The organism is Methylomonas sp. AM2-LC, from assembly GCF_039904985.1.
GTDB lineage: Bacteria > Pseudomonadota > Gammaproteobacteria > Methylococcales > Methylomonadaceae > Methylomonas.
This window is the reverse complement of the sequence record NZ_CP157005.1, coordinates 807,401-1,038,086: the sequence shown is the minus strand read 5'-3', so window position 1 is coordinate 1,038,086 and position 230,686 is coordinate 807,401. Positions and strand designations below refer to the sequence as shown.

Here is a 230,686-nt window from a genome sequence, read left to right as displayed (position 1 = left end):
GGAAGAGGGTGTTTGTTCGGCGGGCTTCATCACCACGCAATTGCCTGCAGCCAAGGCAGGAGCTAATTTCCAACAGGCCATCAATAACGGAAAATTCCACGGAATAATTTGCCCTACTACGCCAAGTGGTTCATGAAAATGGTAAGCTACTGTATGCTCATCAATTTCACCTATCGATCCTTCCTGGGCACGAATACAACCTGCAAAATAGCGAAAATGATCGATTGCCAAAGGCACATCCGCGGCCAAGGTTTCACGCACTGCTTTACCATTATCCCAAGCTTCGGCAACGGCTAACCTTTCCAGATTGGCTTCCATACGATCGGCAATTTTTAGCAACACATTAGAGCGCGCCATCACCGAAGTTTTACCCCATTGCTCTTTAGCAGCATGGGCAGCATCCAATGCCAGTTCTATATCTTCAGCACTGGAACGCGGAATTTCGCAAAATACCTTGCCGTTGACAGGACTTAAATTTTCAAAATAAAGTTTTTTTACCGGCTCTAGCCAGCGCCCACCTATATAATTACCATAACGTGCTTTAAAATTGACTTTACTATCCGTTTGATTGGGTTCGACAAAAAGCATTTTAATCTCCTCATTCTGGCTGTAGTGGATGAATAGACTATCTTACCATGCCCTGATTCAGCTTAACATAAAGCCCCAATAGCGCCGCCACACAAAAGCAGGTAACAGATTGTTTAAAAAAGACTTTAGAAAATACATTATAAACATTATGACAATGATATTAACTTTTTAGCAGCTATTTAGTGAGTAACAGCGGCTTTATCATATAATTTAGCTAGAAATCAGGCTGCACAGTAACCCTTAGCATCTTGTAATAATTTTTAACCTTGTCTTTTTCACCCTTTTAATATCAATGAAAATACTAATAGTTGGCAGCGGTGGTCGTGAACATGCTCTGGCCTGGAAAGTAAAACAATCTCAAAATGTACAAAGCATCTTTGTCGCCCCTGGCAATGCGGGTACTGAACTGGAAGCAGGCATCGATAATGTCTCTATTCAGGCTGACGATATTGACGGTTTGCTGAATTTCGCCCAAGCGCGGGAAATTGATCTTACCATTATTGGCCCAGAAGTACCTTTGGTAAAAGGCATAGTTGACCAATTTACTGCCGCAGGACTCCCCTGCTTTGGCCCCACTGCGCAAGCCGCGCAACTGGAAGGCTCTAAAGCGTATTGCAAAGATTTCATGGCCCGCCATGGCATACCCACAGCCGAATATCAAACTTTTACCGATGAAGCAGCAGCAATTGCCTACATACAACAAAAAGGTGCGCCTATTGTTGTCAAAGCCGATGGCCTGGCCGCCGGTAAAGGCGTAATCGTTGCGCTGAGTGAGCAACAGGCTATAGAAGCTGTACAAGATATGCTATCCGGTAATAGTTTTGGTGCTGCCGGACATCGGGTGGTGATCGAAGAATTTTTACAAGGCGAAGAAGCCAGCTTTATCGTGATTGCCGATGGCGAACACGCATTAGCCATGGCCACCTCGCAAGATCACAAAGCCCGCGACAATGGTGATACCGGCCCAAACACGGGTGGCATGGGTGCTTATTCCCCTGCCCCGATTGTTACTCCAGAGATTCACGACCGCGTCATGGCGGAAGTCATTTATCCTACCCTTCGAGGCATGCAGGCTGATGGTAACGAATACACTGGCTTTCTGTATGCGGGTTTAATGATCGGTAAAAACGGCAGCATCAAAGTTCTGGAATACAACTGCCGCTTTGGCGATCCGGAAACCCAGCCGATTATGTTACGCTTGCAGAGTGATCTGGTAGCCTTATGTCAGGCCGCCTTAGCAAAAAATCTGGACAAAATGAGCACCGACTGGGACCCACGCCCAGCATTAGGTGTGGTGATGGCAGCAGGCGGCTACCCTGATGATTATGCCAAAGGCCATGTGATTAGCGGTTTGCCAAAACAGGCTACGGCTGACAGCAAAGTTTTTCATGCAGGCACCCTTCAAAGCAAGGGCAATACGGTAACCAATGGCGGCAGAGTATTATGCGCTTGTGCTTTGGGTGAAACTATAGCCGATGCGCAGAATAAAGCTTATCAGCTTTGTCAGCAAATTGATTGGCAGGGTGTTTATTATCGGACGGATATTGGTTTTAAGGCGATTAATTAAAGTTTGGTCACTAATCACCATCAAAGTAAGCCGGCATTGGATGTGAACCCATAACAGGAGGCGCATCTATAGCGACAGCTACTCTTCACTTTGTGAAGTGCATAACAAGCCAATACGAAATCTCACTATTAAACAAAGAGAGTCTTCACCATTGTCAGTTTAAAAGTAGATGTGTGCACAGCCGATTACCCAGCATTGCCTAATGTTAGTGATCAAAGCTGGGATTAAAAGTTTATGTTTATATTTGTATAGTTAGCCACTTCGAAGCTGGGTTTCGTGACATCAACCCAGCCATGACTTTCAAGTATTCGATTACCAGCAATACACTACAAATTTTGGTTAACCATTAGAGGTACTTGTCTAAAAAAGGGAAGTTTTAGAATGTGGGTAGCGGCAAGTACCACGCCTGACTATTACGTGGCAGGTGCCCAAGACCCTGGGCGCGCTCAGCATTACCCTCTGGTGCCCCCGAAGAGGTGTCCTTCCCCACCACCTACTTTATAAATTACATGGATATTTTGTTTATTGCAAATAATGTATTGTTGTAACTCATTCGCACACACTCAATAGCCATGACACACTGACATCAAGCCTCAATCCCAATATCAAACGAAGTAAAATCAGATTCGTCCCCATAGATCCAAGACAAACGGGCGTTATTCGGCATTTCTATCTGCTTGGCAGAATATGCATCCAATATTGGTGCAATGTGGCGTACCGACCTAGGTGTGGTGTAAACGAAATAGCAGGCATTATCATCTGCCCAGCCACCAAACATGGCCATGCCTTTGGGGCCGTTTCTGGAAATATAGGCGGCTCGAAATGCGCCAAAGAAAATGGCCATTTCTCCCGATTCGTATTCCTGACGAGAGAGAGTGATGCGATACCAACTCATGGTTTTTGCAATTTTAAACATGCTTGTCACTAGAATCACCTCAATTTTCTACACACGCCGATTGTACTTGTTATATCGGGGATAAAAATAATGGCATGATATTAACACCAGAGCAGGTTTTGATCCAAGTTAGACTTTTTCTCAAACTGTATTGGTTTAGACCGACACCCGTATTCCGCTTCGCTTCATACAGGCTACATTTGTCGATAGACATAAAAAAAGCCCGGTTAGTTTTCTAACCGAGCTCTTTTTTACCTATCTATTACGGGTTCACACCCACTTTACTTAATAGCGGTAATGATCTGGCTTGTAAGGGCCTTCTACGGGTACATTGATGTAAGCGGCTTGATCGGCTGTCAATTCGGTTAAATGTACACCCAATTGTGCCAGATGCGAACGCGCCACTTTTTCGTCCAGCTTTTTAGGCAGGATATAAACTTTGTTTTCGTATTGCGCGGCGTTATTCCACAGTTCAATTTGTGCCAATACTTGATTACAAAATGAATTAGACATCACGAAACTAGGATGGCCAGTGGCACAACCCAAGTTTACCAAGCGACCTTCGGCTAACACGATAATGCGTTTACCATCAGGAAAAATCACATGATCCACTTGCGGTTTAATGTTTTCCCAGATGTATTGACGCAAACTGGCAATTTCGATTTCCGCATCGAAATGACCGATATTGCACACAATAGCTTGGTCGCGCATGGCCAACAGATGAGCATGCGTGATAATGCTAAAGTTACCGGTAGCGGTAACAAAGATATTAGCAATGGGTGCAGCTTCTTCCATAGTCACTACGCGATAACCTTCCATTGCGGCCTGTAAGGCGCAAATCGGGTCGATTTCGGTAATCCAAACTGTAGCACCTAAGCCACGCAAAGATTGCGCACAGCCTTTACCGACATCGCCATAACCGCAAACCACAGCAATTTTGCCTGCAATCATCACGTCAGTAGCGCGTTTAATGCCGTCAACCAAGGACTCTCTGCAACCGTAAAGATTGTCAAATTTTGACTTGGTTACCGAATCGTTCACATTGAAAGCCGGCACTTTTAAGGTACCTTTTTTCACCATGTCGTATAAGCGCAATACACCGGTGGTGGTTTCTTCAGACAGACCTTTAACATCGGCCATTAATTCTGGAAATTTTTGATGCATCATGACGGTAAGATCGCCACCATCGTCCAGTATCATATTCGGATGCCAGCCATTAGGGCCAACGATGGTTTGTTCAATACACCAATCAGCTTCAGCTTCTGTTTCACCTTTCCAGGCAAATACAGGGACACCCGCCTCTGCAATTGCAGCCGCGGCATGATCTTGGGTCGAAAAAATATTGCAGGATGACCAACGCACTTCGGCACCCAAAGCGGTTAGGGTTTCGATCAGCACTGCGGTCTGGATAGTCATATGCAGACAGCCTGCGATACGTGCGCCTTTTAAGGGTTTTGTAGCGCCAAATTCTTTGCGCAAAGCCATCAAACCCGGCATTTCTGTTTCTGCGATATTAATTTCCTTGCGGCCCCAGGCAGCTAGGCTTAAATCGGCAACTTTGTAATCGACCATGAATTATTCTCTCTAAATTAAATGCCAGCGGCTAATTTTAGCGCGTCGACTTTATCTGTTTTTTCCCAGGTAAAACCTATAGACTCGTTACGACCAAAATGACCGTAGGAGGCTGTTGGTTGATAAATTGGTTTCAACAAATCTAATTGTGCAATTAAACCTTTTGGACGCATGTCGAAATGTTCACGCACGATACTAACCAGACGCTGTTCTTCAATTTTACCGGTACCGAAAGTTTCAATAGTAATGGAGGTAGGTTCTGCCACACCAATTGCATAAGAAACCTGAATTTCACAACGTTCGGCCAAACCAGCCGCGACGATATTTTTTGCTACATAACGGCACATATAGGCAGCTGATCTATCCACTTTGGATGGATCTTTACCCGAAAATGCACCACCACCATGTCGCGCCATACCACCGTATGTATCCACGATAATTTTACGACCCGTTAATCCACAATCACCTACTGGGCCACCAATAATGAACTGGCCGGTGGGATTAATAAAATATTTGGTATCTTTGTGTAACCATTCTTTCGGTAAAACAGGCAGAATGATTTCATCCATTACTGCCTCTTCCAGTAGCTTACCACCAATTTCTGGAGAATGCTGGGTAGACAAAACAACGGCATCAATAGCCACTGGTTTATTATTTTCGTAACGGAAAGTTACCTGACTTTTTGCATCTGGGCGTAACCAGGTTAAGGTTTTGTTTTTGCGAACCTGCGCCTGTCTTTCTACCAGACGGTGTGCGTAGGTAATGGGGGCGGGCATAAAAACATCGGTTTCATTGCTGGCATAGCCAAACATTAAGCCCTGATCGCCAGCGCCTTGTTCGTGATTTTCTGACTCATCAACACCCATAGCGATGTCAGCTGATTGTTTACCAATGGCATTGAGAACTGCACAGGTTTTACCATCAAAACCCACTTCGCCATTATCGTAGCCAATATCGCAAACCACTTTTCTAACCAGTTCTTCGGTATCTACCCAGGCGTTGGTGGTAATTTCACCAGCCAGGATAACCATACCGGTTTTTACAAGCGTTTCGCAGGCAATTCTGGAACGTGGATCTTGAGCCAGTAAAGCATCCACTACAGCATCAGATATCTGATCTGCTAACTTATCGGGATGACCTTCAGATACGGATTCAGATGTAAACAGGTAGTTTTTATTCAAGGCAGTGTCCTCGTTCCAAAATAAAAATTGCGTCTATAAAAAAAGGCCGTATTGCAACGGCCTAAAACAGTGGTGGGCCCTGTAGGACTTGAACCTACGACCTGCCGATTATGAGTCGGAAGCTCTAACCAACTGAGCTAAGGGCCCTCTATCTATTAAATAATATAACGTTTATTCACCATCAAGAAAACATCTTAATTGTTCAGATCTTGACGGATGTCTTAATTTTCTTAATGCTTTGGCTTCAATCTGACGTATCCTTTCGCGGGTAACATCAAACTGTTTGCCTACTTCTTCCAAGGTATGATCGGTATTCATGTTAATACCAAAACGCATACGCAATACTTTTGCTTCTCTTGCAGTCAATCCCGCTAACACATTTTGGGTAGACTCACGTAGACCTGCAATTGTAGCAGATTCAACCGGTGAAAGCATCTTAGAATCTTCAATAAAATCGCCCAAATGCGAATCTTCATCATCACCAATGGGCGTTTCCATAGAAATAGGCTCTTTGGCAATTTTCAGCACTTTTCGAATTTTGTCTTCTGGCATTTCCATGCGTTCAGCTAATTCTTCGGGCGTCGCTTCTCTACCTAATTCTTGCAAAATCTGTCTGGAAACACGATTTAACTTGTTGATAGTTTCTATCATATGCACTGGAATACGTATGGTTCTGGCTTGATCCGCAATAGAACGCGTAATCGCCTGCCGTATCCACCATGTTGCATAGGTCGAAAACTTATAACCACGGCGATATTCGAATTTATCCACCGCTTTCATCAAACCAATATTACCTTCCTGTATAAGATCCAAAAATTGCAATCCACGGTTGGTGTATTTTTTTGCTATAGAAATAACCAAACGCAAGTTTGCTTCGATCATTTCTTTTTTAGCTCGTCTAGCTTTAGCTTCACCCAAGGTAATACTACGGCAAATACTTTTCAGTGTGACGATATTTAAACCATGTTTAGCTTCAATTTCGGCCAGTTTTTGCTGAGCAGAAACCACCTGAGCCTGATGTATCAGTAACACTTCAGCTTGATTTGGATGGCTCTCTACAAATTTGGCAAACCATTCGCTATTACTTTCATTTTCGGTAAAAGCATTCACAAACTCTTTACGTGGCACTTTAGCTTTTTTAACTACAGCGTCTAATACTTGTTTTTCCTGGTCACGAATAGCTATCACTAAATCATCAGACAGGTTAACCATTCTTTTTAGATATTGCGGTGTCCACTTCAATTCTGAAAACACTTCAGTTAACGCGTCAAAAGCCTTCTGCGATTTATCATGTGCATAGCCGTTCTTTTTAACAGCAGACATAACAGACTTCAGGGCTTTTCTAACTTGCTCAACTTTCAGCTTAACTTCTTCATAGTCAATCGCTCTAGCTTCTTCTTCAACCGCTTCATCAGTTGGCGCCTCATCCAGTTCAGGTGCGACTTCCAGCTCAACTTCAGTGAGATCTACAAAACCTAAGACCAGATCAGCCAGACGTAATCCGGACTCTTCGTCCTGTAAGGAATCAAAAGTATCCAGAAAAGAATCCACGATAAAACCGGAACGGGCAATGGCACTAACCACCTGCCGCTGTCCCTCTTCAATACGCTTGGCAATTTTTAATTCTTCTTCGCGGGTTAACAGCTCTACAGAACCCATTTCCCGCATATAAAGACGTACTGGATCGGTAGTACGTCCAAATTCGCTATCGACTGATGCCAGTGCCGCTACTTCCGCGACTTCTTCATCATCATCGGCAGTAACCACCGTATCAGAAGTAATCAGCGAATCGTCATCATCAGGTGCGACTTCGTAAACCTGAATACCCATATCATTGATCATGCCAATAATATCGTCAATTTGCTCAGGATCGATAATATCGCTAGGCAAATGATCGTTTACCTCGGCATAGGTTAGATAACCTTGCGCTTTGCCTTTGGCAATCAGTTGTTTAAGTTGGGATTGCTGTTGCTCTTGATTCATTCTTTACCCACAATACGTTTCAGCACCAAGCTCGGCAGAACCAAACATTATAATGGCATATTGCCATTTTGTCACCCCTGCTCAAGCTTTTCCGCCCATTTTATATTCTTGCATTTCTGCAGCCGTTAATTTTTCTCCGCGACCTACTTTTTCGATCAAAACATCCATTCTGCTGGTTTTAGCCTGCCTTATCAATTGTTCCAGCGCTCCGCAAAATTCACCTAACTCCCCCCCTTCCGGAAGATTCAACATCATTCCAATCAGGGCATTTACGGTTTTGTAATGCGGCGAATCTCGATAAAGCTCCAACAAAACCGCGCTGTTTTCTGGCTTTTTAAGTGCGATAAGCCGTAATGCATCTTGCAATAAATCCACCCCCGCAATTTGCATAGCATCAATATCCTCAGCAAAACCATCAATATGTTTGGCCAGATAGGGATATTGAAATAATAAGGCCATTATTCTGCGCATCAAGTTTGATCTGGGATTTTTTGCAGACAACACTTGCTTAGCAATCGACGTACGCATTAGTTTAGTCGGGTTTTCAGCAATATCCAGCAAGTGAGTACCCGACAATTCTCGCAAACGCGAAAACATCATGTCTCTAAAAAAACCCAACGGCATTTTTTCAAGTTGCGGTTTTGCAGTGACCAGAAATTGTGAACGCCCCTCTAAACTAGTTAGATTCAAATGACTGGCAATTTGTTCAAAAAAATAATCTGACAATACCTGCGCCTGACTAATACGTTCATTAAAACCCGCCAAACCCTCGCTTCTTATCAAAGAATCCGGATCTTGTCCCTGAGGCAACAACATTATTTTTATCTGCCGACCATCTTTCATACTGGGCAGAGCCGTTTCGGTTGCCTTCCACGCCGCCTGTCGCCCGGCTTGGTCTCCGTCAAAACAGAACACTAATTCACCAGAAAAACGGAACAATAAATCGATATGCGTCTTTGAAGTAGCGGTGCCTAATGCAGCAACCGCATTCATCACGCCATACTGAGCCAAGGCAATAACATCCATATAACCTTCAACTACTAATATTTGTGCTGGCTTATTGTTATTTGCTAAGAGCTCACAAACACCATACAACTCCTTGCCTTTTGAAAAAATTGCAGTTTCTGGAGAGTTTAAGTATTTTGGTAAGCTATCGCCCAGAACCCGCCCACCAAAACCGATGACTCGCTTACGCTTGTCGCGGATAGGGAACATGAGCCTGTTCCGAAATCGATCATAGACCTTACCATCTTCTTTCTGTACCAGCATTCCGGTATCGACCAGAGCTTTTTGATCAAATTGTGCTGCTAATGCACCCCAGTTATCGGGCGCATACCCTAAAGAAAAATCACGCGCAATTTCACCTGACACACCGCGCCGCTTAAGATAATCAATGGCCACTTTTCCTTCTGTATTACGCAATTGCTCTGCATAAAAGTTGGCAACCGCCTCTAAAACATCGTAAAGACTGGAAACATCTTGTTTTAAAGCGTACTCGGATTTATTGAAAGCTTCTCGCGGCACCTCGACGCCAACATAAGCCGCCAAATCTTCAACCGCCTCGACAAAATCCAGATGACTAAAATCCATTAGAAAGCTAATAGCATTACCACTGGCACCGCAACCGAAACAATGAAATGTCTGGCGATTACGATTGACGTTAAAACTGGGTGATTTTTCGGTATGAAACGGGCAACGGGCCACGAAATTGCTACCCGTTTTTTTGAGAGGGACATGCGAATCGATCAGATCGACAATATCGACCCGCACCAAGAGATCATCTATAAACTGCCGGGGAATTCTGCCGGAGGTCATTATACCGACAACAGAATTAAGCTACAAAACCGGCCTTAATCCTTGCACTTACCACAGCCATATCGGCTCGTCCCTGCATTTGCGGTTTTAACAAGGCCATAACACTACCCATTTCTTTGATTGACGTTGCGCCAGTTTCAGCAATCGCTTGAGTAACCATTGCGTCTATTTCTGCCTCAGTCAAGGGTAATGGCAAATAATGCTGAATAACCAGCACTTCTGCTTCTTCAATCTCTGCTAAATCTATCCGATTAGCATCTCGGAATTGTTTTATTGATTCCCGACGTTGTTTTAGCATTTTATCGAGAACAACAAGCACCCTGTCATCCTCTAGTTCAATGCGCTCATCAACTTCAATCTGCTTTATTGCAGCCAGAATCATGCGGATAACGCCCAACCTGGCTTTATCACCACTCTTCATTGATGCTTTCATATCGTCCTTGATACGTTCTTTTAATCCTTGCATTTTAAATAACCTTAAATTTGTGGACGACCACGACGCAGGTTTTTCAACGCATAACGTTCACGCGCCAATTTTTTCAAATGGCGTTTTACTGCTGCAGCGCCTTTACGTTTACGTTCTGTGGTTGGTTTTTCGTAAAACTCGCGACGACGCACTTCAGCCAGAACACCCGCTTTTTCACAGGCGCGTTTAAAGCGACGAATCGCTACGTCAAAATGTTCGTTTTCTTTAACTTTAATTGATGGCATTATCGATGATCCGATTTGTGTTAGTATTTTAATGATCAATCAGGCAATAACGCCTGTTGAAACGTTCAATTATACCCGCAAATTAATTTTTTCAAAAACTTAATGTACGTTTTAGGCATAGAAAGCTCTTGCGACGAGACTGCGGTCGCCATTTATCACCCCGAAAAAGGCTTGATTAGCCACTTATTATACAGCCAGGCGGACATGCATAGCGCCTATGGCGGCGTAGTTCCAGAGCTGGCCTCTCGCGACCATATTCGCAAACTAGTGCCATTGATACGACAAACATTACTGGAAAGCCAATTGTCCGCTTCCGATATTGTGGGTATTGCTTACACGGCTGGCCCAGGACTAATGGGATCACTGCTAGTAGGGGCCGCCACTGCGCGTAGTTTAGCCTGGGCCTGGCAGATTCCAGCCATAGCCGTACATCATATGGAAGGACATTTACTGGCTCCAATGCTGGAAGATAATCCACCCAGCTTCCCATTTGTAGCACTATTAATTTCCGGTGGACATACTTTACTGATTGAAGTACAAGGAATCGGTGATTACCAGCTACTGGGCGAATCACTCGATGATGCGGCCGGAGAGGCTTTCGACAAAACAGCAAAGCTATTGGGCCTTCCCTACCCTGGTGGCCCTGCATTGTCCGAACTTGCCAAACAAGGTCGTGAACGGTTTAAATTTCCGCGACCGATGACAGATAGGCCGGGCTTGGATTTCAGTTTTAGCGGATTAAAAACTTTTGCCTTAAACACGATCACTCAATTTGTAGAAAACCAGCAAGACAAAGCCGATGTTGCCTTCGCTTTTCAACAAGCCATGGCCGAAACCTTAAGTATTAAATGCAAACGAGCTCTTTTGCAAACTGGGCTCAATTCCTTGGTAATTGCTGGCGGGGTAAGCGCTAACCACGCCATACGCTCCAGTTTGACTAACATGGCAAAATCACAAGCATCGCAAATCTATTTTCCACGACCGGAGTTTTGCACCGACAATGGCGCTATGATCGCGTATACCGGCTGCCAGCGTTTATTAGCAGGAAACACCCAAAATCTGGAAATTTTTGCGCGGCCACGCTGGCCTATTAATGAATTGACTACCTGATGTTAAGTTTCTTGCCCAGCCAGTAATCGCTGAATATTGCTTTTATGCCGCCACAACAATATTAGCGATATCAGCATAAATGTGGCAACCAAATAAATATCGCCAACAATATACCAAACATAAACAGGTGTTAAACAAGCAGCGACCAAGGCTGACAATGAAGAAATCTTGCCAATTTTATACACCAAAAACCAGGTGCCTGAAACAGCCAGACCCAGTAACCAGTCAACCCCTAAAGTCACCCCAAAGGAAGTTGCCACTCCTTTTCCACCTTTAAATCCGAAAAACAGCGGATATAAATGCCCTAAAAATGCTGCAAACACCACCAGCGACAAGATCAAACTATCCACTGCCAAGACTTTAGCCAATAATACAGGCAATAAGCCTTTTATTGCATCGCCAAATAAAGTAATGGCCGCCGCTTTTTTTCCACCAATGCGCATAACATTTGTTGCACCTGGATTTCCAGAACCATTTTCCCTTGGATCACCCAAACCCATTAACTTACAGACAATAATTGCACTTGACACTGACCCGGTTAAATAGGCAACAGGCACTAGTAACCATTCCATCATCCACACACCCTCATATATTGAAAACTTGAACAGTCGAGATTTTTACTCGATACTGGTATATTTTGAATATCATAACCGGAAAGCAACAATGGATATCATCTTTTTAGGCGGGCTTGAAATCGAAACCGTCATTGGCATTTACGAGTGGGAACGCAACATAAAACAAAAAATCATACTCGATATAGAAATGGGCTTTGACATAAGAAAAGCCGCTGCAAGTGACGATATACAATTCGCATTAGATTACAAAAGTGTTTCTGATCGAATTATCAACTTTGTAGAACAGAGCGACTATTTTTTAGTAGAAACACTAATTGAAGAAATCGCTAACGTTTTACGCTCAGAATTTGAAATACCCTGGTTAAAAATAACTCTAAACAAAAAAGGGGCTATCAGCAGGGCTCAAGATGTTGGCATCATCATAGAACGTGGACAAAAATCGTTATGACCATTGGTTATATTAGTGTTGGTAGCAATATCGACAAAGAAACACATATTCCATCCAGCCTAATAGCGATGCAAAAACTATTTGGTCACTTAACTGTGTCCAGCGTTTATGAATCCACAGCAGTAGGCTTTATAGGCGACACTTTTCATAATCTAATTGTAAAGTTCGAATCGGAACTGGACGCCAAACAAGTGGCCAAGTTATTGCGCCAAATTGAACTTGATCATGGCCGTAGCCACTCAGCTCCAAAATTTTCATCCAGAACCTTAGATCTCGATTTGATATTATACGGCACACAAATCATTAGCGATGGCCGTCTGCAAATACCCAGGAATGAAATTGAATGCTATGCCTTTGTACTGGAACCTTTGGCAGAAATTGCCGCTAGTGAGTTGCACCCGGTAAGCCAACAAAGTTTCGGTACACTTTGGCAAAATTTCGACAAAGAACATTTAACCCAAAAAATAATATACCCGGCTTGGCTTTCAGATATATAAAGTGCGCCCACCATCAATAGTCAAGGTATGTCCGGTAATATAATCTGCATCAGCAATCAAAAACCTTACAGCTTTGGCAACATCATCTGCCTGCCCACAACGTTGCAGCGCCACCCGCTGCAATATTTGATTTTTTTCTGCCTCTGTAACCGTATGTTCTGGCCACAGAATAGCACCAGGGGCTATTGCATTCACCCGCACATCGGGCGCTAAATCTTTGGCTAGACAATGGGTCATCGCTAACAGTCCCGCTTTGCTAATACTGTATACCGGATAACCAGGCAATCCCTTTTCTGCATATATATCGGCTATATTGATGATACAACCGTGCCGTTTTGCCAAAAATGATGCCAAAGCCTGTGATAAAAAAAACGGCGCTTTTAAATTACTGCCGATCAAACTATCCCAGTTGGACTCGCTTACTGTACCTACAACGCCGGGGTTAAATTGCGCAGCATTGTTAACCAATACATCCAATCCTTGCCAACTATCGACGGCAAATTTTGCCAAGTTTTGCAAAGCTTGCATATCCTGCAAATCAGCTTGAAATAAAACTGCGGAATTTTCACGCTTGGCGTTTAACTCGGCATGTAACTGCTCAGCCAACTCGGCAGAGCTGTGATAATGCAAAATCAGATTACATCCTGCGTCATGAAGCACACGGGCACAGGCAGCGCCAATGCGCCGCGCTGCGCCGGTAATCAAAACATTTTTATGCATTCGAAAAATCTACTGTGTAGCAATACTTGCAATTAATTTCTTTCTGATCAGATAACACACCAACAATGAACAAACCACTGGTGACTGCGTTATTAGAAATTCCACTATCGAATGCTGTGAAACCATAGCAGCCAATGGCACGACTATCAGCATTTTGGCTAGCCACCAGGTTAACCAGTAACCAACCAGACCAATAATAGACCAGTTCAACAAAGGCCCTCCGTGATTTTTAGCCGTCAAATAAAACCAGATCAGCGTCAAAATTCCACATAATTTTGCCAGAAATAACATTATCCTCACCCCATAATTATTGTTTTTTTATTGTAATACCGCAGAATTAATGTAATCAAAAAGCCTCTAAACATCAACACTACAGAAACTGAATCAAACCTTAAACTTTCTTTAAAATCAACTCCAATACCAGTTTGCTACCGAAATAGGCCAGTAACAAGAGTACAAAGCCAATTAAAGTCCATTTAATTGCCGAATTTCCACGCCAACCATAACGCAATCGACCTATCAATAATGCAGAAAAAATAAACCAAGCAATAATGGATAATACCGTTTTATGCACTAAATGCTGAGCAAATAAATCATCAATAAACACAAAACCAGTTAGCAGCGAAACGGTCAGAAAAAACAAACCTGAAGCAATCATTTGAAACAATAAAGTTTCCATAGCCTGCAAAGGTGGTAGAGCTAACATCAGACGTTTTGGCTTATGACTACGTAATTGCTGCTCCTGAACAGCCAGTAAAATTGCTTGTAATGCGGCAATATTCAATAGACTAAAGGCAATAATAGAGGTAAAGATATGCGTACTCATTTCCCAGTTATGCGTAACCAGTGGATGATTTTTTTCTGGAAAGATCATATCAAACCCCAAAAGTATGGCCGCCAAGGGAAAAACGGCTATTCCCAACTTTTCAACAGGTTTATCCAGGGCAGCAAACAATAAAATAAACACAATAAACAAAGCTACCAGCGCCGCAGCATTAAAAAAACTAAAATTAAAATCATGGTGCTGCTGAAAGAGTAAAATAGTATACAGAGTGTGTAAACTTGCGCCCAACCACGCCATATACATTGATATACGGGGTTGCTTGCTATTGTTTAGCAACGCTTTCAGTGTCAGTGCAGAAGCACTGCAGTAACTTAAAACAGAGATTATGCCGACGAAAAGGTTGTTCATAATTTGGGTATAAGGAATAATCAAAAGGCGTAATGTTTTGCTTATGTTAAACTAACCAGCCAGATTGTTCTAACCCGTTTGTGTTAGCCCTTGTCAGCCTTGCTCATAGAATAAAAAAGACGCCGATATGTTCGATAATTTAACCGACCGCTTAAGCGGAACCCTTAAAAAACTTAAAGGCCATGGCCGCCTAACCGAAACCAATATAAAAGACTCCATGCGCGAAGTGCGAATGGCGCTTTTAGATGCTGACGTTGCCTTGCCAGTAGTCACTGACTTTATTGAACAAGTTACCCAGCGCGCCCTAGGCCAGGAAGTACAAACCAGCTTGTCACCCGGACAGGCATTGATCAAAGTCGTCCAAGCAGAACTTGTTAGAATGATGGGGTCTGCCAACGAAGAACTAAATTTACGTACCCAGCCACCTGCAATCATTTTAATGGCTGGATTACAGGGGGCGGGTAAAACCACTACTGTAGCCAAGTTGGGCCGACATCTTAAAGAAAAGAAAAAGAAAAAAGTCGGGGTAGTGAGTGTTGACATCTATCGCCCTGCTGCGATCAAACAATTACAAACATTGGCAGAGGACGTCGGTTTAAAGTTTTTCGAAAGCGATAATTCTGAAAATCCCATCGATATTGTTAAGCGCACCATCGATGCCGCCAAACGTCAATTTATAGATGTACTGATTGTTGATACTGCTGGTCGTCTGCACATTGACGATGAAATGATGGCAGAAATAAAAGCATTGCACGCAGCCATCAATCCTATAGAAACCCTGTTTGTAGTGGACAGCATGACAGGTCAGGACGCAGCCAACACCGCTAAAGCCTTTCATGACGCCTTACCTCTTACTGGTGTTATATTAACAAAAACCGATGGTGATGCACGTGGTGGCGCGGCATTGTCAATTCGTCAAATTACCGGAAAACCTATTAAATTTATGGGTGTCGGCGAAAAATCCGACGCTCTTGAACCATTCTATCCTGACCGACTGGCTTCACGTATTTTAGGTATGGGCGATGTATTATCGCTGATAGAAGATATTGAACAAAAAGTCGATCAGAAAAAAGCAGAACAACTGGCGAAAAAAATACAGAAAGGCAAATCTTTCGATCTTAACGACTTAAAAGATCAGCTTACTCAAATGCAAAACATGGGTGGTGTTGGCGCCATGATAGACAAATTGCCCGGCATGGGAGGCATACCCAAAGATATAAAAGAAAAAGTTAATGATAAAGATTTAGCTCGACAGATTGCTGTAATCAACTCCATGACCCTACAGGAAAGACGCTTTCCTGATTTGATTAAAGGCAGTAGAAAACAGCGAATAGCCACGGGTTGCGGTCAGGATTTACAGGATGTTAATAGAATTCTGAAGCAACATAAGATGATGGAAAAGATGATGAAAAAATTCAGCAAAGGCAATTTAGCCAATATGATGCGTGGCCTGCAAAGCAATATGCGCGGGATGCGAATGGGCTAATTGCAATTTATACTTCACTTATACGGAAAATCGCGTAGAATAAGCCGATTAAATTTTGGTTCAATGTTTTTTAAGGTATTCAAATGGTAAGCATTCGTTTGTCAAGAGGTGGCGCTAAAAACCGCCCTTTTTATCATGTTGTAGTTACAGACAGCAGAAGTAGTCGCGATGGTCGTTATATAGAGCGCGTAGGCTTTTTTAATCCTTTAGCACGCGGTGGCGAGCAAAGATTAGTTTTAGATTGTGAACGCGTCCAGTATTGGAAATCTAACGGTGCACAACCGACAGATAGCGTGGCAAGACTTATTAAAGACGCTAATAAAGCGGCTGCAGTTGCAACAGCAGCTTAAGAAGTTAGCCATTGCCAAGCGGTGATTTGCTAAAAGCCGGCGAGATTTCCGGTGTTTTTGGCGTAAAAGGCTGGGTAAAGATTTTTTCTTTTACTGATCCACGCGAGAATATCCTCCGATATTCACCGTGGATATTGCGAAAGAATGATCAAGAAAGGGAAATCAAGATAGTAAGCGGACAACGCCATGGGAACGTGGTCGTTGCAGAACTGGAAGGCATTGCTGACCGGGATGCCGCATTGGCACTCATGGGTTTTGAGATACTGATAAACCGGACGCAATTACCAAAACCCAATGACGATGAATATTATTGGACCGATTTAATTGGGCTTGAGGTTGAAACTGACAAGGGTATTAAACTTGGAAAAGTTGATCATTTGCTAGAAACAGGTGCCAATGATGTTTTAGTGGTTATTAATGGCAATACTGAGCGACTGATCCCCTTTTTACTAAAGCAGACAATTTTAGAAATAGACTTGCAAGCAAGAGTGATGCGAGTTGATTGGGACCCGGATTTCTGATTACGCCGATGCGTTTTGATGTTATCAGCCTTTTTCCTGACATGGTGCTAACTGCTGCTGCCTGTGGAGTAACTGGCAAAGCCATAGATCAAGGTATAGTCAATCTATCTGCCTGGAATCCTAGAGATTACACGCATGATAAACACCGTACCGTTGATGACAGGCCTTATGGTGGTGGCCCAGGCATGGTAATGAAATACCAGCCATTGCTTGATGCAGTTAATGCCGCAAGACGGCAAAACACAACTGGAAATAGTCGTGTGGTTTGTATGGGGCCGCAAGGTAAACCTATCAACCAACAGCTATTACAAAATGCGAGTAATCACCAACAATTAATTCTGGTTGCTGGTCGTTATGAAGGCATAGATGAACGCTTCATTGAAAACGTGTGCGATGAAGAATGGTCTTTGGGAGACTATGTTATAAGCGGCGGAGAACTGGCAGCATTAATTGTTATTGATGCAATCACCCGCTTAATTCCTGGTGTACTAGGTGATGAAGATTCTGCCAAACAAGATTCCTATGCGGACGGTTTATTGGACTGCCCGCATTACACGCGACCTGAACAGAGCGATTTAGGCAATGTTCCAGAAGTATTATTAGGTGGAAATCACGCCGAAATAAAACGCTGGCGCATGAAACAATCCTTAGGCCGAACATGGTTAAGACGCCCGGATTTGCTCAAAAATATAGAATTAAGTGCAGAGCAAAATGCTTTGCTGAAAGAATTTAAAACTGAAGTTGATACATTAGGGTGTGGTAATGAGTAAAATTATTGAAGAATTGGAAAATGCGCAGCTGAAAAACGATGTGCCGGATTTTGGACCGGGCGACACAGTCGTTGTACAAGTACGGGTAGTTGAAGGTACTCGTGAACGTTTGCAAGCATTTGAAGGCATTGTAATTGCTAAGCGTAATCGTGGATTAAACTCTGCATTTACCGTTAGAAAAATTTCTCATGGTGTAGGTGTAGAGCGTGTTTTCCAAACACACAGCCCTTCAGTTGGCAGCATTGAAGTTAAGCGTCGTGGTGACGTTCGTCGTGCAAAACTATACTATTTGCGCGATCTGACTGGTAAAGCGGCACGTATTAAAGAAAGACTTTCTTAATCGCTTACCCGGCTTACATCTCATATTGAATAAAAAAGGCGGCTCTATGCCGCCTTTTTTTGCTCAATACAGCTAAAGAATTTAACTTCATGCCTGAGTCAATTCGGATTATTGAGGCTTTTTTAAACATCTTATGGCTTGAGTTTGGTCTCAGCGATAATACTTTAGCGGCTTATGGCAGTGATCTTAAGCAGTTTTCCGCTTGGTTAAAAAGCAAACCATTGTTAGAAGCAAACGAGGCAGATATTTCTGCTTATTTGCAATTTCGACAAAAACAAGGCACCAGTAACCGCTCGGCAGCCAGATTATTATCCAGCCTGCGCAGATTTTACGGCTACTGCCTACGTGAACATAAAATCAGTATCGATCCTTCGCATCTAATTGATTCGCCACATCTAGGTCGCCCCTTGCCGGGTTCGTTATCAGAAGCAGACGTTGATTTGCTTTTAGACACACCTAATACCCTTAGTTTACTGGGTTTTAGAGACAAAACTATGCTGGAATTATTATATGCAACTGGATTACGTGTTTCCGAACTGGTAGACCTGACCTTTCAACAAATCAATTTTAGACAAGGCTGTGTCAGAATTAGTGGTAAAGGCGACAAAGAACGATTGGTACCTTTTGGAGAAGAGGCCTTGGAATGGCTGGAACGTTATACGGAAAACGCTCGACTAGCACTTCTGGGCAATAGACAAAGTGATTATTTGTTTGTAACCTCTCGTGGAAAGAATATGACAAGACAAGCCTTTTGGCATATTATCAAACGTTATGCAAAATTGGCTGGCATAGATCAGCATTTATCTCCCCATACTCTACGTCATGCATTTGCGACGCATTTGCTTAATCATGGCGCAGACTTACGGGCAGTACAAATGCTGTTGGGACATTCAGATTTATCAACCACCCAAATCTATACTCACATTGCCCAACAACGTATGAAAGAACTACATACTAAATATCACCCCAGAGGATAATTATGACATCATCGATTCATCCAACTGCATACATTGCAAGCACGGCCATTTTAGGTGAAAATGTAACCGTTGGCCCATTTGCAGTGATTGAAGAAGGAGCGTTGATAGGTAATCATTGCCAAATTGGTGCTCACGCCGTTATCCATGGACAAGTACGTATGGGTGAGAGTAATATATTACATCCTCATGCTGTATTGGGTGGACTACCTCAAGATCTGAGTTTTGATGCCAAAACTTTGTCGTGGCTGGAGATAGGTGACGGCAATGTATTCCGGGAAGGTTTTACTGCCCATCGAGCCACACAAGCCAATGGATCAACCCGTATAGGTTCAAATTGTTATTTTATGAATAACAGCCATGTTGCACATGATTGTACGGTAGGCAATAAAACAATTTTTGCCAATAATGTAGCGATTGGTGGCTTTGTTGAGATAGGCAGTCATGTGTTTATGGGCGGAGCAGTCGTGGTACATCAATTCTGTCGCATTGGCTCATATGCCATTGTACAAGGCACTACGGGCATTAATATGGATGTTATCCCTTATATGTTAATTGGTGGACGTCCAGCTAAACACTATCGTTTAAATATTGTCGGCTTAAGACGTGCAGGTATAGTAGGCGAAAACTATAAAGTACTTTCATCGGCTTTTAGGCTTTTGAAAAAAAAAGCCAGCTTGGACGCATTGCAATTAACGGAAGAAGTGCAATACTTAAAGGAGTGGCTTGCAGCAGACTCGAAACGAGGTTTGCATGGATTTATTGATATCAGTCAATAATTGATACGCTAAAGCTAACGAACACTATTTTTATATACCAGTAACTTGCGAAACCAACACAGTCATCTGCCATGAAAATTTACGTCATTGATAATACCGGGCAAATTCAACCAGAGTTGTTAATTTCGCAGCCTAGCGCCCGATTTTTTTCCGATGAAATACAAGCGGTCAATGCTGTAGATGAACAATCGCCGAACCTAATCTTGCTTCATTATCATGTACGAAACAAAGAAACAGCCCGCTATATAGATTTGTTACTGACCATAAGCCCGACTAGCGACATTATAGTATTGGGTGACAATCTGACAGAAGATCAAATCGTACATTGCCTATTACAAGGAGCCAAGGGCTATCAGAATGTTACAGATCTGGCAATTTACATTGACAAAATTATCAAGGTTATAGCAGAGGGTGAAGCTTGGATTAGCCGCCGCTTAACATCCTGCATGATGACCGCGATTCGTAAACAAAACAGCTTGGATAATAGCGATAGTTTTTATTTTTCTGGCGAGTATACTTTTTCAGCAACTCACCAAAAAAACTAAGGTTTAAGCATAATTTTGCTACAACAAAAATGCCTTAGCTAGAAAAAAAACAGCGTAATGCCATGATCATATAATGATGATCCAGAACGCCTGCGCTTTCTCTGACACTATGCATGGCCCACATCGGGTTGCCAACATCAACCGTGCGTATACCAAGCTTTGCTGAAGCAATAGGGCCTATCGTACTACCGCAGGGCAAATCACCACGGTGCGCATATTTTTGATAAGGTACACCAGCCTGTTCACAATAGGTAATGAATTGCGCCTCGGACTGGCAATCAGTTGCATAGCGATGATTAGCATTTGTTTTGATTACCGGCCCTTGATTTACAATAACTTTATGGTTTGATTCGTAAGCGGCTGGGTAGTTAGGCTGATAGGCGTGAGCCATATCGGCACTAATCATAAAACTATTAGCAAAAGTGCGTTGCTGCGCATCATTTTCTTTCGCAACTGCATTCACTATGCGGATTAAAACATCGGGCAGAAAACTACCTGCAGCCCCTTTCATGCTTTCACTACCAATTTCTTCATGATCAAAAAAGGCGCAAACTAAGCTATTATCGCTATTTAAAGTAGCCTCATCCAGCAGCGCGGTTAATCCAGCATGGCAGGAGGCCAGATTATCCAATTGACTATTAGCATAAAACGCCTGATCTACCCCCCAAAACACACCTTTCTGTGTATCATAGACATTCAGTTCCCAACTTAAAATACGTTCAGACCGAATACCTAAAGTCGTTGCCAACAAATCTTGTAAATACGTATCAGGTAATTGCTGCTGAATATAAGTGGCAATGATAGCCGCCAGTTCGCTTTGTTTGTTAAGCTTTAAACCTTCTTCATTCACCGCTCGATTCATATGGATAGCCAAATTGGGCAAGCGCAACAATACTTTTTCAAAATCTAATAAACGACAGTCAATACCACCATTGTCGTTGCGAAACGCCACCCGTCCGGCCAGACTTAAATCACGATCAGTAAAAGTTGCCAATATCGGCCCACCATAGACTTCAAGGGCCAAACGCAACAATTTATCGGTATGCAGTAATGGATTAGGTTTTAAGCGCAAGCCTGGGGAATCGGTATGCGCTCCCAAAATTTTAAAGCCTGTATCAAGCAAAGGCTGCTTACCTAATACGAATAGAACCAGCGAAGAATCATCACGCACGACATAATAGCGCCCGCCCTTGACTAAATTCCATGCCTCCGTTTCGTACAAACGCCGAAACTGGAACTTTTGTAAGCGAGTCTCTATGCTGGCGCAAACATGCCAAGGACTTGGACTGCTATCAATAAAACTCAATAAATCCTGACATTGTTGTTTTGCAATCATGGCTTTTCGTGCAAGGTTAAAGCAACTGAATTAATACAATATCTTAATCCGGTAGGTTGTGGTCCATCAGGAAAAACATGCCCCAGATGCGCATCGCAATGCTTACAGGTCACTTCAATGCGGCGCATACCATGACTTTTATCTTCTAGAAGATGGACATTCTCGGCATCGAGTATTTCCCAAAAACTCGGCCAACCGCAACCCGAATGAAACTTGTGCGAAGAGGAAAACAAAGCATGGCCGCAGCATACACAGTGGTAAATACCCTCTTGCGTGCAGTCGGTATATTTACCCGTAAAAGGAGGCTCAGTGCCTTTTTCCCTACACACATGAAATTGCTCAGGCGTGAGTTTAGTGCGCCAATCTTGTTCAGTTTCGGTCTGATCTGTCATGAGAAATTCAACGGGGGCTGTGACAAAAACGCCATTGTACGCGCTCAACTTTATCAATACAAAATGAGATATTGATCAGCACTCGTTTAAGAGCATAAGATCTAGGCAAGACAGCTGTTATAAGGTATTTTTTGATTAAGCTCTAGATTTTTTCGACTAACCAGCCGCCATTCCAGCACAAAACTTCCGCCCCACTTTTTTTCCAATCAGCCAGTACGAAACGGGTGGCATTTTGATTATCAAGCAGAAACTCATGCCGAGCCGGGCGATGAGTATGCCCATGAATCAAAATTCGGCATTGATACTGTTGCATGATAGTGGCCACTGTGTCCTGATTGACATCCATAATCTGCTGCGATTTGTTACGTTTGTGAAAATAACTGCGCAACCGATACCAGCGTGCAGCTAACAAGCGCACCCAAAGCGGTTTTGAAAGTATTTGCTGCTGCCATTCGCGGCTATGTGATTTAACTCGAAAAGCTTGATACGGCAAATCATCACTACACAACAAATCACCGTGCGTTAAGAGTATCGGCTCATCGATATTGATAACAGCGTACTCATCAAGCAAGGTAATACCTGCTTCTTTACAAAAATCGAAACCTAATAAAAAATCACGATTACCTTGCAGTAGATATATAGCGGTGCCTGAAGCGGCTAACTGTTTAAACGCTTTTTTAATAGCTGGATTGGGCGGCGTATTATCATCATCACCTACCCAGGCATCAAATAAATCGCCCAAAATATAGAGAGCCGCAGCTTTTATTGCACGTTGTTCTAAAAAATTCAGAAACAGACGGGTAATTTCAGTTTTTTCCAACGATAAATGCAGGTCTGATATAAAAAGAATTTCGGATTTTAAAGTCATGCGTTTATGTTGGTCGCAAAAAATATTCGTTTGTCTAAATTTCAGACCGGGATTAATGAGTATCTCATCATTTTAATATTGCATCGATAGCGTTAATAGTCCATTCACCCTATTCTGAATAAGGATGAACGGAGCTTTTATAACGACGTGGCAAAACCAAGAATAAACCAATACTCAGAATTATTGAACAATTTCAGCTTTTTCAATAACGATGTCTGTTTTAGGTACATCCTGATGTCCATTGCGATTGCCTGTAGCTTGTTTAGCCATGCTATCTGCAACATCCATACCTTCGACAACTTCTCCAAATACAGCATAACCCCAACCACTGGCAGTGGCGCTGGTGTAATCTAAAAAGCCATTGTCTTTATAGTTAATAAAGAACTGAGCCGTAGCAGAATTTGGATCGCTAGTACGCGCCATAGCCAAAGTGCCACGTTTATTTTTCAGACCATTGTCTGCTTCATTTTTAATGGGAGCATTGGTGGTTTTTTGTGCAAACGACTGATCAAAACCACCACCTTGTGCCATAAATCCGGGAATAATTCGATGAAAAATAGTGCCGTTATAAAACCCTTGTTTTACGTATTCGAGAAAATTTGCACTGGAAACAGGTGCTTTTTCGTCTTCCAGTTGAATGGTAATAATGCCTAATGAAGTGGTTAATTTTACTTTAGTATGAGTGTTGGACATGTTTTTTTCTGTTGCAAATGAAAGAGTTGTAAATAAAAATAGAGTTAAAAGAAACAAAGCCTTGCGCATAAAACCTCCTTTAAATTGATGCAAGGTATGAATTTTATGTGTTTTTATCTTGAAAGAGAAGCCCAAATCTTGATAGATTGCTAAGTGTTTTGCCGTATTCTACCCTAATCCCTATGTTAAAAATCTATAACACTCTAACTCGCAGCAAGCAGGAATTCATCCCCAAACAAGCCGGAAAAGTTGGTATGTATGTGTGCGGCATGACCGTCTATGACTATTGTCACATTGGCCATGCCAGAGTGATGGTGGTTTTTGATACTGTCGCGCGCTACCTGCGTTATTCTGGATTTCAGTTGACCTATGTACGCAATATTACCGATATTGACGATAAAATCATTCAGCGTGCCAACGAAAATCAGGAAACTTTTCAAGCATTGACTGAACGTTTTATTAGCGCCATGCATGAAGATGAACGCGCATTAGGGGTACAAGCCCCTGACAAGGAACCTCGCGCCACACAATCTATTGGCGACATTATTGCCATGATCAAACAATTGATCGCTAATGACTTAGCTTATATTGGCGGTAACGGTGATGTTTTTTATGCTGTCAGTCGTTTTCATGGCTATGGCAAATTATCCGGAAAAAATATTGAGGACTTACAAGCAGGTGAACGTGTCGATGTTGATACTGCCAAACGAGACCCGTTGGATTTTGTGTTATGGAAAATGGCAAAACCTGACGAACCCTATTGGGATTCGCCCTGGGGAAAAGGTCGTCCAGGGTGGCACATTGAATGTTCAGCTATGTCTACCTGTTGCTTGGGTGATCATTTTGACATTCATGGCGGCGGCATGGACTTACAGTTTCCCCACCATGAAAATGAAATTGCTCAATCGGAAGGCGCTACCGGCCAACCCTTCGTTAATTATTGGATGCATAATGGTTTTGTACGCGTCAATGAAGAAAAAATGTCGAAATCTTTGGGCAATTTTTTCACTGTCAGAGAAGTACTAAAACAATACCGACCTGAAATTATTCGCTTTTTTATTCTTTCCAGTCATTACCGCAGCCCTTTGAACTATGCAAGCGAACAACTGGATGATGCCGGCATTGCTCTTACGCGCCTTTATACAGCGCTAAGAGGGATAGAAATCGATCATCAAGCTATCGATATTCAATACCAGCAACGCTTTCAACAAGCTATGGACGATGACTTTAATACCCCAGTTGCCCTAGCGGTATTATTCGACTTAACTCGTGAGTTAAATAAATCACAGGAAAAAGCAGTATTGGCTTCCAGCTTAAAACAATTGGCAGCAGTTTTGGGGTTGCTACAGGACGATCCGGACAATTTTCTACAGGGCGGTTCTGATGCTTCCGGTTTAGACGAATCACAAATTGAAACACTGATCGAAGCCCGTAAAACTGCTAAAGCCAATAAAGACTGGGCGCAGGCAGACAGTATCCGAGAGCAACTGAAAGCGCAAAATATTGTGCTGGAAGATATAGCTGGTGGCAAAACCATTTGGCGCCGCGAAAACTAAGGAAAAATAGATGTGTGAAATGAAAGATCAGCCCGTACAGATTTTTTTAGATGAGTTAGCCAGCAAACAAGCCACACCGGGTGGCGGCAGTGCTGCTGCATTGATGGGAGCGCAGGCTGCTGCCCTAATAAGTATGGTATGCAACCTCACCATTGGCAAACCTAAATACGCCGCCGTAGAAGCAGATATGCAAGCACTATTAACGTCTGCCGAACAGCTACGTACCACTTTAACGGGCATGATTAAAACCGATATTGAAGTATTTGATAAGTTGATGTCCAGTTATGCCTTACCGAAAACGACTGATGCTGAAAAGGCACTAAGAAGCGCACAAATTCAAGAGGTATTAAAAGAGGCCACTCAAGTACCTTTAGATTGTGCTAAAGCCTGTGCTAAGACCTTGGCGCTGAGCCGCATAGCGGCCGAAAAAGGCAATGCAGGGGTAATAAGCGATGCTGGCGTAGCTTTAATGTCTGCTTATAGTGGTTTAAAGAGTGCAGCATTAAATGTTTATATCAATGCCGCAAGTCTTAAAGATAGAGAATTTGCTGAAGCAAAACTGGCCGAATTGCAAGAACTTAGTCTGGATGTGGAAACTGAAGTGGCCAGTATTTATGCATTGGTAAAAGAACGGCTTTAGTTTGTTAAAAAATGCGTAATTACCAATAAGTTTGAACTAATTTTAGTACGTGACTTTCCAGAAAAGGACATGATGAATATGTGTTTATATACTTGCCACCCCACATATATCATGCGTATTAGTAAACAGCGAAAAGTAACAATTATTGCCACCAAAATTACCAATATGATTAATTTTGTCAGACTTAGGATTTAAATAAACTTAACAGACTAAGTACCTAGCCAGCATTGGACTGCTCGAAATGACTGAGTATCTCGTGTAATCTTCGCGGTAATTTTGTATCCAATTGGGCTTCGGCTGCGATTTTGAGCAACAGCTGGCGCAGCTCGGTAGTAACGGGTGTCGCATCGGGTTTTGGCGCGATGCTATCAGTGTTGAACCAAATTTTGGGTTGATAATCAAATAACGATTCCAGCACTGGCAGGCGTAAATTAGGCGGCAACTTTCCACTCATCAGCTGGGCCAAATGCGCCACAAGCGTTGGGTTGCGCCGATGTTGCAGGACAGAGTCATGCAACCAAGCAATTTTTTGCTCCAACGGGATCCCTTCATCCATCAGCATTTGGGTAAATAAAATTACGGCAGGTTGCGAGCCGTTGCTTAACAATGCAACGACTACTTGCTCTAAGAATATGGAATCCGCGGTGCTGTATCGGCCCAAAAACGCCAAAGCTTCTGTAGGTAAAGGATTTCGAGTACTTAACGCGCTGATGAGCAACCCGACACATGAATCGCAATGATTGATAATCTCGTCACCGGTCAAGGCAATCAATGTGTGGGAAGCAGCTGGAGAACGATTAGTGCGTAGCGCTTGGAAAATTTGTGCCAGACGTAATCGACTAGCTGGCATGCTGACAACCTCTTCGCGAGAATCTAGCTGAGATAGGGTAGACGATGAGCTGAGTTGATCCTCCAATAGCTTTTGTTGAGTGACATCGGCACTTTGTGCCAACACCAGCAGCTGCTGCAAAAGTCGATCCGCCTCTGGGTTGGCGATTTCGAATGCTAAGGTGGGCTGCGGCCGAGGCCCAGCGGACAGTAGGCCGCTAAATAGCAAGATCAGTAAACTAACGAGACGAATATTCACGGAACATCAAATCCAATTCGGATAACATCATATCGACTGCCGCCGTTTCTGGAATTTTCAATTCCAAATTAGTCTTGGCATACTGGCATAGCGCTTGTAGTTCCAGCAAGGCTTCACGAGAAGCCAAAGCTCTGGGAGGTGGGACAGGTTTATCGCAGGATTTATACCATTCCAGTTTACGGTAAGTACACAACGCCTCCACCAGAGAACCTTTTAATTCGGGCGGAAAATCGGCTTGGAGTAGTCTGTGGCAACATTGCAATAACGGTAAATCATTGCGTTGTTCCAGAATGGAATCCCGTATCCAGGCCAATTTGAAATCGTAGTCTTGTTCGGCATCCAGCATTTTTTGCTCCAATAATGCAATGGCCGGTTCACTACCGTTTTTACATAAGGCGTCGATCACAAAATGCACATGCACGGAATCTGGGGTACTATGCGCGTCCCAATATTTTATCGCTGCTGGCGGGGCGGGGCGGATACCGGTAAGCGACTTTACCAAAATTTCCACTAAGGCGTCTTTTTCATTAAATGCCGCTACTTCGGTTAAACCAAGCAAGGTTTTTTGTGCCACAGGGGAGGGATTTCTGAGTAGCGCTTTAAAAATCCGGGTAATTCGTAATTGTTTTGGTGGCAAGCGTATGTAATCTTCCGGGCTGTCCAAGCTATTAATATAATCTGCAGACGCCAAGGCTGCCAACAACGGCGTCTGTTCATTGGCAGTTTGGCCGCTAGCCCAGACAATACCTTGTTTTAGTAATGCCTTGTCGTACGATGGGTTATCAATGGTGTCTGACATGATTTTCTGCCTACTTGTAACTAAGTTTTGTCAGTTAGGCCGGGGTGCTTGCGCACTACCATGGTTTGCAACAAATCCGCATCCATGCCGCGCAGCACATCATAGCCCATCACGTTTTCCCGCCAAGGGTGGCCGCGCTTATTACCAAAAGTATCAACGCAATTGACTTGATCGTCGGAAAGTTTACTAACAGTGGTAAAATTATTTTCCCCTCCAGAACCCCGATGGTAAAGCCCTAGGATATGCCCCATTTCGTGAGCTAAATTCTGTCCGCTAGCATGTACTGAGCTGCCAACGGTCCAATCCGAAGGATAAATGATACCGTACAATCTCTTATGTAAATCGTCCGAAGTGAAGCTGGCTTGAAGCTTCTTACGCGCATTGATGTAAGCATGATCTGTAGAATTGGAACGATTTTGATGAGGAAAGGAGGTCATCTTGATTTTGCCAGCTGCACCGTCAGGTGGTACACCGCTGGGCAATACCCAAGAGCTGCTAGGCGCGCCATCTAGTTCAACCGACTTGCCAGATACGCCTTGTAAATCAGTAGCTGCGGCGTTTGTACCTGTCGTGGAACGCACAAATGCTACATTCAAAACACCTGGATTAAAATTAAGTCTGGTAGAAATGGGAGAGACATTATTGTTGACGTTGACCGTCCAGTTGTCTTTTTGGGCGGTAACGGTAAAAATTCCCTGGTTAGCGGAGGGGAGTGCATTGTCCCAGGTGGTATTATTGGTGTCGGGAATGAATTCTATACCGCATTGCCACCAAATAACCTGAGCGATGCGAATATAATCGTATAAATCCCCTGGAGAAACGGTAGGACTGCGTTCAGGATGATTGGTTTTGTCCACACCGTTAATAATATTCATGCGGTATTTTAATTGCTTGACGCCGCCTACCCACGCGCGGTAGGTGGCTAGTAACGGGCCGTCTTCGCCATCCCAACGGGCTTCGAGCACTGCCATCGTATCGCTTGACGCCGCCGTTCCGCGTACCATAACCCATATTCCACGATTGGAGCCCACTATTTCCGCTGGGCCTTGCTTTACTTTCCAGGTAATTTTACTTAGTTCCAAATCGCCAGGCCAAACCCAGGTAACAGCGATTTTCGCTGCTTTGGTGGTTATATTAGGGTCGTCTTTTTTTAATACTGGAATTAAAGACGGATTAACCAACACATTCCAATCCGAAGTTGGCGCTAGAGTTATCGGTTTGGCGAACGCAGTTTCAACGCCAGGCTCAACTTCTGCGCTCAAACTTACCAGCATGGAAGGGCGCGGCGGTAGTTTGGTTGGCGCAATAGGTACCGGGATTACAGGACACACTTCGACCCTCGGTTCTATGGCCTTCCCTGACACCGTAGTAAACGTGGTATTACCATTATTTTGCCGGCTGACCACTATACCTTTATTCAAATCCGGTTTAGTGGTGGCTTTGGTTTCCAAGATTTTTACGCTAATGTATACTTGATAGTATTGATGGTCGGGAAGAAACAACCAACCCTTGATAACGGCTGATCGGACAGGTACTTCATCGTACTCGGTAACAAACGGGTATTTCAGCGTGAGTTTGGCTTCACCCAAATTATCGTCACTAAAAACATCCACATCAATGCCTGTCATGGATATCAAGATGGTATCCCCAGGCTTTTTATCCCTAACATCAAGTTCTCTAGACCATTTTTCCGATAAATTAATAGTTTGTTTATCGTTTACCTCGAATTCGTAATTCGGATCACCAACAATCTGACCATCGATTTTGGCCGTCATTTTCCATTCGCCAGCACCAAACAAATCGGCGCTGTCAAAAGCGTAGAACTTGGTAAAGGAAACTTTGATTTTTGTGACTGGCATCCGCGTTGTGTCTCCGTGGCTTGGGCAGTTTTTAACTACCGTGCAGTTGCTTTAATTTATTTCGGGTGGCGTCGTCTATTCGACCAGTAATGTCTAATTGATTATCCTGTTGAAATCGCCGTAGGGACGAGCTCAAATCATCACTATCGTCTTCGCCACTAATATTACACGGATAACCCAAATTTGCTAGACGCATGCGAAAGCCCGACGTTTCGGTAATTGGGTCCATGGAACCCAAAGCCAAAGGCATGATGCGTTCTTCCGCAGTGCCTGGATTAAGAATAAGTTTTCCCTCACGGGCATTGGGAGGCACTGAAATTTCTATGCGACCATCGTCGTCGGTTGAGGCGCTTTTGACCAGCTTGCCGTCGATTTCTAAATTGTAGAAGGCATTTTTAACTGGAACGTCTTCCACGGTTTCAGGTTTAAAGTCTGGATCTTCAACATGAGAAATATCATCGGAACCAGTGGCATCTTCGACCGGCTTGTTTTCGGGTTTAGGCGGCTCCATAATTCGTAATCGCAGTTTGGCCGGAACCCCTTTTAATTTGAACGGGTGTCGTTTGTCTGTAGCGCAAGACACTTGTTTTTGCCGCTTATCGGGTATGGTCAGCACGTCACCTTCCTTTAAAATATTAGGGTTAGTGCGTAATTGCTTGAGCTCCAAGTTTTCAGGATGATCCCAGATGGTTTGCCAGAAAAAACCGTTTTCAAAAGCAATACTTGAAACACATTCTCCTGTTTGAACGGTATATTTTTTCGGCATAGACTTTACTTTTGGTTAACAACTATGGAAAGTATCGTGTTATTCATATGGATCTACTAGCATCGGACTTGGCTAATGGTCATGCCATGGACCAGGCTTCTTTATCTAAATCGGGAAAACTGACCTGGCAATTTCCAGCGGGAATATCATCCAAACGAGCTAATCCGTCGGCATCGGTTGTGCCAGTGTATTGTTTTTGATCGGCAGTGACAACTAGGTAGTTTTGGTTTGCTATCGGCTTACCATCTTCACCGAGCAATTCAATTTCAATCCAATGTTTTTCCTTTTGAAGACGCTGAACATGTTGGGATGGAGTAAAGGCTGGCTCGTTACTCTCTGCCCGAACATAGTTATTGGTAGAATATCGTAATAAAAGAAAACCAGTTTCTAGACGTGAAAATTTGGTTTCTGTAAACAACTCAATAGTTTGATGAAGGTAAGTTTTCTCATTTGCAGACGAAAAGGGAGATACAATCAATTTTTGAATAATCTGCTTTGCTTGATCTTTAGATATTATTTGATACTTTTGATTTCTACTTAAACTTTTCCATTGTTCAGCACTAATTAATCGCAGTGTTTGACCATCAAAATTAAAATCCTGTATTTTGTTAGGCAAACCAGTTAATATCTGATTGATAACTTTCTGTTTTGGATCTATTTCGGTTGTTGATGTTTTCCTTCCACTGATTGCCAACCGACCTGTCCTAATAAGCGCACAAACCTGCTTAATTACTTCATTGTCATCCAACCGATGGATGTTGAAAACGCCCTCCCCACAGCTGATGAGGCTACGCAAATTGCGCATTGCGGATTGGTTGCTTTTTAAAGCTTGTAACTTCATTTCAACTGATAAACTACCTTTAATTTGAAATGAAACGCCAGAATCAGCACACTCATGCCATTTACAGATAGAAACTTCGTTAAATCCTGAGGAAATTCGAGTCATGCAGTCCGCTCTTATTCGCATGTAGTTAAAATATTATTCTACACAGAATTTTGGTATTTTCAATTCTTTGATCAGGACGCTATTGTCCTACATTTAATGGTAACTGTTGTAAGCGGTTTACCAATGAGAATTTCACCCTGGCTTGAGTGTTTATGGTTATATTCCAAACAGTACAAGAACCCACCTACATAGCTGAATGATGTCATTATGACCAAGGACATAGTTATCTATCTATTCTGCTGTATCTAGCCACATTACGTTAGACAGTATATACCCCACTAAGCCAGATAACTTGCGGATTTTTGTATTTCATTGGGTTTCTTTAAACACCTTCTTGGTACGATGGCCGGATTTGAAATGCACAATAAATCAATGATTTAAATTGAGTATTTGTAAGCATAAAAACAAGTTACTGCGATTGTTACTGCACAATCCTCCACAAGCCTTATCCGGCGCGGTTTAAGACCGGTTCAAGTGAAAACGGTGCAAAATCCAGATTAATTTTTTACCGGTGAACTTGGGGAATTAAGGGAACATCTTTATATAATAGAAGGTTACCTCATTCCTTCTGGATTTACATAAATTTTTCAAGGGAACCAATCAAAATTATTCCCATTACCGGCAATTGCATCCTGAAAAGACTGAAAACTTAAGGTTGGACAGCAGAATCAGATATCTTGAATCGTGTATCCCAAGCTTTTATAGCCAATCCTCCTTTTTTCACTCATCTTGTCCAGCATTGGCACCAGGCTATCAACGTAGTCATAAATTACCACCTCTGATTTGGCATGGTGCAGGCGATGCAGTCTGCCGACATATTGTGAAAGCGTACCTTTCCAGGAAACCGGCATTACCAGGAATAAGGTATCCAGTCTGGCGTCATCGAAACCCTCACCCAAATATTTGCCTGTCGCAATAATGATGCGCTCTTCATTTTCCGGCAAATTATTAATTGCATTGATCAGTTCTTTTCGTTGGCGAATGCCGATGCCACCTTGCAGAACAAAAATATTTTTTGCAAAAGCAGCGATTTGCTCAGCCAAAATTTCCACATGTTCTTTCCGTTCGGTTAAAACAATAGGAATTCGCCCATCGGCTAGCGCTTTTTTGATATCAGAAACAATCAGGTCGTTCCTGTCCTTATTCAAAATCAACGCCTGATAAACTTCATGAATGGAATGATTCGAGTTATCCGTCATCTGAAACATCGTTAATCTTTGATGCACCAAATGATCAAAGGGCCGCTTCTTTGCCTGGTTTTTTGCGTTTACTTGATAACGAATTGGGCCACATTGCATGAATACGATGGGGTGATGACCGTCCTTCCGCGTTAAAGTAGCCGACAAACCCAACACATATTTCGCTTTACAAGCATTAGCCACTTTTTCAAAACTGGAGGCGGATAGATGATGGCACTCATCAAAAATCACCAGACCATAATTGGCTACCACGTCGTCCACCTCATGATTTTTGGTTAAGCTTTGCATGATGGCTACATCAATGATGCCGGTTGGTTTGTTTTTCCCACCGCCAATTTTTCCTATTTGCTTTTTTGGAATGTTCAAAAACATCTCAATGCGCTCCACCCATTGATCCAGCAATTGACGGCGGTGAACCACAATCAAGGTGTTCACCTGTCTTTTGGCCAGGATATACAACGCAACCACCGTTTTTCCAAATGCAGTGGTTGCGGAAAGTGTGCCGATTTCATGCTCAAGAAGCTTGGCAACTGCAGGCTTTTGCTCGTCAGTCAATTCTCCCTGAAATTGAATGCCCGTGATGTGATTGCCGATAAATCTTTCATCCTGAATATCAGGTTTTACATCAAGATCATTTAAAAGCAGTAATAATTCTTCCCGGCAACCTCTGGGCAGAGCGATATGTTGAGAAAATATTCGGCACAGGAAATAACACGAGGTGTTTCATGGGTAGATTGGCGTAAAGCCTGTTTTTTATAAAACTCAGGATTTTGAAAAGCGGCAATCTGGATGATTTTGCTTTGTACAAGTTTTGGTAATTCGGCCTTAGCAATAAAAATCTGATTCCCCAATACAATCGGCAATATTTTGGGCAATGGATCCGAAAGCATGAAATCTTTTGGTTTACGGGATGGCGAAAGCTTCCATGGTTCTTTGTCGTCTTCTTCAATTGGCAGCCTTACACCCAGAATTTTATTTTGTTGTTCCGCTTTTTTTATGACCACCGCCAATTGAGTAGGCGTAATTTTAAAAATGCTGGCAAGATAGGCCCATTGATCCGGATACGGCGTGAAATTCTCATTTATGAAGACGCTGTTGCCGTTTTCCCGCGCCTTTTTTTGCAGCGGTAACGCAATTAGGTTACCAAAACCGCCTTTAGGCATCGTATCCTGGTTTGGAAACAGGCGGTCATAAGACTTGAATCCTAATTCCGGATGCAAGTCCATTGCGCTGGTTAGCAGAAAGGCTCCCAATTTGCGCGCATCCATCGCCGTTACCGGTTCAGTGAAAAATATCCAGACATGGCCCCCTTTACCAGAGCGCGAACGCTCAATGGCACATGGAATCTTGTTGTCCTTGCATGCGCTCAAAAACGCCTTGATATCGTCCATCCAGGATTCTTCATCAAAATCGACTGCCAAAAACCAGCAATGCTCATTGCTTAATAGTGGATAAATGCCGGCAACAAAGTCGGAATTGGCTTTGCCGGAATAATCGTTACCAGCAAGATGATTAGCGATGACTTGATCCGTTACCGGAGAATAAACTCTGAATTGGCAATCGCTACACTTGATACGCGGTTTATGGCAAACATTAGGCCGCCATTCATTCGCGCAAACCGGCGTATAACCGGATTTGCCGGTTTTTTTGCTTTCATACCGCTTTGGATAAACATCCGTCCGACCTTTGAAAAGATCGCGAAACAAGTTTATCTTTTCATGGGTGGAGGAATAATGATTGATTTTGGCATCATCAATGATTTTTTCAAATTCAGACTGCTGCTCACTTTTTCTTTGCCCTAATTCCGATAATTGCTTCAATACAGTCTCCCGCTCAGCGTCTAAAGCTAGAAGCCGATTTTGCAGTTGCTGAATTTGTTGTTCAAAATCATTCATTGTCAGATCATCAAAGAATTACAGTTTGACTAGATATTATATGCTAATATGTGCTCACATATGACGCACATTAACCTCGTCAAGTGGGAGGCACCTTTATGGAAAACGCAAGCACAAAAGAAAGCCGGCTTAATATCCGATGCGATATCAGAACGCGAGCACTGCTTGATAAAGCAGCAACCTATTCACACGTCAGCCTGTCCGAATTTGTATTGTCTCAGGCATTAGCAACGGCTGAAAAGATTGTTCAAGCCCATGAAAACATCACCATGCAACCGGACGACTTCCAGGCATTTTTAGATGCTCTGGACGCACCAGCAGAAGCAAATCCCGCGTTGCAAAAAGCCTTCCAGCGGCATCAGGAACAAGTTTTGAAGTGAACCGCTTCCATATCAGGCCATATACCAAATCGGTAATCCGGACAGAATTTGATTGCGGTCAATCAGAGCTCAATTCTTACATCCGTCATTACGCCACCCAGGATATCAAGCGAAATGTCGCCCGAATCTTTATCGCAACTCCCGAAGAACAAGACACACAGCTGGCCGGTTTTTATACATTAAGCGCAGGTAGTATCAGCTGTTCGGAATTACCGGAATCCCTGACCAAAAAATTGCCAAGATATCCGGTGCCCATAGCAATACTTGGGCGACTGGCTGTTGATCTAAAATACCAAGGTCAGGGGCTTGGCTCCATTTTGCTGGCGGACGCCTGTCAACGTGTAGCCCATGCCAGCAAAACCTTGGCGGTTGCAGGAATTGTTGTAGATGCTAAAGAATCTGCTGCTGATTTTTACCGACATTTTGGGTTTATGCCATTGAATGGCATTTCCAACAAATTACTTTTACCGATTACTTACTTTGCTGCTGGATAGTTGCCAAACCTAAATGACAAAAAAATTAATCCGAAATAGCACAGCCGAATTTCTTATCTTTACTGGACAGGCCGGTGAACAAAGCATTGAAGCACGCTATGAAGATGAAACCGTCTGGCTTTCGCAAAAACTGATGGCAACATTGTTTGATGTTACTGTTCCAACAATCAATGAGCATCTAAAAAATGCTTACGAAACGGGAGAAATCAACCGAGACACAACTATTAGGAAATTCCGAATAGTTCAAACAGAAGGAAATCGAGAAATTTCTCGTAACGTTGATTTCTTCAATCTCGATGCCATTATTTCCGTCGGTTACCGCGTCAACTCTATTCGTGCAACGCAATTCCGGCAATGGGCAACCAATGTTCTAAGAGAATTTGCCATTAAAGGTTATGTACTGGATAAACAGCGCATGGAAAACGGCGCTTTTCTCAATACCGATTATTTTGAACAACTACTGGCGGAAATCAGGGAAATACGCCTGAGCGAACGCCGGTTCTACCAGAAAATAACCGACATATACGCCACAAGCGTCGATTACAACCAGGATGCGCCAACCACAAAAAAATTTTTTGCCAAGGTGCAGAATAAATTACATTTTGCAATCCACGGACATACCGCTGCTGAATTAATTCAACAAAGAGCAGATAGTCGCAAGCCACATATGGGACTAACCAGTTGGGCAAATGCACCTGAAGGCAAAATTCTGAAAACCGATGTGGTAATCGCCAAAAATTATCTGACCAGGGAAGAGCTGGAATCTCTTGGTCGTATAGTCAATGCCTACCTGGATTTGGCAGAAGAACGGGCGCTACGTAAAATTCCAATGACCATGGAGGATTGGGCCAAACGCCTTGATGCCTTTCTGGAATTTACCGAAAGAGATATTCTGCAAAACAGCGGCAAAGTTTCCATGGAAATTGCTAAAAGCCATGCCGAAAGTGAGTTTGAAAAATTTCGCGTTGTCCAGGACAGGCTATTTGAAAGTGACTTTGACAAAATATTGAAACAAGAAAATGCCGCTTCCAATCAGGAAAAATAGAAATAATTGTCCGCACGTCGCTGGACAGCATCGAACCATATCGGACAACATAAAACAACCTATCCTATTGATAAATAATATTTATTTATCAACATCCGCTTGACAACCCCTTAAATTTCCACCAAACTAACCCCGGCTCAAAGAACTTTTCAGGATGAAATTTTCATAGACTCCAAATCCGGGAGTTTAAATACACGGATCTATACCGACTATAGCCCCTCGGGGTGGCAGAGAAGCCGTTGGATATACTGTGTCCGCAGGGTCGTTTGGCAATGCGTCCACCTGAAGATATTTTTTATATGATAAATGGTGCAGATGGGCTTTAAAATATAAAAATATAAAGGGGTCAGGTTACTTTTATTTAAATTAAGTATGGTGAGTTCAACTGGTCATTGCAACGCATTCGTTTAGTTTATCACCAGGCATCATGTAGCCCAGTGTTTTTCTAGGTCTCGTATTAAGCTTTAAAGCAATCTCATCTAGGTCTTGCTGACTATAACCGCTTAAATCGGTCCCTTTGGGAAAATATTGTCTTAATAATCGGTTTGTATTTTCATTGGTTCCTCGCTGCCAAGGGCTTCTTGGATCGCAAAAATACATTGCCACATCGGTGGCTACAGTAAATCTTTTATGTTGAGCTAATTCAGTACCACGATCCCATGTCAACGAAGCCATTAAGCCGGAAGGAAGTTGCTGTACCTGACGAATTAATGCATTCACAACATTCGTCGTATCTTTGCCATCAACTTGAACCAGCAACACAAATCGTGACCGACGTTCAACTAGAGTAGCAATATGGCTGTTTTTAGACCCCGTAATCAGATCACCTTCCCAATGCCCAGGTATTGCACGATCCTCAACCTCTGCAGGTCGATCTTTTATCGATACCGCATCAATAATTTGCCCTCTTGGCTGGCCTTCAGTTGTTGATGCCTTACCTCGCCGCATCATTCGTTTCGATCGTAGATGTCCGATTAATTCCTTTTTCAAAACGCCGCGTGCTTGAATATACAGGCTTTTATAGATTGTTTCATGTGAGACATGCATATTGATATCGTTTGGATATTCATGTTTAAGCCAGCCAGCAATTTGCTCAGGAGACCAATCGAAACCGAGTTTAGTTGCCACCATGATTTGTAGTTGAGAATGTGTAGCCAGTCGACAGGGCTTAGGTCGCTGTGCTTGATCCCATGCTTTTGAATCAGCTTCGATTGCTCGATATTGATCTTTATTATGTTGGCGCTAATTGAAAATTGACCACCCGTGCTAATCGAAAATTGACCAGGGATTATGTTAGGCAGATTACTATACTGCGCCGAATTAGTCGACCAGACTGAGTGAGTTTTGCCCCCTTTTTTTAAATGTGTTATTTTCGAATACTGATGATTTCATACTAGTCATCCGTGTTTGCCGCTATTGATTCTGCTATTGGCAATGACCGTTTGGACAATTCCCTGGATTTAATCCGTTCTTTTGCTATAGCGCTACTTTCCTTAAACCGAAAGGATTCATTGCCGGTTTCAATGATATGGCAATGATGCGTGAGGCGATCCAGCAGTGCTGTTGTCAGTTTGGCGTCAATAAACACGCTACTCCATTCTGAGAAAGTCAAATTGGTTGTAATGATGACGCTGGTACGTTCATAAAGTTTGGAAAGCAGATGGAACAGGAGTGCACCACCCGCCTGTGAAAAGGGCAAATAACCCAGCTCGTCCAAGATGACCAAGTCCACCTGCATGAGCATCAGCGCCAGTCGTCCTTGTTTACCAGCTGCTTTTTCCTGCTCCAGTGTGTTAACTAACTCAACGGTGGAGAAAAAGCGCACCCGTTTGCTGTGCTGCTGGATACCGCAAACGCCCAGTGCTGTGGCCAAATGGGATTTTCCGGTTCCAGTGCCACCCACTAATACCAGATTCTGTGCAGCATCGGTAAATGTCAAGGTTGCCAGTGTCTGGATCAGTGACGGGTCTACTTTAGATTGGCTGAAATCAAAGCCTAGCAAATCCCGGTGGATCGGAAATTTGGCTGAACTCATCTGATAGCGGATGGTGCGGATGCCCCTATCAATTGATTCTGCCTGTAACAATTGGTCGAGCAGCCATTGTGTCGAATGGATCAATTCAACCGTGCCTGCTAAGTTTTGCGTTTGTAATTCGGCGTAACATGCCGCCATGCCATACAATTTTAGGGCTTTAAGTTGGCTAATGATGTCAGACATGAGTCACCTCTTGATCACTTAGGCTGTCATATCGAGCCGTGTCAGCCAGTGGCTCTTCAGTCAGCTTTAAACTTGTTTCCACCTGTGCTGGAATAGGTAAATCATTCAGTCGGGACAGGACGTTAACCACCTGTTCGAGACTCGTCACCCCTGCATCTAATAATTGTTTAACAGCACTCAATACGGTTTCTAAGCCATGAACCGGAACAGCGGCTAGCACTTTAGCCATAATCCGATCACCTTGTTGCCGTTCCCGGTGGCGTAACGCTGTTCGCAGTTGCGCAAACAGCAACGGCATATCTTCAAAAGGCGCACCGTTACGCAATGCCCCCGGTTTTTTTTCAATCAGCGGAATATAGTGCTGCCAATCATAGCTGACTTGATCACGAGCCAACAGACGCGTATGGCGAGCAACGACGTCACTTTCGGTACAGATGTCGACCTTATCGGCATAAAGATGAATGGTGGCTTTGCGATTAGCGAGATGACAGGGTACTGAGTATTGGTTGCGCTCCACGGTGACCAGACAGGTACTCGATACCCGAGCCAAGATCTCGATGTAGCCATCGAAAGGTGTTGGCATGGGCATAAGATAAATTTGCTCTTGCTCGAGCGCATCGGCTACCGTAATACCCGCATAATGGGGATGTTCAATTTCGGTCCAGAGGGCGCGGCATTTCAGATCAAGCCAGGTATTCAGCTCTTCAAAGCTACTAAAGCACTGTGTTTTGGCCTCTATCCAAACTCGACGCCTGGCATCCTGGACATTCTTCTCGATAATGCCTTTTTCCCAGCCGGAAGCCACATTACAGAAGTCCGGTTCAAACAAATAATGTGCCGTCATGGCGTAAAAACGTGAATTGATGATGCGACCATTACTTTTTTTGATGACTTTGTCGACCGCCGTTTTCATATTATCGTAAATACCGCGCTTGGGTATGCCACCCAGTGCAATGAAGGCTCGGGTATGCGCGTCGTAGAGCATTTCCTGGGTTTGCGTGGGATAGGCAGACAAAAAAAACGCGCGACTGGCGCACAGCTTGGTATGCGCCACTTGAATTTTACGATGGATACCGCCGATTATCTGCCATTCTTCGCTCCAATCAAATTGAAACGCTTCGCCTAGCTCGAATTTGAGCGGCACATAAGCGGATTTACCTGCGGTGATCGAATCGTTTTGCCAATGGCGGATATAAGCGGTAAGAAGGAAATAACTGCCGGTATAACCTTCTTTTTTGATCATTTGAAACAACATCAATCCGGTACGACGATCCCGTTTAGCGCGTTGGGCATCAACGTTTAATGCCAGCAACAATGCGGGAATATAAGCTGTCAGCTTGCTATTAACTCGGGATCGTTTGGGATACTTGTAGTCATCTGGGTTGCTTTCTTTAAGCCATGCCTTAATGGTGTTCCGCGACAGACTGGTCAGCCGCTGAATTTCACTGATGGACAGGTGGTCGCGATGAAACAACCGTCGAACTTTTGCGAACATTGACATGTAATGCACTCTCGTTTTGCTCCTGCCTAAAACATCAGCAGGATACGTGAATTGCCTGGTCAATTTTCGATTAGCACAACACTCTATAAATGATCAATTTTCAACTAGCGCCAACAATTTGCAGATCATTAACAACAATTTCGGTGGTAAACCGACGTTCGCCGTCCTTATCCCATTGCTGATAATGCAAGCTGCCTTCCAAATAAATCTTACTGCCCTTTTTAAGATAATCGGCGGCAATTTCTGCGAGATTGCGGAAAAACACCACCCGATGCCAATCGGTACGCTCTTGACGCTGACCTGCCTGATCGTTCCATACCTGTGATGTTGCCAGACGTATGGTTACGACCATTCCGCCATCAGGCAAATAACGGACTTCAGGCTCGGCGCCAATATTCCCTAACAGGGTCACTTTATTTACACCACGAGTTGCCATAGTGTTTACCTCCAATCCGGCCGCGCCCGGAAAAAACGAGAAAAACCCACAGGCGCGGCAGCGGGCTCAAATCCGGGGTAAACCTCCCGGCAGGGAAAGCGTTCCCTGGACAGGATAAAAATGTACAAAGCAAATAAACATCAGGCTTGACGCACCCGACACGTTGATGAAAAACACCCCCGCCGCTTAAAAGCGGAACGCCGGCAAAAAGCCGGATCAGAACGCAAAAACAGCGTTATGAAATGTCAGATCATTGAAGCAGAGAATTTTTGTTTGTAACTTGCAAAAAATGCGTAATTCGTCATTTTTTGCAAGTTGGCTTAAAAAAAATTGCCGTACTATCGGCTGATCATCAATCACAAGATCAAGGGTTCTGACATGGCGGAAAATAGTGTTCGTGAGAAACAGGGGCGACCAGAAATCAGTCGGCCAGTGTTTGAACGTACGATCAAGGTTAATAGTGAACAAGCTATCCGGGTTATCCGTAAAAGCTATGATCGCCTGATCAAATCACTGTACGCTATTGATGTCATTTTGCGGATTATCGGAGAGGAACAGGCCATCGACGAGCTTGAAACCTTGGTAAGTGGTATGATCAGCGAGTGCGCCCAACAACTTCAGGCTGAAAAATCTCGACTGGATAGCGTATCCTCTGAAAACGGCATCACCGAAAAGCCCATCTATACCCATCCGACTGAATTCAAGGCTCAGATTGCTTCACCTCAGATAGCCCAGTTTATTGAACTCATCAAACTGCTTGATCAGCTGATGATGGTGATGGACACCTTGTGGCTATGCCAGATAGTATCCAGCAAGCAATGCACTGAAGCCCGTTATCAATGGCAGCAAAGACTGCAAAAATTGGCAAATCGGATCGTGACGATTGAACGGTTAGCGCATAGAGCGGCTTATGATCAAGGTCGCGGGGAAGAAGTACGCGCTGCCCGAATAGAGTCTGGGCTTCACACAGAGCCGGAAACCATAAACGAGAACGACAAAGAAACTTTGCCGAATGAGGAAAACGATCAGCATTCAAAGATTTGAGGGACTATCCTATGTCGAAGAAAAACCTTGAAAATCGTCTTACCGTTTTGCTTACAGACCAGGAGGTCTGGGATTTGGCCCAGTATTTCAAGCGAACTGGTTTTTCAGATTACCGAAGCAATGCTGTTGATGAAGCAGAAGCTTACCGAATGTTATCTGCCGGCGAGAAAATCAGAAACGCCTTGGCAGAACTTGGGTACGCTCCGCGTTGACATGCATCCTCCGCTCACCATGGGTTCATTTAAATATCAACATAGATTGTAGTGTGTGATTGAAAGCCAAATTCTTGAACAGCGTATGCTGATAGTGTGATAATGTCATACGAAATCTTTAAGAGTTGAGAAATGCTTATGTCTATGCAACGAAAAACAATCACCATCACTAATCAGATGGAAAACTGGGTCAAAGCACAAGTTGATTCTGGCAAATACGGTAACGATAGTGAATATTTTCGCGATCTAATCCGCCGTGACCAAGACAAGCGCAAAGCTGAAACTACGCTACTATTCATGCTGGATGAAGCGGAAGCGAGTGGAATTAGTGCTCGTAGCCCACAAGAAATCTGGGCATCAGTGGAAAATCAGTTCACAGAAAAGAATGGCTGATTACCAGCTATCCAAACTTGCCGAAAAAGATATCGAGAATATCGCACGGTACACCATTCAACGTTTTGGCATTAGACAAGCCAGACTTTACCGAGACGGTTTATTCAAATCCCTGGATATGATTGCCGAATATCCTTTCGTAGGAAGCAACCAAAGCCACATCAAAGAAAATATCCGGCGTCATGTATATGAATCGCATTCCATTTATTATCGGATTGATGGATCTGTGCCATTCATTTTTAGGATTTTTGGGCCTGGCGAAGACCCTATCAATAATTTGCAATAATAATATCGTCATTTGATCGAGAAATACTGCGTAATAAATCTTGCCTAACTAATCTCAAAAACCCTCGACTCCAGTCCTCGAACCGGACTGATGGGGGTTCCACATCCGGTTCTTGGACTAAACATCACACTTTCACCTAAAACGAAAGCTGCCACCGTTAAAAATGGCAGCGTAATTTACAATTATCAGCAAAATTTCAAGCCAAAGCCCTACTTTTCATTGAACCCTGAGTCAAAAATTATCCAAGAGGGTTTTACAGACGCCGCATCGTTCCCGTCTATTTTCTCGGGCATTCAGCAGCACCCAAGATTTACAATGCGGGCATTTTGTAAGTTGCACGGATTTATCTGCCAAACCCCGAGCAATAACCCATGCGGCTCCAAAATCCAACTGACCCGATGGATTCGATTGCTTGTAAGTATCAAAAGCCAAAATCACTTTTTCAGCATGTATGTCCTGGCTATTGTTTTCGACATTCCGAAAGCACACCGCAAAATGCGTCACCTCTATATATTTCTGATTATTGCGAGTTAATCCCTTGATCGAAAACTTTAAAGATCCTTGGCTCGATGAGCGGCCATGAAGTTCTTTATAGGCTTTTCTGAGTAGCTTGATCGAAACTTCAGTCACTTGGTGAACAATAGTCGCTCGAACTTTTCGATTGAGCAAGTTTACGGCCAAGGATTGTTGTTTGTATTTTTGGAGCATCGTTTACCTCATTTCAGGTTTAAGAATTTGCTGAAACCAATCATCACCTCCGCTGCTTGACGCTGGTGGGTTCCCATACATTGAATAAAATTGGTCGAAAATCTTGGCGAAAAACATAGCCAATTGGTTTGAGCTAGGTATTGAATATCGCAAAATGACAATTGACTCAAAGCGCTTATCATTTCATCGTCGTCAATGCCTAAGACTAACCTCGCTAATAGTGGACTGTTTCGGGAAACTTCGCGCGACATGACCAACCAAGCAAGGTTGATGGCATAAATATCTTCATCAAAGTGCTTGGCATGGGTAGTAGTACGTTTCTTAAAGTAGGCATCGAGATCAGAAAAGGCGGTTGTCATGAACTGCTCAATATCTGGAGCGACATTGACTACGGTTAACTTGGACTTTAGGTAACCCACACCAAATTCAGGTGCGAGTGGCAAAAATAATTCGTGAAAGAAATCTTCCGAAACCTCAGTAACACCCTCAAAATCAATAGTTAAACTAAGATGATTGGCGAAACATTCTCGAACTAGTCGCGATAATTTTTTCGCATGGAGGGATGTTGGGACATTCAGTTCAGTTATGGCATTTACAACGATATACACGCGCTTTCTCCTAAGCAGCAATAGAATCGTCCTAAACCAAACACCTTGTATTTCTTTAATTAGTCAATTGAGATTTGACTCTTGTCTGACACCTACTGCCCGATCTAATCGATCCTGACATTTTAGGCCGGGCATTGATAACGTAGATCTAGCGGTTGTTTAACGCCGTGTCGACTCCCCTGAAAATGACTACAGTTTTAAATATTGTTTTTAATGAGTTGCCTGCTCTGGCGACAGGAAAAGATTGATTGCTATAATAATTTTTTCGTCAAAAATTGAATTTTGTTACATTTTTACTACTCCCAAAAAATTCGATGCTGCTAAATTGCCAATAAAAAATCGTACACCCCATATTCAGCCTAACTTTGCATGCTTTGCTTTGCGGTGTCATTATGTACGTTTTAATAAATGTAAAGAACGAATATCCCTAACGCAAATAAACCTATTTGCTCATTGATATCGGATATATGGCTAGTCTTTGTACTCAGGATTTTAGTAATCCCAAAATATATCCTTGCTTAGATAACAGCCAGGCGTGCCATTTTGAAGATTTCAATGGGCATACCGAAAAGGTACGCCCATCTGTCTACTATCCAAATTGTAAAAGAGCTTAATTGGGGGTGGGTACAGTTCGAAACAACCGCAGTGGGCTAAGGCATTGCTAAAAAGTCAGCAACGACAACATCCCCACCCTCGGCCGTTGAGCGCTAACCATGACCTTCTCGACAAAATTGTTAAAATCAATCCTATCAATCTATGATTTTGTTTTTTACGGGCGGCATTGACTAATAGCCTTAATTCCTGACCAGGCTTAAAATGGATTACCCGCTTTTCATGGATCACTAAGGCTTGTCCGGTTTTGGGGTTTCTACCGGCATGAGCATCGCGTTGCTTAGCTGAGAAACTGCCAAAACCCCAGATTTCGATGCGCTCACCGTTGGCAAGGGTATTGGTCAGTTGTTCGACGATGCTATTGACTGCCCTTTGGACTTGTTTAACCTGTAAATTTGGCCGTTTGTTGACCAACACTTCTATCATTTCCGACTTTTTCACTTTCAAACCTGATGAACTGCCAATACTTTTGAATTAAAATTTCTATTGCTGCAAGGTCACAAACGACAACTTACCCACCCCCGAGCGCTGAGCGCTCGCCATGACCTTAGCGACCGATTCGAACACGGCTGCTTTATCAGCCTGAAGCTGAATGCTGATATCGGGGTCACGTTCCTGCAAGGCCTTGAGTTCGGTTTCCAAGGCGGCCAGTGGTAACGGTTTATCATCGAGTTGTGGCTCGCCTTGAGCGTTGATACTGAGGATTGCAACATGCTTGTCTGGAGCAGGTTCGGTTTGCTCAGTTTTCGGCAGCTTGACCCGCACGACCTGGGTCAACAGCGGCGTGGTGACGATAAATACCACTAACAATACCAGCATCACGTCTACTAACGGCGTGACGTTGATTTCGCTCATTTCGCTGCTTTCATCATCATTGGGCAGTTGTATGGACATGGTTATTCTCCGTGGTTTCAGTTAAGTCGTTTTCAATGCAGCTGCGCAAATAATCGGTGGCAAAATGTTCAAGATTTGCAATTGATGTGCGGTTTTGACGCAGAAAAAAGTTGTAGGCAATCACTGCCGGAATCGCCACTGCGATACCTAGTGCTGTGGCTATCAACGCTTCGCCGATAGGGCCGGCCACTACATCCAGACTGGCATTGCCTTGGGCGCTGATATCCTTCAGAGCATGCATAATGCCCCAGACTGTGCCGAACAAGCCGATAAAGGGCGCTGTGCTGCCAATGCTGGCCAGCCAGCCCAATCCGGATTCCATCAGCGCTTTCTCTTTCTGTAATTGCTGACGCAAAGCCCGTTCGATCAGTTCGTGCCAGGCGGCATGATGTTCCAACGTGTTGGTCTTAGTCAGATTCTTGGCTCGGGCATACGTCTGGCTGCCGACGGATAATACTCGGCCAGCCTGAGTAGTCAGATTTTTGTCTGTTTCGATTTCTGACGGGGTTAAGGCTGACAATAGACTAATTTCTGTATACTGGTTAATCACCTTTCTGTTTCGATAGCGGTTCAAGGCCATTTCACCGGCTTTTAAGAGTATCACGCTCCAGGTCAGCAACGAAAAACAGCCGAGCATGCACAGCGTGCTATCAACAATGGTGGTTTCGGAAAAATTCAAAGTGGTCTCCTTTCTAGTTTTAGTTTTAGTTATAAATTTGTTCGAAATGGCTGCTATTCGCTTGATTAAATTCCATGTAATCGCCCGGACCAACCAAATCCGGGCAAATCAACATCCTTGTTGCCCCGGATAAGGTAAGAGGCAGGAATCCGGGAATACTTTGGGGGGGAAATCATCATTGCAGGCTAAAATCAATTGGAACACTGGCCCAACTGGCTTCGGCAAACTCACCGCGTTTGGCGGGAATAAATCGCCAGTTCTTCACGGCTTCCAGCGCGGATTCATCCAGTTCTTCGTGGCCGCTGGAGCGTTGCACATTCACTTGTGCAGCATGACCATCGGCGGTGATATACACCCGTAAGATGACCAGCCCTTCCCAATGCCGCTGCCGAGCCACCATCGGATAGACTGGCTTTGGGTTGTTCAGATAATTGGCGTCCGAATTGGCTGGGGTATACGTATCGTTGCGCGGTGAAGCGGCACGCTCATGATTTTCAGTCGGCGGTGCCGAAGAAGTAGGCGGTGCAGTGTCCGGCTCGTCCTTTTGAACTTCAACCTGTTTCACTTTCGTTTCGGAAGGCAACGGCTTTGGTTTCGGCTTGGGTTTCTTTAATGGTTTGGGGTCAGTTTTTTTCACCTCTTTGGGTGGCACTGGCGTGGGCGGCGTGATGGGTTGGTTGACAGCCGGTGAAGGCGGCGCGGACAACATCATGTCTATCATCGGTAAAGGCGCTGCTGCGGAAAACGGAAGTGGTGCTGGGCGATTGACATACCAGAACAACAGACAACCATGCAGCAAGGCAGCTGCCAAAGTGGCAGATAATATCCCGAGTGGACGGCGATACTTATCTGAATCAGGCGTTGCGATCAAGGGCAAGCCTCCATCGTTGGGCGTACTCAAAGCCGAAGGCAAAAACAGCGACAGGCTCGGGAATCGGATAATCGATTGATACATGGTTCGACTACCGTTGTCTTTGCAGCTTTGACGACACATACGATGCCTGAAGGTTCGCTGTGACCGGTAACTGCTGTTGTAGCTGGTGCATCTGAGTTTGCAGTGCTTGCAGCGCACCTTGGGTCAGATGCAACTGCTCTTGCAGATATTCAAAGTGGATCTGAAAATAGCGGGCGGTTGGAAACCCCGCACCCGCTTTTAAAGCCATATCGTTTTCACCTGGATCCATTTCTCTTTTTCTGGAAAGTGACTTGCTTTGCATGCGTTTTCCTCCGTTAATTTTTTTATTATTCATTCTGCGAGACCGGATTCGGATTCGATTGCAGGTTGGAGTTGCTGTCTGATTTCAGCCAACTATTCACCTGTTGCAGATCTTGCGGCGACAGTGAGCCCACCGCCTGTTTCAGGCGCAGGCTATCGAGCAGATAGTCGTAGCGAGCTCGGGCATAATCGCGCTGAGCTCCCAGTAGTTCGCGTTCGGCGACGATGATATCCAATGAGGTGCGGCGTCCGGCATTAAAACCGGCCTGGGTGGCGGCCAACCCTGTTTCACTGGATTTGAGTGCCTGTTGCAGGGCCTTGACTCGGCTGATGCCGGCCACCACGCCCAGATAGGCTTTGCTGGTCGCACGATGCACAGTACGTTTTTGCTCGTTAAGAGAGGCGATAGCTTGACGGTAGCGATGTTCGGCCTCACGGGTTTTGGAGTTGACCCGGCCGCCTTGATACAGTGGGAAATTCAGATTCAAGCCGACAATATTGTCTTCGATATCGGCAGTACCGAAGCGGCCACCGGAAGTGGCGAAATTATGATTGCCTTGCGCATCCAAGGTCGGCAAATGCCCGGCGGCCAACCGCTGGATTTCGTCCTTGGCGACTTGAACGGCTTTTTCATTGGACAGCACAACCGGATTCTGGGACAAGGCCTGTTCTATCCAACGTTGCTCATCGGTTGGATCAGGCGCTATCAAGGGAATTTCGGCGCTGAGCACGGCCAGACTATCATGATGGATACCTGAGACTTCCCGCAAGGCTTCGCGGGTATCGCGTAACTGGTGTTCGGCGGCCACGGCATCGGCTGCGGCGCGGTCGGAACCCGACTGGGCTTCCTGGACATCGGTATAGGCCAAATACCCTACTGCCTGCCGCTGGCGGGTTTCGGTAAGCTTGCGCTCCAGGGATTGTTGTTGCGCCTTGGCGAACTGCAAATTTTCCTCGGCGGCCAGTACATCAAAATAGCGTTCCGCCACTTTCAACATCAGGGCGATTTCGGCGGCACTAGTATCGGCCTCGGCTTGAGCAATCTTGCTATCGGCCTGCTCCAGAGCTACCCACCGGTCATAGTGTAATAATGGCTGAGTGATTGACAGGCTATAACCGCCGGACATGAAGGCGTCATTACCACTGGCGCCGATGGCGGCAGCCCCGCCTAAGCGGATGTTTTGATAATCGCGATTGATGTTTGCGGTAAAAACAGCTTCCGGCAGAAACAGTGCAGCATGGGCTTGGGACTGGCTTTCCAACACTGCTTCCAGGCCTTCTCGGGCCTTTTCCAGTTGAGGATTATCGTTTAAGGCTTCGCGGTAAACTGAGAGCAAGTCTTGGGCATGAAGAAGCTGCGAAAGCGCCAATAGGTTTAAGGCAAAGCTTGCTGCCAGAATACGAGGCAGCCAATGTCTGATGCTGATGTTGATGCGCAGCGTCATTGAGTTTCCCCCCGCAAAACCCAGCCCATCGCCAAACGATACAACAACGGCATCATGAATAGGGTAAACAGCGTTGAAAAGCCCACACCCCAGACGATGGCGGTCGCTACCGGCTTCCACATGGTGGCCGAGGTATCGTCGCTTAACGCCAAGGGCAACAAGCCAACCAACGTGGTCATTGAGGTGATGAAGATCGGCAATAAGCGCCGCTTCGCCGCCCAGACACTGGCATGCACCACGCCCATGCCGTTTTCCAACCGGTCATGGGCGGCGGCGAACATCAATATCGCCGAATTTACCGCGATGCCGGCCAGCGCCACACCTCCATACATTGTGTACAGACTGACCGGCTCGCCGGAAATCAACAAACCCAATATGACACCGGCAAATGCCATCGGGATTTTTAACAGCACCAGAAATGGCAGACCGTAACTTCTAAATTGGGCGCCGACGATAATGAAAATTAAACCAATGCCTAATACAAACAACTGCCAAAGTTGCTTCAGTCCTTCCTGCACGGTTTCCATTTCGCCGCCGAACTGGACGCTGATATCGGGATAACGGTCTTTGACCTGTTGCCAGCGTTGTTGAATTTGCTGGTTGGCAGCCAGTGTGTCCAGTTGGGTTTTATCGAGCGCGGCTTGCAGCGTCTGTACTTGTTGAAAGTCGCTGTGATTGATGCTGGCTGGGCCTATGCGCGGTTCGGCTGTCACCAATTGGCTGAGCGGCACGCTAGTGCCGTCAGTTCTGGCGACGGTATAACGGAGTAACTCGGCAATATCATGTACCTGGGTTTGATAGGCTCGTACCCGTACGCCAACCGGTTCACCTTGTTCGACAAGGCTGGCAACGCTTTCGCCGTCGGCCAGCAGTTGCAAGGTGCGGGCTACGGTTTCCGGGGCAAGACCTGCACGTTGCACCGCTGCGCTGTCCAGACGCAATTTCAGTTCGGAAAGGCCGGGTATGATATCCAATCGGACTTGACTGACCCCCGATGTGGCAGCAACAATAGCTTTTAATTCGGCAATGGCGGAATCCAGTTCAGCGCCTGGGCTACCTTGAATATTCAGATTGATGGCTTTGCCCACCCCACCGCCCAGCGCCGAGCCTTCACCCTCCACCCAAGCTTCGACAGCACCCTCCAGATTGTTCAGCAAGGGTTTAATCAGCGGTATTAAGGTCGCCGAATCCCGGCTGTCACGGTTCAAGCTGAACCATAAATCCCCATATTGATGACCATATAGGTATTGGCCTTCTTTAGCGATAGCACCGCTTTCTGCCGCACTGGCCCGCAATTCGCCGGGTTTTAAAATAGCGGTTACCCGCCGTTCGATTTCCTCCAGGGTTGCCAAGGTTTTGGCGGAAGGCGTACCGTTGTTCATTTCCAAAGTGACGACAAAGCCGTAATCCGGCACAGCCGGCAACAAATTGAACTTAACCCAGGAAAATCCGATAGCAGAACCGGACAAGACAAAGAACGCCAGCAAAACCAACAAAGCACGTTTGGGGTGGCGTAGCACCTGAATCAACACCAGCGTATACCGACGCTGTAAACCCTGCCGCATGATTTCACGCCAACTAGTATTGTTCACAGCAGTCTCGGCTTTGACGGTGGCCGCCGCGTGTGACGGTAAAATCCATAAGGCCTGGATGATGCTAATGATCAGAGCCAGACACACGACCTGCGGCACAACACCCATCAAGTGACCCAGAAACCCCGTCATCAGCATCAAGGGTAAAAAGGTGGCGATGGTAGTCATGGACGAAGTCGTCACCGGTAGCCAGACTTCGCGCAAGGCAGACACGGTGGCGGTCAAGGGAGTTAGCCCTCTGCGTAATTGTTGACCTACCGCTTCGATTACCACGACCGCATCGTCGACCAGCATACCCAGCACAATGATCACACCCAGTAAGACACTGAGATTTAGTGATTGCTTAGTGACTTGCAGGGCGATAAATACCCCAGCCAGTGAAAACGGCACCGCCAGCGTGGTAAGTAAGGACAGTCGGGCACCCAATAACAGCCAGGTGACAGCAAATACCAGCAACATTCCCGACCAGGCATGTTCTTCCATGGTCGATATGGCGTTACGAATACTATCCGAGTCATCGATCAGCAGAAACAATTGGACGCCGGTATTAGCGCTAACCCGGTTGCGGGTATCTATATAAGCCTTCAACTGATCAATCAGGGCCAGGGTATTGGCGCCGGGTTGTTTGAATGGCATCACCGCTACCGCAGGCTGACCGCGAAACCGCGCACCCAGCTTGACGGCCTTGCTGGTACGACTGATGTCGGCCAGATCGCCCAGCTTCACTTCGCCCTTGGCGGCGATGACCGGCAATTGCGCTAATCGCGTAGCGGCATCCTCGGTTCCGGTAACCCTGAGCAGCCATTCTCGCTCGTCGACCTTGACGACGCCGGCGGCGATGTCCTTAAAGTAACTGCTGACGGTATCGGCCAGCGCCGTGGGACTGATGCCCAGTCCGGCCAGCTGTTCGGGATGAAACACTACATGCAGTTCCGGATCTTCCAGCCCTTTGGTTTGCACCATTGCCACGCCAGGCAGACGCTGTAAATCGAGTTTGACTTGGCGGGCTTGCTTTCGGAAATTTTCGTCTTCACCGGGACCGTAGACCAGAATCTTGAACCAGTCCGAACCTAGATTGCCTTCGAAGATCTCCGGCATAGAGGCGGTTTTGGGTAGTTCCGATTGTACCAGGGTTTGCAGTTCGCGCCGCAATTCCTGAATGCGCCGTTCGTACAAGGGCTTATCCAGCTCTTCAAACAAAACGGTTACTGAAGCCATGCCGCTTTGGGCGTTGCTGTTGACATGTTTGATGTTTTTGATCTTGCTGCGCAGCATGCGCTCGACCGGTGTCACTAGCAGACGCTCGACATCCTCTGCGCTGGCGCCGGGCATGGATAACGAAATATCAGCGGCAGTGGCTAAGGTGTCCGGGGCTTTTTCCTTGGGTAGTTGCGTATAGGCGAACGCCCCCAGGATCAGCACCATGCAATAACTCAGGTTGGCCAGGACGTGATTTCGGTATAGCGCATTCAGCCACATCTCAGGGTTTTTCCTTGCCCGGTACAGACTCGGACTTACCAAGTTCATTTTCAGGTTTCGACTCAACCTTGACCGCTACGCCTTCCTGCAAGACGAACTGACCGGTGATGATGATTTGGCTCTCGGCAGGCAGACTTATCGCTGCAGGACGGCCACTTTGCGCATCTGGTAAAGCCTGAAAATGCGCGCTGCCGTTCTGATTAACGAACACACCTAATTGTTCGCCGCGTTTGACCAGTAGTTCAGCCGGGATGTGCATGATTTTGTTGCGCCACAGCAGGCGTCCGGCAGCACCCGGTTCGGCTTTAGCGTTAACAAAATCCAGACGCACTTCCTGGGTGCCGGTTTCGGTGCGAATAGTCGGCAACAACGCACGCAAATGCAGCGGGTAGTTTTCGCCGTTGTGTTCAAAAACCAGCGAACCGGCATTTTGCAAGGCTGGAGTTTCCCGGCTGGAGACTTGGGCGGATATCTCAGGATGGCTAGTGTCCAGCAGGCGCACCAATGGTGTTCCTTTTGCCGCAAACTGACCGACCGCAATCAAGCGTTCCGTCACCACTCCGGCAAACGGCGCTTTAACAGTACAGTTGCTGATTTGTCGCTCAGTGGTTTCGATGCGGGCGGCATGGGCGGCGATATCACCGTGCAGCACGGCAAGTTGTGAGCGCTTTTCCTGCACTTGTTCTTCCGGCAGGGTTTGCTGTTGGGCCAGGGTTTCCGCCTGTTTGAGCTGCCATTGGGATAGTTCCAGCTTGGCCTGGGTAGCTTGTCTTTCACCTTGCAGCCTTGCCCGTTCCAGCTCGAAATCCCGGCAAGACAACTGCACCAATACCGCTCCGCTTTTAACCGTATCGCCAACCCGTACCGGAACATCCAACACCAGCGCATCGACCTGGGAGGCTATCGGCGAATTGTTCAAGCTCACCACCACAGCAGGCGCGGCAGACTGGGGGTAGATCGCCAGTTGCGATAGCGGTGCGGTGCGAACCGGTGCCGGTTCGGCTGCAGATGCCAATGAACCAATCCCTAGCAACAAAACAGGTACCAAGCTCAATATGTGCGATTGATACCAGCAAGGCGCTTTATGAGCCGGATGTAGCTCGGCCAACCCGGAAAGGCTGACAGCCGATTCAGGTTTTATCTTCATTCATCATCCTTGACGCTGACCCTTAGCATGCGACGCCAACCAAGCACAGACAACAATAGCGCTGGAATTGAAAGACCCAATCCATCACTGATAATCTTCGGCCACAGTTCGGCCAATGTGGGCTGACTATCATTGAATTGAGGGATCTCCGAATAGTCGATGAAACCAGGGCTATCTTGAGCAAACCGTGGAAAATAGAAAGCCCTTAGCCGCTGATGATAGTCACCGACCGCTTGCAGAAAATCTTGTTGTCTATCCTGACCCTGTCCGGTCAAGACCTGGGTGATTTGCTGATAAATAATCGCCGGAGATAAAAACCGCAATCGTTCAACAAATTGGCGTTGATGCTGCTGTTGATCAGCAAATGCCGCTTTGCCTGGCGCCAGCACCCGTTTAGTTTCGTCGTCTATCGCCATCCGGGTTTGGATGAAATCGTCGACATTCACCTGTTCGGTGATCTTTACCCGATCCGGATGATCGATCAGGTATTTTCCCAGCAACTCGGTTTTACGTTTGCCGATTTCGAGAGTCGCTTCCCGGCTGGCGTCGATATATTCCATCCGTGAAGGCACAGGATAAAGTTGTTTCAAACCAAGATTCAGGCATCCAGGCAATACCACCACCAACAGCAACCACAAACCTGCCAGCAGTAAGCCGTTTTCGGCGGTGCTTTTGCCGCGTGCATTGACCCAAAACCCGCAGGCAAACCAGAATAGTGCATAAGCAGTTGTCGCCGTCAGCCAGACCAAGTATTCGCCGATAGATTTGCTATTGTTAATAGCAGTACTCCCTATCCATAGTGCCAGACTCAGCGGTAATAAGGTCAATAGCAAAAACGCTAAGGCTCTGACGGCGAAACGCGCCGCAATGATCCGCCGTATCGCCAGTGGTTGGCAGCCTAGCAAAGGCAGGGTACCGAGCTCCCGTTCCCCGGACAACTGGTTATAGCTAAGGATCAGGATCGCAATTGGCAGTAGGAATAGGATCACGAAAGCGGCATCGAAACGGCCAAACAACAGTCGCAAGGGATTTTCCAGATTACGATGCAGGCGTTCATCATAACCGCCGCCAACCTCCCAGGCCGAAACCAGGATACAGGCGTTGTATAGATCGCTCTGGCCTACCGTCAGCGCCGAAATGGAATTGGCTCGTCGGCAAATATGCTGAAGATTATTGCCTTCAAAGCCCAGCGTGTAGCGCGGATCGCCATTACGCGCCGCCAGATTTTCGGCGGACGGTGTATTATTCTGCCGCAGTTCATCCGCAAGCTTGCGGATCTTCTGGTATTGGTTGCGGCTTTGCTGCTCGAAATGGGCGATTTGTGCGTTTTGCTCATCGGCCCAGCGTTGGCCATTCGTCAACCCAAACAACATAGCCAGCACACAGACTAGCGTCGTTGCCCAGAACACCCGGTCATAACGCAATTGCCGGCATTCCAGCCAAAACAGTGAGAAATTGTTCATATCAATGTCCTGACAAACGCGCGACAGCAAAGCGGGCGAAACCGAATGCTGCAATCAGCCATAGCGTCAGGATGACGATCACCACCGGGTAAGGGCGAAGAGCCGTCCAGCCGCTTGGTGGACGATAGACAAAAGCCGGTATGCTTTGCCACAAGGCGCTATCGCCTTTCACACCAGCGCTATTATCCCAACCGTTGGCGGTTTTTTGCTGATGGGCGCTGATATAATCGTTGAGCAAGGTATTCATGGTGCGGCGGTGCTCTTCAACCTGCCGGGTAAAATCCCGGTATTGCGGCAGATCGTTGCCGGTTAAAGCCATCGATAACAGCGAAACACCGGCTGCCGGTGCAATAATGGAGCCCCATTCCAGAAAGCGGCTTTGCTGGTCATAAATGTCGTAGCGCTGCCGGTCGTAACGCTCGTAAACCCGCCAGGCCGTTTCGTCGCCATTTTGCATGTCCTGGCCGGTATAATCGAAAGGCAAGTCTTCGACTTTTTCGACCTGGTATTCCGCCAGCAGTTTTTTCTTGAAGGCATCAGCACCCTCTCCCCATTCCCGCCACAAATCATCTGACAGCTTTCCCCAAAACTCGACATTCACCGGGGTCGGGTAAAATCGGCCGCTGACATCCAACAAAGCTCTCGGTATGGCGAAGACTGTGACACCCCAGAACACCAGCAAAATGACCAGCGCGGTGCGGGCTGAACGGCAACAGGCGGACACTCCTAGCGACATAAACAGCATGATCAGTAAATAAAGCCCATACACCAGTACCAGCAAACCAGCGCGTAGTGTTTCGTCAAGCCGTGACTCCGGCGCAGCTAGATATGCGGCGATACCTATGCCGACGATGGCAACCGGCAGTAAAACACTCGCCAGAGCTACAACAATACCTACCGCTTTACCCCATAAAAACCAGCTTGGCTTAACCCCAATGCTTAACAACTGCCGCATAGTGCCTTGTTCGCGTTCGCCTGCAAAGGTGGCAAAACTCAACAAAATTACCAACAACGGCAGCAAGACCTGTCCTGCCAACGCCGGACTGAGGTCGCCGAAGCGTTGTAAAGCCGTCATATCCTGAGCGGGTGGAAATTCCGCCTCGCCCTGAATATGAGCACCATTCATGATGGATGCGCCGACATAGGGTTCGATACCGCCATCGACCATCGCCAAGGGCCGCGGGGTTTTAAATACATAGACGCCGTTATGCGCGGCATCGTGCGGGTGTTTGGGATCTTGCTGTTGCCAGCGCTTATAATCGTGTTCCGCCGCCTCCTCGGCCTGGGCCTGCAAATCCAGATAATTGCGCCAACCCAACAGACTGCCGGCAATCAGCAATACCAGCATGAGTGACGCCGCCAGCCGGAAACGGCCGTCGCGGCGAAACTCGGTGAATTCTTTATCAGCAATGGTTCTTATCATCAGCCTAGCTCCGCGTTCAAAATTGAAGTAAGAAAGGTTTAGACAAAAAGGCTTGCCTTTGATCGATAAAATATCTATATTCAGACCTTAATTCAGATCTGATAAGAGTATAGAACATGTCTACTTTGCAAATTTCCGAAGATATATTGCCGCTGGGCCAGTTCAAAACGCAGGCCTCCGCCCTCTTAAAAAGTATCAACAGCAGCAACCGTTCCATCATCATTACCCAGAACGGCAAACCGGCAGCGGTAGTGCTGTCGCCAAGCGAATTCGACCGGCTCAATGCCCAAACCCGATTCATATCCGCAGTGCAGCAAGGCCTGGAGGATGTGCAGGCTGGCAGGGTGATTGATGACCAAATGCTGGATGAAGTTCTGGAAGGTAAACTAGCCAAGCTATGAAACTGCGTTGGACCGACCGATCCACGGACGATCTTGCCGCTATTTATGCCTATATTGCGCAAAATAGTCCTCAAAACGCCAAGCAATGGGTGGACAAACTCAGACAACGCGCCCGAAATGCCACCAATTCGGCGTTGATAGGCAGAGTGGTGCCAGAGTTGGGTCAAGCCGATATTCGCGAGGTTTTTGTAGACCGTTATCGTATTGTCTATCGCGTCGAAGACGACGGTATCTCGATATTGACGGTGTTTGAAGGTCATCAATTGCTTAAGATGTAAGTCCCAAAGCAGCAAAGCATATTTATCCCAGTCCATGCGGCATTCTAAAGAATCTGGCAACCATTTTCTCAACCAACTTTGCAACGCCGCCAGACGCGAGCGACCGTCGCGGCGAATCTCGGTGAACTCTTTATCAGCTAGGGTCAGGGACATCAGCCGACCTCCTTGCACAAACCAGCCTGCATGTATTCCAGATAAAGCCGCTCCAAATCGGCGGCGCTAGTGTCGGCGGTATTCAACAGGGCCAGCATTTTGCCGGCCTTCATGATGCCGGCGCGAGTGCCGGTTTCTTTGACCCGGAATAAATCGTGGGTTGCCATCAGAATCGCCACGCCGGATGCGGCGAGGTTGCGCAGCAGATTGGAAAACTCGTATGAAGCTTGCGGATCAAGTCCGGAAGTCGGTTCGTCCAGCAACAGCACTTTGGCTTCCTTGGCGCAGGCAATGGCAATACCGACTTTCTGGCGCATGCCTTTTGAGTAGCCCGCAACTGGTCGTGCTAGGGATTCCTCCGACAAGCCTGCCGCCAATAGAAAGTTATGTAACTGATTTTTAGGATAACAATGGCCGGACAAGCGGCTAAAGTAATCAAGATTCTCTATACCGGAAAGGCGAGGATATAACGCCACTTGCTCCGGCAAATAAGCTACCAACCGCCTGGCCTGATCGGTATCGCGACTGACATCGTAACCACCAATTCGGGCGCAGCCGGAACTGGCGGCAATAAAGTTAAGAAACAGGTGGATGGTGGTGGTTTTACCCGCGCCGTTCGCCCCTAACAGACAAAAAATCTCACCGGGTTCAACCTTAAGATTAAGCGTATCCAAAGCACGGTTTGCACCATAGCTTTTACTCAGCTCGAAAGCTTCTAACATGATCAGTACCCCCTTAACGGCTGGGAGCTTTTAATTCCCTCACAACCTACTGCAAATAGGTAATGGGTCGAATTCGTTTCTCCCCTTTCATTGCATCAAAACCAACTCCATGAAAAGGATCTCATGCCAAATCAGGTTTGGACGCTGGCTTATTTGCTTCTTGTTTTAGATAAGACGTTTTAGAAATCAAAAATCCTCATATTTTTCAACAAATCTGGTATTTACTGATATAAAACTAAATTATCTAAACTCCTCGCCCCCAACCGATCAATAGAAAATTCGAACAGCAGGTAAAAACTTCAATCTATTAGGTCGCAAAACTAAAAAACACGAACAAATCTCATGCCGTCATTTTTAACTTTAATTTCAACGCATGCCGCTTCTTCCACCAGATATAAACCCCGGTGACCGAAAGCATTGCCACCACGAACCCCATCAGACATAAGAAAATTTTGTAGGCCAAGCCGCCGACTCGGGCCATATGCAAGCATTGCAGCCAGTTGGAAATGGTATCGCCTGCTTTTTGTCCGGTTGGCAAATACAGGGCAGAAAACTCGTTACCGTTTCCTTCCAGCCACAGCATGCTTAAACCGCCTGATCCGATATCGTAGTCTGTATTAACCGTGTAGCAATACATGCCTTTGGCCGGAACGTAACTGATGGATCGCTCTTCCATCACCATAAAGCCTTTTTGCTGTGATTGCTCAGCCATCAAGCCCTGGGCCTTACGATAAGCAGTCTTAAAATCAATACGTGGGTCAGGATGCGGTTGCGGCAAATCAGCTATGGGGTAATCTTTGGCAAGAGTCAGTTCAAAAAACTGTTTCATCACCGGAATATAAACCTGCTCCCCCAAATTAAGCAAAACGCTGGACCAGGCAAATATCAGCAGCATTAGCCATGTCCATAAGCCACCGGCGCGATGCAGATCGAAATTAAGTCGAAAGTTCGAGCTAGGCCATTTTATTTTCCAGGCTATTGACCAGCGTTGCCGGAAATTGCACCCGGTCTGCCCGGCTTTTAGAGCCGCGGTTGGCAAGCTGTTTTTTTTCCGTGCTGGCAAGGTCAGATAAAAACCCACAAAACAATCTGCTGTCCAGATCACGGCGGCGATACCGAACAACCAGGAGCCGGTCTGTCCCAGCGCCAGGGAGTAATGTAGGGCATAAATAAATGGCAGGATATTTTTACGCGTTAGAGGCCAATAGCCGGTGCTTTGATTTTCAGCAGAAGCGGATAATACAACGGGGATTTGCTCACCCGTGTAAGGATTGAGTTTGATGGCCTGCAATTCATAGGGCTGCCGGGTGGCCGGATCGATTTTAGCTTCAAATTCGGGGATATATATTTCACCGGGTTCCTGTTTTAAATTGACATTGTTGATACTTGCATGAGGTTCCAGCAACAAGGCTCGTTTGCGTAAAACAAATGGGTCCAGCATGGGTGTGGACAGGATGGCGACTTTGTTGGCCGGAGGTGGGTTCAGCCATTCGCCCAGTTCGTGGTAAAAAGCCAGTATGCTACCGGTTAGCCCGGCGATGGTCAGCACCAATGCCATGAACAGACCGGCATAGCGGTGTATGAGTACCCAGAAGTGGCGTTTCATATTGGGGAAATGCCGTCTGTTCAGTCTCTATGCCTGATTAATACTGAATGCCAATCGATGCCATGACCGAGCGCGGGTTGACATAATCGACTATTGCATAGCCCTGGCCTGCGGAAGTGCCGATAGCAGTAAAATAATTTTTATCTAATAGATTGTTGATATTTATCTGGGCGTTTAGTTTTGTTTTACCCAATTTCATTTCATATCCGGTCATGAGCGAAACAGTTGCGTAACCCGGAAAATGTAAAGAGCCATCACAGCAACTTTGCTGACCATCCTGCATATTAACGCCGCCGCCGAAAGTCAGGCTTTTGAAATCGCCGTTTTGTATTTCGAATGTTGTCCAAACATTGCCTACATTTCTTGGCTGGTTCCACAATCTACCGCCAACCGATCCATCTGGATTAATTATATGAGCATTAATGTGGGCATAGTTGCCAATGAAATTCCACCCGGGAAGAATTTCACCCTGTAAATCAAATTCCGGTCCTGTAGTTTTTGCTTTACCTATATCAATTGAAAATGGAAATGCCCCTCCAGCACCTTGATGAATTAGATCTTGAGCAGTAATGTGGGTTTTTGTTATGTCGAAATAGGCGAAGCTGGTACGCAAACGACCATCGAAAAATTCGGTTTTGAGCCCGCCTTCATATTGATAAGCACTAGAGGCTTTAATTGACTTTCCAGGATAGACCAAACCGGAGTTGGGGCCAAAACTTTCCGTAAAATTCATATACAGGCTTAGCCAATCCTGTGCTTTCCATAACAATCCGTATCTAGGCGTCACCGCTGTCTGAGTCAAGGCTGAAGAGGAGTCTGGAGTAAAATCATATATGTTTTGGTTATACGATGTGCTAGACAACTGGTTAAAATATTGATATCGAACCCCTAGCAGTGCGTGAAAATTGTAAGGTAACTTAATTTGATCTTGTGCATATAGCCCGAACTGATCGGTCTTGGTCTTGATGGTTTGATAGTTTTGCAACGGCTGGGTAAAAAGTGGTCCTGGATGAACCGGATTGTTAACATCAATTGTTGAAAACTCAGGCGTGTCCAGCCCGGTAAATCCAGCTGCGCTGATAGAATTACCATCCAAACGATAATGATCGCCACCCAGTAACAAGGTATGCTTTAAGCCATAAGTATCAAAATGACCAAGTAAATCCAAGTTGTTGGTATAGGTGTTATATCCGGAAAATCCACCTACATGAACCCTTGTAGCAGTATTGTCGGCAATAATTCTAGGCGCAATCAGATAAACGTTATCCTGCTGTTGATTCACGGAAAATCTGTGCTTTAGCATCCAGTCATCGTTAAACTTGTGCGACCAGTTGAAACTACCGAAAAACGTTTCAGAGGTCCCTGGCGAATACTCACCGAAGTTTCGACCACGCGGTACGGGCGTAAATGAGGTGTCAAACTGCATCGGCACATAAGAAATACCTAGACCTTGATGCGAACGGTTGTATTCCAACTCCAGAGTCATCTGGGTTTTGGGATCAATGTTCCATTTTAATACCGGGGCAAGATAGACATCTTCCGAGCCAACAAACTCCCGGAAAGAGCCGCTGTTTTGATAAGACATATTCAATCTGTACAACAAGGTGTCGTCACTGGTGATCGGGCCGGTAGCGTCTATGCTGGTGCGGTACAAGTCATAGGAACCGAACTGCTGGCTGGCGGCATAATACGGCGTGGTCTGAGGTTGTTTAGTGATAATATTAATCATACCGCCAGGCTCAACCTGTCCATACAAAATGGCCGCTGAACCTTTTAATACTTCTACGGATTCAGTATTCGCCATCTGCCGCACACCACCGCCTTGCGTCATTCTAAAACCGTTACGCAAAAAGGTAGTGCTTGCAAAACCACGTATAAAATAGGTTTGGCTTGTTCCGATCCCGCCATCAGTACCCCCAGATTGTGCTTGGTCGGCCGCAGTAACCCCGCTAACATTTTTCAATGCGTCCGCCAAGCTAATCACTTGCTGGTCTTTTAGCACTTGCTTGGAAATCACCTGCACATTTAGTGGTGTTTCCATGAGCGGTGTGTCAGTCTTGGTGCCGGTCGTGGCGTTGGGCAAGGCATAATCTTTGTTGTAGGGATCTGTCGTATCGTTGATAGCATTGCCGACCACATTCACTTTCGGCAAGGTAATCGCATCAATAGATTGCTTAGTGTTGTTGACACCTTGCTCTACCGACTTTATCGCCAGAGTATGATCATCCACCGGCTGAACACTCAGCGTTGTGCCTTTTAGCAGTCGGCCCAGGGCTTCTGTCCGGGTAAAGCGTCCGTCGAGTGCTGGACTCTGTAACCCTGCAACCGCCTCGGGACGATAAATAAGCTGGATGCCGGTGTCTTGAGAGTATGCTTCAAGTGCGGCAGCGAGAGGCTGGGCAGGCAAATGTAATTCTATGTCGGACTCTGCTGCGCAGACGCTCACTGGCTGAATCCCTGACAACAAGGCTGTCAGGCTTAGAAATAACAGATTCGATTTAGCGGTTCGACCCGGCGGATATAAACGGGCTGAGTGGCAGTTCTGGTTGGGCATTGGCGATCTCCTTGGATTACAGGGATACTTTTTGATCCCTACAATACATAAGCCAAACGACACCCACCAATACCCTACCTCCTGGATTAAAAATATTTTGCCATTGCTCACCAAACCTTGCAGCCATAACATAGTCAGGTTTGTCGCGACAGCGGTTAACCAGCTTTTCAACCGGTTAGTGAGATAGAGTCGTTAGCATTTTTTTGTTAACATAGTTTCTACATGTACCTAAATTAAATCTTCTTATGCAAACAGTGCTTGAATTAAACGATGATTTGCTTAGTCAGGCAAAACTTATGGCTAATCAAAAACATACTACCTTGAATAATTTGATTGAAGATGCTTTGTCGCGGTACTTATCTTCCAAAGCCAGTGTTCCTGTTTTACCTGTGTACCAGGGAACAGGTGGTCTGGCTGGCTCTGTCAGCGACACGCTGACACATCGCGCTTTATTGGATGCTGCTGACGAGAGCAAACCAATTGTCTTATGACACCTGATTTAACCTGCTTCAACGCTGACGAGCATCCGAAAGCAGAACCTGCTCCGGCGAGGACCAACGGGCTTGGATATCGAGAAGAGCGGCAATGGCCGCGATGATGCCGTGTAGATCTTGGGTCTTGAATACGCCGCTGACTCGCTGTGCGGCAAGCTGTGTTGATGAAAGTTTGACCTGAACGTGATGATAGCGCTCGATTTCAGCAATGACTTGCGCCAATGTTTGGTCGCGAAAGATTAAGTCGCCGTGACGCCAGGCTTGTAGCGCCTCAATATCGATGGATTCCTGCAAGGACTGACGGCCTTTATCGTTATAGGCCATCCGCTCACCACCATGCAGATTACTTATGGAACGGTTAGTTGATTCCATACCGGAAGTCACTTGCACTTCGCCCTCGAACACCGTAATGGTAGTCGCTTCAGGCTTGAGATAAACCGAAAATTGGGTGCCAATGTCGCGGGTTTCACCAGCGCCGGCTTTAACCACGAAGGGACGTAGAGCCTGGTGTGCAACATGCACAAACAGTTCGCCGTGATCGAGCTGCAATTCACGGGAACTGCGGGTATAGTGTACTGTAACGGCCGTGTCTGTATTGAGTTCAAGCACACTACCATCGGCTAGCGTTACACTGCTCTGTTGACCAACAGCGGTACTGAACTGTTGGTTTTGTTCGGCAAAATACCTGCTTTGCCAAAGCATGCCCACCGCTAACACCAATACGGCTGCGGATCTAAGAGGAAGTAAACGACGGCGATTGAATCTGACACTCTGAACCGGTTGGGCCTTAGCTTGATGCGCATAAACAGACTGCAAAGACCCCATGGCTTGCCACATGCTTTCCATATTTCGATATTCGCGGCGATGTTCCGGATCAGCGGCTAGCCAGCGTTCAAAAGCCTCCCGTTCTGCATCGCTGCAATCAGGCGCGTGTAATCTGGCAAACCAGTCGCCCGCTGCCTTAGCAACAGTCGGGAAATCAAATATCTGGTTCATCGCTGTTTACCGCGTAATTCGAGATGAATGATAGACCAATAGGTCATATTATGGTTCCAATAGTCCGGCTTCGTGCAGCCGCTGTCTACAAGTCAGCATTCCTGCGCTCACATGTTTCTCTACCATGGCCACGGATATACCCAGTATTTGGGCAATTTGCGGATAAGTATAATTCTGGAATCGATGTAACACAAAGGCTTCTCGTCGTCTCTCCGGCATGCCGTCTATAGCGGCGCGAATAACCGCTTGGGTCTGCGACAAAGATAACTGCTGTTCAGGGTTCTGTTCAGTACAAGCATGCTCTGCAAGGATTTCATCGGTTTCGTGTTTGGCATCATGCCAACTGCGCCGATTCCTCACATTAACCGCTAATTGACCGGCGATATGAAACAGCAGTGCCTTAGGGCTTTGGATCTCGTCGGTAGGGACAATTTTTAATAAATTTCGATAAGTTTCCTGCGCAACGTCTGCCGCATCTTGCGGGCAATCCAGCCGCCGCCTTAGCATGCTATACAGATCTTTCTCATGGCTTTCGATAAGACTCTGAACCATGTTGCGCGCGAAATCGTTCATTCTAGAGATGGATCAAAATTTAAAGTTTTCTTACTGTTGAAGGGCTAGTGTCAAAACCGTAATGGATACTTAAGGAACATTCAGAAATCAAACAGGAAAATACAGCAATAATTACGCCATACTATTTATCATCCTAATTCGACAATCAATAATTGTAAGGAAATTATTTTTAATTCGTTGATTAGTAAATAAATATTACTGAGAGAAATGCACAGAAGATAATGCAAGATGAGTAACTAATCCTCTAAATAGAGGTTAACTCAAGCGGAAAGTCAAAAAAATAGGTTATTACACTTAATTAAACTGCGTCAAATAACACAGTTTAAATATTTGGACTTCTAAAATGGCAATTCACATTTTAGATCGCAAGCAATCTTGAATGAATAAATTAAATTGGTGGCAGAGAATCAAACGAATAAATATATACTCCACTAATGCTATGTTTTATCTACGGTGCTATCCCTAACGATTCCCATAAAAAGCCAAATAATTGCGGCACATGATACTTCGGATCATCAGGCTCCCTATCAATCAACTCATAAGAATGCAGCAAGTATTTCACCTTTTCCAATCCTTCCGGCGTTTGAATAGCCTCACGGGGAGTTTTGTCGTTCAATATCGGCAATGGTTTGTCAGCCCAGTCAACATACATTTCTTGAACGCCGCTATGGACGAGTTCTATCAATTGCTCTGACGAGAGCGTTGTCGAATCCGATGCTTCTTTGGCCTCATCCGAGTGAAAATGGGCCAGCACGTCACCAAGATCGGTTATTTCCCGACAGAGTAACGCAACGCTTGTACCGGCAAGTTCTTCAAACCAAGATCGGCCTTCGTCGGCATATTCCGGTGATTGATAAAACACTTTGATTCGATCCGGACGGCTGCTTTGATAAATGCTAAAACTAATTTGCCGCGGACTATCAGCTTTCTCCAATAGGTACGTCCAACCCCGCTCGCGACTGCCTTCAGTATTCGCTTCAGCAGCCAAGACCTTCTCTAACGTCCCCCAGACCTGAACACGATAAAGATCAGTTACGAACAATGCCGATTCTCCGATCATTTGCTCAGCCAGAGGTGGCAGTTCAAAGGGGTTTAAAAGTAACTCCAGCCAGCGGTACGGAATGACCACACTGGCAATTTCTTTGGCGAAAGCCGAATCAGGTTCACGACCTTTCAATCCCACCCGGAGATTTTTCAACAATTCCCCGCTTCGTGTACGAGGGAAAACGTATGCGGCACCCGATAGTTCGAAATGATTGTCAATTGGCAGTATTCGTGTCGCTAAAAAGTCATGTTGGGTCAGAGACTTTGAACAGGATACGCTTTGAATTTGAACCGGAAGGCTTTCGGGAAGGAGCACATCCCTTAGCATCAAGCATTCCCCCGGCATTAGCTCGACAATTTCGTAGAGCCTGAGCGATACGGTGGACAGCAATTCGATCCGTTGCCGTTCCACCTCAGAAAACTGCGGGCCGTTATTACTAAGCAGCAGTTCCGCTACCCGGCATTGTTCGTCTTCGATGATGATATTTCCATCCGCCAGCAGCCATTCAAAGGCATTGCCCATTATATTTTCAATGACTTCATCGCCTAATCCCTGCAAGAAATCATGATCATTGTCATCAATTGCACCAAAGAATACCGAGTCGATGGCATCGTGCACAGCCGCCTTATGTTTCTTCAACAACCAATCGACAGCTTTGGCGATTGCCTCGGAATGAGCATTGGTGTTCCGGCTTTCTTCGCTGTTTAGACAGCATTGTTTATATTTTTTGCCGCTGCCACAAGGACAGGGATCATTACGCCCCAGCTTTGCCATATCGATTTAGTACGCTTAATAAATGGAAAGTTATTTTATCGTATAGCGGACGATTTTAAAGCTCGATTTACTGCCCGCTGTTCAGCCTTGTATGCAAAAGTCTTCGACGCAGAACGTCGCCCATCAGCGTTCAATAATTTTTCGCGCCCGGTTTTGATTTTATCCAAGTCAGCCACCTCAAGTACAGTGTGTACGTGAAAATTAGGGCTAGCAAAATTGGGATGGAAAGCTTTAATAAAAAAAATCCGGCGCGAAGCCGGATTAGAGAGAAGAAAGGTAGAACTGTGCATACAAGCGTTGAAACATAGATTATCAATTACGGCAGCTATTTAAAATGTGACTAATTGCCGCATTGACCCAAGACCGTAAATATTGATCTAACCGTCACAGCTAAATGGTGTATTGAAAGATTCAGGCCGCAGCTGAATGCCCTGGCCCGCTCAGGCTAATTTGATGTAAAGCCGTTAAAACTCAACCTTTATAGAACCCATAAACGTGCGCGGTGCGCCAAAGGAAACAAAACCGGCGTTATATCCAGCAGAAGTATTTAAAGATGAGGGATATGCACTTGCCTGAGTATAGTAGTCGTGATCCAAAAGATTGTTCACATTCAGTTGCGCGCTGACTTTTGATTTATCCACCTTAATGCTATATGCCGCCAGCAAATCGACAGTTGCATAGCCTGGGATAGTTGGATTTGAACTATCTCCGCCATAGATATAGATAAGCTGACCATCCCTTACCGTAACACCGCCGCCTACCTTAAAACCTTTCAAAGGGTCTTGTTGAAATTCATAGGTATTCCATAGGCTGGCCGTGTTTCTGGGAACCCCCCAATATCGGCTACCTACAGTGGGATAATTATTAACTGCATCATCACTAGCCTTGGTGACAATAATATCGGTATTAGCATAGGTAGCAATCATGTTCCAACCCGGAAGGATTTCTCCCTGAATATCGAGTTCAGGTCCCCGGCTGCGAACTTCACCTGTCAGGATAACGAAGCCTGGATGAGCAATATCGGATGACTGGACATTTTGTTTGGTCAAATTATAATAAGCAAACGTCGTACGTAATCTTCCATCGAAGAACTCGTTCTTAAAGCCGACTTCCCATTGTTGAGACCCAGTGGGGCCAGCTGCTTTAATAGTCGAGTCATTCACATAAACATTACCAGTATTGGCGCCAAAATTTTCCGTGTAATTGCTGTATAGGCTAAGCCACTTTTGCGGCTGCCACAACAATCCGACGCGAGGCGTCACAGCATCTGCTGATAACGATGGGTTAGGATATATCACCATATCATTAGCTTGAGTCCAGCTACCCTGGTGAAGGTTCTGGTATCTAAATCCACCCGTAACATGAAAATCATAAGGTAATTTAATTTGGTCTTGCAGATAAAGACCGTACTGATCTAAGTGATTGACGGTATGAGGCACTGTATATGGCGAAGTCGGATTGAATACCAATCCACAATAAGGATCAGCACAATGCGTCGGGTTAAGAATATTGTTACCGGTGAAATTATAAATACTGGATGCTGAAGAGTTAGAGCTGTCCGTACGATAATAGTCGCCACCCAACAGCAAGGTGTGTTTAAGCCCCAACGTATCAAAATGACCGGTTAAATCCATGTTGGTGGCATAGACGTTGTATGTGGCATTTTGTTTATATAAAGCAAGGGCTATTTGATCTGCCGGATTACCCGGCAATAATGCTTGCGCTATAAATGGCCCATAAGCTTGCAACCCCGTTTGATTGGTTGTTGACTGATTTACAGACATACTATGTTTGATGGACCAGTCGTCGTTGAATTGGTGCGACCAGTTTACACCGCCAAAAAAATTATCCTGTTTTGCCGGGTAATATTGCCCATAATTACGACCAATGGGAACATTCATAAATTGATTATTGAGAGTTGGCACGATGCCGGTGTCCAAACCGAGATTGTCGTGACCATATTCCAGCTCCATTGTTACCTGGGTTCTGGGGCTGATATTCCATTTCAAGATCGGCGCAATATAGAATTTCTCGCTGTTGACAAATTCACGGAACGAACCGCTGTTTTCATAAGACATATTCAACCGGTACAACACGTCCTTGTTCCCTGCGACAGGGCCAGTGGCGTCGGCGGTTGTCCTGTATATGTCATAGGATCCGAATTGCTGGTTTACCGAGTAGTAGGGTGTTGCCAGCGGTTGTTTGGTGATGACGTTGACCATACCGCCCGGTTCGACCAGTCCATACAAAATGGCGGCGGAGCCTTTCAACACCTCAACGCTTTCCACATTAGCCATTTCGCGAGTTGCCGAACCCTGCTGGAGTCGGAAGCCGTTACGAAAATACGTGTCGGAGTTAAAGCCGCGCACCACGATGGATTGATTTAGACCATTAGGAAAATCAGTATTTTGATTGGAAATACCCAAGGTAACGCCACTGACGTTCTTCAAGGCCTGACCAAGTGATGTGATCTGTTGGTCTTTCAGCACCTGTTTGGAAATCACCTGCACATTCAGTGGTGTTTCCATAATGGGAGTGTCGATTTTGGTGCCGCTAGTAGCGTTGGGTAGAACGTAGTCTTCGTTGTAAGGATCTTTGACGTCGTAAACGGCATTGCCCACTACACTCACTTTCGGTAATGTAGTCGGTTCGGTCTGATTGAGACTTGGCACCTGCAACGGCTTGAGCTCTAAGGTAATGGTATTGCCATTGTTAAAACGATAACCCAACCCGGAACCTTCCAAAACCTTATTCAGCGCATCCTCGGTGGTCAATTGTCCGCTCACGCCCGGTGAGGATAACCCCTTGACCATTTCATCGGTATAAACAAACTGCACGCCGCCCTGTTCGGCAATGGCATTTAGCGCCGAATACAGCGGTTGTTTGCCAATATTGAACGTGTGCAAGTTTGCCTTAATAGCTCCCGCAGCGTTTGGGGTAACGGTTTCAACCGCTTGTACCCATGCCGACGCTACAAACGAGACTAAGCCCACGCAAAGCGGAATTTTGGCAAAAGCGATTCGCCGATTAGTTTGTTTGCTCTCTCTGCCGGAAAGGCCTGTTACCGATTTTTTCATGAGTTAAGTCCTTGTTTATTGTTTTTACCTTCACTCAACGCTTAAGAAAAGAAAAAACCTCAAAAAAACCGGTGTGGCAAATTGTCGCAGGGTGTTTATGTATGGCGAATGGGGCTTTTCGCCGTGAAGTAGATTCAAAAGCAGACATAGGATAGGTTTTCCGTATACCGAACGCTATCCTTCACCAAAATAAAACATTATTGTTGTGTTTATATACTTATTTGTTAATAATGAGCGTATCAAATACAAGGGCGTTATGATGAAATACAGCGAATTCAAACGTTGGTTAGAGCAGCAAGGCGTTAAGTTCAGTCCGGGGAAAGGTAGTCATTTGCATGGTGAGTTAAACGGTAAAAAATCCATTTTCCCTTTTCATGGCGCCAAAGAAATCCCTAACCCTTTGATGAAGAAAATTAAGAAAGATTTTGGCTTAAATTAAAGGTGACCCTATGTTTTATTATCCGGTAACAATCAACCAAGACCCGGAAACCAAGCAGTTTCTAGTCGAGTTTTTGGATATTCCCAACACCTATTCGGTAGGCGACACCTTTGATGAAGCGTTGTTAAATGCGGCTGATGCGCTTGAAACCGCGTTTTACTACTTTATGCAAAATCGTCAAGCCGTGCCGCTGGCTTCTCCGGCGAATGGTCGGCCCGCTGTCGCCGTTCCGGTACTGATAGCCGGTAAGGTAGCCTTACATAATGCCATGCTAAGCAGCGGCACACGTAAAGCGGACTTGGCCAGAAAGTTAAATATTGCTCCTGTGCTGGTTGATCGCCTGTTATCGCTGAAACACAAAAGCAAGATCGAGCAAATTGAAACGGCCTTGGCTTTGCTCGATAGACGGTTGTTGGTGGATGTCGGCTAACACTAAGATTCAACATATGAAGTATGGGGAATAGCAAACGCTCGCTTATCGGGATTCCAGCAAAACGAACGGGCCTAAATGCCGAACCCGAACCGGCAGCGTATCTTCCAGCGCATCCAGCCAGTCGTCGATATGTTTCGTATCGATGGTGACGTGAATAGCGCGATAGGCCAAATCAGCATTTAGCAATTGCACCCGGCCACGACGGTAGCGGTTTATTTCTGCAACCACGTCCTGCAATGACACGAAGTTCATGACCAAACGACCTCTTCGCCAGGCGTCAGCGGTGGACAGATCGGCGATTTGTACATCGCCAAGACTATGCTCGTTGAAAGCCACCCGCTCACCCGGCCTGAGATTGACGTTGTTGATGAACTCGCCAGCTGCAGTCGTTTGGGTTGCGCTGACTTTGCCCTCCAACAAGGTGATGGTGCCAGCCTTATCGTCATAACGCACCACAAAGCGGGTGCCGAGTGCTTCTGTAGTGGTGGTGCCGCTAATTACTCTAAAGGGCCGACTACTGTCGTGGGCGACCTCGAATTCGGCTTCACCCTGCAACAGGACGATACGCCGTTCCTTATCTGTCAAAATAACATCCAGCGCCGTGTCTGTGTTGAGGTAAACGCTACTGCCATCGGCTAAATGGAGGGTGGTCTGCTCGCCGATCAGGGTGCGATAGTCGGCTAGGGGATGATGCAGATAATCGGCACAATGGCTAAAACAAATGAACAACAGCAACGATGCAACGCTTGCAAGACCCAGTCCCCAACGGGCAACAGTGGCGTAAGGAGATGATTTTTTATGCTGCCGCTTACTTTCGACGAACGCAGCGTTCGCTGCCTTTTGACGGGCGGCATCCAGTGAAATAATGTTGGCACTACCATGAGGGCTTTGTTCGCTAAACCCTATCGCTTGAGAAAACTCACTCACAATTTCAGTGTCATGGGCGTCAATCTGCTGATTTACATGCTCAGCGACCGGCAAGGCCAGTTCCAGCATGTCCCAGAGTTTCGCCATTTTACGGCTAGCCTTTTCATGCGCGGGACTTAGCTGGCGCCATTTGTCAAAAGCGGCCTGTTCTTCAGTAGTCATGTCACCCGAGGCCATGCGAGCATACCACGAGACGGCCTCTTGTTCCAGACGCTCACGCATCAATGCATTGGATTCATTATTGGGCATGGTCATTACCTGTCAGGTGTACTATATAGCCATAACGAATAACTGGGTCTGAAACCACATATTTTTTTCGACTGCTCATATTTCGTCTTCTTCGTTATCCAGTGCCGTTCGCAAGTGATTAAGGGCACGCACCACCTCTTTTTCCACCAGACTTTTTGAGATGTCCAATTGCGCGGCTATTTCGGCATGTGTCATGCCTTCCACCCGATTCATTTTAAGAATCCGGATGCACCTTGGAGATAGTCCGGTTAATAAATTCTGGATGCGCTGAAGCTCTTCGCAAAAAAGAGCGAAAACCTCAGGTTCGGCACCTTCATCAATCTCGGATTCTTCTCGGTAATATTTTTCCAGCAAAGCCGACTGGCGTTGTTGCGTGCGTACATGATCCACTGAAAGATTGGTCGCCACCCGGTACAACCAGGCTCGAACTTGTTCCTCAGTTTCCGGTGGCGGTTTCAGATGGGGCAGTCTCAGATAGACTTCCTGGAGTAAATCCGCTGCCGTATCCGGACATTGGACTCGTCTGGTCAGAAAATGATGAAGCTGAGGACTCACGCCAAGATAAATGCAGTTGATGTCTTCTACCGAAAGGGGCATGGTTGATTGATGCGAATTTGATCTGGTTCGTAAATCAGGAAAAAGGCTATCCATATTCTAAGGGTAGTGATCGACATTTGGCAAAACTAAGCTCAGCAAGCCTTATGCCATCATCAATACCGTAAAGCTAAACTTCAATCCGAATTAGCTTGATTGGAACTGCAGGGCAACTACATAGATTAGTGCGGTATTCATGTTTTGACCTCGGGCAACTAGGAAATTCCAAACCGAGTATTAATTTGCGATGATTGAATTAAAATTCCTGAAGTTTCTAAGAAATTCATCAAGCGACCATGCGTAACAACACGGCCACGAGAGAATTTTTCGGTGAGTTGCTTGGTTTAGGGCAAAGCCTATCAAAATCCTCATCAAGTGCGGCTTCGGCGATAATGCGCCGGACATCCGAAAAGGCAAAACTGGTTCTGCCCTTCACTTTATGCCGTCGCTGCGGGTCAGCTTTTAACCGATCCGCATAAATCCAGGTGATGGTTGAAGCCATCATACAGAAGTTCAAGTGATTCAGCACCGCCTGAGCATTCCGGCACTGACTGGACTGGCTACCGATATCTTGCTTGAGCTCTTTGAACCCGGATTCGATTTTCCAGCGAGCCCCGTAAAACTCAATGATCTGCGTCACCGATAAGGTCAGATCCGTGGTAAACAACGCCACCCATTGCGTTTTCCGGAATACCCAAACGACCCGCACAGGACATTTGAGTGTTTTCAGCATCACCATCCGCTCATAGGCGCGAACGTCACGTTGTTTGCCATAGAGATTAACGGTGTAGATCGTTGCCAATGCCTGATACGCCTGCGCCATTTCAGCCGTTGATCCCAGGCGGCTACCGTACTTAGGCCGACGGCCGCGCTTTCCTGGCTGCGGTTCACCCAGTTGATCATACAAAACGTTATTGCTACGCAGCCTGGATAGCATATTGAACCGCGCCCCAAACGCTTGCCGAACCGGTTGCCACAAACTCTCGTTGCCAAACCAGCTATCCATCACGGCCAGTACGGGTGTCGTAGAAAAATGCTGTCCAATGCCGATGAGCATCTGCCCGGCTTGTTCCAACTTGGTTTGAAAAGGAACGACCTTGCCTTTGATTTTAGCGGTTCTTTGTTCCGCTTCAATGGTTTTCTTGGCGAAGTAAAAGCGGAAATCTAAAAACAAGCAAGCCCACCGTCCTTTGATTTGTTTTAACAAGCCGACGGCGACGATATTTTGCGCCCACGGATATTGGCTTTGATTCGCTTTAGCGGCATGATCGAAAATCGTATCGCAAGCAAAGATGTTTTTCCCGATTTTGGGATTGATGGAATCGTCCAGCGCCACCAGCAAGCGGCCATCGGTTTCAGGGGAGGGTATTAATCCCCAAACGGTTTGCCAAAGACGCCGCCACGGCAAAGTCGTAGACGCCATGAAGGTGTAGAACCGATGGTCTTCGATCTCAATTCCAAACAAAGTCACCAGGCAGCGAAGACAATTTGAGGTGATAGAAGACGTAAAGGGAATAATAATCGACAGGAGCGTATAGACAAATAAAGAGGCACGTTCCTGTCCGAGTTTGGTATCGGAAAATGGGGCTTGAAGTGAGTGTGAAAGATCGCGTAAAATGAACATGAATGAGGTCTGTTTTGCTGTAGAATCAAAGACTTAACACCTTGTATTATACAATAAAACACGAGCTCATTCACTATCAAGTTATTGATTTTTCAAACAAATATCCATCACTAACATATTAGTTAAGCCGACAACGGCTAGCTCTCAAGATAAGCCGCCTTGAAATTAGCATTCTGAATCTAAAATTTCTGGGAAACTTCAGTTAAAATTCGAATAATATAAAAAACGGCAAACGGTTTGGAAATGTTGTGAATTTCGATCAACCGTTTCGATTTTCAGTGCTCAATAAATTAGTGATGCAAAAATGAACCACTTAATCAAATGCCTCTTTTTAATATTTCTACTGAATGCTTGTCAGTCAAATGTTCAGAAAATCCCGGAAGTCTTACCGGAAAAAGCTGGCGAATTGCCCGTCAAAGCCTTTGCTTCCTTACCTCTCATACAACAAGCCAGTTTATCACCTGATGGCCGGTTTATCGCTTTTTTGCAAAATACCGGCAGTGAAACCGCACTGGTGACACAAGATCGAACCGGTAAAGAAATGCATGTGGTGTTAACCAGCGACAACCAAAAATTCCGGTTTCGAAGTTACGATTGGGTAAATAATAATCGTTTGTTGGTGCGCATTTTGTATCCCGCACGCCACGGCAATTTGAAAGTCTACGAAACCCGCCTGTTTGCCATCAATCGGGACGGTACCGAAGCCAAGCCGGATTTGATCCAGATTCAAAGTACCCTGAACGACCGAAAGCATATTTCCCAGTTTCAGGATAATTTTACCCTGATTCCAAATGACCCGCGCCACGTATTGATTTCTTTGGACAAACGGCATCCGGGTGCGCCCGATGTCTATAAACTGGATGTCTATACCGGCGAAACCGAGATGGTAGCCGGTAATCCCGGTTTTGTGCGTTCATGGATTTATGACCGCGAAGGCAGGGTTCGGGTCGGCATTGGTGTTACCGGCACAACAACCATTCGCATGGTGCAGCGCAAGAATTCTGAAGACGACTGGAAAGTGTTCGCAGAGTACGATGGGGTGACAGCTAGCGGATGGGAATCGTTGGGATTTAGTGATGACCCCGACTGGTTATACCTGCTTGCCAATCATCAGGGTAAAAGTGCTGTTTTCAAAATCGACCTGAACAAACCCGCTTCCGCTTCCCAGCCGGAATTAGTCTATGCCGATCCGGAATACGACGTCAAAGGCGAATTAATCTACTCCGCCGATCAAAAACGGGTTATCGGCATCAACTATATTGCCGAATCCGGAAAAGTAGCCTATTGGGATGCGGAAGCGCTACAAATACAACAGCGTATCGACAATGCCTTACCAAGGCTTGGCAACCATATCGTCTCCCGCCGTAACGGACAATATTTGCTGATCTCCTCCAGTGCTGAATTTGCACCGGTTTATTACTGGTTTGACGCCAATAAAAATTCCATCGGTGAAGTGATTAAAACCTACCCGGATCTCAAGCCATCCGTATTAGCCAAGACCGAAACAGTGCATTTTAAGGCTCGGGACGGTTTAACCTTGGAAGGTTTTCTAACTCGACCTGTCAGTTCGGCAAATTCCGGTCCAACCATCATCTTCCCTCACGGCGGCCCGTGGTCGCGCGATATCAATTCGTTCGATTACTGGACACAGTTCATGGTCAATCGCGGCTGGAATGTATTTCGAATCAATTTCCGCGGTTCAGCCGGTTACGGCGAACAATTCATCCAGGCCGGCTTTCAACGCTGGGGCTTGGAAATGCAGGATGACATAACTGACGGAGTGAACTGGTTAATCACCGGCAAAATTGCCGATCCGTCCAAAATTTGCATTGTCGGGGGTAGTTATGGCGGTTATGCCACATTGATGGGCTTAGCCAAAACCCCTGAACTTTATCGGTGCGGTGTGAGTTTTGCGCCGGTTACCGATCTGGTCGAATTGATGGAGGACTGGTCAGACATGCACTGGCTGGATCGCCATTTACGTGCAGAATTGGTTGAACAACGCTTTGGAAACTGGTGGTCAGACCGTTCGCGTCTGAAAGCAACCTCTCCTGTTAATCTGGCTAAACAAATTCAGACGCCATTATTGCTGGTGCACGGTGACGAAGACAGGAGTGTGGATGTAAATCATTCCCGCAAAATGGCTTCAGCGTTGAAAAGCGCAGGATTCAAGGACTTTCAATACATAGAGATGGAAGACGCCGACCATCACTTATCCCGAGAACAGGACAGAATGCAATTTTTTCAGGCCATGGATAGTTTCTTAAGAAAATATCAGTAAGCAAGTCAATTTAAAACATTGTTCTCGTCTGCAGATTCATCCACATCATGTTCATATAGTTATTTTTGTGGCGCAATGTACGGATTACGCGCCATATAAAATGGCACAATAATCCAAACTGCGCCACTCCTAAGATTGAAAAGATCAAGAAATTAATGCAGACGAAGAACTAGTAAAGATCGCTAAACTCATTGCTAAAAGCCCGAATGGTATGGAGTTGTAAAGCATTGCAATGGCTCTAGGAACGATTAAGCTACAAGAACGCATTTCTGGAAAAAAAACATCCTAGTCGAAACCGAACAAAAACGTTTTGTCGAATTGGTCATATTAAAATTTAACACTCAGCATATTCGCAGGAAAACAATGTAGCGGAACTTGATGAATCATAGCCAAAGGCCTATGACTAATTAAATTTCTCACGCGTATTTGGGAAATTTAATTAATTTCATTTAAAATCCTTACTTTTAATGTAATAGAAGGAATTAACAACATGAACAAATCCGACCTGATCAATGCCATCGCCACTCACGCCAACTTGACAAAAGCCGACGCAGGTCGTGCTTTGGAAGCATTGGTGCAAACCATCGAAACAACCTTGAAATCCGGCGATTCCATTACATTGATTGGGTTTGGTACGTTCGAAGTCAAGGAAAGAGCCGAACGCACCGGTCGTAATCCGCAAACTGGCGAAGCCATCACCATCGCTGCCGCCAAAGTTCCTTCATTCAAAGCCGGCAAAGCCCTGAAAGACGCCGTTCAGTGATTGAAGGTCGCTAATGCGGCCCCATGCCCCAGCCTTGCAGTTCCGCTTGCCGTTTGACCGTCGGCGCATCCAGCCCAGTCATCCGGCCTTGCGTGCGGGTCAAGGTATCCTGACGACTGCTCGTCGCAGCAGGATTGTATTTTTGCGGATTCAATCGACTGCCTGAACCGGTTAGTTGATTCAGGTTTAGTTTGGCAGCGGCATTCGCCGCTGTCGGTAAATGATTAGTCTGCGCTAGTATGCCCAGCCATTCGTCCAGATTGACACGGCTCCAATCCACTCGACTGAGATCAGCGACCTTGATGCCGGTGCAATCCGGATTTTGTGGTATCCCAAAATCCATCCCCAATTGCGGCTTGATTTGTTCGTTCAGGATTCTGGCCAGGGGTGAATTGTAACAGCAATAACTCTCCTTATGAACCAGACATAACCCTAAAATCGAGCTGTTTTGATCGCAGTAACTGCCCAAGTCTTTGCAGACTTTAAGCTGTTTTTTGGCATCCAGCTCATATTCGGTTTGTTCACAGGAGTAAATCATCTGGATGATCATGATAATAATCATCACGGCGGTATAAGCCGCCATCAAACTACTGAGCATTTCCCCGGCAAACGCTGCACCGCCGCCCATTTCCACGCCACCCGATTGCGCTGCCGGCGTTAAATTACCTGCCGAATCGAAAGCAGCTTGGCCGCCGGCGCTGAATAGTGCATTGCCCGCCGCCTCCCCAAACGTACTGCCTATCCATTCAGCCACCGAGTTGGTCAACTCCCCCTGTAGCGAGTCGAGTAATCCTTGTTCGGCCACATCGCTAACGCTCAGCAAGTCAGAGCCGACCAGATCATTCACCCCGGAAGCAAAATCCGCCTGCACGCCATTCCAGGCATCGCCAGCCGTCGCAAACGGTGTACGCAATACTTCCCAAGCGCCACGGATCGGCGAAGTGGCATTCATATCCATGATGGCGTTATCCAATTGACTCGTAGCCATCAGTAATTCGATATACTGACTCAAGCCCATGCCGCCGGTCGGCGAATTACAGCAGTCCACCAGCGACAGACCGCCGCCCACCATTTTGCAGGTCGCAGGGCTGCCCTTGAACACCTGGCAAGTGGTGGGGTCTTTTTGTTGCAGGTTGGCATTGGAGTAATCGCAACTCATATCCATCGCCATCTGCTGAGCCGAGTTCAACAAAGCAACTGCTTTAGTAAAATCGGTGCTCTGGGTGCGGTTCGGCGTCACGCACTCTTCGCCCATGCAACGGATCGGCCCCGAGCATTGCTGGCGGGTACTACTCTGAATACCCGGAATACCGACTTGCTGGCCGCAATCGTAGGTATCGATACTATCCCAGCAAGTGCCCGAGGCCAGCACATCCATGCACTGGCTTTTGATAAACGCACATCCCTGGGTTTCCAGGCTGGCGCAGTTCGTGGTCGGCGTGCCTTGGGCCGGTTGAGCCAAACAGTGCGTGCCGGCCGTATCCGTCCAGCATTGTCCGGCGTTGCTCAGATCGCAATGCCCTGAAGCCGAGAGGCTCATGCAAGTATTGGGAATACCCGCAGAACTGGCCATCGGCGCTGGTGTTAAACTGTTGGCGCAGACAATGACCTGCGAAGCTGGATCGACATAACAGCCTGAGGCGTTGGCAGGATTACTGGTGCAAGTCAACTGGCTACCCGCCTGACAAATTCCATCGGTAATGGCATTGGCCAGATTCTGGCAGTTTGCGCCATCCCAACTCCAACTGTCCTGAGTGATCAGTTTAGAGACATCGAATTTAACACGAATCCGCGAATAACCTTCACCCATGCCGCCCACTAATGTATTTTGCTTAAACACTTTATTGCCGGTACTGTTAAAAGCCCAGGTCACATCCAAATTTGGGTAATCATTCCAGTTACGGCCGAGTTCACAGGGGCCTCCCCAACCACTGGATCCGGTATAAATCAGATTGCCACCGTAAAATACCTGCGCATGGTCATCAAACTCAACCATAGCCAAAGTGGCGCTGGTAATCGCTTCCGGATGCTTGACGTTATAAGTCACCTGCCAGGTAAACACTCCGCAACCGGCCGACCAGTAATTATCACCGACCACGCCGACATACAAATCCACGCAACCGGGACCGCAGTTCGACACGCCACCGTTGCCGGAGACATAGGTCAACAACGGTTCAACCGTCACTTGATGGGTAGCGGTACAGCTTTGCGGTATGGTGGGCTGACGCACACAGAGTTGATAATTCGGTAACTGAACAGTTTGCGTGGTCTCGGTCTGTGTGGTGGTGGTCGTACAATCCGAGAACGACTGCGCCCAAGGGGTAAAATTGGCAAACACCTGATCGCCAGTCGTCCAGATCGGATCGTTCTGTAAATCCGGGTGCGACTGGTGGGCGTTATTAATCAGTGTTCGATAAGCATCTCCTGTCGAGCTATTTTCAGTGGTCAAAGCCGTTTGCGTATCGATGCCCGCCGCCACCGTACCGGGATCGTTACCATACAAACTGGTGATGTTAGCCGTCGTGCTAGTGGTATTGCCCGAATCCGGGAACAGCGTACTGACATTAATCGAGCTTTGCTGAGCAGAGCCGGGATTCAAGGTCATCACGCCATTGCCGGCATCTAGCGGAAATTGAAACCCTCCGATGAGCTGTTGGCCGGCCTGCTGTCCCTGCGTGCCGGCATTCTGTATGGCATCCGCCCAGCTCAAGCCGAACGGCGTCCAGGCCATGGTGACACTTAAAGTAATCGCGAGCGAACGGCTCAAAACCACTTGCTGTTCAAAATAGGCTGCTAATCCCATCCATTTGCTCCGGCTAATTCAGACAGCAGTCTTGCCAGCGCCATAGGATATAGACATGATCCTCACCTGGCCCCGGATAAGTCCTTCCCGCACCCCAGGTAAACGTGGTTTCACCGATGGCATGATTGGAAGCGGTTTCCGCCACCGGATAAAACATGCTCAGCCGATATTGCGATTTGGGTATGAAGGGATAAATCGTACCGCCGCACAAAGCCTCATTGCCGGCAGTTTTCCAGGCCAGACCACGGCGATGCAAAGCAGCGGTCGCCCGTGTGGCCAATAAACTGGTAATTCGAGGATCGGTACCGTAACTGGTCGGGGAAATACCAGATAAGGGATACAGGTGCCCCCAAGCACCGGCACACCAGAACAAGGCGTCAATCGGATGACCGGTGGCTGCGGCCGCTGCATCCCCGACACAAGCTGCAATGGCGGCAGGATTAGCGAATAAAGCCGTTTCCGGACTGGTAAAAAATGCCAGTAAATCACTGTTCCAGGTCGGATCGAGTTCCGAGACATACATTAAATCGAAATCCCGGTAACCATCGGCGTTGCAGCGTTTATCCCAGAACAAATCCAGAATAATGGTCAACGGAAAAGCAAAATAGTGATAATTAAAAAACGACATTTCGCTGGCGTCGAAATCCGCCTTGCCGGTGGTGGCTGTTAAACGCACTTGCGAGACGCTGAAGGTCATGCCACCCAAGGACGGCGAGCACCAAGGATTTCTGACCAGTTCGATCAATCGCGCCGGGTTCCACATACCTAGTGTCATGCCCGGTTGTGGCAACCCCAATGGATCATTACAAAAGCAAAATACTTGGTCGCTGGCGATACTGGGTACGTTGCCGCCGCCAAGCTCCGCGCCGGCTGCTCGAATCGGAAACAGGCATTCCCAGCAAATATCAGTAATCAACTTCCCTGACCAAAGTTCGGCATCGGCGCATAGTGGATCAGTGGTGCTGGTCGTGGTGTCGGCGTAAATACTCACGGTAAAAGGCAATAAAACCAGCAGCCATAGCCTAATAGCCTGGTTCAGCTTTGCTTTCAAGAATCCGCAGACAATGACAAAGCAAGTCATAACGCCGCTCCTAAAGCCAATCCTGAAACTTTACGTTCCCGGATCACAACCTGCTTGCTCGACTGCTCCACCAGCACCGGCACATGCTCCAACTGAAATCGCGTCCGCACATCCGGTGTAAGCAAATACACCGGCGCATTCAACGTGTTTTCCAATGCCTTTAATGCCTCCCAGCCCTCCTGACGCGGTAATTGCGTTGCCAGATACATGCGTCTCGCCTTATTGTCTGAACAGGACTGAGTTTTTGACCAGTTAACCTGAGCTTGCTCTGTGCCATCAAACACCAGCAAGCACAGTCCGAAACTCATCTTGTCCAATGGATTCACGGTTTGTCCAGCACGCATCAGCAGTTTGCCATTCGGGTCGGTTAAATCGCGTGGCGCTGTGACGGTCAGATCAACTAAGCGTTCTCGATCTTCCAACGCAGTGGGTAAAACTTCAAAATGACGTTGCTCCCAAAATCGCGCAAGCACCTGCTGTTTTTTCTGTTGCCAGTCAATGGCGGCCAGTCGGCTTTTCATTTCGGCCAACAAATCCATTTCGGCAATTTTATAGACCGTACCCAAACTGCCCAGATCACCCTGTTTTCCTTGCTGCTGTCTGTCTTTTAACCAAGCCAGGCTGGTGATGCCCTTGACGTGTAAACTGGCTTTGCCATGCTCTTCAATGATCATGTCCGGCACCGAGGTCACGGCATATTTCTGGAATCGAACCGGATCGATGACGATATTCGGTAAGGGCTCAATCTCTTTCAAAAGGGTTTTTAACTCGGCAAATAGGGCCGGCAGCTTTTGCATGGGCTTGGGTCCGCGTAATACCAGCAACACATCATTCTGACCGGAGGCTTCCTGGAAGATGCCTTTCAGTGCAGCAGTACCCATAGAGAACGAAATAAACATGACACTTAAAGGTTTACCGACAGCTAGTTTTGGCGTTGCGCTATTTAAATCACCAGGTTTGAAGGCGTCCTTCATTAACACTGATTTTGATTGTCTAAAAACATCAATTGCTTGTCGTTGCGCTTCCGCTTGAGTCGGATTTCCATCCAGCCATTCTGGTCGTTCTTGCCCATCAAGCGCTTGCAGAATTTGCCGGGATTTACTGAACCAATCTTCCTCTGCCCATGCCGAAGCCTGCCAAAGCAGCAAAGCCGTCAGTGAACACGCTGACCATCTGACTGAGACTTTCGAACTATCCGTGTTAATAAATCGCATAAGCCCTACCGATGACCTGATAATCGTAGACATAACCCCAGTATCTGGAATCAAAGCTTTTTGCAGTTTTGCCGGTCACCCAGTAAGCCGACAGTGGAATGTTTTCATCGCGCTTAAAGGCTGAAGACGATTTCTTCAGCTTCTCTGCCAGCGGTAGGCCTTCGATGATCAATGAGCCGTTAACGGTGGTCTGAAGACTATCCACCTTAATGTGGTCGCCAGTGACGCCGGCAGCGATCTTGACGATGATTTGACCGTCCTTAAAATAAGGCGACATGCGTTCCGCCCGGAAGGCTATCAAATCCCCTCGCCAGATGTCCTTGTTAAAGGTGTCGATAATATAAATGCGTTTATCCGGCAAACAACGGTCAATCTGATCATCGCCGCCGATCAGAAACCGCTCGCCCAGGTAACTTTCCAGCGCCAACGCTAGAAGCAATACGGGCAAGGCTTTCATTAAAAGCCAACCCAGCGCGGCTGCGGATTTATAGGGCGGTATTTTTCGGGTCATGGTTTACCGTCCTTCCTGACATAAACGTCTTCAGGTGCGGCAACTACCGCCGTGGAATCGATGACCAGATAACCCGCCGCGCTTAACTTAGTGGCCTGGGTTTTCCAGCTATCGACGATTTGCGTCATTTGTTCCTGACTGGCGTTCGGCGGCAAAGACTGAATAAGCTTGGCCCGATCCAGTACAAATACCGGCGTGACCAGATTCAAACGTTCCAGCGGGGCTTTCAGCAAATACTTTGCTATCAATCCACCCCCAGCCAGACCCGACAACGAGGCAATAACTACCATTGCTAGCCATCCTGCTTTACCGACCATGTTGCACCTCGGAGTCCTTCGTATAATGGGCGTTGTCCAAATGCCTTGCGGTGGCACCCTTGGCTTTACGGCTTTCAATCAATTGCTGAACCGCTTCGCCTAGACTCAAGCCCTGGCGGCGCAATTGCTTGAGTGCTTGCACATCTTCCGGCTTGGTGGAAAACAACACGCGTTTGAAGGGATCAACAATCAGCCGGCCGATGCCAGATCCCATCTCGGTGATAAAAAAGATTTCCGAATAAGCGCCTGGCAGCGTGTGTACTGTTTTGAGCAATTCATAACCGCCGTCCGATAAAGGCAGACGCCGATCCTGCTTCATGCCTTCGATGACTTCGGCTTTCTGGCCGAGTAGATACATATTGGCCGAGTTCTCGACAATAGCTCGACCCGCCGCATTGCGGTATAAGTCGTTCACGGACTGGGTGATGGTCACCGCCGCACCGCCGTATTTACGAAAGCGCCGATAGCCGTGCTCCATGAACTTGGCGACATCGCCTTCGGTGAGCAGGTCCCAGGCTTCGTCGATAATGACAATTTTGGGTCGATTACGTTCGCCCAGATACATCTCTTGTTGGATTTGGTAGATCAACTGCAGTAACACGACCTGTTGCAGATGTTTCCTTCCCTTGAGTTCTTCCAGTTCCAGTACGGTAAAATCGCTGACGAACTTGGCGTTGTTTTTGCCGTTAAAATAGCGGCCGTATTCGCCCTTGGTGGTAAACGGAAACAACTGCTCGCCGACATCTTTTAGGCGCTGATCCTCCTCCCTACATAAGGTGGTGGCAATGTCGTCGACGGACATGGACTGTGCTTTATCGGTCCACAGGTTTTTTAAAATCCGTTTCAGACCGGCCGTTTGAAAATCGGTGAGTTTTTCGGTCGGCGCCGCCATCTGACTGACCAGACCGGCCAGCATGTCGGCTTCCTCTTCAAAATGTTGGACGATCTCAAAGGGGTTCATGCAAATGCCGGAACTGTTGGTGAACTTCACAAAATCGCCTTCCAGTACTTCGCAGAGATTTTCATAAGAGCGGCCGACATCAATGGCCCAAATTTGTGCACCTTCGGTCAGATAGCTGACGATGATCTCGTTGGTCAGAAAGGATTTGCCCTTACCGGATTCGGCGGCAATACAGAGATTGTAGTTACCGGTGGTATCGAACAGTGACACTGCCATATGCTCGCCATTGCGCGAGACAAAATTCAAGGTGGGTGTACCGGTGCCGGCCCAGTCGCCAAAAATCGGCAGCAACGGGATCGCATGCCGCGTCGCCAAGGTGCGATAGCGCTTAAGATCGGGGATCGCCGCCCGTTCCGCTCCGAAAGGCAGGCAGTTTAGGAAAAACGGCAAACAGAAAAACTTGTCTTCCAGCAACTGAAAGCCCAGCTCCCGAAAATACACACGGGCGTTGGAGATGGCGGCGGCTTCATCCTGTTCGTCGCAGAACAACACCATACCGAAGTAACTGCGAATAGGCCGGTCGCCATCGGCATATGCATCGAATAGCACGTCAAAATTTTGCTTACGGTGCACCAAGGCCGGCAAAAAACGGGCGATGGGCGTATTGACCTGATTGGTAATAAACTGCCGGACGCCTTCTTGTTTAGCACGGGTGGACTCGGCATCCGGGTAATGGATGCTCATGGTAATCAGCGCATTCTGTCGGATACCACGGGTGCCGGATAAAAAATCACCCAGGTAGCTTTTGGCGCTGCCGAAATAAAAATGATCCGGGGTGCGTTTGGCCGACAGGGTTTTGACACGTTTGGGATTCAGCAAAATTCCCTTTTCATCGCTTTCCAGCACGGTGTCGTAATCCAGCAACTGGTCGCGGATCAATTGAGTCGGATCGCATTCAGGAACAACGCGGTCTTTCCAGCCGGCGAAACTGTTCCAGTTCACGAGCGTATTCATGATACGGACATACTGATTAGAATCCAACACATCCGGATAAAGACCAATGGTCGCCAGCGATTGCTTCGTCGCCATCTGTAATTCAGTCGCAGTTCGCATTTCAGCCGCGCTGGGGCGCGGATGGGCAATCGGTAGTTTCACCGTGATCAGCACATGGCTGCGCCGCAAACGCGCACCCGAAATCGGCTCGGGCGGTTTATCCGTGCCTTGCCGCAGAAAATCGATACTGGCTTTGGTCATGGTTTTATAGGTGGGCTTTTGCTGTTTCAAGCGCCTGGCCTGCATCACCGCCAGCGATTCTTCAATATCCGGTGAAGTCCAAAGACTCACCTGTAAGATCGTATCCGCCGGCCAATCCTGATTGAGGAGTACATTCACTCTGGCCGAGACGCTGTAGTCGGCGCCGGTCAAAGGCCTACAGATAAAACCAAAGCCGAGGCTGGAATCTGCCAGTAGAAAGACCTGTAGTTCCGGGTCATAAGCCAGCGTGGGAAACAATTCGTCGATATGATGACGTTGGGATTTTTTCATGGCGCCTCCTGCTCGGATAACAGCCGCAGACTCTCAGAAAGCGTTTCAGCCTTTAAGCGAATCGTGTAAGGGTGCCGACATATCCGCACAGCACGTTTCTTTTTGATCAGCTCCCGCGCACGGGCGGGATGGCAGGGATTGAGTGGCTTACCTTTCGGCAATTGCACACAAACAGTTTTATTAGCGGATAGGGGAACCGAAACACGGCGGTTGCCCGCCGCCAACTCGGAGTTTTGATTGACGCCGGTGGTGTGATGCATAGCAGACCTACAGCGTCGCGGTGACGATATTGGTAATGATCGTCGGTGCAGCGAACAGCCCGACACCGCTGGCGATCCCCAGTACAAAGCCCATCATGCTGCCTCTAACCACGCCGGCCACCAAGCCGACAATCACGAAGACGATGGCGATAATCCGGCCAAGCAAACCCTCGACCCAGCCAGTCAGCAAGGTCCAGACGTTGTTAAACTCGGTACCAGCCGTACCGGCCATGGTATCGGGCGCCATCATCACCAATAGCAAGGAAACCAGGGCGATGAACACCCCGGTTCGACGGTTAAATTTCATATCAAACGACCTCATGGGTTAATGAACAGACGGTTGCCCGTCCTATCTCGGACATATAGTCCGGCTTACCCAACAGTTGCCCGTGGCGTCTCGCCGATCCGAACGGTACCGGCGGTGGAGTAAATTTTTAAAATCTAATTTTTATTGGCGGCATTCAAAGGCGTTTGCTGCAAACCGCGCATTTCGCCATCGTTTGGTTCGGTATCCAGGCGTTTATCCGACGCACGTTGTTCAACCTGAAGTGGAACCAGGGTCGGACCGATTGCCGGAGCACTTTTACCGATCATCCAGCGCCTCGGTTCCAATTCGGTATACACATAATTCGACACCATCAAATCACCTTCATTGTCTTCCCAAGGCGCAATCCAGATACGCATCACCTGGGCAGGCGTGCGAATCGGTGTCGGATCGTCGATTTTCGGCATCGGTTGTTGTACTATCGGTGCAGTGGCGGCGATAGAAGTACCGGACATATTCGAGATGCTGCTTGACTCGGTGACTTGAGTGACTTCATTACCCTGACTCGACGCATCAATCCTGGCCGGTTCTGGTAAGGCCCTATCCGATAACAGATATGCTTGCGTCGTGGACAAACACTTGGGATCTTCAGGCATGCCTTTACAACCGTATTCGGTCGTAGCGCAGCCGCTGATGAGTAACGGTAACGGCAGAAGTAAAATGAATTTTGAGGCTATGGATTTCATGGCTTTTGCTCCACAGAGGGTGTCACCACAGGATTGGGCGTAACCGTCGACTCGACCAAAGGCTTGTTTTCCAACCAATCAGCCAACACATCCGGTGCGCCGCTATGGGTACGACCGTCAGGGGCGATCAGAAACGGTACACCCTGTAGGCCAAACAGCTTGGCGGTAACCACGGCTTTTTGCAGCGGTTCTTTATTACATTGCGGCGGGTTATCGCTGGGTAAGCCGGCATAATCCTGTTTCAACAGTCTGACTTTTGCCGATTCCTGGGCTTTTTTGTCTTGAGAAGACAATAGGCAAGCCAGTTGCACAACTATGTTCTGTGATTCCTGACCCAGCACCGGCACCATGACCAGTTTGAAGGTGTATTTGTCCTGCAAGGCTTGCAGGTCTTTAATGAGCTTGGCGCAATACGGGCAGCGTGGATCGATGATGACCAGCACCTTGTCCTTGCCATGTCCCACCGTCACCGGCCCCAGATCGTCGAGATTGAGTTTCATCCGCGACAGATCGATTCGGTTGGCGATACGATCAATATCCGGAATATCCTTGATTTCCTGTTGCGTCCAGACATCCAGCAGTTTGCCGCCATAGATGCCAAACCGGCCATTACTGGAGACAAACATTACCTGGTCACCGGTCTTGATCATTTTTAACCCGTTGATCGGCAAATCCTGCATGCCGTCGATTTTCGCGGACAATAAACCTGACGAGATACCTGATACAGTGGCTTTACCCGCATCAGCAGCTAAAGCAAGGTTTACCGGCATAAAGGCTGGTAAGATCAAAAACGGTAGAATGGAAAAAGGTAATCTATTCATAGTGTGCATCGGATTTGCAGGGTTCAGGGTTAAAATTGGAAATACGCTTGCATTCCATCCATTGCTTTAAGTCACTTAACATCAGGCTGGCACCTTCAATTTGAGCGCAGTGCCTTTTTGCACGATGAAGTTGACCTGCCGGGTGGCGTCGACTTCGATGACCGGGTAAATTTCTTCGGCCATGTCCATGTAAAAATGCGATAACCGTTCCATCGCATACCCGGCACCGCGCAAACTGCCGCCTTCCATTGACTGTGAGGAAAAGGCGCTTTGGAAGGGCGTAGTCCCGGACAGACTGCCGACACCTCCGGTCATCAACATTGGAATCTGGTTACGGCCAAAGGCGTCGGAAAAGCCACGCAGGAAACCGGCCATCATGGCTTGCGCCAGCAATGCGCCTTGTTTGGAAATCACCCGGCCTCGCACGCCGTTCTTGCCGTCCTCGCCAGTGGCGTAGGCATTCATCGGCACTTCAATCACACCGCCGTCCTGGCGAACACAGGAGAAAGTCTCCCCACGAAAATAGGCGCGCTCGGCGCTGAGATCACCAAAGCCGGATGCGAGCAAGAAACACTCACGTAAATCGGCATGAAAGCGGTTGGGCAAGATGGCTTCCTTCTTGATCCGGAACAGTACCGGCATCGGCTCTTTTTTCGATCTTTTGCCGGTGGGCGCATCCAGGCCATTGAGCAACACGCCGGTTAAAATAGTCCCGGCCGGAATGAACACCTCGCTGTGTTTGGCGGATGAGTCGGCGGCGGTTTTGATATCGGCCGCAGGATTGCCAGCCTTTTCATCCTTGATTACTCGAATCTGCAATACGGGTTGTGGCGCTTGGCCATTTTGACCAGCCTGTACGCCATTACTGACACCACTTTGGCGACCCGCATTCGCAACAGACCCAGGAATAGAGGCTTGTTCGAATACCCGGTTTAAATCGTCGTTTTCAGGTGCCAAGTGGCTTGCTTTTGGGTGGCGATAGTCACTGCCATTTGTGGATGACGAATTACCATTAGCCGTTGGTGTTGCACCATTTTCAGTTGAAGGTACTGTAGCGGCCGGCTTGTTTTTAATCGTCTCCAGTTCGCCGGCGACGACTTTCAATTTTGCGTCATAGGCTTCCCGTTCGGCTTCGGTCCATTGCCGGAAACGCTGTTCACCGGATTGATGTTCACGTTTTTGTTGTTCCTCAATCGCAGCCAGACGACGGCTTTGTTCGTCGTTCTTCTGCAGCAAATCCCGAAGTTGCGCCGAGATGCCGTCTATCCCCAAAGAACGCGGATCGCTGTCGGTCAGAATATGTTGAATAGTGGCCTGCTTGCTGGAGGGTTTTGCCACTTCCGGCGAAAATGATGCCAAAGCAAAGATGGCGGCAATGACCACTGTACCAATACTACCCACCGCCAGATTACGTTTGGCCGCAGGACTGAGCGTCGACCACCAGGAATTCATGTCGGCCATTAGTGGGTGCTCCGCTGCAACAACGATGGCCTGATCGCTGAAGCCTGTTCGGGGTTAAGGCGAAGCGCGACATACAGTTCGGTGGATTCATTGGGCGCCAGCACCACTTTTGGCCAGGCAGCCACGGCCAGCACTTCGTCCTTGGTGGTAGCACAGGAGCGCTCATCAAATTCGATCATTACCGCACCGGTATTGCGAACAACGCCAACCAGTATCAACATGTCCTGGCCTTCCAACACCTGGCCGGTCTTTATCTGTATCTGGTTTTGCAGGCAATGAATGTTCTCCGCGTGACTGGGATCGCGCAGAGAAAATCCCGCTGGTGTCTTTTGCAGACCCAGGTCGCGGAACAACTTTTTTAGATGGCTGATGTACTCCTGTTCATGGTCTGCAGGCTTTGACGTTGCAGTTCGGGATTGCTGTTGCACCTTGCTCAGAAGCTTGTAATTGTCTTTATCCAGACTTAGATGAATCTCGCGGGCCGGAATACGTTTTGGAATTAACGTCAACGATAAGGCAATGTCCTGGTTGTCGCCGGGTGTGATATATAAGGTGACTGGGGTTTCATCGGCGGTAGCGACGTAGACGATTTTGCCCTTGGTGCTGGTCGTGGCTTGGCTGGTTGTGGTCACGACGGGGTTTTCGAACGGTGTTACCAGGCGGTTTAGATGGCCGACTGCAATCGGCATTAATTCATTGATGCCGGGTTTGATCTGAATCTGTTGCGGACCGACTGATGAGGCTTGCAGTTCGGCAGCTTTTAGTACGCTGGCATCGACTGGCGGCAACTCGACTTGCATCGTTTCCGGAGAAGTATCGGCATGGGCTGATGCCGAAAGCGGCATGACCGGCATACTTTGACTGGATCCGGTGACAGGAATTTCAGGCGGCAGGATGGTTTGCGTTAATTCCTCGGCGGACAAGGTACCGCTGATGGTCAGCAATAAGGCAATATGACGGCAGGCTTTGATCATGGCTTGGTGGCTCGCTGTTGGGATTGCAGAACTTTCAGGCGTTCCAGGGTTCTGGGCTCTTCGGGATAGACATCGATAAACTCCAGACGTGGCCGATAGTTTTTGATGACGATGGTAAACTCGTAGGTGCGAGGCTTCACGTCCGGTTTAGAACTGGGACCCTGGCTTTTCAGTTCGCCGCTGACGAACACCTTGTCGGTCTCAGACTCGTAATCCACATGTCTGGGCGTAAAACTGATGGCAACTCTATCCATCTTGATGGCCTTGATCTGATCGGTCATGGCGTCCAGCACGGTGCGGTAAATGTCCGGCGCCAACAAAGGTTCGATAGCGGTTTTCAGAAAATCGGCATTGGCGGGCGTGGTATTGCCCAGCAGTTCGGCCAGAAACAGGCCCCAGGACTCCTTGAATTCGCTAGAGGCGGAAGTACGGGTAACCTCTACTTCCTTGGTCAGTGTTGGCGGTACCAGAATAATGCTGCGCTCGGTCCGCCAGGCTGCCAGGGAAGTAATCACGCAGATTACCAGCAAGCCGATGATGATCACTCGGCTAAAACGGTTCTCGGTCTCGTGCCCATCCCAGGTTTCCAGGAAGTCAGACAGCCTCATGGATAAAATCTCCGGATGTAGGGATTGGGAATGGTGATCGCTTTGCTGGGCAACAGCCCCAACCAATAGACGGCGTGCAAGGTGTAGCCGTCTGGACGGTTATCCCGAAAACGGCGGTAGAATTTAACAGCGATGACGGCCAGGACCAGAGCAGGAATAAACTGATCGATCAACATGCCGGTCATCATGCAGACCATGAACGGCACCATCTCATCCGCGCTCCACAACAGAATGTGGATCGGGTCGTCAATGGTTTGGGGGATGGCTACGGGTTCCATAATGATCTCCGGTTAGGGTGATCATTATTTTGCAAGGAATTTTTTGGATGTGACTTGCAAAAAATCTCTAATTGTTCATTTTTTGCAAGCTAGGGTTGAATAATTTGTGCTAATAAGGTTCTCACCTTCATTACCAAAACCTGTTTTATGTTCATGACTTCTAAACATCAGTCGGCAAAATGGCAACAAATGCAAACTACAAGAGTACAAAAACTTAAGGTTTTTGCATTTAGACTGTTTGTTCAAATGGGCTTTATCATGCTAGGATTTTCAACTATTTCACCCATCAAAGGAAATGCTAAATGGACATCTTCTCAATTAATGCGAACCATTTATTACCCTGGTATAGGCCGCTTTTAACATTTATTTTTAGTGAAACAGGCTTAATTTTGCTGTTATTGATTATTGATTGGCAACTTGGATTCCCCGTTTAGTTGTTAGGTGCTTATATTACAGATGACAAAATCAGAACTTATCACCCTGATCGGTACTAAACAACAGCATTTAAATCAAAGAGACGTAGAACTCGCTGTAAATACCATCATACTGACATTGACAAATTCCGTCGCCAGTCAGGAAAGAATTGAGATTCGCGGCTTTGGCGGCTTTACAACGCTTGATCGTAAAACTCGTATTGGTCGCAATCCAAAAACAGGGGAAGCCGTCAGCGTACCAAATCGACGAGCAGTCCACTTTAAACCGGGACTTGATTTGCGTCAAAAAGTCAATGCATCACGACTCGAATATAAAATCAGGGATTTATAGTTTTTAGACAAAAAAAATCCGGCTCAAGGGATTGGCCGGATTACAGAGAAGGAAAGGTAGTGCTACATCTTCAAGCGTTGAACATATGCTAACAGTTGTTGGCTGCATTGAAAATGTGACCATTTGCCGCAGACTGAAGCCGAAATATTACTGAAGCCAAGTGACCTGATAATGGGTTCATTAGTCTATTTTTTTGCACTTGTTGGACATAATTTTAATTGTGAAATACAATTCGTAGACCTGCAGCAGGGAAAAAATCGATTCAATAGAATTGCAACCTTGCTGTTAGGGAGCGCAGCGACCGGTAAGCCGGTAGAACAACAAAAAAACGCAAGAAATTCAATTGCCGTTTTTTTTATGGCAGACGTCCATCAAAAAACATAATAAACATCACCGGACGAAGCCCACCACATTGGTGGGCTTTTTTATGGCATACACGTTTAGATAGATGTTCGAGATTCTGGTTTACAGCTCGTTTTTCAACGAGCAACCAATTGATTGCATGATCAGTTCATGCATCCCTTAAAAGTCAATCATACGGAGAACTATTAATACTGAATACTAATCGACCCCATCGCGGTTCGCGGTGCACCGTAACTGGCAGTGCCTGCAAAAGTGCCACCACCGTTATTACCCTGATTTATCGCGCTGTAATAACGTTGATCCAAAACATTATCGATATTGAATTGTACTGTGACCTTTGACTTGCCAAAATTACGACTATAAGCCGTCATTAAGCCAAGGGTTGCATAGCCAGGCACATGAGTTTGAGGTAACTGAAGAGGAAGGCCGGAGAAACCTACTTGACCATCTCGAACTATGACTCCACCACCGAACTTGAGTCCTCTTAAATCAGCATCCTGAAGTTCATCCTAAAAAAATCAGTTGAGTTAGCTACTGCCGCTTAATTTCAGCATGAATTTGACTAAACACTGAGTATGAAATCTTGCGATTAATACCCACAAGCGAACAAGTCAGGCGGTTTTAAAAGCGCTCCCTGCAAGTATTTTTTCATGGCTTCACTCAAAATCCGGTACCAGCATTGCAGAGGTGTCAACTGCGGCGCAATTGCTTTTAGATCATCAAAAAACTCGCTAACACGTTGATAAGCCGCTCTTACATAGGAAGCTCTGCCATGTGTACTGGTAATTGTGAGGGTCTTTTGAGCGGCATGACTGGTTTGTTTGCCCACTCCATGAAGCAGCAGAGGCCTGGATACAATAGCTTCATAATGTTTTTCAGGTTCTGCCAGCCTGACAAACAAGGACCACCAGTTATAGATCAACGCAATCATCCGGGCAATTAAACGGCAAGGCTTGATTTTTTGGGTCACGAACCCGCCCCAGCCCCATTGGTTTTTAATTTCATCGAAGTTATTTTCACAATCGGCCCGATCCCGGTAATGCTGAACGATGCTGATGACCTCGGAATTTAACGAGGTCACCAATACACTATATTCAAAAGCAGCCATGCTTTCGGCGGGCTCTATCAGAGAAAGCTGCTCAGGCAGTGCTTTCTGCGTATCCGGTGCGACGACTATGCTTCTGGATAAACGTCGCCGGACCAAAACCACACGACGAGGCTGTTTCCATGTGCTCAGCTTGAGTTCAGTCGATAACGCTTCCCAGCCATCAACGGTTCGCTCCCATCCCGCACGGCAATGTTGTTGTAGAATCAGCTTTTTAACGTTGGCGGATTGTCGAAGCTTGAATAGGTAGTTGATGCCTCGCTTCTCGGCTTCCGTCATGATAGGGTCGCTACCCCAGTCACAATCGCCGCGAATAAACTTAGGCCAGTCCGAACGAGGTATTCGTTCAAGTATTGTCCATAAAGCAGGCGCAAAATAGGCTGATGAACTTAGGTTGCCGGCTTGAACCTCAACATCAAGGATCAAGCGCAGGTTCGCAATCATATAAGTGTGATAGGTATGCGAGGGACGACCCGGTTTGTGGGGATTGTAACCGACGACGGCTCCTTCCTGTTTGCCATACAAAGGTTTAACCGTCACATCCGAATCCAGTATCCAGGGCTGACTGAGCAGCGGGCTATAACAGCGATACAAGTGGTCTTGCAGCCAGCGGATGCCCGCTTTCTCATCTATTCTATTCAGCGCTCTGCGAGCACAGTCATCACTTACGACCTTTGACATCCCTAACAATTTAGCGTTAACGCTATCACCCATTAAGCTGGTGATATGAGCATACCGCGTGTGGCCGGCCAAGATCGACAATAGAAATGACCCCAGTACATTCACTTTTTGGGGGGCATTATTGCTCTTATAGGTCAGCGGGCATGCATCAACCCAAGGTTCGAATAAGTGCCCGATCTTTAGATACTGGATGAAAAAAGGCAGTTGTCCCAAGGGGGTTACTTGTGCCTGCGGGTCCCACTCAATGTGGATTTTTCCATCGAATGTGTCGGCAACCAGAGAGGCAATTTCGCGCTTTTTGAGACTGACTTCCTGATCACCATTTGGGTGAACAACTTTTGGAGGTAATACCATGGCTGAGCTCACGTAATTCGCAATGTCATGATTATAGGCCTTACTTCAACCGATTTTTTTAGGTTCATAGGTACTCCAAAAACTGCCGGTATTACGTGGCACGTTAACCATACGATCACCAACATTGATGTTACCAAGTGGGTCGTTGTTAGAATTGGTTTTAGTAATAATGATATCGACATTGGCATAGGTGGCAATCGCGTTCCAGCCCGGCAGAATTTCACCTTGGATATCCAATTCCGGCCCCCGGCTTCGGACAGCACCGATTGCAAGCGAACAGGAACCGGGGCCATTGCCGCAATCATGGGCCAAATTCGGATCACCAGTGGCGACATTGGTTTTAGTCAAATCGTAATAAGCTAAGGTGGCTCGCAAACGACCGTCAAAAAATTCGGTTTTGATGCCGCCTTCGTACTGCGAGGCGCTGGTGGCTGCAACAGGGGTAAATGAATTTTGAGCACTCCAGACTAAACCGCTATTAGCGCCAAAACTCTCTGCATAGTTGGCATATAGACTAACCCAGTTTTGTGGGTGCCATAAAATGCCGACTCTGGGCGTCACAGCATCCTGGGTGGAGGCAGCAGTTCCGGAAACGACATCTTGCGATGTTTGAATATAGTTTTGATGAAGATACTGATAACGAATTCCACCGGTGACATGCACATCATAGGGCAACTTGATTTGGTCTTGACCATATAGGCCATATTGGTCAAATCGCTGCTGATAGCCGGTAATATTGTCAGCACCAAATATAAATGGCAACTGGCCGGGATGAACCGGATTGTAAGGATCAATCAAAGTATATAATGGACTGGTGTCATTTCTATTGGTATTATTTAGACGATAATAATCTCCCCCCAACAGTAGCGTGTGTTTCAATCCAAAAGTATCAAAATGGCCGGTCAAATCCAGATTGGTGGAATAAGTATTGTTTTGGGTGGCATTTGAATATGTTGTCCGAAGTACCTCAAATCTGCTGAACGGTTGATAGGCTAGCGGGGTGACCGCATTCAGAATATCGGGGGAATACGCTCCAATCGAACTAAAAAGATTTGCCGTATTACTTATCTGGTTGACTGAAAAGCGGTGTTTAATAGCCCAGTCGTCATCAAATTGGTGCGACCAGTTCAAGCCACCAAAAAAGGTTTCTGTGTTTACTGGCGAGTATTCTCCATAATTACGGCTTAAAGGAACAGTGAGAAGCTGATTGTTGATAAATGGGTTCACATAGCCCCCAACCCCTTGGTGATTACGATTGTATTCAAACTCAACAGTGGCTTGGGTTCTTGGGCTGATATTCCACTTTAGTACTGGCGCTAAAAATAGATCTTCATTGTTGACAAAGTCCTGCCAGTTACCGTTGTTTTGGTAAGACATATTCATCCGGTACAGCACATCTTTGTTGCCGGCGATGGGGCCTGAGGCATCCGCAGTGGTTCGGTAGTTATCATAAGTGCCGAATTGCTGACTGAAAGCATAATAGGGTGTTGCCAGCGGCTGCTTGGTCACCACATTGACCATGCCGCCCGGCTCGACCAGTCCATACAGGATAGCCGCCGGACCTTTCAGTACCTCGACCGATTCGACGTTAGCCAATGTCCGATTCCCTTGTTGCAACCTAAAGCCATTGCGTAAATAAGTTGATGAAACAAAGCCGCGAATGGTGATGTCTGTTTGCGTTCCACCGAGAGTCGTTGTGTCGTCCCCCCCATCACCTCCAGTAGTATTGGTGATAACTCCACTGACATTTTTCAAGGCGTCCGCCAGCGTAATCGCTTGCTGATCTTTCATCACCTGCTTGGAAACAACCTGAACGTTCAGAGGCGTTTCCATGATGGGGGTGTCCGTTTTCGTGCCGACGTTGGCGTCGGGAAGAACATAATCTTGGTTGTAGGGGTCTTTGACATCGTAAACGGCGTTGCCGACCACATTGACTTTAGGCAAGGTAATCGGGTCGGCCTGATTAATCGGGGATACGGCAGGCGCGACCGCTTTCTCCAGCGTAATTGTCTTGCTGTTACTGTAACGGTAGTTCAAGCCTGAACCTTGCAACAACTTTTGCAAGGCGTCCTCCGAAGTATAACGGCCTTTCAGTTCCGGCGACTTGATTTGACTAGCGATATCCCCTTCGTAAAGTACTTGCAAACCGGTGGCCGCAGAAAAGCGTATCAACGCGCCAGCGAGTGATTGTGCGGGGATGTCGAACGGAATAATGGCCTGCTCTGCGGCTAGCGTCATCATCGGGGTCAACAAACCGGCGGCCAGCAACAAGTTTATATAGGGCCGGCAACCCGTATCCAGGGATTTCATGTTTCATTCTCCTTTGTTGATGAGTGGTCTCCCAACAAAGACGAACGACCCCTATGATTTTACTTAGTCAGTCTGTAATTTTTTTTTAGAACAAAATAAATAGGTAGTCATTCCGAAGTTGGGCGTATATATTGCGAAAGTACATTTCAGACTGACAGAGGAAAGAGTTATGCAAACAGCACGAATTTTTACCAATGGAAATACTCAGGCTGTTAGCTTGCCAAAGGACTTCCGTTTCGATGATGAGGAAGTGGTCATCAAGAAACTGGGCGACATGGTTGTGCTTTTGCCCAAACGCTACCGAACAGAAAGTTTAATGGACATGTTGCTGGAAATTGGGCCGCAGTGTTGGCGCTAATTGAAAATTGACCACCCGTGCTAATCGAAAATTGACCAGGGATTATGTTAGGCAGATTACTATACTGCGCAGTAATAGTCGACCAGACTGAGTGAGTTTTGCCCCCTTTTTTTAAATAAGTTATTTTCGAATACGGATAATTTCATACTAGTCCTCCGTGCTTGCCGTTATTGTTTCTGCTATTGGCAAAGACCGTTTGGACGATTCCCTGGATTTAATGCGTTCTTTGGCTATAGCGCTACTTTCCTTAAACCGAAAGGATTCATTGCCGGTTTCGATAATATGGCAATGATGCGTTAGGCGATCCAGCAGTGCTGTTGTCAGTTTGGCATCAATAAACACGCTACTCCATTCTGAGAACGTCAAATTGGTTGTGATTATGACGCTGGTACGTTCATAAAGCTTAGAGAGCAGATGGAACAGGAGTGCACCACCTGCCTGTGAAAAGGGTAAATAACCCAACTCGTCCAAGATGACTAAGTCCACCTGCATGAGCATCAGCGCCAGTCGTCCTTGTTTACCAGCTGCTTTTTCCTGCTCCAGTGTGTTAACTAATTCAACGGTGGAGAAAAAGCGCACCCGCTTGCTGTGCTGCTGGATACCACAGACGCCCAGTGCTGTGGCCAAATGGGATTTTCCGGTTCCGGTGCCCCCCACTAATACCAGGTTCTGTGCAGCATCGGTAAATGTCAAGGTTGCCAGTGTATGGATCAGTGACGGGTCTACTTTAGATTGACCGAAATCAAAGCCTAGCAAATCGCGGTGAATCGGAAATTTGGCTGAACTCATCTGATACCGGATGGTGCGGATGCCCCTATCTATTGATTCTGCCTGTAACAATTGGTCGAGCAACCATTGTGTCGAATGGATCAATTCAGCCGTGTCTGCTCGGTTTTGCGTCTGTAATTCGGCGTAACATGCCGCCATGCCATATAATTTCAGGGCTTTAAGTTGGCTGATAATATCAGACATAATCCACCTCTTGATCACTTAGGCTGTCATAACGTGCAGTGTCAGCCAGTGGCTCTTCATTAAGCTTTAAGTCGGTTTCCACTTGAGCAGGGATAGGTATATCATTCAGTCGGGACAGGACGTTAACCACCTGTTCGAGACTCGTCACCCCTACATCCAATAATTGTTTAACAGCACTCAATACGGTTTCTAAGCCATGCACCGGAACGGCGGCTAGCACTTTAGCCATAATCCGATCACCTTGTTGCCGTTCCCGGTGGCGTAACGCTGTTCGCAGTTGCGCAAACAGCAACGGCATATCTTCAAAAGGCGCACCGTTACGCAATGCCCCCGGCTTTTTTTCAATCAGCGGAATATAGTGCTGCCAATCATAGCTGACTTGATCACGAGCCAACAGACGCGTATGGCGAGCAACGACGTCACTCTCGGTACAGATGTCGACCTTATCGGCATAAAGATGAATGGTGGCTTTACGGTTAGCGAGATGACAGGGTGCCGAGTATTGGTTGCGCTCCACGGTGACCAGACAGGTACTCGATACCCGAGCCAATATCTCGATGTAGCCATCGAAAGGTGTTGGCATGGGCATAAGATAAATTTGCTCTTGCTCGAGTGCATCGGCTACCGTAATACCCGCATAATTCGGATGTTCAATTTCTGTCCAGAGGGCGCGGCATTTCAGATCAAGCCAGGCATTCAGCTCTGCAAAGGTACTAAAGCACTGTGTTTTGGCCTCTATCCAGACTCGACGCCTGGCATCCTGGACATTCTTCTCGATAATGCCTTTTTCCCAGCCGGAAGCCACATTACAGAAGTCCGGTTCAAACAAATAATGCGCCGTCATGGCGTAAAAACGCGAATTTATGACGCGACCATTACTTTTTTTGATGACTTTGTCGACCGCCGTTTTCATATTATCGTAAATACCGCGCTTGGGTATTCCACCCAGTGCAATGAAGGCTCGGGTATGCGCGTCGTAGAGCATTTCCTGGGTTTGCGTGGGATAGGCGGACAGAAAAAATGCGCGACTGGCGCACAGCTTGGTATGCGCCACTTGAATTTTACGATGGATACCGCCGATCATTTGCCATTCTTCGCTCCAATCAAATTGGAACGCTTCGCCAAGCTCGAATTTGAGCGGCACATAAGCGGATTTGCCTGCAATGATCGAATCGTTTCGCCAATCGCGGATATAAGCGGTAAGAAGAGAGTAACTACCGGCATAACCTTCTTTTTTGATCGTTTCAAACAACATCAATCCAGTACGACGATCTCGTTTAGCGCGCTGCGCATCTACGTTTAATGCCAGCAACAATACGGGAATATAAGCTGTCAACTTGCTATTAACTCGGGATCGTTTGGGATACTTGTAGTCATCTGGGTTGCTTTCTTTAACCCAGGCCTTAATGGTGTTTCGCGACAGACTGGTCTGCCGTTGAATTTCACTGATGGACAGGTGGTCGCGATGAAACAACCGTCGAACTTTTGCGAACATTGACATGTAATGCACTCTCGTTTTGCTCCTGCCTAAAACATAGGCAGGATACGTGAATTGCCTGGTCAATTTTCGATTAGCACAACACTCTATAAATGATCAATTTTCAACTAGCGCCAACACCGCAGGAGATCGAGCACCAACAGCCTGCCGAACATCAGGAACGCAACTTTGAGTCAGAACAATAATATCAGTCCACCCGGCAGACTCAGCGTATTGGCATGCAAAGTAGTTTTGAGCGCATCCACGACCGCATCGGCATCACGACTATCGAAAACACCACTGATGATACGGCCTGCCAAAGCAGTTTTAATGGCGACGATGCGTCCGCTGCGATAGCGATTAATTTCCGCCAATACCTGTGACAGCGATTGGTGATTAAACACCACCTGGCCGCGCCGCCAAGCAAAGCTATCGTCGTTTTCGACATTAAGCACTTCCTCTAATCGACCGTGTGTGTAAGCGACTTGCTGCGATACTTTTACCAAAGTGGATGAGGTATCCGCCCTCACCTCAACGGCGCCTTCGTTAACGGCAACCCGTAAATCGTCATCCTGTTTTCTGACACTGAAGGCAGTACCGACAGCTCGGGCATCAGCCCGGCCACCGTTAACAATGAAAGGCCGAGCCTTGTTGGGCGCAACTTCGAAATAGGCTTCGCCCCGTAATAATTCGATTCGGCGTTGCTGTTCGTTGAAATTTACAGAAAGCGCTGTGTCCGTGTTTAAAGTCAAGCGTGAACCGTCTTCCAGAGTAACGCTGAATTGTTCGCCTGGGGCGGTATGGTAATCGCTTTGCCAGTCTTGCATCCGTAACGGCAGTTGCCAAACAGCAAGCGTTAACAGCAAACTCAAGCAACAGGCAGCGGCAATCGGAATGCGAAAATTGTGCGCAGATAGATTAGATTCAACGCATCCGGATTCCGTCGAATTCTTTCCTGGAATTACAGCAGCGCTGTTCGCTTTGGGATCACCTGACTGGTCGGCAATAATCCGGCTGTATACTCTTTCGGCAGGCATTTCCAACAACATCCACAGTTTACGGGTACGATCATAGGCTTCGGCATGTTGCGGATGGGACTGATACCATTCTTGAAAACGGCTGCGCTCTTCGGCACTGACATCGTCTGCCTGTAATCTGGCAAACCAGGCGCTGGCCTGATCGGAAACGGAAGAGGATGATTCAAACTTGTGAGTCATAATGGAGATAAAGCCTTAATGCAAGGAAGTATATAATGCCAAAACATAAACAACGTTGGAAAGTTGCATCAAAGCGAATCGATCCGCTCTTTTAGCAACTTCAAGGCCTTGTAAACATGATTTTCTACTGTGCGCCCCGAAATGCCTAGCTCTTTGGCAACTTCCGAATAGCTTTTGCCTTCCACCCGGCACAGTAAAAATACCGTTCGGCATTGTAATGGCAATTCATAAATGAGTTTCTCCAACATTTCCATTTGTTGTAGTCCTGACAACACCGTATCCGGTTCTGGATGCGTGCAGATTATCTCCTCTGTGACACTGCCGCCATCACGCTTATGCTCGCGTGTAACACCGCGCAGATGGTCCAGGGCCAGATTATCGGCAACTCTATAGACGAACGCACGTTTATTGACTATTTCACTGTCATTAGGAATGCGGGCAATGCGTAAATACGTTTCCTGTAACAAATCGTCGGCAGCCTCGTCGCAACTGACCTTATAGGTCAAAAATTGCAGCAACTCGCTTTGATGCCGCAAAAAAGTCGCCAACAAATTTTCTTCGCCAATCGTAATCATCGGGGGAAACAGCAAGATAACAAATATCGCATGTGCATTTGGCGAAGTTTTTGCATTGATAAAGTAATGGTATTGGGAATAACTTGAGCACGACGCATTCAGGCTGATAACTTGAATGCCAAGAGAAAAAGCAAACAATTTTTATGCCAAAATAGACGATATCATTTGGCGAGCTACAGAAAGCATCCTTGCATTATTTACGAATCCAGAGCTGAAAAGGGTTATAGCTTATGCATTGGGTATTGCAGATAAGGCGGCGGCATTAGGCGAACTAAATAAACTTGAAAAACTGATGGGTAAAAATACGGCATATCACCTATTCGACTGTGTGATATGACACAGCTATAGAATTCGCACTGTAGGTTGACGGCTCCAGACAACCACACGACATATTAGTGGTGTATAATACACCTTCTAACGTGTATAGGAGAGCGCCATGCGTACTAATATTGTCCTTGATGAAGCGCTAGTGAAAGAAGCCACTACACTGACCGGTGCCGCCAGTAAGCGCGAATTGGTTGATCTGGCCTTGCGTGAATTGATTCGTTCCCGCCGCAAGAAAAACTTGTTTGAGCTTGCCGGGAAAATTCAACTAACTGACGATTACGATCACAAAGGACTGCGAGAACTGCGGCATGATCCTGATTGATACATCGATTTGGATTCATGTCTTTAGGGATAAAACCAGGGAATATAGCCCGCGTTTGTATGAATACATCGGCGATCAAGCGATTGTTTTGACCCGATTCCAACAATTGGAATTACTTCAAGGTTGCCGGGATGAGCGGGAATGGAACTTGCTCAGCGAGTATCTTGACGGGCAGGATTACATTGAAGCACAAATTTCTACCTGGCAGGCAGCGGCGAGACTCTATTTTGATCTGCGTAGACAAGGTCTTACTATACGCAGTCCGATTGATTGCTGTATTGCACAAATTGCGCTGGAGAATAGTTTGTTGCTGGTACATGATGACCGTGATTTTATTACGATTAGTCAGTTTGTTCCGTTACAACATAAACAGTGGCGTTTACCCTAAATATCATTTTATCTTACATCGCGGCTGATTTATCTTGAGCGCCAAAATCCACCCAAGTGTTATTACCGCTCTCATTAGATTAGTTGCGATAAAAGTGTTTGTGCCGGCACTTTGACGGGCGTGTTTACTGAAAAACAATCCACTGGCACAAAGGGCATATTCAGGCAGACTTGAAACGCATGCTCGGCTCCGGTTTTATCTTGAAACCAGGCCAGGTTTGCGTTTAGCGCAGCACTTTCCGAAGATTTCACTTCTACTAAAAACCAAGGACGACCATTTTTAGAGATTAAAAAATCCACTTCTTTCTGATCCTTGGTCCGCAGGTAATAGAGCCCAAAGTCGCCCATCCCCAAATCATTCCACCAATGTACGGCTTTGAGTAAATGGCTGGCAATAAAGTTTTCGGCTCGCATACCACTGTCGCTGATCAAAGACCAGTCCCATAAGTAGGTTTTTGGTTCTTTGCGTAACGAACTGGCAATATTAGTGCTCCAGGGCCGGATACGGAAACAAAAATAAAAACTCTCCAAGGTATCGAGCCAGCGACGTATGGTGTCTACCGAGACACGAATTTGGGTTGCCAGCGTAGCGTAACGTGTCACTTGTCCAGTTTGGGCGCTGAGCAAGCGACTGAGAACTTCTAATTGCGCTAATTCCTGTACATTTGAGCCGTCCCGAATATCTTCCTGGATGAGCTGTTTTGAGCGCAAATTGTGCCAACGCAAGCTAAACCGGGGATTGGCTTTGATGTAGGGTTCTGGAAATCCGCCAAACTGATACAACTTATCAAAACTGTCAGCGGCTATTGGCTGCGGTAGCTGGATCAATTGTTCGCAGTCAATCGCTTGATTGCATACCTCACCAACAGTTAATGGATGCATACACAGATGGAAGTAGCGTCCCATCAAACTATCGCCACCTTTCTTAAAAATATCCAATCTTGCGCTACCCGTCACCAGAATATGCACTTGCTGTTCGTAACGGTCGAAAAAACCTTTTAAAAAATCTTTCCAATGTCGATATTTATGCAGCTCATCAAAAACTATCAACGTTTTTTCCGCACGTAATTGATCTAGGCCGAGCGCAGAAACCAGAGCATTAGTGCCTGCCAAAATCAGCTGGCGATGTTCAACATCATCCCAATTCAGATAGTGACCGTTGTGGTCTTGGCATAACTGTCTGGCTAAGGTTGTTTTACCGACTTGCCTTGGGCCGGATACAAAAAGCATTTGCCGATTCAAAAACAGCTCGTTTGATATTTGTTTGCCATATAGACGTTTCATTCCAAAATAAGACTCATCGTAAAAAAGTTAAAACTATTTTACGATAGATAAGAAATAAAGGTAAGGTTAAAACTCAACCCGAATAGACCCCATAAACGTGCGAGGCACGCCATAAGCAGCAATACCGGAGTTATATCCGACAGAAGTACTATCCGTCGACGAATAAGTGGCGGCAGAGGTATAGTAGAGCTTATCCAGAAGATTGTTGATATTAAACTGTACGCTGACCTTCGACTTGTTGCCCAACTTCAGGCTATATGCCGCCAGCAGATCGACGGTTGCATAGCCGGCGGTAGTGGGGGCGGTATTGTCTCGACCGATAGATTGAGCAAGCGTGCCATCTCGTAGTGTGACACCGCCACCGACCTTAAAACCTTTCAGTGGGTCTTGCTGAAAATCGTAGGTGTTCCACAGGCTGGCGGTATTTCTGGGCACCCCCCAATAACGGCTACCGACTGCAGGATAATCGCTGGTACCCGTTTTAGTAACGATAATGTCGGTGTTGGCGTAGGTGGCAATCGCGTTCCAACCCGGCAGGATTTCCCCCTGAATATCCAGTTCCGGCCCCCGGCTACGAACCTCGCCGGTTAATTGACTACAGCCTCCACCGCCGCAAACGTGTAGTTGGTTGGGATCGGCAGAGGCGACGTTTTGTTTGGTCAAATTATAATAAGCAAAGGTGCTACGCAGCCGCCCGCCGAAGAACTCGTTCTTGAAGCCGACTTCCCATTGCTGGGAGCTGGTGGGCCCTGCCTGTTTACTAGTCGTATCATTAACATAAACCAATAGACCTCCGCCGTTGGCGCCAAAATTCTCGGTGTAGTTGCTGTAGAGGCTGAGCCATTTTTGCGGCTGCCACAACAAACCGACTCTGGGCGTCACCGCATCCGCCGATAACGATGGACCGGTATATGACACTAAATTATTACGCGTTACATTAAAACCTTGGTGAATATTCTGGTATCTGAATCCACCCGTGACATGGACATCATAAGGCAATTTAATCTGGTCTTGCAGGTAAAGGCCATACTGGTCGGTTTGAGTGTTTGATGCTGGGGTTGTATAGGGTGACTGCGGATCTATTGACAATCCACAGGTGATGGTGGCACATGGGGTCGGATTAAGGATATTGTTGCCGACAAAATTATAAAGGCTGCTACCCTGAGAGTTTGCAGTATCCACGCGATAATAGTCGCCACCCAGCAGCAAGGTGTGTTTAAGCCACGCCGTATCGAAATGCCCGGTCAGATCCATGTTGGTGGCATAGGTGTTGTTTGTGGCATTGTTTTGAAATAAACCAAGGGCCATTTGATCGGCTGGCGCTCCAGGAACAAAATAGGTGGCTAAGAGTGGTGCTAAAACACTTATCCCCAAAGCATTTGAATTTGAGTGATTCACAGACATGCTATGCTTGATAGACCAGTCGTCATTGAATTGATGCGACCAGTTGGCACCGCCAAAAATGTTATCCAGCTTTTTTGGCGCGGGCGCGCCATAGTTGCGGTTGATGGGGGTATACATAAATTGATTATTAAGGAGCGGTACGGCTGAGTTATCCAGGCCTAAATTATCGTGGCTATATTCCAGTTCTCCAGTCACCTGAGTTCTGGGGCTGATGTTCCATTTCACGATCGGCGCGATGTAGAATTTCTCGTTATTGACATAATCACGGAACGAACCGCTGTTTTGATAAGACATGTTTATCCGGTACAGCACATCCTTATTGTCGGTAACAGGACCAGTGGCATCGACGGTCGTCCGGTACAGATCATAGGACCCGAATTGCTGGTTAACCGCGTAGTAAGGAGTTGCCAGCGGTTGTTTGGTGATCACGTTGACCATGCCTCCTGGCTCTACCAACCCATACAAAATGGCAGCAGAGCCTTTCAACACTTCAACGCTTTCCACATTCGCCATCTCGCGAGTGTCTGAGCCTTGCTGGAGACGGAAACCGTTACGGAAATAGGTGTCTGAGGCAAAGCCGCGCATCACGATGGATTGATTGACGCCAGTGTCCCAACCTTGGCCGATAGAACTACTATTCAAGCTAACACCACTGACATTTTTCAATGAATCACCCAATGTAATCACCTGCTGATCTTTCAAAACCTGTTTGGAAATCACCTGTACGTTCAACGGCGTTTCCATAATCGGCGTATCGGTTTTGGTGCCAGCAGTGGCGTTTGGTAGTACATAGTCTTCGTTGTAGGGATCTTTAACATTGTATACGGCAGTGCCGACTACATTGACTTTCGGCAAAGTCGTTGGGTCAGCCTGATTACTCTGTGGCGTGGCAGGTGCGTTCTCTATCGTTACTGTCTCTTTATCCGTGTACTTATATTGTAAACCCGTGTCATTCAGCAATTTTTGCAAACCCTGTTGCGCAGTGTATTTACCATTTAGTCCGCTGGTTTTGATGTTTTTGGTCATCTCAGCGCTATAAAATATCTTTAGTCCACTGGTTTGCGAAAATTCCAATAGAGCATCAGCCAAAGACTGTGCGCCAATATTAAAGCCAATGAGGGTTTCGGCGGCACAAAGTGGTGTTGCAATCAAAACCGGAATCGCGGTTAAACAAATCGGAATAAATCGGGGAAAATGCGGGCTCATCTAAGTTCCTGGTCACAAATGGTAGAATCGCGAGAGCATTTCCAGGCATACCTGGTCCGATCTTCGCGTGTACATAGCTATGACGCTGGCGACGAGCAGTTTTATAACCCGTGGGATGAAATTATTTTTAAAATTTCACTTTGGGGGGCTTCCGGCAGGAAATTTGGAGAGCAAAACAAAACGTGGAACAAACGGGTGCGCCCAACCAGACTGGCTATTCACTGCGCGCGAACACTATGTTCCAGTTAAAAAAACCAAACTGTTGAACAGACGATACTCTTTAGCCGCCAAGGTTTTTTCTATGGTCGCTAGTGCCGCATCGGGATCGGAGGAATCGAAGACGCCTGTCACTAAATGTTCGGCCAAGCTGTGGTCCATAATGACAATTTTGCCTGAGCGGTAACGGTTGAGTTCGGTTATGACCTGCTGAAGCGGTTGATTTTTGAAAACCAGTAAGTGCTCCTGCCAGGCTTTGGTTTGCTTTAAATTGACATTTTCAATGGGGCCAATTTGCTGATTAGACAAAGCAATACGCTGACCTTCTTCTAATCGATCAACCGTTTCGCCTTGCTGAAAAGTCACACGTACGCTGTGTTCATAAACGGTAACTGCCATATCCGCATCGAGTTGCTTAACCTCAAAAGCGGTACCCAAGGCGCGAACCCGGCCGCTTTCAGTTTGTACCTCGAAAGGTCGCTGAGCATCGGCGGCAACCTTGAAATAGGCTTCGCCCTGTAAGCTAATATTGCGCTGCCGGCCGGAATAATCCACCGATAATGATGAGTCTGTATTGAGCAGTACCGTAGAGCCGTCACTTAATGCTAGCGTTTTTAGCTCGCCTTTGCCGGTGTGATAATCGGCAAATTTGAGCGGTAAGCTTGTAAATCCGAGCCACACAGCCAACAACAAGCATGCAAAAGCAGGAAATCCCCAAGCATTAAAGAGTTGCAGCGGATTTTTTTTGGCTACCGGTTTTGCTTGGGTAACTGGTTTAACGTTTGCGGCTAAACGCTGTTCCAACATCGCAGCTTGCGAGGCGCTAAGCGTATCGATTTTTTGCCACCAGACCTGGGCTTTTTCCCATGCCAGCCGATTTTCATGGCTGGCAGCCAACCATTGTTCAAAAGCCAACTGTTGCCCTTGATCGAGCAGCGGGGAATTGAGTAGAGCCAACCAATAATCGGCTTGCTCGGCAGCGCTACCGGTCGGCGGCAAGGGGTCGATCTGATTCATGGGGTAACCGTTTGATAGTGTCATCAAATTATAAGACGATATGATCGATAACGAATATCACCATAAGATCTTTTGTATCGTCCGGTATATAAAAGTTGGCTGTAGTTAATCTAAATCACCGAGCCGTTGCCGACAATGCGCCATTGCCCTGGTCACATAATTGAAAACCATGGTATTTGAAATGCCGAGTTTCTGTTCCACTTCCGCATAGCTGTAGTGCTTAACTTTAAGCATGATAAAAACTTCACTACATTTGGGTGGCAACTCCGCTAGCGCCGAAATCAACTGTTCAAGCTGTTGCTGAGATATGGCGGTACGCTCCACCGAAAGCCTGGGGTCTTCGATTTCGCTGATCGTTTCACCATCCTCGGCATCTATGTCTTGATGGTAATGACGCGAACGGCTGCGCAAATAATCAGTCGTTAGATTGGCCGCAATCCGAAAAATAAAAGCCCGCGGATTCTCCACTGTGGTTTTGCCATCGTATCCGGCATAGCGAAGAAAGGTTTCCTGAAAAATATCTTGTGCCGTATCGTTACAACCGAGTCTCTGGGATAAATAACGCATTAGCTCTTGACGATGTCTTTGCATCAAAACAGCAATATCGTTAACAGAAAATTCGAGCATTATGCATTTAGGGTAAGAAATCCGAATCGTAGGGAATACTAAAGCAATTTTTATGCAAAGATTAACGATGCCGTTATGAGATTGATAATAAAGCATGTATTTATATCTCAAAAGCCAGCGTGCAATAGGGTTGTAGACGAGGTATTAGCTATTACAGTTTAGAGTCTGCACTAGGGGAACTGAATAATCTTGCTGTGCTGATGGATAAAAATGCGGCATATCACCTATTTGGACTGCGTGAAATCACACAGTTTTTAAGTAAGCTATTCATTCGATACTTTGAATTAGGCGAGCTTATCCAATTTGAGATGGTAACGGGTCTGCTTCCTTTGGCCTGTTCGGACTAATGCAATTTTGTTTCCGGTTTGTAGATAACCTAAATTCGCTTCTGAGTATTAGCCAACAGCACATTAGTTGCCCAAGCCACGATGATGACCCCAACCGGAACCGATTGAGGTGGTACCGGAAAAGGCAGCGTCACGCCAACAAACAGTAAATACAGGGCTCCCAAAATCGCATATAGACTATAACGATGCGCCATGGGACTTGGATAATCGAAGTTGGTCTGGCTTATTTTGCGCCTGACGATGCCGTCAATACAGAATGGCAACAAAGTAACCGCCAAAAACGGAAACCAAATACAGGCCATGATGAAGCGTTTAATCATCTGATAAACCGTATCCCAAAGCACATCTAACCGGCTCTGAATAAAAGGGAAAAGATCATGCCGGCCGACATCCTCAAACCCCTTGGACATTTGCCGTTCGCGTTCAGTCGGAATAAAGTAATGGTAGACATTTTCGCGGATACCGGTTTTGACGAAAAACTTGTCGAACCAGTGTTGCGTGGTTTTGCGGATCTCGGCGTCTTTTTCCTTTCCAAAGTAGTCGATCAGCATTTTGTCTTCAACGGCTTGAATTTCCCTGGTCCATTCATCGGATACAAAACCGGCTACCAGGATGATTTCCAATAACCAGATCATCAAACTGACCAGAATGTTCCGTTGCATGGTTAAGCCTGTTTGGCGTCCAGGTGAGATCGAAGCACCGGCAAACGCCCTTTGACGATTCTGCCGCCGGATAATTTAGCGATGTAATGTAGATCAGGCAGTTGTCCCAACAACTGTGGGGCAAACAGATCGCCTTCTTCTTCCATCAGTCTTTCTCCGACATTACCGGAAAATACGCTGGGATTGGTAGCGCTAGTTGCGACACCCTGAGTGCGCATGATGTATTTCAGCCGGGTTTTCGGTAGGTTGTCGGTGATGTATTGTTGAGTTTCGCTATCCATGATGCGAAGCGCAATCAAGTTATTGACGTTACCCAGTACCTGCCGGGCTTTATCCTGGGAACCGGTTTTGGCGGCAAAATCCGCAAAAGTCTGGGTGGCAATAAACAGTCGAATTTTGGCGCCCCGGCCTTTATTCAAAACCTGAATGAACGGATCGTTAATAACTTCCGCGGATTCGTCGACAAACACATTCACAGGTCTGTCGGAGACGCCATAGTTGTAGCGGTCGCCGGCTACTGCAGCCAGATCGGCAAGTAATATTGAGCCAATCGCGCTGCCGACGAGTCCATCTGATAGAGAATCCAGGCCAATATAGGCCACCTGGGCTTTTTGAATGATCTGGCCGGTATTAGTAATCGGACGCAAATCGTCGGCATCGTTGGGATTGGGGGATAACAAAGGCCCCAGCGATCCAGATGTCAACATATTCATGATCGGAATCAACGAAGCCACCATCTTGCTAAAATGGGTTCTGTCATGCTCGAACAGCGACAATAAGCCTTCCAGATCAAGATTAGGCGCCTGGTATTGCACCACTTGCCGGTAGAATCTCACCAAGCCAGCTGCTTTTGAGTCGATGTCATTGGTGTTTTTCAGGTATTGTTTGGCCTGGAGCCGCCAGTTGCCCAAGGATTGATCGTAATACCGCTCCAAGGACTGTATCACCAGTGTCGATGGCCCGCCTTCCAGATATCGGCGCAGTTTGATCAGGGTTGGCCGATCTTCGATGACCATCAAGCCTTGAATGACATTATCGAGAGATTTTTGGCCAAAGGCCTTGAACGGATCGTTTGTGGATTCCCCTGCCATGATGGCGGTAATCCGGCTGGCGATTTCCGATGGGCGGTTAAAATTATGCAGTGGATCGAGTCGAACGCTGTCTTCAGGAAAAGCCGGGTGAAAATACACAAAGCGCTCAGGTTGGTTGGCTAATTCACAAGCGCGTTTGGCTGAAGCCATCAAATCCTTGTCGCCTTTAGGATCGATAATGATCACCGCTTCGCCACGCAATACCGCCTGTGTCACCAGCAAATCAAACGCCCGCGTCTTGCCGGCGCCGGTGGTGCCCACAATCAAAGTATGGCCAGCAGTATGCTGTATCGGCTGCAACACGTCGCTTTCCGATATTTCCAAGCCATGTATCCAGGCTGAACCCATACGCTGGTGATCGGTGGGTATTAGCAGCGAGACATCGCGTTTGAGAATTTCATAGGCCAGTTGCGCGTGTTTCTGTACCCAATCGAATCCCCAGCCAAACCATAATTCATCCGGGTGGCGTTTGACCAGCTTCTTCAACTTATCGGCGTCCAGATATTGAAAGCGAAATTGCCGTAAGCGGCGCTTGCGGTACCAGAGATTCAAGGCGGCTGGCAGCCGGTATAAGGCCATAGCGCCGCAGGAAATCATTAGCCAATTGAACGGTTGCATCGGCAATCCAGATATGCAACTGGTCAAATACGCAATCCCGGCGCCGCCGGTCCAGCCGGCAATCGCTGTCACTTCGAAAATAGGCCGCCACGGAAATTGATAGTCGTAATCAGACTTCATGTTTTCCGCTGCATTTGTAAGCCATTACTGACACTACGCAAATTCGGTTGTGCACCCAGCATCAGCATTAAATCAATTCTGCTTAGGCCTGGAGTTTTCTGCAGTAATCTTTCAATTTCCTGGTCATCAATTTTAAACCAGCCCTCATCAGAATCGGATACTGGTGATTGAGATGAGGATTGTTCTATTTCAGTTATCCAGGTTTTGATGGCTAGTCCATGCAGTTGGATTAGCTGTGTTTTTTTTTCTTTCCTGGATAAGGACTTTTTAAGTTTATCCGAGTCCGGTTTGGACTTGGAGGGTATAGATGAAGGTTTAGCTGTCTTTGCAGGTTGTTCGGCGATTTTCGTTAATGCGTCGTTGGTTGCAGTCTCGTCTGGATTTTTGTCAATTTCCTGATTTTGCATTGGCATTTCCGACATTGTGTCCGGCAATTCCAACTGAGACTGCCGTTCTGGGAGAGCATTTTTCTCCACAATCTCAGGCAGAATTTTAGGTTTGGATTTACCTTGCTTTGCAGGTTGAACGGTTTCGGGCTGATCATCTGATCTGACGGCTTTAGGCTTTACAGCGGTTAGAAGCTGTTTAAGTTTTACGCTCGGCTCCGAAGCTAACTGCACGCCACGAATGCCATTGATTACCTGAACCTTGCGCATAGGTGACAATACGTCGGTCAGCAGCCAGCCTTTTTCATCCAGGGTTTTGATAAACAAATTAGATTCAAGCTGAAGCTGTTGTGCAGTTCCCGGAAACGGCAATAGCAATTTGTTTTGTGCGTCCAAAAAATCCATCTCTAAATGCCAACATCCTGAATTGATCGCTTCGGCAAGCTTAATCAGCCATTCACCTGCAAGTCCCTGGTTTTCCAGCCACCTTCTAGCGGCAGTAATAGAATTGACAGCTTCGAATGGCTGATCGGCATCGAGATGAATGACTGTATTGCTTGGGGTAGATTCATCCTGGATCGGTGTTTTAGCGACTTCAGTTTCAGATTGAAATTGCACTGCAGATAGCGTTTGTTCTGGAACAGGCAACCTATTGTCGGCCTCGGACTGTACTTTCTGGTCAAGGTTGATGTCGCTATCGAAATACGCTGGATACCCATCATCAAAGTTCTCTGAATTCAGGTAATCATCATCCATCGGCTCGACAGCAGCCGCTTCAATCTCAACTATCGCTGGAACGACGGGTTCTGGTAGTGACTCGCGTTTTTTACCGACTTTTTTTGTTTTGGCCGGTTCTTGAACATCCTCTCCGTCTAAAACTTCCTGACCAATCACCACCACGGGCGGTTCGCCACTGTAAATTAATTCTGTTGAAGCCAACCTCAGCATAAACAAGCTGCCATTCATACCTCCCGGCTGCATGCGCCAGTAACGGTATTGCCCGCCTTTTGAGATTTTGGGAATGGCCAGACCACGCTCGATTAGAATATCAGCCAGTGTATCTTCGTCACGGGGAATGCCGGGAATATGATCTTTATCCAACATGCCCAGAATTTCCTTCACGGCTAAGCGCCAAACGATATGCAACCCCTCCTGGAATCGCCAGACGCGGGCGCCACTTTCATTCGCAGTCCATTGTCCCGATTTAATCAAACGGCGCATGGCGTCGAACAGGTATTTTTCCACTGGCATGCCCATCGCCGAATCCAGGCCGTGATAATGCGCTTTCAGATCCCGCTCCACGCTTTTGCGGTCTGCTTCAATCACCAGCTCGTATAATTTTGCCCCTCTGTCCAGACCATGTATGGTTTCCAGCATCGCCTGCATGATGTCAGGGCCGGGTTCCAGGATGTAGGTTCGAGATTTTCGCGTCAGCACCCGTTCAATCACTAACGCCGAAAACTGCTCATGACGTTTATGCCGGTTTTCCCGCCAGCGCAAGAAATAGCGATCGATTTTATTCTGCTCAGCCCAGTCGGTTAGATTTTCATCGCAGGGATTCCAGGTGTGATGTCCCAGTTGGTCCACCACCGCCATGTCCGACACGGGTTTACCGATATCATGCAGCAAACCGGCAAAACACACCGCCAATCGCCAACGAGGTTCTAAAGCTTTACGTTCTTTGGGGGTAGCCTGGGTGGCGAACAAACAGCCTTGCGAGGCCAATGTTGCCCAGTGTGCCACCTCCAAACCATGCCTAAACAAACCGCCGGCGCCTCGGTGATGATGACTCTCCGATGCCGGCAATAGATGGCTATAGGCTGCATAACGGCCGATGACCGGCAAAGCAATGGCTTGGTATAGATCATCGGGCAAGGCAAGTGCTTGTTCGATGGATTTAATAAGCTCAGTTTGTGTGGACAAAATCCGATTCACCGGTGCTGCAGGCAGTCCTTTCATGAACGGCGGATAGCGCGGAATTTCCTCATCCTGGTTAGTGACCACAGCCTTGGGCAATACCTCGCCACCGCCCAACAAGCGTTTGCCGATACCAACGATGAATGATGTGAAAATGTTTTCCATAGCCATTTATCATGGCAGAAAGTTTTTCCATATAACTTGCAAAAAATGCCGAAAAACGCATTTCTTGCAAGTAGCGATGAAAAAATTGCTATTAGGGTAGAAGGTTTTCTTGAATTCCCAGGAGTCAAAATGAAAGCCCAAACCTCCCTAGTCAATATCATCTTGCCGGTTTTACTGTGCACCAGTTGTACCCATTTTGAACAACCATCAATCACCGTCAGCGAAGCGGTGATTGAATCATTGCAGACTGATTCACAACCCGAACAGCCTTGGCGGCTAGATAACGCCTGGCAAGCAGGAGGTTTAGGGGGTGCGGTACTCAGAGCATCCTCTATCGAGCATGTAGTCAGGCAAAATGATCAACCCTGGAAGAAAGTGATTGCCGCGAATGAGAATTTAAGTGTGCCGTACCTTGAAAAAACGGAGGACGATCCGCTGGCAATAGAACGGGCCTGGCGTAAGTATTGTCATCATCAGCTTGATATGACCCCGGAAGAACATGAAATCATTGAACATTCCACCATCCCACGGGCCATGCTGAAATTGGGCTGCAATCCGCGCAGCTTGCGCAAGTGAGGTGTCTATGGAAGACTCACAATTTCAATCGATAGACAATCTGACCGAACGTTTTCAAACACTTTCGGAGCGTAAAAAAGCCCGGCTAAAAGTAGTCGAACCGCTGAAAGCTGTACCCAGTTGGCCGGCCAGTATGCGCGGTACACCCAACGCTTGTTTGCGTAGCGCCTTGTTTGCCGGCATCCAGGGTAATGAGCGCATCGCCTACAAAAAACGCACTTTACTGGCAGCTGTGGACGGCATTGAAGTACGTTATTTGGGCGTGCAACTCAATCAGTCCGACCTGGATGTGTGGATGCAAATTGTGCATTTGTCCAGACAGCAGTTGCCGGGATTTAGCGTGACGTTCAGCGCATACGCCATGTTGTCGTCTTTGGGTAAAGGCACTGGCAAAAGCCAGCATGAATGGCTGAAGGAATCTATGGCCAGGCTGGGCGGCGCCTTTGTGGAAATCACCTTCAACGGCCGTGATACGTTCGGTGAAAAAGGATTTTTGCGTTATCACCGAGATGAAATGACTCAGCGTTATGTCGTCGAATTGACCGAATCCATGCTGCATTTGTTCGAAGACGGTTACACCTACATTGAGTTTGAGCAACGCCAAAAGTTACGCAAACAACCGCTTGCCCTATGGCTGCATGGATTTTTATCATCACATGCCGCTCCCTACCCACTGAAAATCACCACCATTCACCGATTGAGCGGCAGTGGCGCCAAAACGCTTCGTGACTTCAAATACCGTTTGCGAAAAGCCCTGGAAGCGCTGATCGCCATCGGAAATTTGGAAAGCTTTGAGGTCACGGAAGATTCAGTCAAGATCAAAAAGCATCCAACCCCCAGCCAACAACGCTTTCTGAACGGCAAACCTCACTAAAAATACACGGCATTCGACCGACGCTATTTTTAGCCTTTCCAGCCCCCCGCGACACGGCATTCGGCCGACGCGGGCACGGCATTCGACCGACACAGGCACGGCATTAGGCCGACGGGGTAACGGCATTCGACCGACAAACACGGCATTAGACCGACGCAATCCACGGCATTAGGCCGACACAAATAACGGCATTCGACCGACGCGAAGATGATTTTCATAAATCTCTACAGACCACGTCTGGCAAGGCTTACAGCGCTTTTCGAAATCACAAAAAATAGCGTGCTAATCTATTTATAATCTTTTTTTAATCTAAATATAGGCAAACCCAATCTCACGATCTATAACAGACCATCGCTATACTGACTTTTTGCGTTAAATTTTAGAAAATACGGAGAATCACCCCCATGCAAAAGATACCGCCTGCACCTGATGTGCTTCTCTCATTTCCTGATGATTTACCTGTGCCTACGGATGATGGTGCTTGTGAACATTTACAAAATAGGCTGATGCCTGACGTTTCACTAAAGTCAACTGAGGATCAGGAAATCAACGTATCGCAGTTATCGGGTTGGAACGTGATTTTTTGTTATCCAATGACCGGCAGACCCGGTTTTACTATTCCTGAAGGGTGGGCTCAAATTCCAGGTGCAGCCGGATGTACGCCGCAAGTATGCTCGTATCGTGACAATCTGGCGGCATTCAAACCTCTGGGCGTAGGGATTTATGGGGTAAGTACTCAAACCACAGGATTACAAAGGGAGGCTGTAAACCGCCTAGCGCTGACCTACCCACTGCTGAGCGATGCCGACTTTTCTTTGGCTTCCGCCTTAAAACTGCCAATGTTTGAAATTGAAAGTTTAAAACTGATCAAAAGGCTGACGCTTATTCTCAATAACGGCGAAATAAAAAAGTGCTTTTATCCGGTATATCCACCCGATAAAAACGTAGCTCAGGTGATGGACTGGCTTCTCAAAAATCAAGCTTAAGCTTTAAGACGGGCTGAAATATAAAAATTCATAACCTACGTTCCAACATGCAGCGTCGGCATTGATAAAAAACGTCCCGAAACTTTCCCAGCAAGTCGACCTGCTTACGAATCTCCACGAACTCGGTTTCGAACTCTTCGACCAGTTTGGCTTCCCAGTCAGGCTCGGTTTTCAGGATACATTGCATAGGATAGCGAAATCCCTTGCCCTTTTTGAGGTGTTGAGCCATCGGTTTGTATCGGCCATTCACAAACACCGAGGTCATGACAAACCACTCGATGGCAAATGAATAACTTTGCTCCCGCCTTCGAATCCGCACCCCAATTCGGCCACGTTCCGATGAGGGATATTGCTTTCGCTCCTTATTGACCCGTCGCCAGTAATCGTCAACCAGCATCTTCGCTTGGTTATGCAAGAGCTCTATGTTGGTCTCCAGCCATTCGATCACGGCCTGATCCGATTCAGTGTGTGGTGTGCTAAGTTCATTTGTTTCGAGCATGTAAAATCCTATACTTAACTATAGGTTTTTAGGGTGTAAAAACCTAATAACTTTTTCGGCTAAAACCACTGTTTTTGCCATCCGTAAGCGGATTTTCTTTGTTGCGACCTAGCAACTGTTTTTTCATAGAAAACCATTCTGTATCAATAAATTAAGTCCTGTTGATACATCAGAAAATTTTATCCATTTAACCTAGCAAAAAACTTGGCTCAAAAACCCTAGCTAGGAACTAAATTTGGACAAGATTCGTTTTGCATAAAATTTACAATTGTTTTTCAAGCTATTAGTGAGCACGTTTGCTAGGTTTTTTAAGCAAAAAAATGAGTCCGCTTGTCCGGTGATTTTACAAGCTCGATTTCGTAGGACTTCTGCAAGAAATAAGTTTTTCGTCATTTTTTGCAAGGTAGACGGTCACTACCACAAAAAAAATGTTTCTAACTTGCAAAAAATGCGTAATTAGCGATTTTTTGCAAGTCACCCTGTATGGAACATAGCTGACAATTAGGCTATGAACCGAACTCACGCCTATTTGCTTATCCTGATTTTTATTACCTTCCCAGCCCTAAAAGCTTGGGGAGAGGACAGCACAGATTTACCCCGCGTTTCGTACTTCGAAGACAAACAACGCGGTTGGTTTTGGTATGAAGTTCAGCCGGAACCGATCACGAAAAAACCCATTGAATCCGCCATTCCAGACTCAAAACCGCCAATATCTGCCGAGAAGCCACCTAAACCAGAAACCCGCGAAATGCCTGTTGAACCCGCACCCTTGTCTTCCGTCTGGCTTAAGCAAAACATGGAACGTTACCTGAACAAGGCCATTGATGAGCCAACTCAGGAGAATGTAGCGGCGTTTTATTACCTGCAACGGGTAATGATGGACAAGGCCGAACGGTTTACCAACGCCGCCCGTTATGTGGTGATGTCCGATCCGCAACTGGATGAAACCGTTCGCCGTCCAATCTCAACCTTTGCCGCCAATGAAGCGAATCATCAAGCTGGCGTAGCCGCAGATCGGGCATTGAAAGACATTGCAGCACATATTGGCATTTTATTTTTCTTCCGCTCGGACTGTCGGTATTGCCATGTGCAGGCACCGATCTTGAGCATGCTGGAAAGAGCCTATGGCTTCAAAATCTATGCGGTTTCACTGGATGGATTACCGATGCCGAATGGATTGTTCGGAAACTTCAAGCTCGACAAAGGACAGGCGGCATTGCTTGGGGTTGAGCAGACACCGGCGCTGTTCCTTATGAATCCGCCTAAGCAAATCGTGCCGTTATCGCAAGGCGTGCTGTCACTGGAGGAAATGACCAGCCGGATTTTGCTGGCAGGCAAAGAAGCCGGCTGGATAGAGCCTTCCCAGTATCAAACCACACAGGGTATCCGCTCTACGCCGATGTTGCTGCCAACAGCTGGCAGCATCAGTCCAACAACCGCTCAAGATCCTCTGTCATTGATTCAAGCCTTGCAGCAAAGCGCGCAAACCGGGAGCATCCAATAATGAATTTTTCGTATAGGCGATTGGTTATTTTTCTGCTGCTGGTTGAGAGTTCGGTACCAGCCTATGCCGACTTACAACAGGAAATGGATGGCATGTTTGGCACCATGACTAATTTCACCGCGCCGACCGCGCATTTGGGTCAACGCCGGGGTGTCATTACCGGAGGCAATCTGGTAGCTCGCAATGGGATTACTAATACCAATCTGGTGTCGTTTGTGCCGCCCTCGTTCAGCGCCGGTTGTGGTGGCATCGATCTTTTTGGAGGCAGTTTCAGCTTTATCAACTTCAATCAATTCGTGCAATTACTGCGTAACGTCGCCGGCAATGCTGCGGGCTATGCGTTCCAGCTAGCGGTCGGCGCGATGTGTCCCTGGTGTGCTTCGGTGATGACCGATCTGCAAAAGAAAATTCAGGAAATGAACCAGATGTTCAGCAATTCTTGCCGTTTGTCTCAGGGTTTGGTGAACGACACGGTCAAGGCCTTCGATTTACAGAGCAAAGCCAATCTGTCCAATGCTTCGTTTACCCAAGGTATCAGCGATGTGTTTTCCAGCTGGACCAATACCAGTACACTGGGCGATCCGATGCAGCAGATTAAACAAAATTCACCCAATGACCTGACGCAAAAAATCCAGGGCAATCTGGTCTGGCGAGCCTTGGTTAATCAAAACGCAGGCGCCTGGTTTCGATTTGGCGGCAATAGCTTGCTGGAAGCGGTCATGAGTATCTCCGGTACGGTGATCGTCGATGCGCCGCAAGCTGCTCCGGACGGCAAGGGCGAAAACAATGCCATTAGCGGTCCGCCACCGATTCTGAGCATCAAAGACTTGATGTACGGTAACGATGCCGGCAATAGCTATCAAACCGTGAATATGTACACCTGCTCAGATGGTCATGGCGCCGATCAATGTCTTAAACCCATCGTCCAAAACCTCAATCTGATCGGATTGAAACAGCGGGTGATGGATATTCTGCTTGGATCAGCCGATACCGGCAACGGTCTGATCTATAAATTTTCGACCAATACCGGCGCCATCACAGCCACCGAACAAGCCTTCATGCAAACCGTGCCGGATGCGATTGGCGGCATGATTCATAACCTGGCTCGTGAAGATGCTGGAATTGCCAAACTATGGGCGGAAGAAGCAGCACCGGTAATCGCTTTGGAAATGGCGCAATTAATCGTCAACGATACCCTGAGTGCAGTACAGGCTGCCGCCCAAATGAATGACCATGCTTACGCCAAGTTGCTGATGGATTCATTGCGAGTCGCCCGCGAACAGATACAGGACGAATACGTCACTATCGCCGGCCGTTACGGCAATCCGCAAACCTTGATGGCGTTTTATCAGCAACTGATGAACACCGTAAAACCTCGCCAGTATGGTTCGGTAACTCAGCTCCCTGCAACTGCCGCAGCCTGGCCAAGCCCTTAACTGCACAAAAATCGGTATGTATTTTTCTTTATTCAGTGTAAGACAGGTAGCCCATGTTTGAAATTTTCTCGGTGGGCGATTCGGCCTATCTGCAAGCGGTGTTGAATGCGGTGTCGATGATTTCCGGAACCGGCGATTACCGTACTGCCGCAGCCGTCGGTGGCGTGATCGGGGTGATCATCATCATGCTACGAGCCTTGATGCAGTTTGATGGTCAAGGGATACGCTATCAGGATTTGTTGTTGGCGTATGTGCTGTGGCTGATGTTGTATGCGCCGTCAGTCCAGGTCAGTATTGAGGATGCCTATACCGGTAGTGTAGTGGTGGTCGATAATGTACCACTGGGGCCGGCAGCGGTTGGCAGTGTGATGTCGAATATGGGTTACCGTACCACACGCATGTTTGAACAGGCTTTCGGGATGCCGACCATGACCGGCAAGGGTTTTGCCGATACCCTGCAAACCTTGACCGCCGTTCGGAAGAATTTGTTATCCCGTGTTGGTTTAGGCGCAGCCAATGCACCGGTGGCCGGCAGCGACATGGAAAGCTCTTTCGCCAATTACGTCAAAGAATGTACACTGACCGGGGTCGATTTGAATCTGAAAGCCATTGACGCCATTCTGCGCGATGCCGATCCGCTCAATGCCATTCGCTTCGACTCCGACATTTACATGACCGAAATCTATGTCGGCGGTCAACCGCAAACCCTGACGTGCACCGATGCCTGGACGGCTTTAGGCGTGATGGCCAATGGCGCTTTCAGCACAGCGTTGGAAACCAAGTTACAACAGATTTTAGGTGTGCCAGCTGCCGCAGATGCGGTACCGAAAATTCAGGATGCGTTTGACGCTTTGGCCGGACCAGGAGTGGTCAACGCCAGCAATTACATGTTGATGTCGGCCATTATGCCGATGTTTGAACAAGGCGTCATCGGCAGGCATGAAGATGGTCTGCACTGGACCAAAGCCTCCATGATCGAACAAGCCATCCAGCAACGCAATACCCAATGGGCGGCGGAACAGACTTTGTTCTCGAAAATCGTCCGGCCGATGATGGCGTTTATCGAGGGATTGAGCTATGCGATTGCACCAATTATGGGGTTTGTAGTGCTGTTTGGCAGTGTCGGTATACGCATGAACATCGGCTATTTCTCGATGTTGTTATGGATACAGCTCTGGATGCCTATCCTGGCGGTGATTAATTTGTTCATCAATATGTCGGCGGCTGGCAAAATGTCAGCGTTGACGGCGGCCAATTACAATTTGCCCTCCATGATGGGTATTTACCAGATGGACATGGAGTTGCAACAATGGCTCTCAATCGGTGGCATGTTGGCGGCTTCGACACCGGCGATTTCCTTGATGCTGATTTATCGAGGTGCAGTGACTACAACGCATTTTCTGGGACGGATGGATGGTGGTGATTATGCCAATGAAAAAATCACCACACCCGACGTAGTGAGTCCGGCGCCAGTCTTGAATGCTCATCCCCAACATCAATACAGTCCGTTGTCGGCGGTCACCCAGACCGGCAGCGATAAAGTCCTGCCAAGCTTTACAGCAGGCAAGGATATGAGCGCGGCGGTCTCTTCCGCTTCCAGCGCTTCCGAACAAGCCAGCAGTAGTTTCATGAATAGCTTGTCGTCAACGGCGTCCAAATCCAGTAGCATCACCAACGATGCGTTTGATAGTCACTCTTTGGGAAAACAAATCGCCAGCAGCTCCAGTCATACCGATGCTTATAATCGGCAGTTTGGTGAAGCTTTTGCCAAAAGGCATGCCGATACTGGTATATCGGCGGATCACTTTTCGGCGCTGGTGGCCGGCAGCGCCAATGCCGCCGCAAAAATGTCTGATGAAAGACTGGGGGCTGCGATCTCGGGACGTTTGCAGAATGATTTTAAAGTTGGCAAGGACAAATCCGATTCCATTGCGGCCGATATTACCCAAACCGTCAACGACAGCCAGGGTTATCAGGCAGGCCTCGCCAAAAGCTTGGCTCTAGATGCCCAGTCTGGTACGCGAAACGTTGCATCCATGGGCTTGCAGAGCCAATCAATATCATCCCTGCAACATAGCGCCACCGATGCTGTTTCCGCATCCGAAACTTATCAGAAAACCGTATCGGCACAACAACGTTTCGGTTCACAAGCCAGTTTCGGCGCGGCAGAAACTGGATACAAAATTGCGAATGATCCAAAGCTGATGGAACATCTTGATCAAACCCTGGATCAATATGGTCTTAGGGGAGACGCCCAACGCCTAGCGTCGCAATGGAAAGCGGCAGGCTGGATTAGCAATGGTGATCAGGCTTATGTGGCAGCAGGCATGTCATTACTAACCGGATTCTCATCGCCGAGTTATCGGACATTGGATAGCCAGCAATCACATAACGCTGAAATAGCTGGTTACCAGTTATTGGGGGATGCATTCAATGCGCCGAAAGCTGATTCAAATAGGAATCCCAGTCAAAATGAAAACCTTACAAGCCAAGTGCCTAAAATTGGTAAAGTCCAATCGATGGTTCAGCAGGCTAATCTTTCCGATCCAAGGCATGAAACCGAAGGTGTCAGCCATCGGGCGCAGGGTCAGATTCACAGTACCAGCGGTAAAATTGCAGTCGGCAAGAAATCAATTGAAGCGCATCACGATCAAAATTTGAATGCCATCGATCAGGAATCGAGACAAGGCTTTGGTGAACTGGCCAATATTAAGGCAGAACATTTTAGGGCGTCTATTGCTGCGGCGGCAAACGATACACCGTCAGCAGCAGAGGCATCATATAACTACATAGGTGGTGGAGTTTACAGTACCGCCAAAAATCTTGAAGCCTTAGGTTCTGCCGGCCATGAATACTTAAAACAGTTCAATGATAGTTACGATGAGGCCCGATCAAAAGGCGCTGAAAAATGGGATGCTTTCAAATATGCTGCATCCCAATCCTATCCCGGATTCTCTCAAGCTACACAAGCCTGGGCTGATCAACGAGTAAATAAAATAGCTGACAGACTTACACCAAGTCAACAAGCTTATTATCGTGCCGCAATGTATGAAACCTTTGCCGGGGTTGCTGTGAGTAGTGAAAATATTGGCAGTTTGGGCGAAGCCAAGCAACAATTACTTAATGAAGAAGGCGACCATGATGGCAACAATATCGCTAAATTATTAAGAAGCGCCGCTGGTCAAAACAGAAGTGATCTGATTGACCAAATAGGCCAATACAATCGAGCTCGCGGACTGATCAATTATTGAAATGTGGTTTTTTATGTTTTTCTCGATTCTGAAGAAACGCAGCAACAAAACCACGAGCAATAATCATAATGAAAAATACAGCGACATAGCCTGCAAGCGCCCGACGCTCATGGGCAATTATCATTGCTCCCAATACCAATAATGCCCAGTAGTAGTTACTTTTATGCAAAAACTTGGCCGCTAAACGTTCAATTCCTTGAAAAACCAATTCAGCTAATGTCATAGCAAGAAAAAATGCAGTTCCGAATCCTGCAAACAAGCTGATGTTATCTGAGAGATTGCCCCAATCAGCAACAAACCATAGCAATACCAAGCAGATTGTTATAGCTGCAAGTTTTTTAAAAACGGAAAATGACTGGATATCTGGATATCTCCCCCGTATGAATCGAGTAAAACCTGTTGGGAATTTTGTGAATGTACTTCCGCAAAATGGACAAAAGGATTTCAGTGGCTGACCGTAATAACTGACCACTCTGGGAACCATAGTCCGATTACAGCATTCACAATTGACTGTGGCGTGATGACCGCTATAGATAGACTTTGCCGGTTCAGTATGAAGAAACCGGTTTGATAGCTTGGGCTGTTGGCTTGATTTTAAGTAAATTGACATTTTTAATTACCATTGTTTCAATTTTTTATAATCGTACGTCGAACTAATTAATTTGCCAAGCAGAACCATACAGCTTGGCACCTAAATTTATGATGGCTGCACAGTTTTCTCATCCTGTGTAAACACTGGTAGTGTATGTTTTTGGGTTTTGTAGGAAACAAATATTATTCAACATAGGCAGATCACGAACTACATGAATCCTGCCTGAAAAATTGAGCTAGAGTTGAAAGCTCAATGCCAACTAGTACTGAATATTAATCGACCCCATCAAAGTGCGAGGCATGCCGAAAGACATAAATGTATAATTATAGCCGCTAGCCGATTGAGGTATTCCGTTGGGGCCTAGATAGTTAACACCCCCCGTGTAATAATGCTTGTCTAACAGGTTTTCGACATTCAACTGCGCAGTTATCTTTGCTTTATTGACCTTGAAAGAATAACCCGACATCAGGGATACCGTTGCATAACCGGAGATAGGTTGAGCAGAACCAGCAAAACCACCGAGCAGATCATCCTGCATGGTCACACCGCCGCCCAATTTGACACCTTGCAGATCACCTTGCTGAATTTCATAGGTGCTCCATATTTTGCTCATATTGCGCGGGACATTATAAAATCGGTTGCCAACATCGCCGTTATTGCTTTTTGTAATGTGGACAGCCATATTGGTATAGTTGGCAATGACATTCCAGCCAGGCAAGATTTCGCCCATTATGTCGAACTCAGGTCCATGTGAATTGGCTTCCCCCGTGACTGATACCATGTTTGTATTAAGATTACCAAGAACAGGTGTCGGGATGTTGGTCTTAGTTAAATCGTAATAGGCCAAGGTGGCCCGCAAACGTCCATCGAAAAACTCAGTCTTGATGCCACCCTCATACTGTTTGGCTCCGGTGGGCGGAACCGGTTTGCCGCTTGGATAAGCTACCCCGGTATTCACCCCAAAGCCTTCAGTATAATTAGCGTAGACGCTGAGCCAGGATTCTGGATTCCACAGCACACCAGCTCTAGGTGTGACTGCATCAGCTGTATTAATTGGATTCAGAGCGGAAGTGATCCCCCCTTGTTCAATATTGAAAATTTCGTGGATATATTGGTATCTCATACCCCCGAGCAAGTGGATGTGATAGGGTAACTGAATCTGGTCTTGCAGATAAAACCCATAATTATCGATTTGATTATTAGCGGTATAGTTTTGGGTAGGATCAGGAGCCGTTGGCAGCATACCGGGATAGGCTGGATTTAACAAACTAACGCTTACAGAACCATTGTTCATAAATGCCTGGTTCATGGTATATCGGTAATAATCGCCGCCAAACAACAGGGTGTGCTTGAGTATTCCTGTATTGAAATGTCCGGTCAAATCAAGACCCGTGGAATAGGTATCGGTCGCATAGGAGCCTGCCATGGTGTTAAGGGTTAATATCGGCTTGCCGTTGCTGTCATCATTTACACCAAACGCAGCCTGTTGGGTATTGAATAGATTCAAATTGTTCTTATTGACCTGGATGCGATGTTTAATGGACCAGTCGTCATTGAACTGATGTGACCAATTTAAACCGATGAAATAAGTATCCTGGACGTTTATGCCGTTAGGATCAAAATAATTCCGGTTGTATGGAATATTAGCCAGTTGTCCGTTCAAGCCGGGTACAAGGCCGACGTTCTGCACTTCAGTGTCGTGCTGATATTCCATTTCCAGGCTTGCCTGGGTACGCGGGTTAATGTTCCATTTGATAATGGGCGCGATAAAGAAATTTTCACTATTGACGCCGTCGCGAAAACTGCCCTGATTTTGATAGGACATGTTCAGCCGGTACAGTAAGGTGTCGTCTTGCGTCAACGGTCCACTGCTATCTAAACTGGTTCGGTTGGTATTATACGAACCGAACTGTTGAGTCAAAGAATAATAAGGCGTTGCCAGCGGTTGCTTAGTGATGACGTTGACCATGCCGCCCGGTTCTACGCGACCGTACAAAATCGCCGATGACCCCTTCAACACTTCAACGCTCTCCACATTGGCAAACTGACGATCACTTAAGCCCATGGTAGAAACTGAAGGATTGTCAATACGGAAACCGTTTCGAAAAAATGTACTGGTCTGAAATCCACGTAAGTACAAGTTGGTCCCCAACCCGAAACCACCATTAGGGTTATCGCGTGACTCCATCACTACGCCACTCACATTTCTTAAGGCCTGATCAAGGGAGATGACTTGCTGATCCTTCAAAACCTGTTTTGAAATGACTTGCACGTTCAACGGCGTTTCCATGATCAGCGTGTCTGTCTTGGTGCCACTTGTCGCGTTCGGTAGAACGTAATCTTCATTGTAAGGATTTGTGGCGTCATAGACTGCATTGCCGACCACTGTAACCTTGGGTAAGGTCGTAGGATCGGCCTGATTAATCTGTGACGCCGGAGGTGTTGACGCTTTTTCCAGAGTCACAGTATGCTCATCAATAAATCGGTAGGTGTAACCGCTTCCTTTCAGCAATTGATCCAGCGCCTGCTTAGTCGTCAAATTGCCATCCAGGCTGTTGCCGGTCATTCCGCGTATCTGGTCGGCAGTGAACAGGATTTCCAGGCCGGTGTCGGCGGCCAGTCGCAACAAACTCGTGTCGAGAGCTTGCGCCGGTATATGGTAAGGGCGAGTGGTTTCGTCCGCGAAGGCAGTGTCGATTAGGGCAATCAAGCCTATTCCCAGCACGGTACAAAGCATCCTGCGTTGCTTGGATAGGCGGATTTTCCGCAAATTGGTTTGCTGTAGCGGCTTTAGTCCTACATTCATGTGTTCTCCTCGTTAACGTTAATGTCACCATTAACTAACAAAGACGAATGAGGCTGTGATTTTATACAGAGGATACGTTTTTTTGCTGAGGATTCTGATAGTTTTATTTTTTAACGGTGTAAGACTACCCACCAGGAACCCAGGCGGGTTTCCTTTAAGCCCAGTATTGTCCGCACTTTTTCCAACGATGCTTCGGGATCAGCCAGAGAAAACAGGCCAGTAACGCGTAGCTTGCTAAGATCGTTACCACCCAGAAATATACGGCCTGGACGGTAACGCTCAATTTCAGCGATCAATTCGCCTAACGGTTGATCCTTGACAATGACCCGGTGTTGGTGCCAGGCGCCGCTGAGTTCGCTATTGATCATTTCCGGTGGATTTAGCGTGCCGCTGCTTTGGGTGTAATGCAATTGCTGGTCTTGCTGGATGAAAGTCGGCGATGCTGATGTTTTTAGGCGATCTCCGTCGGCAGTCAGGCTGGCTGCAACTGTATGTTCCTGAACGCTGACATCAATATCGCCGGATGACTTCCTGTAAACCTCAAACACCGTACCCAAAGCCTGTACCTGAAGTTCGCCCGCGCTGACCGTAAACGGGCGGGTTTTATCCTTCGCCACGGTAAACTGGGCTTGGCCGTGGTGGAGAATAATTTGCCGAGAAGTGTCTTGATAATCAACCGAAACCGCCGTGTCGGTGTTCAAAAGCAATTGGCTACCGTCGGCAAGCTGGATGGTACGTTGTTCACCGGTGCCGGTGTGGTAGTCGCTGAGGTAATCGTCCCACAGGCTGGCTTGTTCGGGTAACACCAAAGTGATCGCGAACAACCAGGAGGCAGCCAATGCCAATGGCACGGCTATCCAGTTGCGAGTACTGCGCTTGGGGAGCAGCGGGATGGTGGCGCTTCCGGCAGGCTCCTGCTCGATTTTTGGGTTGGGTTTTGCCTCGGCGGTTTTCAATTGCACGGCTTGGGTCATGACATCGAAAAGGTCTTCGGCATCGCCGAAAGCGCTGGCATGGCTAAGGTCCTGGGAAAGCCACGCGGCAAATTCCCGAGTTTCAGCTTCGGTCAACTCGTGGGTACGCAGCTTGATCAGCCATTCAATGGCTTGTTGTTGCAAAGGCGGCAAGTCGTCTTCGGCGTTATAGGCAGGCATCAAGGTGTTCACAAATGGTGGTCGGTACTAAGTAAGACGCTTGACCGGGTTAAAGTTTTCACTTTAATGTGGTTTTTCATACTTTAGGTTCATTGTGTGCATTCAGCCTGAGCTGACAATGGCTCATGGCCTTAATCAGCAGCCGGTAGACTTGGACCTGGGAAACGCCTAAAGTGGAGGCAATTTGCGCTTGTGTCAGGCCATCGATGCTGTGCATGATGAAGGCGTTACGACAGTCAACGGCGAGTTCTTCCAGCGCAGCGTAAACAAGATGCAACTGTTGGCGAGCCATGACAATCCGCTCCGGCCCGCTGTCCGCCGTAGCTTGTTCATCAGCAAGGCCGCTGGAGTCAAGTTCCGCATCCACCATGACTTTTTGCCGGACTTTCATTTTCCGCTGGTAATCAGTGGCCAAATTGACGGCGATACTGAATGCCAAGGCACGGGCGTTATCAGGTGGAGTGGTTTGGATGAATTGATGGAAACGCAGGAAGGTTTCATGCGTCAGGTCGGCGGCGGCCTCCGGGCATTTGGTGCGCCCCGTCAAAAAATGCAACAACTCCTTGGCCAAGGCTTCGTTCCAGTATAAAGCCATATCAGGTGGCGAGGATGCTGTCATCGTGAATGTGGTCAGTGCAAAAATCGAGTGTTCCTGAAATTATCTTATAAATCACTAAATTTGGAAAGGTACCCGATGGGCGTTGCAGACGTAAACCGATCATCATCGATTTTAGCTGAGGAAAGGTTTTGATGAAACCTAATGATATTCCGAGAGGCAGGGCACGAACTGTGTGTGCCCTACCTGAAAGATTGACCTAAAGTTGAAAGGTCAATGGAGACTAATACTGGATATTAATCGATCCCATAAATGTACGCGGCGTACTGAAGGTAACAGCGCTATAGTTTGCATCTGATATGGGCACAGCATTGAAAATGTAGGATTTGTCCAGCAGGTTATCGATATTAAATTGCGCGGTTACTTTAGATTTTCCGACATTAAAACTATAGCCTGCCAACAGACCTACTAATGCATAGCCAGGGGATTTAAATTGGTTAAGGCCATCTAACACGCTATCTATTAACTTCACGCCGCCGCCGATTTTTAACCCTTTAAGCTCACCGTTCTGTGCTTCGTAAGTCGTCCATACGCTACTAATATTCCGGGGCGTAAGTTGGAGGCGGTTGCCGACGACAGCAGCGCCTTGGAGGTCATTACTTTTAGTGACGCGGACATCCTGATTGGCGTAAGTCGCAATCACGTTCCAGCCTGGCAAAATTTCACCCTGGATGTCGAGTTCCGGTCCCTTGCTACGCACCGCACCAACTGCAACGGTACAACTTAATGGCCCACCACCATTGCATTCATGGCCTGCTATGTAATCTGTCGTAGCAACATTCTGTTTGGTAAGGTCGTAATAAGCCAGCGTCGCCCTTAATCGGCCGTCAAAAAATTCGGCCTTGGAGCCAATTTCCCATTGTTGGGCGCTGGTTGGCGGCAGTGCTTTACCAGGTAAAGGATTTCCTGAGGGATCCAGGCCGCCAAAGGCGACACCAAACGGATTTGCGCCAAAATTTTCCGCATAATTACTATATAAAGTTAGCCACTTTTGGGCTTGCCATAATAAGCCGACCCGCGGCGTTACGGCATCTGCTGTAGTTGGTGGATTGTAATCAGCAATTGTGAATATCCCATTGGCGTCACCCGATTGTGTGACCTGGTGAATATATTGATACCTGAAGCCCCCCATCACATGAACGTTATAAGGCAACTTTATCTGGTCTTGCAGGTATAAGCCATAATTATCTACGTTTTGCTTAAAGGAGGATCTTATATGCGGATTGAGATCCGGTTGTCCTGGATGAATGGGGTTGTCAATGTTGATGCTTGAGACAGTGACGGGGTCATTGCCATAATCCATGTCCAAGCTTTTTTGCAAAAAGTCAGCCCGATAATAATCGCCACCCAACAAAAGCGTATGGTCAAGGAACCCTGTTTTAAAATGTCCCGTTAAATCCAGGATAGTCGCAATTGTGTCGTTATTAATATGGGTCGCGGAAACAGTTCGATCCGCTTGTCGGTTGTCCAGATTTATGAATCCAACTGTTACAATTTTCGGCAGGTTTTGATCGCGCCTTTTAAAATTGACCTGGTGCTTGATAGCCCAATCATCATTAAACTGGTGTGACCAATTTAAACCTGCGAATATTTCTTCGATCTCCAAAGGATTACGCTCATTCAGGTTCCGGTTGGGCGGCAAGTTCTGCAACTTGTTGTTGGCGAATGGTAAAACTTGGTAGTCGAAATTGGTATTCTGATGCTGGTACTCCATCTCTAGCGTAGCTTGGGTACGGGGACTAATATTCCACTTCATAATCGGCGCCAGAAATACATCCTCATTCTTAATCTGATCGCGAAAGGTATTATTGCTTTGGAAGGAAGCATTCATTCGGTACAACAAGGTGTCGTCTTTGGTTAATGGACTGGTCGCATCAATGCTGGTACGGAATAAGTCATAGGAGCCGAATTGCTGGGTTAATGAATAATACGGCGTAGCTTTGGGTTGTTTGGTAACAATATTGACCATGCCGCCTGGCTCGACCCGCCCATAAAGAATAGCTGCTGGCCCTTTAAGCACTTCGACACTTTCCACATTGGCAAACTGTTGGCTATTGGCAAAGCCGTTAAAGTTGTCCATCCGAAACCCGTTCCTGAACAAGGTGTTCGTTTGAAACCCCCGCAAAAACCACGCGTCACCGTTACCAGAATCATTACCTGAAATTGTGGTAACACCACTAACGTTATTCAAGGCTTGGTCAAGCCGGATCACCTGCTGGTCTTTAAGTACTTGCTTGGAAATCACTTGTACATTCAGCGGCGTTTCCATAATTGGCGTGTCTGTCTTAGTGCCGCTGGTGGCGTTGGGTAATAAATAGTCTTCGTTGTAGGGGTCTTTGACATCGTTGATGGTATTACCGACAACTGAAACCTTGGGTAAGGTGATTGGGTCGGAACTGTTAAGCTGTGATGCTGGAGGTGTCCGCGCTTTTTCCAGCGTCACGGTATGCTCATCAATAAATCGGTAGGTGTAACCACTGCCTTGCAGTAATTGCTCCAGCGCCTGCTTAGGCGTCAGGATGCCGTCCAGGGGTTTGGCATTCAAGTCCGATACTTTGGCGTCCGAGAACAACAATTTCAGATTGGCATCAGCGGCAAACTGCATCAAGGCGTTATTGAGCGATTGCGCAGGTATCCGGTAATGCTGGGCGCTATCGTCTGCCAGGGCCGTATTGCCTAAGAACAGGAATAGCAAAGTCAGTAAGCGAAGCTGCCTGTATTTGTGGTTCGGTTCTGCAACAGCGAATTTTCGGATGTTGGCTAGGGCTACAGAATTAACGGTTTTGCAGGTTATTGGAAGTGGCTCGCTCATGTACTCTCCTGAGAAATAAGATCAATTACCTTATTACCACGCGCGACCCCACTCAATTCCTTACCCAAATTTGAAAATATTTTTTAACATCAGGCTGCTAACTGTCTTTTTTTCAAAAAAATATCAACCTATCAATAAGATATGTTTTTACCTGAGGTAATTATTTTTTAGCTCAGGCTCATTTTGCTGAGTTTATGCAGAAGACATGACGCTGGCTTGGAAAAAACTGCGGAAACGTTTATCTCATTTATCGATGTCAGTCTTTGCTGAACTGCTTACCTATGCAGCCATACCCACAAGGGATTTAGCCGGGTTTCCTGCAAGCCCAACACCTTGTGGACACTGGATAGAATTTCCTCGGGATTATCCAACGGAAATACGCCGGTCACCGGCAGGTTTTCAAGTTCCTTATCGGCTAAATAAATCCGGCCAATCCGGTAACGGTTGAGCTCTTCAACCAATTCGCTTAATGGCCGATTATTGATGAACAGGCGATGTTGTTGCCAGGAACAGGTCAGGGCGGGATTAACTGGGATTGGTTGTGGCAATGCCCCCTCGCCTTGGTACGTCAATCGCTGTCCTGCTTCAATAGTGATCTGACTAGAAGGATCTTCCTTGATTAGAACACTTGGATTTTGGATTCTGGCGGCGACCGCATGTTCCTGGACAGTTACCTCGATCGAATCTGCTTCTTTCCGGTAGACGTCAAACACAGTCCCCAAGGCCCTGACCACTAAGGCATCGGTTTTGACTTCAAAAGGTCGCTGAATATCCTGAGCCACGGTAAAGCGGACTTGCCCATGGTGGAGGGTAATCAAGCGTTTTGAGGACTGATAGCCTACCGAAACCGCCGTGTTGGTGTTCAGCAGCAAATGACTGCCATCGGCCAACTGGATGTCCCGGATTTCACCTGTCTGGGTGTGGTAGTCGCTCATCAGGTTATCCAGTAGACTGGACTGCTCGGGCAATACCAAGCCAATTGCAACCAGCCAGGATGCAGCCAAGGCCAGCGGTATGATCAGCCAGGGTTTGACGACTTGTTTAGGTGCAGCGATTTTTGTCAGAGTTGACGCATTTTCTTGAGGTATCGGCTCGACATCGACGGGACGGGGGTGTCGAGCATAAAGGGTCATTTTGTTAAAAAAATCTTCGGCTTTGACGAAAGCCGCGGAATGAGCCGGGTCTTGCGACATCCAATCCGCAAAAGCATGAGTGTCCTCTTCGCTTAGGTTGCCGCCCCGCAGTTTTACCAGCCAGTCGACAGCTATTTCGGTGAGTGGATCCGACTGAGTATTTTGGGTAGAATTGGACATTAGACGCTAAGAAAACGCATTGGTTTTTTAAATAAGACGTGTAAGGGTAATAAATACTTACTCTGCGCCTGAAATAGAGCGGATGTCTTCATAAGCTATTACCTAGCCGTTTAATGCAATGGTTAATCGCCTTGGTCAAGTATTTATACACCGTGGAGTCAGAAATCCCCATGTGAACGGCGATTTCTTCGTAAGTCAATCCGTCAATGCTATGCAGCAAAAAAGCCGTACGACAATTGACGGGAAGCTCATCCAGGACATCATGAAACTGTTTGAGGCGCTGCCTGTCCATGACAATTTGTTCCGGACCGGGCGCTAAGCTCATACTCATATCAGCCAACTGATCCGGATCGACATCAACCATGACATTTTCCCGGACTTTGATTTTACGATGGTAATCAGTGGCTAAGTTGATGGCAATCCGATAGGCCAAAGCGCGAGCATTATCCGGCGGAGCTTCTTTAACAAAGTGATTTAGCCGAAGAAAGGTCTCATGGGTAAGGTCAGCGGCGGCCTCAGGGCATCTGATACGGCCCGTCAAAAAATGCAACAATTCCTTGGCCAAGGCTTCGTTCCAGTATAAAGCCATATCGGGTGGCGAAGATGCGATCATACTCATTGGAATCAAGAAACCACTAGCTTGCAGCTAAGGGCCTTAACAATCTTAGCGATGGTATCGAACTGAGGGTTACCAGCTGCTGCTAGAGATTTGTTCAAACTTGCTCGTGTAACACCGGCTTGCTTGGCCACTTTGGCCATACCCTTAGCTCGCGCAGTGGTATTAAGCGCGTGGATAAAATCGGATGAATTGCCGGCTTTCGATGTTTCACGTAAAAACTCTTGAATATCGGCGTCGATTTCCAAATGTTCGGCAATATCAAAAGCGGTAATGGTTTCAGTCATAAATAAACCCTCAATGTGTCCGGAATTCAGGGTTCTGATTACCCATAGTAAGTAAAATGCAGGCTGATTTTACTATTCGAGGGATGAGCAATACAAGCCGAATACAAATTAGGTTGGATACGAACTATGTATTTCGCTCCGTTTGAGAGTTGCGGCAGCGAGCTCAGTTTCCAGATACGCTATACCGCCATCGCAGGTAGGGTCAAGTACAAGCGCGCACTCTTTAGGTCTCGCTGGCTGGAATTTTACTCGGCAATTAAAAGGCCTGAAATAGTTCTTTTTGGGTATTTTAAAAGGGTTGAGATAGAGTTTAGTGAAGCTTTTCTGGCTTTATCCAGCTCACATACTTGACATACCGAAGTGAATTGGCAGTTGTGCACAATTAAATAATTATGGCGGCATGTAGTGCAGAATTGCAATTCCACTAGTCCTTTTCTTAAACTTTGAATGATCACCCACGCCTCATTGAAATTAGCTGGACGAATTTTCCCAAATGGCCGTTTATCCCGAATATGATCCGGAAAAATTTGGCAGAATGTATCCCACGCAAAAATGATTGCTGACACGTCCAATTGTGACTGAGTATCTGCTAGGCTGGTGCTTTGGAAAATGGATACAAATAATGCCAAATAAAGAAAAGATTCTCGGCAAATCGGGATGGTGGTGACAATCTGGATTTGACCAGACTGAGGTCTTTTTTGATGGATTGAGCGATAAATATAACGTAACTCACGAGTACTTATGGATTTAATTTGTGCTTTGACATAGGAAGTGCGTAATTTTCGCTTTAAAAGTTCATAGGCAAAATAATGATCTCGAAGATGGTCCTCATAGAAATAGCGCGTTTTCATCATTTTGTATTTGGGCTGGGCATAAGTTTTAAAAACTCTCGTGCACGAATCTCAGTTGCATCCTGATCAGGGGCGATTTTTTCATTATGAAGATAACTACTCCAGTTGGCTGCGCTGAACCTTGGAGTAAATGAAAGAATCTCTTTGCGAGCAATATTTTTTAATTGATAGGAGGGTAGTTTTTTTAGTATCGCGACAGCTTCCTGCGTTAAACCAAGACTGAACATAGCTTTATGTTCCATGCCTGCCAGCACCAACTTCTGCGCCAAGATTAGGTAATCTAAATGTAGGTTGTAGATATCTTCATCCATAAATCACCTCTCAAATCACATTCCTGATTTGTTCCGCCAAGGCAAGAACCCGACGTCCGTATAACATGGCAGCCGGAATGTTTTCCCAACTGTGGTATCGACCAATTCCCATCACAAGGTCATTAGGCGAAGATTGAATCGCTTCCGCCAATAGTCCGGCACCGATTTTCAGATTGGTAACTGGGTCTAATAAATCCTCGGGTTTACCGACACGATTTCCATGCCAGTGAAGATTAATTTGCATTAATCCAATATCGATATGCCGATTACCTTCGGCAATGGATTTTTTCAAAATGGCATGTGCCTGAGGTCGAGTATCAGATTGGATAGACTTCCCAGATTTGTTGATAGCCCAAGGCCATGGTGTGATTTTTGTCGTACCACCACTGTTAGCCGATTCGATTAATGCTACTGAGTAAAGAATATAGGGATCGAGTTCATGCTGTTTGGCTATTTGCCACCAAAGGGTATTTTGCAATTTTGTTGGCAAAAATCTCGGTTTATTAAGCTGATTTTCCGGAAGTGGTGTTGTCGATAAAGCCACATTTGGGTGCGCTAAGCAAGGCTGACTTAATACTGCACCGAACAAAAACGAGATAGAAATAATTGCCGAGAGATTATTGGCAAGTATCGACCTAAAGTGATTTTTCAAAATGCGGATTTCTGTCACGAAAAAAGGGTGAGTTAAATCTTTCATAGCAATGGCGTTTGAAACTTTGTGTTGATGACATGAGTTTACTGAAAAAATCCATACTTCAATCGTTCAAAAAAAGACCCTAATCGACCTATTTACTTGTTAAATTTTTACTGCATTCATTTATTTCAAACAAAATCAATACGTTATATTTAAACCGACATCAATTATCAATCTAATCCTCTGAAAGCCACGTCCGGTAAGACTTTGCACGAAATCTGACCCAAAAGGGTCACTTTGCGTGCGTGACGATTACCAATTTATTCCATTAGCATAGCCACCAAATTCATAACTAATGGCAGGAAAAAACATGTCGACTTTAGAAGAAGATCTGACGCAATTAAATTTTGAGTACCTGATGCTGGCTCGAGAATGCGCCAGAAGCAATCCCATGGAAGCCGCATGGCGATTTGGTTTAGATCCAGACCGAATTTCTGAATTTGCCGCATTGTCTATGGAGGAAATCAAAAACCAGTCATCTATTAACCGGGCTGTAATCACTTTGTTGCCAATTGGCCAGTTCGAAGCTTCAACCACGGCTTATGCGGCGTTGCTAATCCACACAGATCAAAGCCAGAACAAGGATGCTGTTTATGAGTAATGCTGGATTTGTTGATTTGTCGAAATTTGGAGCTGAACTAATGCTTGCCGAAAAGCTGTTTGCATTGGGAGCCAGAACTCATATGGTCTGTCATTTATGTGCTATTAGCAGAAAAACGGCGATACGCATTTATAAGATCGCAAATCAAGAATCACCCAAAAAGGGCTTGCTGCCTTGGGATGATCATTGGATTATCCGTTCATCGGTCAACAACCTGCATGCCTCAATTTTTTTAGGCATTATTCATGGCCATTTGAATTGTGCAACTTCCAATGTCGAATACGGTAAGCAGTTTGTAAATGCCTACGGGCTTTATTGCCGGGTGGTCGCCAATAATTCAAAGCCTAGTAGGCGTGAACAGAATTTCGAAAATTTCAGAGTGCTGGATATCAACCGCGCCTGGCAAATCATCCAGCAGTTCAAAACCCTTGAATTAGGTTTTACCGTTTGCCAAAAATGTAAAGCTCGACACTTAATCGTTAACAAAAAAGATGAGTTGTTTGATAAATGCCCAATTTGCGAAACCTGGACCGATAGTACTGGCCGCCGGCGCTGGATTTCATCGACTTAAAAAAATAATAAATTTCTTTGTTCAGGTCGCTAGTTGACGATCAAAGAGAATGTTCGTGAAGCCAGAAACCAAAGTTTGAAATTCGGAAAATGAAATTAATTAACAATATTTATTAAAATAATTTTGAAACTAATGTCGGATAATAATTTAATTTCTAAAGAACCCACCAATGCTGTAGAGAATTTATTATCAGAAATACTCACGGTACTTAAATCGGGTCAGCGCAAAAATAAACTTTGGTCTATTGATGATTTGGTAGATTACTTCCAAACTAGCAGAAGCACAGTTTCACGAAAAATTGTTTCCCGACCTGACTTTCCTGTTGCTATTCGCATTGATGGCGGTGTTCCGCGTTGGAAACCAAGTGAAGTTGAGAGTTGGGCTGAAAGACAGCGTGAAAAAAGATCCATTAAAAAATAAAACCAGGAACCGTTGGACTGTTAAACACAACTATCCTAATTTCTTTGCTAAATCTTCAGCTTTTTCACGATAATAAATTTGCAATGATCTTATATCTCTATGACCTACCATTCTAGCTAATTCCAGCATATTTAAAATTCCTGCTAATCTAGTTAGTGCCGTTGCTCTTGCATCATGAAAATGTGCATTTTCAATTTTACAGTCTATGCATGCCCTCCTAAACAGCGAGGAGAGAACATCTTTGTGAACATCGAATGGGCGAGGATGGTCTGCAAGGGTAGTCAACAACTCCACTGCACGGGAAGACAGAGGGACATCTCTAGCATCCCCATTTTTTGTAAGCGGTAATGTTACGATTCGTTTTTTTAAATTAACTCGCTTCCACTCAAGACCAGTAATTTCTTCACGCCTCATCGCTGTTTCAAGAGCAAACAAAAAAGCGCACGCAATAATCTGGCTCTTGGTAACAACCTCTGTACCCTGATATCCAAGCGCCAAACAAATTTGATCAACTTCATATTCAGCAAATAGACGTTCTCGGTGCCTAGGCTGGGGAGGCCGTCTGACATCATGAACTGGATTTGATTCTACCCACTGCCATTCTCTGCGTGCACACTCAAACAGAGCACTCCACAAATTCATTTCACGGTTAACTGTAGCGGAAGAAACCTCGGTTAACCTTTTATCTCGCCATTTTGCCAAAACAGGCGTGGTCACTTCCGACACTGGTAAGTTGGTTATTGCCAATTTTTTCCAAACATTAAATCTTATGATTTCCCATCGTGCACTCCGCTTTTTTGGAGTAACCTCAGTTTCATAGCGTTCAATTGCATCCAGTAAAGTTTTGTCGGGTAATGATGGCTTATCATCCTTTGAAAGAATTTCTATTTCAGTTTGAGCAGCCCAAGCCTGGGCTTGGGCTTTAGTCGGCCAAGTCGAGCACTTTGTGACCCCTTTTTTTCGAACCTGGACAAACCAGGATTTTCCGCGTTTTTGATAACTAGCCATGATGCAATTTTGATGCAATTTAATTGCATTTCATGCTACACGGTTACATAAAAACGGTAAAGCGGAAAAACAAAAAAGCCTGTAAAAACAGGCTTTTGACTTAAGATTACACACCATGCTACATGATGCATTTTTCTGTATTGGTACCGATGGCCGGATTTGAACCGGCACGACTTGCGTCACCACCCCCTCAAGATGGCGTGTCTACCAATTTCACCACATCGGCTTAATTCGCTTATTCTTTTGCAGCTGGTGCAGCACTAGGCGCTTGCTCAACTTCTTTAATAGCTGGTGCATCCGGTAATTTTTCTACTTGAACCGTTTCAGCAGCTGGTTTGCTTTGGTTTAAGGGTACATCAGAAACCGCTTTAGACTCTTCGATACTGATCGTATCAATAATATCTGCTTTTTTGCCACTATAGCCACTTAACATGGCCAAACCAAGACTGGTGGTAAAAAACAGGGCAGCAAAAATAGCCGTGGTTCTGGATAAAAACGAGGCAGAGCCTTGCGCACCAAAAACAGTTCCTGAAGAACCGCTACCGAATGCCGCGCCAGCATCAGCGCCTTTACCATGCTGCATTAAAACTAAACCGACAATACCAATGCCCAGCAAGATGTGAATTACAATAATAACTTGGTACAACATATAAATCCTAAGCCAAATAAACTAAACTGAATGGCAAATCTGTAAAAAGCCGTTTGCATCCAGAGAGGCGCCACCTACCAGCCCGCCATCTATATCAGGCATAGCGAATAAGGCTTTAGCGTTGTCTGGTTTGACGCTGCCGCCATACAGAATTTGCAGTTTTTCTGCGATTTCCGGATGGACACCGGCAATACGCTGACGAATATAATGATGAACTTCTTGCGCTTGTTCGTCACTTGCGGTTTTACCGGTACCGATAGCCCAAACGGGTTCGTAAGCAATAACAGCTTTAGAAAACGCTTCTATACCTGCGGTGGCTATAACAGTATCAAGTTGTTCGTCGATTACTTGAAAAGTTTTGTTTCCTTCTCTCTCTGCCAGTGTTTCACCCACGCATAACACGGGGATTACGTTTTGTTTGATTGCTTGTACAAAACGGTTGGCTACTGATTGATCGGTATCACCATAATAACTACGTCTCTCGGAGTGACCTACCAGCGCATATTTAATGCCAATATCAGCCAGCATGGCCGCAGATATTTCGCCTGTGTAGGCACCGGATGCTTGATCAGCGACATTTTGTGCACCTAGCGCAATAGCAGAACCTGCCAAAACCTTGCTTATTTCAGACAAATAGATAAACGGAACACAAACTGCCACTTCTTGCTGAACGTCACCCAAGCCTGCAGCCAAAGCTGACGCAAGTTGTTGTCCCTCTTGAAGAGAGCCATTCATTTTCCAGTTGCCCATTATCAAAGACCGCCGCATCACATACTCCGAGCTAAATAAAGCAGCGTATGATATACGCTGCAGACACTGATTTCAAGAAGTGATTGATTTCTTAACATCATTGGCAAGCTGAGTGGCGTATTTATTGACATCGTCCAAATCTACACCTTCCACCATTACCCTCACTAGCGGCTCTGTTCCTGACGATCTTAATAATACTCGACCTTTATCTCCCAGTTTTTTTTCTACGCTTGCTACTGCTTGTTTAACAGCATCGATTTCGTCGAGTTTGACTTTTTTTTCGGTTCTAATGTTGATTAAAACCTGCGGATACTTTTTCATACCCGACTTCAGCTCGTACAAACTTTTGCCTGTACGACGCATTTCTGCCAGCACTTGCAAAGCCGCAACGATACCATCACCGGTAGTCGTTTTATCCAGACAGATAATATGACCTGAGCCTTCGCCACCCAATATGCCTTTTTTCTCTGTCAACAACTCCATCACATAGCGATCACCAACATTGGCACGCAATAGTTGCACACCGATGGCATTTAAAGCATGCTCCATACCCAAATTGGACATTAAAGTACCCACAACTGGCCCGGATAACTTGCCCACTTCCAGACGTGACTTGGCAATGATATAGATTAATTCATCACCATCGACTATCTCGCCTTTATGATCAACCATAATAATGCGATCACCATCACCATCCAGAGCAATACCCAGGTCAGCGCGATATTCCATGACTTTGGCAGCTAAATTTTCCGGTTTGGTGGCTCCACATTCGTCATTAATGTTTAGTCCATCCGGTTCTGCTCCAATAGCAACCACTTCTGCGCCTACTTCTCTAAACACATGCGGTGCGATATGGTAGGTTGCTCCATTTGCGCAGTCTATAACGATACGCATACCTTTAAATTCAATTTGCGGAGGCACGGTAGCCTTACAAAATTCTATATACCGACCAGCAGCATCGTTCACCCGCTTTACTTTGCCCAGCTTTGCCGACTCGACTGTAGTCATGGGCGCTTCCAGATATTCTTCTATTTCGTGCTCAAGCTCATCTGGCAACTTGGTACCATTGACCGAAAAAAACTTGATGCCATTGTCGTAATAGGGATTATGAGAAGCACTAATAACGATACCTGCTTTGGCTCTTAATGTACGGGTTAGATAAGCAATGGCAGGGGTAGGCATAGGCCCTAGCATGCGCGTATCAACACCAGCCGCAGACAGGCCTGCTTCCAGTGCAGATTCGAACATGTAGCCCGATATACGTGTATCTTTACCAACTAGCACAAAACCATTGCCTTCTTTGGCAAATACTCGCCCCGCAGCCCAACCTAGTTTTAACATAAAATCGGCTGTAATTGGGTATTCTCCAACCTTGCCACGAATACCATCTGTTCCAAAATATTTTTTTGCCATACTCAAATCTCTTATTCAATCCAAAAAAAAGAGAGGCCGTAGCCTCTCTTATAATTTTTGCCTGATGATCTACTTAACCCTGCTCAGTCGCACCATCCAAAGTATGATCACTATTACCCTTACCCCAATGATCAACTTCAACGCCATCACTAGGAGTTGAGGAATCATCCCAACCTTTTGGATCTCTAACTGGTTTCCTGTTCATCAAATCATCAATTTGATACTTGTCTATGGTTTCATATTTCATTAAAGCCGCAGACATAGAGTGCAGAATATCTTCGTTTTCTTTAAGAATTTTCTCAGCTCTTTCGTAATTTTTGTCGATAATAGAACGGATTTCCTCATCAATAGTGTGAGATGTTTCTTCGGCAACCGACTTATGTTGCGTAACAGAACGTCCTAAAAAGATTTCACCTTCTTCCTCGCTGTAAGCCAATGGACCCAAACGTTGCGATAAGCCCCATTTAGTCACCATATTTCTGGCCAACTCTGTGGCGCGTTCGATATCGTTAGAAGCGCCCGTGGATACTTGCTCCCAGCCAAAAATCAGCTCTTCAGCAATCCTGCCACCATATAAGCTTGAAATCATACTGTCCAGCTTACATTTACTGGCACTGTACTGATCACGCTCAGGCAAGAACATGGTTACACCCAAAGCGCGTCCACGTGGCATGATGCTTACTTTGTAAACTGGATCGTGCTCAGGTACCAAGCGACCAACAATGGCATGCCCAGCTTCGTGATAGGCAGTCATTTTTTTCTCTTTTTCGTCCATCACCATAGAGCGTCTTTCCGCACCCATAATGAGCTTGTCTTTGGCTTTTTCCAAATCGATCATGCTCACTAAGCGCTTGTTAAAACGAGCCGCAAGTAAGGCCGCTTCATTGACCAGATTAGCCAGATCAGCACCAGAAAAACCGGGCGTACCCTGTGCAATGTATTTAACTTTAACATCTTCGGCAGCGGGCACTTTTCTTAAGTGCACATTTAAAATCTGCTCACGTCCTCTGACATCAGGCAAACCGACCACTACCTGACGATCAAATCGACCAGGTCGTAACAAGGCTTTATCTAAAACATCAGAACGGTTGGTAGCAGCAATGACAATAATGCCTTCGTGGCCTTCAAAACCATCCATTTCCACCAATAATTGGTTTAAGGTTTGTTCGCGTTCGTCGTTACCGCCACCTAAACCTGCTCCGCGCGAACGGCCCACGGCATCAATCTCGTCGATAAAAATAATACATGGTGCATGTTTTTTAGCTTGCTCAAACATATCCCGCACTCGCGAGGCACCCACACCAACGAACATTTCCACAAAATCTGATCCAGAAATGGTAAAAAACGGTACTTTGGCTTCGCCAGCAATAGCTCGGGCCAACAAGGTTTTACCTGTACCGGGAGGGCCAACCATTAAGGCACCACGCGGCACTTTGCCACCCAATTTTTGATATTTGGCCGGATCTTTTAAAAAGTCGACCATTTCTTCAACTTCTTCCTTGGCTTCATCACACCCGGCCACATCTGCAAAGGTGACTTTGTTCTGATCTTGTTCGAGCATGCGTGCTTTGCTTTTGCCAAAGCCCATTGCTCCACCACGACCACCAACGCCACCGCCCTGCATTTGCCGCATGAAAAATACCCATACAGCAATCAGTAACAAAATGGGACCAAAAGAAACAAAAATCTGCATGATCATTGACGGTTCTTCGGGCGGCTGTACAGTAATCTCTACGCCATTGGCCAGTAAATCGTCAATCAAGTGCGGATCATTTGGCATATAAGTCTTAAACTTATCACCCGTCTGCATCCGACCTTTGATAGTATTATCGGCAATTTGTACCTGTTGCACCTGCCCTGCTTTAACCGCATCTATCAACTGCGAGTAGGACAACGTGGAATCGGTTCTAATAGATTTTGAACCAAAGTTGTTGAACACTGCCATCAAAACGACTGCAATGACAACCCACAAAACTACATTTTTCATCATATCGCTCAAGTTACGCGCTCCGGCCCCGAACGGCCCTAGAATTTAAAAACCGAGTAATTCTATCAAGAATACTCGTATCTCCACCGCTCATCATAAACTGATCTGTGGTAAATTTCCTTAAAAAGAGAATAAATTTTTTGCTTTGTCAACTCCAAAAAAAGTATTTACTCGCAAAGCACCTATCTAAGCTGTTTGTAAACAGTTAGTTATATCGATTTAAATCCTTTCGCCAGAATATACACTTCGCTGCTTCTGGGACGCGAGGCTTTGGGTTTTCTGATGACTACGCTGGTAAAATGTTGCCTAACCTGCTCAAAATATTCATCAAAACCAGCGCCTTGAAACATTTTAATCAAAAACACACCGCCTTTACATAATATCGTTTTTGCAGCATCCAATGCCAACTCTCCCAGATAAATGGCTCTGGGCTGATCAACTTCTCTGTTACCACTTATATTGGGTGCCATGTCAGACAATAACAAGTGTACCTGCTCACCATTTAACACTTGATAAAGTTTTTCTAAGACTTCATCATCACGAAAATCTCCCTGTATAAAATCAACACCGGATATGGGATCAATATCCAAAAGATCTAAAGCAATGACTTTATTATTTTTACCCACTATTTTACTGGCATATTCTGACCAGCCTCCAGGGGCGGCGCCTAAATCGACGATGTTTATACCAGGGCGTATAATTTTATCTTTTTCCTGAATTTCTATCAGTTTAAAAACAGCCCGTGATCGATAACCTAACTGCTGGGCTTTTTTGACATATTCATCATGAAAATGTTCCTGCATCCATTGCTGGCTACTTTTACTACGTGCCATATTTTTTATTGGTGTAAAATATCGGGTTTATTAAAATCCAAGGAAGCAGAGTGAATTCCATTGAAAAGAAAAAGTTAAAAGCACAGGCTCACGCCTTAAATCCTGTTGTTATTATAGGTCAAGCTGGCTTGACCGATGCGGTTATTAAAGAAATAAATCTAGCCTTAGATGCCCACGAACTAATCAAAGTAAAAATCCGGGCAGAAAGGGATGAGCGTTTTGCCATTAAAGACCGCATATGCACCGAAACATTGGCGGAACATATACAGTCTATTGGTCAGGTAACCGTTATTTATCGAAAAAATCCAAAAAAATAAACTATTCCAGTGAGAGCATTACTGCTCTCTTTTTATTTAAATATACTGGATGGAAATTATTTCGTATTCAATATTTCCACCAGGTGCTTTAACCACTACGGTATCTTCAACTTCTTTACCAATCAAAGCCCGGGCAATAGGCGATCCAATTGAAATTCGGCCTTCTTTAATACTCGCTTCATCTTCGCCGACGATTTGATAGGTAACCACCTTACCAGTTTCCAATTCCTCAATCTCCACAGTCGCGCCAAACACAACTTTACCATTAGCGTCGGTTTTAGTGACGTCAATAATATTAGCATTCGATAGCTTACTTTCAATCTCAGCAATGCGCCCTTCAGCAAAACTTTGTTGTTCGCGAGCCGCATGATACTCAGCATTCTCTTTTAAATCGCCATGCGCACGCGCATCTGATATGGCCTGGATTATTCGTGGCCTAACCACAGATTTTAATTCTTCCAGCTCAGTACGCAATTTATTCGCACCCACCACTGTCAACGGCACTTTAATCATAGACTACTCCTAAAAATACTTCGAACACTCGTCCGTTAAAAAGTTTTATGCAAATCTTGCAAACTATTCACATCGCCAGCTGATAATTCACCTAAAGCATAACAAGCGGCTTTAGCGCCCGCCATGGTAGTGTAATAACTCACCTTACGCTGTAACGCTTCCCGGCGCATGGTAAACGAATCAGCCACAGCTTTAACGCCATCAGTGGTATTGACTATCAAATGGATTTCTCCATTTTTAATCATATCCACGGTATGTGGACGCCCCTCATTTACCTTGAATATTTCCTTGCACGGAATACCCGCCGCCTTTAAAACCCGCGCAGTACCGCGAGTAGCTACAATTTCGTAGTTTTTGGCAATCAGCATATTCGCCAATTCCGGCAATTTAGGCTTATCGGCATCACGGATACTGATCAGCACTTTACCACTCTGACTTAAATCAACCCCGGCTGCACGCTGCGATTTGGCAAAAGCCTCGCCAAAGGTTTTACCCACCCCCATGACTTCGCCGGTAGATTTCATTTCCGGCCCTAACAAAGGATCAACACCCGGAAACTTAATAAACGGAAACACCGCTTCTTTTACAGAAAAATAGCTGGGGATACGCTCTTCGGTAACGCCTTGTTCTTTTAACGATTTGCCCGCCATACAGCGCGCGGCAATTTTAGCCAATGGATAACCTGTTGCTTTGGAAACAAATGGCGCAGTTCTTGATGCGCGTGGATTAACTTCCAACACATAGATAGTTTCACCTTGAATGGCGAACTGGGTATTCATTAAACCTCGCACCCCTAAAGCTTCCGCCATTTTTGCAACCTGGGCTCGCAACTGATTCTGCATAGCCATGGGTAGATCATAAGGTGGCAATGAGCAGGCAGAATCACCGGAATGTACACCGGCCTGCTCAATATGCTCCATCAAGCCACCTATCAACAGTGTCTCACCATCATAAATAGCATCAACATCCATTTCTACCGCATCATCCAGAAATCTATCCAGCAAAACAGGTGAATCATTGGAAACACTCACCGCTTCTTTCATATAGCGACGGAGCCCTTCTTCGTTAAATACAATTTCCATAGCCCTTCCACCCAATACATAAGAAGGGCGCACCACCAATGGATAGCCAAGCTCTTTGGCTGAAATAACAGCTTGTTCAACGGAGCGGGCGGTTGCATTGGGCGGTTGTAACAGCTCAAGACGTTCCAGTAATTTTTGAAAGCGTTCACGATCTTCCGCCAAATCAATCGAATCTGGCGAGGTACCAATAATAGGCGCGCCAGCCGCTTCAAGAGCCCGTGCTAATTTCAGAGGTGTTTGCCCTCCGTACTGCACAATGACGCCTTTGGGTTTTTCCAGATCAATAATCTCCAACACATCTTCCAGTGTTAAAGGTTCAAAATATAAACGATCAGAGGTATCAAAGTCAGTAGACACCGTTTCAGGATTACAGTTAATCATGATGGTCTCATAGCCATCTTCCCGCAACGCTAAAGCGGCATGCACACAACAATAATCAAATTCTATACCTTGACCAATCCGATTTGGTCCGCCACCAAGAATCACAATTTTTTCACGATTCGTGGGCAGCGCTTCGCATTCTTGCTCATAAGTGGAATACAAATAAGCAGTATCGGAAGCAAATTCTGCCGCACAAGAGTCTATGCGCTTATAAACCGGACGAATTCCGTATTTATGGCGGATGGTACGTACTTCTGATTCTTTTGCGCCCAATACTTTCGCCAGCCTAGCATCAGAAAAACCTTTACGCTTCAGTCTAAATAACTCATCCGCATCCAACGTAGCCAAAACTTTGCTGGACAAGGCTTTTTCGGTAACCACTAAATCTTCAACCTGCGCTAAAAACCAGGGATCAATTTTGGAGGCTTCATGGATTTCATCAAACGTTAAACTGCTACGAAACGCATCAGCCAAATACCATAAGCGTTGCGACCCCGGATAACGCAGTTCTCTAAGAATGACATCCAGACTATTGGCATCCTCTAAATCAACGATTTCGTCAAGTCCATCCACACCCACTTCCAATCCGCGCAATGCTTTTTGCAAAGACTCCTGAAAGGTACGTCCAATGGCCATTACTTCACCAACAGACTTCATTTGTGTAGTCAGGCGATCATTGGCCTGTGGAAATTTCTCGAAAGCAAAGCGCGGTACTTTAGTAACCACATAATCGATACTGGGTTCGAAAGATGCCGGAGTTTTGCCGCCAGTGATTTCGTTGCTTAATTCGTCCAGCGTATAACCCACCGCTAATTTGGCAGCCACTTTGGCAATGGGGAAACCTGTCGCTTTAGAAGCCAGAGCCGAAGAACGAGAAACGCGAGGATTCATTTCAATGACAATTAAAGAGCCATCTTCAGGATTAATGGCAAATTGCACATTAGACCCTCCCGTATCCACACCAATTTCACGCAATACAGCTAAAGAAGCGTTACGTAACAACTGATACTCTTTATCGGTTAAGGTTTGTGCAGGTGCCACTGTTATAGAGTCGCCCGTATGCACACCCATAGGATCAAAGTTTTCGATAGAGCAGACGATAATACAATTATCTTTGGAGTCACGTACCACCTCCATTTCAAACTCTTTCCAACCCAATACCGATTGCTCGATCAATAATTCGCTGGTGGGCGATAAATATAAACCACGCTCACAAATTTCCAGAAACTCTTCACGATTATAAGCAATACCGCCACCGCTGCCGCCCATAGTGAACGAGGGACGAATAATGGTTGGATAGCCAACTTCTTCCTGAGCAGCCAAAGCTTCTTCCATGCTATGTGCTACTTTAGATTTAGAGACTTTAAGGCCAATTTTACGCATGGCCTCGTTAAACAAATGCCTATCTTCGGCTTTGTTGATGGCTTCCTTGCTGGCACCTATCATTTCCACGCCGTATTTTTCCAACACGCCGTGTTTATCCAGTGCCAAGGCACAATTAAGCGCCGTCTGTCCACCCATAGTCGGAAGTATGGCATCAGGACGTTCTTTTTCAATAATCTTTTCTACGGTTTGCCAATCAATAGGCTCAATGTAAATAACATCGGCCATTTCAGGATCGGTCATAATAGTAGCTGGATTGGAGTTAACCAGTATGACCCGAAACCCCTCTTCACGCAGCGCTTTACAAGCTTGTGTGCCAGAATAGTCGAATTCGCAAGCCTGACCGATAACAATCGGCCCGGCACCCAGTAATAAAATCGATTTTATGTCGGTTCTTTTTGGCATATGACTCTGTATAGAAAACTAGGCTAAACGCGGTGGGTTCATCAAGGTTATAAAATCATCAAATAATGATTCAACATCATGCGGGCCAGGACTCGCCTCAGGATGTCCCTGAAAACTAAAGGCTGGCTTATCGGTACGTTCAATACCTTGTAAACTGCCATCGAATAAAGAACGGTAAGTAGCACGTACATTATCAGGCAGCGACGCTTCATTGACTGCAAAGCCGTGGTTTTGGCTGCTGATCATTACCCGACCTGTAGCAATCTGCTGAACAGGATGATTGGCACCATGATGGCCGAATTTCATTTTTTCAGTTTTTGCACCACTGGCCAAAGCCAGTAATTGATGACCAAGGCAAATACCAAACAGAGGCATGTTATGCTCCAAAAGCTCCTGAATGGCAGCAATAGCGTACGCACAAGGCTCAGGGTCACCAGGACCATTAGACAAAAACACACCATCCGGCTTTAAGGCTAGCACCTCAGCAGCAGTCGTTGTGGCTGGCACCACAGTGACTCGGCAACCACGATTCACCAGCAAACGCAGAATATTGCGTTTAATACCAAAATCGTAAGCCACTACATGTTTATTTAAATGCGCTGCAACGCTGTGTCCTTGCCCTAATTGCCAGACATTTTCGGTCCATTCATAAGACTCAGTTGTGGTGACTTCTTTAGCCAAATCCATGCCTTTCAAACCTGCAAAGCCCTGTATGGCCTGCTGAGCTTGCGTCACATCAATATTATCACCAGCAATTATACATCCGCGTTGCGCCCCTTTATCGCGTAACAAGCGCGTCAATTGCCGGGTATCAATATCTGCAATCGCCACTACCTTGCGCTCACGCAGATAGTCAGGCAAACTTTGCTGCATACGCCAGTTACTGGCTAAAATTGGCAAGTCACGTATGACCAAACCACTGGCTACAACCTGGCCCGATTCGTCGTCTTCGGCATTAGTGCCGACGTTGCCGATATGCGGATAAGTAAGTGTGATAATTTGTCGGGCATAGGAAGGATCGCTAAGAATTTCCTGATAGCCAGTTAGAGCAGTGTTAAATACCACCTCCCCTACTGCACAGCCCTCAGCGCCTATGGATTTACCGTGAAACACCGTCCCGTCTTCTAGTACCAGTAATGCAGGTTTATTCAAGATTGGCCACCTTTAGATGTAGAAAACGGGATAAGCCTGACGACTCACCCCGTTCTGAAAAGATTAAAACTACAGCAATTTTACGAAATTATGGCTATCAGGTCATTAACAATTTTTCTTTTCTTATGTCTGATTCCATCTTTTCACCCCTCAGGTTACTATTAACGCTGATTTTTCAAAATAAATGGCACACATTATGTCTAAACCTGTAACCCCATTATTAGCGGCTGATACGCTTATCGAACTAATAGATTATCCACATCGCCCGTTTGTACTGATCGAACGCGCATATCCTCCCTATGGCTGGGCCGTACCAGGTGGATTTGTGGATGTTGGTGAAACCTTAGAGAGCGCCGCCATTCGCGAAGCGCAGGAAGAAACCGGGTTAATCGTCACTTTAAAAGTATTACTAGGTATTTATTCAAATCCTCTACGCGACCCCAGAAATCATACGGTAACCGCTGTTTATATCGCTGAAGCACATGGCACCCCTCTGGCAGCGGATGACGCCAAAAACTGTGGGCTATTTAGCTTTACGGATAACTTACCGCAACTGGCTTTTGATCATGCCACGGTATTAGAGGATTATCAGCGCTATCGGGAGACAGGGGTAGTTACACCATTAAGACCCTAACAACAGTGTAGTAGGATGATGGCATGGACTTCTCCCCACCCCTAACGGTGTCATAATGCACCTGGCAAATAAACAAGGGTAAGGAGAAATCCATGATCAAGAATAACGTAATTGGTTTAGATTTAGCAAAAAACATTTTTCATCTGGTGAGTTTTAATGCTGAACTGAAACAGATTAAAAAGAAAGTAAAGCGAGCGGATTTATTGTCGTACATAGCGAACTTGCCAGTCAGTATTATTGGTATGGAAGCCTGTGGAGGCTCGCATTATTGGGCGCGAGAAATCAAGAAACTGGGGCATGAAGTGGTATTGCTGAATGCCCGTTATGTGAAAGGGTTTGTGGTGGGCAATAAAAATGATTATAACGATGCAGAGGCTATTTGGACGGCAACACACCAACCGAAAAGACGAACAGTTTCGCTTAAGACGCTTGAGCAGCAAGATATTCAAATGCTGCATCGATTGCGTCAAAGTACAGTGGATGAACGGACGGCGGTGGCGAATCGAATTCGGGGTTTTTTAGGTGAGTGGGGAATTGTGCTGCCTATAGGCATCAATCAGCTCAGAACGCACCTCACTGAAATTATTGAAGATGCTGAGAATGGTTTAAGCGTGATCAGTCGAAATCTGTTTGCCAAACAGCTTGAAAAACTCAAGGAATTGGATAAAACGATCAAAGAGTATGATAAGCAGATTGATCAACTCTGTATTCAGAGCGAATTATGTCAACGATTTGTAGAGGTTCCAGGTATAGGAGCCATTACGGCTACTATGGCTGCATCGGATATAGGGGACGGTAAAGGCTATACCAAAAGCAAAAATTATGCAGCCAGTTTAGGCATTGTACCCAAACAGCACACGAGTGGTGACAAGGTGGTGTTGTTGGGTATCAGTAAACGAGGTAATGGCTATCTGCGAACTTTACTGATTCACGGCGCCCGATCAGTCTTGAAAAACTGCCAAGGTAAAACAGACTCGCTAAGTCGATGGTTGCAGGCGCTAATTGAACGACGTGGTTTTAACAAAGCGGCCGTCGCACTGGCCAATAAAAATGCCCGAATTTTGTGGGTAATGGCTACACAAAATAAGAGGTATGAGGTTAGGTCCGCCGATGTAGTCATGTCGTAGCGTGTAGGCCGGGTTATCCACGCCTTACCCAACACCTACACGTGATAGAAGGGTTCCGGTGTTGGGTAAGGCGTGGATAACCCTCAGTTGATATGATTAAAAGTGAATGGTGTAACACAGAGTAAAACAGATTGCGGAGGCAAGTAAATCCAATTGATGATAACAACAGGTCAGACCGGTGCTATTTATCCCGTTCAAGCACATAGATTTTAAAAATCGTTAGGATGTTTGTGGAAATAGCGCGCGAATACGTTCATCAAGGTTCAGTGGTTAAATTAATCAACCTCTAATTGAAACCGAATATATGGCGGCAATCTTGATTACTTTTGAAATCATTCATTTTGGTAAAATTTGTCTTGCAATAGGGGGGAAGTCCATATATGTACTGAACGAAGTGATGCGCATCAGTCGCGATCGATGCGCCTCCTGGCGTCGGCACATCCTATAAAAATTGTAATAATTCTCGTACACCCATTTTGTTATAGGTTATAGAGCAGTTTTCTTATCCCCATGGTGGGTTACAGACATCTATGCCTAAAAGCACTTCAGTTGCGCATCTAACCCACCCTACGCTGAGTAGTGACGAAATTTAGGGTTTGTAGACACCAGAGCGCAGTTTATCTTCATAATCTTGCTTGATGGTTTCCATTTCGACACTATTAAATTGCAACAGTGGCTCATCCTGCAACACTGAAGTTAAGGTACCTTTTGTTTGATAGCGTTCCAGCAGCTCTTTTCCAGACTCATACAGTTTAACGTTACGCTCTTCGCATGTGGTTAACTTTTGTTCTGTGGTTTGATGCTTATTATTTAAAACCGCCAGCTCGTTAGTCAGTTCATTTTTAGACTGATTGAGCACCTTGTATTTTTCTATTACTTCCAGCAGACGAGTATTCGTTTGCTCCAGACGACTTTGTACCTCGGTAGTACTGGTTTTTTGCGCCGTCAATTCGCTATCTACTTGCTGTTTGGCAGCCTCAGTGGATTTAATGGCTGCCATATGTTCTTTATTTTCTTTCTTCAGTTGCTCAACCTCAGCCAGCACTTTACTGGCTTCAGCTTTTGCTGCATCCCGTTCACTGGTCAGGCTTTTCACCATCATCTGTAGTTTTTGTACCGCACCACTATCAGCTTTACCCGCATCACGCGGCGCAGCACTTACACTGACAGCCAAACCACTTAGAAGCAAAAAAATAACAATAATCCTTTTACGAAAAACCTTCATGTTATATCCCGTTTAGAAGCGAGTATTAAGATCAAGTTGCATAACATCCAAACCATAGGCTGGCCCATTGATAACATTACCGCTTAGCCAACGCCCTGTTAGCCACACGCTTTTCATTAGGGCGTAATTACCCCCCATCATCCAACCTTTAACGTTGGTACCACCATTATGAAAATCCGAATCGGTATAGGCGTCTAATACCGCATCTCGTTCCACGTATTTGTAGCCAGTAAAAATATTCCAATTTCCTGGCGCAGTCATTTTAGTCCAACCCAGATCGACCTTAAATTGCCAAGCAGTGGTTTTTTCAGCAATATGATAGCCCGTATAAGCCAAAATTTGTGAGCGGTTAAAGCCTATGTTTTTGGCAACATCCGCGCTAAATCTAAGATGGATAGGCGAAAACAGAGCCATATCGTATAAGGCATTGATATCGACAATTCTGTAATCTGAAGCCAAGCCAACCAAGCCCCCCGAAGCCAAATCAGTATTGCCATTACAAATACTCACCAAACTATTACCACCTTGCATAAACTGAGGCACAGACTGGTTCATATCAGCTGTATTGGTATTACACAATGGATTGGCGCTTTTATTGATAACAGCCTTAATGTTTTGATAATCATAATACGCACCACCCATTTGCAAACTATCCTGATTATCAAAGCCCCAATCTACTCCAATCTGGCCACCGAAGAACCATTTATCCCGCGCACTCAGCCCAGAAACTAAGTTTGTTGATTGCAAAGGAAAAAGACCGCCGGTAGCAAAAACAGTAGGACCCTTACCACCAATTTCATCTGATAATTGATCAACGCCTAGTCGATGTCGGATAGTTAACGCAGCACCTTCAAAAGATAAATCTTCATCCCATACCACCTCACTACCTGCTGTAAAGAATGGATTGGGTGTTCTACCCGCCATAGCAGTCAACCAGTTAAATTTCTTGTCATCATAGCCGTTGTATCTTAGAAATGCCCGATCAACGGCAAATTGATAAAGTGCGCCTGTGTTACCAAGTGTCTGATTGGTAGACACTGGATTTGGTGTATTACCTGTTGCCAAGCGAATACCGGCATCCACACCCTTAGCAATATCGGCATCAATTCCTAAACGGAAACGTTCACGACTCACATTACGATTCAAAGTTGTATTTTGGAAAGCATTAATACCCGCCGGACCAATACCATTTCCCGCGCCATTATTAAGAGTATTGATGGTTTGCCAATTAAAATAACTTTTCGCTATATTATCTGATGCATAAAAATTGCCCTGATCGCGTAAACGCAAATCTCCAGACAATTTAAAACGCTTCACCCATTCGGGCACACCTTCAGCAGTGCCCCATTTTTCGTCTTTGGCTTTTTGCATAACATCACCAACCACTTCCTCACGCAATTCACTACGTACTTGTTGGCGTATTTCGTCCTTAACAAAATCGGGTACATAAGTTACGCGCACTTCATCAGCAGGTACGGCATCTTTAGCAACTGCACCATTAACGGCTGCCTGCTCGACATTCCCGGCATCTACTGCATTCTTTCCACCAGCTACCTTAGCTGCAGCTGCCTGTTTACCTGCATCGGCTTCTGCTTGCTTGATCATTTCATTCGCAGTTTTATCGGTAAGCACGCCCTGCTTAACCAACTGCTTGATTAAATTAACAGTCGTATTCCGCAATTTGAGTAACTCTTCCTTTTCATCGGCATGTGCCACACCGATCAGCCCCGATAGTGCTAAAGCTACTATCAGCTGTTTGTTAATCGCCATCGTTATTCCTGTATATTTAGACGCGTGAAGAAATTTTTAATTTAATAGGTTGCTGCATACCGGGCGGTGGAGGCTCGGCAACTTTTTTAAATCTTTCGAGCAAGCGGGTTAAGATTTCATCAATTTCATTGTCGTTACTACCTTTGACCAGCTCAACCCGATCTACCGTACCATCAGATTTCAACCAGAGTTTGACAATAGCGGTATAGCCTTTTCGGCGTAATTCGTCATGATTTGACAGCAGTGACAAAATTTCATTTTTTACTATGCCACCATAATACTTATAGGGATCACCCCCGCCAAACAAACCGGTACCACCTTTTCGTGCCGCTAAACCAAAACCATCAGACCCAGCCGAACCCTCAGCATCCAAACCCAAATCGCGCGCAGGCGCTTCATCAGGCGGCGTATCCGGCAAAGGCTCCGGCTCTGGCTCTGGTTCATCAATTTTTTGCTTAACTTCGGGCGGAGGCGGTGTCTCAACCTTAGGCGGTGGTGGCGGAGGTGGTGGTGGTTTCAGCAAAGTAATAGGCTGAATCTTTTTCTCGTTTTTAGTCGGCTTATCATTAATAAAGCCAACTATTAACTTTACTACAAAAAAAACGGCTATAGCAGCCAACACACCACCGATAATTCTCGGCACATACACTCGAAAACGCTTTTTATCAGGCATACTTGTGTTTATTTAACTAAGTTTTGGGTCACCAGACCCACCTGAGTAATATCCAATTTGCCCAATAATGCCAAAATTTCAACAACACTATGGTACTGCACGGTAGCATCACCTTTCACCACCACGGGTAATTCTGGATTAGCAGCCTTATATTGCATCAAAGTCGCCTCAAGTTGCTCCATCGTCACTGGATAGGTATCCAGAAAAATGGTACCGTCAGCCGTTACTGTCACAGCCTTGGTTTGTGGCTTTGACAAACTGGGCGCATTACTCGCTTTGGGCAAATTAACCTGTATGCCTTGCACAGCGGCGGTAGTCATCAAAATAAACACCACCAACAACACATAGGCCAAATCCAACATCGGCGTGACGTTGATTTCGTCATAAGCCGCATTTTCTTCCTGGACTTTCATTTTTTTACTCTTCGATTAAGCTCTAGGGGTTATAAAAGTCACTTAGCTATATTGCTCTGCGATTTTGGCTATAAATTCATCAATAAATACATGCATATCAGCGGTAATTACCTTGATTTGGCTACCTAGATAGTTGTATCCAAACAACGCAGGAATAGCCACCGCCAAACCGCAAACCGTTGCTGTCAAAGCCGCAGCAATACCCGGTGCGATTGCGTTTACATTCACCTCACCACTGACTGCGATGGCCGCAAAAGTAATCATTACCCCAACCACCGTTCCCAGCAAACCCAAAAATGGACCACCAGAGATAGCGATTGTCAGTAATACCATTTGTGAATTTAGCTTCTGCAATTCGCGCACCATGACGCCATCCATAGAGGACTTAATGGCATTTAGTGCGGGTGCTGATAAAACCTGTGGAGTAGCAACAGCACCATCCACGGTATTAACCAAACGTTTATTAATTTCCTGCGAACCAATGTGATATACACGATAGATTGATGAACCAGCAAATGCGGCATGATTAGACGTCAAAGACAAAAGCAAGGGGGATTCATTAAAATCCTCGATTCCTTCTTCATCCGCATGATCTAATTTAGTTAAATCAGCAACACCTAATTGGTTAAAAGCATGTTCAAATTTTTTATTCTCACGCAGAGTGCGAGCCAAAACGATACCTTTAGCCAACATTACTATCCAACTGATAAGAAACATTACTGCTAAAATACCAATAATGACCCAACCATCAATAGTGACATTATTCAAGGTGGCCAGCACATAGGATTCACCACCACCTTCACTCTCAGGAGTAGCGTCTTCACCATAAGCTAGCAGTGCCGAATTTTGGCCTTGCATGACCGCCGCAAATTGCAACGCATTTTGATCCAGCACATTTTTGGAAATTTCCACTTCATCTATCGCACCACTAAATCCGCGACTTACCGTGGATGTAGAAACATCGGCACCAATACCAATATCACCATCCAGAACCGATACATCAGCGAGTAAAACCCCCAATGGTTTACCGTCCAAATATAGAGTAAAGCCACTGCTGTTAGCTGTAATAGCCAAATGCTGCCACAGCGCCAAATTAAGACTGGTTGGACCAACTAATTCCTTGCCACCCACCCGTAAAACTGGCGACTGCCCTCTAACAAACAAGCTTAGGCTATCGCGATGAAAAATCACACCATCATTTTGTGGCTGATCAATTTTAACCCAAGCTGAAACTGTCCATCCTTCTGAAGTAAGCATTTTAATTGCTGGCGAACTGGTTACTCGCACCTGCTCAGTACCCGTAAAGGCAGCAGCATCACCTATAGCGCCACCTTCCATTACTGTACTGGTCGCCACAGACGGTTGATTCGCATAAGCGGTTGCGTCTTTAATTGCGCCAGCTTCGAAATGATAAGTCAGCATTTGCGCTACATCAAAAATAGCAGGCGCTTCAGAAGCCGTAACCGCTTTTTGATTGCCATAATACATCCAGAACGAAGGCTCGTTGGCAGTCGCAATATCTTTAGGCAACTTTACCCAAATCAAGGCCATCTCGTTCACTGGATCGAGTTTTTCGATATAAAACTTTAACGGAGTTTTATCGTCGCTAGACATAAAACGTATGTCTTTACCGTTTTCGCCCAAATCCATAAAATAAGTAAAATTACCGGTATGCAGCCTTACTAAGGCCATTGCATCGCCTGGAATTTTAATGGCATCCTGCTGAAGTTTTTGGGCATCAATGCTAATTTTTTTCCGGTAGCCCCAGTCATCGTTCCACCATGCCTGAGCCAGGGTTGGTGTCATTAAAAGTGCAGCTATCAGCCAAACAATCCGTTTCATTTTTTATCTCAAATCAAAATATCCTTGCCATTATCGCAATGGATTTTTACATTAATATGACAGAATGCATGATTTTCAATATATAGTGCACAGCATTTACTTAACCAAGCTATTCAGCAATTGGAAAGTTCAGAAAGTATTACTTTATTTTGATTGAAAGGTAAAAAACATCTAAATACTCGATTTCCAAAATATCATTTTTGAACTATCGATTTAGTAAATTTAGCAGCTTGGTTTTCGCAAAATTTATTAAAACCTTTTCAAACGTTTATATAGTGATATCGCTACAAGCAAGTCATCAAAACGATCTTGACTTATTGCTTGCAGCCATTCTAATTACTTAGGCTATTTTTTAACCAAAGTCATTTTCTATATTGATTATTCACCAAAACCTAAAATATCAACACTCAACAAACCTAACACTGCATTTTTCATAGCGTTTTTCTGGCCTTGACCATTCTCTTCGTCTATTGCAGCTTGTGCAACTTGACTAACACCCGCGGTACCATTGCTGGTTCCAGTTAAACCAGCCGCCAAACTACCTGTGGAAGCTTGCGGCACACCGGTACTGACACCGCTGACCTGAATGTTCTGCGCACCCAGTACGGCGGTCGCGCCAATAGTGACATTGGTACCACCAATACCCGCCTCACCAGCATTTACCACACCTTGTGGTGCAAATAAATAGACATTCCCCGGAGTTATGGTGTCGCTTCCTGCGGTTCGAATCCCGCTACCATCGGTAATAACTGGCGCAGGCACCACTAATTGATGAGTTTTAGAATTAAAATAAGGAGGTGGAATAGTCACTGCCAACGCTGTTTTAGCACCTTTTCCGGCATCAATATTGCCATCAGACGACCACAATAAAATATCACCACCACCCAGCGTAAACACCCTGGAGGTATTCACTTCAAAATCGGTTTTCACAAAAGCATTAACATCACCCTGAGCTTGAGCCACGATACCCAGATCAGAGGACGCTTTAGCCGCAGCCCCGGTAGGCGCTACTGCCAAGCCCACATTAACCTGCCCGCCCGGTACAAATAAATTTACACCACCACCCGATACAGTTTGTATCTTACTGTAATCCATGGTGATATTGCCTGACCAATTGGTACCCGGAAATAAAGCCTCTATCGCGGCAAAACCGGGGGCATAACCGACCAACTTATCCGCAGCAGCCGCAGAACCCGCTACCTTAAGCTCATTGAAAAACACACTACCCAACAAAGCAGTCAACTGCGGATGAATAGCAGTGGTTTGGCTGGCATCCAACTTGCTGAAGGCAGTGAGGGCTGCGCTATCAGACAAATTAGTGATGCCGGTATACTGCTGCATAAAAGGAGTAATGATAGCTTGCAATGCTGCGAAGCTGCTTGCATATTGACTACTGTCTTGTAAGTATTTATTGATGAACGCATTATAATCCGGCGTTCCACCATTTAAGCCTACCACCACATTCACCGAGGCACCTGTACTGGATAAAGCATTGTTATTGAAATTACCCACTGTTTCTATACCGACCGAAGCCCCTAAATCAAGATTTCTACCAGTTTCTACCAAAACCGTACCTGGCCCCCCCACCTGTATACTTTGATAAGCGTTGGCATGGATAACACCATCGCTATCCGGAGTAGCCGTAAATACAAAGTCGCGACCTGCGGAGATCACTGAGCCATCGGTAGCATTGATTTGCTGAATATTGATTGAGGCATTAATCATATCCTGCCCAGCCTTGATAACTGCCTGTTTAGGCAAGTTAATATACAAATTAGACACATCACCCGTTTGGGTCACTATGTGCGCTAATTGTGTATCTGTACTATGTAACGGGGTTAAAGCGTGGAAAATACTACTATTAAAAGCAGAAGAATTTACCGTGCCACTATCAACATAATAGGCATCAAACAAGGCACCATCTACCTGCTGAGTAAGAGCCGTTGAGCGAACCTGATAACCAGCTATGTTTGCGGGTGACGCATCGGACATGACAATACTACACTCTCCTACCACATTGCCAGCACATGAGTCACTAGTACTACCACCAACATTTTGTTTGGCAAACAGGTTAAGATTTCCTGAAGCGGATGGCGACATAACAATGTTTGTATCCAGAATGACGTTACCATTAAAAGCAGTTGCATTCAGAGTTGCAGGATATGCTTCACTGAATATTTGAGCACTACCAACTGTTGAAGCGCCAACCAACGCCTCTGCGACACTGGTATCAGCACTCAGGTGAATATCACCAGACAGGCTATTGATCGTAATACCACTTTTTGCTGTGTAACTAGAATAGCCGTTTGTGCCAGATCCAATGCTCATAGCATCTGAAACCGCAGACACCGCAACGCCTTGATTGGCGTTCAAAGTCACTTGCGAATCACCACTGCCAGCAGCCACTGTTTGCTGCCCAGAGCTGTCACCACTGATTAGGATTTGCGGGCCACTGCTAAATTGATTGGCACTACCTTCAATTTTTCCGCCAGCCGTCAGCGTGGCACTGCCCATGCCCAGATAATAAGCACCACCAGCTATGTTGCCAGCGGCATTAACCTGCATAGTGCCACCACCTTGAATTTGAATTCCTGAAGCCGTTTCTTTACCCGTAGTAGGCATCATCACAGAAAGATCGGTAATATCGCCTCCTGCACTTACCGTTACAGCCCCGCCACCAAAGGAACCTATATTTTCCTGAAACTTACTGGCATCGATACCCCAGGCGGGTAATTTGATTATTCCTCTTGGAGTCACACCTGCATATTGTTGATTTGTCCAGGCTGTCAGAAACTGATTGCTCACCGCACCAACCACATTACCACCGGCATGTATCACGATATCGCCACCTGCATTTGCATAAGCGGTATTGGCAGCTAGTTTAACTGTACCTGACCCGGTGTCTTTACCAGCACTATATATAGTTGAGGTTTGATCGGTTAACACAATATTACCGGCAGCGGCTAACTTAATATCACCAGAGCCAGAATGTATACTGGAACCAGAACCCAACGTTAAATCACCACTGTTAGCCACGGCGAATTTATCCGCGCTAGTTTGATCTGCACCAGCAACTAACTGCATAGACCAGGAGTCTACCGTTTCCAGAGTGCCATTATTAAAACCATCTGTAATCGATGCACCATTATCCAGTGTTAAATTTCCGCTGGCAGCAATAATCAAATTACCCGCAATTCCCTGACTACTTAAGGCAGATAAGTCCAAACTATCAGTCAAATCCAGATTGCCGTTATAGTCAATTTCAACACCGGGACGCAACGTTAGCCCTGCGCCCAAATCGGCAACGCTTTGTGCGGCGGCTGCCATATAGGCTGTGGTATCGCTAGTAATAGCATTACTATCAACTCCGGTATACTTTTTATAGCCTATAGCATTAAATTCGCGGTAACCGACAACATTACCCGCTATGGGCTGGATATTTATTCCGGTATCCACTGTAGTACTACTACCTCCGGTACGTAAGGCACTCAAGTTGACTACCCCGCCAGTTGCGGCATTGGAACCAGTCACATCTATGGTGGCACCCGACATGATATTAATACCACTATGACCCGGTTGCAATGAATCTACAGAAGACAAACTTACATTACCACCCACACCGCCATTACTGATATTAGTGACTTTTGCTGACAATAAAGAATGGTTTTCCAGGGTAATTTCACCACCGGCATTGAGTTGAATACTACCGCCATTATTGACGCCATCAGCTTTCAAGGTTCCGGCAATATCAATAGCCCCTTGATCTGAAACCAGATTGATAGTTTTGGCGACAATCTCATGCCCGGCATCCAGCGCAATATCAGCATTGTGCACTCGAAAATACAGATTATTATTCACCCCAGCTGCCGTCAGTTTATCCACTAAACCATTAAAGTCTTGACCCGCTGCATAATTAGCTACATTAATGGTGGCACTAGCGCCTTTGGCGTTCAAGGTACCGTCAAGTTCTACACTTTGGGCTAACGCACTTAAGTTCAGCTGACCACCTGCTGCATTAGTGCCGCCAGAACCAATATCCAGTTCGGTAGTTTTGGTTAAGGTAATTTTACCCGCCTGTGCGTTTGCACTAAAAGTACCGCCTGGGGTATATTGCAAGCTACCCGCATAATTAACGGCAGCCCCCGCCAGATTCAGCTTACTTTGGCCTTCCACCAAAATATCACCGCTTTTGGCCGTCAGACTTAAATTACCAGAGGGTAATAATACATTGGCATTATTCAGGGTTATAGAGTTGCCATTCAGCGCAATAGCACCGCCATATTCGCTGGAATTATAAACCGTAGTATTATCGTTACCACTAATTACTACATTAGCATTTGAGCCCGTAGCATTAATATTAAGTTTATCACCCGCAGTAGTGGTCAAAGCCGCTGCACTTAAATTTAAATTGCCAGCCACATTTAATGTGCCATTACCTGTGGCATTGTATTCATTTGCAACAGTAACATTAACTGTTCTAAAGCCATCTACATTAACAACGCCATTACCCTGTATAAAGTTTGTTGCTATTACATCCAGTATACCGAGGCCTTTACCAGCAATGCTTGATGATGCATTTTGAGTATTTTCCAGAGTTAAGTTAGTCGCTTCTAACTCTACGGCATTCCGACGTTGATTAAAACCGGATAAAGCCGCTGTATTCAACACCAAATTATTAAAACTTAACGGATGTTGATTGCCAAGACTATCAAACTCGCCAACAGTGCCATATAAGTTTATTGCACTCCGACTATTTAAAATCAGGGTATCAGCACCAAAAGCAGCTAAAACATCATTAGACAAATTTAACGGCTGTGGCAACGAAGGGTCTGTGCTTACCGCACTAATGTTACCCAGATTAATACTATTAGCTGCCAAACTTAAAGAACCATTTTTAATATTAACATTGCCGTTCAACTGGGTAGAATAACTGCCATCCAGTAATATGGATTTGCTAGCTGTTATGTTTGCATCTTTATCAATTTTAACCACGCCAGCTACACCGGATAACTGGCTATGATTGATGGTTATCTGATTGTCGGCAGAAACTCGCAACAGAGCACTATCGCCAGTAACATTGACTAAAGATTCTCCAGTATTCACTTTACCGCTACTCGTTAGGTCCGCACCACCTAACACTTCAACGGTATTTTTGGCCGCAGCCATCAGATCAAGCTGCTTTAAGGACACACCGGTATCGAAACTTACACTGTCTGCCGAAGCGGTGAGCGTAGTATCCCCGGTTTGATTGTTGAATACGCGGGTACCACCTAACAGTAGACTATCAATATGCAACTTATTCAGCTGGGTGTCCACTAATTCCAGCGTGCCTGGAGTTGCCGCATAATTGGCACTGGTCACAACTTTAATCAGTGGCGCGGAAATATCCATTTTGGCACCTTTACCACCATGCGCAGAAGCCACGTTAAAAGTGCCATCTAGTAGTAACTGTGTCGTTGCATCGATGGATATTTGACCACTATCGTTAGGCAACAAAGGCAGACTGGTATTGTTTGTGTTAGCACTAGCGGTAAAAAAGTTGTTTGCGGTCTGAATATTATAAAAAGAGTGCTGCTTTACCTGAGCACTGGTTTCCACCATAAAGCCACTGGTTCGCGAATCATGAATATTAGTGCCTGCAATAGTTTCATATCCAGAAACTACCGGAACACCAGAAGCCAGATAGGTAGTACTGGATTGATCGGTCGTATTAGCCACTGGCGTGACTAGATATGCGCCCGGCAAAACTGCATAGGCTGCCGGTAATATAGTATAAAAACCTGCAGGAAGATCACCATAGCCACTTAAGTAAACAGTGGTGCGTGGGTCGTAGTTAAAGCTTGCAGAATAATTCGGATCATAAGGAGCCAAGGATGAACCCAAGCTGGGCAAAATAGCAAAGCCTTTACTGTTAGCCAGATAATCAGAGCTACCACCTAAACCCGCCTGAAATTCAGCTGCAATCAAATCCCCGCCCCCAGCAACATTTACCACACTACCGGTATCAAATTTGATGACAGGTGAATTAAAACTTAGGTCTTTCACACCCACAGCGACATAGCCTGCAGTGGTTTTAGTATCAAACACTAAAGAGGAAGTGTTTCCGCTTTGGTCCGTTAACGGATATTCCCATAAGCCATTAGAAATTACCCCAAACGGGATAGTTTTTCCATCCGCAGACACAGAGGTAACACTGTTAGCAGAAAATTCCATAGATTTGCTGGCATTCATAGCTATGCTACCCAACGGCGCTTTTAATACACCGTTTTGATCAATCACCGCGGCATTGATGGTCAATTTGCCATCTGCCGCCAAGGGGGTAACATCGGTATTACTACCTGAAATAGTAATCTGACCATTATCGCCAATGACATTAAAGGTATAATTAGTCAATGTGCTCGGATATATCTGACTGGCATGCAAATTCAGATTGGCTGCTGTGGTTAATTCGCCAATGACGGTTTTATCAGTAGCTGATACCACGCCCACGGCGCGTAAATCATGCACACTGCTTAAATTTACCTGATTAAAGCCGGTTAACTCCAAGGCACCGTTTAATTGTGTCCAGTTGACGTTACTAGTGGTTTGCAGGGTACCACCGCCGGTGATGGGCGTACTATTCTGTGACTGGATGGAGGAAGAACCCAGCTCTAACAGAGAAGTGTCCAACTTAACTACACCAGAGTTACTGCCATTCAGTCCGCTCCAGGCAATGCTAGGCGCATCGATATTAATACTGGAAGCCGTTTTTAAAGTAACATCTCCCTCAAATTGTACTGTGCCCTGCACACCAGTGGATTGATTAGGTACCGTCAATTGCAGATTATCAAAACCTGCTTGCGTCACTTGCTCACTACTTATTGTTGCCTGTCCCAAAAAACCGTTTAAATCGGTACCAAAACCTTGATTATGGGACAATAGTTGCTGATAAGCCTGCACTACATTCAGTTGCAAAGCATTAGTTGGTAAATCGCCAGCTTGATTATCACCACGGTTGTTTCGATTGAGGGTTACAGCCAGACTGCCGCCGCTGTTACTAGCAGAACCGGCATGCGCAGAAAACGTACCATCCAGTACCAAGCCTTCCGCAGCAGTGATACTGATATTACCGGCATTTGAGCCGATTACAGGAAACTCGTAGTGAAATCCTGGCGCATCAGTGTTGCTGACAGCCACAGTAAATTGGTGATTAGTGCCAGAAGTATTAATTTGTGATCCCTTCTCCATCACCACATAACCAATTTGCGCCTGCAAAGACACATTACCACCATTCAAGACACTACCGGTACTGATGCTAAGGGCATTAGGATCATTCAACAGCGTCATACCTTGGGTATTTAAAACTGCATTTGCACCTAACCAAATGGTCTGTTTTGAATTATATGCTCCCTGATTAGCTTTAAGATTGACAGCTATATTTCCGGCTAGCGCATTTATAGTGCCATCAATATAAATTCCGTTACCTGCTTTAGATGTCAAGTTAACTGTGCCGTTTGCATCAAAACGGCTGCCAGTACCAAAAGTGATAGCGCTACCAGTGTCCAGCGTTATACCGGCATAGCCACTTAAATTAAGTGTTTCGGGTGCCAACAAAGCGTGGGGTAATGTTGTTATTTGACTAAAAGCAGCAATAGAATCTGCACTGGCTTGCTGCTGATAGTTGCCGGTCAGGATTTTATTTTGTTGTTCTAATAATAACTGGGTATTCGCTTCCAGCCTGAGTTGACTGGCACTACCATCATTACTATTCAGCGTCAGGGTACTGAATGCCAAAGCACTGGAAAAATTAAAATGATTATCGCCATTGACACCCAGCGTTAATGCGGTTTTATCCAGCACAGTATTGCCAATATCTATATTTTGGCTGGTCGTTACCGATAAGCTACCATCCTTATTCAATCCATACGCTTCCAGCTGACCATTCAGTTCTAGAGTCCCAAAATATGAAGTGCCCCCGACACCCGCAGTTAATGCAATAGCACCACCAGCACCTGAAGTCAATCGTCCGGCAGTGCTTAACCAGGCACCGCCATCGGCTTTAATTGCTGCCCCCTGATGAATATTTAGATCACTGCTTGCAGATAACTTAATCGTGCCGGCATCGATAATAGCAGGCTTAGTTGACTGAAAGGTTGCGCCATTTTGTAAATTGTTCACCCAACTGCCAGATACATCTAATAGTGAATTGGCAGCTATATCCATAAGCCCCTTGTTACTGTTTACCGCCAAACTATTAAGGGTAATACTTCCTGCTGAGGTATGGATGCTACCATTAATATTGATACTGCCAGCATCCAGCTCTATTGAGCTTAAAGCAGGCATAGATATCGCTGCATCCTTGCCAACCGTAATATTACCACCGGTCTTGATTAAAATATGACCCAGGCCGGAGCCATTGATTAAAGCACTGGACAATTGCATAGCCAGAGGTTGACCACTGCTTTGCGGCAATACATCGTTGACACCAAAGTTGACCGTAGGTTTGGATGCTTGAAAAAGTACATTCTGGTTGGAGAGTGCCGCACTACCATTGCTGACATTATCATCCTGATTAAAATAAAAACTGCCTCCGGTTACCGGCGTGCCAGTTTGATAAGCGCCGTTAACTGCATGCGCATTTAAATCGCCACCAAACACCATGACGGGCGCCTGCACATTCAAGGTACCCGCAGCCTCACCCTGCACATAACCTTGCTGATAATAACCTGCCACCGTGCCTTGTACACTGTATTTGGTATAATCATTCCATTTAACATTACCTTCTGAGACAGTACCAAAAACTTGTGTATAGTGCTGATTTGGATCTGCCTGACTGATATCTACTAATTGTCCGGTACTGGATAATAATTGGGTGGTAGCAATATAGCCTGACTGATAATCCAGCCAACCACCAGCAATATTTAGCGAAGCGCCGTTATTAACAATCACGTCGCCACTGGCCTTTAGATTTATGGTTCCACCTGAGGTCATACGCTCATAAACGCTGTGATGCATCCCTGAAACTGCACCAGCAGCGTCAATGATAGTGGGCAGATTACGCACATCCACCAGCACTGTTTCACCTTGCAACACTCCGCCACGTTGGTATGGGGAGTCTCGCAAATTATAACTTTCTACCGAAACCTGTTGTACATTGCTTTCCATCGTCATTTGCACAGCTTGCAAACCGGAAACATCAATAGAGGAACCTTTCTCCAGGTCAATACGCCCTGTATTGCTAGGGGAAATGAGTGAACTGGGTCTTTGACTGATAATGGCTAGATTGTTATTATCCAAAGCCGTGAAATTAACATTGGCTGAGGGCGCCACTATCGAGGCACCCTGTTTCATGTCGATAATGTTACCACTAGCCTCTATATAGGATTTTGGCTGGGTTTGCTCAGTAATCGCAGTACCACTATTAGCATCCGGCGAAATAGTCACTGAACTGTTAGTACCAAAAGTAACGCTGGACTGCGTACTCAATCCATCACCCAAATCGGCGCTACGCACAGTTTGGCCAGGCACTAAATAACCTGAACTATCAACTTGCACAGGGCCATTATTTAAATTTTCGCGTGCCAATAAACGTACGGAACCGTTTACATTGACAGAGGTTGTTGAAGAAATCCGACCGGATTGATTAACAGCAAAACCGGCTAAGGTAACATTACCTTCCCGTACCGAAATATCACCAGCGGCCTGATTGGTAACCTTGCCGCCTGTGCCAACTTCTACCAGCAAACCCGCAAACGGACTAGTGGCTGAAACTGGTTGTAAATAAACCTTGTCTTTACTAGCTACCAGAATAATCTGCGCATGACTGTCACCACTGATTTTTCCGGCATTGGTAACGGTTGGAGCCGCTAAAATAATTTGACCATTGGCGGAAACGTGTATGCTGGCGCCATTATCCACTCTGATAAAACCATTGGGATTAACAGTGGTCGCTGTAGCGTTTTTCGTTGTGTCTAAATCACCGTTTAAAGCAGCGGAACCCAAATGACTGATCGTAGTGGTATCGTTAAACTCAGCAACCAGACCGTTTTGTATGGTTTCGCTACTGATGTTTAAAGCTGAGGCGACAAAAGTACTGGCATCGACTACAGCACCATTGCCAAAGACAAAACCATTATTATTAACCAGGTATACTTGACCATTTGCAGTGATATGACCGAGAATGCTGCTGGCATTCATGTCATAAATACGATTAAGAGATACCGATGTGCCATCGGGCTGTTTATATTGCACGGTATTATTGGCACCCACATTATAGTGTTGCCAATTTAGAATTGCATTATGAGTATGCTGAGTAATCACCATATTTGTGCCGTCGCTGGTAAAATCAGAATTACCAGACGTTTGCCAATTATCAATAACCGGCACTGGCAACTCCGCATGTACCGGCCCAGAGAACAAACCTCCTGCCAGCACAACCCGAACAACGGCAACCAGTGGTTTTAATTTGAAAAAACTTATCGCGTTATTATTGGTAGTCAGCTGTTTACTGGACATAGGTCTCGCCTTTATCTCTGAGCATTAATTCCATTATGCGGCGACCCGGCTATCTTGCTTGAAGACCCGCAGCTTTCTGCCCCCGCTTCACAACGGGTTTAGCTTTTACACACCATTTTTGTCAATTTGTTGCTACTCACCCAGTTGGTTAGCTACCGGACTTTTGATGCCGGAATGAGCAGTTACGTAAATCCATGCAGCCTGAATTTATGGTTTGGTTTAAATTTCAAGCAAGGCCGCTTATAAAGTGCCATTGCAGATATACCAAAACAGGCTAAACCTAAAACATATTCTGTTAATATTTAATTATTATTGTATATTTTAACAGTAAATTTAACACTGTACCAAAGTACTATATATTAAAAATACATTAATTATTTGTGTTGATTTTTTCAAAAAAAATTTTACGACTAAACTCGTAATATATTTGTAATAAAATTGTCACAATTCTATTTATTATCTGGTAATTTCAATACGAAAACTTTGATAGGGATATTAATATATGCATATATCTGGCTATCCACAAATTTTAGCTAAACGACCATCCCAACAGAAACACGGATATACCTAACCCCATGAATGGTAAGCTTCGAAGCTGGATTTCATTTTCATTCAACCTAACCTAGCAAAATCAATATTTTTTTGTAAAAACTTCAGTTTAATTCGCGCACACTCATTAATTTATGTCAGGTAGCGGATTTCTTTTGCTGATGGGTTACGATACGCAGATAAGAGATCAATGCTTAATGCGCACCGAAACCACCCTACGCTGAATAATAAGGAATAAATGCCTATTTCCGATATTAATTGTTTCATACGTTCTCGCATGAAAAACACCTCCCATCCTTCAACTAACTCAAGACAAACGATCTTTTTCATTCTCAGCCTTAAAAAATAGACTGCAAAAACTTTTGCAACGATTAATACAGCGCTTAAAAATCGGTAGCTACACTAAAATGTATGCGCGGATTACCACTGGACACCCGACCGATTGAGGTAAACGGCACCCCTACATCAAATGCACCGGTTATTTTCTTTAACACCTGAAAGCGTAAACCCATCCCGGCACTGCTCAGATCATAGCTATGGACGCTTCCTGGTAAAGGGCTTTTTACCCAGCCTTTGCCAATATCAAAAAAACTACTTAACAACAATTTATTCACAGCTTCCCATTCTATGGGCTCTAAATGCGGTGAGTGCAATTCCACGGAACCAAACACACCATTGTCTGCCAATGCCTGGGTTTCGTAATAGCCACGCACACTGGTTGCGCCACCCATAGAATATTGTTCGTTGCTGATCAAAGGTGAATCTGCAGCTTGCGCAGTAACATGCGAGGTTACTTCCATTCCATATGGTAAATCATGCTGAAATTTGTAATCGCCAAACAAATACATAAAACCTGAACTGGCCAGATAGCGTTTGTTGGCAAACTGGGTTTGATCGTTACCTAAGCCGCGTACCGAAAAATGCAGAGCCAGATCAAAACTGTTCATGCTTTCTTTGCCACGAAAACTGCCGCTGTATTGGGCTAAAAAAGGCGTATAGGCAATTGGCGTTCTTATCGCATCTGCACCAATCAGGTTTAAATCTTCTTTAAAATCCTTATAATCGACCCCTAGCGTAGTGGTATGGTAATAGTTATCCACTGCTGGCAATGGCTTGACCAAACGTAAGCCGTAAATAGTACCGTTACCGATTACCGACAAAGCACCGGCACTGGCGATTTGTGAATTAGAAGCCGAACGCACGGTATACATAGCCAGTCGCGTACCATTATCAAATACTGGTAGCGCATAGGTACCGGCCCACACATCCACTTCTGCACTGTTTTCCGGAGAAACCTGATACATCAGTGAGGCACTGTGCATTTCTTGCCATAAATTATCGTAATGCAAAGAGTTAACCAGTCGCAAGCGCGACGTGGTTGAGGTGTTACGCCCATTTAACTCTATTCGTCCATGTACGGGTAATTCATCTTTTACTTTTAAATCCACCTCCAGCGTGCCAGGGGTTTCTCCCGCCCGCAACACGGGCTGGATTTGCCGGTCCGGACTTTGCGCCGCCAGATCTTGCAATTGTTTTTGCATTTTTGGCAAATTGGGTACATTACCTTCAGCTAACTCAGGAATACCTGCTTTGATTTTGCCCAGGGAAAAATAGCGGGAATCGGTGACACGCAGGCGCGAAACTTTACCTTCCACCACCTGTAAATACACCAGACCACCTTTAACATCCTGTTCCGGGATATCCACGGACACGGTTTGATAGCCTAAATTTCGATATTGCTCTTCCAAAGCAGTACGGGCTTTTTCCACATCGTCTATGCTTTTTTTAGGTCCCAGAAATGGGTAAATCAGCCGTTCCAATTGTTTTTTTTCAATCAAGGTATTACCCTTGATGCGCAATTCGAATAGATCAAACGTTGCTGGCGGCGCAGGGTTGGCTTGGGTTTGCTGCTCAACTACAAGTGCTTCCGCTTGCTGTGCAGATAGCAGTTGCGAATAGGAGCCGAGACTAATCGGCAACAGTAACCAGGGCAAACTCTGGAAAAAGCTGCTGCTTTTAAAATTGTTAAACTGCATGTTGTTATGATTTTACATTCAAGACCGCTTCCGTATTGAAAGCTAATACATCAGAATTGTATGAAATTTGTATTAAAGTTTTATGACAAACGACACGTACACAAAAGAGGATGCGACTTATTTTTAGTCAGCATAAAAAAAACCAACCGTCCGAAGACGGTTGGTTTCTATGTTACAACTGTAATCCTTTACAAAACTATCACTAAATACTTAGTATTTGCCGTAGAAAGCTGGCATTTCTGCTGGGTTGTTAGCTGGATCAGCAGCATTAGGAATAGTTGGTACGCGGCAATGGTTTAAATTAGTGCCTTTAGAAGTAGCATGGGTATATGGATTAACCGGTCTGCTTGGATCGAATGCCGCATTCAACAAAGTAGCGCTGCCACCAGTAGTTGAAGGAGTATAAGATGTTGGGCCAGAAGCTCCCAGAGCAGAACCCAAGAAGCCAGAAACTTGACCCCAAGATTGTACACCTGTCAGTGCAGTCGCACCAGGATTAACACCGGTACCGGCTGCGATAGTGGTGCCCACTAAAGCGTCCAAGTTTGCAATATGCAATGGATCTTTGATCAGAGTAACGATATCAGTGATCAAAGGACTGGTAGGTAGAGGGCCTTTACTTACAGCGACCATTTCTGACCACAATTTCCAACGACCATTCACTACGTTATAAGCAGAAGGCGATACATTGTCGACTTTAATAAAACGATAGTTTTTAGCCAGGTTAGCATTACGATCTACACCTTGAACAGCAATAGCATAACGGCTGTTGCTGGTACCTGTTGCCGCAGGGCTAGGAGCCAAGGTTGGATAAGGCGTAAAAGTACCTTCTGCAACACCATTATTTAAAGCATCAAGACAGGCGTCTACATCAGAAGCACCGTTCATTGAATGGATAACTTTAACGCCATCAGCAGATTCTTGGCCAATTGTATTTTTAACGGAAGAAGTTACAAATGCTTCGTCATTATTACCATTGCACGGAGCGTTTTCGAATTTAATATTCAAAGTTGCCCAAGTACCAGAACCTGGTGTACGTGCACAGATATGTACAGTAGAACCGTTTGGCTCAGCAGCGTTAGCAGTCGCGGTACCGTTATACAGATCCGCACCACCATCTAAATTGTCGTATGCTACGTTAGCCCAGCTACCAAAACCATTATTAGCAAATAAAGTTGAAACTTGCGAAGTAGTCAGGTTAGGCATACAGGCTTCAGATTCTCTCAATGCACCCGGAACTGAATTACCTGTCGCACAACCTGTAGGCAACACGCCAGCTGCTACAGCAACAGTTTGCATGGCATTACGCAGATTCAGAGAAACAGCAACACCAAAAATTTCAGTTGCCATTGAAGTGTTAGTCAAACCTGCTATATTAACACTACCGTTACTAGCTGAAGAAAACTGAGCTGAATCGACGTCTGAGAAACCTACATCAGCCAATTGACCGGTAGTGGCAAGTGATACAGTACCACCAGTACAATTAGAAATTGCACCAACAACAGCAGCGCCAGTTTGGCAAGCTGTTACATTAGGAGCAGTGGCTTCGTTAACAAAAAACTGTAATGTACCGTTTGCATTTTTAAGCGCATTGATAGAACCGCCACCATCACGTTTGTGCATCACCAAATAAGGTGTTGTCAGGTTAGCGTTAGTACCTGCGTTAGAGCAGACATAAACGAATGCTGAATTGGTAGAATCGGCAATTTTGTAAACTGGGCTTACGCTAGTATTACATTCGCTACGCAACGCTTCTTCCAGGAAAGGAGTAGCAGCGGAAGAACCAGTGATATAGCCTTCTGTTTTACCGGCGGCATTGATTGCAGTCCAGTTTGGTGTACCAGCACCTGTTAAGGGTACTGCTACAGCAGTAAATGCTTGCGCTTGACCAGCGAAAGCCGCTGCAACCGCAGTTGCTAAGATTAATTTTTTCATGATTTTTCTCTGAAATTGTTGTATTCAAGGTAAGCTGAAAAGCCAGCACATTTGCTGACTTTTCAGTTTGTCTAGGCTAGCGAGTAATTATTTACGACGATTTAAACGCAACATGCCTAACAGACCAGCGCCAAACATCCACACAGCAGCAGGAACAGGTACTGCTGAAGTAGGTGCTATAAAAGACAGAGTATTGCCGCTTAAAGATACAGCGCCCAATACAGCTGCATCACCAGCCAAATACTCTGCTACTGTAACTTTATGCGAACCTGTACCTGAAGTTACATTAGTGCTGGTATCCAAATACAAACTGATTTGTGAACCATAAGCAGCAGTTGGATCATAAGTTGCATTCACACCGCTCAAACCAGCGTATATGCCAACAGGTGAATATTGGTTACCACCAGCATTGGTAAACTGACCATATGTACCGTTTGCAGGAGCATTGGTAACTAAGGAGCTGTTTCCGCCGGCAGAAAGATTAATTTCACCAGATGCGATAGATGAAGCTTGTTTTTCTACTGAGCTTACTACACCAGCCAAGCTTTGTGTCAAATAACCAATGTTAGTGTTACCAGTTTGCAACAGATTGTTGCCACCGCCATCCAGAACTAAATAGCTAGTAGTAGCAGCATTCATGCCGTTAGTAAAAGCAGTCCAGTTGCTGTCAGTGCTCAGGTCATAAGAAGATGCGAATGCTGACAAACCTGAAGTTTGGATTTGAGCCATAGTAACGCCCAAATCGTAGTTAAAAGTTCTACCTACGCTACCATCTGTATTAACATAGCTTGAATCATACACAGACAAGAAAGCTTCGTTGCCTGTAGCTGGAACAGAGTTGTTAGCCAAAGACGCGTTTGCAACACCAGAGGCAGTTGCCATCAGTACTGCAGCAGCAAGCAAAGTTTTTGTAAATTTCATTTGTAAATCCTTATGTTTTAAAATTAAAAAATCTAAACACATAAGTTGACAGCCCAGCCATCTTAATAATTCAAGATCTGTAACTTTCCGCCCCTACCTCACGACAGGTTTAGCTTTGACACACTTTTGTTTAAACGTTTACTACACCTTTAGAGGTGTCGAGTTCCCCGCTACCATTTTTTATTACCTTATCACCTACTCCCTAACCTCTTCCTTATCCTCTTCCCTGTTCGTGCCATCCATGCTCCCTAGTACACTCCAAAAACCTTTAGCCTGACCGATACTCACGGCATTCTGTGATACACCACGAATTATTCCACACCGATATGGTGATTTTCGTTACACATCCGTGACAGTTTGCGGAAATGTAATACAAACACACATCAAATCGACTTGTTCGCTACGTCGAATTGCAACAAGCAAGCACAGTAAGTAAATAGTGGTTAAATTGATCGAGTTGCTTGCTGTTTGGCTGTCTCTTTATGTGCGGCAGATTATTTCAGAACTAATCGTGGATTACGGTTACACCCTAGTGACAATTCGCGAAAACACCCCACAGATGTATTACACTTACACCCCCGCTCTGCTGACTTAAGCCATATAAAACAGCAATTGTTATAAATCTGTAACATTTGTGCTTTACACTTCCCAGCCGTACTCGGGGTTGGTACCCGGTTTTTTTGCACGTACCGTGTGCATAACGGAAAAGGATCTGCATTGAACGAAAACGACTATTTGCTGGACGATAAAAAACATATCGTCTCTATGCGGCTGAATAATGCTGATCGCATATCTATGCGCTCTACAGCTGCGCGCCTGTTTGTGCGCGAATCGGAATTGTACCGCTTTGCTGTGTATCATTTATTACACAGACTGCATCGCTTACACGATGAGTCTAGCTCTGGCAGTGATTTACTCCCCTTGTTTCTGGAATTCCGCGAGGAACTTAATTTCCACCTGGGTTTAAAAAAGAACCAGTTGTTTAAAATCTTTAATGGTAAAAACACCGCTCCGGATAAATTTGTGGCCATGTCAGATATAGAGCTGTTGTTACTGCCACACCATGCAGTACGCCAACGCCTGTTACAAACCGCCGATGCCAGCAAATTTAAACAGGCCAATACGTCAACCTGGCTGGAAGCTTATTTACTGGATAAGTATCGACTTGAACAGCCAGAAGATAAAATGGTCGTTGAAGATTAACCAGAGTGACAGCATTGCGCTTTAATACTGCTGATACCAACTGACTAGCTCCGCCTCGGCCATCGGCTTGGCAAAATAATAGCCTTGCACTTCGTGACAGTGGTAGGCAAGCGCACAATTTAGTTCTGCAACCGTTTCCACACCTTCTGCCACCGTTTGCAAACCCAAATTATCCGCCAGCGCAATAATAGCCTTTACTATGGCCTGATTTGCCGGCGTATTTTCTATATTACGAATAAAGGATTGATCGATTTTAATGCGGTCAATCGGAAACTTTCCTAAATAACTAAGACTGGAATAACCGGTACCAAAATCATCTATAGCCAGTTTAACGCCCTGACTGCCTAATTCGTTTAGGGTTTGCACCGCCAATTCGGCACGCTTCATAATCCCGCTTTCTGTCAGCTCCAATTCCAAATATTGTGCATCAATACCGGTGTCTTGAATAATGCTCTTTACCTGCTGGCAAAATGCCGGTTGTTGAAATTGTAGTGCCGAGATATTAACCGCCATACGCAATGCGGGTAAGCCTTGTTGCTGCCAACGCAATTGTTGCAGACAGGCCGCTCTAAGCACCCATTCGCCTATGGGTACGATTAACCCCGTTTCTTCGGCAATGGGGATAAATGTAGCTGGCGACACCATGCCTAAATGGGGATGATGCCAGCGTAACAAGGCTTCTACACCAATAATTTGGCGATCACTTAAACGGATTTGCGGCTGAAAAAAAAGCGAAAACTCATTGGCTTCCAAAGCCATGCGTAATTGGGTTTCTACCCCCATGCGACTGATTTTACCCGATTCCATTTCCGGGCTGTATATCATGTACGCATTACGTCCGCGCTCTTTTACTTCATACATGGCTGCATCGGCTTTGCGGATTAAGCCATCAATATCTTCTGCATGTTTGGGATAAAAAGCCATGCCCATACTGGCGGTAATTTTTATGTCACGACCAAAAACCGGCATAGGCAATTGCAGTTGATCAATAATAGTTAACAGCACTGCTTCAGCATCTGTCTGGTGATTAATATTTTGCAAAATCACCACAAACTCATCCCCACCCAAACGAGCGACCGTATCCGATTGACGAACACTGGATAGTAAGCGCTCAGCAGTAATCATCAATAAACGATCACCAAAGCTATGCCCCATACTGTCGTTAATAAATTTAAAGCGATCCAAATCAACAAATACCAAAGCCAATACGGTTTTGTTGCGTGCCGCATTTTGACAGGCTTGTTGCAGACGATCATTGAATAGTAGGCGATTGGGTAAACCGGTTAGCTGATCGTAATGCGCCAGCATATAAAGATCGCGTTGACGACGCAAAGTAATACATTCCAGTAAGGCGTGGCCAGTTGCCATGCCGACATAGATGCCGTCTTCCAGCACGATAAAACCGCTAACCATATGCCGCATACCGGCATCCAGAATAATTTTGGAAATGTCATCAATATTGGCATTGATATCAACAATAATAGGATGAGCGTCCATAATTTCTGCAATAGATGTTTTATGCAGCAAATCTCTGGCAAACGGGCGGAGAAAAATTTCTGTCATCCGCCCACGGTCGATAATGCCAACCGGGATATGATTTTTGTCAATAATCACTACCGCCAGTAACTCTTCGTTGCTGATAAAATGATCCAACACTTCTACACAACGGGTTTTTATGCTGATGGGTTCTACATAGATCAATAGATGTCTGACGGAAAAAGAGAACTCATCCTCTCCGAACGGTTGCTTTTTAACATCGTTTAGAGCAATATCGAATGAGTCTATTGGGAAAAACATCATGTTTTTTACACCCATTAAAAAAAGTTTCTTTAAATTAAAGCACTTATTTATGACGATTTAATTACAGCGCCTTTTAGGCAAATCAACGGTTTTTATTCCTCCTTAGCAGTTTTATAATTCCCACTCAGCCTATTATCTTGTTTGTTTGGAAACATTATGACCATTACCCCTAAAGTATTTCCTGTTTTAATTGCTAACATCAAACAGTCCCTTGACAGTCAGGCTGAGTCTATAACCGCACTTGATGAGGCCATCGGCGATGGCGATCATTTGCTCAATTTACAACGTGGCTTACAGGCTTTGGAAGCCAACAGTGCCACCATTAGCCTGTTATCCTGGCCTGAAGCCTGGCAGAAAATAGGCATGCTGTTAATGTCGTCTGTCGGCGGCGCCTCCGGCTCTTTGTATGCCACTTTATTTTTAAGTTTACACAAACACAGCAGTGATCGGTGTTTGGATTTTCCTCACTTTTCACAAATATTTTCCCTAGCCATTGCGGCGGTAAAACAACGCGGCAAGTCTGATGTAGGCGAAAAAACCCTGTTGGATGTATTAATTCCTGTTGCCCATTGCTTACAACAGAGCGCGGAGGCTAATCAGGATTTAACACTGGTTTTAGATAACCTTTGCCAGGTGGCGGCAACGGGTGCAGAAGCCACTCGCGACATGCTCGCCACTAAAGGCCGGGCATCGTTTTTAGGTGAACGTAGCCGTGGCCATATTGATGCTGGCGCTAAAACCGCAGAACTAATGATATCCGCCGTAGCTAGCGTGTTGAAAAGCGAAATTGCAGTGGGCCAGATTAAACCATAGAACTAAGAGTGTAGTAAGCATTAACTTTCCGGTTTGGCTCAACCCGTTTGTATTAATTTTCTTCCGATACGTCGCCCGTTGATTGGCACATCTACGAATTACACGCCTTGTAGGATATACCAACCAACGAGCGGCGCATCAATCTTGCACAATGTGCGCCACCTATACAGGAAAGTAATTTTTAAGCAAATTCTTAGTCAGCATACTTATTGTGCAAACACTGACAAAACCCTGATTTAACAGGTATAATACTGAGATGCTACTTACTTAAGAAACATTTATACATTCAATGACGTAGGCTGGGTTGAACAAAGTGAAACCCAGCCTACGGCCTATACCACACATACCTATAGGCTATAGTTATATAAAATATACCCTTAAGAAAGCGCCATTCGTATAATACCCTTTTTATATTTATCGGACAGTGTGTGAATACTAAAGAATACATGCAGCAATTGGGGCAGCAAGCCAGACAGGCCGCCAGAGAGATTTGCAAAGCCGACACTGGCCAAAAAAATCGCGCCCTGTTGAACATAGCGGAAGCAATAACAGCTGCCAGCGCCACCTTAAGCGTGGAAAATAGCAAAGATCTTCAGGCCGGCCGTGCTAATGACATGGATGCAGCCTCGCTGGATAGACTGGAATTAACACCTCAGCGCATGCAAGCCATGATAGATGGCTTAAAACAGGTTGCAGCCTTACCCGATCCTGTGGGTGAAATTACTGACTTGAGTTTCCGACCCAGCGGTATTCAGGTGGGTAAAATGCGCGTGCCACTTGGAGTGATTGGTATTATTTATGAATCGCGCCCCAATGTTACTATTGATGCTGCGGCTTTGTGCCTTAAAGCAGGCAATGCCTGTATTTTACGCGGCGGTTCCGAATCCTTACACTCTAACCGCGCCATTGCCGCCTGTATTACACAAGGATTGCAGGCTGCGGGCTTACCTGCTGAGTCTGTACAGGTCGTAGAAACGGCAGACCGAGCAGCCGTGGGTGAACTGATTACCATGAGCCAGTATGTCGATGTGATTGTGCCGCGCGGTGGTAAAAGTCTGATTGAACGTATCAGCCGCGAAGCCACTATTCCAGTGATAAAACATTTAGATGGTATCTGCCATGTGTATATTGATGGTAAAGCTGACATCCAAAAAGCGGTGGCGATTGCACTCAATGCCAAAACCCATCGCTATGGCGTGTGTAATGCAATGGAAACTTTATTAGTCGCCGAAAGCATCGCCGTTGAAATTTTACCCATTTTGGCAGCATTGTTTGCTGAAAAACAGGTGGAACTAAGAGGCTGCCTGAAAACCTGCTCTCTGCTTGATAATTGTGTACGAGCCACTGAAGCAGATTGGCATACTGAATATCTGGCCCCGATTCTATCAATTAAAATTGTTACTGATATAGACGAAGCTCTTAGTCATATAAACACTTACAGTTCGGCCCATACCGAAGCGATTGTTACTGAAGATTACAGTCTGGCACGACGTTTTTTACGTGAAGTCGACTCCAGTTCGGTTATGGTGAATGCCTCTACGCGTTTTGCCGATGGTTTTGAATATGGCTTGGGCGCTGAAATTGGCATTAGTACCGATAAATTACATGCCAGAGGTCCTGTAGGCTTACACGGCCTGACTTCTGTGAAATTTGTAGTTTTGGGTGACGGTCATATCAGGCACTGATGATTGGTATTTATGGTGGCACCTTTAATCCTGTCCACTACGGGCATTTGCGCACAGCAGTAGAAGTAAAAGAACGGCTGGCACTGCAGCATATACGCATGCTGCCTTGTCGCTTGCCTGCACATCGACAACAACCTGAAGCATCTCCCGAAATGCGCCTGTCCATGCTGGAACTGGCCATTTCTGCAACCCCAGGCTTGCAAGTTGATCAGCGCGAACTACAGCGACCGGGACCGTCTTATATGGTAGACACTCTGCAATCTTTACGCACCGAATTTGCAGAGACGCCTTTAATTTTGATTATTGGTAGCGATGCATTTGCCGGATTGGAAAGCTGGCATGAATGGCAGCGACTGTTCGAATATGCGCATCTGGTGGTTGTTACCCGCCCCGGTTATATGCCGCAAGCATTGCCACCTGTTTTGCAAACACGCTGGATTGAAGATCAGGCTCTTTTAGCGCACCAGACTGCTGGACACTTGCTTTTTTTAAGCGTTACTCTACTGGATATTTCCGCCACGCAAATTAGACAACTCATAGCCAGCGGCAGCAGTGCGCAGTTTTTATTACCCGATGCTGTTCTGGCTTATATCCAACAACATCAATTGTTCCAACAAACCCCTCCATTACCCTCAGGATATTGAATGCAAAGTAACGAATTAGTTAAAGTAGTTGAAACCGAACTTGATTTACGTAAAGGACTACATATCATCAGCTTGGATGTACAGAATAAAACCAGTATTACCGATTATATGGTAATCGTTTCCGCCAGCTCATCGCGCCATGCCCGCTCTTTGTGCGATTATGTGCAGATAAAGGCTAAAGAACTGGGTGTTCAACCTTTGGGACTGGAGGGACAAACTGGTTCCGACTGGATGTTGCTGGATCTGGGGGATGTAATTTTGCATGTAATGACTGGACAAGCCCGCGAATATTATCAACTGGAAAAATTGTGGTCAGTACCAGCCAGCGCAGAATCTCAGTCTAAAACCGGTGCGCCCTGATCACTGCTACACGATGAGCTTGGGCAAATAAACTGGCAATTGTGACCGCACATTAAAATTATCATTCGCTATAAACTCAAGAATTGCTGATTTCAGTCGATGACAAGGTAATGATTAGGAGGGAATATGAAATATTCATCACTGTGGATTTTTGCCATATTATTACTTGTTATGTTGACGGGGTGTGCCAGTAACGGTTCTAAATATCAGGCCGAATCACAAGGCAAAGTTTTTCGCGCTTCCGGTTTTGCGCGGTTGGAAGAGGGTTTTAATGTACCAGCCAATCAGCGTTGGTTAATGGCAGAGCAAGCCGCAAAGCGAGATGCAAACCGGGATTTGGCCGCCCAGTTGTATCAGGAAGTGCTGGATGACCAAAACACCGTTGGCTCACAAGTCATGAAGGACGAAGCGTATCGCATTTATGTCGACACGTATTTACGCGACGCACGTTCTGTCGACAAACAAACGCTGAAAGATGTACTTAAAGCCACTATGGAATTAAAAGTAAGCCCCCGATTCTATACCTGTATGTCGGGAGATACTGCGCAAATTAATCGATGTCTGAAAGAAGATAAAAAGCTGGGGTTGACACGTTTGGGTTTTAAACCTGCCCGTATCACTACCGTTAACCTGAATTGTGCCAATACGGATTGCGGCGATCAATATCAAGTACAGGGCTTTTCTAAAACCACTAATAGTGTTGATGATACCCTGTTAAATGCGGGCTTGCCCGATTCACAATGGATAGTCCATACCGGTGCCAGCCTGTTCGCTCGCGCTTATTTCTTGCAGGTACTGATCAATGGCTATTAGTCGTCTGCTGCTAATTTTGCTGCTGCTCACAGCCTGTAGCGAAACCAAACAGCCGCTTAATGCCAGCGAGGTTTCTGCCCGGCAAACCAGTGCAGAAGGAAGTGCATTGATGGCACAAGGCGACAAACCGCAAGCCAGACGCGAAGCCATAGAAGCAGCAACACAAATAGCTGCCGAACAATTACGCGGAAAAAATACAGGCAATTCGCCATTAATGACCGAAATTAAGGTGGTTGATGAGTGGCAAGAAGGTAATGTATATCATGTACAGATTCTGGCACAATTATCTGATAAACAAGTTTGCGAGTCAGCGTATCGCAAAAAAATCGTAGCCACCGCATTTCCTGTTGTGAATACTGACCAAATCAGCGGCAGCGAAAGCCAAGACTTGTTTGGGGGCATTCCCAGAGAAATTAATAATCGCTTAACAGAAAGCGGCGACTTTATCGGTCGCAACCTGACTAATACCGTTCTTTACAGTAAGCCCGATCTGGCACCAGACATTTTACCTTCGACCAGCTATGTTGGCTCCAGCATACTCAATATTGCTCGCCAACAGGATGCTCAATTTGTATTAGCCGGTGTGATACGTGACTTTAAAATTGAATCAACCCAATATGTGCGTGGTACGGGTCTGTTTGCGGAAATTAAGTCTCTGGTTAGAGATATGGTATCACGGCGTAGCATAGGCATTGATATCTATGTCTACGACGGCTTCAGCGGCGCTCTAGTGTTTCAACATCGTTATACGGATTCTATTCTTGGCGATGTGTCTTTACCCGCAGGTTATACCGTTGGCAGTGAACGCTTTAATGATACCCCTGCAGGACATAGCATTAATACCATCATTCAACAAGCCAGTGATGATATTCGCCGACTGTTTCTGTGCTTTCCTTTTGCCAGTCGTGTTACACAAATTAGTCAAAACCATATTATCATTGCTGCCGGCGCTCAGGATAAGGTCAAAACGGGGGATCAATTCAAAGTTTATCCTGCCAGCAGTACGACTAGCGGCTTTGGCACCACTTTTCCTGCAAGCCAGGGCGTATTAACCATTACGGATGTGAGTTCCAATGCCGCCATGGGCACGTTGGATGGTGGTGAGATATTAAGCGTACATCCCGGCGACTGGGTAAAAAGCGCGACATTAAAATAATTATTCAGCGTAATTATTTGATCATTTTAAAAAATGGGCTGTAAGCTCAGTAATGACAGATTATGCACTACCTAATAAGTACTCAATATCGGTTTTTATGCGGGCAGGTGTTATCAACGAACCATAACGTTTGTAGACTTTACCTTCTCTATCAATTAAAAATTTAGTGAAATTCCATTTGATAGCTTCAGTAGCCAAAATGCCCGGCGCAGCGGTTTTCAGATACGTAAAGAGTGGATCAGCCTGCTTACCATTCACATCTATTTTAGCTAATACTGGAAAACTAACCCCGTAATTTTTCTGACAAAAACTGACAATACCGGCATTATCGCCCGGCTCTTGCTGACCAAATTGATTACACGGAAAACCTAAAATCACAAAACCGTCTTTTTGATAGTTTTGATAAAGCGTTTCCAGACCTTGATATTGCGGAGTGAAGCCACAATGACTGGCCGTGTTAACCATTAATAACACCTGCCCCCGATACTTTTCCAGTGGTAATGCTTGCCCATCGGCAGTCTTAACGGTAAATGCATAAATACTGTGCATGTTTAACCTTTCCTGATAGTTTAAAGTAACTGGGGGTAAACGCAATGCCAGCTATCCAGCCTGATTTAACCCTATGATTTTAACTGTTAATCGATTGCAAAATCGTCGTTATTATCATGTATAATACCTGCAAATTGCTAACATACAATCCATGAATTGATGTGGCGCAACACAATGTAACCCATTTATAGCTTTACGCTGAATAGTTACCCTTACAGGTTTTCCCGAAAACACTTTTTTGAGATGTCTTTTATGAGAGTTAAAAGTTATAAATTTTTTATCCAGTCTGTCGTTTTAAGTTTGTGCCTGGGACTTTTTGGCAGCACTTCAGTATTTGCGGCAGATTTAGCTTCGCCACAAGTGGCAATTGAAGACGCCTCAAATAAACTGAAACAACACTTGCAAGACCCTAATTTTGCACACGATTTTCAAAAAATAACCGACTTTGTTAACCAAGTAATTTATCCACAAATTGATTTTGATCTAATTTCCTCTCTGGTACTGGGTAAGCTTTGGAAAGAGGCTACTCCCAATGAAAAAGAAAGCTTTAAAAAAGAATTTCAAACCTTGTTGATCAGAACTTATTCGCGCGCACTGTTTGAACTGAAAGATTGGTCAGTCAGATTTTTGCCTATCAACAGCGAGGGTGATGACAAAAAAGTAGTGGTTAAAACTGAAATTTTACAACCCGGCCTGCAACCCATTTCTATCAATTATCGTATGCTAAACACACAAAATGGTTGGAAAGTGTACGACTTTATCATTGAAGGTGTCAGTCTGGTTACCAATTATCGTACCGGCTTTAAAAATGATGCGGAACGTGCTGGCTCGTTACAAGAAGTTATTAATCAATTAGCTAAAAAGAATGCAGAAGCATTAAATAATACTAACTCTGACAAATCTTAATTTTTTTCTATTCGTAAAGTTCCCGGTTTTTAAGTAACCGGGAGCTATCAGCTATGCCATTCGAGAAAGACTCTCTTTACGCTAATCCGCTCGGAAAAGTTGCTGCTTTTAAATTCGACGCCTCTGTAGTCGATGTATTCCCGGACATGATTCAACGCTCTGTTCCTGGTTACAGCACTATTATTTCGGCGATAGGTTTACTCGCCGGTCGATTTAGTCGTGACAATAGTTATTGCTACGATCTGGGGTGTTCTTTAGGCGCAGCTACACTGGCCATGCAACAGCAAATTACCGCTGAAAATTGCCGGATTGTAGCAATAGATAACTCTCCAGACATGGTTGAGCGACTACAGAAAACTCTACCCCCTAATTCCACACAGATGATTGATGTCATTTGTGGAGACCTTAGAGATATAAGCATAAAACAAGCTTCTGTCGTAGTTCTTAATTTTACCCTGCAATTTATTCCACTAGCCGACAGGCAGCGATTGTTATCGCGAATCTACGCAGGATTATTGCCTGGAGGCATTCTGATTTTGTCTGAAAAACTGGCTTTCGACGACCCTCGCCAACAGCACTTGCAAAGTGATTTACATCATCTTTTCAAAAAAAACCAAGGTTACAGTGATATGGAAATCAGCCAGAAACGAACTGCACTGGAAAATGTACTCATCCCAGAAACCTTTGTGACACACCAAAATCGCCTACAGAATATTGGTTTTAGTAGCGTGGAAGTTTGGTTTCAATATTTTAATTTTGCATCAATGATCGCTTTAAAATAAACCCAATTCTGTCTGGCAATTAGCGACTGTGTAAGGGGCTTTAACAAGCCGAAAAGCTTTCCAGAAAACACCGGATACAAACATTGGCAGTTTTCGGATAAAATTCTGTTATTAACATTTAGTACGTGGAGTAATATGGGTGAGCACTTTAACCATTTTGGAATTTCCTGACAGACGCTTGAGAACGGTAGCAAGCGAAGTAAGCACCGTTGACTCAAGCATTAAAACATTGATCGACGACATGCTGGAAACCATGTATGCTGCCAAAGGTATAGGCTTGGCTGCCACTCAGGTGAATGTACATAAACGTCTGATTGTCATTGATGTCAGTGAAGATAAAAATGAACCTTTGTGCCTGATTAATCCAGTCATTTTAGAATCCAGCGGTAGTGAAGATTCCGAAGAAGGCTGTTTATCCGTACCTGGATTTTTTGAATCTGTCAGTCGAGCTGATCGAATTAAGGTGCGAGCACTTGATCGTGAAGGCGAACCATTCGAATTAGAAACCGACGGCTTACTGGCTGTTTGTATTCAACACGAAATGGATCATCTACAAGGCAAACTGTTTGTCGATTATTTATCCACGCTTAAACGCAGCAGAATCAAAGCAAAGTTGGAAAAAATCCATAAAGCCCATGCCTGAACTAAACTAACATGAAAATTATTTTTGCAGGCACTCCAGATTTTGCGGTACCCTGCTTACAAGCATTGCTTGAGTCAACACATGAAGTGTGCGCAGTTTATACCCAGCCAGACCGACCAGCTGGCAGAGGTCGCAAGCTGACAGCTAGTCCTGTAAAAGCACTGGCACTTAGCGCCGACATTACGGTTTTTCAACCAGAAAACTTTAAATTGCCCGCAGATGTTGAAACATTAGCCCATTTAAATGCTGATCTACTAATCGTAGTGGCTTATGGACTCATTTTGCCGCAAGCAGTTTTAGACATTCCTAAATTGGGATGTATTAACGTTCACGGCTCACTATTACCTCGTTGGCGTGGTGCGGCCCCTATTCATAGAGCAGTGATGGCGGGTGATGACAAAACCGGCATTACCATTATGAAAGTGGTTAAAAAACTCGACGCAGGCGATATGCTTTATAAATTGGAATGCGCAATAACGCCAACAGATACATCCAGTAGCTTACATGATCAACTTGCCAAACTTGGAGCTAAAGGCTTAGTAGAAACCCTGGGACTCATTGAGAAAGGACTGTGTATTCCAGAGCCTCAAAACGAAGCATTGGTAACCTACGCCCATAAACTGGAAAAAAGTGAAGCCCAACTTGACTGGCGGGAATCTGCAGTAGTTCTGGATAGAAAAATTCGCGGACTAAACGCTTGGCCTGTCGCTCAAACGCTATTCAAAGGGGAAGTATTAAGAGTATGGCAATGTGCTGTTATTGAGGACGAAGGACCGCTACCCGTTGGCACAATCAGCACTGAAAATAATGCACTGGATATCACTACTGGCCAAGGAATATTACGCTTACTTGAGATACAGTTACCGGGTGGCAAACGCATTGCAGGAAAAGACTTTCTCAACGCTCAACACGCTAATGGCGTCGAGCTAGGCATATGAATTTACGTAGCATTGCCGCACTGATAGTGTCACAGGTTATCAATGATGGCATGTCTCTAACCCGAGCATTATCGACCCAGCTACCGAAACTTAAGGAAAACCAGGATCGTGCCTTTGTTCAAGCACTCTGTTATGGTGTTATCAGACATTATTTTGAGTTGGACTTCATACTTAAGCAATTGCTTAGCAATCCACTTAAACAAAAAGATGGCGACATCAAAGCGCTACTGTTGCTAGGCCTTTATCAACTTCAACACATGCGGGTTAAAGCGCATGCAGCTGTGTCTGAGACAGTTGCCGCCACCAAACACAAGCCTTGGGCAAAATCTTTAGTTAACGCCATACTCAGACAATATTTGCGTGATAGCGAAGCTTTACAACTGGCTTGTACAGGTAATGATCAAGCGCGTAACAACCACCCCGCATGGATAATACATGCGCTGGAAGAAAACTGGCCATCGCAATCTGTGCAAATTTTGCAAGCAAATTTACAAGCACCACCCATGGCTTTACGTGTAAATTTATTACAAGGTAGCCGCGACGACTATCTAGACCTACTCTTAGAACAGGGCATTGCTGCACAAGCAGTTGATTTTTGCTCGTCTGCACTGCTGCTTGATCAAGCAGTAGGCGTTGACCAGTTACCTGGTTTCGAAACCGGACGCGTTTCAGTACAAGATATAGCCGCACAACTGGCTGCAGAACTACTGGAGGTTCAACCCGGTCAACAGGTTTTAGATTTATGTGCAGCGCCCGGCGGCAAAACAGCCGCCATTCTTGAGCATCAACCAACCTTAAAAAGCCTGCTTGCTGTTGACATTGACGCTCTACGTTTGCAGCGTATCCAAGACAATTTACAACGCCTAAAATTAACGGCGGATACATTGGCTGCTGATGCTTTACAAGCAAGTAACTGGGCAAAAAACCGGCAATTTGAGCGTATTTTATTGGACGCACCTTGCTCTGGATTTGGCGTGATACGTCGCCACCCGGATATAAAAATACTACGCAGAGTATCTGACATTGCTACGCTGCAATCGTTACAAAGCCAAATACTCGATACAGCCTGGCAACTATTGGCACCCGGAGGAATTTTGCTATACGCCACCTGCTCGGTGCTTAAAATAGAAAATGAACAACAAATAACAGCGTTTTTGCATCGCCATCACGACGCATTTGAAATTCCAATCCTAGCTGAATGGGGAACAGCAAGGCCTGTGGGGCGGCAGATTTTAAGCGGTGAACAACAAATGGATGGCTTTTATTATGCCAAACTTGGCAAAAAGGTTTAACAGCGGCTTAAGCCCGTTATTCAGTACGTCAAAAGCAAACCATACTCCATCACTTTCAAGCTTATTGTTTGATATTGGACTGCATTTTGTTAACTGTTTCTATAGGCAGAACCTTAAGATTAAAGCGACAAATTTGCCAATTTATTTTGTAATCCTATTGAGTCTCAATGCCTGCTCACCACTTAGTCATAGCAATGAATATGCGGCTAAAGTGCGCTATGCAGAACTTCTGAAAACACCTACAGCTTATACCGTTGCAGCTGAAATAAAATACTTGCTTAGCCCTACAGCCAAAGAAGCATTGCATAAAGGCATCCCTCTGGCCTGGGATATTTTGATAGAAATTCGTCAATCCGGCTTGCTATTTAATAATGCCGTTTATCAAAAAAAATTACCTTATTCACTACAATTTCATGCTTTATTAAATCAATATGAGGTTAAAACACCGGGTCAGATTGAAATGTTTTTAACCTTGAATTCGGCAATTAACTTTATGTCGATGATACATGATACCTCGCCGATTGATAAAGCCATGCTGAAACCTGAGCAGCATTACGAACTTGCCGTTAGGACTGTATTTAATCGTGAATTTCTACCCATACCCTTGCGCCCAGTAGCGTATCTGGATGATCAATGGTTTTTATCGAGTGACTGGTTGATATGGCCTATTCAAAAATAAAGCTGCCTGCAAGCGTTTCTATCTTCGTGCTGTTTGGCTTTGTATTACTATCCTTACAATTAATGAGCAGTGCCACACAGGAATCGTCCCAACTGGGGGAAATGTATTCCTGGTTATTGGTCATTAATACTCTAGGCTCAATTATTTTGCTTGGCTTGGTGGCTGTCAATGCCTATTCACTGATACGCGAACTAAAGAAAAAAGAAGCGGGGTCTCGACTCACGACGCGCATGGTTTCATTGTTCGTGCTTCTGGCTCTGGCACCTGCCGCCATTGTATTTTACTTTTCAGTACAGTTTTTACATCAGGGTATCGATAGTTGGTTTAATGTCGAAATTGACCGCGCCATGGACGACGCACTTGAACTTAGCCAATCTTCCCTGTCACAGCGTATGAACTGGCATATCAAACAAACGCGACAGATTGCAGCACAATTACAAGATAAGTCCGAATCCTTAATTGCTTTAGAAATTGGCAATCTGTGGACCGATTCCGGTGCAATGGAAATTGCCGTATTTTCTAATCAGGGACGTATTATTGCTTCCAGCAGTACTAATCCTGGCGACATAGTTCCGCACCTACCTGATGAACAAATTTGGTTGCAGCTGCGGCAAAATCGCGAGTATTTTGCTTACGACCCTAGTGAAAACGATGAAATGCTCGTACGCATCATAGTCCCCATTCAGCGCGATCAAAGTCGCTATCTTCAGGTTTTATATCCAGTACCCGTACGCGTGACCGATCTGGCTGATTCCATCGAATTTGCTTTTATTCGCTATCAGGAAATGACTTTTTTACGTGATTCGCTAAAAACCAGTTTTTCTCTGATTTTGTTGCTGGTTTTATTGCTGAGTATGCTGGCGGCCATTTGGGTAGCTTTCATCATTATTCGCAATATAGTCGCTCCGGTAAAAGACCTGGTTAAAGGTACTCAGGCTGTTGCCAGTGGCGATTATAAACAACAACTACCCATCACAAATCAAGATGATTTAGGTTTCTTGGTGGAATCATTCAATTTAATGACACGTCGCATCGCCCGCTCCCGAGACGAAACCCGTTCCGCAGGTCTGGAAGTGGAAAACCAGCGCGCTTATCTTGAAACCATACTGGCCAATTTAACTGCCGGGGTTATCAGTTTTGATGCCGTTTTTTCTATTCGCACTGCTAATCAAGCCGCGTACCGGATTTTACATATTCCTGTTAGTCATTTTGTCGGACAGACCCTAATGACACTTTCCAGCAAACATGCAGAATTAGCAGAAATGCTAAACAGCATTCAACAATTACTGGAAAAAGCCGATGAAATCTGGGAACAGCGCACCGTTTTTCTTGGCCCTAATGGTCGACAGGAATTACTCTGTAGAGGTACACCACTTTTTTCTCAGGATGGTGTTCGCACAGGTGCTGTCGTGGTTTTTGATGATGTAACCGATCTAATTCAAGCGCAAAAAAATGCTGCTTGGGGGGAAGTTGCCCGGCGTTTGGCACACGAAATTAAAAATCCGCTAACACCTATACAGCTATCTGCAGAACGCTTGCAACACAAACTGTCTAAAGAACTTCAGGATAGTTCAGCTGAATTTCTGCAGAGAGGCACACGCACGATTGTCCAACAAGTAGAAGCAATGAAACGCATGGTTGATGATTTTTCAGAATATGCTCGACCGTCAAAAAAACAAGTTGAAAAAATCAATCTAGTTGAATTAATTCAGGAAGTTATAGCCTTATACTTACCTTCTGGAATTTTGTTTAACACTTCGTTTTCTACCGGCGCGGTTATCGTGGAAGTTGATCCTGTTAGTATCCGTCAGGTTCTGCATAATTTATTGAAGAATGCTCAGGAAGCCACTTCCTCACAATGTCGTATTGATATTAAAACAGCTAAAATGATTCGAAATAACGTAGAGTACGTGGAGTTGACTATTTATGATAACGGTAGCGGCCTGGATGCCGAGCGGATTGAAACTATCTTTGAACCCTACGTCACTAGTAAAAGTAAAGGGACAGGCTTAGGCCTAGCTATCGTTAAAAAAATAATCGAGGAACATGGCGGAGCGATTTGGATAGATAAGTCATATAATGCTGGAGCTGGTTTTGTAATTCAGCTGCCGGTTTTTGAATTTGGGAATAATCAATGAATAAGCAAGCACCTTACATAATGGTGGTCGATGACGAACAGGACATTCGGCAATTGGTTTCAGAAATCCTTGAGGATGAAGGCTACGATGTCGCCATGGCACAAAATGCCAGCGAAGCCCGGGCTCTAAAAAATCAGCGTCCACCCCATTTGATTTTATTGGATATATGGATGCCTGATAGTGATGGCATTACGTTGTTACGTGAATGGGTAGCGGAAGATGATGCGCTTTGCCCGGTGATTATGATGTCCGGCCACGCTTCTGTTGAATCGGCTGTAGAAGCCACCCGACTAGGTGCTTACGATTTTCTTGAAAAACCTTTATCACTGGCAAAATTATTATTAATTGTAGAGAGGGCATTGGAAACCAGCTCCTTACAACGCGAAAACGCCGGTCTAAAGCAGCAATTAATGATAGGTGTTGATCCTATTGGAAAAAGCGCCGTCATAGAACGCACTAAAGATAAGGTTAAACGCTTAGCTCAACACGATGCACGCGTATTATTTGTTGGTGAAGCCGGGGTCGGTAAGGAATTATTTGCTCGCTATCTACATCATAACAGTCCACGTAGAGACGGCCCCTTTGTTGACGTATCGGTAGGCAGCATTTCCCCCGAAAACTCTGCTGTTGAGTTTTTTGGTCGGGAAGATAACGGCAGAATATATCGAGGTTTACTAGAACAGGCCCATCGTGGCACTTTATTTCTGGGTGAAATTGGTGGCATGGACCCAGAAACTCAGACACGACTGCTTAGCGCATTACAATCTAGTTCTTTTCTGCGAATTGGTGGCAGCCAAACGGTACGTGTTGATGTGCGGGTAGTGACCTCAACACGCATGGCTCTAGATGAAGAAGTCAACCAAGGACGCTTCCGTCAGGATCTATATTACCTGTTAAATGTCGTCACAATAGAGGTCCAACCCCTACGCGAACATAGTGAAGATGTACCCAGCTTGTTAAATTTTTATGTTGATCATTTCGTCGTACACGAAAAACTACCCTTTCGGCGTTTTTCGATGGCTGCGCAAAATTATCTGCGTAACTATAACTGGCCGGGCAATATTCGTGAGCTTCGTAATCTAGTCCAACGCCTGATGATTTTGGGCGCTGGCGGCGATATTGAGCTGGACGAAGTGAAATCGGCATTGGGTTCTATCGCCGAACAACCGAAATTGGGTAGCAATGTTCCAGAGTTTTTTAACCTCCCTTTGAAAGAAGCCAGAGATCATTTTGAAAAATCTTACCTTGAATATCACTTCGAAAAAACCGGTGGTAGTGTCGCTAAACTGGCGTCAGCTATTGGGATGGAGCGTACTCATTTATACCGAAAACTACACTCATTAAAAATTAAGCTATAAATTAACTTGATGTTAAGCGATAGTTTGAGTAGAATCCTCTTTTTTATAGACAGCCTCAGAGTTTAAGAAGCAAAGATGAAAACATTTAGTGCAAAGCCCGCAGAAGTTAAGCGCGATTGGTACGTGATTGATGCAGAAGGAAAGACGCTTGGTCGCCTTGCTACTGAAATTGCACGACGTCTTCGCGGTAAACACAAACCCGAATACACACCGCACGTAGATACTGGCGATTACATTATCGTCATTAACGCAGAAAAAGTTGGCGTAACCGGCAACAAAGAAAAAGACAAAATGTATTATCGCCACACAGGCTTTATTGGTAATATGAAGTCCGCCTCTTTGGGTAAACTTAGACAAACTTTTCCTGACCGGATCATTACCACCGCAGTACAAGGCATGTTACCTAAAAATCCATTAGGTCGTGCCATGTTCAAAAAATTAAAAGTGTACGCTGGTTCCGAGCATGGTCATCAGTCTCAGCAACCTAAAGTTTTAGAATTATAACAGGTAACTAGTTTATGGCAGCTCAATACTACGGCACAGGTCGTCGCAAAAGCGCAATCGCACGCGTATACGCTACAATCGGTTCAGGACAATTTACCATCAACAGATTACCTGTAGATCAATACTTCGGTCGCAAAACCGACGAAATGATTGCCAGACAACCTCTGGAATTACTAGGAAAAACTGGCGATTTCGACGTTAACATTTTTGTTACTGGTGGCGGTCCTTCAGGACAAGCTGGTGCAATTCGTCATGGATTAACACGCGCTTTAATGGTTTTTGATGAACAGTTAAGACCTACATTAAGAAAAGCAGGTTACGTCACTCGTGACGCCCGTGAAGTTGAACGTAAAAAAGTCGGTTTACACAAAGCCAGAAAACGTCCACAGTACTCAAAACGTTAATTGGTTCTCAATCGAACACAAAAAAGCCGCTATACAGCGGCTTTTTTGTGTTCGAAAACTTTCTCGCACGGACACAAAAGCTTTATTCCCTATTCAAGGGATATAATACAGATGTAAAAAAAGTTGGATACGCTTGAGAAGCACAGCAATTGCAAAAGTTACTCTATCCACAAACTGGCAATTAAAATTTAAATGCCCCTTATTCACACAATAATGCACGCTCACTTAGGATAAAGAAATCCTATCGTCAAAAGTTATTATCAAGCCGTATTGCTCTAACTTCTAGCTGAACATTTGGCACCACCAAAGCCGCACTAAAGCCAACATCTACTGCAAACTCAATAATATTCCAATCTTGCGCATGCCCGTATTGACAAGGTATATTGACAAAACGCAAATTTGCCAACATATCGACTTCACATTGATCGAGACCTATCCCCATACCTCGCCCAACGGCTTTGACAAATGCTTCCTTTTTCGTCCAAAGCTGATAAAATACAACTAATTGTTCGCTAATGTGTAAACTGCTCCAGACAGTAAACTCCATTACCGACAAAACCCGTCTGGCAATTTCGTGCAAAGCGTTCCTTGGTTTAATTTGTTCAATATCAATACCGATATTCTCCAAATCAGATACCGCGATAACCAACTTATTGGCAGAATGGGACAGATTAAAATACAAGGCATGATCACACAAAATCGGCTTACCGTATTTAGCTTTTGCAAAATGCAAACTGGCTGGTTCAACGGCTAAATAGCTTGCTAATGTAGTTCTCAGCAAACCTCGCACCAAAATAAATCTGTTGCGTAACAAGGCACTTTTAAAGCCAGCAGCCCGAGTTAGTTCTTGCTGATCCAACATTGCTGTATAGACGGCTATCAAATCGTTATCAGCAATTAGCTCACCCTGCCAGATATCTACTACAGGCATTTACTTAAGACTCGGTTGCAAATATTGGTTATAGACATGAAATTTACACATTTACACAGCAAATTACTCGGAATTTCTTGACGAAACGTCATAAAGACAGTAGTTTATTCAACCTTTTTTATTAAATTTTCACTCAGAACTGTTGTAAACTATCATGCTGGTATAAAAACACCAGCAATACATTATATATAGTTCATTTTTTCATATTCAGTCGTTTTTTTCGAGGGCGTTAAATTGGAACTCAGTGGCGGACAAATCATTGTCCAGTGTCTTAAAGACGAAGGCGTCGAATTTATATTCGGCTACCCCGGCGGCTCGGTCTTACATATCTACGATGCCATTTTTCATCAAGATGATGTAAAACATATTCTGGTGCGCCACGAACAAGGCGCAACTCACTCAGCTGACGCCTACGCGCGTGCAACCGGCAAACCAGGTGTAGTGCTGGTGACATCAGGCCCAGGCGCTACCAACGCAGTGACAGGCATTGCAACAGCCTATATGGATTCAATTCCCATGGTCATCATTTCCGGACAGGTTCCCTCGCCTGTCATCGGCAGTGACGCCTTTCAAGAAGTTGATACGGTGGGTATTACCCGTCCATGCGTCAAACATAATTTTCTGGTTAAAGATGTCAGACACTTGGCTGAAACCATCAAGAAAGCATTCTATGTTGCCTCAAGTGGACGACCTGGCCCAGTATTAGTCGATGTACCCAAAGACATTACAGACCCTAATATTAAAGTACCCTACCATTACCCCAAAAAGGTAAGTATGCGTTCTTACAATCCGGTGCTGATTGGCCATAAAGGCCAAGTTAAAAAAGCGGTTGAACTGATACTCTCCGCTCAGCGACCTATTATTTACGCTGGTGGCGGCGTCATTTTAGGCGAAGCGCATAAAGAATTAACCGAACTTACACACTTGCTTGGCTTTCCTATTACCCAAACATTAATGGGGCTAGGAGCCTTTCCTGCTACTGACAAACAGTTTCTAGGCATGCTGGGCATGCACGGCACTTATGAAGCTAATATGGCAATGCACGAAAGCGATGTCATATTAGCTATAGGCGCACGTTTTGACGACCGGGTAACAGGTAAATTAACCGAGTTCTGTCCATACGCCAAGATCATTCACATTGATATAGATCCTGCCTCAATTTCTAAAACTGTTAAAGTTGATATCCCCATCGTCGGCGATGTTAAACCCGTATTAGAACTGATGATAGAACTGCTTAAAGACAGCAAACAAAAACCAGCTAAATCAGCACTTAATGATTGGTGGCAACGTATTCAAAATTGGCGAGCAGTGCATTGCCTGGAATATGACCGGAATAGCCGATTAATAAAACCGCAATATGTCATCGAACAACTCTACGAGGTAACTCGTGGCGATGCGTATATTACCTCTGATGTAGGTCAACACCAGATGTATGCTGCACAGTTTTATCCATTTGACAAACCAAGGCGCTGGATAAATTCAGGCGGCTTAGGTACCATGGGATTTGGATTACCTGCTGCCATTGGGGTTAAACTGGCATTTCCAGAAGCGGATGTTGCCTGCGTTACTGGCGAAGCCAGTATCCAGATGTGTATTCAGGAATTGTCAACAGCATTACAATACAATGCACCCGTTAAAATTATTAATCTGAACAATCGCTACATGGGCATGGTCAGACAATGGCAAGAGTTTTCCTATCAAAGTCGTTATTCTCAATCTTATATGGATACCATACCGGACTTTGTCAAACTGGCAGAAGCCTACGGACATGTAGGAATTTTGATTGAAAAACCGGAAGATGTGCGGGGTGCATTAGAACAAGCGTTTGCCATGAAAGATAGAACCGTGTTTCTGGATTTCATTACCGATCGAACTGAAAATGTTTATCCTATGATAGAAGCAGGCAAAGGCCATCACGATATGAAATTGCGAGTTGCGCCGGGTACTCCGGTTGACAGGGAGCTATCTTAATGAGACATATTATTTCTATTTTGATTGAAAACGAATCTGGGGCTTTATCGCGGGTAGCAGGCCTTTTTTCAGCTCGTGGATACAATATCGAATCTTTAACTGTAGCTCCAACCGAAGACCCTAGTTTGTCGCGAATGACTTTGGTTACTCGCGGCAATGATGACATCATTGAACAAATTACCAAACAACTTAATAAACTCATTGATGTCGTCAAATTAATTGACTTGGCAGAATCGGCACATATCGAACGCGAATTGATGCTGGTTAAAATCAAAACCACTCAAGACAGTCGCGAAGAAGTCAAACGTATGGTTGATATTTTTCGAGGCCAAATTATTGATGTAACCCCAAATAGCTATGTAATCGAAATGACAGGACAATCAAGCAAACTAGATGCCTTTGTACATGGCTTTGAAGACGGCAGCATTATTGAAGTCGTGCGCTCTGGACCTACGGGTATTTCCAGAGGCGAAAAAGGCTTACACCTATAACCATTTTAAATTTACCCAGCAACGAGAAAAAACTTATGCAAGTTTATTACGATAAAGACGCCGACCTATCAATCATTAAAAATAAAAAAGTAGCCATTATAGGTTATGGTTCACAAGGACACGCGCACGCCAACAATCTGAAAGATTCGGGTGTTGATGTTGTGGTGGGGTTACGTGCTAACTCTGCATCTGTCGCCAAAGCAACTGCTAGCGGACTGACAGTAAAAGATGTACCAGAAGCCGTTGCATCAGCTGATGTAGTCATGATACTGACTCCCGATGAGTTTCAATCACAACTCTACAAAACTGAAATTGAGCCCAACATCAAAAAAGGTGCTGCCTTAGCTTTTGCACACGGTTTTTCAATTTTATACAATCAGGTTGTTCCACGAGCGGATCTAGATGTCATCATGATTGCACCCAAAGCACCAGGTCACACGGTGCGTTCTGAGTTCGTCAAAGGTGGTGGCATACCTGATTTAATCGCCATCCATCAAGATGCTTCTGGACAAGCAAAGGCACTATGCCTGTCATATGCTTCTGCAATCGGTGGCGGTCGTTCCGGAATTATTGAAACCACATTCCGGGATGAAACAGAAACTGATTTATTTGGGGAACAAGCAGTATTGTGTGGTGGGGCCGTTGAACTCGTAAAAGCGGGTTTCGAAACACTCACAGAAGCTGGCTATCCTCCTGAAATGGCTTATTTCGAATGTCTACATGAGCTAAAACTGATTGTGGATTTAATGTATGAAGGCGGTATTGCTAACATGAATTATTCCATTTCAAATAACGCCGAATATGGCGAATATGTTACAGGCCCCAAAATAATCAACGAAGAAAGTCGCTGGGCTATGAAGCAAGCATTAGAAAATATCCAAAAAGGCGAATATGCCAAGCAGTTTATACTGGAAGGTCAAACCAACTACCCAGAAATGACAGCTAAACGCCGCTTAAATGCTGAGCACCCAATCGAACTGGTAGGCGCTAAATTGCGCGGCATGATGCCTTGGATTAAAGCCAACCAAATCGTTGATAAAAGTAAAAACTAAGCTACTTAAAAAAGCCCGTCAGCGACGGGCTTTTTTTTAGACTATGCTCGGAGTGATTGCCCCTGTATACTGATCAAACTTAAAATTTTGGCGTCTAGATTTCTGTTGGAATATACCAAAACTAAAACTTGCCAAATGTTAATCTGTAGTGAGCATACACTAAATGAAAACAAATATTTTGCAGACAGAGCGATGATACATACACCTCCACCTCGTCACCGTGGCATTTATTTGCTACCTAATTTATTTACCACTGGCGCTATGTTCGCTGGTTTTTATGCCATCACATCCGCCATTAATGGTAGATTTGAAACGGCCGCTATTGCTATGTTCATTGCTATGGTTTTGGATGGGCTTGATGGTCGAGTTGCCCGATTAACCAATACACAAAGCGAATTTGGCGTGCAGTACGACAGCTTGTCAGATATGGTGTCTTTCGGAGCAGCGCCTGCCATTGTGATGTATTTATGGACCTTGTCCAGCATGGGACAAGCTGGATTATTTGCGGCATTTGTTCATATGGCGGGTGGCGCTTTAAGGTTAGCCAGATTCAACACCCAAGTAGAAACTGCAGACAAACGCTATTTTCAAGGCTTACCCAGTCCTGCTGCGGCCGCTATTTTAGCTGGTGGTTTATGGTTTTGCGTAGCAAATGGCTATGAGGTAGAAAACATTAAATATCTGGTGCTACTCACAACAATCGCCACTGGTTTATTGATGGTGAGCAACTTCCGTTATTCCAGTTTCAAGGAAATCGACTTTAAAAACAAAGTACCATTCATTGTAGCTATTATTACCATGTTAGTAGTGAGTTTCATTCTGGCGCAACCACAGCGTATGCTATTTTTAGTCTCCGTGGCTTATGCAATCTCTGGTCCGATAATAACGCTAGTGCAACGAAAAAAAAGACTACAAAGCCGCAAAACCTAAATCATGACTGCAGCTGGCAAGTTTCTATTAAACGCTTTTGAGCAACAATGGCATACTTACCTTCAGCAAGTCAAACTCTGTCGCCATGACTGTAATTCAGAGACGATACACGATTTAAGAACCTGCAGTCGGCAATTACTAGCCACCATTCAACTTATTCAGACACTGAGTCCAAAACGGCCTATTGAAAAAGCTCGTAAAGTTATCAAGACTCTCCTGGATAGCTTTGATGAATTGCGAGATACACAAGTGATGTTGCTCGAAATTAACCAACATCAGATTGATATACCCGAACTAGTTCCTTTCTATCTGTATTTGACACGGAAAGAAGCACAACTACTGCTACAAAGCCAAGTCTATCTTAGTCAATATCGCAGCTATAAACTCAAACAAAAACTCAAAAAGACCACACTATTTTGCAAACGGTTATGCAAAAATCATAACTTAGCTGCCGAAATTTTAATGATCATTGATGAAATTTACGCAACCTTATTAACACGCAACCAAAATGTTGATATAACCGATTTAAGTACCATTCATCATCTACGTTTATCGGTAAAAAAACTGCGTTATTTACTTTCAACGTTACAACCAATACTACCTGATTCCAACAAAAAATCCCTTGAACAAATTAAATCCCACCTGACATTATTGGGTAATATTCAAAATTCAGCAGTATTAACCAACAACTTAAGACAATTTTACAAGCAACAAATGCCTGAAACTATTCATACCGCTTTTCAAAAGCAACAACAGGAATTATTGCAGACCTTTATTCAACAACAAGACATAATATTAAATTTCTGGTAACTGATTTTCTTGAGTTCAAAACGTATCGTTGCAATTGCTTGCGAATATCATTTACCTGAATTTACCGATTTAACTCATTAATCTTCTCAAATAACTATCACGCTTACCTTCCCAACAAAACCATCTTTTTTGTGTTAGTTTAATAACAGTACAAACAAAATTGTTATTTATGCGACCAAGTCAATTCGACATAAAAAAAGATTTATCCTTTTAGATACAATTAGTTAAGTATAACAAAAAAACTGGCACGACCATTGCTCTATCTTAATTGCTATCAACAAAACACACGTTCAAGAGGAGAAACATCATGGCATTACGTCAATGTGCTATTTACGGCAAAGGTGGTATCGGTAAATCGACCACTACCCAAAATTTAGTTGCTGCTTTGGCAGAAATGGGTAAAAAAGTAATGATCGTCGGTTGCGACCCTAAAGCCGATTCTACCCGTTTAATTCTACATGCAAAAGCACAAAACTCTATCATGCAAATGGCAGCAGATGCCGGTAGCGTGGAAGATCTAGAACTGGAAGATGTATTAAAAGTGGGTTACGGCGATGTTAAATGCGTCGAATCCGGCGGTCCAGAGCCAGGAGTAGGTTGTGCTGGTCGTGGTGTTATTACTGCCATCAACTTCCTTGAAGAAGAAGGCGCATACACAGATGATCTAGACTTCGTATTCTACGATGTACTAGGTGACGTTGTTTGCGGCGGTTTCGCGATGCCTATTCGCGAAAACAAAGCACAAGAAATTTACATCGTTTGCTCTGGCGAAATGATGGCTATGTATGCAGCTAACAATATTTCTAAAGGTATCGTTAAATACGCTAACTCTGGCAGCGTTCGTTTGGCTGGTTTGATCTGTAACTCACGACAAACAGCTCGTGAAGACGAACTAATCATGCAATTAGCTCAAAGAATGGGTACCACTATGATCCATTTCGTACCACGTGACAACGTTGTACAACGTGCTGAAATTCGCCGTATGACAGTTATCGAGTACGAACCAACTGCTAAACAAGCTGATGAATATCGTCAATTAGCACAAAAAATCTTCCATAACAAAAATCTGGTCATCCCTACCCCAATTACTATGGATGAATTAGAAGAACTGCTGATGGAATTCGGCTTGATGGAAGAAGAAGACGAAAGTGTGATCGGTAAATCAGCTGTTGTAGCGTAAACAGTTTATCACCGTCAAAAGACTGGTATTGGTGGGCAGATAGAATGCCCACCATGCTACTAATTCATTCAAATCTGGTTTGTTGGGGGATTACCCACGACCTCAGGAGGATACTATCATGGCCGCCATGACCAAAGAAGAGACCGAAGCGCTTATTCAAGAAGTGCTTGAGATCTATCCCGAAAAAGCTCAAAAAGATCGTGCCAAACATTTGGCCGTAAACGATCAAAGTTTAGAGAAAGCCAATAAATGTATTACGTCCAACCGTAAATCTCTTCCAGGCGTAATGACCATTCGTGGTTGTGCGTATGCTGGCTCTAAAGGGGTGGTTTGGGGGCCAATTAAAGATATGATCCATATCTCACACGGTCCAGTCGGCTGCGGACAATATTCCAGAGCAGGACGCCGTAACTATTATGTTGGTACCACTGGCGTAAACGCTTTCGGTACCATGAACTTTACTTCTGATTTTACAGAAAAAGACATTGTGTTTGGTGGCGATAAAAAACTTGCCAAACTTATTGATGAAATTGAGGTCTTGTTCCCGCTAAATAAAGGCATCTCAATTCAATCAGAATGCCCAATCGGCCTCATCGGTGATGACATCGAAGCGGTTGCCAAACAAAAACACAAAGAACACGGAAAAACCGTGGTACCTGTGCGTTGCGAAGGCTTCCGAGGTGTATCACAATCACTGGGTCACCATATAGCAAATGATGCTATTCGCGACTGGGTACTAGATGCCCGTGACGGCGCAGAAACCGATACATTCCAAAGCACAGCCTACGATGTTGCAGTCATAGGTGATTACAATATCGGTGGTGATGCATGGGCTTCACGTACTTTATTGGAAGAAATGGGTCTACGCGTGGTTGCTCAATGGTCAGGAGACGGTACTATTGCAGAGATTGAAAATACCCCCAAAGTTAAACTCAATCTGATCCACTGTTATCGATCAATGAACTACATTGCCCGGCATATGGAAGAAAAATATCACATCCCCTGGATAGAATATAACTTCTTTGGACCCACCAAAATTGCCGAATCATTACGCCGTATCGCCAGCCACTTTGATGACAGTATCAAAGAAGGCGCTGAACGCGTCATTAAACGCTATGAAGTTGAATACAATGCTGTAATTGAGAAATACAAACCTCGCTTGCAAGGCAAACGTGTCATGTTATATATCGGTGGTTTACGTCCTCGCCATGTTATTGGTGCCTACGAAGACTTAGGTATGGAAGTGGTAGGAACCGGTTACGAATTTGGTCATAACGATGATTATGACCGCACCATCAAAGAAATGGGTAATGCTACTTTACTTTATGATGACGTAACAGGTTACGAGTTTGAAGAATTCGTTAAAAGAGTGCAACCTGATTTAGTGGGTTCTGGCGTTAAAGAAAAATATATTTTTCAGAAAATGGGTGTACCGTTCCGCCAAATGCATTCATGGGATTATTCAGGCCCTTATCATGGTTATGACGGCTTTGCCATCTTTGCCCGCGATATGGACATGACTATCAATAACCCCTGTTGGAAAAATATCAAAGCTCCTTGGAAAACTGATATTAGTAACAGCGAACCAGTAAAAGCAGTCGCATAATCGCGCATTCTGCGTTAGGTTAGGTGTTTGCCTAACCTAAGCAAGGCCGATCACTTAATTAAGGTCGGGGTAACCCGATTGTACCTTTCCCCAATGCGTAGTCCACAGATTAGTGGCACGTCAGGAGATTATCATGAGCCAACAAGTCGACAATATTCAAGCAAGTTACCCTTTGTTCCGTACAGACGAATACAAAGAAAATTTAACTAACAAACGGGAAAATTACGAAGAACGTCATCCGCAAGAAACCATAGATGAAGTTTTTCAATGGACCACCAGCACTGAATATCAAGAGCTGAATTTTAACCGTGAAGCCTTAACTGTTAACCCTGCTAAAGCCTGCCAACCTTTGGGCGCAGTACTCTGTGCACTGGGTTTTGAAAAAACTATGCCATATGTACATGGCTCTCAAGGTTGCGTGGCTTATTTCCGCACCTATTTTAATCGGCACTTTAAAGAACCCATTTCTTGTGTTTCTGATTCAATGACAGAAGATGCTGCTGTATTCGGTGGACAAAAAAACATGTTTGCTGGTTTAGAAAACGCCAAAGCACTCTATAAACCAGCCATGATTGCAGTTTCAACAACTTGTATGGCTGAAGTGATTGGTGATGACTTAAATGCGTTTATCAATAACGCTAAAAAAGAAGGTCATATCGATCAGGATTATCCAGTGCCTTACGCCCATACACCAAGCTTTGTGGGTAGTCATACGACGGGTTGGGATAATATGTTTGAGGGCATAGCGCGTTATTTCACCCTGAATTTCATGGAAGGTAAAGAAGTCGGCTCCAACGGTAAAATTAACTTTGTACCTGGCTTTGAAACCTACTTAGGTAATTTCCGTGTAATTCATCGTATGATGAAAGAAATGGGTGTCGATTACACCTTACTGAGTGACCCCACTGAGGTATTAGACACACCTGCCGACGGTGAATTCCGCATGTATGCTGGCGGCACAACGATGGACGAAGTGAAAGATGCTCCTAATGCGATGGACACCATTTTGTTGCAACCTTGGCAATTGGAAAAGACTAAAAAACTGCTACAAACCACTTGGAAACATGATGTGCCTAAACTCGAAATACCTATGGGTTTGGAGTGGACTGATAATCTATTAATGAAAGTTGCAGAAATTACAGGGAAACCAATTCCCAGATCACTGGAAATTGAACGTGGTCGCCTTGTCGATATGATGACCGATTCACATGCCTGGCTACATGCAAAAAGATTTGCCTTATATGGGGATGCGGACTTTGCCTTGGGTATGACAAAATTCTTGCTAGAGTTGGGCGTTGAGGTGACCGATGTATTGGTTAACAGTGCCAATAAACGTTGGAAAAAAGCCTGTGAAGAACTATTAAAATCTTCACCTTATGGGCAAAATGCTACAGTACATGTTGGAAAAGACTTATGGCATTTTCGCTCTTTAATGTTTACCAATAAACCTGACTTTATGATTGGAAATTCTTATGGTAAATTCATCCAAAGAGACACCTTATATAAAGGAGAAGCTTTTGAAGTGCCTCTGATCCGTATCGGTTTCCCCATTTTCGATCGCCACCATCTACATCGCATGACCACCTTAGGTTACGAAGGTGGCATGTATATATTGACCACTTTGGTCAATTCGGTATTGGAAGTGCTGGATAAAGATACGCGTGGCATGGGTACCACCGATTACAACTACGATTTGATTCGCTAGTTTGCCTTAAATGGGGTGGAGGTACGGATTCCCCGCCCCTATCAATTTATCTGGAGATAACCGATGCCCAGCGTCATGTTAAGAAAACGCGAAGACGGCAAATTGCTGTTTTATGTAGCTAAAAAAGATTTGGAAGAAACCATCGAGTCTTTAGAATTTGATAGCCCTGACAAATGGGGTGGCGAAGTGGTGCTTGGTGATGGTTCACGATATCATTTTGAAATATTAGATGCTGCACCAAAACTTCCCCTTACTTTACAAGCAAAACGTTTATAAATAATAAGGAGGCTCCGTATGGCTCTATATATTGTTGCTGAAGAATGCATTTCCTGTGGTGATTGCAAACCGGTATGTCCGACTGACTCCATTAAGGAAGGTGCCATTGTTTTTGAAATTAGTAAAAAAACCTGTACCGAATGTAATGGTGATTATGACGTTCCACAATGCGTTAAAGTTTGTCCAATAGATAACTGTATTTTACCGTTGGTTGCATAATCTATGTATAGGATACTGTGACAGTATCCTATACTTCAGCATTCAGTTTTGATGCCTTAAAACAATGAAGTAGCCATTTTTTACAGGAAGCCCCCCTTTATGATCAATCCTGAATTACTAGAAAGTATTGCCCTAAAAATATCCGAACTCCCATTATCTGAAACTTTGATTAGTACCGTCAGGAGTGAATATCCTGGTATTCATTTTACCTATTGCATGGAAGATGATATAGCTGAACATGAGCCTCTATTAAAATATCCTGGATTTAATTTGTATTTAGTTGATGGACGTGAACACTGTTTATGTTTAACTCGAAATTACGAACATGCAACGGGTGTTGTTATAGCTGAAGTGATTGAAGATTAAGGACATTGACATGTCTGGTAAACAAATTCCTGTTACGCTCCCCATAGCAGACTGTAGTTTATGTCTGTTTCGCAGCAAGACATTGCTAATGGGCCGCTGTATGCCTGGCGATACCTGCGTTTCTGCAGAAAGTGGACGTCAGATTGACCGCTTCTTTAAAATCAATCCTACCTATGCAGAAAAGTTTTTACAAGATAAATTTTGGGAACGCAGGGCAATTGCCGTCCGCTATGCACCGATAAAATCGTTGTCTGCACTGATTTGTGACGAAGATGAAGTCGTAAGACGCGCAGTGGCATATAGATTACCGGCACAACAACTGCAGTGCTTGTTGAATGATCCTGATCGAGAAGTGCGCATGACAGTTGCTGATCGTATCGATCTTGAGTTTCTTGAACAACTTGCAAACGACCCAGACTATATCGTGCGACTTACAGTAGCCAAACGATTGCCACCTGGACGCTTATTCCGTTTTATCAAAGATGATGACTTACAGGTACGTAAATGCACGGCTACACGTTTACCTGAAGTTAGCCTAGGATTAATGGCAGATGATAATAGCGCTGATGTGCGCCGCATAGTTGCTGAGCGAATGACTGCAGAAGATGCTGAGTTACTACTCAATGATTGCGATTGGTTGGTACGCTATACGGCGGCTATAAAAGTTAATCCAGAACTGTTATCAAAGTTGCTGGATGATCCTGAGCCTGATGTGCGAGAAATTGCACAAAAACGACTGAATTTAACCTTATCAACGAATTTTGATCATGACTGAGCCGAACTTTAACTTAGCCGGACAAGCAATAACGGAGTGTTGTAAAAAAATTATACCTGGTCAAACCGACGAGGCTTTGTTACAAAAACTTCAGAGTTTGATTCCTGATTTTCCGATTTATCATGCTTATACGGGTGATGAATGGTATCGCTTAGGCGGTGTAGTCGATATGAATGGTGTTCGTATTGCAAGTGATTTAATTGAATGGGTAGAACGGACATATTTGGAATGTGGTCAAAATCTACAAACCCTCATTGATTACACCTTAGAACAAAAATTTATTGCCAGTAAACAAACGGGCAAAACCTTATGTTTCGTCGTACAAACAGGTAACCGTGCCGAAGATTTTATTCTGATTGAAATTGATAAAACACAAGAAGTAACTGACAGGATGTTGGTCAATGAAAATAATCCACCAGAAGATTTGGAAGAGTTTATCGACCCCTTACAACCTTTATGTATTGAAAGCTATAGTCTAGGACATTCTCGTTATATTTATCGACGTAAAACGAATGTAAATCTATTTATGGAAGTAATTAACGAACATTATCCTACAGAGCATCCTGTACAACGTTTTATGGATGATTGGAACCGCAGCAGTGCTGGTCAAAAATTTCGCATGTCAGATGACTGGATTATTAAACCTTACCGACATACCGGACGTTTTGGCGAACAAATCGTCAATGTTGAAATTATCAATATCCATAAAACAAATTTGCCTCATCTTGAAGATTTTGCAGGTAAAAAGGGTAGTAGTTTAAGTAATATATTAACCCGCTTCGATAGACATGCTGGCTATCCGTTTGCCTGGTTTTTCTATATGGTAAAAGGCAAACTGGTTTCTACGCACAGCGCTGAATCTGTCTACCGGGATTTATCGAATGACTTTGCTTACCTACCCGAACGTGATGAGGCTATCTTAAGAGATTGGATTGCAAAGCCGTATAATATTTAGCGTATTGCTCAAAAATGCAATGTAATATGGAGTGTCAGCTTTACTGTGTATCCGTCCAGCCGTCCCATCTAGCTAAATAGAGTCAAAAATATCATCCTTAGTGTTTTTCTAAGGAGATTAAGCAATGAGTTTACCCAGTAAGTGGATTAGTCATATTGAAAACTGGCAGCGCAGCGGTCTAAAGCAAGTCGATTATTGCCAGCAACAGGGGCTTAACTATAATACGTTTTCAGCACGCTTGTGTGATTATCGAAAGCGGTTCGATCAATCGCTACCTGCCTTGATTCCAGTTCAGGTACAAGGTGCGGGTAAAGCATCTGATGCTGACAGAGCAATTATATTAAAGCATAGCAAAGGCCATCAGCTCGATTTACCCGTGTCTACTTCAGCCTTATGGTTGGCAGAGTTGCTGCGATGCCTGGATTGATTTCCTGTCCGCCGCAAATTTGGTTAGCCGTCATGCCTGTGGATATGCGTCGAGGTATTGATGGTTTGTCATTCATTGTACAACAAGCGCTAGGCCATTCGCCGTGCGCTGGTTCCGCGTTTGTGTTCCGCAATCGGGCGGGTAATCGTTTGAGATTATTGGTTTGGGATGGCGCGGGAGTCTGGCTATGTCAGCGGCGTTTGCATCAGGGCAATTTTGTTTGGCCCAAGTCAACGGCGGTGAATTATTCGATGAGTCAGGAGCAATGGCAATGGTTAATAGCCGGTGTTGATTGGCAACGATTGTCGGCGATTCCGCAGGCGCATTGGCAGGTTTGAATTCGATTTCATAGCCTTAAAATACGATAAAAAAACAGTGAGGATATTGTGAAATACACCTGTATTTACAGTATGTTAAAGGGTTTTTTATTGTATAATATATCCCATGAAATCGCTGACTGAACTTGATCATTTAAACCTTGATCCCACGACTAAAACGCAGGTGGCCGCTTTACTGCAATCATTACTGGAGCAAGCCGAACGCGATACCGCTCTGTTGCAATCTAAAGACGCACTCATCAAAGCAAAGGATGCCGCCATTATAGCCAAAGACTTCAAAATCGAAGCCTTGACGCATGAAGTGGCCTATTACCGCCGTATCCGCTTTAGCGTTAAAAGCGAATCCCTTTCGCCCATGCAACGGGATTTGTTTGAGGAAACCTGGAATACCGACATGTCCGCGATTGAAGCGGAACTCGAACAACTGAAAGACGATCAGCCCTGCGAAACAGTAGCCAAACCCAAACGTCCGCGCGCAGGCCGCCAACCGTTACCCGCTCATTTACCCCGCATTGAACATCGTCACGAACCCCAGTCATGCGCCTGTGGTCAATGTGGCAAAGATTTAGTCAAAATCGGTGAAGACATTACCGAGCAGTTAGACGTTGAACCCGCTAAGTTTTTTGTTCACCGTCATATTCGCCCACAATACGCCTGTCGCGTTTGCGAAACCATCACAGCCGAACCGATTCTACCCGCCGTTATCGATGGCGGCATGGCGGCCATCGGTTTACTGGTTTGGGTGATGATTAGTAAATTCCAAGATCATCTGCCTCTCTATCGTTTGGAACAGATTGCAGCGCGTGACCAGGTGATTCTTTCTCGCTCGACCTTGGCAGACTGGGTGGGACGCATCGGTGTGACCTTACGGCCTTTAGTGGATCGTCTGATCTGGCATCTCTTGCAAGGCAATACCCTTCATGCGGATGAAACGCCGGTGTCACAGCTTGAACCTGGCAAAGGCAAAACCCGCAAAGCCTATCTGTGGGCTTACCGCAGCAATGATCTGGATGACGTGCCACGCATGATCGTTTTCGATTACCAAACGGGGCGGGGTGGCGAACATGCCCGCCACTTTCTGGGCGATTGGCAAGGCCATTTGATGGTCGATGACTATAGCGGCTATAAGGCGTTGTTCTCAAGCGCAGGCTGCACCGAGTTGGCTTGTCTGGCGCATGCGCGTAGAAAATTCTTCGATCTGCATCAAGCCAATCAAAGTGCGATGGCTTACGAAGCGTTGCAACGTATTAACATTCTTTATACAATCGAAGCCGAAGGTAAAGAGATGACTGCAGCAGAGAGGAAACAATTACGCCAAGAAAAAAGCCTACCGCAACTTAACGCTTTTCATGCATGGCTACTGCAATCGCGGATCAATACCGCCAACGGCGGTGCTTCGGCTAAAGCTATCGACTATACCTTAAAACGATGGCCTGCACTGATCCGCTATGCTGAAACAGGACATCTACCGATAGACAATAATCCAGTCGAAAACTGTATACGACCCATTGCCCTTGGAAAAAATTATGCTCAGTCAGTTATTATGCTGAGTATTTATCGAAAGTCGGCAGCACACAATACTTACTGCGCTACCGACTGTGCATAATTTTATAGGCTCTCCAAAAACTTTAGAAGGTCATCAGATGGATGATAGCGCACCTGCCCAATTTCAGGTGGCAGAGCTATTGTCGACAAAGCACGTTCTTTCATAGATAGGTCAGCCTCAATATATCCATGGGTAGTTGCTGGGTTTTCATGACCCAACCATAAAGCGATAATGGTAATGTCTACACCTGCTTGTAGTAAGTGCATGGCTGTAGTGTGGCGGAGTGTATGTGGCGTTACTTTTCGACCTTGTAACTGAGGACAATGCTTTATTGCCGAGCTGACCGCTAATGCAATTCGCTCAGCCACATTGGATCTAGTCATTGGTAAGCCTTTGCGTGTTGGCACTAATGATTGCTCTGGATTTAACTTGGCATACAGCAGCCACTGACGTATTTTGGTGGCGGTATCTTTCCATAATGGTACAGTGCGTTGCTTGCGGCCCTTACCATGTAGACGTACCGAAGGTGAAATGGTTAACTCAACGTCTGCCACTCGAATACCAATTAACTCAGACACCCGAGCTCCAGTGTTATAAAGCAAAATCAACAAAATGCGATCCCGATACCCATACCAAGTTTGATCGTCGGGCGCTTCCAGCAAAGCCTGAATTTCTTCACGAGATAGAAAGCCTAACATAGGTTTTTCAAAGCGCTTCATCGGAATCGCCTGGATTTGTTGAGTCAACTGCATGGCCTCTGGACATTGTAGCGACACATAATGTGCAAAAGCTCGTATAGTCGCCAAACGAGCATTTCGTGTTCTTATCGTATTGTGGCGTTCCGATTCAAGGTATGCCAGGAAGTCGAGTATCAATGCCACATTAAAATCGATCAAAGCCATTTTGTTTGGTGATTTACCTATTTTGCGCTCGACATAACATAAGAGCATTCTAAAGGTATCACGATAGGCAGCGATTGTTCTGGGGCTGGCATTTCTCTGCTGAAGTAATCGTTCGACAAAGAAGCGCTGAACTAAGGCGGCAAATTCAGCGGGATTAGTTAGCAAACTGTTCATTGCTGATCTCCTTCGAATATCTTTCAAAACGTTCCGCTGCGATTGACATCAGTTCTGGAATGCCAGTGAAATACCAGTAGGTATCGCTGATTCGCGCATGTCCAACATAAGTTGATAAAGCAAGCACGGCGTGGTCAACATCAATACCTTGCTGGTAAAATCGCAACATGCTATGAACAATGAATGTATGTCGAAAATCATGTAGTCGATGATGTACATAATCTCCACGAGGCTTCCAGCCAAATTCTTGGCAAATCGAATGCAAGGCATACATAATATTTGCCCGTTTAATGGGCTGTCCTTCGTCAGACAAGAAAAAACGATTGCAGGCTGGATGAGATATGATTTGATTACGTAGCTTGGCGTAGTCGATTAGTGATTGGGTGGTGCTTGGATGTAACGGAACCCAGCGACTTTTCAGGAATTTGGTCTCATGGATATAAAGCACGCCATCATCAAGATCAACCTCACTACAAGTTAGCGATGTCGCTTCGGATATGCGTAATCCACTTGAAGCCAATAGACCGAAAACAGTTCGACAGGTGGCGGGACGTAAGCCGTGATGAGAAACGAGATTATCAGTTGCATTGAGCAGCGCAATGAGTTCGGCTTCTGTATAGATATGCGGAATAAGTCGCCGATGGGCAGGGCCGAATAATCCTATTGGTGGAATCACCGTAGCGGGATCAATCCGCAAACAGAATCGAGCAAATCCACGTAGAACTTCAAGTCGGCGCGCCCAAGTGATGGGTTGACTTCGTTTCGATTGGCGAGCCCATTGCACGGCAAGTTCTAACGTCAGGCAATACTGATCGCCCTGATCATCAGCGTAGCGGGCAAATCCATTAAGTACGGTTTCATCAATGGATAGTTTATAACCTAGACTGTGGCGATGTACTAAATAAGCTTCGACCCGCAACTTCCAGAAATTGGATTTCATGAGCAACTCCCTGGCCAAGGTAACGCCACAGTACGCAAAAGCTCAATGTCAACTCGGGCATACGTCTTTGCGGTATCAAGGCTTTGATGTCTTAGTAAATCCGCAATTTCCTTAATGGATGCTCCTGCCTTTTGTAGTCGTGTCGCAGTTGTTGACCGTAGAGCATGGGTATTGCAAAATTGACTTCGTAAACCGCAACGAACAAATGCACGATTCATCGCGCTGCGGATGGCAGGTACACCTAACGGTTGATTAAAAGGGGCTCTATGCCGAATAAACAGGATTCGACTGGTTGTCTGTGGTCGGCCTGCGAACAGATATTGAGCGATTGCTTGCCCAGTTGAAGTGGAAAGTGGCAATTGCTGTACTCGCTTGCTCTTGTTAATATTGATGGTCAGCGTTGCGTTACGCCAATCCACAGAATCCAGCGTTAAATAGGCTGTTTCTTGACCGCGTAAACCCAGGTCGAGCAAGCAGCGAGCTATGGCATAATCGCGCATACCGACCGGATAAGAACAATCGAATGCCTTTAAAAAAGCATCGACTTGGATGTCAGTTAGCACCTTGGGTAGTGTCGCATGCGAACAGGATGAAATTTTTGGAATAAAAGCCAGCAATACAGAAATGTGCTTCCCCTGCAAGGCGAGGAAGCGCAGGTAACTGCGTACGCTTGAGCTAACCTCTCTAAGCGATGCTGGCTGCCACTTCAAAGCTAGGTGTTGAAAAAAGGCATCAATATCGTCACCGGAAATCTGAGAAATATCAGGTGGAGCTGTGTCAAATCGATGTTTAAGAAAGGCGCAAATATGCTGGCGACGATTTACACAGGTCTGTGGCGAAATCCCGCAAATGTTAAGCAGATAATCAGAAAATCGATCAAGTTCTGCTTCTATCGGTTTTTTTGTGATTTGTACCTGCTGTTTAGGCAAAAGAATTAGCAAACACCTTAAAGCTGCTCTGTCCATTCTAATGAAGTAGCGGGCATCTACCGTTGCTGGGTACAGCAACATTAAATCATTAAGGTAGTGGTCAATCAGTTTAGGTGTGACACTTGATAAATCTAGGTTTTCTGTTTTTAGCCAGCAACTAAAACGAATAATACATTTAAGGTAAAGTTCAATAGTATGTTTGGCATATTGCTGTTTTTGTAATGCTTCAATGTATGGGGTGGCAATGCAGCTAAGCGGTGCATCGACGAGCAAGGCTAGGCGGGATAATCCCGTTGGTTGAATTTTGGTAGGCATGATGTATTCCTGATGAAAGCAAGAGGAACTACATAAAACCACCAATTTATTATGTTGAGTTAAAAAACAGCTCTATTGCGCTGAAAGCCTAATTGTTACGCGGCTTTCCGCATAGTTACAGGTAAACTCAGCATAATAACTGACTGAGCATAATTTTTTTTATGCAAAGCTTTGCATAAAAAAAAGAACTGGTTGTTTACCGGTTCAGAACGAGCCGGTAAACGCGCGGCTGCCATTCAAACCTTGTTAGGTACAGCTAATCTGAATGGACTTAATCCGGCCGAATGGTTAAGGGGGACTTTGGAAAAATTACCCACATGGCCTAATAACCGTATCGACGAATTATTGCCTTTAAGTCCAGAGTGGATTGCGAACATTAAACTCAATCCGCCGAAAAAATCTACGTGGTAGCGTTACGCGCATACTTTACTGTCGCTAACCTCTTTGACACAAAGTACCCTAGCTGGCAATAAAGCGCTACTCGCCAAGATTAACAGGCATAAAAAAAGCCCTGATACTTATGGGTATCAGGGCTCTTAATTTAAGAGCTTGGCGATGACCTACTTTCACATGGCAAACTGCCACACTATCATCGGCGCTAAGCGGTTTCACTTCCGAGTTCGGGATGGGATCGGGTGGTTCACGCTTGCTATGTTCACCAAGCAAACTGGTTTGACCTTACGGTCGTCATTCAGTAGCTTTACACTACCTGCATGGAAATCTGTACTCTAAACTCTTCGCATTTTTCAATACTGTCATATTATTCTCAATACGTCAGTCTCTGTCTCAGCGTCTTCGGTGTCTTTCAACACCCATCAACCTCACCCAAATGCATTGGGTGTTATATGGTCAAGCCTCACGGGCAATTAGTATACGTTAGCTTCACACATTACTGCGCTTCCACACCGTACCTATCAACGTCGTAGTCTTCAACGGCCCTTTAGGGGACTTATAGTCCCAGTGAGATCTCATCTTGGGAGGGGCTTCCCGCTTAGATGCTTTCAGCGGTTATCCTGTCCGAACGTGGCTACCCGGCAATGCCATTGGCATGACAACCGGAACACCAGAGGTTCGTCCACTCCGGTCCTCTCGTACTAGGAGCAGCTTCCCTCAAATCTCAAACGCCCACGGCAGATAGGGACCGAACTGTCTCACGACGTTCTGAACCCAGCTCGCGTACCACTTTAAATGGCGAACAGCCATACCCTTGGGACCTGCTTCAGCCCCAGGATGTGATGAGCCGACATCGAGGTGCCAAACACCGCCGTCGATATGAACTCTTGGGCGGTATCAGCCTGTTATCCCCGGCGTACCTTTTATCCGTTGAGCGATGGCCCTTCCATACAGAACCACCGGATCACTAAGACCTACTTTCGTACCTGCTCGACTTGTCCGTCTCGCAGTCAAGCACCCTTATGCCTTTGCACTCATTGCCTGATTTCCGACCAGGCTGAGGGTACCTTCGTGCTCCTCCGTTACTCTTTAGGAGGAGACCGCCCCAGTCAAACTACCCACCAGACACTGTCCCCAATCCAGATAATGGACCTAGGTTAGAACTCCAAACATACCAGGGTGGTATTTCAAGGTTGGCTCCACGAGAACTGGCGTCCTCGCTTCAATGCCTCCCACCTATCCTACACAAGTAGGTTCAAAGTCCAGTGTCAAGCTATAGTAAAGGTGCACGGGGTCTTTCCGTCTAGCCGCGGGTACACTGCATCTTCACAGCGATTTCAATTTCACTGAGTCCCGGGTGGAGACAGTGTGGCCATCGTTACGCCATTCGTGCAGGTCGGAACTTACCCGACAAGGAATTTCGCTACCTTAGGACCGTTATAGTTACGGCCGCCGTTTACTGGGGCTTCGATCAAGAGCTTCTCCGAAGATAACCCCATCAATTAACCTTCCAGCACCGGGCAGGCGTCACACCCTATACGTCCACTTTCGTGTTTGCAGAGTGCTATGTTTTTGCTAAACAGTCGCAGCCACCGATTTTTTGCAACCGCCTTACGCTACATCCGCGAGGGATTTCACTTATCAACGGCATACCTTCTCCCGAAGTTACGGTATCATTTTGCCTAGTTCCTTCACCCGGGTTCTCTCAAGCGCCTTAGAATTTTCATCCCACCCACCTGTGTCGGTTTAGGGTACGGCCACTGATAACCTGAAGCTTAGAGGTTTTTCTTGGAAGCAGGGCATTTATCACTTCGCGTTTATCGCTAAACACTCGTCATCACGTCTCAGAATTGCAGTCCCGGATTTGCCTAAGACTACTCCCTACACGCTTAAACTGCCACTTCCAACCGACAGCTGATATAGCCTTCTCCGTCACCCCATCGCAGTTACCACTGGTACAGGAATATTAACCTGTTTTCCATCGATTACGCCTTTCGGCCTCACCTTAGGTGCCGACTAACCCTGCGTCGATTAACGTTGCGCAGGAAACCTTGGGTTTTCGGCGAGAGGGTTTTTCACCCTCTTTATCGTTACTTATGTCAGCATTCGCACTTCCGATACCTCCAGCCAACTTCTCAATTGACCTTCGCAGGCGTACGGAACGCTCCTCTACCACTCACGCTTAACGCGTAAATCCGTAGCTTCGGTACTATGCTTAGCCCCGGTAAATCTTCCGCGCAGACCGACTCGACCAGTGAGCTATTACGCTTTCTTTAAAGGATGGCTGCTTCTAAGCCAACCTCCTGGCTGTCTGTGCCTTTCCACATCGTTTCCCACTGAGCATAGATTTGGGGACCTTAGCTGACGGTCTGGGCTGTTTCCCTTTTCACGACGGACCTTATCACCCGCCGTGTGTCTCCCGTGCTTGCACTTCTTGGTATTCGGAGTTTGCATCGGGTTGGTAAGTCGGGATGACCCCCTAGCCGAAACAGTGCTCTACCCCCAAGAGTGATACACGAGGCGCTACCTAAATAGCTTTCGAGGAGAACCAGCTATCTCCGAGCTTGATTAGCCTTTCACTCCGATCCACAGCTCATCCCCGTCTTTTTCAACAGACGTGGGTTCGGCCCTCCAGTCAGTATTACCTGACCTTCAGCCTGGCCATGGATAGATCGCCCGGTTTCGGGTCTACACCTTGCGACTGAACGCCCTATTAAGACTCGCTTTCGCTACGCCTCCCTTATTCAGTTAAGCTTGCCACAAAATGTAAGTCGCTGACCCATTATACAAAAGGTACGCAGTCACCCCACGAAGGGGCTCCCACTGCTTGTACGCATACGGTTTCAGGTTCTATTTCACTCCCCTCTCCGGGGTTCTTTTCGCCTTTCCCTCACGGTACTAGTTCACTATCGGTCAGTAAGGAGTATTTAGCCTTGGAGGATGGTCCCCCCATGTTCAATCAGCGTTTCACGTGCGCCGACCTACTCGTTTTCACTAAAATGAAGTTTTCGTGTACGGGGCTATCACCCTGTATCGCCGGACTTTCCAGACCGTTCCACTAACTTTATTCTAGCTTAAGGGCTAGTCCCCGTTCGCTCGCCACTACTTAGGGAATCTCGGTTGATTTCTTTTCCTCCGGGTACTTAGATGTTTCAGTTCTCCGGGTTCGCTTCCAGCAGCTATGTATTCACTGCAGGATGACGAGGTTTTCCTCGCCGGGTTTCCCCATTCGGACATCTCTGGATCACAGTTTGTTTGCAAACTCCCCAAAGCTTTTCGCATGCTACAACGTCCTTCATCGCCTCTTACTGCCTAGGCATCCACCGTATGCGCTTATTCACTTGACCATATAACCCCAATACATCTGTCCTCGCGGACGGCGTACTTAAAAACACTCGCGGTTAATGAAGAGTGAATTGGATTTCTCAGTCGTTACTGAGTACGCCTTTTCAGTCATCTTTAGCCAACGTTTGCTTTCTTCGTTGCCTGATCTATTTTGGTTATCTGTTCAGCTGACATTTTCGCTGATTTTTGCTAGAGTGATGTGTTGTTCCGTTTCTTTCGATTCAGTTCTTCACATCAGTTTTGATCATTGCTGATCACTACTATAGTTGTTACAGATTTCCACATTGTTAAAGAGCTATTGGTTTAACACCAATTCTATAAAGTCTTTATCAATACCCTGCCTTGCGGCGGTATCGTTAAAACCGTATAGAGTTGTTGTTGACTGTTTGTTTTACTTCTTTGGTACTGCCTTTACTGCTTTTATTCTTTCTTTATTTGTTACATTGCTTTGTTTTTACTACTCAGTTTGCGAAAGACAATGGTGGAGCCAAGGAGGATCGAACTCCTGACCTCCTGCGTGCAAGGCAGGCGCTCTCCCAGCTGAGCTATGGCCCCATGTCAGCATAAGCGTTAACTGAAGACTTAAACAATTTAGATTCTGTTAGACCTTCAGCCTACCATAACCTCTCATCGTCGTCGTCTTTAGTTGGTGGGTCTGGGAGGATTTGAACCTCCGACCTCACCCTTATCAGGGGTGCGCTCTAACCAACTGAGCTACAGACCCAGGTGTGTCTTTCAATCGAAATAATTTGTTGTGAGTACGCATGACAGTTACTCTGTCTTTGTAAGGAGGTGATCCAGCCCCAGGTTCCCCTAGGGCTACCTTGTTACGACTTCACCCCAGTCATGAATCACAAAGTGGTAAGCGCCCTCCCGAAGGTTAAACTACCTACTTCTTTTGCAACCCACTCCCATGGTGTGACGGGCGGTGTGTACAAGGCCCGGGAACGTATTCACCGCGGCATTCTGATCCGCGATTACTAGCGATTCCGACTTCATGCAGTCGAGTTGCAGACTGCAATCCGGACTAAGACCGGCTTTTTGGGATTAGCTCACTCTCGCGAGTTGGCAACCCTCTGTACCGGCCATTGTAGCACGTGTGTAGCCCTACCCATAAGGGCCATGATGACTTGACGTCGTCCCCACCTTCCTCCGGTTTATCACCGGCAGTCTCCCTAGAGTTCCCAGCCGAACTGTTGGCAACTAAGGATAAGGGTTGCGCTCGTTACGGGACTTAACCCAACATCTCACGACACGAGCTGACGACAGCCATGCAGCACCTGTCTCAGAGTTCCCGAAGGCACTCTACTATCTCTAACAGATTCTCTGGATGTCAAGGGTAGGTAAGGTTCTTCGCGTTGCATCGAATTAAACCACATGCTCCACCGCTTGTGCGGGCCCCCGTCAATTCATTTGAGTTTTAGCCTTGCGGCCGTACTCCCCAGGCGGTCAACTTAATACGTTAGCTCCACCACTAAGTTCTTTAAGAACCCAACGGTTAGTTGACATCGTTTACGGCGTGGACTACCAGGGTATCTAATCCTGTTTGCTACCCACGCTTTCGTACCTCAGCGTCAGTTTGAGTCCAGAGAGCCGCCTTCGCCACTGGTGTTCCTTCAGATCTCTACGCATTTCACCGCTACACCTGAAATTCCACTCTCCTCTACTCAACTCTAGTTCGCCAGTATCAAATGCAGTTCCCAGGTTGAGCCCAGGGCTTTCACATCTGACTTAACGAACCGCCTACGCACGCTTTACGCCCAGTAATTCCGATTAACGCTTGCACCCTCCGTATTACCGCGGCTGCTGGCACGGAGTTAGCCGGTGCTTCTTGTATGGGTAATGTCAGTCTACCGGGTATTCGCCGATAGGTATTCCTTCCCATTGAAAGTGCTTTACAACCCTCAGGCCTTCTTCACACACGCGGTATTGCTGGATCAGGCTTTCGCCCATTGTCCAATATTCCCCACTGCTGCCTCCCGTAGGAGTCTGGGCCGTGTCTCAGTCCCAGTGTGGCTGATCATCCTCTCAGACCAGCTATGGATCGTCGCCTTGGTAGGCCTTTACCCTACCAACTAGCTAATCCAACATAGGCTCATCTTATAGCGAGAGGTCCGAAGAGCCCCCCCTTTCACCCGTAGGTCGTATGCGGTATTAGCGTGAGTTTCCCCACGTTATCCCCCACTATAAGGCAGATTCCTATGCATTACTCACCCGTCCGCCACTCGTCAGCGCCCGAAAGCCTGCTACCGTTCGACTTGCATGTGTTAAGCATACCGCCAGCGTTCAATCTGAGCCATGATCAAACTCTTCAGTTTAATATCATTTTGTCACTGATAGATCAGTAACCAATCTTGGCTCGACAACATAAGCGTCTTTTTTATTACAAATTGACGTGGTTTATGTGCCGACTATCTCTTAAACAAGAGCATTGCCGCCACGCATACCCACACAAATTATTTCGATTCAAACTGTTAAAGAGCCAGTCACTTTCGTCACTGTTGAGCCGATACATTCTACAGCATTTTAAATTCTTGTCAAACTTATTTTTTCTCAGTAGCGCCGCATCCAAACTCAACACGATGACAAACTTACAAAACATAATCAAGCACTTAAAACACTTTACAACCTACCAACTTTTCAGAAGTTACCGCTTTGCAATCACCCCTGAAGAGCCGACCATTATACAGTTTCAAATGCGTTGGTCAAGCTTTAATTTAAAAAATTAATTATTTTTTGTTGATAGCGCTTATGTAATGTTTTGTGTCAACGATAAATAACCCGTTAACCACAGACATTTTACTTTACTACATCTTTTCTTCTTGCCCGTGGATGTGCCTGATCATACACTTTAGATAAATGCTGAAAATCCAGATGAGTATAGATTTGCGTGGTACTTATATTGCTGTGACCCAACAATTCCTGCACCGCCCTAATATCTTGACTTGACTCCAAGAGATGGCTGGCAAATGAATGCCTCAACATATGTGGATGCATGTGCTCTGCCACCCCATTTTTTACACACCATCTTGCCAATCGCTGCTGCACACTACGCTGACCAAGCCGCGCACCTCGCTGAGAAACAAATACAGCCATCGAAATCACTTCTGGCCTGAGAGCCAACCATTTGTTTAAAGCATCCACCGCTTTAGCACCCACTGGCACCAATCTCTCTTTATTTCCTTTACCAAAACGTATACGTAAAAAACCATCCGCCATACGAATATCACTTAAATCAAGCATCACTAACTCTGATAGCCTTAAGCCAGAAGAATAAAACAACTCAAACATAGCTAAATCTCGAATCTCCAAAACACTGCCGGGTTTTGTATCCAAAATTCCAGCAACCTGATCAACATCAAGCGTTTTTGGTAATTTCTTTGGGGATTTAGGAGCATGTAATCCCTGCAAAGGATCATGTTGCACCCAGTTTTTTTTAAGCAGGAAATGGTAAAAACTACGCATTGCAGACAATTCACGCTGAATACTTCGACCACCTATTTCATTTTTGTGGCGGATACCAATATAGAGTCGAATATCACTACTTTGTAATTGCTGCCAAGTTTCGATGTTATGCTCACCGCAAAACGTTTGGATGCGCAACAAATCACGCTGATAATTACCGACAGTATGCGCAGAGGCTCGCTTTTCGCCGCGAAGATAAGCTATAAATTCTTGTACAGCTTGCCGAGCATCTCTATGCACAACCTATTCCACATCACGCAACAAAGAAATGAAACGCGTACCGATAATTTCACTCATCTGCATTAAAAATAAGCTACCCATACTATAATGAAAACGCGCTTCATCTCGACTACCAATTGCGATTATGCCTTCCAACTGGGTAAATGCCATCGGAATAATGGCACTAGAACGAACTTCTGTCGCCACATCACCAAATAGAAACTGCGCTTGCGCCAAAGTTGGACGCCCACATTTTGGCTGATTAGTACTTAATTCATTTGCAAATAACTTTAAACGCTCATCATCTGGATCTACAAAGACATTATCCAATGCATAATCTAACTGTTTTTTGATAATTTTAACCGCAACAAAATCAGTAACAAAGCACTCTGCTAACACCACGTTCAAATTTGCAACTACTTCTTCCAGTGTATTTGCTTCTAGCAATGCCAGAGTTAATTCATGCATACGACTTAAAGACGCATCGTTTTCTCTTGCTATTTCAATAAGACCAATTAACTGACTTTCTTGTTCCTGATGCTTAGCTCTAAAAATTTCTAATTGCTTAGAAATCAGCGAGATGGCATTTCCACTAGGATGTGGTATATGCATTTTTTCCAGCAAATCCAAATGCCCCTGAAAGAACTCTGGATGCTGAAGCAAATAGGCAACAACCTGCGCTTCACTGATATTCGCTTGCTGTTCATCACTCATATTTCTATCCGTCCTTCATATACTAAAATAGCTGGACCTGTCATAAATACTGGATGACCACGCCCCAACCAGCGTATTTGCAATTCCCCACCCGGCAAACTCACACCTACATCCAGATCCAATAAATTTTGCTCAATCCCCGCAATGACAGCGGCACAGGCTCCACTACCACAGGCCAGAGTTTCCCCAGCGCCACGTTCATAAACACGCAACTTAATAGATTGGCGATCAATGATTTGCATAAATCCTATGTTAGCACGCTCAGGAAAGAGCGGATGCCGCTCCATTGCTGCTCCAATCGTCTCTAAAGCTGCATCAGCAACATTGTCAACTCGAATAACTGCATGAGGATTTCCAATAGACAAAGCCGCAAATTCAACTTCATTATCGTCTATATTAACGTTATAAAGCGTTGATTCATCGGCCATCACTAATGGTATTGCATCCGGCTGATGCTTAGGAATCCCCATGTTTACAGTAATCAACCCTCTCTCATCCATGCGCAACACCAATTGCCCTGATAGAGTATCGACCACTATTTCATGTTTATTAGTCAGTTGTTTATCTAGAACAAATTTGGCAAAACAACGCGCACCGTTGCCGCATTGGCCAACTTCGCTTCCATCGGCATTAAAAATACGATATCTAAAATCAGCATTTTCTTGCAATGGTTTTTCAATTAATAATAACTGATCGCATCCTATACCAAAATGGCGATCAGCAAAAAAGCAAATTTGCTCAACTGTCAGATTGATAGACTGACTAATTGCATCAATGACCACAAAATCATTGCCCAAGCCTTGCATTTTACTGAAATTAATTATCATGCTTCACGAATCCAAAAGCTGTTCACCGGCCCACAATTGCTCAATATTTTCCCTAGCTCTAATTAAATGACTACGCCCACCATCCACCATAACTTCAGCGACACGTGGCCTGGAGTTATAATTTGAACTCATAGAAAAACCATAAGCACCCGCAGAACGTACCGCTAACAAATCACCTTCGGCAAGTTTTAAACGTCTATTTTTTCCCAAAAAATCCCCAGTTTCACATACAGGCCCAACAATGTCCCACTCTCGCTCAGCACCCTCCTCTTCAGCAACAGTTACGGGTACAATATCCTGCCAAGCGCCATAAAGCGAAGGCCTAAGCAAATCATTCATAGCCGCATCGACAATCGCAAAATTTTTACCTGCAGTCGGCTTCAAATACTCCACTCGAGTTAACAACACCCCGGCATTACCGACAATGGCGCGCCCTGGCTCTAATAAAATCTCAAAACTTCGCCCGGCCAAACGCTGCAATAAAGCCTTAATATACTCAGCAACCTGCGGCGGTTGCTCGTCACGGTAACAGATACCAAGCCCTCCGCCTAAATCCAGATGATGTAATTGAATCCCCTCTAACTGCAATGCATCCACTAATGTCAAGACGCGATCCAAGGCATCAATAAAGGGTGCAGTTTCAATTAATTGTGAACCAATATGGCAGTCAATACCCACTACTTTTATGTGCGGCATCTTTGCTGCACGCCGATATTCAGCAATAGCAACACTAATATCAATTCCAAATTTATTTTCTTTCAATCCAGTAGATATATATGGATGAGTTTTTGCATCAACATCAGGATTTACCCTAAGTGACACTGGCGCAATCACACCTAATTGCCCCGCCAAACGATTAATTCTATCCAGCTCGGCACTGACCTCAACATTAAAACAACGAATACCTAATTGCAGTGCTAACAGAATTTCATCTTCACGCTTACCTACACCTGAAAATACAATTTTATCAGGACTGCCACCTGCAGCTAATACGCGCTGCAGCTCACCAGCAGACACGATATCAAAACCCGACCCCAAGCGCGCCAATACATTAAGAATAGCAATATTTGAATTTGCCTTAACCGCATAACAAATCAGATGCGGGTGCTGAGCAAAGGCAGAATCAAATGCCCGCCATTGCCGCTCTATAGAGGCACGGGAGTAAACATAGCAGGGCGTATTATATTGTTCTGCAAGCTCTGCAAGAGCAAATTGTTCGACATATAACTCATCCAGCTGATAATTAAAATCATCCATAGTCATTTTTCAGGGGGAACGTAAACAGGGGGTTTATTATTATCAGGCAAATACAAAGGACCTGGCTGACCACAGGCTTGAAGCAACCACAAAATTAGAACAAGGTAAAGGGTATTATATTTCATACAAAATTAGGATACTGGCGTGAAGAAATAAACGCGCATCAAACTATCAATAAACTGAGCGACCAAAGTAAAAAAACAGGTGCCGAAATATAGCACAGCGCAGCCAGAACACAGACAAAAAAGAATAAGAACTTGACGTATTATTCCAGAATATTTTGAGAATATTGATTTAAACTTCCCTGAATAGCCTTTTTTACTCTTACTGGATTCTATAATTAACAGTATTTTTAGCAGTGAAAAATGAAGTATGATTTAGCATTATTTCTGTCATAATCTTATGCTACCATTTAATAATTAGCTTGTATGTAAATTGTTATCGCCCTGAAAACGGCTATGTTTGTCTTGCCCAATGAATAGCGTTAAGCTATTGCCAGCAACCAATCAAGTACAAAAGAAAATTAAGGTTTACCCAAGTTCATTACCTGCCGAATTCACTAAGACAGAAAACGATTAAGTTGCAGCAGGTTACTGAATATTAAAACGTTTTAGGCTCATTTTAAAATAGACTGTATATCAACATGGATGCAAGCAAACGAGTAGCCAAAAACACCGGCATCCTCTATATACGGATGATAATTACGGTCTTCATATCTCTCTACGCCACACGATTAACCTTAGCCGCATTAGGAACAGAGGATTTTGGTTTGTTTGGCATAGTGGGCGGTGCTATCGCCATGCTGGGTTTTTTAAATTCATCAATGGCCGCCGCTAGCCAACGCTTTATGTCATTTGCACAAGGCGCTGGTGATACACTAAAAATTAAGCGCATCTTCAATATGAGTATGCTGTTACATATCATTACAGCATTTTTTGTTTTACTGTTATTGCAAATTGCAGGCCACTATTTCTTCAATGGCATTTTAAATATAGCTGAACAGCGTATGGCTGCTGCCAATCTGATTTATCAATTTCTAGTCATCAGCACCGTTTTATCGATACTTTCTGTACCTTATGAAGCTATCATCACTGCGCACGAAAATATGTTTTTCTATGCGCTACTGGCAATAATTGAATCCCTACTCAAACTGGCAATTGCCATTTTCATTACTAAAAGTCATTTTGATCATTTAGTTTGCTATGGCTTTTTAATGGCTAGCTTATCAATACTCCTGCTTATTTTCAGATTGATTTACTGTCACTGGCATTACAGTGAATGCACGCTAAACTTACGAAAATATTTTGATAAACAACTACTAACACAAATGACTGGGTTTAGCGCATGGTCTTTTCTGGGCTCGGCCAGCACCATGATTTCCAATTATGGACAAGGCATTATTATTAACATATTTTTTGGCACTGCTATTAATGCTGCACAATCAATAGCCAACCAAATTAGTGGTCAGCTTGGGGTATTGTCTGTCAATATGTTAAAAGCTTTAAACCCACTGATAGATAAAAGTGCTGGCGCTGGTGACAGAAATTTAATGTTGAAAGCCACCCTGATGGGTAGCAAGGTTTCTTTCTTTTTAGTAATGGCACTCTATATTCCTGCCATTATAGAAATGCCATTTTTACTGCAAACTTGGCTTAAAAATGTCCCTGATTTTGCTGTTATTTTTTGTCGATTGCTATTAATAAGAAATCTGATTGAACATTTTTTCTACCCTTTGGTTTCAGCGATTTCTGCAGTGGGTAACATTAAATCCTACCAAACTGTCTCGTCGTTAATAACACTATTTCCGTTACCCATTTCATATTTTTTGTTTCAGGCAGGTTATCCAGCGTACAGCATATATTTAGTTTACATTTTCTACGCCATGCTCGCATCCGCTATCATTCTGTTGTATAGCAAAAAGCACTGCGCTCTATCTCTGATCAATTTTCTGACCAATGTCCTTCTTCGTTGTGGATGTTCATTTTTACTCGTTTTTAGTATTTCATACTTACCTCACTACTACTTTGATTATGGCAATCTGCGCTTTATTACCACCTTGGTACTCAGCATCATCAGTTACCTGATAATTGTTTTGTTTTTAGGATTTTCAGGCGAAGAAAGGTCAAAATTCAAAGAAATACTCGCCCCGGTCACTCATAAATTTGGACGCAGAAAATGTTTACCGTAGTCATACCACTGTATAACAAAGCTCATATTTTAGTGCGTACTTTAGTTTCAGTACTCACCCAAACCTACGCCGAATTTGAAGTGGTCATCGTTAACGATGGTTCTACAGATAATTGGGAAGAAGCAATTAGCATCTTTAGTCACGACACTCGCATCCGCATCATAAACCAATATAATCAAGGCGTTAGTGCTGCACGAAATAAAGGCGTAGAGTGTGCTCGGTATGAGTACATAGCATTCCTAGATGCTGATGACGAATGGTTACCGGGTTATCTACAAAAGATGCGCGAAGCCATCGAATTATTTCCTTCGGCAGGCATGTATGGCTGCCCAAGCTGGCACCGAAATATTATGACCGGACAAGCTGGCAATGCAATATTGAATCGCTACAAAGACAAAATACAAACCATTGAGTATTTTGAGAACCCACAAACCATGCCTCATATCAGTGCCACTGTCGTGGCCAAAAGCATTTTCAACCAGATTGATAACGGTAATGGCTTTCCGGTAGGGAAAAAACTTTGCGAAGACTGGAGTTGTTTTAACCGCTTGGCCTTTCTGGCACCTTATGTGTACGTTGGCTATTCTTTGGCTATTCGTAATAATGGTGTAGATGGTCAAATTACTGGCTTAGCCAGAACTGAACAAATTAAAATGATGCAATATGTAGTTGATTTTTTCAATTTGACTCATGAATTTTCACTCAACTATCCCGAAAAGCAGCGTTTATTTACTATTTTCTTTAAATATGACGTCAGAAATCGCATTTTGTGCCAACTCAGAGACAATGATCACAGCACTCTACAATTCTTGCTAAGCAAACTCAACCCTGCCTGCCTAAATGAATTTTCGGCATTTGAACTCAAACTTTACCGCATTCAAAACCTTAATATTCTTGCAAAGATTTACATATATATTACAAAGTTAGTCTGGCGAAGCCACGGTTTTCCCATTGTAGGAAGAAACTAACAGGAGGAATATCAAGTTATTAAAAGTTTGAATACATCTATGCATATTCGTTCAAACCGAGAAACAAAAAAATACGTTTCTTACACTGTCGTGTAGTAGCCTTATGTAGCTTAACTCTGACAGCGTGCCAATGATGTTTTATCGGTGACAGAGTTTGTTGCTATAGTTTTCTAAGACAAAGCAATCTACGACGCATTCATCCATAAACATGGGCAAACTAACTGCCGACAGTTTTGAAAATCAATTAACTGAATACATATACACTTTGCTTAACATACACATAAGCAAACCTTAAAGACTACATTTGGCATACCAATACTTACAAAACGGCTGCCAACCTTTGTTAAACTATTACTAAACAGGATGAGGTTATTGCATGCGCTGGCTTTATGTACCGAATGAAAATATGGAAGGGGATCAAATTGGTCCACGTATGGCATTTGAAAAACTGCATCAGGAAGGTCAGTTTACTGCCTATTCCGCTTACTCATATCTGGTCAGACAAAAAATACTTAACAGCCATAGCGATGCATTACAAGAATTGCTGAAAACCGCTCAGGATTTCGCGCCCGATGTTATTTTCATCCAACATCCAAATAATGGTTATCCATTAGATCGCGCCTATTTAAAACAACTCAAAGCCATTCCAAGTCAACCAAAACTGGTATTATTTGAAGCTGATCCATACGGTTACATCATTAAACGCATGGATGACACACTAAAAGCTGTTATTGCTGAAACCGACCTGTGTTATCTAGTTGGCGCAGGAAAGTTGGTAGACATGGCCTATGCTGCTGGAGCCCAAAAAATACGCTTTGCCCCCCACTCCTATGACAGCCAACGCTTTGGCACACCGTGGCAACCCACATTGAGTCGAAGCTATGATGCTGTAATGATTGCAAATTTACCCTGCATAAAACGTATTCCCTGGTTATATGTACCCGGAGGACGTAGCCGCAAACAAACAGCGCAATTACTATACCAACAACTGGGTGATAGACTTGCTGTTTATGGTGGAGGACTAGGCTGGAAAAATGCTCCCTATTGCAAAGGCGGAATCGCCTTTGACAAACAGGGCGAAGCTATCCGTGACGCCTGGATGAGCTTTAATTGGGGGCAATACGATGATATTGCATTTTATGCCTCAGATCGCCTACCAATTAGCATTGCTTGCGGTGTCCCACATATTACCAATTACCAACCCGGTTATGAACATATTTTTAGCAACATCCCGGGCTTATTCATTATAAAAACACCACGCGAAGCTGTGGATGTTGCCCTGTATATACTTAGCCTACCTATTGAACAACGCAATGAACTGGGTTTTCAGGCAGCAGAATATGCTCGTGAACACCTTGAGGCCTGCGTCGTTTATAAACAAGTAGCCGCAGTCATTCGTGAGCAATTATTCAACAATCAATCTAGCTTTAGCGGACACCAAGCGTTATGAAACTTCATATTGGCATTGCCGCTCCCATTGCCAGCACTGATATCGCCGATCTTTTGCAAGATAAACCTGACACCTTACCCGCTGGCTATACGGGTGCGCCTTTTACAGGCGTAATTATCAGGGAACTATTGAAGCAAGGACATAAAGTTTCTGCCTTTACTACCGATAACTCCATATACCCTGAAGCAGAGATCATCAAGCTTACAGGTCCAAATTTTGAATACTATATTTGCGCAGAACGACCTCGTGCCTGGCGATTTAACAGGCGGCATATTGGACGCGCAATTGATACGTTTGGTTATGAAAGACGCTTGCTCACCAAAGCAATCAATAGTGCAAAACCCGAGTTTATTCATGCTCACTGGACTTATGAATTTGCTCTGGCGGCCATTAAAACCAAGATACCGCATCTAATCACCTGCCACGATGCACCAGCGGTAATACTAAAATTTAATCCATATCCTTATCGAGCCATGCGTTATCTGATGGCTCGCCAGGTATATCGTCACGGCAAACATTTTTCTACAGTTTCCGATTATATGGTCGGCGCAGTACAACACTACACATCCGTTCCAATTCGAGTGGTACCTAACCCTTTAGCAGATTTTGTATTGACTGCAGGCCGGATTCGCGTAAAACCCGACACCAAACGCATAGGCTTGATTTGTAATGGCTGGGAATCTCGTAAAAATCCACAACCTGCCTTACTCGCTTTTGCGCAATTCCACAAAATCCATCCTGAAGCTGAATTACATTTATACGGGCAAGGCTTTGGTCCAAATCAAGCTGCCGAAAAATGGTGTCAAGAACAGCAAATTACTAAAAACCTGTTTTTTCACGGATCCATGCCTCACAAGGCGTTGATTACGCAACTAGATCAATTGGATTTATTATTACATCCAGCATTAGAAGAATCATTTGGTGTAGTTATCGCAGAAGCAATGTCACTAGGCTTACCCATAGTAGCAGGCAGCAATAGCGGCGCCGTTCCTTGGGTTGTAGGTAATAATGAAACAAACAATATATTATGCTGCGCAGTTTTAACTGATGTTAGTAATCCATTAACCATTCTGGCTTCATTAAATACCGCATTTGATAGTGATTATCAACAACGTTCAGCTGCCGGATACAATAGGGCACAAAAAATATTTGCTCCTGAAGTGGTTTGTGTCAAATATCTGGAGTTATATCAGCAGATTTTAAATAGCATTACCACTTAGGATAGTTCCGAATGTCTGCACAGTTTTTATACCAATTGACTAAAAGAGTACAAACAGCCATATTGACTCGCTGGTGGAACCTAAGCGGGCGCTGGTTATTAAATTTAGAGGGTGTTAGTTTTGAACAAGCGCCCACTTTGTATGGATGCCCTATCGTCTCCCTAAGTCCAAATAGTAAAATCTCACTTGGCAAAGATGTGGTACTTTGTTCTAACTCACATTTTACTGCCTTAGGCGTATCTCGCCCAGTGATCCTGCGCACACTTAGACCAAATGCCAGCATTACTATTGGCAACGATACAGGAATGAGCGGCGTTGCTATTTGTGCGGCTGTTTCTATACAAATTGGCGCAAATTGTTTATTTGGTGCAGACGTACAAATTTTTGACACTGATTTTCATAAAATAACTGCCGATAACAGACGTCATGATGATAATCCCGATCATATTGCTGCCGCACCAATTATTATTGAAGATAATGTTTTTATAGGCGCTGGCAGTAAAATCATGAAAGGTGTGCGTATTGGCCAAAATAGCGTGATAGGCGCAGGATCAATTGTAAGTAAAGATATTCCTCCCAACTCAATTGCCGCGGGGGTACCGGCTAAAGTGATAGCTAATATGGCAATTTGAAGCCACCGACCTTGCACTAGAAACTAGATAGATTTTTTGCATACCAATATCAATGATTTATATTATATTACACTCACCTGACTTCGAGAGAATATCCCAATTGTTTCTAATTATGAGGCGCTATGAACTCAGAGTTTAGATGGAAAAAGCTAACCGTAATCACTTTATGTATATATCTATTTTGGGGGACTTTTGGCCTGGATATAACTATATATCATAGCCTAGAACGCTTCCCATTACATAGAGGGTTAATAGTATTAACGATTTTTTTAGCTGTAGTTAATAGCAATGCCGTATTTCAGACATTAAGTCAGTTAAAGTATTTGTTTATTATGATTCTATATGTGCTTTTATCAGCATTATGGGCAAGCGATGCCGAAGATGTTTTAAAAGGTTTTATTTTTCTTATTTCTATTCTATTTATCAGTATATGTGCCGGATTGGTTTTTGAGTCATCACGATTACTGATTATTAGGTATGTTTTTTGGTTGTATTTGGCGATGAATTTAGCCAGTATTTATGTAGCCAGCCAATACCCATCACTCGGTACTTTAATGATAGGTGCAAAATTAAGATGGGTTGGCATCACTACACATCCTAATGCCTTAGGCGGTAGTGCGCTGTTAGGCATGTGGTTATCAACTAATTTATTTTTTATGTCTAAAAGTTTCCTAGAAAAATTAATTTGCTTGTTTTCTGCTTTTGTAGCATTTTTTATTGCTATTAAAGCAGACAGCATGACAGGAGTAATTGCTTCAGCCATTGTCGCCAGTTTAGTTATCTATTTTTATATCGGAAACAGGCTAAATTTTGCCACCAAATTAATCATCGGATTTTGTGCCATTATCAGTATTGCTGGCATTTTAGGTCTTATGACCAGCGCGGATGAAATTGTTTCAGGTGCCTTTAGCGCCAGTGGGCGATCAACCAATTTTTCTGGACGAACTATCTTATGGGAAAAAGCCTTGATAGCGGCTACCGAAAGTCCATTGTTTGGCTATGGTTTTGATGGCTTGGAAGAGCTAACCAATAAATATCATTTTGCAATGTCACATATGCATAACGGCTATCTTGAGCTATTAGTTAAAGGTGGTAGTATTGCGATTTTTTTAATCGCTATGATCTTTTTAAAAACCATTAATTGTCTTCGTAAAATAAGAAAAACAGACGAAAAAAGTTATATTTTTCTAAATACCGGATTTATCATGATACTACTGCATAGTTTTACAGAATCCTCGTTATTTAGAGGTATGGACTCTTTGAATATTATGTTTATGTTTATCGCCGCTTCTTCAGTTGTTTTGTATAGAAAACTCAAAGTCTCATAACAATATCAATGACCAGTTTTTCAAGCATCGTGAAGTAAGCGTTTTCTAGGGAATTAAGAGAGTTAGCTATGCAAGATAAACATTTTTTTAACTTATACAGCTTTTACATACTGATATTTTGCTTCATAATTTTATTTTTTGTTAGCCGTTTTGGTTTTAATTATCCAACTCCCTGGGAAGATGAATCCGCATTTCTTCATCAATCGCTCGGCTTTTACCGACATAACACATTATTTTCTTCAGCATTAAGCGATAATCGCACCATTATGTGGATGCAGCCTGGTTACATGGTGGTTATGGGTTTCATTTACAAACTGTTTGGATATTCTTATGCAATATCTCGTCATGTTTCTCTTTTTGCATATTTAGTTTGTTTCATTATCATTACCCGCCTAGTGCAAATCAGAGTTTGTTCCCATGCCATTATTATACCTATTTTATTTTTTTTAACCCCTGCAAATTTAGTCTGTGCCAATATTGCCAGAATGGATGTTTTTATTCTACTATTGTCTTTGATTACGCTAATTTCACTACTAAATAAACGTTACCTTATTGTTATAGCTTTGATGATAATGGGTGTATTGACTCATTTTAATATGGTATATATTGCAGCCCCAATTGCATTTATATTATTAAATGACCTAAGAGAAAACGGATTAAAAAAATTTTATACAGCACAAAATATAGACTTTTTTATTTTATTCTTCACCATAGCATTATTCATATGCTACATAAATTATGTCAATGACAATTATGCTAGCTTTGTACAAGATATGGCTTTTCAGTTTTCGAGGAAACTTTCACGCAAACCAATCTACACAGATTTTACTAAAACCTCTATTTTAATTTTTATTTCTCTATTCAATTTATATACTCTTTATTATGCCAAACGTTTGGCATTAATTTTTTTCTCATTTTCCTTGTCTTTCTATATGATTTGGGGCATAGGCAAAGAAATGTGGTATGCAGTTTTTCTTAATGCCGCCATAATGATGTTTATATTAGGCTTATGGACTATGTTAAGCAAAAAGCCCTACAAATATGCCTTAACGTTATTTACCTGCATTCTATTTTTACTTGAATGGCAAAGAGGTTTTGCAGGAATGCATCCGCAATTATTTCAAGAGGAATATATTGACAAATCAACATTGCAACTCATTGAAAACAAAATTATTGACCTCAATTCAGATAACAAAGATCATAAAAAAACCATCTCTTTTGTTAATGAGGGTGATGAGCTTTTCTTTATCGACTTTTTAGAAAAAAATAATATAGAAATCATTCATCGCTTACCCTTCGACAATTCTAGAATTGCCGATATCTGTGTCTTTATAAATAAATCAATCAATTCTGACTCTTTATTGATATCTAGATCAATACCTGAATATAATTATGCCTTAATTACAACCAAAACTACTGGCGAATTAAATACCCTATTAAAATAAGGTAAACAAAGATAATCGCTATAAAGATTAAATAATAGGCTCGGTAAAAAATATTTCTGTAGGCAATGTCGAAAAACCTGGATTTTTACTTTTAGACACCCAAAAAACTCTTGATTAACATAGATCAATGTTCGCCTTAATCTTATAAAAAGTTCATTTTTCTACCTAACTTACAGATATGCTTCTGTCAAAACGATTAATCACCAACATAAAATTTAATGTATATTTTGTCAAGCTACTTGTTTTTTGCTTCTTACATTAATAATTATGAAATATTTCATGCGTAAACTAGTTTTAGAATTGAACCCTATACGCTTTTAGTCAAACTGGTATAAAATTCACTTTAGACAATCGTGGTCTGTTTAAGGACACTAATGAATGCATAAGAATAACTTTACCAAGCAAGCTTTTCATTCTGACGATCTAATTACTACCCAACATATCTAAAAACTGTTGATATGCAGCATAGTGGCTTTTACTCTATTAGCTAAGTCTTTATTAACCAGCAGTTGATTACGTTAACGAATACATGTTCAATCCAGATGACCAAACTGAGCAACTGCATAAAAACCGTGATTGTTACCAATGTACCAGCGCCTTATCGAGTTCCTGTATGGCAACGCGTTGCGCAAACGGATGGCATAGACTTGGAACTAATATTTTGCGCGCCTGCCCACATAGATACTACGACTAAACCAACAGAATATGGCTTTAAGTTACACTTTTTAACTGGCCGCTACTTGGCTATGCAGCGTCGTTTTATGCATTGGGATACCGATGTTTGGTCTTTACTTACACAATTACAACCCGATGTGATCATTACAACAGGTTATATTCCAACTTTTTTATTTGCATTTGCCTGGTCGTTACAAAAAGGTGTGCCGCATATTGCCATGACCGACGGCACCGCAAACTCAGAAAAAACTCTTACGTTTGTACATCGGCTATTACGTAAATTCGTGTTGCGACGTAGCGAATCTTTTATAGGTGCATGCTTAGGCTCAACCACCTTATTCAAACAATACGGGGTATCTCAACAACGCATACATTTATCTTGTCTTTGTGCGGATAATGCAAAATTTAAATTACCACCAATAAATAAATCTACAGACTTTATATTCTGTGGTCGTTTGCTTGCTCACAAACACCCCCAATTTGCACTGCAAGTTGCTCAGCAAGTTGCCCTGCGTTTAGGAAGAAAAGTCTCAATAGATTATGTCGGCAGCGGCCAACTAGAAACACAATTACGCAGTTACGCTGCTGAAATCAGCGCTCAAGTTGATTGTCGATTCCTCGGTTATGTTACCCAAGCAGAACTGCCTGCTTGCTATGCAAATGCCAAAGTTTTTCTGTTTCCATCTGAATGGGATCCATGGGGCGTTGTTGCAAATGAAGCCTGCGCTGCAGGTTTACCCGTGATTGTTTCACCACATCCAGGCTCTGTGACGGAGCTATTAGTAGATGGGATTAATGCTTTTGTGCGAGACTTGGATGTTGAACAGTGGACACTCGCAGCGATTAGTTTATTGACCAACCAAGAACTTTATGATCAGTTCTCGCAAAACTCTCGCTCACAAGTGGCTAATTACAATTATGACAATTCTGCACAAGGTATGATTGAGGCTATTAAGCAAGCAGCTGAGCAAAAGACCTAATAACCATTATTTTTAGGTCTCTGCCAAAATTTCTTTTTGTTTATCGCAAAGCAGGCACAGATTGTGTAAAAAAATTTACATCAATTATTGCCACAAAGTAACCATGCTAAATGCAAGGTTGAATAATAAATTAAGACTTATATTATCTGAAATTAATGATCGATTATTAGTTAACGTATCTATAAAAACAAACATCCATGAAAATAGTTATCTTCCAACCTATGTTAAAAAAATATCGTTTAGATTTTTTTGAACAGCTAAACCAAACACTCGTCGCGAATAACCATGAGTTACGCGTTGTCGTTGGCACACCGTGGAAAGAAGAACGAGAACGAAATGATACTGCCGTTGTGGATACAGGTTATTATTTTTTTGAAGAAAGTTATTGGCTATTCAAGAATAAAATTCATATTTTAAAAAATGTTTTAAAACATATATTCTGGGCGGACATTATCATCACAGAACAGGCCAATAAACATCTACATAACTATTTTTTACTACTACTAAGCTATTTAAATATCAGACCATTTGCTTATTGGGGGCACGGCATGAACCGCCAAATTGATCCCAATTCGTTCAGAGAACGATTTAAACGATACTTAGCGATAAGACCCGATTGGTGGTTTGCTTATACTGAAAGTGTATGTGAATATTTAACAAATATTGGTTTCGATAAAAATCGTATATCAGTATTAAATAACAGCATAAATACTCTAAGATTTAAACAATCAATTAATAGCTTAACTTCTCAAGATATACTAACATTTAAAGATAATCATAAAATTGGTTACAATACAAAAATAGGGCTATTCTGCGGTAGCTTACATCAAGACAAGGATATACATTTTTTACTTGAGAGTGCTGTTTATATACACCAAACAATACCTGATTTTTTATTATTAATTGGTGGTAGTGGTTTCCATAAAGAATTAGTTGAAAGCTACACAAAAAAATATGATTTTATTATTTATCTAGGCAGATTAGATGGTCATAAAAAAAACTTAGCTTTTCTCTGTGCAGATGTATTTTTAATTCCCTGCATGGTTGGCCTTGGCATTATAGATGCATTTACAACCGGCTTACCTCTAATTACTACCAAACAAAACACTCACAGCCCTGAAATTGATTACTTGAAACCAAATTATAACGGCATCATAACTGATTACTCTCTACAAGCTTACGCTGAAGCGGTAATATCTGTTTTAAATTCTAATACTTTGCTTGAATTTTTAAAATCGAACGCTCTGAGTAGCAGCAATCTCTATACTATAGAAAACATGGTAAAAAACTTTGTTACCGGATTAGATAAATTTATTGCGGATAAATACCCCCTCTCCTCATGACTGATATTATCATTGCTACAATCATGCGTCCCACCGGAGAAACTGGTGTACAAACCCATTGTAATTCTTTAATGAATTATCTATCACAACACCATATAAGCCACCGATTAATAACGCCTTTCAGTTATTATAACTGGCTGGTATATCCGATATTTGCTTTACGAAAAATATTGCATGTTTTTTCTGGCACCCTAAGCGTGTGGTGGTACCGACACTGGCATGCCTATTTTTTACAATTAGCTTTGCAGCAACAATTACAATCAGGTATCGATTGTGTTATCTATGCGCAATGCCCGGTTTCTGCTGCCGCTGCACTAAAAGCACGTATCACTTCACAACAAAGAGTAATAATGGTTACTCACTTTAATATATCGCAGGCTGACGAATGGGTAGGAAAAGGGATCATTTGCAAAAACAGCACCTTGTATTGCAATATTCAAAAATTTGAAGCCCATATATTACCGCAACTGGATGGACTAGTATTCGTTTCTGAATTTAT

General features: G+C 45.1%; 205 protein-coding genes, 4 tRNA genes, 3 rRNA genes, 3 pseudogenes and 2 riboswitches (2 of these 217 cut by a window edge). Of the genes and pseudogenes, 91 read left to right on the top strand and 124 right to left on the bottom strand.

The genetic code is table 11. The features are described 5' to 3' along the window. Positions 1 to 588, bottom strand: the beginning of a protein-coding gene (locus ABH008_RS04855; RefSeq protein WP_347988725.1) for an aldehyde dehydrogenase family protein. 933 nt of this gene lie to the left of the window's left edge; 588 of the gene's 1,521 nt are visible here — the first part of the coding sequence; the start codon lies at positions 586 to 588; its stop codon lies beyond the left edge, outside the window. Between the two features lie 292 nt (positions 589 to 880). Here ABH008_RS04855 and purD point away from each other — a divergent pair, with 292 nt between their 5' ends. Further along, on the top strand, positions 881 to 2,155 hold the full coding sequence (gene purD, locus ABH008_RS04850; RefSeq protein WP_347988724.1) for a phosphoribosylamine--glycine ligase: 1,275 nt from the start codon (positions 881 to 883) through the stop codon (positions 2,153 to 2,155). Positions 2,156 to 2,741: 586 nt separating this feature from the next. On the opposite strand, the gene ABH008_RS04845 is transcribed toward purD, so the two are convergent. The 8 genes from ABH008_RS04845 to rpsU form a co-directional block, all read right to left on the bottom strand. Continuing rightward, on the bottom strand, positions 2,742 to 3,071 hold the full coding sequence (locus tag ABH008_RS04845; RefSeq protein ID WP_347988723.1) for a hypothetical protein: 330 nt from the start codon (positions 3,069 to 3,071) through the stop codon (positions 2,742 to 2,744). 264 nt (positions 3,072 to 3,335) lie between these two features. Then, complete coding sequence (ahcY, locus tag ABH008_RS04840) at positions 3,336 to 4,622, bottom strand: adenosylhomocysteinase (protein WP_347988722.1); 1,287 nt, start codon at positions 4,620 to 4,622, stop codon at positions 3,336 to 3,338. A gap of 17 nt (positions 4,623 to 4,639) precedes the next feature. Next, positions 4,640 to 5,803, bottom strand: coding sequence for a methionine adenosyltransferase (gene metK, locus ABH008_RS04835; protein WP_347988721.1), 1,164 nt, complete (start codon positions 5,801 to 5,803; stop codon positions 4,640 to 4,642). A 70-nt stretch (positions 5,804 to 5,873) separates the two neighbouring features. Continuing rightward, positions 5,874 to 5,950, bottom strand: a tRNA-Ile gene (locus tag ABH008_RS04830). A 24-nt stretch (positions 5,951 to 5,974) separates the two neighbouring features. Further along, positions 5,975 to 7,786 carry an RNA polymerase sigma factor RpoD gene (gene rpoD / locus ABH008_RS04825; RefSeq protein ID WP_347988720.1) on the bottom strand — a complete coding sequence of 604 codons (1,812 nt, stop codon included), beginning with the start codon at positions 7,784 to 7,786 and terminating at the stop codon, positions 5,975 to 5,977. A gap of 81 nt (positions 7,787 to 7,867) precedes the next feature. Next, the gene (gene dnaG / locus ABH008_RS04820) at positions 7,868 to 9,601 is read right to left on the bottom strand and encodes a DNA primase (RefSeq protein ID WP_347988719.1); all 1,734 of its coding nucleotides are present in this window, start codon (positions 9,599 to 9,601) and stop codon (positions 7,868 to 7,870) included. Positions 9,602 to 9,617: 16 nt separating this feature from the next. Next, entirely contained in the window at positions 9,618 to 10,067 is a 450-nt protein-coding gene (locus ABH008_RS04815) for a GatB/YqeY domain-containing protein (RefSeq protein ID WP_347988718.1), read from the bottom strand. Between the two features lie 11 nt (positions 10,068 to 10,078). Beyond that, positions 10,079 to 10,312: a 30S ribosomal protein S21 gene (rpsU, locus tag ABH008_RS04810; RefSeq protein ID WP_215581636.1), complete on the bottom strand. Its 234-nt coding sequence runs from the start codon at positions 10,310 to 10,312 to the stop codon at positions 10,079 to 10,081. Positions 10,313 to 10,414: 102 nt separating this feature from the next. Between rpsU and tsaD the strand changes: the two genes are divergently transcribed. Further along, positions 10,415 to 11,422, top strand: a complete 1,008-nt coding sequence (gene tsaD / locus ABH008_RS04805) for a tRNA (adenosine(37)-N6)-threonylcarbamoyltransferase complex transferase subunit TsaD (RefSeq protein WP_347988717.1) — start codon at positions 10,415 to 10,417, stop codon at positions 11,420 to 11,422. A gap of 2 nt (positions 11,423 to 11,424) precedes the next feature. On the opposite strand, the gene plsY is transcribed toward tsaD, so the two are convergent. Next, positions 11,425 to 11,997 (bottom strand): glycerol-3-phosphate 1-O-acyltransferase PlsY, encoded by a 573-nt coding sequence (plsY, locus tag ABH008_RS04800; RefSeq protein WP_347988716.1) that lies wholly within the window; start codon positions 11,995 to 11,997, stop codon positions 11,425 to 11,427. Between the two features lie 88 nt (positions 11,998 to 12,085). Here plsY and folB point away from each other — a divergent pair, with 88 nt between their 5' ends. Next, on the top strand, positions 12,086 to 12,445 hold the full coding sequence (gene folB / locus ABH008_RS04795; RefSeq protein WP_347988715.1) for a dihydroneopterin aldolase: 360 nt from the start codon (positions 12,086 to 12,088) through the stop codon (positions 12,443 to 12,445). Next, positions 12,442 to 12,942 (top strand): 2-amino-4-hydroxy-6-hydroxymethyldihydropteridine diphosphokinase, encoded by a 501-nt coding sequence (gene folK / locus ABH008_RS04790; protein WP_347988714.1) that lies wholly within the window; start codon positions 12,442 to 12,444, stop codon positions 12,940 to 12,942. Before folB ends, folK begins: the two co-directional genes overlap by 4 nt. On the opposite strand, the gene ABH008_RS04785 is transcribed toward folK, so the two are convergent. From ABH008_RS04785 to ccsA, 3 genes are all read right to left on the bottom strand, one after another. Beyond that, positions 12,931 to 13,662, bottom strand: coding sequence for a pteridine reductase (locus tag ABH008_RS04785; protein ID WP_347988713.1), 732 nt, complete (start codon positions 13,660 to 13,662; stop codon positions 12,931 to 12,933). The genes folK and ABH008_RS04785 overlap by 12 nt on opposite strands. Before the next feature lie 9 nt (positions 13,663 to 13,671). After that, the gene (locus ABH008_RS04780; RefSeq protein WP_347988712.1) at positions 13,672 to 13,953 is read right to left on the bottom strand and encodes a hypothetical protein; all 282 of its coding nucleotides are present in this window, start codon (positions 13,951 to 13,953) and stop codon (positions 13,672 to 13,674) included. 100 nt (positions 13,954 to 14,053) lie between these two features. Then, on the bottom strand, positions 14,054 to 14,854 hold the full coding sequence (ccsA, locus tag ABH008_RS04775) for a cytochrome c biogenesis protein CcsA (RefSeq protein WP_347988711.1): 801 nt from the start codon (positions 14,852 to 14,854) through the stop codon (positions 14,054 to 14,056). A 127-nt stretch (positions 14,855 to 14,981) separates the two neighbouring features. Between ccsA and ffh the strand changes: the two genes are divergently transcribed. From ffh to ABH008_RS04735, 8 genes are all read left to right on the top strand, one after another. After that, positions 14,982 to 16,340 carry a signal recognition particle protein gene (gene ffh, locus ABH008_RS04770; RefSeq protein ID WP_347988710.1) on the top strand — a complete coding sequence of 453 codons (1,359 nt, stop codon included), beginning with the start codon at positions 14,982 to 14,984 and terminating at the stop codon, positions 16,338 to 16,340. 83 nt (positions 16,341 to 16,423) lie between these two features. Next, positions 16,424 to 16,690 carry a 30S ribosomal protein S16 gene (rpsP, locus tag ABH008_RS04765; protein WP_347988709.1) on the top strand — a complete coding sequence of 89 codons (267 nt, stop codon included), beginning with the start codon at positions 16,424 to 16,426 and terminating at the stop codon, positions 16,688 to 16,690. An 11-nt stretch (positions 16,691 to 16,701) separates the two neighbouring features. Next, positions 16,702 to 17,211: a ribosome maturation factor RimM gene (gene rimM, locus ABH008_RS04760; protein ID WP_347988708.1), complete on the top strand. Its 510-nt coding sequence runs from the start codon at positions 16,702 to 16,704 to the stop codon at positions 17,209 to 17,211. A gap of 8 nt (positions 17,212 to 17,219) precedes the next feature. Beyond that, the gene (gene trmD, locus ABH008_RS04755; protein ID WP_347988707.1) at positions 17,220 to 17,981 is read left to right on the top strand and encodes a tRNA (guanosine(37)-N1)-methyltransferase TrmD; all 762 of its coding nucleotides are present in this window, start codon (positions 17,220 to 17,222) and stop codon (positions 17,979 to 17,981) included. Beyond that, entirely contained in the window at positions 17,974 to 18,321 is a 348-nt protein-coding gene (gene rplS, locus ABH008_RS04750; RefSeq protein WP_347988706.1) for a 50S ribosomal protein L19, read from the top strand. The genes trmD and rplS overlap by 8 nt, the downstream gene beginning before the upstream one ends. 89 nt (positions 18,322 to 18,410) lie before the next feature. Further along, the gene (xerD, locus tag ABH008_RS04745) at positions 18,411 to 19,298 is read left to right on the top strand and encodes a site-specific tyrosine recombinase XerD (RefSeq protein ID WP_347988705.1); all 888 of its coding nucleotides are present in this window, start codon (positions 18,411 to 18,413) and stop codon (positions 19,296 to 19,298) included. A gap of 2 nt (positions 19,299 to 19,300) precedes the next feature. Next, complete coding sequence (gene lpxA, locus ABH008_RS04740) at positions 19,301 to 20,074, top strand: acyl-ACP--UDP-N-acetylglucosamine O-acyltransferase (protein ID WP_347988704.1); 774 nt, start codon at positions 19,301 to 19,303, stop codon at positions 20,072 to 20,074. 71 nt (positions 20,075 to 20,145) lie between these two features. Beyond that, a complete protein-coding gene (locus tag ABH008_RS04735) occupies positions 20,146 to 20,619 on the top strand; it encodes a hypothetical protein (RefSeq protein WP_347988703.1) in 474 nt (157 codons plus the stop codon). Between the two features lie 34 nt (positions 20,620 to 20,653). Here ABH008_RS04735 and ABH008_RS04730 read toward each other — a convergent pair whose 3' ends face one another. From ABH008_RS04730 to ABH008_RS04715, 4 genes are all read right to left on the bottom strand, one after another. Continuing rightward, on the bottom strand, positions 20,654 to 21,955 hold the full coding sequence (locus ABH008_RS04730; RefSeq protein ID WP_347988702.1) for a M18 family aminopeptidase: 1,302 nt from the start codon (positions 21,953 to 21,955) through the stop codon (positions 20,654 to 20,656). Further along, entirely contained in the window at positions 21,952 to 22,347 is a 396-nt protein-coding gene (msrB, locus tag ABH008_RS04725; protein WP_347988701.1) for a peptide-methionine (R)-S-oxide reductase MsrB, read from the bottom strand. Before msrB ends, ABH008_RS04730 begins: the two co-directional genes overlap by 4 nt. 142 nt (positions 22,348 to 22,489) lie before the next feature. After that, complete coding sequence (locus ABH008_RS04720) at positions 22,490 to 23,215, bottom strand: UDP-2,3-diacylglucosamine diphosphatase (RefSeq protein WP_347988700.1); 726 nt, start codon at positions 23,213 to 23,215, stop codon at positions 22,490 to 22,492. A gap of 180 nt (positions 23,216 to 23,395) precedes the next feature. Next, a complete protein-coding gene (locus ABH008_RS04715; protein ID WP_347988699.1) occupies positions 23,396 to 23,977 on the bottom strand; it encodes a peptidylprolyl isomerase in 582 nt (193 codons plus the stop codon). Between the two features lie 113 nt (positions 23,978 to 24,090). Here ABH008_RS04715 and cysS point away from each other — a divergent pair, with 113 nt between their 5' ends. Beyond that, on the top strand, positions 24,091 to 25,464 hold the full coding sequence (gene cysS / locus ABH008_RS04710) for a cysteine--tRNA ligase (RefSeq protein WP_347988698.1): 1,374 nt from the start codon (positions 24,091 to 24,093) through the stop codon (positions 25,462 to 25,464). Between the two features lie 10 nt (positions 25,465 to 25,474). Beyond that, entirely contained in the window at positions 25,475 to 26,104 is a 630-nt protein-coding gene (gene fchA, locus ABH008_RS04705; RefSeq protein WP_347988697.1) for a methenyltetrahydrofolate cyclohydrolase, read from the top strand. A 217-nt stretch (positions 26,105 to 26,321) separates the two neighbouring features. Here the strand turns inward: fchA and ABH008_RS04700 are convergent, their stop codons facing one another. From ABH008_RS04700 to ABH008_RS04670, 7 genes are all read right to left on the bottom strand, one after another. Then, complete coding sequence (locus ABH008_RS04700; protein ID WP_347988696.1) at positions 26,322 to 27,191, bottom strand: hypothetical protein; 870 nt, start codon at positions 27,189 to 27,191, stop codon at positions 26,322 to 26,324. After that, entirely contained in the window at positions 27,172 to 27,990 is an 819-nt protein-coding gene (locus tag ABH008_RS04695) for a hypothetical protein (protein WP_347988695.1), read from the bottom strand. The genes ABH008_RS04700 and ABH008_RS04695 overlap by 20 nt, the downstream gene beginning before the upstream one ends. 20 nt (positions 27,991 to 28,010) lie before the next feature. Beyond that, a complete protein-coding gene (locus ABH008_RS04690) occupies positions 28,011 to 29,849 on the bottom strand; it encodes a hypothetical protein (RefSeq protein WP_347988694.1) in 1,839 nt (612 codons plus the stop codon). Positions 29,850 to 29,880: 31 nt separating this feature from the next. After that, positions 29,881 to 30,615 carry a peptidoglycan-binding domain-containing protein gene (locus ABH008_RS04685; protein ID WP_347988693.1) on the bottom strand — a complete coding sequence of 245 codons (735 nt, stop codon included), beginning with the start codon at positions 30,613 to 30,615 and terminating at the stop codon, positions 29,881 to 29,883. Positions 30,616 to 30,694: 79 nt separating this feature from the next. After that, positions 30,695 to 31,561 (bottom strand): hypothetical protein, encoded by an 867-nt coding sequence (locus ABH008_RS04680; RefSeq protein ID WP_347988692.1) that lies wholly within the window; start codon positions 31,559 to 31,561, stop codon positions 30,695 to 30,697. A gap of 668 nt (positions 31,562 to 32,229) precedes the next feature. Then, positions 32,230 to 33,315: a DEAD/DEAH box helicase gene (locus tag ABH008_RS04675; protein WP_347988691.1), complete on the bottom strand. Its 1,086-nt coding sequence runs from the start codon at positions 33,313 to 33,315 to the stop codon at positions 32,230 to 32,232. Between the two features lie 80 nt (positions 33,316 to 33,395). Beyond that, positions 33,396 to 34,655 carry a hypothetical protein gene (locus ABH008_RS04670; protein WP_347988690.1) on the bottom strand — a complete coding sequence of 420 codons (1,260 nt, stop codon included), beginning with the start codon at positions 34,653 to 34,655 and terminating at the stop codon, positions 33,396 to 33,398. A gap of 98 nt (positions 34,656 to 34,753) precedes the next feature. On the opposite strand from ABH008_RS04670, the gene ABH008_RS04665 reads away from it, so the two are divergent. The 3 genes from ABH008_RS04665 to ABH008_RS04655 are packed head-to-tail and all read left to right on the top strand — an operon-like array spanning position 34,754 to position 36,574. Next, positions 34,754 to 35,035 carry a DUF1778 domain-containing protein gene (locus tag ABH008_RS04665; RefSeq protein WP_347988689.1) on the top strand — a complete coding sequence of 94 codons (282 nt, stop codon included), beginning with the start codon at positions 34,754 to 34,756 and terminating at the stop codon, positions 35,033 to 35,035. After that, complete coding sequence (locus tag ABH008_RS04660; RefSeq protein ID WP_347988688.1) at positions 35,032 to 35,529, top strand: GNAT family N-acetyltransferase; 498 nt, start codon at positions 35,032 to 35,034, stop codon at positions 35,527 to 35,529. The genes ABH008_RS04665 and ABH008_RS04660 overlap by 4 nt, the downstream gene beginning before the upstream one ends. Before the next feature lie 13 nt (positions 35,530 to 35,542). Beyond that, positions 35,543 to 36,574 (top strand): virulence RhuM family protein, encoded by a 1,032-nt coding sequence (locus ABH008_RS04655; protein ID WP_347988687.1) that lies wholly within the window; start codon positions 35,543 to 35,545, stop codon positions 36,572 to 36,574. A gap of 381 nt (positions 36,575 to 36,955) precedes the next feature. On the opposite strand, the pseudogene ABH008_RS04650 reads toward ABH008_RS04655, so the two are convergent. The 4 genes and pseudogenes from ABH008_RS04650 to ssb all read right to left on the bottom strand — a co-directional run. Further along, positions 36,956 to 37,804, bottom strand: a pseudogene (locus tag ABH008_RS04650) (IS30 family transposase); the annotation flags it as partial. 163 nt (positions 37,805 to 37,967) lie between these two features. Then, a complete protein-coding gene (gene istB / locus ABH008_RS04645) occupies positions 37,968 to 38,792 on the bottom strand; it encodes an IS21-like element helper ATPase IstB (protein ID WP_347986692.1) in 825 nt (274 codons plus the stop codon). After that, positions 38,785 to 40,293, bottom strand: coding sequence for an IS21 family transposase (gene istA, locus ABH008_RS04640; RefSeq protein ID WP_347988686.1), 1,509 nt, complete (start codon positions 40,291 to 40,293; stop codon positions 38,785 to 38,787). Before istA (ABH008_RS04640) ends, istB (ABH008_RS04645) begins: the two co-directional genes overlap by 8 nt. Before the next feature lie 100 nt (positions 40,294 to 40,393). Then, positions 40,394 to 40,729 carry a single-stranded DNA-binding protein gene (ssb, locus tag ABH008_RS04635; RefSeq protein ID WP_347988685.1) on the bottom strand — a complete coding sequence of 112 codons (336 nt, stop codon included), beginning with the start codon at positions 40,727 to 40,729 and terminating at the stop codon, positions 40,394 to 40,396. A 378-nt stretch (positions 40,730 to 41,107) separates the two neighbouring features. Between ssb and ABH008_RS04630 the strand changes: the two genes are divergently transcribed. From ABH008_RS04630 to ABH008_RS04615, 4 genes are all read left to right on the top strand, one after another. Next, complete coding sequence (locus ABH008_RS04630; RefSeq protein WP_347988684.1) at positions 41,108 to 41,773, top strand: hypothetical protein; 666 nt, start codon at positions 41,108 to 41,110, stop codon at positions 41,771 to 41,773. An 11-nt stretch (positions 41,774 to 41,784) separates the two neighbouring features. Beyond that, positions 41,785 to 41,985, top strand: coding sequence for a hypothetical protein (locus ABH008_RS04625; RefSeq protein ID WP_347988683.1), 201 nt, complete (start codon positions 41,785 to 41,787; stop codon positions 41,983 to 41,985). A 144-nt stretch (positions 41,986 to 42,129) separates the two neighbouring features. Beyond that, positions 42,130 to 42,378 (top strand): type II toxin-antitoxin system ParD family antitoxin, encoded by a 249-nt coding sequence (locus ABH008_RS04620; RefSeq protein WP_347988682.1) that lies wholly within the window; start codon positions 42,130 to 42,132, stop codon positions 42,376 to 42,378. Next, positions 42,371 to 42,664: a type II toxin-antitoxin system RelE/ParE family toxin gene (locus ABH008_RS04615; RefSeq protein WP_347988681.1), complete on the top strand. Its 294-nt coding sequence runs from the start codon at positions 42,371 to 42,373 to the stop codon at positions 42,662 to 42,664. The genes ABH008_RS04620 and ABH008_RS04615 overlap by 8 nt, the downstream gene beginning before the upstream one ends. A 231-nt stretch (positions 42,665 to 42,895) precedes the next feature. On the opposite strand, the gene ABH008_RS04610 is transcribed toward ABH008_RS04615, so the two are convergent. The 12 genes from ABH008_RS04610 to ABH008_RS04555 form a co-directional block, all read right to left on the bottom strand. Next, positions 42,896 to 43,372, bottom strand: a complete 477-nt coding sequence (locus ABH008_RS04610) for a FlhC family transcriptional regulator (RefSeq protein WP_347988680.1) — start codon at positions 43,370 to 43,372, stop codon at positions 42,896 to 42,898. A gap of 8 nt (positions 43,373 to 43,380) precedes the next feature. Further along, positions 43,381 to 43,980: a DUF4325 domain-containing protein gene (locus tag ABH008_RS04605; protein WP_347988679.1), complete on the bottom strand. Its 600-nt coding sequence runs from the start codon at positions 43,978 to 43,980 to the stop codon at positions 43,381 to 43,383. Positions 43,981 to 44,649: 669 nt separating this feature from the next. Then, positions 44,650 to 45,033 carry an HU family DNA-binding protein gene (locus tag ABH008_RS04600; RefSeq protein ID WP_347988678.1) on the bottom strand — a complete coding sequence of 128 codons (384 nt, stop codon included), beginning with the start codon at positions 45,031 to 45,033 and terminating at the stop codon, positions 44,650 to 44,652. 42 nt (positions 45,034 to 45,075) lie between these two features. Next, positions 45,076 to 45,486, bottom strand: coding sequence for a biopolymer transporter ExbD (locus ABH008_RS04595; protein ID WP_347988677.1), 411 nt, complete (start codon positions 45,484 to 45,486; stop codon positions 45,076 to 45,078). Beyond that, the gene (locus tag ABH008_RS04590) at positions 45,464 to 46,165 is read right to left on the bottom strand and encodes a MotA/TolQ/ExbB proton channel family protein (protein WP_347988676.1); all 702 of its coding nucleotides are present in this window, start codon (positions 46,163 to 46,165) and stop codon (positions 45,464 to 45,466) included. Before ABH008_RS04590 ends, ABH008_RS04595 begins: the two co-directional genes overlap by 23 nt. A 175-nt stretch (positions 46,166 to 46,340) precedes the next feature. Further along, on the bottom strand, positions 46,341 to 47,120 hold the full coding sequence (locus ABH008_RS04585) for an energy transducer TonB (protein WP_347988675.1): 780 nt from the start codon (positions 47,118 to 47,120) through the stop codon (positions 46,341 to 46,343). A 7-nt stretch (positions 47,121 to 47,127) separates the two neighbouring features. Further along, positions 47,128 to 47,415, bottom strand: coding sequence for a hypothetical protein (locus tag ABH008_RS04580; RefSeq protein ID WP_347988674.1), 288 nt, complete (start codon positions 47,413 to 47,415; stop codon positions 47,128 to 47,130). Next, a complete protein-coding gene (locus tag ABH008_RS04575) occupies positions 47,408 to 48,826 on the bottom strand; it encodes a TolC family outer membrane protein (RefSeq protein ID WP_347988673.1) in 1,419 nt (472 codons plus the stop codon). The genes ABH008_RS04580 and ABH008_RS04575 overlap by 8 nt, the downstream gene beginning before the upstream one ends. After that, positions 48,823 to 51,897: an efflux RND transporter permease subunit gene (locus ABH008_RS04570; RefSeq protein WP_347988672.1), complete on the bottom strand. Its 3,075-nt coding sequence runs from the start codon at positions 51,895 to 51,897 to the stop codon at positions 48,823 to 48,825. Before ABH008_RS04570 ends, ABH008_RS04575 begins: the two co-directional genes overlap by 4 nt. A gap of 1 nt (position 51,898) precedes the next feature. Next, positions 51,899 to 53,044: an efflux RND transporter periplasmic adaptor subunit gene (locus tag ABH008_RS04565; protein WP_347988671.1), complete on the bottom strand. Its 1,146-nt coding sequence runs from the start codon at positions 53,042 to 53,044 to the stop codon at positions 51,899 to 51,901. Next, positions 53,041 to 54,507: an ABC transporter permease subunit gene (locus tag ABH008_RS04560; protein WP_347988670.1), complete on the bottom strand. Its 1,467-nt coding sequence runs from the start codon at positions 54,505 to 54,507 to the stop codon at positions 53,041 to 53,043. The genes ABH008_RS04565 and ABH008_RS04560 overlap by 4 nt, the downstream gene beginning before the upstream one ends. A gap of 1 nt (position 54,508) precedes the next feature. Then, positions 54,509 to 55,930, bottom strand: coding sequence for a DUF3526 domain-containing protein (locus ABH008_RS04555; protein WP_347988669.1), 1,422 nt, complete (start codon positions 55,928 to 55,930; stop codon positions 54,509 to 54,511). Between the two features lie 116 nt (positions 55,931 to 56,046). On the opposite strand from ABH008_RS04555, the gene ABH008_RS04550 reads away from it, so the two are divergent. Continuing rightward, positions 56,047 to 56,331, top strand: a complete 285-nt coding sequence (locus ABH008_RS04550; protein WP_347988668.1) for a type II toxin-antitoxin system Phd/YefM family antitoxin — start codon at positions 56,047 to 56,049, stop codon at positions 56,329 to 56,331. Beyond that, the gene (locus ABH008_RS04545; protein ID WP_347988667.1) at positions 56,328 to 56,609 is read left to right on the top strand and encodes a type II toxin-antitoxin system RelE/ParE family toxin; all 282 of its coding nucleotides are present in this window, start codon (positions 56,328 to 56,330) and stop codon (positions 56,607 to 56,609) included. Before ABH008_RS04550 ends, ABH008_RS04545 begins: the two co-directional genes overlap by 4 nt. Before the next feature lie 152 nt (positions 56,610 to 56,761). On the opposite strand, the gene ABH008_RS04540 is transcribed toward ABH008_RS04545, so the two are convergent. The 3 genes from ABH008_RS04540 to ABH008_RS04530 all read right to left on the bottom strand — a co-directional run bounded on the left by ABH008_RS04540 (position 56,762) and on the right by ABH008_RS04530 (position 61,644). Beyond that, positions 56,762 to 57,484, bottom strand: coding sequence for an ABC transporter ATP-binding protein (locus ABH008_RS04540; protein WP_347988666.1), 723 nt, complete (start codon positions 57,482 to 57,484; stop codon positions 56,762 to 56,764). Positions 57,485 to 57,824: 340 nt separating this feature from the next. Next, a complete protein-coding gene (locus ABH008_RS04535) occupies positions 57,825 to 59,090 on the bottom strand; it encodes a PepSY-associated TM helix domain-containing protein (RefSeq protein ID WP_347988665.1) in 1,266 nt (421 codons plus the stop codon). A 37-nt stretch (positions 59,091 to 59,127) separates the two neighbouring features. Next, positions 59,128 to 61,644 carry a TonB-dependent receptor gene (locus ABH008_RS04530; protein WP_347988664.1) on the bottom strand — a complete coding sequence of 839 codons (2,517 nt, stop codon included), beginning with the start codon at positions 61,642 to 61,644 and terminating at the stop codon, positions 59,128 to 59,130. Between the two features lie 296 nt (positions 61,645 to 61,940). On the opposite strand from ABH008_RS04530, the gene ABH008_RS04525 reads away from it, so the two are divergent. Continuing rightward, positions 61,941 to 62,135: a hypothetical protein gene (locus ABH008_RS04525; protein ID WP_347988663.1), complete on the top strand. Its 195-nt coding sequence runs from the start codon at positions 61,941 to 61,943 to the stop codon at positions 62,133 to 62,135. Between the two features lie 18 nt (positions 62,136 to 62,153). Here the strand turns inward: ABH008_RS04525 and ABH008_RS04520 are convergent, their stop codons facing one another. From ABH008_RS04520 to ABH008_RS04505, 4 genes are all read right to left on the bottom strand, one after another. Beyond that, positions 62,154 to 63,134 (bottom strand): FecR family protein, encoded by a 981-nt coding sequence (locus ABH008_RS04520; protein WP_347988662.1) that lies wholly within the window; start codon positions 63,132 to 63,134, stop codon positions 62,154 to 62,156. 48 nt (positions 63,135 to 63,182) lie between these two features. Further along, positions 63,183 to 63,707 (bottom strand): RNA polymerase sigma factor, encoded by a 525-nt coding sequence (locus ABH008_RS04515; RefSeq protein ID WP_347988661.1) that lies wholly within the window; start codon positions 63,705 to 63,707, stop codon positions 63,183 to 63,185. Positions 63,708 to 64,155: 448 nt separating this feature from the next. After that, a complete protein-coding gene (locus ABH008_RS04510) occupies positions 64,156 to 65,526 on the bottom strand; it encodes an SEC-C metal-binding domain-containing protein (RefSeq protein ID WP_347988660.1) in 1,371 nt (456 codons plus the stop codon). A gap of 464 nt (positions 65,527 to 65,990) precedes the next feature. Continuing rightward, positions 65,991 to 68,603, bottom strand: a complete 2,613-nt coding sequence (locus tag ABH008_RS04505; RefSeq protein ID WP_347988659.1) for a TonB-dependent receptor — start codon at positions 68,601 to 68,603, stop codon at positions 65,991 to 65,993. 256 nt (positions 68,604 to 68,859) lie between these two features. On the opposite strand from ABH008_RS04505, the gene ABH008_RS04500 reads away from it, so the two are divergent. Next, entirely contained in the window at positions 68,860 to 69,042 is a 183-nt protein-coding gene (locus ABH008_RS04500) for a type II toxin-antitoxin system HicA family toxin (RefSeq protein ID WP_347988658.1), read from the top strand. 10 nt (positions 69,043 to 69,052) lie between these two features. Next, a complete protein-coding gene (locus ABH008_RS04495) occupies positions 69,053 to 69,472 on the top strand; it encodes a type II toxin-antitoxin system HicB family antitoxin (RefSeq protein WP_347988657.1) in 420 nt (139 codons plus the stop codon). A 45-nt stretch (positions 69,473 to 69,517) separates the two neighbouring features. Here the strand turns inward: ABH008_RS04495 and ABH008_RS04490 are convergent, their stop codons facing one another. The 3 genes from ABH008_RS04490 to ABH008_RS04480 all read right to left on the bottom strand — a co-directional run bounded on the left by ABH008_RS04490 (position 69,518) and on the right by ABH008_RS04480 (position 72,869). Beyond that, positions 69,518 to 70,651, bottom strand: coding sequence for a FecR family protein (locus tag ABH008_RS04490; protein ID WP_347988656.1), 1,134 nt, complete (start codon positions 70,649 to 70,651; stop codon positions 69,518 to 69,520). A 75-nt stretch (positions 70,652 to 70,726) separates the two neighbouring features. Beyond that, positions 70,727 to 71,248: an RNA polymerase sigma factor gene (locus ABH008_RS04485; RefSeq protein ID WP_347988655.1), complete on the bottom strand. Its 522-nt coding sequence runs from the start codon at positions 71,246 to 71,248 to the stop codon at positions 70,727 to 70,729. 283 nt (positions 71,249 to 71,531) lie between these two features. Further along, positions 71,532 to 72,869 (bottom strand): transposase, encoded by a 1,338-nt coding sequence (locus tag ABH008_RS04480; protein ID WP_347988654.1) that lies wholly within the window; start codon positions 72,867 to 72,869, stop codon positions 71,532 to 71,534. 304 nt (positions 72,870 to 73,173) lie between these two features. On the opposite strand from ABH008_RS04480, the gene ABH008_RS04475 reads away from it, so the two are divergent. Then, positions 73,174 to 75,150, top strand: coding sequence for a S9 family peptidase (locus ABH008_RS04475; protein WP_347988653.1), 1,977 nt, complete (start codon positions 73,174 to 73,176; stop codon positions 75,148 to 75,150). A gap of 490 nt (positions 75,151 to 75,640) precedes the next feature. Then, complete coding sequence (locus tag ABH008_RS04470) at positions 75,641 to 75,913, top strand: HU family DNA-binding protein (protein ID WP_347988652.1); 273 nt, start codon at positions 75,641 to 75,643, stop codon at positions 75,911 to 75,913. 10 nt (positions 75,914 to 75,923) lie between these two features. Here the strand turns inward: ABH008_RS04470 and traN are convergent, their stop codons facing one another. The 14 genes from traN to traL all read right to left on the bottom strand — a co-directional run bounded on the left by traN (position 75,924) and on the right by traL (position 89,698). Continuing rightward, positions 75,924 to 78,716, bottom strand: a complete 2,793-nt coding sequence (gene traN / locus ABH008_RS04465) for a conjugal transfer mating pair stabilization protein TraN (RefSeq protein ID WP_347988651.1) — start codon at positions 78,714 to 78,716, stop codon at positions 75,924 to 75,926. A 13-nt stretch (positions 78,717 to 78,729) separates the two neighbouring features. Further along, positions 78,730 to 79,797: a TraU family protein gene (locus ABH008_RS04460; RefSeq protein ID WP_347988650.1), complete on the bottom strand. Its 1,068-nt coding sequence runs from the start codon at positions 79,795 to 79,797 to the stop codon at positions 78,730 to 78,732. Beyond that, complete coding sequence (locus ABH008_RS04455) at positions 79,794 to 81,011, bottom strand: TrbC family F-type conjugative pilus assembly protein (protein WP_347988649.1); 1,218 nt, start codon at positions 81,009 to 81,011, stop codon at positions 79,794 to 79,796. The genes ABH008_RS04460 and ABH008_RS04455 overlap by 4 nt, the downstream gene beginning before the upstream one ends. Further along, positions 80,998 to 81,522 carry a signal peptidase I gene (gene lepB, locus ABH008_RS04450; RefSeq protein WP_347988648.1) on the bottom strand — a complete coding sequence of 175 codons (525 nt, stop codon included), beginning with the start codon at positions 81,520 to 81,522 and terminating at the stop codon, positions 80,998 to 81,000. The genes ABH008_RS04455 and lepB overlap by 14 nt, the downstream gene beginning before the upstream one ends. After that, positions 81,519 to 81,812 carry a hypothetical protein gene (locus ABH008_RS04445; protein WP_347988647.1) on the bottom strand — a complete coding sequence of 98 codons (294 nt, stop codon included), beginning with the start codon at positions 81,810 to 81,812 and terminating at the stop codon, positions 81,519 to 81,521. The genes lepB and ABH008_RS04445 overlap by 4 nt, the downstream gene beginning before the upstream one ends. Before the next feature lie 16 nt (positions 81,813 to 81,828). After that, positions 81,829 to 84,285: a type IV secretion system protein TraC gene (traC, locus tag ABH008_RS04440; RefSeq protein WP_347988646.1), complete on the bottom strand. Its 2,457-nt coding sequence runs from the start codon at positions 84,283 to 84,285 to the stop codon at positions 81,829 to 81,831. After that, positions 84,282 to 84,545 carry an RRXRR domain-containing protein gene (locus ABH008_RS04435; RefSeq protein WP_347988645.1) on the bottom strand — a complete coding sequence of 88 codons (264 nt, stop codon included), beginning with the start codon at positions 84,543 to 84,545 and terminating at the stop codon, positions 84,282 to 84,284. The genes traC and ABH008_RS04435 overlap by 4 nt, the downstream gene beginning before the upstream one ends. 7 nt (positions 84,546 to 84,552) lie before the next feature. After that, positions 84,553 to 84,852, bottom strand: a complete 300-nt coding sequence (traA, locus tag ABH008_RS04430) for a TraA family conjugative transfer protein (RefSeq protein WP_347988644.1) — start codon at positions 84,850 to 84,852, stop codon at positions 84,553 to 84,555. Positions 84,853 to 84,986: 134 nt separating this feature from the next. After that, a complete protein-coding gene (gene traV / locus ABH008_RS04425) occupies positions 84,987 to 85,556 on the bottom strand; it encodes a type IV conjugative transfer system lipoprotein TraV (RefSeq protein WP_347988643.1) in 570 nt (189 codons plus the stop codon). Continuing rightward, positions 85,553 to 86,386, bottom strand: coding sequence for a DsbC family protein (locus tag ABH008_RS04420; protein WP_347988642.1), 834 nt, complete (start codon positions 86,384 to 86,386; stop codon positions 85,553 to 85,555). The genes traV and ABH008_RS04420 overlap by 4 nt, the downstream gene beginning before the upstream one ends. Before the next feature lie 72 nt (positions 86,387 to 86,458). Further along, entirely contained in the window at positions 86,459 to 87,838 is a 1,380-nt protein-coding gene (locus ABH008_RS04415) for a TraB/VirB10 family protein (protein WP_347988641.1), read from the bottom strand. Then, complete coding sequence (locus ABH008_RS04410; protein ID WP_347988640.1) at positions 87,838 to 88,812, bottom strand: type-F conjugative transfer system secretin TraK; 975 nt, start codon at positions 88,810 to 88,812, stop codon at positions 87,838 to 87,840. The genes ABH008_RS04415 and ABH008_RS04410 overlap by 1 nt, the downstream gene beginning before the upstream one ends. Then, positions 88,809 to 89,420, bottom strand: coding sequence for a TraE/TraK family type IV conjugative transfer system protein (locus ABH008_RS04405; protein WP_347988639.1), 612 nt, complete (start codon positions 89,418 to 89,420; stop codon positions 88,809 to 88,811). Before ABH008_RS04405 ends, ABH008_RS04410 begins: the two co-directional genes overlap by 4 nt. Next, positions 89,417 to 89,698 (bottom strand): type IV conjugative transfer system protein TraL, encoded by a 282-nt coding sequence (gene traL, locus ABH008_RS04400; protein ID WP_347988638.1) that lies wholly within the window; start codon positions 89,696 to 89,698, stop codon positions 89,417 to 89,419. The genes ABH008_RS04405 and traL overlap by 4 nt, the downstream gene beginning before the upstream one ends. A 153-nt stretch (positions 89,699 to 89,851) precedes the next feature. Here traL and ABH008_RS04395 point away from each other — a divergent pair, with 153 nt between their 5' ends. From ABH008_RS04395 to ABH008_RS04385, 3 genes are all read left to right on the top strand, one after another. Further along, positions 89,852 to 90,058, top strand: a complete 207-nt coding sequence (locus ABH008_RS04395; protein ID WP_347988637.1) for a hypothetical protein — start codon at positions 89,852 to 89,854, stop codon at positions 90,056 to 90,058. Between the two features lie 96 nt (positions 90,059 to 90,154). After that, on the top strand, positions 90,155 to 90,463 hold the full coding sequence (locus ABH008_RS04390) for an HU family DNA-binding protein (RefSeq protein WP_347988636.1): 309 nt from the start codon (positions 90,155 to 90,157) through the stop codon (positions 90,461 to 90,463). 171 nt (positions 90,464 to 90,634) lie between these two features. Beyond that, entirely contained in the window at positions 90,635 to 90,847 is a 213-nt protein-coding gene (locus ABH008_RS04385; RefSeq protein WP_347988635.1) for a hypothetical protein, read from the top strand. A gap of 164 nt (positions 90,848 to 91,011) precedes the next feature. On the opposite strand, the gene ABH008_RS04380 is transcribed toward ABH008_RS04385, so the two are convergent. The 3 genes from ABH008_RS04380 to ABH008_RS04370 all read right to left on the bottom strand — a co-directional run bounded on the left by ABH008_RS04380 (position 91,012) and on the right by ABH008_RS04370 (position 95,276). After that, a complete protein-coding gene (locus ABH008_RS04380) occupies positions 91,012 to 91,224 on the bottom strand; it encodes a hypothetical protein (protein WP_347988634.1) in 213 nt (70 codons plus the stop codon). A gap of 191 nt (positions 91,225 to 91,415) precedes the next feature. Next, positions 91,416 to 92,966, bottom strand: coding sequence for a transposase (locus ABH008_RS04375; protein ID WP_347988633.1), 1,551 nt, complete (start codon positions 92,964 to 92,966; stop codon positions 91,416 to 91,418). Between the two features lie 45 nt (positions 92,967 to 93,011). Beyond that, positions 93,012 to 95,276 (bottom strand): TonB-dependent receptor, encoded by a 2,265-nt coding sequence (locus tag ABH008_RS04370; protein WP_347988632.1) that lies wholly within the window; start codon positions 95,274 to 95,276, stop codon positions 93,012 to 93,014. A 169-nt stretch (positions 95,277 to 95,445) separates the two neighbouring features. Between ABH008_RS04370 and ABH008_RS04365 the strand changes: the two genes are divergently transcribed. Next, on the top strand, positions 95,446 to 95,634 hold the full coding sequence (locus tag ABH008_RS04365) for an AbrB/MazE/SpoVT family DNA-binding domain-containing protein (RefSeq protein ID WP_347988631.1): 189 nt from the start codon (positions 95,446 to 95,448) through the stop codon (positions 95,632 to 95,634). A 147-nt stretch (positions 95,635 to 95,781) separates the two neighbouring features. Here ABH008_RS04365 and istB (ABH008_RS04360) read toward each other — a convergent pair whose 3' ends face one another. The 4 genes from istB (ABH008_RS04360) to ABH008_RS04345 form a co-directional block, all read right to left on the bottom strand. After that, the gene (gene istB / locus ABH008_RS04360) at positions 95,782 to 96,606 is read right to left on the bottom strand and encodes an IS21-like element helper ATPase IstB (protein WP_347988630.1); all 825 of its coding nucleotides are present in this window, start codon (positions 96,604 to 96,606) and stop codon (positions 95,782 to 95,784) included. Next, positions 96,599 to 98,107 carry an IS21 family transposase gene (gene istA, locus ABH008_RS04355; RefSeq protein ID WP_347988629.1) on the bottom strand — a complete coding sequence of 503 codons (1,509 nt, stop codon included), beginning with the start codon at positions 98,105 to 98,107 and terminating at the stop codon, positions 96,599 to 96,601. The genes istB (ABH008_RS04360) and istA (ABH008_RS04355) overlap by 8 nt, the downstream gene beginning before the upstream one ends. A gap of 170 nt (positions 98,108 to 98,277) precedes the next feature. Then, positions 98,278 to 99,300, bottom strand: coding sequence for a FecR family protein (locus ABH008_RS04350; protein ID WP_347988628.1), 1,023 nt, complete (start codon positions 99,298 to 99,300; stop codon positions 98,278 to 98,280). A 68-nt stretch (positions 99,301 to 99,368) separates the two neighbouring features. Beyond that, the gene (locus ABH008_RS04345; RefSeq protein WP_347988627.1) at positions 99,369 to 99,875 is read right to left on the bottom strand and encodes an RNA polymerase sigma factor; all 507 of its coding nucleotides are present in this window, start codon (positions 99,873 to 99,875) and stop codon (positions 99,369 to 99,371) included. A 115-nt stretch (positions 99,876 to 99,990) separates the two neighbouring features. Here ABH008_RS04345 and ABH008_RS04340 point away from each other — a divergent pair, with 115 nt between their 5' ends. From ABH008_RS04340 to ABH008_RS04330, 3 genes are all read left to right on the top strand, one after another. Beyond that, the gene (locus ABH008_RS04340; protein ID WP_347988626.1) at positions 99,991 to 100,212 is read left to right on the top strand and encodes a hypothetical protein; all 222 of its coding nucleotides are present in this window, start codon (positions 99,991 to 99,993) and stop codon (positions 100,210 to 100,212) included. 99 nt (positions 100,213 to 100,311) lie between these two features. Beyond that, the gene (locus ABH008_RS04335) at positions 100,312 to 100,524 is read left to right on the top strand and encodes a type II toxin-antitoxin system VapB family antitoxin (protein WP_347988625.1); all 213 of its coding nucleotides are present in this window, start codon (positions 100,312 to 100,314) and stop codon (positions 100,522 to 100,524) included. Beyond that, positions 100,511 to 100,912, top strand: coding sequence for a PIN domain nuclease (locus ABH008_RS04330; RefSeq protein ID WP_347988624.1), 402 nt, complete (start codon positions 100,511 to 100,513; stop codon positions 100,910 to 100,912). Before ABH008_RS04335 ends, ABH008_RS04330 begins: the two co-directional genes overlap by 14 nt. Before the next feature lie 74 nt (positions 100,913 to 100,986). On the opposite strand, the gene ABH008_RS04325 is transcribed toward ABH008_RS04330, so the two are convergent. The 7 genes from ABH008_RS04325 to mobH all read right to left on the bottom strand — a co-directional run bounded on the left by ABH008_RS04325 (position 100,987) and on the right by mobH (position 111,971). Continuing rightward, entirely contained in the window at positions 100,987 to 102,195 is a 1,209-nt protein-coding gene (locus ABH008_RS04325; RefSeq protein WP_347988623.1) for an ATP-binding protein, read from the bottom strand. Between the two features lie 66 nt (positions 102,196 to 102,261). Beyond that, entirely contained in the window at positions 102,262 to 104,805 is a 2,544-nt protein-coding gene (locus tag ABH008_RS04320) for a TonB-dependent receptor (RefSeq protein WP_347988622.1), read from the bottom strand. Between the two features lie 234 nt (positions 104,806 to 105,039). Beyond that, positions 105,040 to 106,038, bottom strand: a complete 999-nt coding sequence (locus tag ABH008_RS04315; RefSeq protein ID WP_347988621.1) for a FecR family protein — start codon at positions 106,036 to 106,038, stop codon at positions 105,040 to 105,042. A 105-nt stretch (positions 106,039 to 106,143) separates the two neighbouring features. Continuing rightward, positions 106,144 to 106,629: an RNA polymerase sigma factor gene (locus ABH008_RS04310; protein WP_347988620.1), complete on the bottom strand. Its 486-nt coding sequence runs from the start codon at positions 106,627 to 106,629 to the stop codon at positions 106,144 to 106,146. Positions 106,630 to 107,041: 412 nt separating this feature from the next. After that, positions 107,042 to 107,674 (bottom strand): DUF4400 domain-containing protein, encoded by a 633-nt coding sequence (locus ABH008_RS04305; RefSeq protein WP_347988619.1) that lies wholly within the window; start codon positions 107,672 to 107,674, stop codon positions 107,042 to 107,044. Between the two features lie 2 nt (positions 107,675 to 107,676). Continuing rightward, entirely contained in the window at positions 107,677 to 109,503 is a 1,827-nt protein-coding gene (gene traD, locus ABH008_RS04300) for a conjugative transfer system coupling protein TraD (RefSeq protein WP_347988618.1), read from the bottom strand. After that, positions 109,500 to 111,971, bottom strand: coding sequence for a MobH family relaxase (gene mobH / locus ABH008_RS04295; protein ID WP_347988617.1), 2,472 nt, complete (start codon positions 111,969 to 111,971; stop codon positions 109,500 to 109,502). Before mobH ends, traD begins: the two co-directional genes overlap by 4 nt. Positions 111,972 to 112,100: 129 nt before the next feature. Between mobH and ABH008_RS04290 the strand changes: the two genes are divergently transcribed. The 3 genes from ABH008_RS04290 to ABH008_RS04280 all read left to right on the top strand — a co-directional run bounded on the left by ABH008_RS04290 (position 112,101) and on the right by ABH008_RS04280 (position 114,407). Beyond that, complete coding sequence (locus ABH008_RS04290) at positions 112,101 to 112,547, top strand: hypothetical protein (RefSeq protein WP_347988616.1); 447 nt, start codon at positions 112,101 to 112,103, stop codon at positions 112,545 to 112,547. Positions 112,548 to 112,554: 7 nt separating this feature from the next. Continuing rightward, positions 112,555 to 113,421 carry a plasmid replication initiator TrfA gene (trfA, locus tag ABH008_RS04285; protein WP_347988615.1) on the top strand — a complete coding sequence of 289 codons (867 nt, stop codon included), beginning with the start codon at positions 112,555 to 112,557 and terminating at the stop codon, positions 113,419 to 113,421. Between the two features lie 404 nt (positions 113,422 to 113,825). Then, the gene (locus tag ABH008_RS04280; RefSeq protein ID WP_347988614.1) at positions 113,826 to 114,407 is read left to right on the top strand and encodes a peroxiredoxin; all 582 of its coding nucleotides are present in this window, start codon (positions 113,826 to 113,828) and stop codon (positions 114,405 to 114,407) included. A gap of 28 nt (positions 114,408 to 114,435) precedes the next feature. Here ABH008_RS04280 and mobI read toward each other — a convergent pair whose 3' ends face one another. Further along, positions 114,436 to 114,906 (bottom strand): conjugative transfer protein MobI(A/C), encoded by a 471-nt coding sequence (mobI, locus tag ABH008_RS04275; protein ID WP_347988613.1) that lies wholly within the window; start codon positions 114,904 to 114,906, stop codon positions 114,436 to 114,438. Between the two features lie 508 nt (positions 114,907 to 115,414). Here mobI and ABH008_RS04270 point away from each other — a divergent pair. Genes ABH008_RS04270 through ABH008_RS04260 form a run of 3 tightly spaced genes read left to right on the top strand, consistent with a single transcriptional unit; the run spans position 115,415 to position 121,097 of the window. Continuing rightward, on the top strand, positions 115,415 to 116,410 hold the full coding sequence (locus tag ABH008_RS04270) for a conjugal transfer protein TraF (protein ID WP_347988612.1): 996 nt from the start codon (positions 115,415 to 115,417) through the stop codon (positions 116,408 to 116,410). Further along, on the top strand, positions 116,410 to 117,846 hold the full coding sequence (locus ABH008_RS04265) for a conjugal transfer protein TraH (protein WP_347988611.1): 1,437 nt from the start codon (positions 116,410 to 116,412) through the stop codon (positions 117,844 to 117,846). Before ABH008_RS04270 ends, ABH008_RS04265 begins: the two co-directional genes overlap by 1 nt. A 53-nt stretch (positions 117,847 to 117,899) precedes the next feature. Further along, on the top strand, positions 117,900 to 121,097 hold the full coding sequence (locus tag ABH008_RS04260) for a conjugal transfer protein TraG N-terminal domain-containing protein (RefSeq protein WP_347988610.1): 3,198 nt from the start codon (positions 117,900 to 117,902) through the stop codon (positions 121,095 to 121,097). Here the strand turns inward: ABH008_RS04260 and ABH008_RS04255 are convergent. From ABH008_RS04255 to ABH008_RS04205, 11 genes are all read right to left on the bottom strand, one after another. Continuing rightward, positions 121,087 to 121,707 (bottom strand): hypothetical protein, encoded by a 621-nt coding sequence (locus ABH008_RS04255; protein WP_347988609.1) that lies wholly within the window; start codon positions 121,705 to 121,707, stop codon positions 121,087 to 121,089. The two genes, ABH008_RS04260 and ABH008_RS04255, sit on opposite strands and share 11 nt — an antisense overlap. 241 nt (positions 121,708 to 121,948) lie before the next feature. Beyond that, positions 121,949 to 124,495 carry a TonB-dependent receptor gene (locus tag ABH008_RS04250; RefSeq protein ID WP_347988608.1) on the bottom strand — a complete coding sequence of 849 codons (2,547 nt, stop codon included), beginning with the start codon at positions 124,493 to 124,495 and terminating at the stop codon, positions 121,949 to 121,951. 110 nt (positions 124,496 to 124,605) lie between these two features. Beyond that, a complete protein-coding gene (locus ABH008_RS04245; RefSeq protein ID WP_347988607.1) occupies positions 124,606 to 125,469 on the bottom strand; it encodes a FecR domain-containing protein in 864 nt (287 codons plus the stop codon). Between the two features lie 256 nt (positions 125,470 to 125,725). After that, positions 125,726 to 126,268: a sigma-70 family RNA polymerase sigma factor gene (locus ABH008_RS04240; protein WP_347988606.1), complete on the bottom strand. Its 543-nt coding sequence runs from the start codon at positions 126,266 to 126,268 to the stop codon at positions 125,726 to 125,728. 220 nt (positions 126,269 to 126,488) lie between these two features. Beyond that, entirely contained in the window at positions 126,489 to 129,077 is a 2,589-nt protein-coding gene (locus ABH008_RS04235) for a TonB-dependent receptor (protein WP_347988605.1), read from the bottom strand. A gap of 275 nt (positions 129,078 to 129,352) precedes the next feature. Then, positions 129,353 to 130,390, bottom strand: coding sequence for a FecR family protein (locus tag ABH008_RS04230; RefSeq protein ID WP_347988604.1), 1,038 nt, complete (start codon positions 130,388 to 130,390; stop codon positions 129,353 to 129,355). An 88-nt stretch (positions 130,391 to 130,478) separates the two neighbouring features. Beyond that, positions 130,479 to 131,009 (bottom strand): sigma-70 family RNA polymerase sigma factor, encoded by a 531-nt coding sequence (locus tag ABH008_RS04225; protein ID WP_347988603.1) that lies wholly within the window; start codon positions 131,007 to 131,009, stop codon positions 130,479 to 130,481. 5 nt (positions 131,010 to 131,014) lie between these two features. Continuing rightward, positions 131,015 to 131,293: an addiction module antidote protein gene (locus ABH008_RS04220; protein ID WP_347988602.1), complete on the bottom strand. Its 279-nt coding sequence runs from the start codon at positions 131,291 to 131,293 to the stop codon at positions 131,015 to 131,017. 245 nt (positions 131,294 to 131,538) lie between these two features. Continuing rightward, positions 131,539 to 132,147: a FlhC family transcriptional regulator gene (locus ABH008_RS04215; RefSeq protein ID WP_347988601.1), complete on the bottom strand. Its 609-nt coding sequence runs from the start codon at positions 132,145 to 132,147 to the stop codon at positions 131,539 to 131,541. After that, complete coding sequence (locus tag ABH008_RS04210; protein WP_347988600.1) at positions 132,144 to 132,455, bottom strand: flagellar transcriptional regulator FlhD; 312 nt, start codon at positions 132,453 to 132,455, stop codon at positions 132,144 to 132,146. Before ABH008_RS04210 ends, ABH008_RS04215 begins: the two co-directional genes overlap by 4 nt. A gap of 10 nt (positions 132,456 to 132,465) precedes the next feature. Next, positions 132,466 to 133,152 (bottom strand): transglycosylase SLT domain-containing protein, encoded by a 687-nt coding sequence (locus ABH008_RS04205; protein WP_347988599.1) that lies wholly within the window; start codon positions 133,150 to 133,152, stop codon positions 132,466 to 132,468. Positions 133,153 to 133,459: 307 nt separating this feature from the next. On the opposite strand from ABH008_RS04205, the gene ABH008_RS04200 reads away from it, so the two are divergent. From ABH008_RS04200 to ABH008_RS04190, 3 genes are all read left to right on the top strand, one after another. Continuing rightward, a complete protein-coding gene (locus ABH008_RS04200; RefSeq protein WP_347988598.1) occupies positions 133,460 to 133,750 on the top strand; it encodes a hypothetical protein in 291 nt (96 codons plus the stop codon). Then, the gene (locus ABH008_RS04195) at positions 133,743 to 134,321 is read left to right on the top strand and encodes a FlhC family transcriptional regulator (RefSeq protein WP_347988597.1); all 579 of its coding nucleotides are present in this window, start codon (positions 133,743 to 133,745) and stop codon (positions 134,319 to 134,321) included. The genes ABH008_RS04200 and ABH008_RS04195 overlap by 8 nt, the downstream gene beginning before the upstream one ends. 132 nt (positions 134,322 to 134,453) lie before the next feature. After that, on the top strand, positions 134,454 to 134,741 hold the full coding sequence (locus ABH008_RS04190; RefSeq protein ID WP_347988596.1) for a hypothetical protein: 288 nt from the start codon (positions 134,454 to 134,456) through the stop codon (positions 134,739 to 134,741). A gap of 30 nt (positions 134,742 to 134,771) precedes the next feature. Here the strand turns inward: ABH008_RS04190 and ABH008_RS04185 are convergent, their stop codons facing one another. The 7 genes from ABH008_RS04185 to rlmE all read right to left on the bottom strand — a co-directional run bounded on the left by ABH008_RS04185 (position 134,772) and on the right by rlmE (position 141,381). After that, a complete protein-coding gene (locus tag ABH008_RS04185) occupies positions 134,772 to 135,749 on the bottom strand; it encodes an integrase (protein WP_347988595.1) in 978 nt (325 codons plus the stop codon). Positions 135,750 to 135,890: 141 nt separating this feature from the next. After that, positions 135,891 to 135,975 (bottom strand) — tRNA-Leu (locus ABH008_RS04180). 9 nt (positions 135,976 to 135,984) lie between these two features. Next, complete coding sequence (gene secG, locus ABH008_RS04175) at positions 135,985 to 136,398, bottom strand: preprotein translocase subunit SecG (RefSeq protein WP_347988594.1); 414 nt, start codon at positions 136,396 to 136,398, stop codon at positions 135,985 to 135,987. 21 nt (positions 136,399 to 136,419) lie between these two features. Then, the gene (gene tpiA / locus ABH008_RS04170; protein ID WP_347988593.1) at positions 136,420 to 137,166 is read right to left on the bottom strand and encodes a triose-phosphate isomerase; all 747 of its coding nucleotides are present in this window, start codon (positions 137,164 to 137,166) and stop codon (positions 136,420 to 136,422) included. A 54-nt stretch (positions 137,167 to 137,220) separates the two neighbouring features. Beyond that, a complete protein-coding gene (gene glmM / locus ABH008_RS04165) occupies positions 137,221 to 138,561 on the bottom strand; it encodes a phosphoglucosamine mutase (protein WP_347988592.1) in 1,341 nt (446 codons plus the stop codon). Between the two features lie 73 nt (positions 138,562 to 138,634). Beyond that, the gene (gene ftsH, locus ABH008_RS04160) at positions 138,635 to 140,551 is read right to left on the bottom strand and encodes an ATP-dependent zinc metalloprotease FtsH (protein WP_347988591.1); all 1,917 of its coding nucleotides are present in this window, start codon (positions 140,549 to 140,551) and stop codon (positions 138,635 to 138,637) included. 206 nt (positions 140,552 to 140,757) lie between these two features. Next, a complete protein-coding gene (rlmE, locus tag ABH008_RS04155; RefSeq protein WP_347988590.1) occupies positions 140,758 to 141,381 on the bottom strand; it encodes a 23S rRNA (uridine(2552)-2'-O)-methyltransferase RlmE in 624 nt (207 codons plus the stop codon). Positions 141,382 to 141,431: 50 nt separating this feature from the next. Between rlmE and yhbY the strand changes: the two genes are divergently transcribed. Then, the gene (gene yhbY / locus ABH008_RS04150) at positions 141,432 to 141,698 is read left to right on the top strand and encodes a ribosome assembly RNA-binding protein YhbY (RefSeq protein WP_347988589.1); all 267 of its coding nucleotides are present in this window, start codon (positions 141,432 to 141,434) and stop codon (positions 141,696 to 141,698) included. A 36-nt stretch (positions 141,699 to 141,734) separates the two neighbouring features. Here yhbY and greA read toward each other — a convergent pair whose 3' ends face one another. From greA to carA, 3 genes are read right to left on the bottom strand one after another with little or no spacing between them, the layout of a single operon-like run. Further along, complete coding sequence (greA, locus tag ABH008_RS04145) at positions 141,735 to 142,211, bottom strand: transcription elongation factor GreA (RefSeq protein ID WP_347988588.1); 477 nt, start codon at positions 142,209 to 142,211, stop codon at positions 141,735 to 141,737. Positions 142,212 to 142,246: 35 nt separating this feature from the next. Continuing rightward, a complete protein-coding gene (gene carB, locus ABH008_RS04140; RefSeq protein ID WP_347988587.1) occupies positions 142,247 to 145,462 on the bottom strand; it encodes a carbamoyl-phosphate synthase large subunit in 3,216 nt (1,071 codons plus the stop codon). An 18-nt stretch (positions 145,463 to 145,480) separates the two neighbouring features. Then, entirely contained in the window at positions 145,481 to 146,614 is a 1,134-nt protein-coding gene (gene carA, locus ABH008_RS04135) for a glutamine-hydrolyzing carbamoyl-phosphate synthase small subunit (protein WP_347988586.1), read from the bottom strand. A gap of 196 nt (positions 146,615 to 146,810) precedes the next feature. On the opposite strand from carA, the gene ABH008_RS04130 reads away from it, so the two are divergent. Then, complete coding sequence (locus tag ABH008_RS04130) at positions 146,811 to 147,248, top strand: NUDIX hydrolase (RefSeq protein WP_347988585.1); 438 nt, start codon at positions 146,811 to 146,813, stop codon at positions 147,246 to 147,248. A 92-nt stretch (positions 147,249 to 147,340) separates the two neighbouring features. Further along, on the top strand, positions 147,341 to 148,375 hold the full coding sequence (locus ABH008_RS04125; RefSeq protein WP_347985910.1) for an IS110 family transposase: 1,035 nt from the start codon (positions 147,341 to 147,343) through the stop codon (positions 148,373 to 148,375). Positions 148,376 to 148,964: 589 nt separating this feature from the next. Here ABH008_RS04125 and ABH008_RS04120 read toward each other — a convergent pair. The 9 genes from ABH008_RS04120 to ABH008_RS04080 all read right to left on the bottom strand — a co-directional run bounded on the left by ABH008_RS04120 (position 148,965) and on the right by ABH008_RS04080 (position 170,233). Next, positions 148,965 to 149,600 (bottom strand): hypothetical protein, encoded by a 636-nt coding sequence (locus ABH008_RS04120; protein ID WP_347988584.1) that lies wholly within the window; start codon positions 149,598 to 149,600, stop codon positions 148,965 to 148,967. A 12-nt stretch (positions 149,601 to 149,612) separates the two neighbouring features. Next, a complete protein-coding gene (locus ABH008_RS04115) occupies positions 149,613 to 151,370 on the bottom strand; it encodes a putative porin (RefSeq protein ID WP_347988583.1) in 1,758 nt (585 codons plus the stop codon). Between the two features lie 16 nt (positions 151,371 to 151,386). Further along, on the bottom strand, positions 151,387 to 152,043 hold the full coding sequence (locus ABH008_RS04110; RefSeq protein ID WP_347988582.1) for an energy transducer TonB: 657 nt from the start codon (positions 152,041 to 152,043) through the stop codon (positions 151,387 to 151,389). Between the two features lie 8 nt (positions 152,044 to 152,051). Next, positions 152,052 to 152,456 carry a biopolymer transporter ExbD gene (locus tag ABH008_RS04105; RefSeq protein ID WP_347988581.1) on the bottom strand — a complete coding sequence of 135 codons (405 nt, stop codon included), beginning with the start codon at positions 152,454 to 152,456 and terminating at the stop codon, positions 152,052 to 152,054. Positions 152,457 to 152,498: 42 nt separating this feature from the next. Beyond that, positions 152,499 to 154,298 carry a DUF2341 domain-containing protein gene (locus ABH008_RS04100; protein WP_347988580.1) on the bottom strand — a complete coding sequence of 600 codons (1,800 nt, stop codon included), beginning with the start codon at positions 154,296 to 154,298 and terminating at the stop codon, positions 152,499 to 152,501. Positions 154,299 to 154,676: 378 nt separating this feature from the next. Then, on the bottom strand, positions 154,677 to 164,792 hold the full coding sequence (locus ABH008_RS04095; protein WP_347988579.1) for a filamentous haemagglutinin family protein: 10,116 nt from the start codon (positions 164,790 to 164,792) through the stop codon (positions 154,677 to 154,679). Between the two features lie 36 nt (positions 164,793 to 164,828). Continuing rightward, positions 164,829 to 164,905, bottom strand: a riboswitch (cyclic di-GMP riboswitch). An 819-nt stretch (positions 164,906 to 165,724) separates the two neighbouring features. Further along, positions 165,725 to 167,377 carry a POTRA domain-containing protein gene (locus ABH008_RS04090; RefSeq protein WP_347988578.1) on the bottom strand — a complete coding sequence of 551 codons (1,653 nt, stop codon included), beginning with the start codon at positions 167,375 to 167,377 and terminating at the stop codon, positions 165,725 to 165,727. A 210-nt stretch (positions 167,378 to 167,587) separates the two neighbouring features. Continuing rightward, positions 167,588 to 169,312: a hypothetical protein gene (locus ABH008_RS04085; protein WP_347988577.1), complete on the bottom strand. Its 1,725-nt coding sequence runs from the start codon at positions 169,310 to 169,312 to the stop codon at positions 167,588 to 167,590. 87 nt (positions 169,313 to 169,399) lie between these two features. Next, entirely contained in the window at positions 169,400 to 170,233 is an 834-nt protein-coding gene (locus ABH008_RS04080; protein ID WP_347988576.1) for a hypothetical protein, read from the bottom strand. Positions 170,234 to 170,277: 44 nt separating this feature from the next. Beyond that, positions 170,278 to 170,357, bottom strand: a riboswitch (cyclic di-GMP riboswitch). A 593-nt stretch (positions 170,358 to 170,950) separates the two neighbouring features. On the opposite strand from ABH008_RS04080, the gene ABH008_RS04075 reads away from it, so the two are divergent. Continuing rightward, the gene (locus ABH008_RS04075; protein ID WP_347988575.1) at positions 170,951 to 171,436 is read left to right on the top strand and encodes a hypothetical protein; all 486 of its coding nucleotides are present in this window, start codon (positions 170,951 to 170,953) and stop codon (positions 171,434 to 171,436) included. A 21-nt stretch (positions 171,437 to 171,457) separates the two neighbouring features. Here ABH008_RS04075 and ABH008_RS04070 read toward each other — a convergent pair whose 3' ends face one another. After that, the gene (locus ABH008_RS04070) at positions 171,458 to 173,236 is read right to left on the bottom strand and encodes an EAL domain-containing protein (RefSeq protein ID WP_347988574.1); all 1,779 of its coding nucleotides are present in this window, start codon (positions 173,234 to 173,236) and stop codon (positions 171,458 to 171,460) included. Positions 173,237 to 173,392: 156 nt separating this feature from the next. On the opposite strand from ABH008_RS04070, the gene dhaL reads away from it, so the two are divergent. The 6 genes from dhaL to ABH008_RS04040 all read left to right on the top strand — a co-directional run bounded on the left by dhaL (position 173,393) and on the right by ABH008_RS04040 (position 178,707). Then, a complete protein-coding gene (gene dhaL / locus ABH008_RS04065; RefSeq protein WP_347988573.1) occupies positions 173,393 to 174,049 on the top strand; it encodes a dihydroxyacetone kinase subunit DhaL in 657 nt (218 codons plus the stop codon). 446 nt (positions 174,050 to 174,495) lie between these two features. Next, complete coding sequence (locus ABH008_RS04060) at positions 174,496 to 175,734, top strand: glutamate-5-semialdehyde dehydrogenase (RefSeq protein WP_347989947.1); 1,239 nt, start codon at positions 174,496 to 174,498, stop codon at positions 175,732 to 175,734. Next, positions 175,734 to 176,378 carry a nicotinate-nucleotide adenylyltransferase gene (nadD, locus tag ABH008_RS04055; RefSeq protein WP_347988572.1) on the top strand — a complete coding sequence of 215 codons (645 nt, stop codon included), beginning with the start codon at positions 175,734 to 175,736 and terminating at the stop codon, positions 176,376 to 176,378. The genes ABH008_RS04060 and nadD overlap by 1 nt, the downstream gene beginning before the upstream one ends. Continuing rightward, a complete protein-coding gene (rsfS, locus tag ABH008_RS04050) occupies positions 176,379 to 176,738 on the top strand; it encodes a ribosome silencing factor (protein WP_347988571.1) in 360 nt (119 codons plus the stop codon). It abuts the gene before it with no gap. Between the two features lie 126 nt (positions 176,739 to 176,864). Further along, complete coding sequence (locus ABH008_RS04045) at positions 176,865 to 177,551, top strand: hypothetical protein (RefSeq protein WP_347988570.1); 687 nt, start codon at positions 176,865 to 176,867, stop codon at positions 177,549 to 177,551. Continuing rightward, positions 177,541 to 178,707 carry a flagella assembly protein FlgT middle domain-containing protein gene (locus ABH008_RS04040; protein WP_347988569.1) on the top strand — a complete coding sequence of 389 codons (1,167 nt, stop codon included), beginning with the start codon at positions 177,541 to 177,543 and terminating at the stop codon, positions 178,705 to 178,707. The genes ABH008_RS04045 and ABH008_RS04040 overlap by 11 nt, the downstream gene beginning before the upstream one ends. Before the next feature lie 60 nt (positions 178,708 to 178,767). Here ABH008_RS04040 and ABH008_RS04035 read toward each other — a convergent pair whose 3' ends face one another. Next, a complete protein-coding gene (locus ABH008_RS04035; protein WP_347988568.1) occupies positions 178,768 to 179,256 on the bottom strand; it encodes a glutathione peroxidase in 489 nt (162 codons plus the stop codon). 252 nt (positions 179,257 to 179,508) lie between these two features. Here ABH008_RS04035 and ABH008_RS04030 point away from each other — a divergent pair, with 252 nt between their 5' ends. The 10 genes from ABH008_RS04030 to rpsI all read left to right on the top strand — a co-directional run bounded on the left by ABH008_RS04030 (position 179,509) and on the right by rpsI (position 188,900). Further along, positions 179,509 to 180,162, top strand: a complete 654-nt coding sequence (locus ABH008_RS04030) for an ABC transporter substrate-binding protein (RefSeq protein WP_347988567.1) — start codon at positions 179,509 to 179,511, stop codon at positions 180,160 to 180,162. A 53-nt stretch (positions 180,163 to 180,215) separates the two neighbouring features. Then, entirely contained in the window at positions 180,216 to 180,944 is a 729-nt protein-coding gene (gene cmoA, locus ABH008_RS04025; RefSeq protein WP_347988566.1) for a carboxy-S-adenosyl-L-methionine synthase CmoA, read from the top strand. Positions 180,945 to 181,083: 139 nt separating this feature from the next. Beyond that, positions 181,084 to 181,587, top strand: coding sequence for a peptide deformylase (gene def / locus ABH008_RS04020; protein ID WP_347988565.1), 504 nt, complete (start codon positions 181,084 to 181,086; stop codon positions 181,585 to 181,587). 11 nt (positions 181,588 to 181,598) lie between these two features. Then, positions 181,599 to 182,525 carry a methionyl-tRNA formyltransferase gene (gene fmt / locus ABH008_RS04015; RefSeq protein WP_347988564.1) on the top strand — a complete coding sequence of 309 codons (927 nt, stop codon included), beginning with the start codon at positions 181,599 to 181,601 and terminating at the stop codon, positions 182,523 to 182,525. Further along, on the top strand, positions 182,522 to 183,817 hold the full coding sequence (gene rsmB, locus ABH008_RS04010; protein WP_347988563.1) for a 16S rRNA (cytosine(967)-C(5))-methyltransferase RsmB: 1,296 nt from the start codon (positions 182,522 to 182,524) through the stop codon (positions 183,815 to 183,817). Before fmt ends, rsmB begins: the two co-directional genes overlap by 4 nt. 133 nt (positions 183,818 to 183,950) lie before the next feature. Next, positions 183,951 to 184,496: a DUF4390 domain-containing protein gene (locus tag ABH008_RS04005; RefSeq protein ID WP_347988562.1), complete on the top strand. Its 546-nt coding sequence runs from the start codon at positions 183,951 to 183,953 to the stop codon at positions 184,494 to 184,496. Further along, a complete protein-coding gene (locus ABH008_RS04000; RefSeq protein WP_347988561.1) occupies positions 184,478 to 186,634 on the top strand; it encodes an ATP-binding protein in 2,157 nt (718 codons plus the stop codon). Before ABH008_RS04005 ends, ABH008_RS04000 begins: the two co-directional genes overlap by 19 nt. Next, positions 186,631 to 187,992, top strand: a complete 1,362-nt coding sequence (locus ABH008_RS03995; RefSeq protein ID WP_347988560.1) for a sigma-54 dependent transcriptional regulator — start codon at positions 186,631 to 186,633, stop codon at positions 187,990 to 187,992. Before ABH008_RS04000 ends, ABH008_RS03995 begins: the two co-directional genes overlap by 4 nt. A 75-nt stretch (positions 187,993 to 188,067) precedes the next feature. Next, a complete protein-coding gene (gene rplM / locus ABH008_RS03990) occupies positions 188,068 to 188,496 on the top strand; it encodes a 50S ribosomal protein L13 (RefSeq protein WP_347988559.1) in 429 nt (142 codons plus the stop codon). Between the two features lie 14 nt (positions 188,497 to 188,510). Beyond that, a complete protein-coding gene (gene rpsI / locus ABH008_RS03985; protein ID WP_347988558.1) occupies positions 188,511 to 188,900 on the top strand; it encodes a 30S ribosomal protein S9 in 390 nt (129 codons plus the stop codon). Positions 188,901 to 189,147: 247 nt separating this feature from the next. Here the strand turns inward: rpsI and ABH008_RS03980 are convergent, their stop codons facing one another. Beyond that, a complete protein-coding gene (locus ABH008_RS03980) occupies positions 189,148 to 189,831 on the bottom strand; it encodes a 4'-phosphopantetheinyl transferase superfamily protein (protein ID WP_347988557.1) in 684 nt (227 codons plus the stop codon). Positions 189,832 to 190,065: 234 nt separating this feature from the next. Here ABH008_RS03980 and ABH008_RS03975 point away from each other — a divergent pair, with 234 nt between their 5' ends. The 16 genes and pseudogenes from ABH008_RS03975 to ABH008_RS03900 form a co-directional block, all read left to right on the top strand. Beyond that, entirely contained in the window at positions 190,066 to 191,802 is a 1,737-nt protein-coding gene (locus tag ABH008_RS03975; protein WP_347988556.1) for an acetolactate synthase 3 large subunit, read from the top strand. Then, the gene (ilvN, locus tag ABH008_RS03970) at positions 191,802 to 192,293 is read left to right on the top strand and encodes an acetolactate synthase small subunit (protein ID WP_347988555.1); all 492 of its coding nucleotides are present in this window, start codon (positions 191,802 to 191,804) and stop codon (positions 192,291 to 192,293) included. Before ABH008_RS03975 ends, ilvN begins: the two co-directional genes overlap by 1 nt. A gap of 35 nt (positions 192,294 to 192,328) precedes the next feature. Further along, positions 192,329 to 193,345, top strand: a complete 1,017-nt coding sequence (gene ilvC, locus ABH008_RS03965) for a ketol-acid reductoisomerase (RefSeq protein WP_347988554.1) — start codon at positions 192,329 to 192,331, stop codon at positions 193,343 to 193,345. Positions 193,346 to 193,537: 192 nt separating this feature from the next. Next, entirely contained in the window at positions 193,538 to 194,275 is a 738-nt protein-coding gene (pssA, locus tag ABH008_RS03960; protein ID WP_347988553.1) for a CDP-diacylglycerol--serine O-phosphatidyltransferase, read from the top strand. Between the two features lie 3 nt (positions 194,276 to 194,278). Next, entirely contained in the window at positions 194,279 to 195,085 is an 807-nt protein-coding gene (locus ABH008_RS03955) for a CHAD domain-containing protein (protein WP_347988552.1), read from the top strand. A gap of 307 nt (positions 195,086 to 195,392) precedes the next feature. After that, complete coding sequence (gene nifH, locus ABH008_RS03950; RefSeq protein WP_347988551.1) at positions 195,393 to 196,265, top strand: nitrogenase iron protein; 873 nt, start codon at positions 195,393 to 195,395, stop codon at positions 196,263 to 196,265. 118 nt (positions 196,266 to 196,383) lie between these two features. Continuing rightward, the gene (gene nifD / locus ABH008_RS03945; protein WP_347988550.1) at positions 196,384 to 197,871 is read left to right on the top strand and encodes a nitrogenase molybdenum-iron protein alpha chain; all 1,488 of its coding nucleotides are present in this window, start codon (positions 196,384 to 196,386) and stop codon (positions 197,869 to 197,871) included. A 133-nt stretch (positions 197,872 to 198,004) separates the two neighbouring features. Beyond that, positions 198,005 to 199,576 carry a nitrogenase molybdenum-iron protein subunit beta gene (gene nifK / locus ABH008_RS03940; RefSeq protein WP_347988549.1) on the top strand — a complete coding sequence of 524 codons (1,572 nt, stop codon included), beginning with the start codon at positions 198,005 to 198,007 and terminating at the stop codon, positions 199,574 to 199,576. Positions 199,577 to 199,639: 63 nt separating this feature from the next. Beyond that, positions 199,640 to 199,852, top strand: coding sequence for a putative nitrogen fixation protein NifT (gene nifT, locus ABH008_RS03935; protein ID WP_347988548.1), 213 nt, complete (start codon positions 199,640 to 199,642; stop codon positions 199,850 to 199,852). An 18-nt stretch (positions 199,853 to 199,870) separates the two neighbouring features. Continuing rightward, positions 199,871 to 200,071 (top strand): 4Fe-4S binding protein, encoded by a 201-nt coding sequence (locus ABH008_RS03930; protein WP_347988547.1) that lies wholly within the window; start codon positions 199,871 to 199,873, stop codon positions 200,069 to 200,071. Between the two features lie 99 nt (positions 200,072 to 200,170). After that, the gene (locus ABH008_RS03925; RefSeq protein WP_347988546.1) at positions 200,171 to 200,437 is read left to right on the top strand and encodes a DUF6129 family protein; all 267 of its coding nucleotides are present in this window, start codon (positions 200,171 to 200,173) and stop codon (positions 200,435 to 200,437) included. Positions 200,438 to 200,447: 10 nt separating this feature from the next. Then, entirely contained in the window at positions 200,448 to 201,212 is a 765-nt protein-coding gene (locus tag ABH008_RS03920; protein WP_347988545.1) for a 4Fe4S-binding leucine-rich repeat protein, read from the top strand. Then, a complete protein-coding gene (locus tag ABH008_RS03915) occupies positions 201,205 to 202,167 on the top strand; it encodes a hypothetical protein (protein WP_347988544.1) in 963 nt (320 codons plus the stop codon). Before ABH008_RS03920 ends, ABH008_RS03915 begins: the two co-directional genes overlap by 8 nt. Positions 202,168 to 202,291: 124 nt before the next feature. Then, positions 202,292 to 202,594: an IS66 family insertion sequence element accessory protein TnpB gene (locus tag ABH008_RS03910; protein ID WP_347988046.1), complete on the top strand. Its 303-nt coding sequence runs from the start codon at positions 202,292 to 202,294 to the stop codon at positions 202,592 to 202,594. Continuing rightward, a complete protein-coding gene (gene tnpB / locus ABH008_RS03905; RefSeq protein WP_347988045.1) occupies positions 202,582 to 202,932 on the top strand; it encodes an IS66 family insertion sequence element accessory protein TnpB in 351 nt (116 codons plus the stop codon). The genes ABH008_RS03910 and tnpB overlap by 13 nt, the downstream gene beginning before the upstream one ends. A gap of 106 nt (positions 202,933 to 203,038) precedes the next feature. Further along, positions 203,039 to 204,454 (top strand): annotated as a pseudogene (locus tag ABH008_RS03900) (IS66 family transposase); the annotation flags it as partial. 86 nt (positions 204,455 to 204,540) lie between these two features. On the opposite strand, the gene ABH008_RS03895 reads toward ABH008_RS03900, so the two are convergent. From ABH008_RS03895 to ABH008_RS03885, 3 genes are read right to left on the bottom strand one after another with little or no spacing between them, the layout of a single operon-like run. Continuing rightward, positions 204,541 to 205,554, bottom strand: a complete 1,014-nt coding sequence (locus ABH008_RS03895; protein ID WP_347988042.1) for a tyrosine-type recombinase/integrase — start codon at positions 205,552 to 205,554, stop codon at positions 204,541 to 204,543. Next, positions 205,535 to 206,494: a tyrosine-type recombinase/integrase gene (locus tag ABH008_RS03890; protein WP_347988043.1), complete on the bottom strand. Its 960-nt coding sequence runs from the start codon at positions 206,492 to 206,494 to the stop codon at positions 205,535 to 205,537. The genes ABH008_RS03895 and ABH008_RS03890 overlap by 20 nt, the downstream gene beginning before the upstream one ends. Further along, entirely contained in the window at positions 206,491 to 207,738 is a 1,248-nt protein-coding gene (locus tag ABH008_RS03885) for a tyrosine-type recombinase/integrase (RefSeq protein ID WP_347988044.1), read from the bottom strand. Before ABH008_RS03885 ends, ABH008_RS03890 begins: the two co-directional genes overlap by 4 nt. Positions 207,739 to 207,918: 180 nt before the next feature. Here ABH008_RS03885 and ABH008_RS03880 point away from each other — a divergent pair. Then, positions 207,919 to 208,149: pseudogene (locus ABH008_RS03880) on the top strand (transposase domain-containing protein); the annotation flags it as partial. 136 nt (positions 208,150 to 208,285) lie between these two features. On the opposite strand, the gene rrf reads toward ABH008_RS03880, so the two are convergent. From rrf to lysA, 9 genes are all read right to left on the bottom strand, one after another. Continuing rightward, positions 208,286 to 208,401: ribosomal RNA gene (rrf, locus tag ABH008_RS03875) — 5S ribosomal RNA — on the bottom strand. 182 nt (positions 208,402 to 208,583) lie between these two features. Next, a 23S ribosomal RNA gene (locus ABH008_RS03870) occupies positions 208,584 to 211,478 on the bottom strand. Between the two features lie 477 nt (positions 211,479 to 211,955). After that, positions 211,956 to 212,031, bottom strand: a tRNA-Ala gene (locus tag ABH008_RS03865). Between the two features lie 92 nt (positions 212,032 to 212,123). Beyond that, positions 212,124 to 212,200 (bottom strand) — tRNA-Ile (locus tag ABH008_RS03860). Between the two features lie 61 nt (positions 212,201 to 212,261). Further along, positions 212,262 to 213,794 (bottom strand): 16S ribosomal RNA (locus ABH008_RS03855). Together the 16S, 23S and 5S rRNA genes with 2 tRNA genes alongside form the textbook arrangement of a ribosomal RNA operon. A gap of 481 nt (positions 213,795 to 214,275) precedes the next feature. Then, entirely contained in the window at positions 214,276 to 215,181 is a 906-nt protein-coding gene (gene xerC / locus ABH008_RS03850) for a tyrosine recombinase XerC (RefSeq protein ID WP_347988543.1), read from the bottom strand. A 3-nt stretch (positions 215,182 to 215,184) separates the two neighbouring features. Then, the gene (locus ABH008_RS03845) at positions 215,185 to 215,874 is read right to left on the bottom strand and encodes a DUF484 family protein (protein WP_347988542.1); all 690 of its coding nucleotides are present in this window, start codon (positions 215,872 to 215,874) and stop codon (positions 215,185 to 215,187) included. Then, positions 215,871 to 216,701, bottom strand: a complete 831-nt coding sequence (gene dapF / locus ABH008_RS03840) for a diaminopimelate epimerase (RefSeq protein WP_347988541.1) — start codon at positions 216,699 to 216,701, stop codon at positions 215,871 to 215,873. The genes ABH008_RS03845 and dapF overlap by 4 nt, the downstream gene beginning before the upstream one ends. Positions 216,702 to 216,704: 3 nt before the next feature. Next, positions 216,705 to 217,958 (bottom strand): diaminopimelate decarboxylase, encoded by a 1,254-nt coding sequence (lysA, locus tag ABH008_RS03835; RefSeq protein ID WP_347988540.1) that lies wholly within the window; start codon positions 217,956 to 217,958, stop codon positions 216,705 to 216,707. Between the two features lie 643 nt (positions 217,959 to 218,601). Between lysA and ABH008_RS03830 the strand changes: the two genes are divergently transcribed. The 10 genes from ABH008_RS03830 to ABH008_RS03785 form a co-directional block, all read left to right on the top strand. After that, entirely contained in the window at positions 218,602 to 220,146 is a 1,545-nt protein-coding gene (locus tag ABH008_RS03830) for a hypothetical protein (RefSeq protein ID WP_347988539.1), read from the top strand. Then, positions 220,134 to 221,114, top strand: a complete 981-nt coding sequence (locus ABH008_RS03825; protein ID WP_347988538.1) for a glycosyltransferase family 2 protein — start codon at positions 220,134 to 220,136, stop codon at positions 221,112 to 221,114. The genes ABH008_RS03830 and ABH008_RS03825 overlap by 13 nt, the downstream gene beginning before the upstream one ends. A gap of 376 nt (positions 221,115 to 221,490) precedes the next feature. After that, positions 221,491 to 222,564, top strand: a complete 1,074-nt coding sequence (locus tag ABH008_RS03820; protein WP_347988537.1) for a hypothetical protein — start codon at positions 221,491 to 221,493, stop codon at positions 222,562 to 222,564. Next, positions 222,561 to 223,784, top strand: coding sequence for a glycosyltransferase family 4 protein (locus ABH008_RS03815; protein WP_347988536.1), 1,224 nt, complete (start codon positions 222,561 to 222,563; stop codon positions 223,782 to 223,784). The genes ABH008_RS03820 and ABH008_RS03815 overlap by 4 nt, the downstream gene beginning before the upstream one ends. An 11-nt stretch (positions 223,785 to 223,795) precedes the next feature. Then, entirely contained in the window at positions 223,796 to 224,416 is a 621-nt protein-coding gene (locus ABH008_RS03810; RefSeq protein WP_347988535.1) for an acyltransferase, read from the top strand. Positions 224,417 to 224,538: 122 nt separating this feature from the next. Continuing rightward, on the top strand, positions 224,539 to 225,744 hold the full coding sequence (locus tag ABH008_RS03805) for an O-antigen ligase family protein (RefSeq protein ID WP_347988534.1): 1,206 nt from the start codon (positions 224,539 to 224,541) through the stop codon (positions 225,742 to 225,744). A 68-nt stretch (positions 225,745 to 225,812) separates the two neighbouring features. Beyond that, on the top strand, positions 225,813 to 227,189 hold the full coding sequence (locus ABH008_RS03800; protein ID WP_347988533.1) for a hypothetical protein: 1,377 nt from the start codon (positions 225,813 to 225,815) through the stop codon (positions 227,187 to 227,189). 542 nt (positions 227,190 to 227,731) lie between these two features. After that, complete coding sequence (locus ABH008_RS03795) at positions 227,732 to 228,844, top strand: glycosyltransferase family 4 protein (RefSeq protein WP_347988532.1); 1,113 nt, start codon at positions 227,732 to 227,734, stop codon at positions 228,842 to 228,844. Between the two features lie 197 nt (positions 228,845 to 229,041). Further along, the gene (locus ABH008_RS03790) at positions 229,042 to 230,187 is read left to right on the top strand and encodes a glycosyltransferase family 4 protein (protein ID WP_347988531.1); all 1,146 of its coding nucleotides are present in this window, start codon (positions 229,042 to 229,044) and stop codon (positions 230,185 to 230,187) included. Next, positions 230,184 to 230,686, top strand: partial view of a glycosyltransferase family 4 protein gene (locus ABH008_RS03785; RefSeq protein WP_347988530.1) — the start only. Its footprint extends 643 nt past the window's final position; only the first 503 of its 1,146 coding nucleotides appear in the window; its start codon is at positions 230,184 to 230,186; the stop codon falls past the right edge of the window. The genes ABH008_RS03790 and ABH008_RS03785 overlap by 4 nt, the downstream gene beginning before the upstream one ends.

Coding starts and splice junctions, on each gene's coding strand:
- purD (WP_347988724.1), top strand. CDS start 881: ATGAAAATACTAATAGTTGGCAGCGGTGGTCGTGAACATGCTCTGGCC.
- ABH008_RS04845 (WP_347988723.1), bottom strand. CDS start 3,071: ATGTTTAAAATTGCAAAAACCATGAGTTGGTATCGCATCACTCTCTCT.
- ahcY (WP_347988722.1), bottom strand. CDS start 4,622: ATGGTCGATTACAAAGTTGCCGATTTAAGCCTAGCTGCCTGGGGCCGC.
- rpoD (WP_347988720.1), bottom strand. CDS start 7,786: ATGAATCAAGAGCAACAGCAATCCCAACTTAAACAACTGATTGCCAAA.
- dnaG (WP_347988719.1), bottom strand. CDS start 9,601: ATGACCTCCGGCAGAATTCCCCGGCAGTTTATAGATGATCTCTTGGTG.
- ABH008_RS04815 (WP_347988718.1), bottom strand. CDS start 10,067: ATGCAAGGATTAAAAGAACGTATCAAGGACGATATGAAAGCATCAATG.
- rpsU (WP_215581636.1), bottom strand. CDS start 10,312: ATGCCATCAATTAAAGTTAAAGAAAACGAACATTTTGACGTAGCGATT.
- tsaD (WP_347988717.1), top strand. CDS start 10,415: ATGTACGTTTTAGGCATAGAAAGCTCTTGCGACGAGACTGCGGTCGCC.
- plsY (WP_347988716.1), bottom strand. CDS start 11,997: ATGATGGAATGGTTACTAGTGCCTGTTGCCTATTTAACCGGGTCAGTG.
- folB (WP_347988715.1), top strand. CDS start 12,086: ATGGATATCATCTTTTTAGGCGGGCTTGAAATCGAAACCGTCATTGGC.
- folK (WP_347988714.1), top strand. CDS start 12,442: ATGACCATTGGTTATATTAGTGTTGGTAGCAATATCGACAAAGAAACA.
- ABH008_RS04785 (WP_347988713.1), bottom strand. CDS start 13,662: ATGCATAAAAATGTTTTGATTACCGGCGCAGCGCGGCGCATTGGCGCT.
- ABH008_RS04780 (WP_347988712.1), bottom strand. CDS start 13,953: ATGTTATTTCTGGCAAAATTATGTGGAATTTTGACGCTGATCTGGTTT.
- ccsA (WP_347988711.1), bottom strand. CDS start 14,854: ATGAACAACCTTTTCGTCGGCATAATCTCTGTTTTAAGTTACTGCAGT.
- ffh (WP_347988710.1), top strand. CDS start 14,982: ATGTTCGATAATTTAACCGACCGCTTAAGCGGAACCCTTAAAAAACTT.
- rpsP (WP_347988709.1), top strand. CDS start 16,424: ATGGTAAGCATTCGTTTGTCAAGAGGTGGCGCTAAAAACCGCCCTTTT.
- trmD (WP_347988707.1), top strand. CDS start 17,220: ATGCGTTTTGATGTTATCAGCCTTTTTCCTGACATGGTGCTAACTGCT.
- rplS (WP_347988706.1), top strand. CDS start 17,974: ATGAGTAAAATTATTGAAGAATTGGAAAATGCGCAGCTGAAAAACGAT.
- xerD (WP_347988705.1), top strand. CDS start 18,411: ATGCCTGAGTCAATTCGGATTATTGAGGCTTTTTTAAACATCTTATGG.
- lpxA (WP_347988704.1), top strand. CDS start 19,301: ATGACATCATCGATTCATCCAACTGCATACATTGCAAGCACGGCCATT.
- ABH008_RS04735 (WP_347988703.1), top strand. CDS start 20,146: ATGAAAATTTACGTCATTGATAATACCGGGCAAATTCAACCAGAGTTG.
- ABH008_RS04730 (WP_347988702.1), bottom strand. CDS start 21,955: ATGATTGCAAAACAACAATGTCAGGATTTATTGAGTTTTATTGATAGC.
- msrB (WP_347988701.1), bottom strand. CDS start 22,347: ATGACAGATCAGACCGAAACTGAACAAGATTGGCGCACTAAACTCACG.
- ABH008_RS04720 (WP_347988700.1), bottom strand. CDS start 23,215: ATGACTTTAAAATCCGAAATTCTTTTTATATCAGACCTGCATTTATCG.
- ABH008_RS04715 (WP_347988699.1), bottom strand. CDS start 23,977: ATGCGCAAGGCTTTGTTTCTTTTAACTCTATTTTTATTTACAACTCTT.
- cysS (WP_347988698.1), top strand. CDS start 24,091: ATGTTAAAAATCTATAACACTCTAACTCGCAGCAAGCAGGAATTCATC.
- fchA (WP_347988697.1), top strand. CDS start 25,475: ATGTGTGAAATGAAAGATCAGCCCGTACAGATTTTTTTAGATGAGTTA.
- ABH008_RS04695 (WP_347988695.1), bottom strand. CDS start 27,990: ATGTCAGACACCATTGATAACCCATCGTACGACAAGGCATTACTAAAA.
- ABH008_RS04690 (WP_347988694.1), bottom strand. CDS start 29,849: ATGCCAGTCACAAAAATCAAAGTTTCCTTTACCAAGTTCTACGCTTTT.
- ABH008_RS04685 (WP_347988693.1), bottom strand. CDS start 30,615: ATGCCGAAAAAATATACCGTTCAAACAGGAGAATGTGTTTCAAGTATT.
- ABH008_RS04680 (WP_347988692.1), bottom strand. CDS start 31,561: ATGACTCGAATTTCCTCAGGATTTAACGAAGTTTCTATCTGTAAATGG.
- ABH008_RS04670 (WP_347988690.1), bottom strand. CDS start 34,655: ATGAATGATTTTGAACAACAAATTCAGCAACTGCAAAATCGGCTTCTA.
- ABH008_RS04665 (WP_347988689.1), top strand. CDS start 34,754: ATGGAAAACGCAAGCACAAAAGAAAGCCGGCTTAATATCCGATGCGAT.
- ABH008_RS04655 (WP_347988687.1), top strand. CDS start 35,543: ATGACAAAAAAATTAATCCGAAATAGCACAGCCGAATTTCTTATCTTT.
- istB (WP_347986692.1), bottom strand. CDS start 38,792: ATGTCTGACATCATTAGCCAACTTAAAGCCCTAAAATTGTATGGCATG.
- istA (WP_347988686.1), bottom strand. CDS start 40,293: ATGTCAATGTTCGCAAAAGTTCGACGGTTGTTTCATCGCGACCACCTG.
- ssb (WP_347988685.1), bottom strand. CDS start 40,729: ATGGCAACTCGTGGTGTAAATAAAGTGACCCTGTTAGGGAATATTGGC.
- ABH008_RS04630 (WP_347988684.1), top strand. CDS start 41,108: ATGGCGGAAAATAGTGTTCGTGAGAAACAGGGGCGACCAGAAATCAGT.
- ABH008_RS04625 (WP_347988683.1), top strand. CDS start 41,785: ATGTCGAAGAAAAACCTTGAAAATCGTCTTACCGTTTTGCTTACAGAC.
- ABH008_RS04620 (WP_347988682.1), top strand. CDS start 42,130: ATGCAACGAAAAACAATCACCATCACTAATCAGATGGAAAACTGGGTC.
- ABH008_RS04615 (WP_347988681.1), top strand. CDS start 42,371: ATGGCTGATTACCAGCTATCCAAACTTGCCGAAAAAGATATCGAGAAT.
- ABH008_RS04610 (WP_347988680.1), bottom strand. CDS start 43,372: ATGCTCCAAAAATACAAACAACAATCCTTGGCCGTAAACTTGCTCAAT.
- ABH008_RS04595 (WP_347988677.1), bottom strand. CDS start 45,486: ATGTCCATACAACTGCCCAATGATGATGAAAGCAGCGAAATGAGCGAA.
- ABH008_RS04585 (WP_347988675.1), bottom strand. CDS start 47,120: ATGTATCAATCGATTATCCGATTCCCGAGCCTGTCGCTGTTTTTGCCT.
- ABH008_RS04580 (WP_347988674.1), bottom strand. CDS start 47,415: ATGAATAATAAAAAAATTAACGGAGGAAAACGCATGCAAAGCAAGTCA.
- ABH008_RS04575 (WP_347988673.1), bottom strand. CDS start 48,826: ATGACGCTGCGCATCAACATCAGCATCAGACATTGGCTGCCTCGTATT.
- ABH008_RS04570 (WP_347988672.1), bottom strand. CDS start 51,897: ATGTGGCTGAATGCGCTATACCGAAATCACGTCCTGGCCAACCTGAGT.
- ABH008_RS04565 (WP_347988671.1), bottom strand. CDS start 53,044: ATGAAGATAAAACCTGAATCGGCTGTCAGCCTTTCCGGGTTGGCCGAG.
- ABH008_RS04560 (WP_347988670.1), bottom strand. CDS start 54,507: ATGAACAATTTCTCACTGTTTTGGCTGGAATGCCGGCAATTGCGTTAT.
- ABH008_RS04555 (WP_347988669.1), bottom strand. CDS start 55,930: ATGATAAGAACCATTGCTGATAAAGAATTCACCGAGTTTCGCCGCGAC.
- ABH008_RS04550 (WP_347988668.1), top strand. CDS start 56,047: ATGTCTACTTTGCAAATTTCCGAAGATATATTGCCGCTGGGCCAGTTC.
- ABH008_RS04545 (WP_347988667.1), top strand. CDS start 56,328: ATGAAACTGCGTTGGACCGACCGATCCACGGACGATCTTGCCGCTATT.
- ABH008_RS04540 (WP_347988666.1), bottom strand. CDS start 57,484: ATGTTAGAAGCTTTCGAGCTGAGTAAAAGCTATGGTGCAAACCGTGCT.
- ABH008_RS04535 (WP_347988665.1), bottom strand. CDS start 59,090: ATGAAACGCCACTTCTGGGTACTCATACACCGCTATGCCGGTCTGTTC.
- ABH008_RS04530 (WP_347988664.1), bottom strand. CDS start 61,644: ATGCCCAACCAGAACTGCCACTCAGCCCGTTTATATCCGCCGGGTCGA.
- ABH008_RS04525 (WP_347988663.1), top strand. CDS start 61,941: ATGGCTAATCAAAAACATACTACCTTGAATAATTTGATTGAAGATGCT.
- ABH008_RS04520 (WP_347988662.1), bottom strand. CDS start 63,134: ATGAACCAGATATTTGATTTCCCGACTGTTGCTAAGGCAGCGGGCGAC.
- ABH008_RS04515 (WP_347988661.1), bottom strand. CDS start 63,707: ATGAACGATTTCGCGCGCAACATGGTTCAGAGTCTTATCGAAAGCCAT.
- ABH008_RS04510 (WP_347988660.1), bottom strand. CDS start 65,526: ATGGCAAAGCTGGGGCGTAATGATCCCTGTCCTTGTGGCAGCGGCAAA.
- ABH008_RS04505 (WP_347988659.1), bottom strand. CDS start 68,603: ATGAAAAAATCGGTAACAGGCCTTTCCGGCAGAGAGAGCAAACAAACT.
- ABH008_RS04500 (WP_347988658.1), top strand. CDS start 68,860: ATGATGAAATACAGCGAATTCAAACGTTGGTTAGAGCAGCAAGGCGTT.
- ABH008_RS04495 (WP_347988657.1), top strand. CDS start 69,053: ATGTTTTATTATCCGGTAACAATCAACCAAGACCCGGAAACCAAGCAG.
- ABH008_RS04490 (WP_347988656.1), bottom strand. CDS start 70,651: ATGCCCAATAATGAATCCAATGCATTGATGCGTGAGCGTCTGGAACAA.
- ABH008_RS04485 (WP_347988655.1), bottom strand. CDS start 71,248: ATGCCCCTTTCGGTAGAAGACATCAACTGCATTTATCTTGGCGTGAGT.
- ABH008_RS04480 (WP_347988654.1), bottom strand. CDS start 72,869: ATGTTCATTTTACGCGATCTTTCACACTCACTTCAAGCCCCATTTTCC.
- ABH008_RS04475 (WP_347988653.1), top strand. CDS start 73,174: ATGAACCACTTAATCAAATGCCTCTTTTTAATATTTCTACTGAATGCT.
- ABH008_RS04470 (WP_347988652.1), top strand. CDS start 75,641: ATGAACAAATCCGACCTGATCAATGCCATCGCCACTCACGCCAACTTG.
- traN (WP_347988651.1), bottom strand. CDS start 78,716: ATGGGATTAGCAGCCTATTTTGAACAGCAAGTGGTTTTGAGCCGTTCG.
- ABH008_RS04460 (WP_347988650.1), bottom strand. CDS start 79,797: ATGACTTGCTTTGTCATTGTCTGCGGATTCTTGAAAGCAAAGCTGAAC.
- ABH008_RS04455 (WP_347988649.1), bottom strand. CDS start 81,011: ATGCGATTTATTAACACGGATAGTTCGAAAGTCTCAGTCAGATGGTCA.
- lepB (WP_347988648.1), bottom strand. CDS start 81,522: ATGACCCGAAAAATACCGCCCTATAAATCCGCAGCCGCGCTGGGTTGG.
- ABH008_RS04445 (WP_347988647.1), bottom strand. CDS start 81,812: ATGGTAGTTATTGCCTCGTTGTCGGGTCTGGCTGGGGGTGGATTGATA.
- traC (WP_347988646.1), bottom strand. CDS start 84,285: ATGAAAAAATCCCAACGTCATCATATCGACGAATTGTTTCCCACGCTG.
- ABH008_RS04435 (WP_347988645.1), bottom strand. CDS start 84,545: ATGCATCACACCACCGGCGTCAATCAAAACTCCGAGTTGGCGGCGGGC.
- traA (WP_347988644.1), bottom strand. CDS start 84,852: ATGAAATTTAACCGTCGAACCGGGGTGTTCATCGCCCTGGTTTCCTTG.
- traV (WP_347988643.1), bottom strand. CDS start 85,556: ATGAAATCCATAGCCTCAAAATTCATTTTACTTCTGCCGTTACCGTTA.
- ABH008_RS04420 (WP_347988642.1), bottom strand. CDS start 86,386: ATGCACACTATGAATAGATTACCTTTTTCCATTCTACCGTTTTTGATC.
- ABH008_RS04415 (WP_347988641.1), bottom strand. CDS start 87,838: ATGGCCGACATGAATTCCTGGTGGTCGACGCTCAGTCCTGCGGCCAAA.
- ABH008_RS04410 (WP_347988640.1), bottom strand. CDS start 88,812: ATGATCAAAGCCTGCCGTCATATTGCCTTATTGCTGACCATCAGCGGT.
- ABH008_RS04405 (WP_347988639.1), bottom strand. CDS start 89,420: ATGAGGCTGTCTGACTTCCTGGAAACCTGGGATGGGCACGAGACCGAG.
- traL (WP_347988638.1), bottom strand. CDS start 89,698: ATGGAACCCGTAGCCATCCCCCAAACCATTGACGACCCGATCCACATT.
- ABH008_RS04395 (WP_347988637.1), top strand. CDS start 89,852: ATGACTTCTAAACATCAGTCGGCAAAATGGCAACAAATGCAAACTACA.
- ABH008_RS04390 (WP_347988636.1), top strand. CDS start 90,155: ATGACAAAATCAGAACTTATCACCCTGATCGGTACTAAACAACAGCAT.
- ABH008_RS04385 (WP_347988635.1), top strand. CDS start 90,635: ATGGGTTCATTAGTCTATTTTTTTGCACTTGTTGGACATAATTTTAAT.
- ABH008_RS04375 (WP_347988633.1), bottom strand. CDS start 92,966: ATGGTATTACCTCCAAAAGTTGTTCACCCAAATGGTGATCAGGAAGTC.
- ABH008_RS04370 (WP_347988632.1), bottom strand. CDS start 95,276: ATGAAATCCCTGGATACGGGTTGCCGGCCCTATATAAACTTGTTGCTG.
- ABH008_RS04365 (WP_347988631.1), top strand. CDS start 95,446: ATGCAAACAGCACGAATTTTTACCAATGGAAATACTCAGGCTGTTAGC.
- istB (WP_347988630.1), bottom strand. CDS start 96,606: ATGTCTGATATTATCAGCCAACTTAAAGCCCTGAAATTATATGGCATG.
- istA (WP_347988629.1), bottom strand. CDS start 98,107: ATGTCAATGTTCGCAAAAGTTCGACGGTTGTTTCATCGCGACCACCTG.
- ABH008_RS04350 (WP_347988628.1), bottom strand. CDS start 99,300: ATGACTCACAAGTTTGAATCATCCTCTTCCGTTTCCGATCAGGCCAGC.
- ABH008_RS04345 (WP_347988627.1), bottom strand. CDS start 99,875: ATGATTACGATTGGCGAAGAAAATTTGTTGGCGACTTTTTTGCGGCAT.
- ABH008_RS04340 (WP_347988626.1), top strand. CDS start 99,991: ATGCCAAGAGAAAAAGCAAACAATTTTTATGCCAAAATAGACGATATC.
- ABH008_RS04335 (WP_347988625.1), top strand. CDS start 100,312: ATGCGTACTAATATTGTCCTTGATGAAGCGCTAGTGAAAGAAGCCACT.
- ABH008_RS04330 (WP_347988624.1), top strand. CDS start 100,511: ATGATCCTGATTGATACATCGATTTGGATTCATGTCTTTAGGGATAAA.
- ABH008_RS04325 (WP_347988623.1), bottom strand. CDS start 102,195: ATGAAACGTCTATATGGCAAACAAATATCAAACGAGCTGTTTTTGAAT.
- ABH008_RS04320 (WP_347988622.1), bottom strand. CDS start 104,805: ATGAGCCCGCATTTTCCCCGATTTATTCCGATTTGTTTAACCGCGATT.
- ABH008_RS04315 (WP_347988621.1), bottom strand. CDS start 106,038: ATGAATCAGATCGACCCCTTGCCGCCGACCGGTAGCGCTGCCGAGCAA.
- ABH008_RS04310 (WP_347988620.1), bottom strand. CDS start 106,629: ATGCAAAGACATCGTCAAGAGCTAATGCGTTATTTATCCCAGAGACTC.
- ABH008_RS04305 (WP_347988619.1), bottom strand. CDS start 107,674: ATGCAACGGAACATTCTGGTCAGTTTGATGATCTGGTTATTGGAAATC.
- traD (WP_347988618.1), bottom strand. CDS start 109,503: ATGAAGTCTGATTACGACTATCAATTTCCGTGGCGGCCTATTTTCGAA.
- mobH (WP_347988617.1), bottom strand. CDS start 111,971: ATGGAAAACATTTTCACATCATTCATCGTTGGTATCGGCAAACGCTTG.
- ABH008_RS04290 (WP_347988616.1), top strand. CDS start 112,101: ATGAAAGCCCAAACCTCCCTAGTCAATATCATCTTGCCGGTTTTACTG.
- trfA (WP_347988615.1), top strand. CDS start 112,555: ATGGAAGACTCACAATTTCAATCGATAGACAATCTGACCGAACGTTTT.
- ABH008_RS04280 (WP_347988614.1), top strand. CDS start 113,826: ATGCAAAAGATACCGCCTGCACCTGATGTGCTTCTCTCATTTCCTGAT.
- mobI (WP_347988613.1), bottom strand. CDS start 114,906: ATGCTCGAAACAAATGAACTTAGCACACCACACACTGAATCGGATCAG.
- ABH008_RS04270 (WP_347988612.1), top strand. CDS start 115,415: ATGAACCGAACTCACGCCTATTTGCTTATCCTGATTTTTATTACCTTC.
- ABH008_RS04265 (WP_347988611.1), top strand. CDS start 116,410: ATGAATTTTTCGTATAGGCGATTGGTTATTTTTCTGCTGCTGGTTGAG.
- ABH008_RS04260 (WP_347988610.1), top strand. CDS start 117,900: ATGTTTGAAATTTTCTCGGTGGGCGATTCGGCCTATCTGCAAGCGGTG.
- ABH008_RS04255 (WP_347988609.1), bottom strand. CDS start 121,707: ATGTCAATTTACTTAAAATCAAGCCAACAGCCCAAGCTATCAAACCGG.
- ABH008_RS04250 (WP_347988608.1), bottom strand. CDS start 124,495: ATGAATGTAGGACTAAAGCCGCTACAGCAAACCAATTTGCGGAAAATC.
- ABH008_RS04245 (WP_347988607.1), bottom strand. CDS start 125,469: ATGACCCAAGCCGTGCAATTGAAAACCGCCGAGGCAAAACCCAACCCA.
- ABH008_RS04240 (WP_347988606.1), bottom strand. CDS start 126,268: ATGACAGCATCCTCGCCACCTGATATGGCTTTATACTGGAACGAAGCC.
- ABH008_RS04235 (WP_347988605.1), bottom strand. CDS start 129,077: ATGAGCGAGCCACTTCCAATAACCTGCAAAACCGTTAATTCTGTAGCC.
- ABH008_RS04230 (WP_347988604.1), bottom strand. CDS start 130,390: ATGTCCAATTCTACCCAAAATACTCAGTCGGATCCACTCACCGAAATA.
- ABH008_RS04225 (WP_347988603.1), bottom strand. CDS start 131,009: ATGAGTATGATCGCATCTTCGCCACCCGATATGGCTTTATACTGGAAC.
- ABH008_RS04220 (WP_347988602.1), bottom strand. CDS start 131,293: ATGACTGAAACCATTACCGCTTTTGATATTGCCGAACATTTGGAAATC.
- ABH008_RS04215 (WP_347988601.1), bottom strand. CDS start 132,147: ATGATGAAAACGCGCTATTTCTATGAGGACCATCTTCGAGATCATTAT.
- ABH008_RS04210 (WP_347988600.1), bottom strand. CDS start 132,455: ATGGATGAAGATATCTACAACCTACATTTAGATTACCTAATCTTGGCG.
- ABH008_RS04205 (WP_347988599.1), bottom strand. CDS start 133,152: ATGAAAGATTTAACTCACCCTTTTTTCGTGACAGAAATCCGCATTTTG.
- ABH008_RS04200 (WP_347988598.1), top strand. CDS start 133,460: ATGTCGACTTTAGAAGAAGATCTGACGCAATTAAATTTTGAGTACCTG.
- ABH008_RS04195 (WP_347988597.1), top strand. CDS start 133,743: ATGAGTAATGCTGGATTTGTTGATTTGTCGAAATTTGGAGCTGAACTA.
- ABH008_RS04190 (WP_347988596.1), top strand. CDS start 134,454: ATGTCGGATAATAATTTAATTTCTAAAGAACCCACCAATGCTGTAGAG.
- ABH008_RS04185 (WP_347988595.1), bottom strand. CDS start 135,749: ATGGCTAGTTATCAAAAACGCGGAAAATCCTGGTTTGTCCAGGTTCGA.
- secG (WP_347988594.1), bottom strand. CDS start 136,398: ATGTTGTACCAAGTTATTATTGTAATTCACATCTTGCTGGGCATTGGT.
- tpiA (WP_347988593.1), bottom strand. CDS start 137,166: ATGCGGCGGTCTTTGATAATGGGCAACTGGAAAATGAATGGCTCTCTT.
- glmM (WP_347988592.1), bottom strand. CDS start 138,561: ATGGCAAAAAAATATTTTGGAACAGATGGTATTCGTGGCAAGGTTGGA.
- ftsH (WP_347988591.1), bottom strand. CDS start 140,551: ATGATGAAAAATGTAGTTTTGTGGGTTGTCATTGCAGTCGTTTTGATG.
- rlmE (WP_347988590.1), bottom strand. CDS start 141,381: ATGGCACGTAGTAAAAGTAGCCAGCAATGGATGCAGGAACATTTTCAT.
- greA (WP_347988588.1), bottom strand. CDS start 142,211: ATGATTAAAGTGCCGTTGACAGTGGTGGGTGCGAATAAATTGCGTACT.
- carB (WP_347988587.1), bottom strand. CDS start 145,462: ATGCCAAAAAGAACCGACATAAAATCGATTTTATTACTGGGTGCCGGG.
- ABH008_RS04130 (WP_347988585.1), top strand. CDS start 146,811: ATGTCTAAACCTGTAACCCCATTATTAGCGGCTGATACGCTTATCGAA.
- ABH008_RS04125 (WP_347985910.1), top strand. CDS start 147,341: ATGATCAAGAATAACGTAATTGGTTTAGATTTAGCAAAAAACATTTTT.
- ABH008_RS04120 (WP_347988584.1), bottom strand. CDS start 149,600: ATGAAGGTTTTTCGTAAAAGGATTATTGTTATTTTTTTGCTTCTAAGT.
- ABH008_RS04115 (WP_347988583.1), bottom strand. CDS start 151,370: ATGGCGATTAACAAACAGCTGATAGTAGCTTTAGCACTATCGGGGCTG.
- ABH008_RS04110 (WP_347988582.1), bottom strand. CDS start 152,043: ATGCCTGATAAAAAGCGTTTTCGAGTGTATGTGCCGAGAATTATCGGT.
- ABH008_RS04105 (WP_347988581.1), bottom strand. CDS start 152,456: ATGAAAGTCCAGGAAGAAAATGCGGCTTATGACGAAATCAACGTCACG.
- ABH008_RS04100 (WP_347988580.1), bottom strand. CDS start 154,298: ATGAAACGGATTGTTTGGCTGATAGCTGCACTTTTAATGACACCAACC.
- ABH008_RS04095 (WP_347988579.1), bottom strand. CDS start 164,792: ATGTCCAGTAAACAGCTGACTACCAATAATAACGCGATAAGTTTTTTC.
- ABH008_RS04090 (WP_347988578.1), bottom strand. CDS start 167,377: ATGCAGTTTAACAATTTTAAAAGCAGCAGCTTTTTCCAGAGTTTGCCC.
- ABH008_RS04085 (WP_347988577.1), bottom strand. CDS start 169,312: ATGAAAAAATTAATCTTAGCAACTGCGGTTGCAGCGGCTTTCGCTGGT.
- ABH008_RS04080 (WP_347988576.1), bottom strand. CDS start 170,233: ATGAAATTTACAAAAACTTTGCTTGCTGCTGCAGTACTGATGGCAACT.
- ABH008_RS04070 (WP_347988574.1), bottom strand. CDS start 173,236: ATGATGTTTTTCCCAATAGACTCATTCGATATTGCTCTAAACGATGTT.
- dhaL (WP_347988573.1), top strand. CDS start 173,393: ATGACCATTACCCCTAAAGTATTTCCTGTTTTAATTGCTAACATCAAA.
- ABH008_RS04060 (WP_347989947.1), top strand. CDS start 174,496: ATGCAGCAATTGGGGCAGCAAGCCAGACAGGCCGCCAGAGAGATTTGC.
- nadD (WP_347988572.1), top strand. CDS start 175,734: ATGATTGGTATTTATGGTGGCACCTTTAATCCTGTCCACTACGGGCAT.
- rsfS (WP_347988571.1), top strand. CDS start 176,379: ATGCAAAGTAACGAATTAGTTAAAGTAGTTGAAACCGAACTTGATTTA.
- ABH008_RS04045 (WP_347988570.1), top strand. CDS start 176,865: ATGAAATATTCATCACTGTGGATTTTTGCCATATTATTACTTGTTATG.
- ABH008_RS04040 (WP_347988569.1), top strand. CDS start 177,541: ATGGCTATTAGTCGTCTGCTGCTAATTTTGCTGCTGCTCACAGCCTGT.
- ABH008_RS04035 (WP_347988568.1), bottom strand. CDS start 179,256: ATGCACAGTATTTATGCATTTACCGTTAAGACTGCCGATGGGCAAGCA.
- ABH008_RS04030 (WP_347988567.1), top strand. CDS start 179,509: ATGAGAGTTAAAAGTTATAAATTTTTTATCCAGTCTGTCGTTTTAAGT.
- cmoA (WP_347988566.1), top strand. CDS start 180,216: ATGCCATTCGAGAAAGACTCTCTTTACGCTAATCCGCTCGGAAAAGTT.
- fmt (WP_347988564.1), top strand. CDS start 181,599: ATGAAAATTATTTTTGCAGGCACTCCAGATTTTGCGGTACCCTGCTTA.
- rsmB (WP_347988563.1), top strand. CDS start 182,522: ATGAATTTACGTAGCATTGCCGCACTGATAGTGTCACAGGTTATCAAT.
- ABH008_RS04000 (WP_347988561.1), top strand. CDS start 184,478: ATGGCCTATTCAAAAATAAAGCTGCCTGCAAGCGTTTCTATCTTCGTG.
- ABH008_RS03995 (WP_347988560.1), top strand. CDS start 186,631: ATGAATAAGCAAGCACCTTACATAATGGTGGTCGATGACGAACAGGAC.
- rplM (WP_347988559.1), top strand. CDS start 188,068: ATGAAAACATTTAGTGCAAAGCCCGCAGAAGTTAAGCGCGATTGGTAC.
- rpsI (WP_347988558.1), top strand. CDS start 188,511: ATGGCAGCTCAATACTACGGCACAGGTCGTCGCAAAAGCGCAATCGCA.
- ABH008_RS03980 (WP_347988557.1), bottom strand. CDS start 189,831: ATGCCTGTAGTAGATATCTGGCAGGGTGAGCTAATTGCTGATAACGAT.
- ilvN (WP_347988555.1), top strand. CDS start 191,802: ATGAGACATATTATTTCTATTTTGATTGAAAACGAATCTGGGGCTTTA.
- ilvC (WP_347988554.1), top strand. CDS start 192,329: ATGCAAGTTTATTACGATAAAGACGCCGACCTATCAATCATTAAAAAT.
- pssA (WP_347988553.1), top strand. CDS start 193,538: ATGATACATACACCTCCACCTCGTCACCGTGGCATTTATTTGCTACCT.
- ABH008_RS03955 (WP_347988552.1), top strand. CDS start 194,279: ATGACTGCAGCTGGCAAGTTTCTATTAAACGCTTTTGAGCAACAATGG.
- nifH (WP_347988551.1), top strand. CDS start 195,393: ATGGCATTACGTCAATGTGCTATTTACGGCAAAGGTGGTATCGGTAAA.
- nifD (WP_347988550.1), top strand. CDS start 196,384: ATGGCCGCCATGACCAAAGAAGAGACCGAAGCGCTTATTCAAGAAGTG.
- nifK (WP_347988549.1), top strand. CDS start 198,005: ATGAGCCAACAAGTCGACAATATTCAAGCAAGTTACCCTTTGTTCCGT.
- nifT (WP_347988548.1), top strand. CDS start 199,640: ATGCCCAGCGTCATGTTAAGAAAACGCGAAGACGGCAAATTGCTGTTT.
- ABH008_RS03930 (WP_347988547.1), top strand. CDS start 199,871: ATGGCTCTATATATTGTTGCTGAAGAATGCATTTCCTGTGGTGATTGC.
- ABH008_RS03925 (WP_347988546.1), top strand. CDS start 200,171: ATGATCAATCCTGAATTACTAGAAAGTATTGCCCTAAAAATATCCGAA.
- ABH008_RS03920 (WP_347988545.1), top strand. CDS start 200,448: ATGTCTGGTAAACAAATTCCTGTTACGCTCCCCATAGCAGACTGTAGT.
- ABH008_RS03915 (WP_347988544.1), top strand. CDS start 201,205: ATGACTGAGCCGAACTTTAACTTAGCCGGACAAGCAATAACGGAGTGT.
- ABH008_RS03910 (WP_347988046.1), top strand. CDS start 202,292: ATGAGTTTACCCAGTAAGTGGATTAGTCATATTGAAAACTGGCAGCGC.
- tnpB (WP_347988045.1), top strand. CDS start 202,582: ATGCCTGGATTGATTTCCTGTCCGCCGCAAATTTGGTTAGCCGTCATG.
- ABH008_RS03895 (WP_347988042.1), bottom strand. CDS start 205,554: ATGAACAGTTTGCTAACTAATCCCGCTGAATTTGCCGCCTTAGTTCAG.
- ABH008_RS03890 (WP_347988043.1), bottom strand. CDS start 206,494: ATGAAATCCAATTTCTGGAAGTTGCGGGTCGAAGCTTATTTAGTACAT.
- ABH008_RS03885 (WP_347988044.1), bottom strand. CDS start 207,738: ATGCCTACCAAAATTCAACCAACGGGATTATCCCGCCTAGCCTTGCTC.
- ABH008_RS03845 (WP_347988542.1), bottom strand. CDS start 215,874: ATGAGTGATGAACAGCAAGCGAATATCAGTGAAGCGCAGGTTGTTGCC.
- dapF (WP_347988541.1), bottom strand. CDS start 216,701: ATGATAATTAATTTCAGTAAAATGCAAGGCTTGGGCAATGATTTTGTG.
- lysA (WP_347988540.1), bottom strand. CDS start 217,958: ATGGATGATTTTAATTATCAGCTGGATGAGTTATATGTCGAACAATTT.
- ABH008_RS03830 (WP_347988539.1), top strand. CDS start 218,602: ATGGATGCAAGCAAACGAGTAGCCAAAAACACCGGCATCCTCTATATA.
- ABH008_RS03825 (WP_347988538.1), top strand. CDS start 220,134: ATGTTTACCGTAGTCATACCACTGTATAACAAAGCTCATATTTTAGTG.
- ABH008_RS03820 (WP_347988537.1), top strand. CDS start 221,491: ATGCGCTGGCTTTATGTACCGAATGAAAATATGGAAGGGGATCAAATT.
- ABH008_RS03815 (WP_347988536.1), top strand. CDS start 222,561: ATGAAACTTCATATTGGCATTGCCGCTCCCATTGCCAGCACTGATATC.
- ABH008_RS03810 (WP_347988535.1), top strand. CDS start 223,796: ATGTCTGCACAGTTTTTATACCAATTGACTAAAAGAGTACAAACAGCC.
- ABH008_RS03805 (WP_347988534.1), top strand. CDS start 224,539: ATGAACTCAGAGTTTAGATGGAAAAAGCTAACCGTAATCACTTTATGT.
- ABH008_RS03800 (WP_347988533.1), top strand. CDS start 225,813: ATGCAAGATAAACATTTTTTTAACTTATACAGCTTTTACATACTGATA.
- ABH008_RS03795 (WP_347988532.1), top strand. CDS start 227,732: ATGACCAAACTGAGCAACTGCATAAAAACCGTGATTGTTACCAATGTA.
- ABH008_RS03790 (WP_347988531.1), top strand. CDS start 229,042: ATGAAAATAGTTATCTTCCAACCTATGTTAAAAAAATATCGTTTAGAT.